Origin of the sequence: Nonlabens sp. Asnod3-A02 (assembly GCF_045063755.1) — a bacterium.
GTDB lineage: Bacteria > Bacteroidota > Bacteroidia > Flavobacteriales > Flavobacteriaceae > Nonlabens > Nonlabens xylanidelens.
This window is the reverse complement of sequence record NZ_JBEFOC010000008.1, coordinates 867573-1098258: the sequence shown is the minus strand read 5'-3', so window position 1 is coordinate 1098258 and position 230686 is coordinate 867573. Positions and strand designations below refer to the sequence as shown.

Here is a 230686-nt window from a genome sequence, read left to right as displayed (position 1 = left end):
GGTAGTATAGAAGGTGTGAAAAATAGTAAAAGCGAACTATATAACTACCTAAAAGAAAACAACGGAAAAGTTATTGTAGGCAAATGGGATCCTGATCAGATAGTTAGAACTGTAGGAATGAATCAACTTTTCACTCCATCGAACACCAGCATTCATTCAAATACCCCTTATATACAATTTATCGCGGAAGGTAATTTAATCAAAACACAATTAACAGGTGTGTACAATTATCACAACGCGCTGTTTGCTTACACAGTAGGGAAACTAATGGAAATGCAAACGGAACAGATTGTTTCAGGCATAGAAAACTACGCTCCCAAAAACAACAGATCTCAAGTCATCATAAGGAATAAAACTAAAATCATATTAGACGCCTATAATGCAAACCCAAGTAGCATGAAGGTTGCATTAGAAAATTTAGCCTCCCAAAACTACACTAATAAAATAGCCATTTTAGGCGACATGTTCGAGTTAGGCGCATATGCCGCAGAAGAACATCAAAACATTGCATCTCTTACGCAGAAACTAAAAATAGATGACGTTTATCTAATAGGGAAAAACTTTTTCAAATCAGAAGTCAAATCAGCCATACAATTTGAAGATCTTACTACTTTTCTAGAAAAAACAAACTTAAACACTGACAAAGAACAAGTTATATTAATAAAAGGTTCTAGAGGAATGAGTTTAGAAAAAATACTAGAAAGCAAAACACTTAAAAATTAAAAATAATTTGAAAAAAACCTGAAAAAAAACTTTTTTCAAGTAAAAAAAGATGTAAGTTTGCAACCGCTTACGAGCAATGGTACCTTAGCTCAGTTGGTAGAGCAAAGGACTGAAAATCCTTGTGTCCCTGGTTCGATTCCTGGAGGTACCACTTAAAAGCCCGATCTCATGATCGGGCTTTTTTATTTTAGAGCAACACCATTCACCCCAAAAAAAAATATCACATTATGATTTTAGTAATAGATATAGGTAACACATCCATAAAAATGGCTGTTATGGATCAGGGGAATATTTACAAAGTTTTACGTACCGATAATAAAAGTTTCGAATCGCTTATACAAAAAACAACTAAGCAATATCCAGCCATAGAAGAAGCAGCTATTTGCAACGTAGGTTCTTTTCCAGAGGAATTAATGGAGCTTTTAAGAACAACATTTAAAACAGTATTTAAGGTTAATAACAGCATTAAACTACCCTTTAACAATCATTATCAAAGCTTAACACTGGGTAACGACCGTATTGCCTTGGTCGCTGGAGCACTATCTACAGCATCTAAAAATAACGCCCTACTAGTGATAGACGCTGGTACCTGCGTGACTTATGACTATGTAGATGAAAAAGAAAATTATTTCGGCGGCGCTATATCACCAGGTTTACGATTACGTTATGAATCCCTTCATAATTTTACGGCAAACCTACCGTTATTACATTCAGAACATGTAACAGACATAATAGGAAACACCACGCAAACCTCGATTCACAGTGGGGTTGTTAACGGTCTTAGCCAAGAAATCAAAGGAGTTATCAAGCAATATAAAAAGTCTAATAAAAATTTAGAAGTATTTATAACCGGTGGAGATAGTGAACTATTGATAAAACAACTAAAAAACCGTTTCTTTGCCACGCCTTTTTTGATGCTACATGGCATCCATTATTTATATTTATTTAATAAAAACCTATGATCAGAAGTTTTTTAATCGCGGTAGTGATTTTATTTAGCATGAATAGCTTTGCACAATCGCGTACTTCATCACCTTATTCATTCTTTGGACTGGGACAGCAAACCTTTAAAGGTACCATTGAAAACCGTAGCATGGGAAGCATGTCCACTTATGTAGATAGTATCCACATAAACTTAAGAAACCCTGCCGCCTATGCAAACCTTAGAGTAACCACCTATTCATTAGGTGCTCTACACTCAAAAACATCTGCATCTACAGAGACAGAAAGCGACTCTTATGACGCGACTTCTATAGAATATGTAAGTATCGGTATACCTGTTGGTAAAAAAGCAGCCTTCGGTTTTGGATTAGTTCCATTTAACTCGGTAGGATATGAAATAGGTAGCGTTACAGAAACTTTATATGCTAACTACACAGGAGAAGGAAGTATTAACCGCGCTTATTTAGGAGCAGGTTATAAATTAACCCCTTCATTAAGTATAGGCGCCGAGTTTAGATACAACTTTGGTGAAGAAACTAACTCCTCAAGTATAGCAACTAGCACGGTTCAATTAGGAACTAATGAAACTAATGAAACTGATTTTAGTGGTGCATCATACAACTTTGGTTTACACTATCAGAGAATGATAACTGATAAATTAGAAATACAAGCAAGTGCAGTTTACAGTCCAGAAAGTAAATTAAATGCAAAAAATGAACGCAACTTATCTGCATTCATTCTTTCTACCGATTTAATTGAGAGCACAGTAAATGTACGTGATGCCGAATTTGACGAACAGGATTTAAAATTACCATCAGAGTTCACATTAGGAGCTACCATAGGTCAACCACGTAAATGGAATATCGGTGCAGAGTACTCTACAAAAGGCAGCAGTGCTTTAACATCTAGAACATTTGCTCCTGCAGGAACTACATTTACAGACGCTGACTCTTTCAGAGCAGGAGGATTTTACATCCCTAACTACAACAGTATCACCAGTTACTGGGATCGCGTAGTATATCGAGGTGGAATACGCTATGAAGAACTAGGCCTTTCAGTTAGTGGAAACGGAATAGATACAGAAGATATTAACGAGTTTGGCATATCTTTTGGTTTAGGTTTACCAATCGGACGTAGAAACGGTTTCTCAAACGCTAACATAGGATTTGAAATCGGTCAAAGAGGAACCGAAAATGCTGGACTTATTAAAGAAACGTTTTTCAACCTTTCTGTAGGACTTTCACTCAACGATGTTTGGTTCATCAAAAGAAAATATAACTAAGAATAACACAAACCATTATTATGATACTTAGAAATAACTTATTAATAGCATTAACTGTTTTCAGTTTCGCTTTCGCGAAAGCTCAAGCACCAGACGACTGTAATGTAATGTTGAGCATATTTGCTGAAAACGCAAAATCAAAAAATTACAGTGAGGCTTATAAACAATTAGGACCACTAGTAGAAAAATGTCCAGATGCAAGTCTAGCGATATATCAGTATGGTGAGCAAATATTTGAATACCGTCTTAAGAAAAAAGAAGGTGACCAAAAAGAAAACGTTGACGGTCTATTAGACATGTTAAACACTCAAGTTACTAAGTATGCTGACAAAGTAGATGTAACTAGAAAGAAAATTGAAATAGCTAGAACTATGCAAAAGTACAAAGTAGGTACTACAGAAGAGCAGTTCAACATGCTTAACAATTTATTTAACTCAGACAGAGAAAACTTTACAGACCCTAACGGTATGATGACTTACTTTAGCCTAGCTGAAAAGCAGTTTAAAGCAAATAAATTAAGTCTTCAAGAGCTTTTTAAAATCTATGATGAGTTAACTAGTAATATTGAATCTTTACAAGATGAGAGATCTAAAGTAGTATCTGATCTTTTATCAAAGCAAGAGACTACTGCTCTTACTGATAAAGAAGAAAAGCAAATAGGTTATCAAGAAAAGAACCTTAAAAATTATGGTATCGTAATGCGTAGTGTAAACGGTACGTTAGGTGAACTTGCAGACTGTGATAAATTAATCCCATTGTACGATGCTGAGTTTGAAGCTAACAAAACAAGTAAAGAATGGTTAAGCAACGTACTAGTTAGATTACAGAAAAAAGACTGTACTGATGACCCACTATACATTAAATCTGTTAAAGCATTACACGCTATTAACCCTAGTGCAAAAACTGCTTACGGTCTAGGTAACATCGCTACAAGTACTGACGAGAAATTCAAGTACTGGGATCAAGCTATTGAATTAGGAATCGATAACGATACTAAAGCATACATCTTTTACAAAAAAGGTAACTTATATAAATCAAAAGGACAATTCGGTAGTGCAAGAAGAGCATATCTAGACGCTACAGAATTAAGACCTTCTTTTGGACAGCCTTATTTAAAAATAGCAGAAATGGTTGCAAACAGCACAAGTAGCTGTGGAGCAAACCCTCTAGAAAAAAGAGCTATTTACTGGGTTGCTGCTAGATATGCAAGTAAAGCAGGAAGAGTAGACCCATCATTAAAGAGAACTGCTGCTAAGTATGTAGCTAGTTATAATGGTGCTGCACCGAGTAAAGCTGATATATTTGCAAACAGTGCATACAATTCTGGTGACACAATCACTTTTAACTGTTGGATAGGAGAATCTGTAAGAATCCCATAATGAGATCTTACATTCACATATTAAAAATCACGATCACGGCAATAGCCGTGATCTGTTTTTTTGCGTCATGTGATGATAACCTCAAAGAAATCCAGAAAATGGAAATCGCTTCTAACGAACCTATGGGTGAGATAGAAGAAATGTTGTTAAAACATACCGACAGCGGCAAATTAAAACTTACCGTAAAAGGAAAAAAAATGTTAGATTTTTCAAATGATGACTTTCCTTACACAGAATTTCCAGAAGGGATCAAGGTAGAAGTTTACGATTACAGCAATGACAAAACTGAAGTAACCGTAATTACCGCAAATAGCGGCATCATGTATGATGACACAAAACTAGTTGACCTTAAAGGTGACGTTCATATAATCACCTCTGACGGCACTACTTTTACAGGAGATCAATTATATTGGGATCAAACCGCAAAGTGGATTTTTACCAATGAGCCATCAGAGACTCTTATTGTTGATGAACAAAATAAAGAGAGCGTAGGAAAAATAACAGGAGCAATCTTAGACGCTAGAGAGGATTTGAAAAAGCATTTTACACGCGACCCAGTCGACAACTTTGTAACACAAAATAATAATGAGTAAACTATACCAATACCTAGAATACGTTTATCTAATTTTTGCCTTACTATTTATTGTTTTAGGAATATTTGAATTAGGTAACACTTTAACTCTCGGCCTTATATTAATTGCCATGGGAGCAGCTGCATTATTTAAGTACTTCTTTCAACGACGTTTTCGTCGTAGATTTGAAGAACGTAATAAACAATAATGCTCGTACAGATACTTATTATCGTATTAATGCTATTGCTGAGTGCTTTTTTCTCAGGAATGGAAATTGCCTATGTATCTTCTAACAAGATACACATAGAACTAGAAAAACGTCAAAACGATTTCATAGGTCGCGTATTACGTAACCTTACCGTACAACCATCTAAGTTCATTATCACCATGCTTATAGGTAATAGCATCTCGCTGGTTATTTACGGTTTTGCCATGGAGACTTTAATGAGTGATATTCTAGTAAATGCATATCCACAATATGCGAGTACGCTCAACAACCTTCTTACCCAGACCGTACTCACTACACTTATTATCCTTCTTACTGCAGAGTTTCTACCTAAAGTATTCTTTCAAATATACTCTAACGAGTTACTCAAGTTTTTTGCCATACCAGCTTATATTTTTTATCTTTTATTCTGGCCTGTTTCATGGTTTTGCATTTTAATATCTGACTTTATTCTCAAAGCATTTTTTAAATCAGATGGTGACGCATTGCAACTTACTTTCTCAAAATTAGAATTAGGTAATTACATCACAGAGCAAATGGAGAGCGTCCAGGTGCAAGAAGATATAGATACAGAGATACAAATATTTCAAAATGCTTTAGACTTTGGTGGTCTTAAGGCTAGAGAAGTAATGGTACCTAGAACAGAAATTGTAGCCCTACATCAAGAGACTGATATTAAAGATTTGAACAAGAAATTTGTAGCATCTGGGTTATCTAAAATATTAATACACGAGGACACCATAGACGACATTACTGGTTATGTACATAGTTTTGATCTTTTTAAATCGCCAGAAAGCATAAAGGACGTTAAACGCAAAGTTGTAAATGTACCAGAAACTATGCTTGCCAAAGATGTTTTAAATCTACTCATAAAACGCCATAAAAGCATCGCTATCGTACTCGATGAATATGGAGGGACGAGCGGCCTAATAACTGTAGAGGATATAATCGAAGAGTTATTTGGAGAGATAGAAGACGAGCACGATTCTGACCAGTTGATAGACTCACAAATAAGCGATACCGAGTACAAGCTAAGCGCCCGTCTAGAGGTAGATCAAATTAATGAAAACTACAAACTAGACTTGCCTGAGAGTGATCAATACGAGACCTTAGGTGGACTTATCGTTAATGAAACTGCCGGAATTCCAGAAGAAGGTGACATCGTAATTATCGATGGGAATACTTATGAGATCTTAGAAAAATCTGACAATAAAATAGACCTCGTACTTCTTACCTTAGGAGAAAAAGAATAATCGCACCACCTTTATTTATAACCATTTTATTAGAACTAAGATAATGGGATGGAAAATAATTCCGCTTTCGCGAAAGCGGAATCCATACCATTACTTCTACTCTATTCTAATTTATAGATAAAAAGCTCTTTTTAAAACAACATGATACTTTAATTATTAGGCGGAAAACACTATTTTCGCCCCTATCAAAAAATAAACTAACAACAATGGCGATATTAGGTAAAATTAGAAATCAAGGAGTTATTCTGATTTTAGTAATTGCACTGGCTTTATTTGCATTTATTATTCAAGGTGTTCTTACATCAAATGGACAAAAACAAGCTGATGCGATAGGTTATGTAGGAGATACAGAAATTAACCGTGAGAGTTTTGCGAGAAAAGTAGAAAATGCTTCTCAAAATAGAGGTGCAAACTTCTCTCAAGTACAGGCTGTAAATTCTGTATGGGATGCAGAAGTAAGAAATGCAATTCTAGATCAACAAATCAAAGCAACTGGAATAAGAGTAACAGATAAGAAAGTTGCTGACCAAGTAAAGGATGCTTATAGATCAAACCCACAATTTCTTAACGATGATGGTAGTTTTTCTGAAGCAGAATTCAAAACTTTTGTAGACGGTATCAAAACTACTAATCCTGCAGCATGGAATGATTATGTAGCCGGTACTGCAACTGGTGCAAAACAAGAATTATTCTTTAACCTTTTAAAGTCTGGTCTTATTGCTACAAATGTAGATGGTGAGATGGAATACAGAATGGAGAACGATAACCGTTCTTTTAGTTTTGTAAACATCCCTTACTCAACTATATCTGACAGTGCGGTAGACGTTTCTAAATCTGAAATCGATTCTTACGTAAGTAAACACAAAGAACAATTTAAAGTAGACGCACAACGCGATATAGAATTTGTTCTTTTTGAAGACAAAGCTTCTCAATCAGACAGAGATGCACTAAAAGCAGACTTAAACAAATTGCTAACTACACAAACGTTACGTAACTTGAGTACTAAAGAAGACTATACGGTACCTGCTTTTACAGATGCAACAGACCTTGAAGCATTTGTATCTCAAAATAGTGAACTACCATATAACGACCGTTATGTAATGACTTCTAACCTGTCTGCTAATGCTAAAGCAATTGCAGGTGTTGAAGAAGGTAAAACTTATGGTCCTTATGAAGACGGAGAATATTTAAAATTATCTCTAGTAGAGGATAAGAAAACTATTAACGATAGTGTACAAAACAGACACATTTTAATAGCATATGCTGGTGCACAAAGAGCTGCTGCTAACATTACTCAAACTAAAGAAGAGGCTAAAGCAACTGCAGATAGTATCTTTAATTTAATAGGTCAAAGCAAAACTAGATTTGATTCTAAATTTGAATACTTTAAAGAAAACAAAGAGGTAGCAAACGGACAGGATATAGGATGGGTAGTATACTCTGGTAACGCAAGAAACTTTGCTCCAGGATTTACTAAATTCTTATATGAGAACGAAAATGGTACTGTAGGTATTGCAGAGTCTTCTTTCGGTTACCACATTATTAGAATAGATGATGTTGCTGCTCCTAAGCCAGCCGTTAAAATAGCTACAGTTGCAAAAAAAGTTCTTGCATCTAAGCAAACTGGAAAAGAATTATTTACTAAAACTGTAAAATTCCAGAAGTCTGCAAAAAGCGGTGACTTTACTGCTCTTGCCAAAGAAAATGCAGTTACTACTACACCAGTTAAAAACCTTAAACCTCTAGATGAGACACTGCCAGTGGTAGGTCAAAATAGAAGTATTGTAAAATGGGCGTTTAATGAAGATCGCTCTGTAGGCGACATAGAGCGTTTTGAAACTTCTCAAGGTTATGTAGTTGTAAAACTTAACAAAATGAGTGAAGCAGGAAACATGTCTAGTGAAGAAGCTAGTGCAAAAGTTTCTCCTATCTTAAGAAAAGAGAAGAAAGCAAAAATGATCATGGATAAAATCAAAGCAACTGATGTAGCTGAGATTGCAAAAAACCAAGGTCAAACTTCTAAAATAGCAGGTGCTGTTAACCGTAAAAACCCAACTATTACAGGTGTAGGTGAAGAGCCACTAGTGGTAGGAACGGCTTTTGGTCTTGCACAAGGAGCAACGTCTAAGCCTATTGCTGGAGAAAACGGTGTCTTTGTAATCAAACTTACATCTATAGAAACTGCTCCAGATTTACAGAACTACTCTGCAAACGCAAATACACTTGCGACACAGGCTGCAAATCAATCTACTTCTAAGTTAGTTGAGGCTTTAAAGAAATCAGTAGAAATAGAAGATAACAGATCTGTATTCTACTAAGAATTAGATTTTATATACTATTTAAAACGCCGCTCTTAAGAGCGGCGTTTTTGTTTTTAATACGTAATTACTTTTAACTTGTAACCTAAGCTTAAACGTCTGGTTTTTTCTGGCGTACCACCTAAAAACCTCATCGGTTGCCATTTACTATTTTCTTTAAAATGCCAGTTTATATAATCTACTAAATCTCCTTTTCTTTTAGTTGTAACACCTATATGCGGTACATTCTCACGATTGTTAATTGGCTTATACATCTTTCCATTAGGACCTATTCGCTCTTTACCAAATCTGGGAATAGATAGTAGAATTCCTTTATCATCACAAGGACCTAAATTGTGCAATCCTATTAATAAACCAGAATGATCTGCCCATACTTGGTCTTTTTCTAGATCCATTTTAAGTTTACGATTTTCATCTGAGACGATTAACTCCTTGGGCGGTATAGATAACCTACTAAAAGTAGAATCCTGATTCATGTGATAAAAACTAATACGGTATAGGTATTGAAAATCGTTTTTAAGTGTTCTTACTCTCACATTAGTAGAATCTTTTTTATAATCTTCATTTTCTTTTTTCCAATCTCGTCGTTTAGAAATAAAAGGAATAGTTAGCTCCAATAGCTGCATATCTGCATTATCATGATTATTAGGTATAAAAACACCATACTCCACGCCATGATATTGCCAGTGACTATCAAATACACTATTACTTCTTATCGTTTTTTGTTTAAGGGTTTTCACCTTTTTAGGCTCACCTCTTAACACCACCTCTGGTAAATGATAAGTTAGTGGTTTTAAAGAAACAGTAGTATTTTGAATGGTAGCAACCTCAGCTGTATAAGGTTTATACCCTAATGCAGCTATTGTTATTTGTTGCACTTCAAATCCATCAGGAATAGTTACTTCTCCTTGTGCATTTGAATACATGCCATTTTTCTCACCAAATCGCACCGGTATATTTACTAGTGCTTCCTTGGTTTCAGAATTAACGATTTTAAAATGAACTTGGGCTACACAGAATTGCGCTGCAAGTAACGTAAAGAAAATTAATGATTTCATAGGCTGTAGTTTTTAAGACAACCAAGAAACGAAAAATCTAGGAATTTAGTACCACATCATCCCATTCATGAATCGTAGCATATCCTTTATTTATAAAATACTGACGCGCTGCAGCATCACCTGTTGCCATGATAAAGTCACCACCCCAACCGCCTAATGATTTAATAGCGCCATTAAAATCTGAAAACAATTGCTCTTTAACAGGCCTCATACCTATCAGGCTCGCTATAATCTCTTCATGCCTAGTCATTGCGTTATTAAATTTAGAAATGTCGTTAGAAGCCTCTAAAAACAACTCTGGCATATTTGATAATTCAAGTCTAAGACCTTCGGTAAGTAAGTCTACATTAAACTGTGCGATAGAATCGCGACTGTTTTGTTTACGATTGAGGTAAACAAAGAATATTTGATTCTTTATGGAAGGAGTAAAGTCCACTTCTTGAGCAATAGGTTCTCCATCATTATAATTATATACGACAGCACTATTTGCTTGTGCACAGGCAATATCATAACCGCTGCCGCCAAAACACTTAAACTGCAATTGATAAGGGTCACAGCCCAACCATTGAGATATGAGGCATATTAAGGTAGAACTGGTTCCCATGCCCGACTCTCTGTCAAAATCTAATTTCATTACCGCATCAAAACCTCTCAAAGAGTTATTTGAAGTAAGATGCAAGGCCGTATTTAAAATCTCACTTAATTTAAAAGTGATAGGATTATCACAATTGATACAGTCTGAATAAAGATCATTTACATTAGTTTTTACATGAAACCATAGCTCACCATCATTATTATAACTGCTCCACGTAATTTCTTGATCATCGCGATAAGTAATCTCTAGATATTGGTTCAGTTTTAAAGGAATAGCCAGTGCAGGAACGTTATCTAAAACGGCATACTCTCCAGTGATTAAAAACTTACCATGAGCTTTAAATTGCTTTTTAACTTTCAAATTACTTTATTTAAATCCTTATTAATTAGTAAACTTCACTGTACTTTGTCGTTCTCTATTCACATGTAGCTGGGTTACATCTGGACGAGAATAATGTCCTACGGCATCAAAATTTTGACGCTCTTCTAGCACTCTGTTATAATCTAACGTCGCATAGATAATTTCTTCTTTACCTATTTGCGGTTCTATAATCCACTCTCCATCCGGTCCAGCAATAGCGCTACCACCATTAGCCAGTACAGCAGGTGCATTATTAAGTAACTCTTCTAAGTGTGGTGTTCCTTCAGGAAAATCTTCCTTAAACATCATACTAGAAACTGATAAAACATAACAACGTCCCTCTCGAGCGATAAATCTAGTAATATCTTTTGTATTATGATCGCTTCCTGGCCAGCAAGCTACATGTAAATTTGTTCCTTGTGCATACATCGTAGCACGTGGCAACGGCATCCAGTTCTCCCAACAGTTTAAACCACTAACTGTAAAGTCCTTTAATTTATGCGTTACCAGGCCATTTCCATCTCCTGGAGACCAGGTTAATCTCTCATCATAGGTAGGTTGTAATTTTCTATGTACACTTTGAATAATTCCATTTTGATCTATGTAAACCATGCTCGCATACAGACTATGCCCACCTCGATCTTCTGGTCGTTCTATTATACCTATATAGATGGATATGTGTTCCGCTTTCGCGAAAGCGCAAATATCATCTAAATCTCCATTTTCTATACTAACTGCATTGAGAGCATAATGTCTATGCAACTCTTTTACTGCATCCTTATTCCACGCAGCGCCATCCATAAGAGCAAGCCAAAATGGATAACCAGGCAATAAACCTTCTCCAAAAACAACCAGTTCTGCCTTTTCATTAACCGCTTCTTGCAGCGTAGACATAACCTTTTCTAATGTCGCTTTTTTATCCAACCACACTGGTGATATTTGAGCAAGGGCTACTTTTATTTTTGAATTTTTCATTAGGTAAAAATGGTTTGTAATCGTTGTAAAATAGCCGGTAAATCGATCAATAATATCGAGAATACTCCAGCACCTATTATAATTTTGAGAATAAAATGAATCAACAAGTATTCTCTTTTACGTCTAGAAGACCATATTAATGGTAAACATACCAATAAGGCTCCTACTATCAAGGTAAAATAATATTCCATGTAACCTATTTCATAATAAGCTACTAATACGGTGATAGGTACGATAGTAAGAAATGTAAGTAATGTATAAAACTTCTTACTCATTTTTTCACCTAGAACAACTGGTATCGTTCTATAGTTTTGGGCAAGATCTCCTCTTAAATTTTCTAAATCTTTAATTAATTCTCGCATACCGATAATAAGAAAGAGAAAACCACCATGTACTAATATCACTGGATAAAAGTTCTTGTAATACATAAATAATACAAAAAACGGAGTCACAGCAAGCAATGCTGCCATTAAATTACCTAAAAAGAGAACACGTTTAAGTTTATGAGAATACAACCACATTGCAAAAATGTACAACGCAAAAAATAAACCTGCACGCCATGAAACGATGCAACCTAGAATAAAGGCAATACCATTTACCGTAAAGTAAACCGACCATAAAGTAGACCTGCTTATTTGGTTTTCTAACAAGGTTTTTTGAGGTCTATTAATTAAGTCTTTCTCGCGGTCATAAAAATTGTTGATAATATAACCACCTGCGATAGCAGCACTACTGGCTAGTACAATAAACCATAACTTATAATCTGACAAAATGGATTTTACAGTCAGATTAGGTGCAATAATAAAAATAGCAGCCAGCAATTGTGCAATAGCCACTATAGTCACATTATAAAGTCGCACACTAGAAAACAGACTCAAAGCCTTAACTATAAGCGTTCTAAAACTCTTATCAGCATTTAATTGATATGTCTGCTCCTTATTCACGTAGCTAATTTAACACATCGATCTTACATACTTAAAGTTTTAAGGAATCGTTATACAATCCTATCATAAATTACATTCTAATATATCAACAATAAAAAAGGTGCAGACATATTGCTGCACCTTTAAATTATAGGGTATAAAACAAATTATTCTTTTATAAATACTCGCTCTCCAGCACTATGCGCTGAGAATTCTGGCGAATACATATTTTCTATAGTGGTTATACCATTAGAAAAATTACCTGCGTTATTTGCTCGCACTTCATACTCAAAAACATAAGTTCCTTTTTTCAAATGATCAAAGAAAAAGTGAGTCGCAACATCTTTTGTACTTTGATAATAACCCAATCCATCTTGCCATTTATATTTTGAAATAACATCTACAGGTTCAAAACCACTGGCACGCATATCTTTTAAATGTATAAAATCCATATCATTTGCAGACTTGATCTCTAATCGCACCGTTATTAAATCACCTATTTCTAGCGCGTCTTGAGAAGTGATTTCTTTAAGTTCTTCGCCAGAATTATTACTCACCTTTTTGTACAATCTCTTTTTTACTGATAACGCTCCTTGATCATCTGTTGTGATTTTATCGAGATCTTCAAAATACTGCCAGTATAAACCACCATAACCAGTGACTTCTCCTTTATTCTTCACCTCTACTGTAGCGTGTTTATTTGTGATCTCTTCCTTATTCAACGAGATTTTAAAATAACCTGTTCCAGCTTCTACATTTGTTTTACTCAACTTATCTTCTGGCAGTGGTTTTCCTGCCCAAGTGATTTTATTATTCACCTCAACATCTGTCCATTTACCATTTTGTAGCAGCAGCGCATAGGTAGCATCGGCTGTGGCTTTTGTGGATTTCCATTGTGTGGTTCTTTTCTTTTTAAGTAACCATACTTGCAATTCTTCTACTGTTTTTGTGTCGCTCTCTATTTCAGAAAAAGCCTCGATAGCTAGTGCTTGCGTTTCTATATCACTGCGGTACCAGTACCAAGAATTTGTATTTTCTTTCCAGTACATTCCATTTTCATTATTTACAACCGCCGTTTGTCTTAATCCTTCTAAAATTTCTGAAGCTATTTTAGATTCTCCATTTCTATGCAATGCTATTGCCATTAATAATTGCGTGTATAAAGGTTGAGAGGCAAATTCTTTTTCCGCTTTCGCGAAAGCTAACTTCTTACCATCTTCTAATACCTTATTCATCTTTTTATCGAGAACCGACGACTCAAAACTACGTGCATATTGATAATGCCAGTAACTACTACCGAAGTTATATTTCTTTAAATCCTTACTATACCTAAGATAATCATTGAATCGTTGCACCCATGCACGATCTGTTGCTGCGATGGCATTTTTATACATGCGATCTGTTTGTGGTCTATCTGCATCATTAACACCTAATTTATTCAAATGACCTATTCCTGCAGCGATATGTCTAGTGATATACTCATTAGTATTCCCACCGCTGAACCATGGAAAACCACCTGAATCACCTTGTTTCTCTTCTAGTTTTGCCAGAGTTTTCTTTTTCTCACGAGCTGTTTTATCTAGGTCAAAAAGCACCGCAAGTCGCTGTTGTTTTTGTTCTTCACTTTGTGCGTCTCGCAACCATGGAGTATGAGCAAGAATCACTGATTTCAATTCTTCATTTTGTTCTAACTTACTCTTACTAGAACCGTTTGCAGCCCAACTATCAAAAACCTCTTTTACCCTAGGACTGCTATTTAAAATATGAGCAGCCATCGCGTTTGCATAATATCTAGAGAATGTTTGCTCTGCACATTCATGCTCATATTCCATTAAATACGGCAGTGATTTTATCGCATACCAGCTAGGATTAGAGGTATATTCAAACGTCATTTGATGGTTTTCTAGTGTTGTGGAAGTATTATTTTCTAATTTATCCATCACCACTTCTTCTGTCTGTCCAGCACGTACCCAAAGTGATCTAGACTCGGTAACCAGCATTCTATTAGTAAGTACTGGCAGGGTATTTTCTTCTCCATCAGAAAATTGATCTGACTTTGCAATGACACGATAAGTAACCGCTTGTGTACCTACTGGAATAACAAAAGTCCAGTTAACCGATGCGTTACCACCTTTTTCTGCACTGAAATTTTGTAATGCATTTGTGTTTTTCAACTCTTGATCTATAGGTTGCATGGTAAGCGCATCAAATAATTTTAAAGTGGCAACTCCTTCCATTTTTGCATCACTTAAATTGGCAATCTTAGTTGAGAATCTAATGGTGTCCGTTTCTCTTAAGAATCGCGGAGCGTTAGGTACAAGACTCAGCTCTTTTTGAGTCACGACCAGTTTTTCTAGATAAGCGGCTTCTGCTTTTTTATTATGCGCAAAGAGTCTTAATTTCCATTGGGTTAACATCTCTGGAGAAGTGAATGAAAATTTAAGATTACCTTTTTTATCTGTTTTTAATTCTGGTAAGAAAAAAGCGGTTTCTTTTAAATCCTTTCTTATTTGTACATTATTCAACGACATTTCTTGAAGTACTAGGTCATTTGCACTCACACCAGCTTTGGTCGAGATAATAATAACACCATTTGAACCACGGCTGCCATAAATAGCTGTTGCGTTCTCTCCTTTTAAAACGGCGGTCTCTTTAATTTGAGAAGCATCTAGGCTTTTAAAGAAATCTTCATCAACCGGCACACCATCTACTATTATTAAAGGCTCTTTATTTCCATTAATGGAAATAGCTCCTCTTAATTGAATAAGTGCAATTGCTCCTGGCTGCCCAGTAGCTGTTTGCACAGTTAAACCGGCTACCTGACCTTCTAGTCTTTGTATTACTTTGCCATTACTAAGAGTATCATATGCAATACCATTTGCTGTAACAATTGAGATTTTACCATCTGGTCGGAAAGCCCTTTGATAAGTATCACCTCGATAAGTGTTAAAATCATTAATTTTATCTGCAGATTCAGATGTTATCATGATAGAAGAAACGCTAGACATTGATTTTGTAGTAGTTCTATAAGCTGTTACCACCACCGTATCCAGACTAGCATCCATTAATGGACTTATCACATTTTGATTACCTACTAAAATTTCTACTGTATCATAACCGGAATAGGTAAAAACTAAAGTATCCTCTGGAGATGCTTTAATTTTGTATAATCCATCAAAATCAGTTGTAGCATTCTCCGCACTACCTTTAACAGAAACTACAGCTCCCAACAAACCTCCATCTGTATCTGTAACGCGACCAGTGATATAACCAGCAATAGGTTTTACTTTCTCATACTTAACTTCTATTCTAGCTTTGTAATTATTGTATTGATTTATATTTCCTGTAAAAGATAATCCAAAATATTTGAATTGGTCAAAATCCAGTTGCGGCATTTGCACCTGTCTATATGGAAAGTACAATCTAGTACTGCTTGTATTTAAGTAATTGATCTGACGATAAAAATCAGGCTCATAACCACTCTCATAAGTGTTAAAACTAAACCCATCCCAGTTCTTTACTGTAAATTCATCTAGACTTTTATCATACATACTGGCAAGCACCTCGCCATTCATACCATTACCCTTTTGATCTTTTATGGTAAACGACCACTCTTCTTCCATGCCTGGATAGAGTTTATTTCTAAAGGTATTGGTCTCTATATTAAAAACAGTTGCTGCTTTCTGGCTGCCTTGCGCCGTAAAAGTTTTACTGATGTACTTATTTTCTTTTTGCACAGAATACCTAAATTTAAGTAGGTTCTTAGCTGCATTTTTAAGCTTGTATTTTTTAGTTGTTTTTCCTTTAGGTAAAAATATTACTTCGTCCTTTTTAAGTCCTTTAAAGTCATAAGTTATAAGATTCATATAAACGCCATCCATAGAGGTAAAGTAGTTTACGGTCGCTACATTATCCTTTATCTGCAGGTCGTGTGATATGATCTCTGGATTTACAGGCAGTTGTTTATTTGCCCAAACCTCTACTTTATTAATTTCTTCTACATAATCTACCTCGTTATCTAGACTTTTACTTTTTCCTGTTTCCAAAGCTTTTACATAAACTACATAGTTGCCATTATCCCAGTTTTTTGTAATAGGTAATTCTACTGTAGTTAATGAATCTATAGTCAGGCGCTTCTTAAAAATAATGGGCGCCGTTTTATAATCTGCAGGTTTTTCACTCTCACGCAATTCTGCATAAGGGAATTTATCTCTATAGGTTTTATCATCGCTTTGATAGAATTCTGCATCAGGTAATCCAGATGGTATAATGACATGATCTGGTGTTTTAAGTTGTCTTATCTGTAATTCTACTTGCGCTTCTACCAGTTCTCCATTTAGATTTTTAACCGCTACTTTAACCTTATTATCATCTGTAGATAAGGTAGTAGCATTTAAAAGCGACACCTCTATACTTTGTTTCCCGACACGCACACTAGTACTAGCCGTTCTAGTCTCGCCATTTATATCTACCACCTCAGCATCTATTCTATAGGTGTAAATAGGGTGGAGATCTTTAGCTACTAGTGTAGAGTCTGCAAGGGCTTTAAATTTTATGGCATACTCTCCTTTATTATTAGTTACAAATTCTTCATCTGTTTCTAGATCATCACTATCAACGATTACTTGATCACCAGAATGATATCCAGAATATCGCCACCATGGCAATCTAGCAGATCTTGTTACTTTATAATGTACGTCGGCATCTGTGATGTTGGATCCTAGTAACGCTTTCGCGAAAGCGGTAACCACAACAGAGTCATTCATAGCATAAGATTCTTTTACCTTTTTAAAATCTACTTTAAAACGAGGTCTTTTATATTCTTCTACTTGAAATTTAGTTTCATTATCATAGTCGTCATTAAAATCATAAACATTATCCCAAAAATCAGATTCCTCGTCGCTATCTATCTCTATATAAAACTGACCGGTTAAGGTTTCTTTGGGCAGTGTGAACTCACCATGAAAACTACCATATTCATTAGTAGTTGCTGTTATCTCTTGGATTTCTTCGTCATTTGCATCATACACGGTTAATACAAACTCTTCATTAGGAACTACAAAAGATGTTTTTCCATCATTTGCTACCAAAATACTTTTATAATAAACCGTCTGTCCAGGTCTATAAATGGCACGATCTAGATAGGTATACGATTTTACAGTTACTTCAATTTCTTCTTCTACCTCTTCTTTTTTATCACTTTTTGTATAAAATCTATTGTAATAAGAATACACCTGATTCACAACAATATCGTCTCCAAAAACTGCTTTTAATGAATAACTACTATTTTTACCGTTAGAGTTTTGTAAAACAGCTTTTCCATCTCTATCTGTTATAGCAGTGGTTGTGTAATTAGAATTGAACTGAGATAGCTCTAGCTTTACATTCTTAAGAGGTTTTCCTGTTTTTTTATCTAGCACCTGGACAGCAATGGTGTTTCCTACACGTTTATTTAAAATAGACATTTGAGAAACGGTCATTAAACTAGCTGCAATATCCTGACTGTTATCGCTTTTAGTTTCTATCACCACTAGATAGGTGGCAGCATCTAACCCATCTACATTATATTGATAACTATGATCATAAGTATCCTGCGAAGACTCTAACTTTATGGTTTTAGAAAGAGCCACACGATTTTCTTTTTGCGCTGTTTTTAAAGTGACGCGATACAATGAATCTCTATCACCGCCTGAGCTTAAAAAATCATGCGCTACTTTAATGTAATGGATGGTAGCCTCATTAACATTTTTATATTGAATCACGCCACGATGCAATTCATTAGGCATTACCTGATCCTGATGCTGTATTCTTAAACTAGGCGTGTAAATACTAGACAGTAAGGAACTACATTTAATAGCTCCATAAGAATCTGGAAACTGCTCGATAGCCTTTTTTGAAATCGCAATTGCTAGATCACGATCTTCCTGGCGAGTACTTTTATCTTTATAATTGCTTTGCTCATAATGATATTGAGCCAGGTTATACATAACTATTGTACTTACCGCTTTACCTTTATAGGTCGCTAATAACTGTTCATGAATAGATTTGTATACTGGTAATTCCCTATTGGCGTTTAAAAAGCTTTTTTCATAGTCCAGTCGTTCTAATAAAATAGTCACATAAGCACCGTGGTCTTTTTTACTCTTATGCAAAGTTTCTAGCGTTGCATAAAGCTGTAACACATCATATTTAGAAAAAACGGTATCTCCTTTGGCTCTTTTTATTTCTCTTAAAGCATCTGTAGAGCGAAAAGCATTTTTATCTGTGATGACATAAGTTTCTTTAGGTCTAGTGATTGCATAATAACCTGTTTTATAAAAATCAAGTGCCTCTCTAGCTAGTAGATCTAATAAAGTAGGTCGCAATTCTCTACCTAATGGGCGCGCATTTAATACAGCGGCAAATTCTGAAACAGGTAGTTTACCTAATGCTTCTTTATCCTTTAAAGCTAGTTTATGATGTGTAGAAATCACATCATAGAATTTTTTAATATCCCAAGTTTCAAAATCATTTTCATCTACCGTTGCGCCAGCAGTGCGGCGTTGTAACTTCCAGCGATTCTGACTCACATAATCATTTAAAAGCTTTGCATAAATGGTGTGATACATATTTTTTTTAGGGAATTTTGCTCGATCTATAAGCTCAGATAACTCTGTTAAAACGAGTTGTTGCCCTTTCTCTTCTTTGATTAAATTAAATTTTGCTCTGAAGAGAAATGTTTTTACTAACTGGTCATCATCCTTTTTACGTTTTGCGTGTTTATAGATGTCGCGCACTATCCTTCTAGCATCTTCTACCCTATTCTCCACCTCTAGTTTCTCGACATTTTCCCACTTTGCAGTGTAATAGTCTTGTGCATATGACTGAAAGTTGCTTCCTAAAACTAACAGTATAAAGATTAAAAAATGTCTCATGGGCTTAGATTTGACCTAAAGGTACGTGGATATTCAAATAATAGAAACTAAGATTGAGTAAAAGTATCTTTTCATTGAGGGAAACGGCTTTTGGTTTACTTTTTGATATTTTTACCAAATGAAGAAGACATTTATTGCCCTACTCTTTTTAATGAGCACAGTTGCTTATGGTCAGTCCGCTTTCGCGAAAGCGGAACAATTATTCAAAGCAGAGAAATTTGACAAAGCACAAATTGCATTTACCAAATTATATGAACAAGACCATTCTGACCTAGACGTCATAGAACGATTAGGTGATATTGCTAGCCATCAAAATAATTTTGAAAAAGCTATGGGATATTATAAAAAGTTAATAGACAGCAATGCAAAAAGCGCCCGATATAACTTTAAATATGGCGGTGCAATGGGTTTATATGCCAAGAGCTCTTCAAAATTTAAAGCTCTAGGAATGCTAGACGACATTAAAAAACATTTAAAAAAAGCTGCAGAATTAGACCCTAAACATATAGAATCTAGGCATGCCTTATCTCAACTGTACTGTGAGTTGCCTGGAATAGTGGGTGGATCTATAAGTAAAAGCAGATCCTATGCAGACCAATTGATTAAAATATCGCCAGTAGATGGACATCTAGCACATGGTTATATAGATGAATATGAAGAAGAGTATGATGATGCTGTCGTATCTTATCAAAAAGCAGTAGACACTGGCGGTTCTTTACTCACCTATCGTAAACTAGCATCTATTTATCAACATAAATTAAACGACGATAAAAAAGCACTAGAGACACTGAAAAAAGCATCTCTTAAACATATAGACACACAACTTAAAGCAGATATACTTTCTTTAGAATCTAAGATAGAAATGGATGACTAAGTCATATATTTTACTAGCTTTATAAACTTACCAAATACACATATTATGCGCGTACATTTTATCGCGATAGGCGGCAGTGCCATGCACAATCTAGCTCTAGCCCTACATCATAAAGGCGACCATGTAACAGGAAGCGACGACACTATTTTTGAACCTAGTAAGTCCAGATTAGAAAAACACCATCTACTTCCAGAAGAATTCGGCTGGTTTCCAGAAAAGATAACCGCAGATTTAGATGCAGTTATTTTAGGAATGCATGCCAAAGAAGATAATCCTGAGTTATTAAAAGCTCAAAAATTAGGGATCAAAATTTATTCCTACCCAGAGTATTTGTATGAGCAATCTAAAAACAAAACTCGTGTGGTTATAGGCGGTTCTCATGGTAAAACCACCATTACTTCTATGATATTGCACGTGATGCATTACCATGAAAGAGAAGTGGACTATATGGTAGGTGCGCAACTAGAAGGATTTGAAACCATGGTACATCTAACAGACGAGAATGAATTTATGGTCTTAGAAGGTGATGAATATCTTTCTAGCCCTATAGATAGACGTCCTAAATTCCATTTATACCAACCTAATATCGCCTTGATATCTGGAATAGCTTGGGATCATATAAATGTATTTCCTACATGGGAAAATTATCTGAGTCAGTTTGAGCAGTTTGTAGAACTAATGAAAAATGGTAGTATTCTAGTTTATAATGAAGAGGACACAGCTGTTAAGGATATTGCAGAGGCAGCTACAAAGCCCACTAGAAAACATTCTTACACAGTACCCCAGCATCAAATAATCGATGGCACCACCTATTTAGACACTCCAGAAGGTGACATGCCTATAGAAATCTTTGGAGAACATAACTTGAGCAATCTAGCCGGCGCAAAATGGATATGCCAGCACATGGGAATAGATGAAGATGATTTCTATGAAGCGATTGCAACTTTTAAAGGTGCCTCAAAACGATTAGAAAAAGTAGCAGAGAGTAAAACAGCTGTTATTTATAAGGATTTTGCGCACTCACCAAGTAAAGTAGCCGCTACTACAGCAGCAGTTGCTACACAATATAAAGAACGTAAAACCATAGCCTGTCTAGAACTACACACATATTCTAGCCTTGATCCAAAATTTTTAGTTCAATATAAAAATGCACTCAACCCAGCAGATGTAGCTGTGGTATTTTATAGTCCACATGCGGTAGAGATTAAAAAACTTGCTCCTGTATCCAAAGAGCAAATCTTAGAGGCTTTTGATCGTGATGACTTGATAGTTATGACAGATCCTGCAGCATTCAAAGAATGGCTATTTAAACAGCAACTAGACCATAGCGCATTGCTATTAATGAGTAGTGGTAATTATGGAGGATTAGATTTTAAAGAACTGGCTGATTTAGTTTAAGGTTCTTTCTTTAAAAGTAAAAAACAAAAAAAATGCGATCCTTTTCAGGATCGCATTTTTTATATAAGATTATCTCAGATTATTATTTATTGATAATGATCTTTTCTACAGTTGAAGAAGCACCTCGTTGTACTTGTAATAAGTATAAACCGTTAGTAAGATTCTGAACATCTATCGTTTCATTTAAATTACCACTTAAATTCTTAACATCTCTAGTAAAGACTCTTCTACCATTAAGGTCAGAAATAGTTATTACAGCGTCACCACTATTAGTTGCATTTGCAGTACTTACAGTAAATACACCATTAGATGGATTAGGATATACAGCAAAATCAAGTTCTTCAATAGACTCGTTACTTAGAGTTTGTGGCTCTTCACAGAAAGTGATGCTCCATGCATTCAAAGTACCTAAATCTGCAGGGCCACGATCTGCAACACTAAGAGTCCAATCTCCATTAATAGATTCTCCATTAAAGTCTGATAAGTTACCTACTGGTTGAATAACACCTGTATAACCAGATAAACCTGTAGCGACATCACAAGTAAATGGACCTCCATTATCATCAAAGGTTACTAATAAGTTTTCCAAATCGCATCCTGAAGGAAATGCTAACAATACTGTAGTACCTGCAGGAGATGTCAATGTTATAAGTAGATCACCAGAATACTCATGTGTACTTCTTACAAATACAGAAATCTTACCTATATTAACATTGTTTGCTCTATTAATGCTCAAAACGCTCGTAATTCCTGTGGCGTTATCATCCGGTATACTTATAGGAGTAGGCACTGGTGCCATTATGTCTTCACAATCAAATGTGGTAAATGATCTGGTAACAAAAGTTCCTTGCCCGCAATCATTAATAGGCATTACTCTCCAATAATAAGTTAAAGAAGGAAATAATAAAGAAGGGTCAATTCTTAAGGAGGATTGATCTACTAACACATCTAAAACAGGTCTACCAAATGCAGGGTTTACAGCTATTTGAATTTGATATTGTTGTGCGTTAGGCTCATCATCCCAATCTAAAATTGCTGATGTATCGATAGTAGTAGCCTGATCAGCTGGAAAAACTAGGTTTACAGGACTAAAAGTATCGCTCATTATCCTTAACGTTAAATCTATACTTCTTGTTCTAGTCGGAGTCACAGCGTTAACCGTTAGATCATAAGTTCCAACAGGAGCAGCTCCTAAATTACTTAAATTTAGAGATAAACTTGCATTATTTGTAAAACTAGAATTACTAAAACTAGCAGTTACACCTGAAGGAAGGTTTACAAGGCTAAGAGTTGCTGTTTCATTAAAACTTTGGTCAGCTAAAAACTCAATTGGAAAGCTAGTTATTTGATCATTACATACTTCAATTATAGGTTGTGCAGAGGTTAAAGCATACACATTATTTAACCCTGTAACAACCAAGCTAAATTTCTGACTTCCACCTACTAAAGAACCTTTATGAGTAACCGTTATCGTATATTCACCAGTAGCGTTAGGAACTTCAACTCGTTCAACATTATCTACAATGTTATCACCAGTACCGCTAGAACTAGCTGTTACTAATTTCCATGGGTCAAAAACAGTACCATTTTGAGAAATCCTAACATCCAAATCATTAATTAAGGCTGGTGAGGTATCATTTGCACCACCTTGATTAACATTTCCAGCAACATCTGTCCAAGAAATAGAAGCCATTAATTTAGAAATATCATCAGATTTTACAACTAAAGTAAATGTATCTCCATCTTGTAATTCCTCTTCTATAATATTTGATCTTAATTTATCTTCACTAATCACATTTGCAGCTTCCATTGTATTTATCATTCCCCAACCCCAAAATGGATCTGGACCTACTGGACCAGCATCATCTGCAGTATGAAGAACGAGTCCTTTTAAAGTAGCTGCTCTCATAAATTCACCATTAAAATTTTTATAATGTTGCTGTAACAACAACATTGAACCTGTTACATTAGGGGCAGACATTGACGTTCCAGAAATAGAATTATAAGCACTGATTGAAGTATCAAAAGTAGAAAGTAATTGAGTTCCATTTCCCGTAATATCAGGTTTTATTCTTAAGTCATCTGTTGGGCCCTGACTACTACTAGCATTAATAAAAACAGAATTTAATGAACCATCTGTATTAATTACAGCATCTTGAGCGTTTGCAACAACCATTACATTTTTTGCTACAGAGTTAAACGAAAGTTTATCTAAATTCAAATTACCTTCTATTGGATTTCCATTTGAAGTATTATCTCCTCCATCGTTACCTGCAGAAAAAACAGGTAAATAATAAGGTGCATCAAATGCTATTTGATCTACATCTCTAGAATCAGTAATATACTTCCCGAACAAATCATCACCAATAGAACCTGCATTAACTCCGTAAGAGTGGTTACTTAAAAGAGCGCCATTTGAGGCAGCAATCGCCATTTCTGTAAAATCATTACTCCAATCGTTAGTAATAACATTTGCTTGAGGTGCCATACCTTTTGCAGCTGGATTAACTCCAGAAGCTGCGATAGTTCCAGAAACGTGTGTGGCATGAAAACTATTCCCATTACCTACTAACACATTATCTCCTACCTGAGCGCGTCCTACTGACGAATTATTAAACTCATTATGAGTAGTCAACACAGCTCCACCATCCCAAACGTAAGCAGTCATATTTTGACCTTCCACATTTAAACCTAAAGACCCACCATTGTGTAATCTATTAGCTCTAGAGCTATTTGCAGCATCTACGTTATGAATAGTATAATAAACCGGAGAGCCATCTTCAGCAATTCTCATTAACTGCTGAAAAGATCCATCTTTTGGGTTTTCAATAATCATCGGTACATTATTAGCCTTTGAATATTCTAAAGCTTGTTCTAGACCAATAGTGTTTTTTTGATCCAACTCGACTATTAATCTTTGAAGGCTTTCCTGATTGTTGTTTTTGATAATTTCAGCTTTTTCCTCCTTAGTTTGTGAGAAACACAAAGATGAGACCAATAGAGATGAAGCTAAAAGCAAGTTAATTTTTTTCATAATTTCGGATATAGGTTGCTAAAATATGGAAACATTATCTCTATTTCTGTGATAAAGAGATTTTTATTCTGTGACATTTAAACTATTCAAATGAAATACACAGAAAAATTCGTTAAAACATCGTAATACACACGTGCAGTCACTTACAAAGTTTTAAACTAACATTTAATTATTAAGAAAAATCTATAAAAGTTTAAAAACACTTCAATTAACACGCTCTTTAAATACATAAAACATTCTAAAGAATTACTTTTGCATTTTCCCACAAATAACCACACAACATGAGTCAAATCACTGCAAAAAGCGCCCTTATTTCCGTATTTAATAAAGACGGCTTGGGTCCTATCGTTAAAAAAATGAACGATCTAGGTATCACAATTTATTCTACAGGAGGAACTGAAAAATTCATTAAGGATCTCGGTATAGATGTTGTCCCAGTAGAGGATGTAACTTCTTACCCTTCTATTTTAGGTGGTCGTGTAAAAACATTACACCCTAAAGTTTTCGGAGGTATTCTTAACAGACGTGATCATGATGGTGATGTTGCTCAGTTAGCAGAATTTGAAATACCGCAAATCGATATCGTAATCGTAGATTTATATCCATTTGAAAAAACCGTAGCAAGCGGTGCTGCAGAACAAGATATTATTGAAAAAATAGACATAGGTGGTATTTCTTTGATACGTGCTGGTGCAAAGAACTTTAAAGACACTCTTTGTGTAGGTACGGTAGATGATTATTCTAAATTACTAGAAGTTCTAGAATCAGGAGATGGAGTTACTACCATCGAACAGCGTAAAGAATTTGCAACAAGCTGTTTTAACGTTTCATCTCATTACGACAGTGCTATATATAATTACTTTTCTGGCGACTCTCCAGAAAAAGCATTAAAATTAAGTGAGCAACACGTTATGCCATTGCGTTATGGAGAAAACCCACACCAGCGTGGATGGTTCTATGGGAACTTTGACGAGATGTTTATTAAACATCACGGTAAAGCACTTTCTTATAACAACCTACTCGATGTAGATGCTGCTGTAAATTTAATTAGTGAATTTGAGAATGACGCACCTACATTTGGTGTATTTAAACATAACAATGCTTGTGGTGTCGCACAACGTGAGACAGTACTTGAGGCGTATGTAGATGCACTTGCTGGAGATCCTGTATCGGCATTCGGTGGTGTTTTAATTTCTAATGTTGAGATCGATGCTGCAACGGCAACAGAAATTCACAAATTATTCTGTGAAGTTGTAATTGCTCCATCATTTACTAGCGATGCACTAGAAATTTTAAAAGGGAAGAAAAACAGAATCATGTTAGAGCTTGTTGATGGTGCGCTTTCGCGAAAGCGAGATACCAACAAACTAGAAGTACGCGCTTCATTAAATGGTTATCTGGTTCAAGATCCTAATCTTAAAACAGATCAAAAAGAAGACTTAAAGACAGCAACTACTCTTGCTCCTACCGATGCTCAAATAGAAGATTTACTATTTGCCTCTAAATTATGTAAACATACTAAGTCTAACACTATTGTACTTGCAAAGAACAAACAATTATGTGCTAGTGGTACAGGACAAACATCTCGAGTAGACGCATTAAACCAGGCTATCCATAAAGCACAGTCTTTTAAATTTGACCTAGAAGGTTCTGTTATGGCTAGTGATGCGTTTTTTCCATTCCCAGACTGTGTAGAAATAGCTGATAATGCAGGGATTAACGCAGTGATACAACCAGGCGGATCAATAAAAGACCAACTTTCTATAGATTATTGCAATAAAAATAACATTGCGATGGTTTTCACTGGGACGAGGCATTTTAAACACTAGATTTGTAGTAGCTTTGCAAAGCCCTAATTATTAACGTTTTTCCACTCATCATTTATGGGATTTTTCGATTTTCTTACAGAGGATATTGCCATCGACCTAGGTACGGCAAATACACTTATTGTCCACAACGGTAAAGTAGTTGTAGACAGTCCATCTATAGTAGCAAGAGACAGAACCACAGGCAAGATTATTGCCGTAGGTAAAGAAGCTGCTATGATGCAAGGGAAAACTCATGAAAACATTAAAACAATTAGACCACTTAAGGATGGTGTAATTGCAGATTTTGATGCGAGTGAAAAAATGATCTCTATGTTTATAAAAGAGATCCCTGCATTGAAAAAGAAGTGGTTTGCCCCTTCTTTACGTATGGTTATTTGTATCCCTTCTGGAATTACAGAAGTAGAGATGAGAGCTGTAAAAGACAGTGCAGAAAGGGTTAATGGTAAAGAAGTTTACTTAATACACGAGCCTATGGCAGCTGCCATAGGTATAGGTGTAGATATCATGCAACCTAAAGGAAACATGATCGTAGATATAGGTGGTGGTACTACTGAAATCGCCGTTATTGCTCTAGGAGGTATCGTATGTGATAAATCGGTAAAAATTGCAGGTGATGTTTTTACTAACGACATAGTTTATTACATGCGTACTCAACATAACCTTTATGTAGGGGAACGCACAGCAGAAAAAATTAAAATACAAATAGGCGCTGCTACTGAAGATCTTGAGGTGCCACCAGAAGAAATGAGCGTTCAAGGACGTGACCTTTTAACTGGTAAACCTAAAGAAGTAAAAATAGGATATAGAGAAATAGCTAAAGCGCTAGATAAATCTATTTTACGCGTGGAAGATGCGGTTATGGAAACACTATCACAAACTCCTCCAGAACTTGCAGCAGATATTTACAACACCGGTATCTACCTAGCTGGTGGTGGTTCTATGTTACGTGGTCTAGATAAACGTTTATCACAAAAAACAGATCTGCCTGTTTATATAGCTGAAGATCCTTTAAGAGCCGTAGTACGTGGTACTGGTCTTACTCTTAAGAATCTAGACAAATACAAAAGTGTACTAGCAAATAAGTACTAAAACCTTATTCTTAATATATTGAAGTAATCGCATGCAACAAATTATCAATTTTCTGATCAAGTACAGAAACTTGTTGTTGTATCTATTTTTAATGGTTATCGCACTCAGTTTCACTATACAGAGTCATGATTACCATCGCAATACAGCAATTCACTCTACAGGATACTTAACAGGTAATGTTTTAAGTACAAAAACTGGTATTTATGACTATTTTGATTTAGATGATCAAAATAAAAAACTGAGCACTGAGAATGCTATGTTGAGAATGAAACTGTTAGAGATAAGCGACACCCTATTAGGTGAAGAATCTACCTTTTTATTTACAGATAATATTCCTTATAAAGTATTTCCTGCACGAGTAATGAAAAATGATTTCTATAAATCTGATAATTTTATTACCATAGATATAGGAAGTGATCAAGGTATTGAATCTGACATGGGTGTTATATGCCCTACAGGTATTGTGGGCGTAGTAGATCGCAGTAGTGATCAATTTTCTAGAGTAATTTCAATTTTGAATTCACAAATTTCCTTAAACGCACAGATTAAAGGAACCGCAACTATAGGCTCCTTAAAATGGGATGGTAATAATCCTTATACGATGAGCTTAGAAGACGTTCCAAGACTTGCCAAAGTAAATAAAGGAGACACTATAATTACAGGAAAACAATCCACCACCTTTCCACCTGATATTTTAATAGGTGTTATAAAAGATGCAGAGTTAACTGAAAATGGCTCTAGGTATAAAATAAATGTAGAGCTATTCAATGATATGACTAATCTAGATTATGTCAATGTTATCAAGAATAGAGACAAAGCAGCTTTACAGGTAATAGATACACTAGGCACTAATGAATAGTACTCTTTTAAATAACGTGCTTCGATTTGTAGGATTACTTATTCTGCAAATATTTCTATTGGATCAAATTAATTTTTTGGGCTATATCAACCCTATGGTTTATATATTGTTCATCATTCTATACCCTGTAGATAACAATAGATGGTCTTTTATGTTCATAGCGTTTGCGCTAGGAATCCTTCTAGACACTTTTCAAAATACAGGAGGCGCACATGCTGCGGCTTGTTTAACTCTAGCCTTTGTTAGACCTGTGTTTTTAAAGCTAGTTTATGGAGAAAGTTATTTAATGAAAAATCTTAAAATAATAAGAACCCCTATAGACAGATTATTACTATTATCAGTACTATCGGTTATCACACATCACTTAATTTTCTTTAGTCTAGTAATTTTTAACACTTCTCAAATACTCTACACATTGAAGCTCACGTTGAGCGTGGGTATTGCTACCATACTTATAGCAAGTCTGTTTTTAATAATTTTCAAACCTAAAGTCAAATCATGAAAAAGTTACTGCTTTTTTCTATTGTCACCCTAGTCGGACTGACCTTTATAGGTAGAATGATTTATTTACAAGTCGTGATATCTGAAGAGTTAAAGCTAGAAGCAGAAAACAACTCTGTAAAAACGGTTTATGATTATCCTGAACGTGGTTTTATATATGATCGCAATGGAGAACTAATGGTCGCAAATCAGGTAGCTTATGATGTAATGGTTATTCCCAAAGAAACTGGAGATTTTGATTTAAATAAACTAGCTGGTTTACTTAAAATGGATGAGTCTCGATTAGAAAAAAAATTAAAAACGGCTAGAATCTGGTCCACAAAACAAGCTAGTGTTATTTTACCGCAACTTACACAAGCAGAGTACGCACCTTTACAAGAACAGCTTAGAAAATTTCCTGGATTTTACATTCAAAGACGCTCTTTACGCAAGTATCAAGTAGATCATAGCGCAAGTGTTTTGGGCTATATTAGAGAAGTGAATCAAGGTAAAATTAATGAAGATGACTACTATGTTCAAGGAGATCTTGCCGGAAAAAGTGGCATAGAACTCCAGTATGAAAAAGAGTTAAGAGGTGAAAAAGGATATAAAAAATACACTAGAGATCATTACGGTAGGGCCATAGAATCTTATAAAAATGGATCTAGCGATCTTGCTCCTATTGCTGGAACTGACCTTACGGTTACACTAGATAAAGAACTCCAAGAATACGCTGAAAAATTAATGATTAACAAGCGCGGTGGCATAGTCGCTATAGAACCTAAAACAGGTGAAATATTATCCTTAGTCACAGCACCTAATTACGATCCAAGCTTACTCATGGGGCGTGACCGTTCTAAAAACATCAACGCTATACTACGAGACACCGTTAGATTACCAGATGTTAATCGAGTATTACAAGGCCAGTACGCTCCAGGATCTCCTTTTAAAGTCATCAATGCTTTAATAGGCTTACAAGAAGGAGTCACAACACCACAAGAACGTTTTAGATGCAATCATGGTTATGACTATGGAGGTAGAAAAAAAATGGCATGTCATTCTCATGCTAGTCCATTAGCGATGAGTAAAGGTATAGCCGAAAGTTGTAACGCTTACTTTGCTCAAGTGTACAGAAGAATTATTGAAAAAGGAGAAACCTCTTCTCAAGGTATGGATACTTGGCATGATCATGTGACCAGCTTTGGACTAGGTAATTACTTAGGCTATGACTTACCGGTAGGCCAACCAGGTAGAATTCCTGATGGAGAATATTACACATCTAGATATAAATACAAGTGGTATGCTCCTACCACAATTTCAAATGCTATAGGTCAAGGTGAAGTTGCTGTAACACCTATACAACTAGCAAACATGACAGCAGCTATAGCAAATAGAGGATACTTCTACACTCCACACATCATTAAAAAAATGAATGGTGAACCCATAGATAATCCTAAATACACTACAAAAAACTTCACCACCATAGATGCAAAACATTTTGAACCTGTAATAGAAGGAATGAATGAGGTGTATAATTCTGGAACAGCAAAATATGTGAAAATTCCAGAAATAGAGATTTGTGGTAAAACTGGTACAGTAGAAAATTTTGCTAAAGTAAACGGAGTTCGTAAACAGCAAACTGACCATTCTGTTTTTATCGCATTTGCTCCTAAAGACGATCCTAAAATTGCCATCGCGGTTTTTATAGAAAATGGATATTGGGGTTCTAGATATGCTGCAAAAATAGCTAGTCTTCTCATTGAAAAACACATCAAAGGAGAAATCACCAGAACAGACCTAGAAGACTACCTTATGTCACATAGTCTTGAATATGAATATGCAAAAAAATTAGGGAAAGAACCTTACAACATCAATGTAGCAGTAGATCAAGGCCTTATTACCGATGAGAAAGAAAGAAAACTACACCAACTAGTAGACAGTCTTAATCTTAAAATATTAAAATAAGATGGGGATAGGTGATAGACCCAAATATGACATAGCAGCCATATTAATATATACTGCATTAGTTTTTATAGGACTTTTTAGCATCTACAGTGCTGCTCCAGTATTAGAATACACCTCGATCACCGACATTAATCAAGTGTATGGAAAACAATTTTTATTTATAGGGGTTTGCGCCTTACTAATCATCATTATTCTAGCCATAGAAGTTAAGTTCTACGAGAAATTTGCAGGACTTATCTATGTAGTTTCCATGCTATCTCTAGCTGGTTTGTATATTTTCGGTAAAGAAGTAAATGGTGCCGTCTCTTGGTATCCTATAGGTTCATTCACCTTTCAGCCTAGTGAGTTTGCAAAGTTTGCTACCGCACTTGCCGTTGCAAAATTTCTGAGTCAGCTCAACGTTTCTCTAAAAAATGTTAGGGATTTTATGATAGTCGCAGGTATTATAGCACTTCCTGCCCTACTCATTGTGCCGCAACCAGACCCTGGTAGTGCATTAATCTACACTGCCTTTTTCTTTGCATTGCATCGTGAAGGTTTGTCCTTATGGTATCTTAGTTTAGGAATTATCGCTTTAGCTTTATTCTTAGCAGCATTAGTGATCAATATATGGTGGATCATTTTAATAATAGTAGTGGTAGTAGCAATTATATATTTGCTTTCGCGAAAGCGGAAACACAACAAACGTCTTCCTAAACCAAGAATATATCTATATGTAATTGCTACTTTCATATGCATTGCTTACACCCTATCTACTAGTTACATTTTTAACAACATACTAGAAGACAGACACAGAAACCGAATTGATATCGTATTGGGTAGAGTACAAGATGATGCTGGTATAGGATATAACATTAATCAGAGCATGATTGCAATAGGAAATGGTGGCTGGGCAGGAAAACCACTAGAAGAAGCCACACAAACTAGAGGTGGCTATGTACCAGAACAGCATACAGATTTCGTTTTTAGCGCTATAGGAGAGGTTTCTGGATTATTAGGTACATCGATCACCATTTTATTATTTATGTTCTTAATCTATCGCATAATTATCATGGCAGAGCGTCAGCGCAACCAGTTTGCACGTATTTATGGTTATGGAGTAGCAGGAATATTTTTCCTTCACTTTTTTGTTAACGTAGGTATGGTAATAGGTTTACTACCTACCGTAGGGATTCCATTACCATTTATGAGTTATGGCGGTAGTGGGCTCATGGGCTTTACCATTTTATTATTTATCTTTATAAAACTAGATGCCCATAGAATGAGCTATGATCATTAACTTAACACAAAAACTATCTTTTGAAATACTTAAAAATCCTATTACACCTATGTATTGTTATCGCTCTTACATTGGTTACCCAAGTAGGTGGTATGATTTGGATAGTAGTTTTCGGATACTTTAAATACAGAAAATCACTTTGGAATAAGAGAAAACGAATACTTAGTTTCTCGGTAATCTATTTGTTATGCGTGTTTTTCATAGTACCTATTCTAGCACCACTTAATAACAGAAGAGCACTACCAGTATTTAACGATCATATTGCACCTCATAACTTAGGCTATGTCTTATTGTGTCGCAATTATGTGCACAACGACTTGTACTCTTTTATGGACTTTCATTCTGAAAATTATTATTTAGGTATATCTGGGCAAAAAATGATTTATTTAGATGCAGGTTTCCCTTTTATAGATGGTTTTCCATTATTACCACATTTAAGTCATAATGACGGACGTAAAATAGACATCGCATTTGCCTATCAAACTAGTAAAGGTGAGGCAACAGATTCTAATCCTTCACTTCTAGGTTATGGTGTTTATGTCGAGCCGCTCGATAATCGCATTACTCAAACCCAAAAATGCAAAGACGCGGGCTACTGGCAATACGATTATGCCAAATATTTAGGAATCAATATCAATAAAGATCTAGAAATAGATGGAGGTTTAACAAAATACATGATTATAGACCTGATGGACATGTTACCACCAGAAAAGATTTTTATAGAACCACACTTAATACCTAGACTAGAACTAGATCAAATTAAGCCATACATGAAAGGCATCATAAGATACCACGGTTGCCATGCCGTAAGACATGATGATCATATTCATATTCAAATATCAAAATAGGCCTAATCATTACATTCTTAGTTCGTAATTTTACAATTCTAAATTATACCCATGTTTTTCTTACCCAAAGATCTAGATAATTACATCGTCGCACACTCTGAAGACGAGCCACAAATTCTACAAGATCTTGCGAGAGAAACCTATCAAAAAGTATTACAACCTATCATGCTTTCTGGACCTTATCAAGGCCGTGTACTAAGTATGATTTCTCATTTAAAAACACCTCAACGTGTTCTTGAGATAGGCACTTTTACCGGTTACTCTGCACTTTGCATTGCCGAGGGTATGCCTAATAATAGCGAGCTTATCACTATAGATATTAATGAAGAACTAGAAGAACTTGCTGCTGGATACTTTGCACGCTTTCGCGAAAGCGGAACCAACAACATAAACATAAATCAAAAAATAGGCGATGCGATAGAAATAATCCCACAACTAGAAGGGACTTTTGATTTAATTTTCATCGATGCAGATAAACCTAATTATGTAAATTACTTTCACCAGATTATGGAAAAGGTACATTCAGGAACCTTAATCATATCGGACAATGTTTTATGGCACGGGAAAGTCGTAGAAAATGTAAATAGCAAGGACAAATCTACCCCTGTACTATTAGAATATAACAAGTTGCTAAAGGAGGACCCAAGACTACAAACTGTGCTTCTATCTGTTAGAGACGGTCTTACTTTAAGTCGTGTGTTGTAATCTACTAGCTATCTTAAAAAAGATAAGAGAACACAACCAGCCTAGCAATATACCGACTAGCATTCCTACGGTAATATCTGCCGGATAATGAACACCTACAAAGATTCTAGAAAGCGCAAAGGTTGTGGGCCAGATGTAAAATAGGAAAATCCATTTACTCATTCCTTTTGATCGCAATGCTAGGACAACAAACGTGGTTACCGCAAAACTTACGGCACTATGACCAGACCAGAAACTAAAGTTACCTGGTTTTAATAATATCTGTATACTGTCCATAAGTACAGGCTCATTATTAGGACGTAATCGTTCTACTCCATTCTTAACAAGATTAGTCAGGCTTAAAGTTATAAAAACTACTAGTGGAACAGCTGTCATGGCAATAAAACTGACAGGTTTTTTAAAACTTTTAAAAAGTAAAAAAAAGAAGAAAATGTAGAGTAAAAACCAGTTTTCTATGTGAGTAACAAATAACCAAAAGCTTTTAAATTTACCTATAGCAAGTCCATTGATCCATCTAAAAATGTCCTGATCTACCTCTACAATAGATTGCCACATCTAGAACTTGCGTTTGATAGATCCAGAGTCTTCTATTTGATCTTTTACTTGCTCGATCTGTTTAGTGATTTCTTTTACGTCTTTAGTAAAACCGTGCTCGTCTGCACTTTTTGTAATTTCATTTTTAATGTCGTCAGTAGCGTTGCGTACCGTCTTCATAGCCTTACCTAAGCCGCGAGCAATTTCTGGCAACTTATCAGAACCGAAAACCAATATCACTACTAGGCCTACGATCATAAGCTCTGGTGTACTGATAAATAGTGGAATCATTTTCATAGTGCAAATATACGATAGGACTATTTTGAATTACGTTAAGAATTATAGATAATTAAATATCTCAAATGTTGTTGTACTTACTCCTGATTCTGTTTTTACAACTTCTCGAGAGCTAGGAAACTGATCTTCACGCAACGTATAAATAAAAGAGAAAGAGTTTTCTAAAGTAAAACCACTGGATGCTGCGATAAAATTTTCTCTAGTAATAGGCACATATCTAGTGTAGGGTACAAAATCTGGAAAAATAAGTAACCTTAAGACATCATTCATGTCTCTAAAAGGGTTGTTACTAAACTCGTATGTAAGCTCACTATACGCATCTACAGTAAAGCCATTAGCAGCAAGACTATTAATACGATCTACATTAAAATTTGCATTATAAGAGTACCTTAAATCTTCTGTTTGAGTAGAAATACCAGAAACGTCTGTAACCGTGGTGAGAACCCTATTAATTCTGTTTTGGGTATCGGTAAATAACTGCATCTCTACATCATCTCCATTAGAATCTGTAAAGTTTATAAAAACAAAATCTTCATCATAAGTGAAGTTATAAAGTAAGGTAGTTGCATCTACTTTAGTAATAGTCTCTAATCTATTATTAGAAGTATACTCGATATTATAAGTAATATTTGTGGTACCGGTAAACAATATTTGACTAATCAATGCATCGTTATTATAAACGATGTCTATGTTATCTGTCACATTATTAAATGTCCCTTGTGCTATTTGTATAGAACTTAATTCCATAAGGTTTGCAATAGGATCTACTATTTCATCCACATCACCTTGCTGGTCTAGTGATGGATCATCACAAGAAATAATTAATAAAGCACAAATAGTTACTAGCTGGAATAATTTCATACCGTAAAGATATTTGTTATTAAACACAAAAAAACCAGATTCATTGTGAATCTGGTTTTTAAAGTTATTATAAGAAGAAATTCTTATTTCTTCATTTGGTCAAACTTGCTTACTTCAGCAGCAGCTGGCCATGTATTGTTAGATGTATCAACATCTGCAGTTTCTAGTTTAGGATCTATTACTATTTTAACGATTTCCTTAGTACTAGCTTTACTTAAACCTACTTCTTTATCATTAAGTCTCCAGATTTCTGCTGGGTGCGTTACTGTTTCAGAAGTACCGTCTGCATAAGTATACTCAATAATGATAGGCATTACTAGACCACCTGGCTTTACTACTTTAATTTCATAGAAAAACTTAGGAGATTTCATAGCTGCTCTTTCACTAGCTGTAAAGTTATCCATTAAGTAAGATTTTAATTCACCTACTACCTCAGAAGGCTCTTGACCTTTAAGAGATTCATTATAATCTTCACTACCTTCTTTTACCATGTAAACCATTTGTGGAATTCTGCTATCATCAATGTTCCTTTGCTTCTGTAAATCTTTCATAGCTTGGTTTTTCTCACTAGAAACATAATACTTATCTACAGATTCAATACCCATATCGTTAAATTGAGTTGTGTAGAACCATCCTCTCCAGAACCAGTCTAGATCCATTGCACTTGCATCTTCCATAGTACGGAAGAAATCTTCTGGCGTTGGGTGCTTAAACATCCATCTTTGAGAATACGTACGGAAAGAATAATCAAACAACTCACGTCCCATTACTGTTTCTCTCAAAATATTAAGTGCAGTACCTGGCTTACCATATGCGTTAGAACCGAACTGGTATGTATTTAAACCTTTACTCATAATAGGAGCAATGTATCGTTGATCACCAGCCATGTAAGGAACAATTTTAGCTGCTGGTCCACGTCTAGATGGATAAGCGTCTAATCCTTCTATAGAAGCTGGGTAATTCTCTCCCATGTCCTGCTCTGCAACGTACTGTACAAAAGTGTTTAAACCTTCGTCCATCCATGTCCACTGACGCTCATCAGAGTTTACGATCATAGGGAAATAGTTGTGACCTACTTCATGAATAATTACTGATATCATACCGAATTTTACACGGTCAGAATAGTTACCATCTGCATCAGGACGTCCATAATTCCAACAGATCATTGGGTATTCCATACCTTGATTCTTTGCATGTACAGAGATTGCTTTGTGGTAAGGGTAGTCAAAAGTCATTCTAGAATAAGACTTTAAAGTCTGTGCAACAGCCTTAGTAGACCATTGTTCCCATAAAGGATTACCTTCTGGTGGGTAGATAGAAACAGCCATGATATCCTTTCCTCCTACTTTTACTGCCATAGCATCTGCTACATAACGACGAGAAGAAGTCCATCCGAAATCACGAACATAATCTGCTTTAAGTTTCCATGTCTTAGTAGATTTAGAACCTGGCATCATAGCAAGCTTTTCAGCTTCTTGTTGCGTTCTAATAACTACTGGGTTTTCAAAAGATTTTTGTGCTTGTTCATAACGTGCAAGTTCAGTCTTAGAATAAACATCTTTACGGTTAGTTAATTTACCAGTTCCGTCTAGCCAGTGGTCAGCAGGTACTGTAATGTTTACTTCAAAAGTACCGAAAGGTAATGCAAACTCATCACGACCATAGAACTGGCTGTTTTGCCATCCTTCTACGTCATTATAAACTGCCATTCTTGGATAGAACTGAGCAATTACATAAGCTCTATGTCCGTCAGGAAATTGCTCATAACCACTACGGCCACGACCTTCTACGTGATTATTAATATTATAATCCCATTCTATATCAAATTCAAACTCTTTACCAGTTTTTAATTTTGATGGTAATTCAACACGCATCATAGTGTTGTTGATCATATACTTTAATGGGTTACCGCTTTTATCAAGAACCTTTAAAATATTGAATCCACCATCAAATGGCTCAGAAAGATACTCACCTGCAAATCCACTAGGTTGCATGAACGGTTGTACACCACCACCTTCTATTAGAGGAGTTTTAGAATCTTTTGCACGCATGTTTTGATCTAACTGTACCCATAGATAATCCAACACATCTGGAGAATTGTTAGTATACGTGATCGTTTCATAACCATAAATATGGTGATTCTCGTCATCTAATCTTATATCCATCTCGTAGTCAGCACGTTGCTGATAATACTGTGGTCCTGGAGCACCACTTGCACTACGGTATTGATTAGGAGTTGAAAATTCCTGATACAACTGTCGGAATTTGTTGATGTTAGCATGTTCTTCAGCCTTAGGCTCTTCTTTTGCTTCTTTCTCTTGTGCAAAAGAACCATAAGAAACAAGCATCATGCTGATAAACAATAGTTTAATAGCTTTCATGTGTTTGATTTAAATTAAGGTTTGCTAAATTAACAATTAAGAATAATTTAAAAAGGATTTAACTAAAACTTCACAGTATCAGTACCCTTATTTTTATCCATTAAAAGCGTGCGACGTTCTCCATTGATTTTTAAATGAACCAGATTCTTCTGTTCTTCAAACAATTCTAGAAAGGCATTAAACTTCATAGATACCTCTTTAGGCTCTTTTAAAGTAGGTATTTCTATGTAAAGCGCTATTTGATCTCCTTCATACTCGGCTCCTAAAAAGTTAATTTTTGAAACTTGATCGTTGATTTTAACCTCTAGCTTTTTATCTAGATAACTTTTAATTAATGGATATAAATCTTGTATAGTAGCATCGTCACCCAGTACTACCGGTGTTTCTATTCTTGAATTCAACACATCTTCTAAATCATCTATAAAAAATCTAGTAATCATTTGTAGACTTTTTGCGCTCTCGCTATAAGTTACATTGGACACTGAAATATAGTATTTGTGTAGATCGTTGTTGTTCTCGCTTTCGCGAAAGCGAGATATCTCTACTTCTTTTTCACTCGTACTATCTAATGAGAAAGAAGAAATACTTAAACTCAATACTGATAATAACAATACAATTTTGAAATTTTTCATGCGCTATTTTTTATTGCGATAGAAATCTAACTAGATTCATGCCACAATCAAATGTTCTAGGGATTACTTCAAATGTTTAATTAAGAGGCGTTACTTCACCTAGATAAATACCATGAAAACGATCCCCATTTGCATCTATACCATCTATCTCTAGCGCATAACCTGTACGGAAAGGTGAAACACCTACAAAACCAGAAACTAGCTCTACACCTACATTTGTTCTCATAGAAGCATCATAATCTGTAAAATAAGTAATTACAGCATCTGCCACCTCTTCTGTATCACCTATTGCATAAGTTCCTGACTGAAATTCTTGTTCTCTATTACCGTATAAATCTAGAGTAATAAGAAAACCTGTGCCGTCTAGCTGTCCATTATCTACAGTAATATTATCATCAACGATAAAGGTTCTTGTGTTAAAAACACCTGCCGTGGTGGTCTCAAGAACCTCACGATTAAATGCATCAAAAACATCAGTTGAATTTAAAGAGTCTAGTCCGTAACAAAATGTGTTAACGGTAATTGATGGTCCGGTAGGCAGGTCGTCATCACTATCACAAGAAGTAGTGGTTATTAAAAATAGAGCTGCGATACCATAAAAGGCATTTCTTAATAGATTATTTTTCATTGCTTTTTTCTTTTACAGAAGGTGAGAATCCTTCTTTTTTTTCAGGGTAATTTTTCTTTTCTTTAAACAAAGTTACTTGATTTGAAAGGAATTGTAATAGATCTAATTCTCTTTCTGGCTCAAACATAGACTCATTAAGACCTTTATCCTTTGCAAAGTGCATAAATTCGTACAAATCTTTTTGTGGGATTTCTAGATAATTCAACAGATACTCTGTGCTGTATTTATTTTTCAAGACGTAAACATCAAATTCCTTTTCCGCTGTCTCTGGTGCAGAGCCTGTGTTTAAATTAAGTCCATCTAGAGTACCTAAGATAGCCATGGATGCCAGTCCTCCTATTATATTTATCATGTTAAATCGTGGTTGACTTTGTTTAAAAGCTTCGTTGCGTATAGCGTATTCTTCTGGTTGCTTAATTCGGTCAGAAAAAGTATTTTCTATACGATCTACTGCTCTAGTCTTTTGATTATAATCACTTACTTCATTTATTTTAGGATCTACATAAGGAGTTCTTTTTACATCTATTCTCATTAAACCATCGTCTAACACTACCTCATCTAGCTGGTTTACACCTTCATTTAATGAAATGGTTACTTTTTTATTCTCCATAACCTTTGCAGTAATGATCAAAGAAAAAGACTCAAACTGCAATGCTTTAAAAGATATTTTATCTCCTTTTCTAGCATGTAAGAAAAAACCACCTTCTTTGTTACTTATGGTCCCCTCGAGCGATGCCTGATTAAAAACAGCTACACCTTCCAGTGGTTCATTAGTAACGCTATTAATAACACCTTGTATCTGTACACGTTCTTTTTGGGCGGTAGCAACACCACACGCAAGAATTAGAAGAAGTAATATATTTTTCATCTGGTAGGTTTATTATTGACTTAAAATAATGTCAAAAAAGATTAATACTAACAAAGAACGTACAATTAACCCTATCATTGCTAGAGTTTAACGATGTTTAACCTAGCAAACGCAATCTATGAGAAACATGATTATCGCAAGCACATCTACCATACACGGTAGTAGTTATCTTGCTTATTTACTACCAGATATACTCAAAGCCTTCAAAATAAACGATATAAAAAACCTTCTTTTTATACCATATGCCAGACCAGGCGGTATTTCTTACGACTCGTATACAGACAAAGTAAGAGAAGCTTTTAAAGACACCGGTGTTACTGTAAAAGGTATTCATGAATATGAAAACACACAGGATGCTATTAAAAATGCACAAGCTATTTTTACTGGTGGCGGCAATACTTTTGTGTTAGTAAAAACACTGCACGACCTTAATCTTATGGAAACATTACGCAAGCAAATTTATGCAGGCACATTTTACATAGGTACCAGTGCTGGCAGTAATATTTGTGGTTTAAATATGAGAAACACTAACGACATGCCTATAGTGATGCCAGCCAGTTTTAAAACAACAGGTGCCATAGGTTATAATATTAACGCACATTATCTAGATCCTGACACAGACTCTACACACATGGGAGAAACTAGAGAAGAACGTATCAAGGAGTTTCATTTTTACAATAACCTACCAGTTGTAGGACTAAGAGAAGGCAGTTATATAAGAGTAACTGATAAAGAAGAGTTGTTATGTGGTCCACACACCGCAAGAGTATTTACTAAAGACAATGAGGCTATAGAAGTAAACAGTGGTTATGATTTTGCCCAACTTTCAAATTGATTTAATTTTATATTTAAAATAATAATGACAACAATACAACATAACGAAAACGATTCAAGAGGCATTTTTTATCTAAAAGAAGACGACAAAACTATAGGAGAATTAACTTATTCTCTACAAGATAATGTAATGACCATAGACCATACCGAAGTAGAGCCTGCGCATGAAGGCAATGGACTAGGCACAAAATTAATCACAGAGAGTTATGAATTTGCCAAAGAAAAAGGGCGCAAAATAAATCCATTATGTCCCTTTGCTGAAGTTCTATTTGACCAGAATGAGAGCTGGAGCGATGTAAGAATATGATTCTAAAACTAGAAACAGAACGATTATACCTACGTCCTTTTAAAAAGGAAGACGCAACATTTCTTTATGAACTTAACAGTGATGAAGAAGTGATGCGTTACACAGGTGATTTTGCCTTTGAAGATATAGAAGCCGCAAAAAAATTTGCCATGGACTATGTATCAAATCCGCAGGGGCAATTTGCTTTATTTAAAATGGGTAGAATGGCAGTTATAAGAAAAGAAGATAATGCATTTTTAGGTTGGTCTGGATTAAAGAAAAATGAAAAAGAAGGATATGTAGACATAGGCTACCGATTTATGAAAAAATATTGGGGAAAAGGCTATGCTACAGAGTCCGGTCTAGAAGTATTAAGGCATGCTTTTCAAGATCATAAAATAGAATATCTCGTTGCTCACGTGCATGAATTAAATTATGGCTCACAAATAGTGGCTCAAAAATTAGGAATGCAGCTCAATCATCGATTTCTTTGGGACGATAGAGAACCTGCTAGATTTTACAAAATTACTGCTAGCAATTATTTTAAAACGTTCAAGTAATTACAAATGATAGAAATATTACCAGTTACTGCAAGAGAAACCTTTCCTGTCAGACAGCCTGTACTTAGAAAAGGAAGACCCATAGAAGACTGTCACTTTTCTGGAGATGATCTGGGCACTACTTTTCATCTAGGTGCTTTTGAAAAAGATAAGATTATAGGCGTAGCCACCTTCCTCATGAATAAGGATGTACATCTAGAAGATATAAAAGATATCAAGTTACACCATTGCTATCAATTAAGAGGTATGGCAGTTCTAGAAGTCGCACAAGGAAAAGGGATAGGTAAGAAAATATTAAAACATGCAGAGCAAATCCTTAAAGAACGCCACATAGAAGTTTTATGGTTTAACGCTAGAGTAAACGCAACGGCTTTTTATGAAAAGATGAATTATCAAATAGTCAGTGAAATATTTGACATTCCTGGTGTAGGAGAACATTATAAAATGATAAAAAAATTATGATACGACTATTATGTTGCATCTTATTGTTAGCAACCGCAACTACTTCTCAAATAGACCAAAAAAAATTAACAGGCCAGTCCCCTAATCCTAAAAACCTTCTAGAAAAAGAAACTCAAACTGCCTTTAATTTAATGCAAGCTGCTGCTGCAAAAGATGGCATTAACCTCACTGTTGTTTCTGGTTATAGAAGTTTTACGAGACAGACACAAATCTGGAATCGCAAGTATAAAAAACATGCAGCACAAGGTCTGGAACCAGACGCTATTTTTGACAAAATCGTAGAATACAGTACTGTTCCAGGTACATCTAGACATCACTGGGGTACCGACATGGACCTAATAGACGCTAACGCAACATATAGTGGTAGTGTTTTAGTACCGTCTAAATTTCATGGAACCGGTCCTTTTTGCAAACTTAAAGACTGGATGGAAAAACACAGCTCTGAGTATGACTTTGAACTGGTTTACACCATGAATGATAACCGCACAGGTTTTAAATATGAGCCGTGGCATTATAGTTATGTTCCGCTTTCGCGAAAGCGATACAACGACTATCTAACTACCATAGATTTAGTCTCTTTTTTAAGATCAGAGAACATCATGGGAATGGATAAGATAAGTGAAGAACGCATTAATCGTTATCTAGAAGAACACATTAAAGGTGTAAACCCTAAATTAAAAGACTGATTTAAGTAAATTAGTAGCTATTAAATCAACCATAATGAAACGCGGAGGAGGAAAAATCAGACTTTTTATAGGGCTTGCGATAGTGGCATTTGCCGTTATAAAATATTGCGGCAGCGCAGAGACTAATGAACATACCGGAGAAAAACAATACATAGATCTTACCGTAAATGAAGAAATTGCTTTGGGACTGCAAGCGGCACCTAGCATGATACAACAACACGGCGGTCTTTATCAAAATCAAGAATATCAAAATATAGTAGATGCTGTAGGGCAAAAACTAGTACAGAGTAGTATAGGAAAAAGCACCGATTATCGATATGAATTTCACCTACTGGCAGACGAACGTACGATTAACGCATTTGCTTTACCTGGTGGCCAGTGTTTTATCACCTATGCACTTTATAGTCAGCTAGAAAACGTAGACCAACTTGCTGGAGTGTTGGGACATGAGATAGGTCATGTAGTTGCAAAACACAGCGCCGCTAGAATGAGCCAGCAAGGCCTAGCACAAGGTGTTATTACAGGTGTAAGTGTAGGAACTGAAGGCGGTGGCCAGGCGGCAGAAGCTATAGCACAAATGATTACTATGAAATATGGTCGTGATGACGAGTTGCAGAGCGATCAATTAGGAGTACAAATGATGCTAGACGCAGGTTTTGATCCTTATGAAATGATAGGCGTTATGGAAATTCTTAAAGCAGCAGGCGGTCCTAATCGTACACCAGAATTTCAAAGTACACACCCTGATCCTGAAAACAGAATTGAACGCATTAAGGAGGCGATTGAATATTATAAGAAGAGTTAATGTGTTATTATGTATAAAATCCTTTTACTTCTTTTGTTTGTCTTTTGTACATCTTGTAAAAAAGACAATGAAAAAAATTTTAAATCAACTTCAATTGATTCAAAATTAAAGACAAACAACAAAATACAATCAATAAAAAACTCAACTGAGAATGATACTAAATTAAAACCTAAGACTCAGGCATATTCTTTAATTGATTATAATATATTTTTTGATAATAGTTTTGTTGACAAAACTCCTATTGAAATAGTTGAGATTGGAAACTTAAACCTACCTACTGGCAAAATAGTGGCGTGTGATGGGTTGATCTCTTCGAACTCTTCACCATTTATCAAAACAGTGAAACCAGGAAGATACCCTGTTAAAATCTATGTTGCAAAGACAAAACAGTCAGGGGATCGAAATGCTATAGTACAAATCAAATTCAGTCATAAAAAAGCAATAAAATGGGTTATGGCCTTGACCGAAAATGAGAACATTAACGAGTTTAAAGACAAATATGATTATTTTGGATTCCCTGTTGATTCTGGACTAGGCGGCTTATTTGATTACCAAATTTGGCAAGAATATCAAGTGTTTGAATCTGATTTTTATAGAATTAATCCAAACAAAAATTTATATGACGATATTTTAGATAAAGAGTTCAAAAAAGAAGCAAACAAGAACAATTGGATAAATTTTTATATTCCTAATTCTAAATCAAACATAACTATGTATAGTTCTGGTTACGGTGATGGCACTTATCCCTCCTTTTGGGGAATTGATGAGAAAGGAGAAATAGTGTCTCTAGTCATAGACTTTCTTGTGTTACTTACTCCTGAATACAAATAAACCACCACCTTATGAATATCATGTTAGAAAGCAATATAAAAATACTTTGGAACAATGCTGGGAAGTGGCAATTTGAGCCCTATCACTATAATCCAGATCGTTACATTAATCCAGAGGCAAATCTATTTGTACACAATACATTTAGAACTCTAGATTTTATTTATGAAAAAGAGGCTCTAATATTAGAATTTCCTGATGGTCGTGTGGTAGATATACTAGAAGAATTCATTTCTAGTCATGGTAAAAATCTAATAATAAGAGATGGAACTATAAACCAATATGAAGGTACTCGAGACATCATTACTTTTTATGATGAGATGGGATCCATGTTCCGTAAAGATTTGAGAAAATCGTGGCATAAGTCTAACGTAGGTCGCAATACAGCTGCTTCTATTCTAGCACATGAGTTTATACATGCTTACCACGAGCAATTTGAATATGAGGCATACCGGGCTAGAAAGAATAAGAAATATCCTTTATGGAAGACTAAATTTCCTCACTTCCCTAATGATGAAGAAGTACTAGTTACTACAAATTTAGGTAATCAGGCAATTAGAAAAATAGGTGATGATGAGCGCACGCATTATAAACGCAATTACTATCCTACAATAAGTCCTATAACACTAGAACCTGCCATTCCAGATGGTGATGTCATTGTTTAAAAACCGTTGTTATTTATGAATGAAGAAATTTATATATCAGACTCCTTTGGAGATTTTAATGTTGTCGTAGAAGGAGATGAGCATAGTTTATGGGCCTACGTTTTTGAAAATGTAAACGAAGAATATCAAATTCTCTGTGACGGTTTTATATGCTCTCGCGGCCTTATTGTACAAAGTAATGAAGATGTAAAGACCTACATTGAAAAAGGCTCTCAACCACCTTTAATGGAAGAGTACGCATCTACAGTTGCTGTTCAAGAAAATCTATCGCCTACTGATATTAATATTTCTATAAACATGGTAGAAATAATTGTAGAGGTTAAAAATATCCCATTCTTAAAAATAGATTTTGAACACTTAAAGCCATATTCCAAAGCGGTTTCTAAAGATGGCCCTTATGGATTTGCATGGAGAGAAGAGATTTAATGTAAAATCTTAAAATGCTTTTAAACAAAAAACGCTCAACTTTTCAGTTGAGCGTTTTTTTATATATCGTTATTTCTTAAAAAGAATAAACAACTTCTAATTTATAATCTTCAAGTGTTTTTTCTGCTTTTTCTAAGTCTTCTGTAAATCCTAAGATGTAGCCTCCACCACCAGAACCGCAAAGTTTCAAGTAATAATCACCAGTATCCAGACCTTGTTTCCATAAGTCATGAAATTGTGCAGGAATCATAGGTTTAAAATTATCTAATACTACGTGAGATAGTTTTTTTACATTCCCAAAAAGCCCTTTTACATCACCACTTAAGAAATCTTCAACACACATATCTGTGTATTTAACAAACTTATCTTTTAACATAGAACGGAAACCTTCTTGTTTCATATTCTCCATAAAGATGTTAACCATAGGCGCCGTCTCACCTACTATTCCAGAGTCTAAAAGAAAAACAGCACCTTTACCTGTCGCAAGTTGCGATGGTATCCCAGCTGGTTCTATATCTTCTTTAGAATTGATAAGAATAGGTAAACTTAAATAAGAATTTAATGGATCTAGTCCAGAACTCTTTCCATGAAAGAAACTTTCTATCTGACCGAAAACACCTTTTAAAGTCAATAACTTCTCTCTAGTCAGGTTTTCTAAAACTGTAATCTTATCTATAGCATACTTATCATAAACAGCAGCTACTAGCGCACCACTACTTCCTACTCCATACCCTTGTGGTATGCTAGAATCAAAGTACATTCCTGCATTCACATCATTCATAAAACTAGCGATATCAAACTTAGGAAAGCTTTGATCAGTTTCTTGAAGCGATTCAATATGTGTCGCTAGACGTTCTAGATTCTTATTAGATTGAGCAGCCGTATCGGTTAATGCGTCACTTATTTTTAACGCTCCCTTATAAAAGTTATAAGGAATCGAGAGACCTTTTGAGTCTTTAATAATGCCGTATTCTCCAAAGAGTAAAATCTTAGAATAAAATAAAGGTCCTTTCATATGACTAAGTTAGCACTTTTTTGCTCCTGTGCCTATCTGATCACAAATATAATGAGAGTTTTGGCAATATTTAGTCAATTTGTTGTTAATCAACCCATCGACAGCAGTTTTATGCTCGCTAGGATATAACATATGTACGTTTGCGCCTGCATCTAGAGTAAAACACACTGGTATTTGCGTCTCTTTTCTAAAAGCCCAAATCTCTTCGATAATCGACAACGTATTAGGTTTCATGAGTATAAAATAAGGATGAGAAGTCATCATCATCGCATGTAAAGTAAGCGCTTCACTTTCTGTTATTTTAATAAAAGCAGCTAGATCGCCATCTTTTAACGCCTTTTTTAATATCGTTAAATTACTTTGTGCTTGCTCAAATCTTGCACTAGCATAAGCATGATCATTCATCAAATCATGACCTACTGTAGAACTTACCACCTTCTCACCTTTGTCTACTAACAATATAGTGTCCTGAAAATCTTGAAAAACAGGATGTAATAAGTCACTCTTATCAATTCCATAAAGATTAGAACTACCGTCTGTATCTACATGCTCGCCCCATAAAACAGCAGCTCCTTTCAGGCTGCGACAGGCACTACCAGAACCTAGACGCGATAAAAAAGACATTTTATGATAATCTAAAGATGTACCAGTAAGCTCACTTTCAAAATCCATTACACAAGCACTCAACGCGGCCATACTACTCGCACTACTCGCTATCCCAGAACTGTGCGGGAATGTATTATGTGTGTCTATCTCAAAATGATAGCTGGTAATCCATGGACAATAGCTAGAAATACGTTCAAAATACGCTTTGATTTTAGGAGCAAACTCTGGCTTTTCTACACCATCATAACTTATACTAAAACCGTGTGTTCCCTTACTAGCTTTAACACTAGTAATGGTGCGACATGCATCGAGAGTAAAACTTATAGAAGGGTTTGCCGGTAGTTGTACACCATGCTTTCCCCAGTATTTAACTAGTGCAATATTAGAAGGTGCTTGCCATTTTGTAGTAAGCGACTCCTTTAATTCTACTTGATCTGTAAGTTTAAAATTCTCTTCCAATTGTCGATAGTATTTAAGATGCAAAGATAAGTTACCTAGTGCGTTTAGAAGTTATTTGTGGTTCCGCTTTCGCGAAAGCGGAATTAATTCCAACAATTTTGTAACAAATTAGGTTCTTTTTTGTCCAATGAGAAAGCGTATTTTTAACCAGCTTAAAATTTAAAGTCAATCCATGCTCATTTATCTAAGAGTTTTAAAAGAAAGTTTCTTTTTTGCCATGAATGCATTGCGCACCAATTTGCTGCGTACTTTTCTCTCGCTTCTAGGTGTGACTATAGGGATATTTTCTATCATAGGTGTTCTCGCAGCTATAGATTCTCTAGAAAATGAAATCACTGACGGCCTAAGTTCCCTTGATATTTCTACTATTTATGTTTTAAATAGATCCTTCGGCCCTACAGAACTGGAGCGTTATGAATATGAAAAATTTCCTAATGTGTCTTATGATGAGTACCAGATGCTACAACGTAGTATGGATGACATAGACGCGATTACTTACACGGTTTTTGCCTCTCCAGAAAACATTAAATATGAAGACAAAACTGCTACCGGTGTAAACATCACTCCAGGTACGGAGTCTTTTTACGACATAGAAAACCTTAAATTAAAGGAAGGGCGTTTCTTTAATGGAGCCGAATCAAATAGTGGTAGTCCTGTGGCTGTAATAGGCAGTGAGGTCGCCGCTAGCCTATTCGGTGATAGCGACCCTATCGGTAAACGTGTTAGGTTATATGGAAATAAATTTACAATAATAGGTGTATTAGAAAAAGAAGGTCAGGGAATTATGGGACCTTCTAAAGATGGTAGTGCTTTTGTACCGGTTAATTTTGTACGTAAAATTTATGGTGACAATAATAAAAACAGAACTGCTGCTCTTATTTTAAAACCTAAAAAAGGAGTCGACCAAGATGAATTTATCGCAACCTTTGAACAGCAACTACGTTCTTACAGAGGTTTAAAACCAGATGAAATTACTAATTTCTTTATCAACCCTTTAAAAGGCTTTGCAGATTTAATAGACCAGGTTACAAGTGTATTAACTTTTATAGGAGTCATTATAGCAGGTTTTTCTATGCTAGTAGGTGGTTTTGGTATTGCAAACATCATGTTTGTAAGTGTTAAAGAACGAACGAATTTAATAGGTATTCAAAAATCTCTGGGTGCCAAAAGACGTTTTATCCTTTCTCAATTCTTATTTGAATCTATTATTCTAGCACTTTTTGGAGGTCTCTTTGGACTACTATTTGTATGGCTGGGTACGCTACTAGCAAATTCCATGGCAGATGATTTTACCTTTGTACTCTCTTCTTATAACGTACTTTTAGGTACTAGTGTAAGTGCTGGCATAGGCCTAGTGGCAGGTATTATCCCTGCGTTTATAGCTGCAAGACTAGATCCTGTAGAGGCTATAAGAACAGGAATGTAGATTCTAGGCCTTTACTATTATACAAAAGGAGAATAGGTTTTTACCACATTCATTACCTATTCATATGCTCGTTAAATCGCATGAGAATCACGTGTTAAAAACGATTGATTTTCATGTTTTCATATACGTTAAATATGGCCATTTAAAGACGTAAGAAATAGTCTATTATAATTTGAATTTCATGTTGATATTCAAATAACTAAAAGTCTATCTTTGCAAAAAATTTTTAATACGATGAGTAGAGGTAACGAAGGATCAAAAAGTAAAGGTAGCGGTCGCCGTGATGGCAAAAGCGCTGGTGCTTCAAAAGGTAATGATAGACGTAATGACAGACCATATAGCGATAAAGGAAAATCTTCTTCTCGCGGTAAAGGATCTAACGACCGTCCTACTACTCGCGGTGGTAAAAATCAGGTAGTAGGAACATCTCGTTCTGGAAAACCTGTTACTAAAAAAGAATACATAGATCGCAAAAAAGCAGAGAGCTTTACTAAAAGAAAGACAGACAAAGCTGGTACAAGACTTAATAAGTACATCGCAAATTCTGGCCTTTGCAGCCGTCGTGATGCAGATATTTATATAAAAGCTGGAAGTGTAAGTGTAAACGGTAAACCTGTAGTAGAAATGGGTTATCAGGTAATGCCTGGTGATGAGGTACGTTTTGATGATAGACCTATACAACCATCTAAAAAGGAATACTTTATTCTTAATAAACCTAAAGGATTTAATTCACCTCGTAAAGGAGAACGCTCTAGTAGAACCGTTCTAGACCTTATGGAGAGTGCGAGTCCTAACAGTCTTCACTTTGTAGGTAGACTAGGTAGAGCATCTTTAGGTATTATGTTATTTACTAACGATCTTGAGTTAGCAAACAAACTGAACAATCCTAAACAAAAACTACGTAAAATTTATCAAGTTGCCCTAGACCGCAGTTTTAAGCATGAAGACTTAATGCAATTACGTAACGGTATTCTTATCGATCGTGAACCGATAGAAATTAAAGAAATCAACTACGTAGAAAACGGTAAAAATAACGAGATAGGAATAGAAATACACAGTGGTAAAGACAACATCGTACAACGTGTATTTGAAGCGGTAGGTTATGAAGTTAAAGTTCTCGATCGCGTTGTTTTAGGCGGTCTTACTAAGAAGGATTTACCGCGAGGTCATTACCGTAAACTTAAAGATCAAGAAGTGATCAATTTGAAGATGATCTAATGATTATTTAACATACCGTTAACTTTTACTAATTTACATTTGATCCCTTTTAAGCTCTAGCTTTTAAGGGATTATTTTTTAATTTATCTGTTAACGACATTGAACACAAAATACATTGACCTCATCAACCAGACTTACTATTTCCCAACGGAAGAGTTTGAACTGAAAGATGACCAACTTCAGTTTCACGGCATTGATCTAATGGCTCTAGTAGAGCAATATGGTGCGCCGTTAAAATTCACATATCTACCTAAGATATCTGATAATATCAACCGCGCAAAGGGTTGGTTTGATTCCGCTTTCGCGAAAGCGGACTACAAAGCAAAATACCACTACTGTTATTGTACAAAAAGCTCGCATTTTAAACATGTACTGGACGAAGCGTTAAGCAACGACATACACATCGAGACCTCGAGTGCCTTTGACATTAATATAGTCAACAAGCTAAAAGCTGAAGGTAAAATTAAGAATGACACTTTTGTTATTTGCAACGGTTTTAAGCGAGAGCAATACATAGAAAACATTGCCGCATTAATAAATTCTGGTCAGAACTGTGTTCCTATCATAGATAACTATGAAGAGTTAACACTTCTTACTGATGCTACCTCAAAGAGGTTTAATGCTGGCATACGTATCGCGAGTGAAGAAGAACCTAAATTTGAATTCTATACCAGTAGACTAGGTATAGGATATAAGAATATTCTAAATTTTTATAAGACTCAAATAGCTACTAATGATCAAGTAGATCTTAAGATGCTGCACTTCTTTATAAACACTGGAATACGTGATAATGCCTATTACTGGAATGAGTTGCATAAATGTCTTAAGGTCTATATAAGTCTCAAGAAAATATGCCCAACTCTGGACAGTTTAAATATAGGTGGTGGTTTTCCTATCAAGAACTCTTTAGTTTTTGATTTTGATTATGAATATATGATCGATGAGATCGTTTCTCAAATTAAACAAGTTTGTGATGAAGCAAAAGTAGACGTACCTCACATTTTTACAGAATTCGGTTCTTTTACCGTAGGAGAAAGCGGTGGAGCTATTTATAAAGTACTGTATCAAAAACAACAAAACGATCGTGAGAAATGGAACATGATCAACAGTTCTTTTATCACCACTTTACCTGACTCATGGGCTATCAATAAGCGCTTTATTATGCTGTCTCTCAATAGATGGAAAGAAGAATATGAACGTGTACTTTTAGGAGGACTTACCTGTGATAGTGATGATTATTATAATAGTGAGCAAAATATAAACGCCATCTATTTACCTAAATATCATAAAGATAAACCTCTTTACATAGGTTTCTTTAATACCGGTGCTTATCAAGAAAGCATAGGTGGCTATGGCGGCATACAACACTGCTTAATACCTGCTCCTAAACATATTTTAATCGATCGTGATGAAAATGGCGATATTAAAACTAGCGTTTTTAAAGAACAACAAACCAGCGAACACATGCTGGATATTTTGGGATATTAATAACTGAGTTTATTAAAAAAGCTTTATTATAACAGAATACAGCTGTACACAAACATTGAATTTTAAAACCAATTTTTTTAAGCTTATAACATGAACAATTTAAACTATGCAGGAATTCCAGATGAATATGCTGGACTAGATAATGCATCTATTGTTTTAATTCCAGTTCCTTATGATGGAACAAGCACCTGGCAAAAAGGCGCAGATAAAGGTCCAGAAGCTTTTCTAGACGCCAGTGCAAATATGGAATTATACGATATTGAAACGGATACAGAAGTGTATCATCATGGAGTCTTTCTCGCAGATACTGTTACAGAAAACAGCTCGCCAGAAGCAATGGTAGATGCCGTTCACGCAACTACTAAAAAGTATATCAAGAAAAATAAGTTTGTGACCCTTTTTGGTGGAGAACACTCTATTTCTATAGGTAGCATACGTGCCTTTAATGAAATGTATGAAAACCTAAGTGTACTTCAAATTGATGCTCATGCAGACTTAAGAAAAGAATACGATGGTAGTTCTTGTAATCATGCTTGTGCCGTTTATGAAGCAAGTCAAAAAACAAACCTAGTTCAAGTAGGAATACGCTCTATGGATAGTATAGAAGTAGGTATTAATGACGACGATAAAATATTTTTGGCTCATGAAATGGTTCAAGATGACTACTGGCAAGAGAAAGCTACTGAAGCACTTACAGAAAATGTATTTATCACCATCGATTTAGATGCTTTTGACCCATCGATATGTCCATCTACTGGCACGCCTGAACCTGGTGGTTTATACTGGTATGAAACTCTAGAATTTTTGAAAACTGTTTTTGAAGAAAAAAACGTAGTAGGATTTGACATCGTAGAGTTATGCCCTAACCCATCAGAGAAGTCGTCTGATTTTCTTGCAGCAAAACTGTATTACAAAATGTTGAGCTATAAGTTTAAAGACATCGCTCTAGAAGGAGAAAATGGCTATACAACAACAAATGATTTTGCAAAAGCAGGATTAAAAAAAATGAAAAACCTAGAAAACTAAATTTATGTTGCAAATAATCACTACCATCTTTTTCTTGATAGCCGTCATAGACCCTATAGGCACCGTTCCTGTATATCTAGAGGCGACTAAAGAATTTGACAATACTCATAAAAAGAAAATTGCCATAAGAGCTAGTGCTATTGCATTCTTGATTTTGTTATTCTTTATAGTTATAGGACAGCTCATTCTAGAAGGAATGGAAGTATCATTAGATGCTTTTCAAATTTCTGGTGGGGTTATTTTATTTCTTTTTGCACTGACCATGGTTTTCGGTGATGGAAAACCAGAAAGTGAGAAAAATGAAATCACAGACTATAAACACGTTACCATTTTTCCCGTTGCCATCCCATCTATTGCATCACCAGGTGCGATAATGGCTGTTGTACTTATGACTGATAATCATTTGTACACGATACAACATCAACTCATTACTACCGCTTTGGTCTTTGTAGTCATCATATTAACCGCGTTAATATTACTAGCCGCAAATAAAATACAAGATCGCATAGGTAGTTATGGTATCACAGTAATAAGTAAAGTTATGGGACTTATACTAGCGTCATATGCTGTACAAAGCATCTTAACCGGTATAAGTGACTATTACAATTTAGTTTAATTATTAAATAAAAGACAATGAGTAAGCCTATTACAGATTTTATAGAAAACTATTTTTTACATTTTAATAGTGCTGCGCTAGTAGATGCAGCCAAAGGTTATGAAACGCAATTAAATCAAGGTTCTAAAATGCTGGTCTCACTTGCTGGAGCAATGAGTACTGCAGAGATTGGGAAGATCTTTGGCGAGATGATACGTCAGGATAAAGTACACATCATTTCTTGTACAGGCGCAAACCTAGAAGAAGACTTGATGAATCTAGTGGCGCACAGCCATTATAAAAGAGTCCCTAACTATCGCGATTTAACACCGCAAGATGAATGGGATTTATTAGAAAAAGGATTGAATCGTGTTACAGATACTTGTATTCCAGAAGAAGAGGCTTTTAGAAGACTTCAAGAACACATCTTTGAGATATGGAAAGATGCAGAGGCAAAAGGCGAGCGTTATTTCCCTCATGAATATATGTACAAACTACTTTTAAGTGGTGTACTAGAACAGTATTATGAGATTCCTATTGAGAATTCATGGATGTATGCCGCTGCCAAAGCCAATCTTCCAATCGTCGTTCCTGGATGGGAAGATAGTACGATGGGTAATATTTTTGCCAGTTATGTATTAAAAGGTGAGTTAAAAGCCAGCACTGTAAAAAGTGGTATCGAGTACATGACTTTCCTTGCAGACTGGTATACTGACAACTCACAGAACGGTATCGGTTTCTTCCAGATAGGTGGCGGAATCGCTGGTGATTTCCCTATTTGCGTAGTGCCTATGTTGTATCAAGATATGGAACGTACAGACACGCCATTCTGGAGTTATTTCTGTCAGATATCTGACTCTACGACTAGTTATGGAAGTTATTCTGGAGCCGTACCTAATGAAAAAATCACTTGGGGAAAACTAGATCAAGACACACCTAAGTTTATAGTAGAAAGTGATGCGACTATCGTGGCGCCACTCATTTTTGCTTATTTATTAGAGATGTAAATTTTTAATTCCGCTTTCGCGAAAGCGGAACAAAAATCAAAACCTGTAAGTTGCTCAACACATAGCGGTTTACAGGTTTTTTATGCTTGAAAAATTAACGTTTCAATTGTGAGATATTAATGGATTGCGATTACATTTAAATACAAGTAACACACTATGAGTGATATTAATATGTGTAAAATAGACAACTTAAATCTGGAATTTTTACAGCTTAAAGATTATGAAGAGTTGAAACATGCAATGATAGATTCTTATAGCAATCTACCAGATTCTTATTGGAAAGAAGAACAAATTAAAACGCTAGTTGAAAAGTTTCCTGAAGGTCAAGTTGTTCTCAAAGTGAATGAAGAGATCGTAGCCTGTGCGCTTTCTATAGTGGTAAAATATGAAGATTTTAGTGGCCAGTACACCTATGAGCAAGTGACCGGAAATTACAAGTTCACCACGCACGATGATGATGGTGATGTACTTTATGGAATTGAGGTATTTATAAAACCACAATATCGCGGTATGCGATTAGGTCGTCGTTTATATGATTACCGTAAAGAGCTGTGTGAGAATTTGAATTTAAGAGGTATTGCCTTCGGTGGTCGTATTCCTAACTATCATAATCACGCGAGTGAAATGACACCTAAGGAATACATCGAAAAAGTGCGCAATAAAGAGATTACAGACTCTGTACTGAACTTTCAACTATCAAACGACTTCCATGTTTCTCGTGTTCTTAAAAACTATCTGGATGGCGATAAAGCCTCTATGGAGTTTGCCGTATTACTAGAATGGGATAATATTTACTATACAAAACCAGTTACAGAAACCACAGCATTAAAAAGCACGGTGCGGTTAGGATTAATCCAGTGGCAAATGCGTCCTTACTCAGGTTTTAATGAGTTGATGCAACAAGTAGAATACTTTGTAGATGCTGTTGCAGCTTATAGGTCTGATTTTGCTTTATTCCCTGAATATTTTAATGCGCCACTTATGGCTGCTTACAATAAGTTAAGTGTTAGTGATTCTATTAGAGAACTAGCAAAATATACTGAGATGATCAGAAACAAATTTTCTGAATTATCCATTAAGTATAACATCAACATTATTACAGGTTCTATGCCAGAAATTATTGATGGGCAATTGTATAATGTAGGAAATCTGTGCCGTCGTGATGGTACGATAGAACGTTATGAAAAAATCCACGTCACACCAGATGAGCAAAAAGTATGGGGACTTCAAGGTGGAAGTAAGATCCAGACTTTTGACACCGATTGTGGTAAAATAGGAATCTTGATTTGCTATGACAGTGAATTCCCAGAATTGAGTCGTATTATGGCACAAGAAGGGATGCAAATTCTTTTTGTACCATTCTTGACAGATACACAAAATGCTTATGCTCGTGTACGCCTTTGCTCTCAAGCTAGAGCGGTAGAAAATGAATGTTATGTAGCTATAGCTGGTAGCGTAGGTAATTTACCGGCAGTTGAGAATATGGATATTTCTTATGCGCAAAGTGCTGTATTCACTCCTTGTGATTTTGCGTTCCCATCAAATGGAGTCAAGGCAGAGGCCACAGCAAACACAGAAATGATCTTGGTGGCAGATGTGGATCTTGATTTATTAAAAGAACTACACAGTTATGGCGCTGTGAAGAATTTAAAAGACCGCAGGACTGACTTGTACGAGGTGAGTAAGAAGTAGTATGAAAATTATTTCATTGAATTAGTTTTAAAATCAAAATAGGTTAGTATTTTTAGAAATTATAATCTGAAAACCAACCCATTTTTCATGAGATTCATATTCATTTTTTTACTATTAATAGTATGTCAAATAGACGCACAGATTTATGAAACAGATGTAGCTATAGGTTTAATAAGTGGTGAAGAAGTATATGGAAGAGCAAAAATTCCCAATACTCCCAATAGGCCGATTCAGTTAATTGAATCAGATGATCTACCTAAAAAAATAATTACTGCGGCAGAAATTGAGTACATAATAGTAGATTTACTTGTAACCAAAAAGCAACGTGTAGAAGGTGAACTAGTACATGAAGACAAAAGGTTCTACATAAAACCATTAAATCTAGGGGATGAAGAAAAACCTAAATGGATATATGCCGTGGAATTAATAAAAGGTGATTTATCATATTATGGATATATGATGAAAGCAACAGAACCTAGTTACGATACACACTACAGCAATATCAATTCTGAATTTCCTACCATCACAACTTTTAGAAACAATAAATATACATTTTTATGCAAACGTTTCCTTTACATGGATATGTTCGGCAGTATCCATAAGAGTTCCAATAGAAAAGCTACTTATCTTCAAAAAAACGCAGAGATATTGATGCCTGATTGTTTAAACTTAGTTAAAGAAATAAGAGCACAAAAACGTTTTAAACAAGGTGACATTGAAAGTTATATACTAAGATACAATCAAGGTTGTTATTAATGATATCGCAATACTCAATTACCCATTAAAGCCTCAAAAGTTAATACATCTATTTTACCATCTGGAAAAAGATTGTTTTTGGATTCAAAATCAGCTAGTGCTTCCATAGTCGCTTTTGCAAAAACACCGTCTAGAGACATATCATAACCTTGTGCTATGAGTTTTTTTTGTATCTCAAAAATCAACACGTTTTTAGCACCTATGCGTTGACTATTTTCCCAATGATTATTATAGAGTTGCTTTATTAAACTCTTTTGTTTTATAGTTTTGATTTCCTCTGGACTACTGTGATTATTTTCAAAATCGATAATCTGTTGATTGTTCCATCCATTAGATTTATAACTTGCAGACTGCGCTAGTTTTTGTTCTAGATAAGTAACACGTGCTAATTTTTCAGCATACTTTTCTACAGCGAGTGTTGTTTCTAAATCGTCATCTTCTGGTAATCTTACATCTATATCATTTGCTGTCCATTGTAGCTTAATAAAAGAGTTGAGATCTTGAATTGCTGCGTGATAATCCATTACCACTGAAGAGTCATGGTAGTCTTTATCTATAGTAGCGTCTGTTTGATAATGATATTCAGGTGCGTGAAATCTGTTCCAGTCTTTATAGAAATCATAAGAAATGAACCCTAATATACAGAGCAATAAAAATATAATGATTGGTTTCATGGTTAAAGGTTTTGTGGCACATCATTAGGTCGTGTGTTGTTGAGAGAAACCCTATTGCTGTACAAATCAAAAATAAACATAATTAAGACTAAAACGTACTCTATAGTGAGTAGCAAGCTACTTTCTACAAAGTCTGTATTTGAATAAGCATAATAACTTAGAAATATAGTACAACTCCATACCAGCATAAAACGATACTTTGTAAAGATAGAGAACAGCAGCGGTATAGTTAAATACCATGGATGTACGGTAGTTGAAAACATTAAATAAGTAAAAAAGGAAAACATGATACTAGAAATAAGTATTTCTGGAATTTCATTTTTACGAATAAAACTAATAAGGACAATAATGAAAAAGGTAAACAATGGTAAGATTTTACCTGCTGTCTCTATAATATTGTAACCTGTAATCTTAAACCCAACATACCTTACTAGGTAATAAATACTACCATTGAATTCAAATTTACCGAACCACAATCCTACTGAAGCAGCGTAGTTATCTAATAATTGTTGGGACACAAAAAGACTAAATCCTGCTACTACCACAACTAAAACCAATAAGTAATAAACAACTGCTTTTTTAAACTTTAATCTTCTTAAAAGTAATGGTAGTGCCATAACTGGCAGCAACTTTAAAAGAATTCCAGACCCCATGAAAAGCACGCTTTGTACTTTTTGAGATTTCAACAAATGATAAATCGCAGCGAGTAGAAAAAACGCCATCATACCTTCCCAATGCAAATTACCGGTAAGTTCTATAATCGTAAAAGGATTGAGATAATACAAGGTGATAAGCCACTCTGACTTACCCAGTAAACGTAAAAGTTTTATACCATAAATAAATATACCTACATCTGCGAGAATTAAGAATACACGCATCCATATGATACTGGATAAGATACTATCGCCACCCAACCATGCCGCTGCAGCAAAGAATAACTGATTTAAAGGTGGATAATTTGTATACAAACCACTAGAGAGTTCTCCCATAGAAGCATGTAAAAAAGAAGCATTAGGAATATGGGTTGCACCAGAAGCTATAACATCATCTGGTAAGTATAAATAAGGATTAAAACCATTAATTAATTGATGTCCATCCCATATGAATCTGAAAAAATCTTGAGAAAGATGTGGCGTATTATCAATTAATAAAAACCTTAACAACAGTCCGATTAAAAACACTCCACCTAGTAATGGCATTCCGTAAAAACGTTTTCCAATAAAGTCAGGTAAGAGTTTAAGATTGCTTTTAGTCGCTTTATCTAGAACATAAGTTAACGTTCCAAATAGCGTAAAAAGCAATACATAAATAATAAGTAAACTAGAAAACTCCTTGCGCTCTATAGAAAAGAACAATCCATAAAGTACAGCACTAATAATGGTTAAAATACCTAAAGCATTACTTAACCGGCGTTCCATTATTGTTTATCTGTTAAACTACGGAAGAATACAAATCCAAAACCAACAGTAAGCATTAAGTGAAAAGGAAACAGTCCGAAATCTGGCTCGGTCCCCACTACAAACGCAGAGTACATACCAAATGCAAAATACAACATCAAAACCCCTTCTATAATAACATGCGGACTAATTTTTTTACGCAAGTATTTATTTGATTTCCAGTTGCCTCCCATTGCTTTCAGATTAAACTTAGGAGTACGAACAAATTCACTGCGCTTACCTGCGTGACCTTCTAATACTGCTATAGAATTATGAAAAGAAAATCCCATTGCTATAGAAAAGAAAGTAAAGAACATACCTATATATGATATGAAGTTTTTAAGGCCACTACCATAAGTCTTCTTATACATGTACCAATAGCATATAAAAAATATGATCGTACTAATTACAAAGAAACTCATGACTATAAAATACTCTCGTAAATGACCGTACTCGTTCTTTATGTATAACATAGGTATACTAAGAATACCTACTATAAGTACATTAAGAAACATCGTACTATTTAACAAGTGAAGTACGCCATGCATTTTTGATTTAAAAGACATCTCTGAAGAAACCACTCTTTTAAACATTTTTCTAAAATTCTCTGCTCCACCTTTATTCCATCTAAACTGTTGCGATCTAGCCGCACTAATAACGATAGGTAACTCTGCAGGAGTGGTTACATGTTCTAGGTATTTAAATTTCCAGTTTTTTAATTGTGCTCGATAACTTAAATCTAGATCTTCAGTTAAGGTATCACCTTCCCAGTTACCTGCATCATAAATAGTCTCTTTGCGCCATACACCAGCAGTTCCATTAAAGTTAATGAAATGCCCTTTAGAATTACGACCTACTTGCTCTAGAGTAAAGTGAGCATCTAGTGCAAATGCTTGTATTTGAGTAAGAATAGAATAATCACGATTAAGATGTGCCCATCGCGTTTGCACTACACCTATTTCTGGATCTTTGAAATAAGGAATCGTTTTATACAGCCAGTCTGCATCTGGTAAAAAATCTGCATCAAAAATTGCTATTAAATCACCTTTTGCAATGGCTAGACCTTCTTTTAAAGCACCGGCTTTAAATCCGCTGCGATCTGTTCTTGTAATATGAACTATATCTAGACCTGTCGCTGCTAGTCTATTTACATGTGCCGCTGTAGTTTCTACCGTCTCATCTGTAGAGTCGTCTAGCACTTGTATTTCTAATTTTTCTCTAGGGTATTCTATTAACGCTATATTATCTAGCAATCTATCCATTACATATGCCTCATTAAACACTGGCAATTGAATAGTCACATAAGGAACCTCTTCAGGATTCTTAAGATCTAATAAAGGAGAGTTATCTACTATTTTTTGGGCTCTAACGTAGTTAATTAATAAATTAAGCTGTGCAAAAGCATAGAATAAAATCAAAATCAACGATATAGAATAAACTACTATACATATCCACTCTAAAATCATTTTTTAAAACCGTATTTGAAAATCCATGTCAAAATTTTAACGCCTGCAAAGATAGCACCTTTAACCGTACCTGATACCTTTGAAACACCTATTCTATTGCGGTATTTCATAGAAACTTCAGTATAAGTAAAACTTTTCTTTAAAGCCTTGAGTTGCATCTCTACAGTCCATCCATAAGTACGATCTTCCATTTTAAGCTCTAAAAGCTTATCATACTTAATCGCTCTAAAAGGTCCTAGGTCTGTAAAACGAGAGTTAAATAACAATCGCATTAAACTGGTTGCCAGCCAGTTTCCAAATATTTGAGGACCGGTCATAGAACCTGCCTCTCTTAATTCTTGAACTCGAGAACCTATCACAAAATCTATATCCTTTTCTATTATGGGCGATACCAGTTCTACTAGCTGTTCTGGATAATCACTATAATCTCCATCTAGAAACACGATAATATCTGTAGACTCAGATAATGAAGCGACATAATCCATTCCTTTTAAACATGCATTTCCATACCCTGGTGTAGATTCTTCTACTACCGTGGCACCAGCATTACGGGCATTTATTACCGTATCATCGTTAGAATTATTACTACATACGATTATCTCAGTAACCATAGAAGGTACCGCTTTAATGACTAGAGGTATGGAATCTGCCTCGTTATAGGCAGGTATAATAACTCTTATAATAGGATTTGTTTTCAGAACAGGGAGTTTAAAAGTGGGGCAATTTAAGGATTATGAATGGGTTAGTCATAAAAACTAATCAATTTACTTCTTTAAATCTTTCATAGAAAAATCAGGATGGTCTGCTCTAAACTTCCAGTAACTAGTCCATTCTCCTAATTTTTCATTAGACTTATACTCCTCTACTTTAGAGAGACTAGATTTTTTATAATAAAGTGCATAACCAGAAACTTTGCCGTGTTCGTACTGTTTTTTAATTGTGCGGTATCCTTTATGATTATGAAACACCCACCAATTTTGCTTAAAATTATTTTTATAAAACCCTTCCTTATCTAACATTCCATTTGTGTACAAATACCAATAACCGTCCTTTTCATTACTTTTAAAATGCCCTTGAGCACTTATCTCACCAGCCTTGTAGAATTTCCAGTAACCATTTTTTTCTCCATTTACTACCCAACCTTCACTAGTTAACACACCGTTTTGATAATCTTTGACATACTCCTTATCGGTACTCAAAAAAAACAAATTACTTAATACTAAAATTAAGGCTCCTATATATTTCATGATGATATCTCTTATTCTTTTCAAAGAACATAGAAACACATCACATTTTGATCACAAAAGGGTATACGACTATTTCAAAAAGGTAAAATCTGACATAATTTGGGAACTATGTACAAAATAAGGTTGGGCTGGTATGTATTCCGCTTTCGCGAAAGCGGAACACTCATCCTACATTTAAAAACCATTATCTCTATTAGGATCTTTACCACCGAATTTTGAGAACTTATAAGTAAAACTAAGCATAAAGTATTGCTTAAGAACAAGACTACTCGTGTCTGCAACGTAGTCACCTGTAATGGTTCTATTGGTATCTATAATCTGGTTAAGTATATCATAAGCTTTAAGCTTAACCGTCGCTTTATCCTTAGCAAATTTATACCCTAGACTACCGATAAGAACGATAGAGTCGTCATCAAAATCACCAGAAATATTACCGAATTTATTGTACTCACCACGCAATCCTAAAATAACATGTTGCGGCCAGGAAGTAGTGATATCAACCGCCACACGCTGGTTCACAAAATCTTGCTCGCTTATAGAAGCTATATCATATTGCGTTTTATTTGCCGTGATTTCATACTCTAGATCTACATCTATGTAATCTCTTAAACTATACTCAAAAGTAAGACTAGGCGAAAAACTTAAATTATCTGATTTAAAAGCCACACCGTTAGTAAAACCTTTATCTACAGAAATGCTTGCATCTAAACTTAAATCAAAGCCTATTTCTCTAGCATCTTTTTTCCATGTTTTTGAAAAACTAGAATAAAGATAACCGTTATACTCTCCATTTATGTTAGTATATGTAGTGGTTCTTATTAGATCTAAATCTGTAGTCGTAATCGCTGCAACACTATTATCTGTATAAGTAAACCCACCACCAGAATAAAAACCAGAACCTTTTTCCCAATCATAACGACTTAAATTAAAGTACACATTATGTCGTTGACTAGCATCTAGATCTGGGTTACCTATAACTATATTTTGTGGGTTTGTAGTATTTTCTACAGGCTGCAACTGTCGTACACTAGGTATATTTACACTATTGCGGTAATTTAAATATACTCTACCAAACTTGCCAAATTTATAACTAAGGTTTGCTCGCACATATGGGTCTGTAAATTCTTTCTCAAAACTAGTACTCAATAATTGATCTTCACTATCTAGTGTTTGATAAATAACTCCTGCACTTACATCTAGTCTTAAATCATTTTTCTTATACCTTAATCCTACACTAGGTCTTTGCTGTGTATTTTTAACCTCATAATCATTACTTAGCGTCGTATTGAAAACTAAATTACCAGATCCATCTCTATCAAAAATACTTCTCTGATTAGTCTCTTTCCCTGCTTCAAAATTATAATTCAAAACCAGTCCCATAGTTTCTGTAAGCTTCTTATTGAGATATGGAGTTATGGAAAAACTTTGTGAGTCCGAATCTTCATCTATTAATTGATCTTGAACCTCTGGGGTCTCAGGGTTACCTGATGTATCAAAAGTGGTTGTTGTACTATTAAAATCACTTTGTGAATCACTGTTATTTTTATTTACGTTCCCATAAAATCCGTAGTTAGTACCTTTTTCTTGAGTTCTTCTAGACAGATTCATACTGGCACTATAAGACCTGCTTTTGGAATCTGATATAGAAGATGTATTAACGCTATTGATATTATTGCCATTTTCATCACTAGAAAGTGAACTACTCGTACTATCACTATAGTTATCTGAAATGTTTATGTTAGGCCTTACACTAATAGTGGTAAGAGTATCTGGTTTAACTTCAACACGGCCACTTATTCTATGACTATTTCCAGATCTATCACCACGGCTAGAACTTTCTGTATTAAATGTTCTATCTGGTAAGAACGTAGTACGACGACTATCAGACGCTGACTTTGTATCATTACCTCCATAAAAGTAGTTTACAGACGCACTTACGGTTTTACCCCAATCGTTAGACATATTAAGTCCAGCGCTATCGCTAGAAGTAATACCACCACTACCACCAAAGTTGACACCATTAACACCAAAACTACCGTTACTACTTCTAGATATAGAATAAGCACTGCTGCCCATGGCGTCATATATCTCGTCAAAGGAAAATCCGGGACTATTAATATTGTTACTACTTCCTAGAACACTTAATTTAAAATCTTCATTAAAATAATTAACGATACCACTCATAGAGTACCTATCATCAGTACCGCCACCAGCTGTTAATCTCGAGAACCAACCTTTGTTTTTATCTTCGTCTATGGTTATGTTAATCTCACTAACGTTAGCATCTCCATCTTCTCCATTTGCTTTTTGGGCATCAGTTTTAGACTCTGTCACCTGGATTTTATCAATAATTTCTTTAGGTAAATTTTTGAGAGCAATTTGTGGATCATCGCCGAAGAATTCTTTACCGTTTACTAAAATCTTAGAAACCTCTTTACCATTTACGGTGATTTTACCGTCTTTATCAACCTTCACTCCTGGCAGCTCTTTCATCACATCTTCCAGAGTAGCATCTGCTTTTGTATTAAACGACTTTGCATTAAATTCTAGAGTATCTTGTTTTACAGTTATAGGTGCTTTACGAGCGGTTACCACGATGCTGTTAAGAGACTCTATATCACTATTAAGGTAAATAGCACCTAGATCTAACTCACGCCCATCGTTAAGGTTTATTGTTTTAGAATAATTTTTATATCCTTGAAAAGAGGCTATAAGCGCTACTTTTTCATAAGCCGTATTACCGGATAAGGTAAAGACACCTTCTATATCAGTAATAGAATAAGTTATTAAAGTAGAGTCCTTAACACTCTCAAGATAAACAGTTGCACTTAGGAGCTTTTCATTAGTTAAAGAATCGCTTACGATTCCCTTAATAGTAAATTGCTGTGCTTGTGACGAGAAAGAAAAAGCCATTAAAAAAACGGCAACAAAGAGTAACCTCATAGTTGAGTGGTATGGTTAGTTAGTTATGGTCTAGAGGGAAACGCAATGTTATTAGTAAAATTTTAACGTCGCGCTATTCTTAACAATTTCTTAAGAAATCACAAGCCCATTATCTAACTCTCCATTAAGAGCATAAAAAAAGCATCCTTTTCAGAATGCCTTTAAATAGTATAAAATCTCTTTTACTTTTTTCTCATGTATACACTAATCGGCACACCATTGAAATCAAAATGTTTTCTCAATTGATTTTCTAGATATCTTTTATAAGAATCTCTTACATACTGTGGTAAGTTACAGAAAAATGCAAACTGCGGCTGTGGTGTAGGTAATTGAGTAATAAATTTAATTTTAACAAATTTACCCTTTAATGATGGCGGTGGATAATTCTCAATTAATGGAAGTAACACCTCATTAAGTTGACTCGTTTTAATCTTTTTACTACGGTTTTTATAAACCGCTACAGCAGTTTCAATAGCTTTATGAATACGTTGTTTATTCATTACAGAAATAAAGACAATGGGAACATCTGTAAAAGGTTCCATTTCTTTTCTAATCATTGCCTCGTACTCCTTAGCCGTGTTAGTTTCTTTATCAACCAGATCCCATTTGTTCACTAGAACAACGATTCCTTTACGATTGCGCTCTGCTAACCAAAAAATATTTTGCACCTGACCATCAAATCCTCTAGTTGCATCCAGCATAAGTATACAAACATCTGCATGTTCTATAGCTCTTACACTACGCATTACACTATAAAATTCTAGATCTTCACGTACTTTCTTCTTTCTTCTAATTCCGGCCGTGTCGACTAGATTAAATTCAAAACCAAAACGATTGTATTTTGTATCTATAGAATCTCTTGTAGTACCAGCGATATCTGTAACGATATATCTTTCTTCACCTATAAGCGCATTGATAAAAGAGCTTTTACCAGCATTAGGCCTTCCTACTACAGCAAATCGCGGTAAATCATCTACCTTTTCTTCTTCTGTATCTGGTAATATTTTCACTACCTCGTCTAATAAATCACCAGTACCACTACCATTCATACTAGAAATAGAATAATACTCACCTAGACCTAGGTTATAGAATTCATAAGCATCTTGCTCACGTTGATTATTATCTACTTTATTAACTACTAGAAAAACCGGCTTAGTCACCTTGCGTAGTAAGGTAGCTACATCTTCATCCATAGGTGTAATGCCTTCTTCAGCATTAACCATAAAAAGAATCGCGTCTGCCTCATCAATAGCTAGCTCAACCTGCTGGTCTATCTCTTCTTCAAAAATATCATCACTACCGACTACATAGCCACCAGTATCAATAAGAGAAAACTCTTTACCATTCCAGTCACTTCTTCCATAATGTCTATCTCTAGTTACTCCACTTACAGAATCAGTGATCGCCTCTCTCCTTTGAATCATACGATTAAAAAGAGTTGACTTACCTACATTAGGTCTTCCTACTATTGCTACTATACTCATGATGGCATTTTTTGCGTCTGCAAAGGTAGTTTTTTATTGAGGATTAGCGTACTAGCTAGGTTAAGATGTTTGATAAAAATTCCGCTTTCGCGAAAGCGAGCTAAACACCAACCAAATTGCGCCATAAAAGCCTGAAGTCTAGATCTTACTTTTTGCGATCTATTACATAATCCACCATCATTCTAAGCGAATTCTTATATTCAGACTCTGGGTAGGTATTTAAGATAGCAAGTGCCTCTTCCTTATATTGATACATAGCCTTTATCGCATAGTCTAAACCGCCGTTATTCTTAACAAAATCGACAACCTGACGCACTCTTTTCTTATCTCGATTATGCTTTTTAACTGAGTTGATAAGCCATTTTTTATCTTTAGCACTAGCATTATTAAGACAATAAATTAATGGCAATGTCATTTTTTGCTCCTTAATATCTATTCCAGTAGGCTTTCCTATACGCTCATTTCCATAATCAAAAAGATCATCTTTGATCTGAAATGATATCCCTATAAGCTCGCCGAATTTGCGCATCTTCTCCACGTCTTCACTTTCTGGAGAGACAGCACCAGCACCTAGACTACAACATGCAGCTATTAAAGTGGCCGTTTTTTTACGAATGATGTCATAATAGACATCTTCTGTAATATCTAGGCGTCTAGCCTTTTCTATTTGCAGTAATTCACCTTCACTCATCTCACGTACAGCAACGCTTATGATTTGTAAAAGGTCAAAATCTTTGTTATCAATACTAAGAAGCAGCCCTTTAGAAAGTAAATAATCACCTACTAGAACGGCTATTTTATTTTTCCATAAAGCATTTACAGAGAAAAAACCTCTACGCTTTAAACTATCGTCCACCACGTCATCATGAACTAGCGTTGCTGTATGAATAAGTTCTATAACAGATGCACCGCGATAAGTACGCTCATTAACCTGTCCATTACCCACCATTTTTGCTACTAAAAAGACAAACATAGGGCGCATTTGTTTCCCCTTACGGTTTACTATAAAATGCGTGATGCGATTTAATAAAGCAATACGTGAAGCCATAGAAAGATGAAACTTCTTTTCAAAAAGCTCCATTTCATGAGCTATAGGCTCTTTTATTTGCTCTACTATCTTCATAAGGTTGCAAATATAAGACTACCACGTTTATCTATTAAATAGAATGCTATTTTAACAGATTATGTTAGTAGTGATTACTTCATTGAACAAACGCACATGTTAATACGTCCGATTTAACCTACTAGATAACGAAAATATGTTAATTTAATACTAATTAATAATGATTTACTCGTAATAATCTGTTTAATAAACCTTGAAATCTTATATATTTATCGCTTATTCAAAAAATTCCATAACTATGAAAAAAATTACTATTTTATTAATGCTTTTTAGCTTCACGATTAGCTTCGCGCAATTTTCTGAAGACTTTAACGGCACAAATGCAGCGTTTCCACCAGCTGGTTGGGCAGTTTATAACGGTGCAAACGGATTAGGTACGGTTGAACAATGGGTTCAAGCAGGTACTGATCCTGAATTCAGAGCTCAATCAGGTTTTGAGGTAGTTACAGCAGGAATGGTTGCTGAAGATTTTATTGTATCGCCACTTATACCTATTAACGCAACTCAAAATCTATTAAGATTTCTAGCAACAGATTTTAATCAAGGAGACTTCGGATCTATCTTATCTATTCAAGTATCAACTACTTCACAAACAGATCCAAATTCTTTTACGGAAATAGAAACATTCAACGAGGCTCAATTAGGTAATCCAGCACCTAACTCTGCTGTATTCTCTCAATTTGAAGTAAATCTTGGAGCATATGTTGGACAAAGTGTATACATCGCATTTGTACACAGACAAAATGATGGTGACTTTATTACCTTTGACAACGTGGAAGTTGTACAAGGAGCAACGGCAGCACCAAACAATATAACTAGACCTACACCAGCTGACATGGCTTCAGGAGTTGCAATAAGCACTGCAGATGCAAATGCTGACAATGTTCCTGATAATTCAGTCAACTTTGCTTGGCAAGTTTCAGCACTAGGACAAGCTGCTGATCAAATCGAATTTTTCTTAGGTGATTCACCGACTACTCTTCAATCTTTAGGTACTCTAGCAGGGACAGCAACAACCGTTACATTACCTAGATTTTTTGAAGGAACTACATACTACTGGCAAGTGGTACCAGGTAATAGTTTTGGCCCATCAACAACTCAACCAGTATGGAGTTTTACAACAATGACAGGAACAACTATCGCACCTGGAACAGTTTCAAACCCAACTCCTGCAGATACTGCTACGGTACCTTTAGAAACTACTGACGTAGATATGGATGGTAGCCCTGATAATGCAATAACTTTCATGTGGACAGAGCCTTCTGGAGATCCAGTAGAAATATATACTTTCAGCCTAGGAACTTCTCCAACAGATTTATCTCTATTTACTACAGGTATAGTAGGTCCTGCGTCTAGTTTTAGACTAAGCGGTGTACCTGACAACACTACTTTTTATTGGAAATTAGATGCTGAAAATTTAGGTGGAGAAAACACGTCTAGTCCTGTTTGGGAATTTACAACTGGAATTACTGCCTCTGTAAATGATGAAGAGATTAACTTCATGACATTAAGCCCTAATCCAGCAACTGATTATATCAATTTAAATACTGAGCTAGCAATAGATGACATCGTTTTAACTAATGCTCTAGGTCAATCTATAAGCAACAATTTAAAACTAGAGAATAACAGACTAAATGTTAGCTCTCTTAAAAACGGCTTATATTTCTTATCAGCTACAAGCGAGTTAGGAACACAAACTATCCGTTTCATCAAACAATAGTAAGCTTTCAACAACTAAAAAGCGCCTCAATTGAGGTGCTTTTTTTTGCTTAAGACTTATTTTTACAACAATCTTAAATCTACAGACAATCAACAAATCGTACCTATACAATCAATGTTATTAGATAAGTTTATTTTTTTAAGTATTCTAATTATTATATTAATTTGAATCTATAGAAACAATAGCTTTGTGATACCTAATCATTAATTTCACGTAAATTAAAATAAAATAGAGATGAGCCCATTTGCATTTAAAAATTTCAGATTTTCGAACTTAATAATTATGTTATTAATTTTAACCTCTTTAATAATATCATGCAACGATGATGAAGCTATCGAAATTATTACCGATCCTGTCCCTACCATTCAAAGCAATATTACAGTATACGATGTAAATAATTTAACGGACGACTATGTCTTTATCTCTCCGTTTAGAGAAAACACTTCATTCCTAATAGATCGTCTAGGTAACATCCTACACAGATGGACAAGTTCAGAATCTGTATTTATGGCATATCTAAGAGAAGATGGCTCAGCAGTACGCGCCATAAACACAGGTGTAGATAATGGAATAAATTTAGGCGGCAATACAGGAGCAATAGAAATTATCGACAAAGAGAACAACCAGATTTGGAAATGGACATTAGATACCCCAACAGATGTTTTACACCATGACATTGCTTTGTTACCTAATGGAAACATCTTAGCCTCTGTATGGACTGTTAAAGATAGAATAGAGGCCATTGAAAACGGCAGAGACCCTAGCACAATTATAGATGATAAATTAGTAATCGACAGGATAATTGAAATACAACCTATAGGAACAAATCAAGCTAATATAGTATGGGAGTGGTCCGTTTGGGATCATTTAGTTCAGGACTTTGACGCATCAAAACTTAATTTTGGGAACGCAAGTAACGCGCAACTATTTGACATCAATCAATCTACTGAGGGCATCAATTTTACTCACGGAAATGGACTTGATTACATACCATCATTAGATCAAATTATATTAAACAGCAGAGTCTTAAATGAATTTATAATTATTGATCATAACACCAGTACAACCCAAGCAGCAACTAGCACCGGCGGTAGATATAATCGCGGTGGTGATATATTATACCGATGGGGTAATCCAGCTTCTTATAATTCAGGAACTATTAATGACCAACAACTGCACGACCAACATGACGCAACTTTTGTAGGAAATAATAATTTTTCTAGAGGAACTTTCTTAGTCTTTGACAACCAAGACTCCTCAACTTTTTCAACCATTAAAGAAATTAATATTAATGTCACAGCAGATGGTTTTTACGATAACATCCCTACCTCAGGGAATAATCCTACTGCACCGATTTGGACATACTCAAGCCCTGAAATACTATCTCCAAGAACGTCTGGCGCACAACGACTCGACTCAGGTAACACTCTTATTACAAGTACATCAAGTAACGTCATAAGAGAAGTCAACTACAATAACGAAGTTGTTTGGGAAATGGACGCGTCGATAGAGGTTAATGGAGAACTAGAAATTAATTCATCTGGTTTTAAATCTCGCAGTTATAGCAAAATTTATGATGGAGTCATAGCACTAGATATAATGGAGTAAACTTACTGTTGTTTATTAGCCAGTTGACCACATGCTGCATCGATATCCTTACCTCTGCTCCTTCTAACATTAACAACTATACGGTTGCGTTCTAGTTGTGATCTATACATTTCTATAGCCTTGGGGCTAGCTTGTTCAAATCTAGGATCATCTATAGAGTTATATTCAATAATATTTACCTTACAAGGTATAACCTTACAGAATTTAACCAATTCATGTACATCTTCTTCTGTATCATTAATACCTTTCCACACCACATATTCATAAGTAACCTTTGTACCAGTCTTATCATACCAGTATTTTAAGGCATCTTTTATGTCAGACAATGGGAACTGTTCATTGAACGGCATGATCTTAGTACGCTTTTCATCTATTGCACTATGTAATGAAAGCGCTAGATTAAACTTAGGGCCGTCATCAGCAAGTTTTTTCATCATCTTAGGAACTCCACTGGTAGAAAGAGTTATACGCTTAGGAGACATTCCTAAACCATCTTCACCTGTAATCTTTTCTATAGATTTAAGAACATTGTTATAATTCATCAACGGCTCACCCATACCCATAAACACAATATTAGATAAAGGAATATTATGGTACAGTCTACTTTGTTGATCTATAGCTATAACCTGATCATAAATCTCATCTGGTTGCAAGTTTCTCATACGTTTTAATCTTGCAGTAGCGCAAAATTCACAATTAAGACTGCAACCTACTTGAGAAGACACACAAGCTGTGGTTCTAGTAGCAGTAGGTATAAGTACAGACTCTACAGTTAGACCGTCATGAAGTTTAACTGCATTTTTTATTGTACCATCTTCACTCCTCTGCATATCGTCCACCCTAATGTGATTGATAACAAAATGCTCTTCAAGAAACGCTCTCGTATCTTTAGAAACATTAGTCATATCGTCAAATGAATGCGCACCTTTTTTCCATAACCATTCATAAACCTGGTTACCTCTAAAAGCCTTATCTCCATTTTCAGTGAAATAATCTCTAAGTTGATCTTTAGTAAGTGATCTAATATCTTTCTTCTTCTCTTTCAAAATAGTATATAAAAAAAAACGCATTGCAAAATTACATGATCTTGCAACGCGTTTTGTATGAAATCTTAACTTTATTACTTTTTAACTAAGTCTAATATTTAAGTAATTAGATTTTAGAAATCTTTTCTGTTATAGAGTTATTTCCGTCTTCAACTTTTAAGAAATAAATACCGCTAGATAAATTTTGAATATCTAATTGATTCTCTATTTGGTTAAAAGAACCAGAACGTATCAACTTACCAGAAAGATCATAAACTCCATAACTAGCAGGATTCTCTAACACAACATTAAAAATACCTCTAGATGGATTAGGGTACAATTGAATATTCATGATAGTATTTACTTCATCATTACTTAATACATCATAATAATCTCCATTTACAAACGTAGCACCAGTATTATCTGGATCTAACCAATCTCTCAATCGAGTAGCTGAATTAAAACCTCCTGCCCAAGATGTATCCATTCTACCATAATAATCTGGAGCACCATTATCAGTTGTTCCATTACCATCCGTTCCAGTACAAGCTGCACCACCGCCTAGCAATTGACCTACTATTTGACCATTTTGATTTACAAGGCAACTACCAGAAGACCCTCCTTCAGTTACTCCGTAATCCCAATCAGATATAGTCCAACAAGCAACACCTGACACTGTTTGAGCAAAAGTAAATTGATCATTACGAGCTAACTTCATTATATCTCCAGATGGGTGATGAAAACTAATTTGTGAAGAAGCTGCAGAGCTCCCGTTATTCCATCCACCATAATAAAGGTTCCATAATGCTGGTGGAGTTTGATTAATTTCAAATAACGCTACATCACTCGCTCCTCTATTTGCTCTTAAAGTAGCACCAGTCAGAACTCTAGTTGGATTTAAATTACCTATAGTATTACTAGTTGTAGCACAATCTGGAGTGTTGGTAAACCAATCAAAACCGAAAGACCAGTTACTAGCATTATAAGAAGTAGAAGACCCATCTGCAGTAGATAAACAGTGATTTGCAGTTAAGAAATAAGGTGTAGCATCTGCTCTAACATTATTCACTAAAGTACCAGTACACAAACCATTTCCATTAATGATTATTCTAGCAACAGCGTGTCTGTAATTATTTCTAATAGTGGTCCAATCTTGACTATTAAAAGACCCTTGATTAGGATCACACATCATATCTACATTACAACTTCCAGATTCATTCAACTTAAGAAAACTAGTTTCTTCTTCTCCAAAACCTCTATAACCATGAACTACATTTTCAATAGATATACGACCTTGATTTTTAACAGCTGCTGGCTCATAATACTCCAACCATATGTTATCTCCATATACAATCCAAGATCCTAAAATACCATCTTCTTGATTTTCTTTGTGAGTATACGGACCTATCTTATCGGTATGCTCATTATTATATAAATACAACTCAGCTCCAACAGGAAGCTCATAACGATCAAATAAAAAGTTTATAGTTTTAGCCCCTGTCGACTCGATATTTAACCTCCATATTCTATCACCATTATCTAACTCTGACCACTGACCAGAATTGAACAAATTAAGGTCAACAGGGATTTTCTCTCCAAATCTATATGGCTTAGTCAATTCAAAGCTCGCTAAAGCATCTTCTTGTTCCAAAGTCGCTTGATCAAACTGAGGCATTGATATTTTTTGTGGCTGACTTTTAAAAGTCAAATCCCAACCACGTGGAGTTGCTTCATTTGTTACTTGTGCTAGAGCTATTTGAGAAACAAATAAAACAGCTATAAAGTATAATTTTTTCATTATAAAATAGTTTTAAGGGAATGATGGCAAGATAATTCAATGTTAGTATTCCACATAATTTCTTAGGTTAAATTGTTAATATAAACATAAACCTTTGATAACCTTAATTAACTCTTCTTATAAATGAAAATCAAAAAAAATGCCACAAGTAAAACTTGTGGCATTTTAAAATAATGAGTTTTATTTATTATTAATCAATAATAAGCATCGCATCACCATATGTACTAAATTTATAATCTTCTTTAAGAGCTACGTCATAAGCCTTCTTAAGTAGATCATAACCTGCAAATGCAGCTGCTTGCATCATTAAAGTAGATTTTGCAGGGTGAAAGTTAGTAATCATACTATTTGCAATAGAAAAATCATAAGGAGGGAAAATAAATTTATTAGTCCACTCATCAAATGTATTTAAACGACCATTACTACTCACAGCACTTTCTAAAGTACGCATAGTTGTAGTTCCTACAGCACAAACATTCCTTTTATTATCCAGCGCTTCATTAACTGCAGCACAAGTTTCTTCTGTGATAAAAGCTTGCTCACTGTCCATTTTATGTTTAGATAGATCTTCTACTTCTACAGGTGCAAATGTACCTAAACCTATATGCATAGTAACCGTAGCCATCTTAACACCTTTAATCTCTAGACGCTTTAATAAATGCTTAGAAAAGTGCAAACCTGCAACCGGTGCCGCTACAGCCCCTTCTTTCTTAGCAAAAATAGTTTGGAAACGTTCTTCATCTTCTGGCTCTACTTCTCTATTTAACTCTTTAGGAAGCGGTGTTTCTCCTAAATCTTTAAGAGCCTGTCTAAACTCCTCGTAACTACCATCATAAAGAAAACGCAAAGTACGTCCTCTAGATGTAGTGTTATCAATAACCTCAGCGACCAGACTCTCGTCATCACCGAAATATAATTTATTACCTATTCTTATTTTTCTAGCAGGATCTACTAAAACGTCCCACAATTTTGTTTCAGGATTAAGTTCTCTAAGTAAGAAAACCTCGATTCTAGCACCAGTCTTTTCCTTATTACCATATAATCTGGCAGGAAAAACCTTAGTGTCATTCATCACAAAAATGTCATCTTCATTAAAATAGTCTATCACATCCTTAAACATCTTGTGTTCAATTTCTCCAGTTTTCTTGTGCAAGACCATTAACTTAGACTCATCTCTATTTTCTGCTGGATATTGTGCTATGCGATCTTCTGGCAGATCGTAACCAAATTGTGATAACTTCATTAATTCCTTTTTATTATAAGCTGCAAATATACGATTTGCGCATAGGCCTTGTCAAGTAAATAAGCGCTTAAATTTCTGTAATCCTTACATTTACCTTATTAAGGTCATTATAAAAGTTTTTATAACTTTTTGTTACTACCATCGCCTCGTTAATAATGAGCTCTGTTTTCATGCACAACGGCGCAAATGCCATTGCCATTCTATGATCTTGGTAAGTGTCCACAGTTACCTCTGGATTAAAACTAGATGGGGTTTTAAAATGTAATTTTATAGAGTCGTTAGTTGTTGTTATCTCGCTTTCGCGAAAGCGTGCCCCAACAGTTTTCATTGCCTCTATACGATCCGTCTCTTTAATTTTAAGAGTATGTAAACCTGTTAATTGCGCATCTACACCTAGTCCTAAACAAGTAGCAAATATCGTTTGAGCCTGATCTGGTTCATTAGTTAGGTCCAACATGACCATATCTGGCAGTTGCTGATCTATTTTTACTAGACGAATTCCATTTTCAACAAAAACAGTTTCCACACCTAGTGGTTTATATATTTGAACCAACTCACTATCTCCTTGCAACGAGTTATCTTGGTAAAAAGAAAGACTCATTTCATACCCTACTTCTTGCATCGCTACCCAACTGTACCAGTAGCCGGCACTACTCCAGTCGCTTTCTACTAGCGCGTTAGTAATAGCATTATTATGTAATGGCTTTACCTCAATAAGCTCATTAACCTTTTGGGTACTACTTGCTGATTCTACAACCTTATTACCTGATGAGAAATTAACATTTACACCAAGTTGTTTTAAAATATCTACTGTCATTTCTAGATAAGGTCGCGAGGTTAGGTCTCCATAAATTTCTAGCTGAAGTCCGTTCTCAAAACTGGGTGCTATTAACAGCAAGGCTGTAAGAAACTGACTGGACACACTACCGTCTACCGACAGTTTACCACCCTGAATCTTTTTCCCCTTAATTTTTAAGGGTGGAAACCCTTCTTTTTCAAGATATGACACCTCTGCTCCTAAAGAGTTAAGTGCATCTACTAGTATACCTATAGGACGTTGTTTCATGCGATCACTACCAGTCAAAGTAATTTCTCTACCTTCTTGAGAAGCAAAGAAAGCTGTCCCAAATCTCATCGCAGTACCTGCATGTCCTATATCAAGAATGCTTTCTTCACTTTTTAAGACATGACTTAAATGATCACTATCATCACTATCTGATAAATTATCAATGTCTAAATTTTTATAAAGCGCTTGCAATATCAACCAGCGATTACTTTCACTTTTTGATCCTGAAATAGTTAATGCCACATGCCCTCTAGGCTTTTCTACTTTATGCAATCTTAAATCCATGTATTAAGATTTTAGTTTTTCATTGTTATGGTGTCTATCGTGATCGCGCTCTGTCTTAATCTGTAATTTTTTATTAAAAGATGCCTCTAGATCTGTTCCTGTCTGATTTGCAAGACATAGAACCACAAACATCACATCTGCCAGTTCTTCTCCTAGATCTTTATTCTTATCACTTTCTTTCTCGCTTTGCTCCCCATATCTTCTTGCTATAATACGCGCCACTTCACCTACTTCTTCTGTAAGTTGTGCCATATTAGTAAGTTCATTAAAGTAACGTACTCCATGCTGCTTGATCCACTGATCAACCTGCGCTTGTGATTTCTTAATACTCATATTATATTTTTTTGAGGACTATTTTTTGAGCGTCTAAGTCTATCATACTGATATAAAACTTTCTCCATGATTCATAATTTTCTGGAGCTATAAGAGGCTTTTTGATATCAAATATTGCTCTAGTAACAATCTCTTCTCCTTTATTCTCTACAATGTAAGTATAAGAACCTACCTTATCTCCATAGACTATTTTTGTTACTTCAGGAATAGACTCTACTTCATATCCATCTGGTATTTTTAAACTAACAACTGTAGTTGTCTTTAATGGAAAAATCAAATCAACTGGTAACTTCCTGCTCTCTCTTTTAAATGGATTCTCTTCATTAGACTCAAATAATAAAGGTGAAATATACACTTTGCCACCGACAACATCTATACCTTCATTATATTCAATATCATATTTAAACGTTAGTGGTTCTAATGGTTCATTTAAATTAATTACCTGAAGATTATCTATATCTAAACCTGCTTCTTCATTAATCAAAAAGTTTTCCATACTCTCCATATTTTTTTCGGCCTGTTTATACCTTGTACGATAAGCGATATATTCTGTCTGTCGCTTTTGAACATTGCCAGAAAAAGTCATATCATCATTTAACTCTACAGACAACATTACAGTTTCATTAGATATATTTTGTTGATTTAACTCGATCCATGAAGAATCTCCATTTTCTTGTATTAATCTACCTAACCAATTAGCAGCTCTTAAAGGCAAAAGATTAGGAGCGATATAAGTTTCAGTAGCGTCTAACAAAACAGTCTTATTATCTATTTTTACGTGAGCAACCACATAATTAAATCCATTCTGCGTTGGGAATAAAGGAATCCCATTATCTCTAGAACTAACTAGAACAGGGTTTGCATCTAAGCCAACTTCTCTTAACATAGCTATTAACATCAAATTAATTTCGGCTATGTTACCAGAGCCTTCTTTGTAAGCTTTTCTCACACCATCTGAAACAAACTTACCATAAACACCATTCCACTTCACCTTATTTTTTACAAATCGAAAAACTTTAACTAACTTTTCTTCTTGAGTAGACTCGTCAGATATTGTTTTATCTAAATCATCTTTAAAATAATTATTAATATTAAGCTGGTCACCAAACTTATTATTTGCCGAAATAGTTTTTGATACTGCTTGCCAAGTCGTTGAAAAATTTTCATACGGAGAATTAGGGAATCTAGTTCCAGAAAGTTCAATAATTAATTTAGCTCGATAATTTTCTAAATTACCAGACATAGGTTCACTATCAAGCGCAGGAATATTTCTTCCGTTTAACTCCAACAATTCATTTTCAATATTTATTCGTTGAGTATCAAAATTTGTTTTAGTTTCAAATCTAGTTGAAACACGATTTTTAGTAGTCAAATTAATAGTTCCTCTTACAGGCTCTCTATTCATTGTTGGGACATAAGAAGCTTGAGGATTAAATAACACGTTATACAAATAAAATTCCACTAATAGAACCTTAACATCTTGTTGAAGAATAGGGACATTTTTTTGTAAATCAATATCGTCTATACTAGGAAATGGCGAATCAATAAAATATTTATACTCAATAACCGACCCTATCCTAACATTAGGCATGGTAAAAGATTGCATTTTCCAATTATCGTTAAGCTTATCATCAAACGCACCTGATTTTTTTAATTTGGTTTTTTCTATCTTACCATCCACTAAATTATACGTTGCTCCTTTGAGCCCTCGTAAAACCTCTCGATTTTTACCGCTTTTATCCCAAAGCCGCACTCTTTTAGTAGCATACTCTATTCCTGCCTCGTTGTTAATTTTAATACGCTCATGTATTTCACGATTTTGAACAAAACCCTCACCTTTCTCATATCTAAAATTAACATCTACATTTCTATAAATGAAAATAGCATCGTGCTCAACAGAGTCAGTAGCTTCTAATTCAAAATCAACATTAGAAACCTTATCAAAATCTAAATTTTGAGCAAGGCCTGTAAAAGATGCTAATACCGTAACTAATAGTAATTTTATTTTCATTTATTGCCTTTTTAATACCGCTTTAATTTTATCGTGTTTTACTATCTGTGACCTAAACTCTCTATATGAATCATAATCGTTTTTAGAAAAAACACCTTTATTTATCTGTAAAAATCGCACGACATTTACACCTCCTTTATTTTCTACAACTTCTAAACTATACTTACCGAATTTAGTTTCTAAGCTAACCTTTTCTGGTAACGCTTCAATAGACACACCTTTTTCTAGAGCTATATGGTACTCATCTCTATCTATGTAACCATGATCTATCTTAAAATCAAATTTACGCTCTTCGTACTTAGCAGGAATATTAGTGTTGCGATTAAAAAACACAGGTTTAAACAATAATAAACCTCCTGTTTTCCTAGCATAACGTGGAGATGTTATCTCAACATTTTCAATAAATTTCACTTTTTCCTTATCGTTAATAATTTCTGAATTCTCAACTACAAGCCCATTCAGTTCTCCCCACAACTCTTGATAGGCTATTTTTCTTTTTTCTTTAGTCTTGTCCTTGATAAATTCTCTAAAAGAGTATCGATACCCTTCTGTTATCATTTGAATACTGGCTGTTATAGTCCCATTAGAGTTAATAAAAACCTCTGCATAAGTTCCCTGAACATTACTCTCAGTAGGATAAGATGTAGTATGAAGAATCTCTCCACCAGCATCACTTACGACTAAGGCATCTCTATCGTCTGTCCATCCTGCTATATAACCAAAAGGATTTGTTTTACTCGTGCACTCTAACCAGATGTTCTTTTCATCATCAAGTTGTGGTACATATAAAATCATGTGATTTCCCTGTGTAGAAGAAAAGCTTTTATCCACACTACGTATATTACTATCTCCATAAATAATTGCGTGATGAGACTCTATCCCTACTTCATTCAATAAAGCTTTGGTATAATTAGACAGTCCTTTACAATCTCCATAAGCTACATTATGCACGCTCATTGCATCTATAGGTTTCCAGCCACCTATGCCTACTTGTACACTTATATAACGAGACCTTTCTTGCATGAATTCATATACTATTTTTGCTTTTTCTCTTTGACTTTTAGCGTCTTTAGTAAGTGTTTTCACCTCATCAATAACCTCTTTAGGTAACTCTCCAACATCAGACAATAATTCATCATTCATCCACTTACCAAAATCTTTCCAGTCATTATTTACACCTGCTACACCTTTCATATTAAACTCTTTCATCGCAATTTTAACAATTGGCCCATAAGTATCGAACCCTGGACTGTAGGCCTGTGGTACAAGTGCGGTTAAGTTAGTCGCTGTATAATTTAAATTACCGTCCTTAGTTATAGTATAATCATCTAGATGAGACTCTTTGAACTTCACCTCAATCCCTGAATTATTGATCACTTGATAATTTGAAGATTGCGTACTCACATAAAAATATTCTAACGGCACCCAACTAGGTAGAAAAGCCGTAGTACTATATTCTACGGTAGAAGTAAAATGAATCGTAAATGGGTAGTCGCGAGGTGTATAGTCTAAATACTTTACTCGATTATCACTATATAAAGTCCCGTTAGAAACTGCACTTACATCCTTAAAGTCCTTTTCTTTAATTCTAACAACTTTATTACCTACAGCATCATAAATTGTAGCCTCTATCTCATCTACCTTAGTATCTTCATCATAAGATTCTGCCGCATTGATATCTGACAATCCTTTTTTATTTAAAACTGTAACCACTCTATCCGTCGTCACTTCAACATCATCAAAATCTTTGATAACAATAGAAACATTATTTTTTCTAATCACCGCATTGGCGTTTTCTAAAAGCTTTGCAGGTATATTTTGAAAAGATAGGTATTCCTTGTCTTGTGCTTTAAGAGTGTGAGAAATAGACAAGCAAAAAACGAATAGTACTAATAGTTTTTTCATAACATCTCAAAGAAAATAAATTTATGGGTAACTACCATAATAAAAGAGAGAAGTTAATTAGTAATCTTAAATCACCTGCTCTTACTATCTACAGTAATGGTCACAGGACCATCATTAAGCAATTGAACTTTCATATCAGCTCCGAATTTTCCTGTGGCTATATTTTTGTTCAGCTTTCGCGAAAGCGAATCTATAAAAGCCTCATATAAAGGTATTGCTATATCTGGTCTTGCAGCCTCTATATAACTAGGTCTATTGCCTTTTTTTACATTTGCAAAAAGAGTGAATTGTGATATCAACAATATATCTCCATCGGTATCTTTTACACTATGATTCATCTTACCATCTGCATCTGAGAAGATTCTCATACCAGTTATCTTATTAACTAACCAGTCTATATCTTCTTGCGCATCTCCATCTGTAACTCCTAATAAAACAAGGAGTCCGTCACCTATCTCTCCATGAATTTGTTCTTCTATGGTAACGCTTGCACTAGTAACTCTTTGTATTACTACTCTCATGGTTGCGCCTGGTGTTTATCCTGACGGTAATTTTCTTCGTCTCCATTTACTATTTGCACATAGCTCTCATAGCGACTTAATACCATCTCGCCGTTTTCTACTGCTTCTTTTACTGCACATTTAGGCTCTTCTATGTGCATGCAATTATGGAATTTACAGTCTTGTTTTAACTCTTGAATTTCTGGGAAGTAATCTCCTATTTCTTCCTTTTCCATATCTACTACTCCAAAACCTTTTATACCTGGCGTGTCTATAAGACGTGCGCCAAAATCCAAATCAAACATTTGTGCAAATGTGGTGGTATGCTGACCTTGTTTGTGCTGTTCTGAAATTTGTTTTGTTTTTATCTGTAATCCTGGTTGTACAGCATTGGCTAGTGTACTTTTTCCTGCTCCACTATGACCTGCAAACATGCTGGTCTTATCCTTCATCTTTTCCTTTATTATATCTATATTTTTACCGCTAGCGGCACTTATAGCTATACATTCATAACCTATAGATTTATAAAGACTCATTAAATACCGTACTTCATCCAGCTCTGTCATGGTAAGTAATTCTTCTCCAGTTTCTGGATCTATCATTACTTCACCCTGGTCATCATTATAAGTATCTACTTTATTAAAAGCGATAACTACTGGTATGTGATAAGCTTCGGCAGTGACAAGGACACGATCTATAAAAGAAGTAAATGTGGGTGGATTATTTAAAGTAACCAATAAAAAAAGCTGATCTACATTTGAAGCTATAATATGAGTTTGTTTAGAAAGATTTACCGACTTGCGTACGATATAATTATCTCTCTCTTCTATCACATTAATAATTCCTATTTCTTCATCTCCTTTTTTCTCAATCTCAAACTGTACTTTATCACCTACAGCAACAGGATTAGTACTTTTAATCCCTTTTAAACGGAATTTTCCTTTAATCCTACAAGAGTAAAATGCGTTATCCTCACCTTTTACTTCGTACCAGCTACCTGTTGACCTATAAACAATTCCAGTCATTAATTAAGTTGTATTTTCTGCATATCACAAAATTACGCTTTTTAAAGCTAAAGAGATTTTTCTAAAAATCAAAAAGGACAGAAATTAATCTGCCCTTATGAATGTAGTAATTTAATTATTAATCACCTTTTCTTGATGCACAATAGATTCTTGGTGCACTGCTTTAAAAACACGCAGTATAAACTCTTCACTTAAACCTTGCTCTTCTCCAGCGAGAATCATTTTACCCAAAATCTCATTCCATCTTTTAGATTGTAAAACAGCAACGTTACGCTCTTTTTTAAGTTCTCCTATAGCATCGGCAGTTTTCATTCTTTTACCTAATGTCTCAATAATAGAATTATCTATAATATCGATTTGGGCTCTAAGAACACCTAACTTAGACTGGTAACCTACTTCATCATCTTGCTCTTTTCTTATGCGTAAATCCTTGAATATCTGGATAAGAGAATCTGGCGTTACCTGCTGTGCTGCATCACTCCATGCATTATCTGGATCGTAATGGGTCTCTATCATTAAACCGTCAAAGTTTAAATCTAGTGCCGTTTGCGATACTTCTAGTATCATATCTCTTTTACCAGTAATGTGTGATGGGTCACATATTAAAGGTATATCTGGATAGCGTGTCTGGAAATCGACAGCTATTTGCCATTCTGGATTATTACGGTACTTTGACTTATCATAGGTAGAAAAACCTCTATGGATAACACCTAGGTTTTTAATATTTGCCGTATGAAAGCGCTCTACAGCACCTATCCATAGTGCTAGATCTGGATTTACTGGATTCTTAACCAGTACCACTTTATCCGTTCCCTCAAGAGCATCTGCTATTTCTTGAACTATAAAAGGACTTACCGTAGATCGTGCTCCTATCCATAATAAATCTATATCATGTTCTAGTGCTAGTTCTACGTGAGCACGGTTTGCTACCTCAGTTGCGGTTAAAAGTCCTGTTTCTGCTTTGGCTTTTTGCAACCATTTAAGACCTATCGCACCTACACCTTCAAAGTTACCTGGACGTGTTCTAGGTTTCCATATACCAGCACGCAAGTAAGTCACATCAGTATCTTTTAACTGGTGTGCAATTTTAAGTACTTGTTCTTCTGTCTCTGCGCTGCATGGCCCAGCGATTACTATCGGATGCTCTAATTTGTGAGCATCTAACCAACTCCTAAATTCTTTTTTATTTTCCATTTTCTATTCCTTTCAGTATCGTTTTTATTCTATTTGTTTGTTCCATATCTTTAAATATGGCGTTATGATCGTTGTTTTTTACGCTTTCGCGAAAGCGAGATAAATTCTCAATATATCCATCTAGACTAGCTAGAACGTGTTCCTTATTTTGTGCAAAGATAGGTGTCCACATGGCCGGAGAACTTTTTGCTAATCGTACTGTGCTTTCAAAACCACTACCTGCAAGATCAAAGATATCACGCTCATTCACCTCTTCTTGTATCACTGTTTTCCCTAACATAAAGCTAGATATATGCGATAAATGAGAGACATAAGCGATATGTTTATCATGTGCCGCCGGCGTCATGTAACGCACTCTCATTTTTAATTTTTCAAAAAGTGCTATTGCGCTTTCCTGCAATTTAAAAGCTGTTTTTTCTACCTCACAAACTATCATTGTTTTGTTCTTAAACAAATCATGAATAGCTGCATCTGGTCCAGAAAACTCAGTACCTGCTATAGGATGTGCTGCTAGAAACTGTCTTCTATTCTTATGCTCTTCTACCGATTTACAAATAGCCTCCTTAGTAGATCCTACATCTATAACTAGTGCATCTTCATTTACTAGGTCGAGTACTTGAGGTAAAACTTTTAGTGCCACATCTACTGGTATAGAAACGATGACTAACTGTGCATCTTTAACATCTTCTATCTGTGCAACGTGATCGATAATTTTATTGCTTTTTGCCTTTAAAGCATGTTCTGGATTTTTATCAATACCATATAATGTCGATTCTGGATAATGGTTACGCAAGTCTTTAAGGATTGAGCCACCTATTAGTCCTGTCCCTATTAGAAATATATTTTTCATACCTCTACATTATTAGCCACTCTTAATATCATTTCTTCTACTTGCTTTTCTTCTACACAAAGAGAAAAACGCACATAGCCTTTTCCGTTTTTACCAAAAATACTTCCTGGAGCGATGAAGATATCATTATTATGTAATAAATGGTCTACAAATACTTTATCATCTGACTGTCCATCTGGTAGTTTACACCATAAGAATAAACCGCCATCTTGTTCCTGCGGTTGTAAATTCAGACTTTTTGCAAGTTTTATAGTTGCAGCTCTACGTTTTTTATAGATTTCATTTTGAGTATTTAACCAGCTATTATCTGTTTGCAAAGCAGCAATTGCTCCTTTTTGCACACCATAAAACATACCGCTATCCATGTTAGTCTTTACCTTAAGAACCTCTTTAAGTAATGCAGCAGCACCAGTAAGCATACCTACTCTCCACCCAGGCATGTTATAAGTTTTACTAATAGAATTTAATTCTAGAGCAACATCCATAGCACCATCTATTTGATGGATACTTATTTTATTATCATAACCTATACAGCTGTATGGATTATCATTAACTATTAGAATGTTATGCTTTCTTGCAAATGCTACTAATTTTTCAAAAACAGTTAACGACCCAGCAGCGCCTGTAGGCATATGAGGGTAGTTAGTCCACATGATCTTTACTCTAGAAAGATCGAGTTTTTCTAACGCTTCAAAATCTGGCATCCAGTTTTGAGATGCTGTTAAATTATAAGTTACAGCAGTCGCCTCACATAATCTAGTCGCACTTGCATAAGTAGGATAACCAGGATCTGGAATTAAAACCTCATCTCCTGGATTTAAAAAAGCCATAGAAATATGCAAAATACCTTCTTTACTTCCCATTAAAGGAACTACTTCTGACTCTGGATTTACTATTACTTGATATTGCTTTTTATAAAAGCCAGCCATGGCATTTTTTAATTCTGGCAATCCTAAATAGCTCTGGTAACCATGTGCTCTAGCATCTTGTACCGCTTCTATAAGAGCCGGTACCACATTAGGTGGCGGTAATAAGTCTGGACTACCTATACCTGCATTTATAACAGGTTTACCTTCATTTATTAAACCTCTTACCTCGCGCAACTTTGTCGCAAAATAATATTCTTGGACGCTATCGAGTCTCTTTGCTGGTTGTATCATAGCGAGTGTGATTTATATATTCCTAAAACAACTAGTGATTCTACTAGAATACCTAGTTCTAATTTTGCTTCTTCAAACTGACCCATTCGTTTAAATTCAAGATCTGCGACAAATGAAAATAAGAACGGCTTTTCTACAATAGGTATGGATTGAATTTTTGAAACATTAATATCTAGTTTACCTAAAGTGATTAAAATTTCTCCCAGACTACCTGGCTGGTGTCCGGTAGTAAAATTAATAGTCGCTTTATTCACTTCTTTTACAAAGCCATTTGATTTCTCTACGACCACAAATCTGGTTGCGTTTTTCTTTACTTCTTGAATATCTCCTGATATAATTTCTAATCCATACAATTGTGCCGCGTGTGCAGACGCTATTGCCGCAATACCACGTTTATTACTTTGCGTAATTCTAAAAGCGGCAGCTGCGGTGTCATCTGTTTCTACCAGTTTAATATGTTCGTGGTTTCTAAAATATGGCTTGCATTGCAACAAAGCCATAGGATGAGATTGCACCTCTATTATATCTGTAATATCCTGACCTGGCAGCGCCATTAACTGGTGCTCTATATTTAAATAATACTCTCCTGTTATATGTAGTTTTTGTTCTCTAATCAAACTGTAATTGGGTAATATGCTACCGGCAATAGAATTACCTATAGCCATAATTCCTTTATCCACCTGACCGTTTGAAACAGCTATTACTAGTTGGTCAAATGAATCACATTCTAATAAATCCACATCACCACATAGCTCGACAGCCACCTGATGGTGATAAGAACCTTTAATACCTTGAATAGCTACTTTCATTTTTGAGTAAAAAAAAAGCCTTGATTAGATCAAGGCTTTGTTGTTATATAAATTGTTTAATTATTACAATACAGCCTTTCCCTCTATAAAATAGAAGTAAAATCCATACCAGAAATAAATATTTGTCATCATAATAAGCAGCTAATGTAAAATAGATTTTTATAAATCCATTAGTTTTCAAGAACTTTTAAGGAATATTTACTACTCTATCGTTATAGTAGGGTAATTGTAATGTTCTCGCTTTCGCGAAAGCGAGATAAAAAACAATCTTCTAAGCGTTACATTTCTTATCTTTACCTTATGTCTATAGAAGTAAGTAAAGTATCTAAATATTACGGGCAGCAAAAAGCTCTCGATGAAGTTAGTTTTACCATTAATAGTGGTGAAATAGTTGGTTTTTTAGGCCCTAATGGTGCTGGAAAATCTACCATGATGCGCATTCTCACTACCTATCTTAATGCAAATGAAGGAAATGCGATTGTAAACGGACATGATGTTGTAGAAGAACAACGTGAGGTACAGAAATCGATAGGCTATTTACCAGAGAACAATCCTTTATATCCAGATATGTACGTAAAGGAATATCTTTCTTTTAGCGCAGGAGTTTATAACATCACTGATTCTAAAAAAAGAATCAACGAGGTTATTGAAGAAACCGGACTAACGTCTCATGTAGGTAAAAAAATAAACGAACTTTCTAAGGGGTACAAACAACGTGTAGGACTAGCCAATGCGTTACTGCACCGTCCTAAAGTTTTAATTCTAGACGAACCTACCACAGGTCTAGACCCTAATCAATTGGTAGAAATACGCCAATTAATTAAAAAAGTAGGTGAAAACACTACCATTCTTCTCTCCACGCATATCATGCAAGAGGTAGAAGCGATGTGTGATCGCGTGATTATTATTAATAAAGGCAAAATAGTCGCAGACGATTATCTTAAAAATCTTAATAGTGATACTGTTCAAGTTATCGAGGTAGAATTTGATTACCGCGTAGAGCCAGAATTACTCAATCAAATAAATAGAGTACGAGAGGTAAAACAACTACAGGGTTTTAACTACAGCCTTAAATTTGAGACTAAAGAAGACATGCGCAGCACGGTCTTTGATTTTGCTCATGATAATGGATTAAAAATTCTATCCCTTAATAAAAAGAATAAAAATCTAGAAGCGATGTTTACCGAGTTAACTGCAGAGTAATAATATCAATCACATTTACTTAAATAATATTTATACAACTCATCAATAGTTGCACCTCGATATTTTCTCCAATAGATAGTTAAATAAAACCACTGAAGCTTAAGCACGCCTTTTTCATGATAGCGTCTTGCACTAGTTTTTAACCATTTGGGGATTACATAGTATTGATCTATTTCATATAATCTTGTAATAAGATCATAATCTTCATAAATAGGAATATTTGTTTTATAGCCACCTATTTTATCATACAATTCTCGTGTAATGTATTGAGATTGATCTCCACCACGACTTGCTTTCCATGAGAATCTTGTAAACCATCCTATGATGATTAACCAAGGATGTGAGCTTTTAAACTTCATCCTGAAACAACCAGCGGCGTGCTGATTTTTAACCGCATTTATAATTAACAAATCATAATCCTTAGGCGGATAAGAATCTGCATGCAGAAAATAGAGAATTTCTCCTGTGGCTACTTTTGAGCCATTATGTAATTGCTTACCACGTCCTTTTTGCGAATTAATTAGTCGTACGGACATATCCTGATGAGCACTAGCAAAATCATTTACTAACTTTACAGTCTCATCATCACTACCACCATCTACAATGATAACTTCTAATAAGCTAGCATTATTTGCATAGCCACAGAGGTGGTCTAATAATTTTATAATTGAAGATTCTTCATTAAGAACCGGAATAATAATACTGATCATATGGTCACATGTACGTAAGCAAGCTAGGTTCGGTTTTTATTTCTGACTATTCAATGACCAGTCGTAATCCTTATAAGAATAAGAATCTTTTTCTGCTATCTGTGAGTCAGCATATTGATTTATAAACTGTGCGAGTGTCATACCGTTTTGGGTAAAATCTTCTGGGTAAAAATCAAAAATAGAACTCAATTTAGGATTTTGAGGATCGCTAAGATCATTCTTTTCTGAATTTACAAATTCTTTTGCGCTTTTATCCATAAGTGCGTCCACATTTGCCGCTGTAAACGCAGTATTCTGTAATTTAGGACATGAAAAGCTAGCGCAATTAATAGCAAAATGAATGCGAGCGTCTCCCATTTTTTGAAGCACATTTTTTTCTATTGCTGCGAGAGAATATTCTTTATCTCCAACTTGAGCAAATTTCTTTAACCACACCTGACCCAAAGGTCCATCTATATCTTTAATACTAGCAGGCAGGTCATTCATAAGAATAAGGTCTACTGTATTTGCATTATACAAATTGATGTAATAGGCAAATTGCTCATTAATACTCCATGATTTTTGAGGAACGTTTTCATTTAAGTAACTTAAGTATTCTTTTAATTCTGCCTGTTCTTCTTTAAGACCTACATAATCGACAAATCCCTCGCTATTTACATACTCTTTAAGAATAGCATCCCATTTACTATGATCTAACTGTCCATTTTCAGACGGTATTTCTTGACCTTTTTCCAAAGTATCGAAATAAAGATCACCACCACCTACACAAGATGCTGTTAATAGGACTAATAATACTATAGTTATGTACTTCATGATATCAAACTTAGTGTTGCTTCAAGCACAACAATTCTATCTTAATTTTAAAGAACAAAAAAGCGGAAAACAAGATTCCGCTTTTTAATTCATTGTAAAAGTAATAGGATAATATCACATCAATATAACAGTGTACAATTATATAAATTAGATCAATTCAATCAGTCCTTTAAATAAAGCAACCATTTTAGGCTCTGCTGTACCGGCTATTGCGATAATATCTGCAATGTCTACTGGTTCAAGATTATCAGGATCACATTCATCAGTTAATACAGATATAGCACTTACTGGCAAGTTTAAATGATTTGCCACAATGATTTCTGGCACCGTACTCATACCTACTGCATCTGCACCTAATATTTTAAGCATTCTATACTCTGCTCTAGTTTCTAGTTGCGGTCCTACTACACTAGCATAAACACCTTCTTTAAGAGAGATATTTTGAGATGTTGCAAGCGATTTTAATTTATCATTCATCTCCTTATCATAAGGAGCACTCATATCTGTGAATCGCTCACCAAATTCACTTACACCTTTAAACGCAAGCGGACTACCACCTTGTAAATTGATATGGTCATCGATAAGCATTAAATCACCTTTTTTCATATCTAGATTAACCGCACCTGCAGCGTTAGAAACTAATAAGTTTTTAATTCCCAAACCATGCATTACTCTTACTGGGTACGTGATATCAATAAAATCATAACCTTCATACAAATGAAAACGACCTTGCATGACCACCACTTTTTTACCACCTAAATCTCCATAAATCAATTTACCAGAATGAAATTCTACTGTTGCCAGTGGAAAAGAAGGTATTTGATTATAGTGTGCGACTTTTTGATTTTCTATACTATCCACTAGTTTACCTAGACCAGTCCCAAGAACGATTCCTACCTCAGGAGCTTCAAAACCTTGAGATTGTAAATATTCTATAGACTGTGTGAGTTGTTTTTTACTAAGCATCATATGTTTTTTAAAAAAGGTTGAAATGCTGGAATGTCTTTTATATCTTCATAATAATCTACATCATTACGCTCTTCCAGCATAGCATAATTTACGTTTTTTAGATTATTAAGAGTTTTTTCTAATACCGTTTCAGTTCCCCATTCTTTATCTTCAAAAACGCCATCGATTAGTTTTTTAGTAAACCCTAGAAGGTAATAACCTCCATCTTCGGCAGGGCCTATTACAGCATCGTTAGTTTTTAATTGTTTAAAAGCATGATCTAAATCTGCCTGACTCATATCATGCATATCAGACCCAATGATAATAACATGGTCATGATTTTTAAATGCTTCTTGAAAAGCATTTTCCATACGCACGCCTAGATCTTCACCATCCTGCACATATTTATCATACACCTTATTATCCCAAGCATCGTTTTCATGAACACGCTCACTATACCACACCTGTTTAGTAGCGTTAAGGTTTCCTGTAATTTCTCTGGTGTGAGCTAGTAAAAATTTATAGATATCAAATGCAACTTGATCTCCTACGGTAGCGGCAAGACGTCGTTTACCCTTTCCTATTTCAGGATTGCGAGTAAAAATGATAAGGCAATTGGAATTATTTGTATTCAAAAGAAAGGGTTTATAACTACAATATTAAGGTAAAGAGATCACGGTTTTATGACAGCTATCATTAATTTAACGTTGTTTTTTTTGAATCTTACCTATAGTTAGTTAGAAAATAAAGATATAAATGATCGCATATTATTAATTAGTCGTATTTTTGCAAACGCTAAGAGAATGAATCTCGCGGCACCGTCAGATAGACTGACATACATAATATTCATTATAAAATAATTTTGGCATGTATTTAGCACCAGAAAAAAAAGCAGAAATTTTCGCAAAGTACGGAAAAGACGCAAACGACACAGGTAACACAGACGCGCAAATCGCGTTATTCACTTACCGTATTAACTATTTAACGGGACACCTTAAGAAAAACCGTCATGACTACAACACAGAGCGTAGTCTAGTAAAACTAGTAGGAAAGCGTCGTTCACTTCTTGATTACAAGATGAGAAAAGATATCGTTGCTTACCGTGAGTTGATTAAAGACTTAGGTATTAGAAAATAATAAATTGGGGACCTTGCGTCCCCTTTTTTGTTTTCTGCGCATCGCATGCGTAGAAATTTCTTACCGCATACATAGCGGTTTTTAAACGTAGAAGTTAGATTCTACTTACGCTTTCGCGAAAGCGTAACAAAAATACAAATCGCAGTTCAAGATGCATGCGATGCGTCTTAACAGTGTAAGGACTGCACTGCAAATCAAAGCTGGTTTCTCACAAAGTAAACGCCTTCTCTACCACACAACTTGAGATTAATGTTTAACTATAATTATGAAACCACAAGTTTTTAAACAAGTGATTAAAATGGCCAACGGGCCTGACATCACTATCGAAACTGGAGCGCTTGCAAAACAAGCACATGGATCTGTTGTGATCACATGTGGAAAAGCAATGCTTCTAGGAACTGTAGTATCCAGCTACAAATCAACTGGACTAGACTTCTTACCACTTACTGTAGATTACCGTGAGAAATTTGCCGCTGCCGGTAAATATCCAGGTGGATTCTTTAAGCGTGAGGCACGTCCTAACGATGGAGAAGTACTTACTATGCGTCTTGTAGACCGTGTATTACGTCCATTATTCCCTAAAGATTACCATGCAGAAGTACAGGTAATGATTCAATTAATGTCTCATGACCCAGAAGTAATGCCAGATGCTATGGCAGGTCTTGCTGCAAGTGCTGCAATACAACTATCTGATTTACCTTTTGAATGTGCTATATCTGAAGTACGTGTTGCGCGTGTAGATGGTGAGTTTGTTATCAACCCAAGTTATGCACAGTTAGAAGCAGCAGATCTTGAGATGATGATAGGTGCTAGTGCTGACTCTGTAATGATGGTTGAAGGTGAGATGAGTGAAATTTCTGAAGAAGAAATGATCGCTGCTATCAAAGCCGCTCATGAAGCTATCAAAGATCAATGTGCTGCACAAATCGCTCTTGCTGAACAAGTAGGCAAAAAAGAAGTACGTGAGTACGAAGGTGAAAAAGAAGATGCTACCATAGAAACAAAAGTAGCAGAACTTGCTTACCAAAAAGTATATGATGTTGCTAAAAAAGGAAGTGCAAAGCACGAACGTAGCGCAGCATTCTCTGAAATCAAAGAAGAGATCAAAGCAACTTTTTCTGAAGAAGATCAAGCTGAAAATGGAGATCTTATCTCTAAGTATTTCAACAAAACACATAAGAAAGCAGTACGTGATGTACTACTTAACGAAGGTGTACGTCTAGATGGTCGTAAGACTACAGATATACGTGATATATGGTGTGAGGTAGATTACCTTCCATCTACACACGGTAGTGCTATCTTCTCTCGTGGAGAAACTCAAGCACTGGCAACAGTAACTCTAGGTACTTCTAGAGATGCAAATGTAATAGACATGGCATCTCAAGAAGGAGAAGAGCGTTTCTACTTACACTATAACTTCCCTCCATTCTCTACAGGAGAGGCTCGCCCATTACGTGGTACGTCTAGACGTGAGATAGGACACGGTAACCTAGCACAACGTGCATTAAAAAGAATGTTACCAGAAGATCTTCCTTACACAGTAAGAGTAGTATCTGAAGTACTTGAATCTAACGGTTCTTCTTCTATGGCAACAGTTTGTGCTGGTACTATGGCTATGATGGATGCAGGTTTACCTATGAAGAAACCAGTTTCTGGTATCGCAATGGGATTAATCACAGATGGTGATAAATACGCCGTTCTTTCTGATATTTTAGGTGATGAAGATCACTTAGGAGATATGGACTTTAAAGTAACTGGTACAGCAGATGGTATCACTGCTTGTCAAATGGATATTAAAGTAAAAGGTCTTTCTTATGAAATCCTTACTAATGCTTTAATGCAGGCTAGAGATGGTCGTATGCACATATTAGGAAAACTTACTGACACTATCGCTGTACCAGCTGCAGACGTGAAGTCACACGCTCCTAAAATGGAATCTTTAGAGATCGAAGGTAAATTCATAGGTGCTGTAATAGGACCTGGTGGAAAAGTTATCCAAGAGATGCAAAAAGAAACTGAGACTGTAATCAACATCAAAGAAGATGGTGATATGGGTGTTATCGAGATAGCTGGTACAGACCGTGCTAAGATCGAGGCTGCTCTAGAAAAAATCAGAAACATCATTTTTGAACCAACTGTCGGTGAGGTTTACAGCGTAAAAGTTGTAAAAATGCTTGACTTTGGTGCAGTAGTAGAATTAAGGCCAGGTAAAGAAACATTACTTCATGTAAGTGAGTTTGATTACAAGCGTATTGAAGACCCATCTACAGTTCTTAAAGTAGGAGATGTTCTTGACGTAAAATACATGGGTGTAGATCCACGTACTAAAAAGCAAAAAGTATCTCGTAAAGAATGTATGCCTAAACCAGAAGGTTGGGTAGAGCGTCCACCACGCCAGCGTGATGACCGTCGTTCTAATGACCGTCGTCCACGTCGTGATGACCGTAAGAAAGACGACAGACCACGTCGTGATGCTAATGATTCTAAGTCTGAGTAATAAATTACAACTATCACTCTGAATTCATTTCAGAGTCTGATAGTATGTATTATTCTTATAGATTATTATAAATTTAAAATCCCTGTAACTTAATTGTTGCAGGGATTTTATTTTAAGATCATTTTAGACCTTATATTGAGTTAACAAGCTTAGTTTTAAGCAAAAAAAAACGACATGAAGTTCATATACCTAATACTTGCTTTACCTATCATCTTTATCTCTTGTAATACTACAGATAAAAAGACAACACCTGTCATCGCTAATTCTCATCAAGTAAACGGAATGAATTACATGAAGAGCAATCAATCATTTGATGACACCTACCAGACTTTAAAAACTACCTTATCCAACAACCCTGCTATAAAAATAATTGCCGAAGTCGACCATAGCGCTAACGCTGGTAATTCCAACATTGAACTGAATCCAGCTAAGTTAATTTTATTTGGAAACCCAAAGTTAGGAAGTCCGCTAATGTTAGAAAATCAACAAGCTGGTTTAGATTTACCACAACGTATTCTCGTTTTTCAAGACAGTAATAAAGATGTTTACTTGGCCTACAACAACAGCACCTTTTTGAGTCAACGTCACGGTCTAACTTCTGAAGAAACAACTTTAGACAAAATTTCTAATGCTCTTGCTATGCTCACAAAAAAGGCAAGCAATTCTACTGCCATGGAAAGTGACGACACTCAAACAACACTTAATGAAGGAATTATTACTACAGTAAGTAAACAAGACTTTGACGCTACCTACACAACTCTTAAAAACACGATTGAAAATAATCCTGCCTTAAGAATATTTACAGAGTTAGACCATCAAGCAAATGCTCAAAATACTGACATAGAACTAAGACCTACGCGAGTGATTATTTTTGGCAATCCTAATCTAGGAAGCCCATTAATGGATTCGTCACCAACTACCGCGCTCGATTTACCACAAAAAATGTTGGTATATGAAAATGAATTAGGTGAGGTTAAAATTAGTTACAACAGTACTGACTTTCTAACCAATCGTCACCATTTAAAAGATACAGAAAAGTCAATTGATAAAATATCAAAAGCGTTACAAAAGATAGCAAATACGGCGGCTGGACTTTAATGTAACCTCACCTCATGTCTAGTCCTAAATAACCGATACAGATTATTAAAGGATTAAATTTATTATTTAAATCTCAATGAAGCTATCTTCATTGAGATTTTTTTTTTGATTTGTATGTTTTTCTTGTTAATTGATTTTGTTTGTGCATTTGATTAGGTGTAAGCATATGATTAGAACAGTGTGGTCTAAATGAGTTATATATTTCAATAGATTCTTTAACGAGTATATTCTTTAGCTCTATATTTTGGATATTTTTGTTAATGAAGAACTCCTGTTTTAAAATTCCATTTATTCTCTCTGCAATAGCATTTTCATAAGGATCATATTTTTCGGTCATGCTTGGTTTAATACTGTTTTTGCCTAATAAAGCTTGATACTCATTTGAGCAATATTGAAGTCCTCTGTCAGAGTGATGGATCAACGGGCTGTCTTTATAGTTTCTCTCATTAAGTGCCATTTCTAATGCTTGCAGTGAACCTTCTACAGCTAGACTCTGAGATACATTATAACCAACTATCTTCTTTGAATATGCATCTGTTATTAATGCTAGATAAGATGGATTTTTTCTGGTTCCTATATAAGTTATATCACTTACCCATATTTGTTCTGGTCTGTTTATCTCCACAGAGCAGACTATGTTTTTATGTTTTCTAAACCTATGATGAGAATCAGTAGTTATATGGTAGCTCCTTTTAGGTTTTATAAGCATATGATTTACTCTAAGTATTTTAAAAAGCTTATCTCTTCCCACGTTTAATTCAGAGAGCTGTTTTTCTAGTTTGTGATATAATTTCCTAGTCCCTATTCTACGCATCACACGACGCACATCATTAACTAAGGCAATTACCTTTTGTGCTGTACGTTGATTGCGAGCTCTTTTCCTTAGAGCTCTATAATAAACCTGTCTGCTAAGTCCAAGTAAGTTACAGGCAGAAACTATTGTTTCTTTGTGTTCTTTTTTGAAGTTTTCGATAACTCGGGCTTGTAATTTTTTCTGATCTCAATGTCGTATTCTTTTTCTGCCATATCAACAAGCATATCAAAAATAATTACTTTCTTATCTGCTCGTTCTACTAAATGTTCTGCTCTTGCTTTCTGCTTTTCAAGCAACTTGACTCTTGCTTCTAGTTCGATAATTTTTTGTTCAGGTGTTTTAGACATGCTTACAACGGATAGGTTTTCCCAATCAAAGGTACCGTATTTACGAAGCCATGAGGTAATTGTTGATCTTGCTTGAATACCATATTTCAAATGGGCATTCAATCTATCAAGTTGTCCTGATTCAATTTCTTCTACCACTTGAAGTTTAAAAGAAAGCGAGTAGTCTTTTTGGGTACGCTTTACATAACCAATGTTTATAGATGTTTTCATTACACTAAAATTTTAGTGTATCGCTATTCTAGGACGGGACATATTTATAAAAACAAAATGCCTCTTGAAATTTCAAGAGGCATTTTTGTTTGTTGTTGTTTCGCTTTCGCGAAAGCGGATAACTTGTTTCTCTTTTTTGAATACAGTAATTTATATGTTCTACCTTCTAAATCCTGAAAAATAATCTGCTTCCATCTCAAAGAAATTATCCGTATAGTTCTCAGCAGTCCAAGTTTCCAGCAAATACAAACCTCTTAATGGAATATAGTGTGCTTCGATATATAAGTTTGAGTTCAACCATTTATAGAATTTATTTTTGTCTTTTCTGATGTCTAAAAACGGTTGATAATAAGTATTTAAAATACTGTACTCATTATTTTGCAAAACATGGACAAATTCATGTTTAATCAAAGAGATAGAATTCTCATTTCTTTCTCTCACTAGATATCCTGCACTTGCATATGCTCTTTGGCCATTCAAATTAGAGTCTCCAGTTGTGAAAACGGGATGACCATAACGAAGTGATTCTTGAAACTCAAAGTTGTAACGTATTGCTGCGTCAGTAGTGAATAAAAAATCAATAGGTCGCAATTTATATTTTAATTGCCATCTATCCTTTGTATCTATTTCAATCCTATTAAATGCAATGTTAAAGTACCAATAACGTCCAAAAGGTTGGTTATATGCCGCATTATGCTGAATGCTAGAACCCATTTCATTTACAATTTTTGAACTCCAGAATAAAGGCCATTGATCATGTGAATCAACTTCTCTCAAGATTCGTTTACTTTCAAATTGTAAATAACCACCTACTGCACCTTGCCACCACCGTTTCTTTATTACATCCCAGACTTTCTCTTCCTTATCTTTATTAATTATCGCTCCTACTGTTGTAAACACTGTACCAATACCGATACTATACCCAGCAGCTTCAAAATCATTAGATTGTGCAAGGGAAGTATTCGTAAATAAAAAAATAAAAAAACTAAATATGTATAACGATAATTTCATAACATTCAATTTATGATAACAGGGTACTTTATAATATAAGTTGTATTATGGTCCTTTAATTCCAAAATACTACCACGCCCATCAATATAATAACTTTTACCTCCGTTGCTAACTTTTAAAACTGGTTTGTTCGATTCAATCGCTCTTAATCGGATGATATTATCATATTGCTTTCTGCCATAATAGGAATTATTCATAAAAAAGTCAATTGATAAAATATCAAAAGCGTTACAAAAGATAGCAAATACGGCGGCTGGACTATAATGCAACATTAACTTATTAAAACAAAAAATCCCTCTTGAAATTTCAAGAGGGATTTTTAATCTATAGTTTGTCATTGCTCTAAAAGCGTCTAATACAGCCCTAAAAAGGCTTATAGTAAAGCGACTATAATACATAAAACATCATGTAGCCGCCATAGACTAGGCTACCTAAGATAAACACTCCAGAAATAATCCAAGAGGTTCTACTTTTTACAATCTCGCCATTTTTAACCTTCTTAAAAATCAAGAAACTAAAAACAGCTATTGCAACTAATAAAATAGCCATTTCAATTCTGAAGTCCTCTACATACTTTCTTACAAACATGTAGTACACAAAAAGAAATAAAAATATAAGAATTGGAAGGTTAGTTGTTTTTTTCATAGTTCTAAAATAATAGTTTTTTTTTATGGAGCAACTATTTGTTATCTCGCTTTCGCGAAAGCGGTATTAAAAAAGCCCTATAACTATTAAGTTACAGGGCTTTTTTGATTACATAAATCGTTATTTATTACTATTGTTTAATCACTTTATCAATAAACAAAACTTCATTATTATCTCCTGTCAGCTGTATAAAGTACATTCCAGCAGTTAATGAACTATTAATTGAAATTTGATTACTAGAAGTGATGGTGTCACTTTCATACACCACTTTCCCTAGAAGATCGACTAATTTTATAGAGCTTACTTCATTTACAAAAGTATTCGGTATATCAATAGTAAATTGATTTTTAAATGGATTTGGATAAATACTTATTTGAGCTTCTAAGATGTTATCAGTGTTAGATAATACAACACCACCACAAATAATTTCTAGATCAGATATAGAAACCCATGGACCTGTATATGTTGCTGCTCCTGTAACTGTTAGTTTTACATAGCGTACAACAGTAGGATTAAACGTGTCATTTATAGAAGTACCTCCAGTCGTATTTGCCTGACGATCTACTAAGGTTGTAAATCCTGAAGTCGCTGATGTGGTAGAACCTTCAATTACATATTGATAATCACGTCCTGAAAATGGATATAGATTCATACCGCTTACATTGAGTCCTTCTCCTAAATCAATCACCATAGATTGTGGAAATGTCATCGCACTCCATCTATTACTATCGTTGCCATCTATTACATTTATAGCCTCATTACCAACTTGCTCATTTGTAAAACTATCTACACTAGCATTTAACGCAAGGTTAGTTCCTGGCAAACAATCTGGAGCCATTAACGGTGCTGTTACCGTAATCATAGATGTTGTTGTAAAACCACCATCTACCGTAGTGGCTGTGATCGTTGCATTTCCTGCTGCCACGCCAGTTACTACACCGCTTGCATCCACAATTGCTATTGTGGTATCACTAGAAGACCAATTCACTTGTTGATTTGTAGCAGTTGATGGAGTAACAGTTGCAATCACTTGAATGGTTCCTGATTCTTGAACAGTAGCTGTAGTAGGATTTATACTCAGCCCAGTTACTGAAACAGGTGCACAAGTAACAATAGGAGAACACGTCGAAGTAACAGTAGTTCCTATGGCATTTATATAACAAGATCCTTTACCATTACCTACCTGAGCATCTATTATAGGAGATGGATTTGTAGCCATACCAGTTGCTCCTACTATTTCATGAGCTCCCACATCTTTATTTGTAGACGGTCTTGTAAAACCCTCTATATCTCTAGAGACTTGATTAAAAGTTCCAGACGAAACATCTACTGCTGGACCAGTTGTACTTGGTTTAAAAATCTCGCCACTTGGACTGAAGTTAGCATTTACGTTTGTAATTCCAGAATTAGTGATTCCGATGTTGGAACCACCAAAAATATTTCCTTGATAAGTCATTTGACCACCTATTGCAGCTACAGAACCAGACACAATAGTTCCATTTGTACTGTAAATCAAATTATTTGCAATAATTCCCTGCGGTGGAGTCGTCGCTCTCTCACTATTATAATAAATAGGATCGTCAGAGTTATAAATAGTATTGAAAGCAATCAACACGTTGGTTACAAATTGATAACTATTACTCGTTCCTCCAGAAACTGAATCACCTCCCATAATAGTTATACCACCATTAAACGTACTGCTAGAATTATTAAGTCCTTGCATGTAATTGTTAATGATAATATGATCTTGGTCTATAACTCTAATACCGCCAGAACCAGATTTATTTTCACCTAAAAAATAATTCCCTTCTACCAGAGCTCCAGCACCATGTCTTAGCACTAACGAGCCGCGACAGCTTCTAAAAGTGTTATTACGATATGTATTTCCTAAACTCTTATTTGATATAATTTCAGACTCACCATCTACATCTTGAAAATAATTTCCCTCTACCAGCACACCGGCATTAACAAATTGCCTACCACTAGACCCTATACGTATACCTTCAGAATCTCCTGCGTTTGCACGACCATCTTTGGGAGGTACATTATAGAAATAATTATTTCTTATAATATGACCAGCAACACCACTATTTTGATGAGATAATTCTACCAGGATAAAAACACCTGTAGTGTTCTTATTCATCATCGTGCAATTTTCTACCGTATTATTTGTCCCATATAGTACAATCCATCGACTTTTTTCATCTCCTGCGGTCGCTAGGTTATTAAACGTACAATTTCTAATAACGCTATTGTTTGCAAAATCACTGCTTGATCCATCGCGTCTAAATTCTACATGATTTCTAGTACCTACTCCACCATTCCAGTAAAAGCCATCTACTATTAAATAATCTCCATAAATATTCATTTCTGAACTACCATTAAAAATAACACCACCAGGTGTTTGAGCCTTTAAAACAATAGGACTACCAAGCGTACCAGAAGCATTAAAGATTATATTTTGATTAGAATAGGTCCCGTCAGTCCAGGTAACGACATCACATGGTTGAAGATTCAATGCATTGAACTGAATCGCTGAGTTTACAGTATAGTCTGTGGCTAGCGCTTGAAATGAACTTAATAAGGTGAAAACTAAAATCGCTAAAAGAGAATATCGTGAAATCATAGAGGACTTTTTAAAGATATCATAAAAATTGGTTGACCAATTTAAGGATTTATAAATGAATAATTATCTCAGATTGATATCTTTTTTATTCCCGCTTTCGCGAAAGCGGAATCAAAAAACTTAAATTTGCAAAACCTTTAAAACACACAAGATGTCTAAACTTATTGCACCATCAGTACTTGCAGCAGATTTTGCTAACCTACAACGTGATGTAGAAATGATTAACCGCAGTGATGCTGACTGGTTTCATATCGATATTATGGATGGCGTTTTTGTTCCTAATATCTCCTTTGGTATGCCTGTATTGCGAGATATCGTAAAGCATGCGACTAAAACTATCGATTGTCACTTGATGATCATTGATCCAGATCGATATGTAGAGACTTTTGCAAATTTAGGCTGCGACATTCTTACAGTACATTATGAAGCATGTACTCATTTACATAGAACGCTACAGTTAATTAAATCACATGGAATGAAAGCTGGTGTAGCATTAAATCCGCATACCAGTGTTGATTTATTAAAAGATGTTATACAAGATCTAGATATGGTGTGTATTATGAGTGTAAACCCTGGTTTTGGTGGTCAGAGCTTTATTGAGAACACTTATGATAAAGTAAAAGCTCTTAAAAAGATAATTACTGAAAAAGGTGCCGACACTCTTATAGAAATAGATGGTGGCGTTACTGATAAAAATGCAAAACAACTGGTAGACGCAGGAGCAGATGTTCTAGTTGCAGGTAGCTATGTATTTAAGTCTAATGATCAAGAAGCTACCGTTGCTGGCCTTAAAAAACTAGTTAACTAGTAGAATTATAAGTGAAGTAGTCGCTTTATAATAACGATAATAAAACTTTAAATAGCCTTATCATCACATCAAATTAATCGATGTAATGATAAGGCTATTAGCATTTAAGCGATTAACTAAGTGTTATTTATGTGTCTAATTATCCTTAATGTTTATTTAACCTATATTGTTAATCATTAAACAGTTTATTAGAATTACTTTTGCACGCTGAAAATACAGATGTTATGGGAAATAATGCATTTATTGAATTTTTTACTGCCTTTGATCTTAAGGAGACTTTTACGGCTGGGATGATACTTTTTGCCGTTATTGACATTATAGGTAGTATTCCTATTATCGTTGATTTAAGACGTAAAGTGGGTCATGTACAAAGTGAAAAAGCATCTATAGTTGCTGGTATTCTTATGATCGTTTTTATGTTTGTAGGAGAGAGCATGTTGGGACTTATAGGTATAGACGTGAACTCATTTGCTGTAGCAGGTGCTTTTATTATTTTCTTTATTGCTCTAGAAATGATTTTAGGTATACAGCTTTATAAAGATGACGCGCCGGAAACTGCTGCGATTATCCCTATCGCTTTCCCTCTTATTGCTGGTGCAGGAACATTAACTTCTGTACTTTCTTTAAGATCTGAATACTCTGCTATTAATATTATACTAGCGATTATATTCAACATCGGTTTTGTGTACATAGTTCTTAAAAACTCTGGTCGCATAGAAAAACTAATAGGTAAACAAGGAATTAACGTGGTTAGAAAAATCTTTGGTGTTATCTTGCTAGCCATAGCTGTGAAATTATTTACAGCAAATATTAAAGAGCTATTCTAGTTATGAAATATGTATTTTATTTTATCTTAATTCTTGCGATTGCCAGTATCGTTTTTAACGCAACAAAATTAGACTTTAACAACTTGCTTCAAGGAGAAAGCCAGATAGGCGCTATAAGCATAGTGGCAGCATTATGTGTAGCTATACTCATGAGTATCATGTTAGTGTCCTATAAAATTAAGGACAAATACGAGAAAAGCTAAGCAACCCTTAGTTACTCAATTCCAGCAGCTTTTCAATCATTATATCATCTTGATTTAACAATTTGATTTTAAGCTCTGTCGTAAAAAGTTGTTCTGCCATAGAAGATTTAATAATTGAACTTATCTCATCTCTATAACCTGGCAGTTTCATACTAGTATTATATAATTTTGCATAGATTATAAAGTCACCCATTAATTTTTCTGAGACTTTATAGTTGTTTATAAATTCTTCTTGAGAGATGTTTCTCATAAAACGTCCTTCTTCTTGAAGATATTTATTTACAAATTGGTCTGCAAAACCTGTTCTACCAAAGTAATCTAGCGTTTGTAAGATATAATCATCTGGACTAGCTACAAAAACATCTGGTATAATACCACCACCGCCATAAACTACTTTACCACCAGGTGTCACCTTGCGCAATGAATCGTTTACTTCTATATTAGACTCATCTAATAACTCTCCATTATTATATCTATCTATGTATTCTTTAAAGTAATCTTCATTACCATTTTCATAAGGTCTTTGAATACTCCTACCAGTAGGTGTGTAATATCTTGCAATAGTTAAACGTACAGAGCTGCCATCTCCTAATTTAATTTCTTGTTGCACCAGTCCTTTACCAAAACTCCTACGACCTATAATAGTACCGGTATCATTATCTTGTAAAGCACCTGCTACTACTTCACTTGCACTAGCACTATTCTCATTTATTAAGATAAATACGTCACTACTTTCATAAGAGCCGTAATCAGTAGCATAACTATCCTTACGTTTTTGATCGCGATCTTTTTGAAAAAGAATCAGCTTATCATCTTCCAGAAACTCGTCGGCTATGTGAACTGCTGCACTTAAAACGCCACCTGGATTATCTCTTAAATCTAGTGCTATTTGAGTAGCACCAGCTTTTTTTAAGTCTTTAATTGCTTGTTCAAACTCGGCATCGGTAGTTTCTGCAAAGCGGTTAATTTTAATATACCCTAGACTTCTCGTGAGCATATAAGCAGCATCTATACTTTTAATAGCTACATTACCTCTAGTAACCGGTATATTAATTACAGTATCATCTCCAGGTCTTAAAACTCCTAAAACAACACGAGAACCTTCTTCTCCTTTTAAAACATTTGTAGAAACGGCGTTCTCACCGAATAGTGGTTTACCGTCTGCATATAATATTTTATCACCACCTTTTATTCCAGCCTTATCACTTGGGCCATCTTCTATAGATCTCAAAACAGATATGGAGTCCTGATTCACAAAAAAGCGTATTCCTATACCTACGAAGTCGCCTCTCATGCTATTCTCTACATCTTCTGTCTGGTCACTAGGTATGTATACCGAATGCGGATCGAGATTTTGCATGATCTCATTTACCGTTACATCCACAATACTATCTGTATCGATTTTATCTACATAACGCTGGTCTATGAGATCTATCAATCTATTAAGCTTGCGTTTTTTTGCAGTGCTAGAAGATGCGATATAATTATCACCTAAATTACTACTGTTAAGAGCACTCCCTAACCATATACCTATGGCAAAGAATATTCCCAAAAACAAAGGATAATACAGGTAACTTTTTTTCATTAATCGACTTCTTCTATTTGTTCTATAATAACTCCTGCTTTCTCTAGAAATTGCAAGCCGCTATCATCTTTATAACCTTCCATGTAGACTACACGTTTTATGCCACTTTGATGTATTAATTTACTACAGTCTTTGCAGGGTGACATGGTTATATAAAGCGTTGCATCGCGACAACTTTGTGTAGAACCAGCTACTTTTAAAATCGCATTAGCCTCAGCATGTAGCACATACCATTTTGTATAACCCTCGTCATCTTCACAAAAATTTTCAAAACCACTAGGTGTACCATTATAACCATCGCTTATAATCATGCGATCACGTACGATAAGCGCACCTACCTGACGGCGCTGACAGTGCGATAATTTACCCCATTCTGTCGCCATTCTCAAATAAGCAACGTCGTATCTATGTTGTTTTTCTTTTTTCACTTTTTTGGTATAATAGTAAATTGCCTTCTAGTTAAAAAGCTTGTTAGGTACTTATAAAATAAGTAAGTATTTGAAATGATTTTTAAAATTCCGCTTTCGCGAAAGCGAGATGAAAACAATTTTTAAAAAATCCATCTTACAATTAACAATGGCAGTATCATTCCTAAAATAATGGAAGAGATAATCTGAACCCATTCTTTTTTATTAAATCGGAATATCCCTGTAAATATAAAGTTTAAGATTAAAATCACTAATATGATAAGCAACTGACCCAACTCCAGTCCTAGAGCAAACTCTAATAACATTAACAAATCACTCTCTGCTCCAGCAGCTAACATTTTAAAACCACTAGAGAAACCAAATCCATGGATAAGACCAAAGAACAATGCAAATATCATGGTGATCCAGTTATGGTTATCGCGATGTCTTTTTCCTGCTGTAAAAATGTTATACAGCGCCGTAATAGCTATAGTGACCACAATTAAAAACTCTATATAAGAACTATTAAATGACACCTTACCATAAATCACTAGCAATAATGAAAGAATATGACCTACTGTAAATGCAAGACTCAGTCCTAAAAGCTTTTTCCAACTATTAAATAAAAATGGCACTGCCATAAGAATAAAGAAAAGTACATGATCATATGCACCGACGTTAAAGTTCATAACGTGATAAAAACCTTCTTTAACATATAAAATAAAATCGTCCATTAGAAATAGTTGTTTAGGGTATGATCAAAAATAAGGTTTAGACAGTGAGAATGAAAATGCTTTGCCCTAAGATATTTACAAGAATCTATAAATGAGTATTTAAAATATTAATTGCGACTGTGGTTTATTCGGCAAACGGTTTTTAATATGAAACATTCACTGATTTCTTTAAGTAAAGAGCCATTTAATTATAAAAACATAATATTTTTACCGTAGATCTTATACTGAATCACTTGACGCATAAAAACGCTCCATACGCACTACTCTTTATTTTATTTACGTTTTGGACTGGCACAACTACTGCACAGAAAGACTCTACTGTGTTAGATGTGAAATTAATGGACTCCTTATTTGAAAAATCCTACAATTTATTTTCTGAAGGGAATTATGTAAAGTCCTTTGAAATCAATTTAAGAACATTAAAACTAGCTTTATTAGTCAAAGATGATCTTTATGCTAGTAGGGCCTATGGTTATTTAGGATACGACTATCTTAACCAAGGAGACACGATAGAAGCTCTTAAAAATTTTAAGCTAGCACACGATATTGCAAAAGAACTCAACGACCCAACCATACTAGCAAATACATATGGCGACCTTTCTAGCATCTATTCCCTAAATCCAAAAACGCAAAACCTAGCCAGAGAATTTACTTTAAAAGCCATAGAAACTTATAAAGCTACTAACGACACATTAGGCCTACAGTATATATATCATAACTATGCAGATGCATTAAATGACAGCGGCAGGTTTACCGAGATGAAACTGGTAATCGATAAACTTAATGGAGCAATGTTTGAGAAATATGACGAACCTCTTTACCGCTCTTCTATCAATAACATGACGGCAAATTATTACTTTCATTCTGGAGATTATAAAAAGACAGATTCCTTATTACTAGCGGCAATTTCTTTAAGCAAAGATCTAGGCTTCAATGACGAATTACAGAGATCATATGAATTATTCTCACTAAGTCTTACCGCACAAGAGAAGTACAAAGAAGCATATGAAACGAGACTTAAATATGAAAATGTATTTAAGTTAAGAGCAAAGGAAAAAGCAGCTATAGAAAACAACAGACTAGCTGCTGCGTATAAAAACGATCAATTTAAAAAAGATCTAGAAAAATCAGAAGCCGAAAGCGAATTACAAGAAAAGCAAATACGCACAAAAACAGCCTTTAATTATGCTTTGATATGTATTACAGTCATAGCCTTTTTAGGCCTTTATTTTACTTTCAAGCTTTCTAAAAAAAGAAAACAACTCAATAAAGCTTTAAAAGATAAAAACACCCAATACCTAAATCAAAAAACTAAAACAGAACAACTAGCTCTTGCAAAAAGTGACTTTTTCAGTACAGTAAGCCATGAATTACGCACACCTTTATATGGAGTAATAGGCCTTAGCACCATACTGTTAGAAAACAATAAAGAAAAAGATGTTGAGGACGACTTAAAATCTTTAAAATTCTCTGCCGATTATTTATTAGCTCTAGTAAATGATGTATTGCAAATTAATAAAATTGATTCTGATAAGATAGACGATGAAGAAGTACAATTTAACCCTCGTGAGTTAATAGAAAAAATAGTCACCACCTTTGAATACATGCGCAGGCAAAACAAAAACAACATCGCTATCCATCTTGCTGATGATTTACCTGCTCTGGTTAAAGGAAATGCGACGAGACTGTCTCAAATATTAATGAACCTAATAGGTAATGCAAGTAAATTTACCGAAAACGGACTCATAGAAATTACCGTAACCACACACCTACTGCCTGACAATAATATAAAGTTAGGATTTTCCATAAAGGATGATGGTGAAGGAATTGCACAAGACAAGAAAGAACACATTTTTGAAGAATTTAAACAAGGGGACTCTCTTAGTTATAATTACCAAGGTACTGGACTAGGACTACCTATTGTAAAACGCTTACTAAATCTATCAGGGTCTGATATAAATTTAGAGACCGAATTAGGTAAAGGATCAACATTCAGCTTTGATCTGGTCTATGAAATCGTAGCCCATGTAAATAAGCAAGAGCATCTGTCTAAAAACTCTTATGTAGTAGACACTGACATCTTAAAGGACAAACATATCCTTATTGCCGAGGACAACCGCATCAATCAAATGGTGACTAAAAAGATTTTAGAAAAAGACGGTGCCATTTGCACCATAGTAGAAAACGGAAAAGAGGCAATAAACTCAGTAGAACACAATACTTACGACCTCATACTAATGGACGTTAACATGCCAGTAATGAACGGACTAGATGCTACTAAAATAATTAAAAAGACCTATAACACACCTATTATTGCATTAACAGCCGTAGAAATAGCAGAAATGCGACAGAGTATTCTAGACTCTGGTATGGATGATATCATTATAAAACCTTATGACGTGAAGGTATTTAAGAACGTAATCATCAACAACATACTTGCTAAACAAATAGAGTCTTTATAGACACTTATCTCCACTCGTCTCCTTTGAGTTGTGTAGCAGCGATGATAACATCCATTCTAGATATTTGACCTATCAACTTACCATCTTTAGTTACAGGAAAACGTCTGTGACCGGTTTTTAAAAACCTAGATGCTGCATCAAATATATCTGCTTCTTGATCTATAGTTGCCGATTGTGAAGACATAAACTCACTAACTAATCTATTACCTACAGGCATATTGTGATACCTGCTATCACTTATGACATGCATGAGATCTGTATCGCTAATAATTCCTACCAGATTATCACTTGCATCTACCACAGGACCACCTGTTATTCTTTGTTTAAGTAAAGTATCCATGACAGATGTGATTCCTTGATCTGGAGAAAAAGTAATTAATTTACGTGTCATAAAATCCTTTACTTGAAATTTTTGACGTTCAATAGAAGAAGACTCTTCACGTTTACCCATAAAGTTTTTAATTCCCATAACTATTTGATTTTTAAGATCTTTTAAATTACAGAAAAATTATGAAAATACAAGTAAAACGAACTTTATTATTCCGTAATTCACACTTTATACTGTTAATAATAACCTTATTGCAAGATTATTAACATTAAAAATAACAATTGACGAGTATTATTAAACCATAATACTAACTAATGAAAAGAATTGCTATAATTGGCTGTGGCCCTAGAGGTTTACATAGTTTCGAGTGTTTAATAAGTTCGCTTTCGCGAAAGCGAGACCACAACATACATATTACCATTTATGACGATCAACGAGAATTAGGGTCTGGCCAAGTATGGAAAACAGATCAGGCAGGTTCAAACTGGTTAAATATATCAGATCGTGCTCTATTAAATTTAAAAGGCCGCTCAGAGACAAATTATCAATCATTTAAAGTCCCGAGTTTCCCTTCTTTTATAGAATGGATGGAGAAAAATCATGACTATGTATTATCTGATCAGGTAGATCAATTCCCACCTAGAAGAGTAATGGGAGCTTACCTTCATGAACGTTATACTTCTATAGCGACTACTCTTAAGAATCAGGAAGTATTAGAAGTAAAGACTGAAAATGTTACTGAACTTAGCTTTAAGGACCCTCATTTTATAATAACAGATGCGCAGAACACTTCACACCAGTATGATGAATGCCTACTTACCATAGGACACCAGCCCACAAAAGACGATGACCAAATTAAATCATGGAAAGAACACTGTAAAGAAGGTTCTGGAAAATTATTTGATAATCCTTATGAATATGAAAAAGAGGTCTTAAATCAACTTACCACAACTTATAGTGTTGCCTTAAGAGGTTTTGGCCTTGCTATGATAGATCTCACTAGAATCTTAACTGTGGAAAAAGGCGCTAGCTTTAAAAAAATACAAGACAGCGACTTTTTAAAATATATCCCAAGCGATGCATCCATAAAAAAAATAGTCCCTTTTTCGCTTAATGGATTACCAGTCGTACCGAAACCACTGGGAAAAGAAGTAGACCAATTCTTTACACCTAACGATGCCCAAATCTCTAGTTTTAAATCAAAAATAAATCACGCATTAGAAAATGCGCCCACCATAACAGACTTAAACTTTTTGCACAACGCTTTTTTAGACGTGGCTTTACCTATATATGAAAAACACACATCTATAAATAATTCTATGGACAGTGCAACCATAGATATTATAGCAAAAAAATGGATGCGTGATATGAGTTACAAGCACGATCTTATCCTGGATACCAGCCTAGATTGCAAACAATATATGATCGCCACAGCACAAATGGCAATGGGTAAAACGACAGTATCATTAGACTATACAATAGGGCAAGTATGGAGACATCTACAACCATCTATGTACAAGTTGTTCTCACATTGCGACCTTAATGATCTCATAATGGAAGACATAATAAAGCTAGACGAGAGCACAAAAAGATACTCCTATGGACCACCAGTAGAGAGTACACTACAATTAATTGCACTAGAAGATGCAAGCGTTTTAGACCTTAATTATGTTGCAAATCCTACAATAGATTGTGATGTAAAAGGATGGCAATTAGATAACGACAAGCAAACACAGCATATAGATGTAATGATAAATACGGTTCTAGATCCGCCTAGATTAGTAGATATAGAGAGTGGTCTCATAATCGACCTTATGAATAGTGATTTATTAAAACCTGTCACTAGCGATCTAGGAGTATCCACAAATAAAGATGGCACTGTACAGTTGGATACAAAGAATAATAGTATTCATCTTACCATGTTGGGTCGCAATTGCAAAGGTAGCGTTATGGGCGTAGATGCCATCCTAGAGTGTTTTGGTAAAAGAATAGAAGATTGGGCACATGGAATCACTGACAGAATCGCTTAAAAAGTTAGATGTATTTCTTAAATATTTAAAAAATAAGAGGAGAAACAGCTGTTTATTTAAGAATTTGTTATAGATCACCTGTTAAACAGTATTAAAACCTCTTTCAAATCCTTGTAGGAAAATTACCTTTAAAATAAAAAATGAAAAAGTTCTTTAAAATTTTAACGGTTGCTCAACTCGCATTTCAGGCCTATAATTTTTATATGGAGCATCAGCGTAAAAGGCAATTGCAACAAATCGATCAAAAATTAGATAGAACTATATAAAGACCACTTAACCTTAAAACAATTAACTATGGAAACTACAAGAGAAGAAGCAAAACAAATGGCGCTAGACGAAACAGTAAATGCGTTGAACCAACTATTAGAAAAAAATTACGATGCAGAGTCAGGCTATAAGAATGCATTATTAGATGCTAAAAATCCTTATTTAAAAACATACTTCACAAAACAAGCAGCTAGTAGAAGTCAGAATGCAAATGAACTAGATAAAGCCATACGAGACCTTAATGCCACACCTATTGAAAAAGGTAGCACAACAGCAGCAGTACACAGGACATGGATGGATTTTAAAACAGCTTTTACCGGTAAAGACGACGAGGCCATTCTAGAAGAATGTATAAGAGGTGATAAAGCGGCTGTAGAAGAATATCAAACTGTTCTTGACAATCAGGAATACTTACATGAATCTAAAAACATTGTAAGACAGCAATTGAGTAGTATTCAAAGTACGTTGCATACCATCAAAAAATTAGAAGATATTATGGATTAATATTTCTAAAAATGTGAGAGAAAGGCCTATTTATAGGTCTTTTTTTATGTCTTATTTTAGTTAATCCAACAATTTAAGTAATTTATTAAGGCCGGTTCTATGGCACTTTCGCCAAAGCGAGATCAACACCATCAAAAATACAAGGCACCGCAGCAAATAAAGTGAACTAAAAAAAACCAAAACCACTCTTGTTTAACTTATACTAGATTTTTGCTAAATAATAATTTACACTTTATTATAAGTTTTATTCTTACAAACATTTAAATTTGTCCATTCAATTATTTTTTATGGACTCCACTTACACCATTTGTTACATAAGCAAAGCTACTCCAGGACTTACGCAACAAGACATTGAAGAGCTATTTAAAACTACTTCTAGCACAAATAACAACAATCAAGTAAGCGGATTCCTTCTTCATTCTCTAGATAATTTCTTTCAGGTTTTAGAAGGTAAAGAAAGTTATCTAAAAAATCTATTTGAAAAAATTCAAGAAGATACCAGGCATAGTGATATCTACGAAGTATATAACAAGCGCACAGAGCATCCAGTTTTTTTAGATTATAAATCGCAATTTGATATCGTAAAATCTCCAGAAGATTTAAAAACTATCGTTAATTACCTTAATCAAGACATATCAAATTCTACTAATCTTAAATTAAAAAGATTATTAAAACCATTTGCCATGTTAGGAGAGTTTTAATTCCTAAATCTCTTCAAGGAAATAAAATCATAAAAAAAACCTCGCAATCAGACGACTACGAGGTTAAAAGTAGAGAGGAAGGGATTCGAACCCTCGAAACGTTGCCGTTTACACGCTTTCCAGGCGTGCGCCTTCGACCACTCGGCCACCTCTCTAAATGATAAATTCAGTTTGCAATAATAAGGCAATATACCTTTTAAAGCCAATTTTTTATTTTAAAGTCTACTCACTTATTTCGCCTCGTAATGAAGTTTCAAAATAATGTCTAAAATCTTCTATACTATCTGTGTGCTGTAATAAGTACATCATCTTAGCTAGTGCTGCCTCTGTAGTAACATCTTTACCAGAGACTAAACCTATATTTTTGAGCTGTACACTGGTTTCATATTTTCCCATCGACACCGCACCACCCACGCACTGTGTTACATTTACTATTCTAATATTTTTTAATAAAGCCTCGCTAAGAATATCCACAAACCACTTTTGAGTAGGTGCATTACCACTACCATAAGTTTCTAAAATAATACCTTTAAGTCCTGGTATACCGCAAATAGCTTGTACTACTTTTTTTGTAATTCCTGGAAATAACTTTAAAACTACCACATCCTCAACAAGGTCTGGACGGTATCTCATGCGGCTAGAATCTAACAAGAGGGATTTTTCTGTATTCACTTTCGCGAAAGCGGGATCATCCACCTGCCATTTCCATAACAAACTCTCATCTATATTTAAATGCACACCACTTATAGCCAGCGGCGGATAATTCGGCGAGCTGAAGGCCTCAAAATGCTCGGCATTCATCTTTGCAGTTCTATTTGCTCTATACAACTGGTATTCAAAATAAATACAAACCTCTTTAATGATAGGCTCATTATTATACTGCTCAGTAGCTAGTTGCAGACTGGTTATAAGATTCTCTTTTGCATCAGTACGCAGGTCTCCTATTGGGAGTTGAGAACCTGTAAGGATAATAGGCTTAGTTAAGTTTTCAAACATAAAACTAAGTGTACTACCAGTATAAGACATGGTATCACTACCGTGCAAGACTACAAAACCATCATAATTATCATATCTCTCATGAATGACGTTTCCTAATTTGCGCCATTCTTCTATATTCATGTCAGATGAATCTATAGGATGATCAAAGGAATAGGTGTCTATTTTACAGTCCAGTTGTTTAATTTCTGGAATATGAACAAGTAATTTTGAGAAGTCAAAAGCTCTTAAGGCTTTAGTCTCAGGATCCTTCATCATACCGATGGTACCACCGGTATAAATTAATAATATATTAGGCTTCATTTGAAACAGCCAGTTTTTCTTTATTAAGAACTGGTCGAGCATACATATTAAGGAAACTCTCTACCGCTTTATGGTCTTCTACATTTACCCTTAACCTTAATCTGCGTTCAAATTGTTGCATATCGTGGTCAGAATAGTGTTCTTTATATTTAGAACTAGAAGTTAATAAGTCATGTGCTACATAATTAGTAGGCCATAACATGTAATTATTCTGTATTTCTTTATCTAGATGTTGTACCACACGTTGCAATACTTGGTTGGTACTCTGATCTTCTAGTGCGTGAATATGAACTGGCTCTCCTGCGTGAATGTGGATATGTTTTTTCTGTCCTAATGCACCCTTAAGTATGCTATTAAAATCTTCGTTTTCTGATTTTATGTACTCTTCATCAGCTTGCTTTGCGAGCAGTTCTGGCACTTTTAAAATATCTGTAGGATCATATTCATAAGAGATAGAAACTGGTACAATGCGCAAATTATTTAAATAACCTTCTATACCGTTTTTACCTGCGGCCAGGCCTATCATTTTAAGAACACCTTGCTCAGTAACATCGTTACCATCTTTAGTACGTCCCTGTCTTTGCGCTATCCATACACTTCTATTTTCTTTGTGCATTAGATAGTCTATATACTCACTTAACTTCTTACTACTTAATAAAATCTCTCTAGGACTAGCACCACGTCTCACGATAAAGTTGCGAGTTAGTTTGCTCAATGCATTTACAAATGGTCTTTGCACTAGATTATCACCTATCGCACTAGCTGTTCTTATCAAGCCTTTTTTAAATAAGGTAAGATTAATAAGAGATGTATCTAAGACGATATCTCTATGATTAGAAATATACAAGTAGGTGATTTCTGGATCTAGATCGTCAAAACCAGACGTGGTTAAACCGGCACTGGACTCTTCTAGCACACGCTCTACGGTGTTGCATATTACATCTCGCTGGAAATCGTTAATAGATTTACATGCCAGTACAATTTCTTTCACCTCTTCATAGTTCTTATTAGGAAAACTGTATTGAAAAAGCTCTTTTATCATAGGGTGACGCACGGCGCTTTTAAGCGCTATTTGCACTTCGGCGTCGTTAAAAAATCTTATGTCGTCGTATCTACTCAAAATATGATGCTATAGGGTGCGCAAATGTAATCAACTCAGGTTTATATACCGAAGACTTCACGCGAATTTAAGGTTGTAATTTCTGCTATCTCTACGATGTCTTTGTTATAAACTGTCGCTAGTTTTGCTGCAACATTTACCAGATAAGAACTTTCATTACGTTTACCTCGGTACGGCACTGGTGCCAGATAAGGCGCATCTGTTTCTAGAACTATTTCAGAAAGTGGTATTTGATCTAGAAACTGATCTATTTTACCATTTTTAAAAGTCACAACACCACCTATTCCTAGCTTCATTTTAAGATCAACAGCTTTTTTTGCCTGCTCTACATTACCTGTAAAACAATGAAAAATACCGTGTAAAGAGGTGTTTTTATATTCCTCTAAAACCTCAAAAACTTCGTCAAATGCTTCACGACAGTGAATAGCTATAGGCAACTTGTTCTCAACAGACCATTTAATCTGTGTATGAAATGCCTCTTGCTGCTCAGATTTAAAGGTCTTATCCCAATATAAATCCATTCCTATCTCACCTATGGCAACATAGTTCTCTTTTTCTAGCATTTCTTGTACATGTGCCAGCTCTTCTAGATAGTTTTCCTTTACATGTGTAGGGTGCAAACCTGTCATTAAATGAACGTTTTCAGGATAGCGTTTTTTTAAATCTAGCATCGCATTTGTATACGTAGAATCTATAGCAGGAATAAAAAATCGCTCAACTCCAGCATCCATTGCTCGCTGTATCATTTGCTCTTGGTCCTCATCAAAAGCCTCACTATATAAATGTGTATGTGTATCTGTAAAAATCATAAAACAAAAATAGGAATAGTTAGTAGTCCGCTTTCGCGAAAGCGGAATTATATTTACCTCATAAACATATTTCATGGCTTCACTTAAAAAATTACTACTATCACAAGGTTACACCAGCCACAATATTAGAATTGCCACAAAAAGTGGGCATATAGTTACCAAAGCTTCTATAAACGGCCATTCTGGTAGATTTATAATAGATACTGGCGCTAGTGCGACGTGTGTCAACCAGGCCATGTATGAAGAATTTCAATTAGAAACAGAATTTATGGACAGACAAATAGGTACTGCCAGCGGTTCTTTAAGGCCACGCATATCGCACAACAACACCTTAGAATTAGGCGACTGGTCAGACCAAGACACTACCTTATTAAGTATGGACATGAGTTACATAAACACCGCTTTAAAGACTGAAGGAATGCGATCCATTCAAGGCCTACTAGGAGCCGATTTTTTAATAGCTGCCAAGGCCGTAATCGATTACAAAGGAAAGAAGATCTATTTAAAACCATAAAAAAGCCCTGACTCTATAAGTCAAGGCTTTGATTTATTTGAAAAATGTAATTCCTAATATACTAGTAAGAAACATTAAAAGTACCGTCTGTAATATCAAAATTATTAGGTGGACCAGTCATAAAGCTGAAAGTTCCAGTAATAGTATTTGCAGTAGCATCTGCCGTTAGCACAACTAGAGATCCAGAAACCGCAGGGTCTAGTGTACCACCATTAATATAATTTGCTGAGTAAGTTGCTCCATCAAAAGCATAAGTTCCTGGCACTACGCTATCAGGAAAACTTAAAACTATAGAACTAGGACCGTTAGATGCATTTACGAGAACTGTACCACCTGCCTCTACAGCTCCTACAGCCGTAGGGTTAAGAGCCGTTCCGTCCACATTTGCTGTTAACGTCGCCGCTGTAGAACCACCAGCACCAGATCCTAACGCAGCACCGAATGGCACCTGATAAATCACTCCTGTTCTCATATAAAGTGAATCTACATTACTTGCTAGATAACTAACAAAGCTAAACTCACCAGTCACACCAGTTTCTGCATTTACAGACGTGATGCGCACCTCTCCTAGACCGTTACCTAAATTACTAGAAAATTGCTCTGCACCATTAAACGTATACAATGCTTCACTTTGGGATCCAGCACCTAATCTATAAACACCTACCGAATCATCCTGAAGGTTAATTTCTAATGTTTCAAGAAAATTCTGTCCTATTATAGACATCGTACCGTCTGCATTAACAGTGGCACTCATACGGTCTGCTTTAAAAAACTCTCCATTACGTACCGCTTGTATAGCAGGTGTATTGTTATCTTCTAGATTATCAGAACAAGAAGAGAATGAAATAATGGCTAGGGCTATCAACAAGTATTTACAAATCAGTTTCATAGAATAGGATAAATGTGTTTAAGCAAATGTAAATAAAATATACACATATGATGAATATTATTAAATATAATGATACTTTTGCAAACTCAAATTAATAATCAGGGTCGGGCACCCATAAACTTTAATAGTTATGCCAGTAAAAATTAGATTACAAAGACACGGTAAAAAAGGAAAACCATTTTATTGGATCGTTGCAGCTGATGCACGTTCAAAAAGAGATGGTAAATATCTTGAAAAATTAGGTACCTATAACCCTAACACTAACCCAGCAACAGTAAACTTAGATGTAGACGGTGCTATCACATGGTTAGAAAATGGTGCACAACCTACTGACACTGCACGTAACTTATTAAGCTACAAAGGTGTTATGATGAAAAAACACCTTAAAGGTGGTGTAAAGAAAGGTGCATTCACAGAAGAGCAAGCAGATGAAAAATTCAACTCTTGGTTAACTGAAAAAGAAGCTAAGATTGCTGGTAAAGCATCTGGACTTCAAGCAGATGCTGATGCAGCAGCTGCAAAAGCTCTTGAAGCAGAAAAAGCAGTGAACGAAGCTCGTATCGCAGCAAATGCTCCAGAAGTAGTTGAAGAACCAGCTGCTGAAGGTGATGACGCAACAGGAGAAGAAGAGTAAATCTATAGGTCATGCGTAAGGAAAAATGTTTTTACGTAGGAACCGTAGTAAATAAATTCAGCTTTAAAGGTGAGTTACTAGTAAAACTAGATACTGACGAGCCTGAGCTTTTTACAGAAATGGAATCAGTTTTTATCGAAATCGGTAAAAACCTGGTTCCATTTTTTATTGAAAGAAGTCAGCTGCACAAATCATTACTTCTAAGAATAAAAATAGAAGACATAGATGACGACGCAGGCGCTGACACATTAATGAAAAGAGATCTTTATCTACCCCTTGATTTTCTACCTAAACTAGAAGGAAATAAATTTTATTTTCATGAGGTGATCAATTACAAAATGATAGACGCTACTCATGGAGACATAGGTACCATAACAGGTATTAATGACACTACCAGTCAGGCTCTATTTGAAATAGATAACAACGGTAGTGAAATTCTGATTCCGCTTAACGATCATTTTATCGATAAAGTAGATCGTGAGAATAAAACTATCACTATCACCACTCCAGAAGGTTTAATAGACCTTTACCTCTCATAAAACATCTTAATTTTTATAAATGAGTCTATTCAAATTCAAAGAATTCACAATAGCTCAGGATAAATGTGCTCAAAAAATAGGAACCGACGGTGTCCTATTAGGCGCATGGGCTGCTCCTTATAAAGAACCACACACCATATTAGACATAGGTAGTGGTACTGGAGTCATATCTCTCATGCTAGCACAACGTTATCACCGCGCAAACATAGAGGCGATAGAAATAGATCAAGACGCTTATGAACAAGCTGCTGAGAACTTTGAAAACAGCCCATGGGGCGATCGTCTTTTCTGCTTTCATGCAGAGTTTCAAGAATTCTATGAAGAAGTAGAAGAACGATATGATTTAATAATAAGCAATCCTCCATTTTACGATTCTAGCAGTGTCAAAACAGATTCTCAAATCGAAGAAAAACGCCAGCAAGCACGCTTTGATGACGCTTTACCGTTTGAAGAATTAGTTTACGGCGTCTATCAATTACTAGATATAGATGGTACTTTTGCTTGTATAATACCCAAGGATAGAGAGACAAGATTTCTAGAAATCACTTCTCATTTTCAACTAGAACCTGTACGTACTACTTATGTAAAAGGCACCGTAGACAGTAAAGTTAAAAGATGTTTGATGGAGTTCCGCTTCCGCGAAAGCGTGAAAGAAAACAACTCCAAAAACTTAGTCAGTGAACTAGTTATAGAAAAAGCACGACACGATTATACAGAAGATTACAAAAGTCTAACTAAAGACTTTTATCTCAAAATGTAATTGAGCATCAATAAAAATATCTGACATTTTTTATCAAAAAACCGTCTGTAGATCGCTATTTTTACGACCAATTCAAAAACAGCCGTGAAATTACTCTATCGATGTAGTTTCTAACTTAAAAGATATAGAATGAAACCAGATTTATTTGAAGCACCAGATTATTATAACCTGGACGACCTTTTAACAGAAGAACATAAGATGATACGTGATGCTGCCCGAGCTTGGGTAAAACGTGACGTATCGCCTATTATAGAAGAAGCTGCACAAGAGGCAAAATTCCCTAAGAGCATAATACCTGGCTTGGCTTCTATAGGTGCATTCGGGCCGTATATCCCTGAGGAATATGGTGGCGCTGGACTGGATCAAATTTCTTACGGCCTTATCATGCAAGAAATAGAACGTGGTGACAGCGGTGTGCGATCTACAGCATCTGTTCAATCTTCTCTTGTTATGTATCCTATATGGAAATACGGTAGTGAAGAACATCGTAAAAAATTCTTACCTAAACTAGCTAGTGGCGAGTTTATGGGATCCTTTGGCCTTACTGAGCCTGATCACGGTTCTAATCCTAGCGGTATGATTACTAGCTTTAAAGATGCAGGAGATGGAGAACATATTATTCTTAACGGTGCAAAACTATGGATTTCTAACAGTCCGTTTTGCGATGTTGCTGTAGTATGGGCAAAAAATGAAGAAGGACGCATTCATGGAGTAATCGTAGAGCGTGGCATGGAAGGTTTTACTACTCCAGAGACTCATAACAAATGGTCACTAAGAGCTAGTGCGACAGGTGAATTAATTTTTCAAGATGTAAAAATTCCTAAGAGTAATATCTTACCAGGTAAATCAGGATTAGGAGCACCACTTGGTTGTTTAGATTCTGCACGTTTCGGTATTGCATGGGGCGCAATAGGCGCTGCAATGGACTGTTATGACACTGCGTTAAGATATGCAAAGGAACGTATCCAATTCGGCAAGCCGATTGCTGCATTCCAACTACAACAAAAGAAGCTCGCTGAGATGATTACCGAAATTACCAAAGCACAATTACTCGCTTGGAGACTAGGTGTATTGCGTGAAGAAGGAAAAGCTACAAGCGCACAAATATCTATGGCAAAACGTAACAACGTGGACATGGCTATTAAAATAGCTCGTGAGGCAAGACAAATACTAGGCGGTATGGGAATTACAGGAGAATACAGCATCATGCGTCATATGATGAACCTAGAGAGTGTAATCACTTATGAAGGCACTCATGATATACATTTATTAATTACTGGACTAGACATTACTGGAGAGAACGCATTTAAGTAAACTACAGTTAATTAGTACTAAGTTTAAATCCCTTCAATTGAATTGAAGGGATTTTTTTGTTTATTTGGTTGAACTAAAAAAACCAATTATGAAAAATTTTAAAATTTTAAGCCTTGCAATCCTGTCTCTATTTATTTTCTCTTGTGAATCTGATGATGATAACGGACCTGCATTAACTAACGCTAGTCTAGCTGGTACTTATAATGTAACTGCATTTTCTGGCAACGCTACAGAGTCTGATACGTCTGGAAACACACCTGATATTACCGAAGCAGATTTTACCGCTAGCAACTTTAACAATGCGACAGTTACATTTACAGAATCTGGTTTAGTTACCTCAACCGGATCTTATACTCAAACGTCTATTTATACAGAAGACGGAATGACAGAAACCGAAACAAATGTGGAAGATCTAGAAATAAATGGCGCTTTTACCATTTCTGGTAATTCTTTAATCATAACAAATACAGACGGTTTTAGTGTAACTGTTAGAAACTTTTCTAGCAACGGTCTGGAGCTATACCTACAAGAAACTGAAATAGATACTGATTACAGCTATGAGGCAGAGGCTACTTATACTTTAGTAAGACAATAAACGATCTACAATCAAAAAAATCAAAGGCTTAAGGATTAAATTTCTTAGGCCTTTTTTTTATTCTCAATTCGATAAAGTACACAACACTAGTTAATCCTATAATAATTTCTTTTCTGAAGATGGTTAAGATCTCTCCAGTAACTATTTTTGCACTAGAAAACACAGCGATGGAAGCCAATTTAATCTTGAATAAAATTAGTACGGTGCGTGAACAGTTATTGAATCACCAGCTATACAACCATATTAAAAATGATGAAGATTTAAGGGTTTTTATGTCTTCACACATTTATGCTGTTTGGGACTTTATGTCGCTTTTAAAAGCTTTACAAAACTCTCTTACTTGCACCACTACTCCATGGACACCAGTAGGTGATCCTGATCTAAGGTATTTAATCAATGAAATAGTTCTTGCCGAAGAGACAGACATAGACCATCTAGGCAACAGAATGAGTCATTATGAAATGTATTTAAACGCCATGAATGCAGTAGGTATAGATGTAAATATTGCTATAAAAGAAATAGACGAACTGTCATTATCTAGCCACATTCTTGAAACCATAAATAACTCGTTATTGCCCCAACATGTAAAACAATTTCTGACTACCACATTTACCATTATCAACAGAGGTAAAGACCATGAAATAGCTGCAGCATTTACATATGGAAGAGAAGATTTAATCCCAGAAATGTTTACTGAAATACTGGACGGTATCTCAACATCTTCATTTGATATAGATCTAGAACCTATTAAATACTATTTTGACAGACATATAGAGCTAGATGGAGATGAACACGGACCCATGGCACATAAAATGGTAGCTATGCTTTGCGACGATGATCAATTAAAATGGGAAGAAGCTATACAAGTTGCAAAAGAGGCTCTACAATCAAGAATAGAACTATTTGACGGCATTTTAAAAGAAATAAAAGAGTTTGAACCAGAGCTAGTTTAAACTCAAAAAAGCCGATTCTCACGAATCGGCTTTTTTTCATTTTATTAGGATTACAACTCTACGCTATCTCGTTGTTCTTCTTTTAATTCTTGACCAGAAATATCGGTAACGCTTTCTATCTGTGGAGCATGTTTTTTAACAGTAAGCTCAACACCAGACTTAAGAGTCATTTGATTTACATGACACCCTACACAAGTACCCAATAAGCGTACTTTAACAAACTTATCATCTTCTATAGAAACTAGTTCTATATCGCCATTATCCCTTTGTAAAAAAGGCCTTATCTCCTCTAACCCAGCTTCGACCGCTGTTTTTAATTCTGATCCAGTCATAATTATTTATTTGTGGCGCTACAACCTGCCATGGTAGTAATTTCAATCGCCTTTGTAGGCGGTAAAGCATCATTTCTACGCACCGTTTCAGACACTACTTTTTTAGTAATCTCGATAAATGCATTTTCTATATCTGTGCCTTCTTGCATTGCTGCTGGACGACCTACATCTCCTGCCTCTCTAATAGATTGTATTAAAGGTAATTCTCCCAAAAATGGAATTTTCAAATCCTCAGCTAGGTTTCTCGCACCGTCTTTACCAAAAATATGATATTTATTTTCTGGCATATCTGGCGGTGTGAAATAAGCCATGTTTTCAACAATACCTAGAACAGGTACATTGATACTTTCTTGTTGAAACATTGCGACACCTTTACGAGCATCGGCCAGTGCGACAGTTTGAGGTGTAGAAACTACAACAGAACCTGTTAATGGTAATGATTGCATGATACTTAAATGTATATCTCCTGTACCAGGTGGTAGATCTACTACTAAAAAGTCTAAATCTCCCCATGCTGCATCAAAAATCATTTGATTTAAAGCTTTTGCAGCCATAGGTCCACGCCACACTACAGCCTGATCTGGCTGTGTAAAAAAGCCTATAGAAAGAATTTTAACACCATAACTCTCTACTGGTTTCATTTTTGATTTACCGTCTACCGTTACCGATAGTGGTTTTTCATGAACGATATCGAACATTATAGTCGCACTAGGACCATAAATATCTGCATCTAGAAGACCTACTTTAAAGCCCATTTTTGCAAGAGTCACAGCTAGATTTGCCGTTACAGTAGATTTACCTACTCCACCTTTTCCAGATGCTACAGCAATTATATTATCTATTCCAGGAATCGCTTTACCTTTAATTTCAGGTTTTTTATCTGTCGTTTCTGGAGCTTCTACTTTAAGGTTTACTTTGATTTGTGCTTTTTCATAAACTTCTTTATGGATAGCCTGTAAGATAGAAACTTCTGTTTTTTTCTTAGCTTGTAAACTGTGGTTGTTGATAGTAACATCTACCACAACCTCATCACCAAAAACAAGTACATTTTTAATTGCACCACTTTCTACCATATTTTGTCCTTCACCAGGAACCGATATGGTTTCTAGTGCTTTGAGAACATCTTTCTTTTCTATTTTCATTTTGACGTTTAGAGTGTTACAAAGATAACGATCATAGCCGTTAGTTAAAACCCATTCTAAATAAAAGGGATAGATAAAAATTATTCCGCTTTCGCGAAAGCGTATCACATATCAAAATACACACATTTGATTGCACAAAAACCTTTAACACAAACACTTAAAACAACAGTTCTGTGAACACTATTCATAAATAGCAGTATTCAAAACGTATCAAATTTCATATTTACCAACGGAACATAAGTATGGTTGTAAAAACAAAATAGGAATGAAAGCTTTTAAAATCTAGAATTAATCCAGCTAGAAATTAAATTTAGTGTCCTAGGGTCTATCGTCTCTTCTAACTGTCCATACTCACCAGCACTACCTGTTTGCGCATTTTGAAACAGATGATTAAGTCCAGCTATTTTCTTGATGGTCACGTCTTTATTTTTAGAAAGTGCCGTTTCAAAACCTGGTAAATTGATTTCTGGAATTACCTGATAATCTAGAGATCCATTAATAGCTAGAACCGGGCATTTTACTTTACTCAAGTTAGTAGCCGGATTATAACTTAAAAAAAATCGCATCCAGTCATCAGAAAACTGTTTGCTGAGAGCTGATATAACTTCATCGGTATATTTTGCTTTTGAAACATCAGGAGCCTCAGCAACCTGCTTCTTCATTACAATTATAAGCTCATTTTCTAATACTTGAGAAGATAACTTTTTAGAGTCTATTATTTTTAAGAACATAGCATCCATCAGTTTTTTTTCAAAGTCCAACTGACTTCCTACCACTCCTTGAAACCTGAGACTTTTTTCTATTTGAGGCAGTAAAACATGATAACCATCTACGCCAGGTCCAGCTAGAGACACAAAGAATGCTACATTTCTTCTATTATCTGCGATTACCATAGGCGCAATTAAACCGCCTTCACTATGTCCTATAAGTCCGATTTTTTTAGAATCAACATCTTTACGAGATTTGAGATAAGCAATAGCCGCTTCTACATCTGTAGCAAAATCTTCACTGGTTGCTCCTTTTTGAGTTCCTTGAGATTGGGCGACTCCACGGTCATCATATCTAAGAACAGCAATACCCTTTCTAGTCAAATGATCTGCGAGAACTAAAAACGGTTTATGATCAAAAAGCTCTTCGTTACGATCTTGAGGCCCAGAACCTGAAATAAGAATCGCCACTGCTGGATTGTTAACATTATTAGGTAAGGTTAATGTACCTGCCAGTTTAATATCATTTGCTTTGGGATTAGTAAACACCACATCTTCTATATGGTAAGGAAACGGTGCTTTAGGTTCTTGTGGTCTATTAGGTTTTACTTCTACATATTCTTTTTTCTCTAGAATCATTTTTCCTGAGCCAGCACCTTGAGTAAAAGTCCCTATGATTTTACTATCTATTAATTCTCCTTGATATTTTATTTTATAAACATCTAGCAACATAGTGATTTGATTACCGTCTACCATGATACTATTCATAGGAATATAAGTTTTAGATTGAGTGGGGCTTTGCATCTTTGCCGCGTACTCACCGTTAATATTTGAAATTTCAAAAACCAACGGCATTCCTTGAATTGCTCCTGTCCAAGAACCATTAAATTCCTGTGCAAAGGTGATTAATGAGAATAATAGGCTTACTACCCATAAAGTAAAATAAACAACAGTTTTCATAAATCTAAGTTTTTAATCTATATTAAAACTAGAGTATGAAGATAGTTATTTGTTACATAAAATGTAAGAAGATTAAATAAACGGTATGATATTGAATAAACTAACTGACAGAATGTTTATGCCTTTTGAATCTGCGCTTTTAATTCATGTAAGGGTTGTACCCCTGCAGCTTTCCATACTTGCTTACCATTTTTAAAAATCATGAATGCCGGCACGCCTCTTATAGCAAACTTTGTCGCAAGCGCTTTGTTTTTATCTATGTCTATTTTAAGAATACGTACTTGATCACCTAGATCGTCCTTTAATTTATCTAGAACTGGCATCATGGTCTGACATGGCGCGCACCAGGTTGCAAAAAAATCAATTAATACTGGTGTATCACTATTAGTTAGTTCTTTAAAGCTAGACATAAATATTTATTTTAGATTATAAGTAAACCTCGATGCATTGCGCATCTTTAGAATCTAGAGTAATTAAATCAATTCCTGCAGGTAATAAAATACACTCTCCTTGTACAAGTGAATAATTTTCTTCTTGATAAGTTAGGGTAGCACTTCCTTTTACACACATATAAATGGTAAAAGAATTTATATCAGAAAGATCTCTTTCTAGAACACCTTTTATTTTTAAAAAATTAGTTTTAAAGTAAGGTGAATTAATCAGCTTATTAGGTTGATTTTTTTTACGACTGTAATCGGTATGATATTGGGTTTGCAAGTTAAAATCTATCGCATCTAGCGCTAGGTCTGTATGTAGCTCTCTAGTTTGCCCAGTTCTCACATCCTTACGGTCATAATCATAAATACGATAAGTCACGTCAGAGGACTGCTGGATTTCGGCAAGCATCACTCCTGCTCCTATGGCATGTATTCTACCAGTAGGAATGTAAAAAGCATCTCCTGCTTTTACCTTAAACTCATTGAGTACCTCTGTAAGTGTATTGTTTTCTAAATGTTTTTGATAAGAATCTCTATCCACCTCTTCTTTAAAACCTACTGTTATAGTAGCATCTTTATAAGAAGGCATGATGTACCACATTTCATTTTTACCAAATGAACCGTGTCGTTCTCTGGCTATTTCATTATTAGGATGTACTTGTATAGAAAGTGGTTTTTTTGCATCTATAAATTTAATAAGTAATGGAAATTCTCCATTAAACTTATCATACACAGACTTCCCTAAAAACGCATCTTTAAATCGTTCAATTAAATTATTGATGGTTGCCCCAGCATAAACACCGTTTGCAACAACAGTTTCACTATCTGGAACAGCACTTATCTCCCAAGATTCACCTATGGACTCTTGATCATACTCTTTATTAAGGCTAGTCTTCAGCTGGTCACCACCCCAAATACGGTAGTGAAAAACAGGTTTAAATTTTAAGGGATAAAATTCCATTTAGTACTTTAGGGTTACTGTGCGCAATTTAACCAAACCGAATAAATATTCCTTTGTTTTACAGCATAGTTTAGCCTTATTACTAAGAATATGTGGCAAATATTCAGAATACTTATGATTATTGATGATAATTATTCTGCTTTTGCAAAAGTTAGTTCAACATAAACTTCTATTAAAATATATTTAACCCATTAAGCATAATCCCTATCTTTACTGTGCTATGGAAATACCACCTTTAGAGGTTCAGATTAAAACCCTACCCTTATCACCTGGAGTTTACTTGTACTTTGATAAAAAGGACAAGCTACTTTATGTAGGAAAAGCTAAAAAACTTAAAAAAAGAGTCTCCTCCTATTTTAATAAAACGCATGACAGCTATCGCATAAAAACGATGGTTAAAAACATTTACCGCATTGAGCATATCGTGGTAGAGACAGAAACTGATGCTTTATTGTTAGAGAACAGCTTAATTAAAAGTCGCAACCCACGGTATAACATCATGTTGCGAGATGATAAGACTTATCCCTGGCTAGTCATTAAAAAAGAACGTTTCCCACGTGTATTTTTAACGCGCAATTTAATCAAAGATGGTAGTGAGTATTATGGACCATACACTAGTGTAAGAACGGTAAGAACACTACTAGAGCTGGTTAAGACTTTATACCCCATACGCACCTGTAATTACGATTTACAACAGGATAAAATAAATGAAGGTAAATTTAAACTATGCCTAGAATACCACATAGGTAACTGTAAAGGTCCATGTGCTGGACTACAGCATGAAGTACAATACAACAGAAGTATAGAAGCTATAAGAGGTATAGTAAAAGGTGACTTTAAAGAAGCTGTACGTTACTTTACAGATCTAATGCAAGAGCATGCAGCAAATATGGAATTTGAAGAAGCACAGCAACTCAAAGAAAAACTAGAAATACTAACTAGATATCAGGCAAAATCTACCGTGGTTAATCCTAATATCTCTAATGTAGATATTTTCACCATAGTTAGTGATGAAGCTGCCGGCTATGTAAATTACTTGCAAATTAATCATGGTGCGATTACACGTTCTCACACTATGGAACTTAAAAAACAACTAGACGAAGATGATAAGCATTTACTAGAACTAGCCATAGTAGAGCTGCGCCACAGGTTTGACTCTCAATCTACCGAGATCTACACACAATTTGACGTAGATGTAGGTGAGAAAGTAAAAATCACTATCCCTAAGTTAGGAGATAAAAAACGTGTCGTTGATTTATCAGAGCGCAATGCAAAGTTTTTTAGGCAAGAACAGTTTAAGACTATTAAAATAGTTGACCCAGACAGACATGTTAATAGATTAATGGCACAAATGAAAGCCGATTTAAGACTGGGTGAAGAGCCTAGACACATGGAATGTTTTGATAATTCTAATATTCAAGGGACTAACCCTGTTGCTGCTTGTGTGGTTTTTAAGAATGGAAAACCTAGTAAAAAAGATTATAGAAACTTCAATATAAAAACGGTAGAAGGACCAGACGACTTTGCTAGTATGGAAGAGGTCGTTTATCGACGTTATAGAAGATTACTAGAAGAAGACCAGCCCTTACCACAACTAGTCATAGTAGACGGTGGAAAAGGGCAGTTATCTAGCGGTGTTACCGCACTAGAACGATTGGGTTTAAGAGGTAAAATACCCATAATAGGTATAGCAAAAAGACTAGAAGAGCTATTTTATCCTAATGATCCTGTACCTTTATATCTAGATAAACGTTCTGAAACCTTAAAGGTTATTCAACAAATGCGTAATGAGGCGCACCGTTTTGGTATCACCCATCACAGAAATAAACGTAGCAAACAGGCTATAGAAACTGAGCTAGATGAAATCGTTGGGATAGGAGAAAAAACAGTTGTTGAATTATTAAAACACTTTAGAAGCGTAAAACGCGTTAAGAATGCTACAAAGAAAGAACTTACAGAAATAGTAGGCGTTTCTAAAGCACAAAAGATAATAGACTTTTATAAAGATGAAGAAGAATAGGCTTTTATTATTTTTTATTGTTCTCGCTTTCGCGAAAGCGGACTTCACACTAGCACAGGAAAAAGAAAACAATTCTCGACCTAAGATAGGACTTGTTTTATCTGGTGGTGGAGCAAAAGGCCTAGCGCATATAGGAACACTTAAAATAATAGACTCTCTAGGAATAAAAATAGACCACATAGCAGGTACGAGCATGGGTGCCATAGTTGGATCTTTATACGCATCTGGTTATACAGGCAAACAATTAGATTCTATTTTCAAAACTATAGATTTTGATAAAATCATATCTGACGACATACCTCGCAAATCAAAAACATTTTACGAGCGTAGAAATACAGAACGATATGCAGTAACCTTGCCGTTTAAAGATTTTAAAGTACAATTACCTTCTTCATTAAGTAAAGGACAAAATATATACGATCTTCTATCCAGGCTGCTTGCCCATGTAAAAGATGTTGAGGACTTTAATCAATTACCTATTCCTTTTTTATGCATCGCTACAGAAATCACCACAGGAGAAGAGATCGTTCTAGACAGTGGTTATTTACCCAAAGCAGTAAATGCAAGTGGTGCGCTGCCGTCCCTCTTTGCTCCTGTTGAAATAGATGGCAGACTACTTATAGATGGTGGTGTAATAGACAACTATCCTATAGAAAAATTAAAGGCAAAAGGTGTCGATATAATTATAGGTGTAGACGTACAAGATGATTTAAAATCGAGAGAAGAACTTAGTGGTGCCCTAGATATATTATCTCAGATCAACAATTTCCGTACGATTAATGCGATGAAATATAAAGCTCCTAAAACCGACGTTTATATCGCTCCAGATATTAATGATTTTACTGTCGTGTCTTTTGACTTAGGAAAAGAAATCATTGAAAAGGGAGAACAAGCTGGTAGAGCAAAAATTGATGAACTCAAAGAACTAGCAACTGATGCTTACATAAAACCTAATTTAAAAAATATAATAGGTGATAGTATATACCTTAACGAGATCAATATAAAAGGAAATCAAAATTACACCAGAGCATTTGTAGTAGGTAGATTTAAAGTAGGTATCCCAGGAATGGTCGCTTATACAGATTTAAATAGTGGGATTCAAAACCTACAAGCGACAGATAATTTTGCCAAAATCAATTATGAAATCATCAATGATGATAAAGGAGCTGTTCTAGAAATAGACTTAGTTGAGAATGAAGTACGCAATTATTTAAGATTGGGATTACATTATGATGAATTAACGCGCAGTGCTGCTTTACTTAATCTTTCTAGAAAAAAGGTGCTTTTTGATAACGACATAGTATCAGTAGATTTTATAGTCGGCGATAATTTAAGATATAACTTTGACTATTATATTGATAAAGGTCGTTACTGGTCGATAGGCTTGCACAGTGAATACATGAGATTTCAAAAAGATGCTAATGCTGCATTTATTGAAGACGCAGCTAACTTTGGTCCATTAGGAGTTAATAGTCTTGAGGTAAAATATAGAGACTGGACACAGCAAGTTTTCTTACAAACTAGGCTTAACAGATCTGCAAATTTAATGGTGGGTACTGAGATTAAAACGCTTAATATTTTCACAGAAACTTTAATCACCACAGACCCAAATGATGATGTTACCGATTTTACAAGTGGCACTCGAGGCAGTCTTTATGGAAAAGTACTAGTCGATTCTTATGATAACGCACAATTCCCATCTACTGGCTGGAAAATAGATGGTGATTTCCACCTTTACCTTTTTAACTCTGAATACAAAGAACGCTTTAAAGAATTTTCTGTCGCCCAGCTACAGATAGGTCATGCCCGCAATTTTGGCAAATTCACATTACGTGGTAATGCACACATAGGTATAACCATAGGCGATACTAATGACTCTTCTATGGACTTTTTTCTAGGTGGTTATGGATCGCGTAGGATTAATAATCTAATTCCATTTTATGGATATGATTTTTTAAGTATTAGTGGTGGCACCATGATGAAATTGCTAGTAGAGGCAGATTATGAAGTCTTCAAAAAGAATCACATCATATTCAGCGCAAACATTGCAAATGCACAAGATGATTTATTTGAACAAAACAACTGGTTTAGCGAGGCTAGATACACTGGATATGCCATAGGATATGGATTAGAATCTTTTTTAGGACCTCTAGAAATAAAATATAGTTTCTCTCCACAGCAAGATGACGGACAAGTCTTTGTTAACCTAGGATTCAAGTTTTAAATACACTGAAAAGAATTTTTTTTTCGATTAATTAAATTCACGTCAAAAAGCTGACCAACACACACTCAAACTACTAATAATCAGTAAGTAAACTATTTAAAAGTTAAATAATCCAGTTTAGTCATGGAATGGTCTCAGGAATTTACGAAATTTGAGAGATTTAACTTTTAACTATGCCTTTCTACCACAAATTGGGTAAAATACCACCCAAAAGACACACACAATTTAGAAAACCTGATGGTTCTCTATATTCAGAACAGCTTTTTGGAACTATAGGTTTTGATGGTATGTCTACAAATTCTTATCATGAATATAGACCTACCATGGTTAAAGAGATAAGAAATCAATACAGTGTAAAGCCTGAGATTGCATTAGAGAATCATATTAAATCTTACCGTTTAAAAGGGTTTAAAATACAACCAGAAGCAGACTATCTAGAAAGTCGTAAAACTGTTCTTATCAACAGCGATGTGGCAATTATTCTTGCAGCACCTCAAGACGCTACACAAGACTATTTTTATAAAAATAGTGATGCAGACGAGTTGCTTTTTGTCCATCGTGGTACTGGAACCCTAAGAACTCATTTAGGAAATTTAGAGTTTAAATATGGTGATTACCTTTTGATACCACGAGGTGTTATTTATAAAATTGATTTTGACACGACAGACAACAGGCTATTTATAGTAGAGAGTAGGCGTCCTATTTATACTCCTAAAAGATATAGAAACTGGTTCGGACAACTGTTAGAGCATTCTCCTTTTTGTGAGCGTGACTTACGACGTCCAGAGACACTAGAAACCCATGATGAGAAAGGTGAGTTTTTAATCAAAGTAAAAAAACAGGACGATATTTTTGATATGGTGTATGCTTCACATCCATTTGATGTAGTAGGATATGATGGTTACAATTATCCATATGCATTTTCTATTCATGATTTTGAACCTATAACTGGACGCATTCACCAGCCACCACCAGTACACCAAACATTTGAAACAGATGCCTTTGTAGTATGTAGTTTTGTCCCTAGACTTTATGACTACCATCCTAATAGTATTCCGGCACCCTATAATCATAGTAATATAGATAGTGATGAAGTCCTTTATTATGTAGACGGTGATTTTATGAGTCGTAATGACATCGAGGCTGGTCATATTAGCTTACACCCTGCAGGTATTCCGCATGGTCCACACCCTGGAACAGTAGAAAAAAGTATTGGAAAGACTAAAACAGAAGAACTAGCTGTTATGGTAGATACTTTTAAACCATTAATGGTAACTAAAGAAGGACTAGAAATTGCTGATGATAGTTATCACAAAAGCTGGTTAGATTAATTAATATTGTAAAAAAAAAATCAAGTTGGAACAGAACAACCCAAATTACTCTAATCAACCACAGCAGTCCAATAACTTTGGACAGCAGCAGCAGCAGCAATTTCAAAATCAGAATCAAAACCAAGGTAATTATCAATTCCCTTATCAAGGAGAGAAACTATCTGGTGACCCCAGCGCAATTACATTAGGCATTATATCGTTAGTACTTTTCTTTATAGGGTGCTGGTGCTATGGACTCGTTGCTATAATTACATTAATCCTGAGTCTAATAGGGCTCATTATAGCAAACAGAAGTTTAAAAGATTATAAATCTAATCCTAGTAATTATAGTCAAAGCTCTTATAAGAGTGTAAATATTGCTAAAATTATAAATATTGTAGGTGTAGCTCTTTCAGGTCTGGTTTGTTTAGTTTTATTAATAGTTGCCTTATTTTTCGGTAGTCTACTTATGGCGGCAGTAAATGGAGAACTAGATAGTCTAGATGATTTAGATCAATATAATAATGAATCCTATTATGATGACGATTATGAAGACTCTACAGAAGATGAGGACTGGCAATATTATGAAGAAGAAGAATTAGATTCTCTTGAACAGAAAAACGATTCTCTTAAAGAGAATAAAGAGATTATTGTTGAGGACGTAATAGAAGAAACAGAAGGGTAATGATTGCAAAAAGAATAGATATAACTCCTCATTTGAGGGCAATGTGGTAATAAAGGTTAGCCCAACACCACCGACATCACAATTTATTTATACTTTTTAAACAACTATTATGGCAGCTGAAATCAAAAACTTAAAAGACTTACAAAACACAGAATATTCACTTAAAAAACTATTCAAAGAAGCAGAAGATTTTCTTCCTCTTCTAGGAACAGATTATGTAGAATTATATGTAGGTAACGCAAAACAAAGCGCACATTTCTACAAAACAGCATTTGGGTTTCAATCTGAAGCATATGCTGGATTAGAAACCGGATTAAAAGATCGTGTTTCTTATGTCTTAAAACAAGGCAAAATAAGACTGGTACTCACCACTCCTCTACAAAAAGATGGGGAACTTAATGAACACATCAACGTCCATGGAGATGGAGTAAAAGTTGTTGCTCTTTGGGTAGAAGATGCTCGTAAAGCATTTGAAGAAACAACTAAAAGAGGTGCAAAACCATATTTAGAACCTACTGTTGACTCAGACGAGCATGGCGAAATCGTAAAGTCTGGAATCTACACTTATGGAGAAACAGTCCATATGTTTATAGAACGTAAAAACTACAACGGTATATTTTTACCTGGTTTTCAAAAATGGGAATCTCATTATAATCCAGAACCAGTAGGACTTAAGTTTATAGACCACATGGTAGGAAATGTAGGTTGGGACGAGATGAATACTTGGTGTAAATTCTATGGAGAAGTAATGGGATTTGCACAAATTATCTCATTTGCAGATGATGACATCGCTACCGACTACACAGCTCTTATGAGTAAAGTGATGAGCAACGATAATGGTAGAGTTAAGTTCCCGATTAACGAACCTGCAAAAGGAAAGAAAAAATCACAAATTGAAGAATACCTAGATTTCTATAACGGCCCTGGTGTACAGCACATCGCTGTTGCTACAGACGATATAGTTGCCACAGTAAGCGCAATGAGAGAAAGAGGTGTAGAATTCTTATACGTTCCAGATGAATATTATGACGATTTAACAGAGCGTGTAGGAGAAATAGACGAAGACGTTGAGGTACTAAAAAAACATGGTATTTTAATAGATAGAGACGAAGAAGGCTACCTATTACAACTGTTTACAAAAACAGTAGTTGATAGACCTACCATGTTTATAGAAGTGATACAACGCAAGGGTGCTCAATCCTTTGGTGTAGGAAACTTTAAAGCATTATTTGAAGCGATAGAAAGAGAGCAAGCTTTACGCGGCACTCTGTAATACATTGATAACAATATAGTTATCAGTTTGGAATAGACTTTGCATTTAAAAGATCGTGAGCATTATTCACAATCAACTTTTATAGATATGAAAAAGATTATTTTTTTAATGATAGCTGTATTTGCAACTACTACAGCCTTTACTCCAGGAATAGAATCTAACGGTATAGAACAGCAGGCTTTTGAAGATGGTGAATGGTTCAAATTTAGAATACACTACGGCGTCTTCAATGCCAGCTATGCCGAGATGAAAATAGACAAAGCCCGACTTAAAGGTAAACCTGTATATCACATTAAAGGTAAAGGAAAATCTACCGGACTATTACATCTCTTCTTTAAGGTAGACGATAAGTATGAAACTTATATTGATCGTGAAACTGTAAAACCATATCGTTTTATCCGTAAAATAGACGAAGGTGGACACACAAAAGATATTCAAATAGACTTTGACCACGAAGCAGGCACTGCTATAGTTAATGATAAGAAGCACAAGGAAAAGACTACCGTAGACATTAAACCTTCTACACAAGATATGATGAGTGCTTTTTACCACCTAAGAAACATGGTAGATATAGAAACTATAAAAGCCGGTGACGAGTTCACACTACCTATGTTTTTTGACAAAGAAAACTTTGACTTTAAACTCAAATATCTAGGTGAAGAGGTTCTTAAAACTAAATTTGGTAATGTGGCTTCTTTAAAATTTAGACCATACGTGCAGTCTGGACGTGTATTTAAAGAAGAAGAAAGCCTTACTGTATGGATATCAAAAGATCAAAACAAAATGCCTTTAAAAATAAAAGCAAAACTAGCTGTAGGCTCTCTTACCGCAGACTTAGAAGCTTTTAAAGGCCTAAAACACTCCTTTCAGGTTATTGCAGATAAATAAAACCTACTTCATTTTAATCAATTAAGGTGAACTCTATGCCTTGTATAATTGATAGTAACCTATAGGTTGATTACTTTTGCTTGTCATTTTAAATGAATTACATGTCTCAAGAAATCAGCCCAGAAATAGCCCAGCGCATTAAATTATTAGAAGATAAATTTAAACACTCTGGCCAGAACATGCTCTCCTACTTGGACGGCTTACTTTATGACAGGTACACAACCTATTGGGATTACATACGACTAGACACTTTACTTAGCCTACAAGTGCCGTCTACAGATTTTCCTGACGAGATGATTTTTATAGGCTATCATCAAATTACCGAACTTTACTTTAAGCTCATCATACATGAGCAAACGCAAATTATAGAAAGCGAGCAATTAACCGGTAAATTTTTTGAAGAAAAAATACTACGCATCAATAGATACTTTACCGTTTTAATCAATTCTTTTGAAGTAATGATTAAAGGTATGGAGCGCGAGCAATTCTTACAATTTAGAATGTCCTTACTTCCTGCGAGTGGTTTTCAAAGTGCTCAATATAGAATGTTAGAATTTTACAGCAGTGATTTAATAAATCTAGTTCATCCTTCTGTTAGGTCCCGCTTTCGCGAAAGCGAGAACAACAACACCATTGAAGATCTATTTGAAAATATCTATTGGAAAAAAGGTGGCATAGACATGAATACAGGAGAAAAAACACTCACACTAAAACAGTTTGAAAAACGTTACACTCCTAGATTTTTAAGAATAGCAAACGAAGTAGAAAACACAAACCTTAATCAACGTTATCTATCCCTACCAGAAGAAGAAAAAACACCAGAACTTAAAACAGCTTTGCGACTGCTAGATCAAAATGCAAATATCAATTGGCTACTTATGCACATGGGTGCCGCACATAGATATTTGAGAAAAGAAGGAAAAGCAGTAAAAGCGACAGGAGGTACCAACTGGAAAGAGTTTTTACCACCTAGTTTCCAGAAAATATCTTACTTCCCTACTTTATGGACGCAAGAAGAACATGAGAACTGGGGTAAGCAATGGGTGGATCACGTATTAAACACAAAGTAATGATGAAAAAATATTTCATCGCTGGTATATTACTAGCACTGAGCTTTACATCATGTAAAGAAGATGTAGAAACTATCGAAGATGTTCAGGAACCTATACCTGTGGTTATTGAACCTAAGATGAAGTATGGTTATGACCTTAATGATTTTGAACTAGTTGCCGACACAGTAGTTAGCGGTGCAACGTTTAATGATTTAATCTCCAACCATATCGTAGAAGGTCAAAGCGCCTATCAAACCGCAAACAGACTTAATGAAGTCTATGACCTACGTAGAATACAAGCTGGAAAACCTTTTAAAATCTTAAAGAGAAAAGACAGCCTAGGAACTCCAGAAGCATTTATTTATGAGCCTACTAAGCTAGATTACGTTGTTGTTCATTTTAACGACACTCTTGCCGCTTATAAAGATAAACACCCTATTTCTTATAAAAGAAAAACAGCAAGTGGAATTATCAACTCGACACTATCTGAGGCTATGGCCGAAGAAGGTCTAGGATTAAGTGCCATCTATGAATTATCTGATATTTATAAATGGTCTATTGATTTCTTTAAACTTCAAAAAGGAGATCGTTTTAAAATGATCTATCAAGAACGTTACATTAACGATTCTATATATGCAGGAATAGAATCTATAGAAGCAGCCGTTTTTGAGACAGATGAGACACCTTTCTATGCATTTGATTATGTAACAGACTCCATCACAGGAATGAGTGATTATTATGATGATAATGGAAAGACTTTAAGAAGCTTTTTCTTAAAAGCACCTGTTAACTATTCTAGAATATCATCGAGATTTACTAAAAGAAGGTTTCACCCAGTTCAAAAAAGATGGAAAGCACATAAAGGTACTGATTATGCAGCTGCATATGGAACACCTATAGTTGCTACCGCAAATGGTACGGTGACAAAATCTTCTTACACAGGCGGAAATGGTAATTATGTAAAAATAAAACACAACGGCACCTACTCTACTCAATACCTACATATGACTAAACGTAAGGTAAAGGTAGGACAGCGAGTAAAACAAGGACAGGTAATAGGTACCGTAGGTAGTACAGGACTTGCCACTGGACCTCATGTCTGTTATAGATTTTGGGTAAATGGAAAACAAGTAGATCCTTATAAACAGAATTTACCTAGCGCAGACCCACTTCCAGAAGAAACCATGGAAACCTACATGGAATTTATAGCCCCATTAAAGATAGAAATAGACCAACTTCCTTTTAAAGAAATTGATCCAGTACTATAAATAAACCTACAGCTTCATTTTATAAGAATAACTTTTAAAAATTGTAAGATCATGAAAAACATCAACCCTACTTCTACCACTGCATGGCAAGAACTTCTAGATCATTATAAAACAGCAAAAAGTTTAAATCTAAAAGAAGCTTTTCAAAACAATAAAAATCGCGCAGAAGAATTAACACTAACGGACGGTGATTTTCATGTAGATCTCTCTAAGAACCTAATCACCAAAGAAACACAAGGTAAATTAGTTGATCTAGCAAATGAATGTAGATTAAGTGACGCAATCGATTCTTACTTCGGTGGAGAAAAAATAAATGCGACTGAAAATCGTGCGGTACTACATACTGCTTTAAGAACTAACAACACGGATTCACCTGTAGCAGATAATATAAATGCGGCAATTGCAAGCAAAGAAAAAATGTTTGCCTTTGTAGACGCTGTAAATAACGGTACCATCACCGCTGCAAATGGCCAGAAATTTAACACTGTAGTTAATATAGGGATAGGTGGTAGCGATTTAGGACCTGTCATGATTTATGAAGCTATGCAAGCTTATAAAAATGACCTCACATTACATTTTGTTTCTAACGTAGAAGGTGATCATGTAGAAGAAGTTTTAAAGAAAATAAATCCTGAAACGACGCTTTTTGTTATCGTTTCAAAATCTTTTGGAACTCAAGAAACACTTACTAACTCTACCACCATAAGAAATTGGTTTAAAGAAAAAGTAAATCCAGAAGCCGTTGCACAACACTTTATTGCCGTAAGCAGTAATATACAACGTGCCGTGGATTTTGGTATTCAAGAAGAAAATATATTTCCAATGTTTGACTGGGTAGGTGGACGCTTTTCTCTTTGGAGCACGGTAGGAATGAGCGTTGCTTTAGGCATAGGATCAAAGAATTTTCAAGGGTTACTCGATGGTGCTCAAGAAATGGACACACATTTTAAGAATAGTTCTTTTGATAAAAATATTCCAGTGCAGTTGGCTTTATTGACCATTTGGTATAACAACTTTTATAAAGCACAGAGTGAAGCCGTTATCCCATACACTCAATACTTACATAGATTACCAGCATACTTACAGCAAGCCATTATGGAAAGTAATGGTAAAAGTGTAGACCGCAATGGAGATCGAGTTACTTATGAAACTGGTAATGTAGTTTGGGGAGAACCAGGAACTAATTCACAACATGCCTTTTTTCAATTAATACATCAAGGGACTAAATTAATTCCTGCCCAGTTTATCGCTTTCGCGAAAGCGAAATACAACCAACCGGATCATCACAACAAGCTTATGGCAAATTTCTTTGCACAAACTGAGGCGTTGATGAATGGTAAAACCAAAGAAGAAGCATTAAAAGATCATAAAGACTCAGGGAAAACGGTGTCAGAAATAGAACATCTCGTTCCTTTTCAAGTATTTGAAGGTAATAAACCTACCACCACTATTCTTATAGACGAGCTTACACCACAAAGTTTAGGTAAACTAGTGGCCATGTATGAACATAAAATTTTTACTGAAGGTGTGATATGGAACATCTATAGTTATGATCAATGGGGTGTACAATTAGGTAAGGTACTAGCAGACGCCATTTTAACAGATATAGAAAGTTCTAAACCTAGCGGTCATGACAGCAGTACAAACGCACTTTTAAAAAGATTTTATTCCCGTAACAAATAAAAAACTGTTTTTCAGTTAATTAACGTTAACAAGTGTTTCACTTCTTAATGTTAGCTTAATATTGGATTAATGATTTGCGACGTACTTTTGCAAAATCAAACTAAATCTAATTCTGAAATGAACAGAACATTACACTTTTTATTTGCAATCGGGCTTTTCTTAAGTTCTATGGCAGTTGGTGCACAGGTTACTACCTCAAGCATTAATGGTCGTATCATGGAAACTATAGACGCTGCTCAAGAGCCTCTTTTAGGAGCTACCATAGTCGCAGTACATGGTCCTACAGGAACTAATTATGGTACTTCTACTGATATTGAAGGTTATTACCGTATTTCTAACATGCGTGTAGGTGGACCTTACACGATTACTATTTCTTACGTAGGTAAGACAGAAGAAAAACTAGAAAACATTTTTCTTCAATTAGGTGAAGCTGAAAAAATCAGTATTACTTTATCAGACGAATCTAATGCATTAGATGCTATTACTATTAATGCTGTAAGAGATGGGATTTTTGATTCAGGTAAAACTGGAGCAGAAACTAACGTTTCACAACGTGATATCAACACTATGCCTTCTGTAACAAGAGGAATAGGTGATTTCTTAAGAAAAACACCTCAAGCACAAGTTAGTGAAGGTGGTGCAATTTCTATCGCAGGTCAGAACAACCGTTACAACTCTATCTTTGTAGATGGTGCTGTAAATAATGATGTTTTTGGTCTTGCAGGAACAGGAACTAACGGTGGACAGATAGGTGTTAACCCTATCTCTATTGATGCTATCGAGTCTTTCCAAGTAAACATCGCTCCTTTTGATGTACGTCAGTCTGGTTTTACAGGTGGTGCGATTAACGCAATTACTCGTTCTGGTACAAATGACTTTAAAGGTAGTGCATACTTCTACACTCGTAATGAAAAACTTGCTGGTAAAACTCCAGTAGGTATCAGAGAGGATAACCGTGAAAGACTAGACGAATTTACAGCTAACCTATACGGAGCTCGCTTAGGTGGTCCAATCATCAAGAACAAATTATTCTTTTTTGTAAATGCAGAGATACAAAGAGAAGAAGAGCCTAGACCTTTTGATAGCAGTTTATACAGTGGAGACACTTCAATTGCAGGTATCGAACAATTAAGACAAAACTTAATAAACACATTTGGTTATGACCCAGGTAGTTTTGGTAACACTGTTCAAACTTTAAATAGTGAGAAATTCACTGTTAAATTGGACTATAACGTTAATGATAAAAACACATTAACTTTTAAACATAACTATGTAAATGGTGAGTCTACTTCACCTAATGGAAGTAGTGCAAGATCTATCAATTTTGCAAATGGTGGTATCTTTTTCCCATCTACTACTAACTTCTCTACATTAGAATGGAATACTACTAACGGTAGCAACCTTTCTAACAACTTAATAGTAAGTTATACTAAGGTAACAGATGATAGAGATCCTATCGGGAATCCATTTCCTAATGTAAGCATCGGTGATGGTAGTGGTAGTATAAGTTTTGGTTCTGAAGCATTCTCTACTGGAAACATTTTAGATCAAAAAGTTTTCACAGTAACCAACAACTTTGAAGTTTCTAACGGAGCTCATAACATGACATTTGGTGGTAACTATGAAAATTACGATATGAGAAACGTATTCGTAAGACAGAACTTTGGTCAATACAGATTTGGATCTTTAGATGATTTCAACACTTACTTTGACAACGATGCAACTAATGATGTTGCTGCAGATAACTTTGACTACTCTTATTCACTATTAGATCCTTTAGGAACTGCTGGTGATGATATAGTAAATGCAGCAGCTGCATTTAAATATTCTCAATTAGGAGTATACGCTCAAGATCAGTGGGATTTAACAGATAATTTCAAGTTAACTTACGGTGTACGTTTTGACGTTCCTTTCTTTGAAGATGGAATAACAAATGATGATTTCAACGACAGAACTGTAGCATTACTAGAAGCTGCAGGAAAAGACTTAGGCGGAGCGAGATCTGGTAGAGGTATTAAAAGTCAAATACACGTTGCTCCAAGAGCAGGGTTTAACTGGGATGTAAATGGCGACGGTACTACACAATTACGTGGTGGACTAGGAATCTTTACTTCACGTATTCCTTTAGTATGGCCAGGTGGTATCTATAACAACAATGGTCTTTCTGTAGGTAGTGTAGATGAGCGTAACTTTGTAGATGGCGCATTCTTTGTAGCAGATCCTAACAACCAACCTATCGGTGATGGTGCTGCTCCTGGTAGTGGACAATTAGGAGGTCAGATAGATCTTTTTGATCCTAACTTCAAATTACCACAGGTAATGAAGTACAACATCGGTATTGATCAAAAAACAAATATTTGGGGATTAATTGCAAGTGCAGACTTCTTATATAATGACAACATTAACAATGTAACTTACCAAAACTTAAACATAGGTGATGCAGTAGGTACACTTAATGGAGCTGACAACAGACCATATTTTTCTCGTAATGCAATAGACAGAACATATAGCTCTATATATCTAGGATCTAACACTAACGAAGGTTGGTCTTACAATGCTAGTTTCAGCTTAACTAAGCCATATGAAAATGGTTTCACAGGTCAGGTTTCATATACTTATGGACAAGGTAAATCTATCAATGAAGGTACATCTTCTCAAAACAGTTCTCAATGGAGAAACATTGTAACTGTTAACGGTAAGAATAATGCTGGTGTAGGTAATTCTGCTTTTGCATTAGGACACAGAATTTCTGCAAATGCATCTTATGAATTAAAATGGAATGAAAACCTTAAAACAACATTCGGTATATTCTATAACGGACAACAAGGTGGTACTTTAAGTTACATTTATAACGATGGTAATGGTACCGATTTATTAGGTGATGACTCAAGAGATAACGCTCTTATCTATATCCCTAGAGACCAAAGCGAAATCAACTTAATTGATGATGGTAGTGTAACTGCTGCTGAGCAGTGGAGCGCTTTAGATGCTTTTATTGAAAGTAATGACTACTTAAGAGAGAGAAGAGGTGAGTACGCAGGTCGTAATGGAGATCGTGGACCTTGGAATCATATTGTTGATTTCAAATTACTTCAAGATTTCAGTTTAGATTTCGGTGGTAAAAAACACACATTCCAAGCTTCTCTTGATATCTTCAACTTCTTCAACTTCTTGAACAAGGATTGGGGTGAACAAAATACTATCAACCAGAGTTTTGGTAATGTTGGTCTTATTAATACAGAGCAAGGTGGACCAGACCCACAGTTTACTTTTGACCCTAATTTTGCTGAAGAGTTTGAGCGTGTAGATGATGCAGGTACTCGTTCTTCAAGATGGCAAATGCAAGTAGGTCTTAGATATATCTTTAACTAAGAAATACTTTTTACCATATATTACAAGAACCCTACTCAAAACGAGTAGGGTTCTTTGTTTTTGGATTATTTTTGAACCAAATTATTAAATTATGTATAGCATTTTAAAATCTGCTCATTCTGGCTGGGCATATCTACTAATCTTAGTATTGGCCATCGCAACTATTAATGCCATAATCGGTTTTGCAGGTAAGAAAGAATTTGGCAATAAAGACTTCAGTCTAGCTCTAGTAGGACTTATTGTTACACACATTCAACTTTTATTAGGACTTGCTCTATGGGCATTCTCTCCATATTCTAGTATGTTATTTAGCGACACCTCTACTGTAATGAGTACTCCAGAGATAAGATTACTAGCTCTAGAACACCCTTTAATGATGATCATCGCTGTTGCCTTGCTAACGGTAGGATATTCTAAGCACAAAAAGAAAATCGTTAGTAATGGTAAATTTAAAGTTCTAGCTATATTTTATACCCTAGCATTTTTAGTAGTTCTTTCTAGACTGCCATGGAAACAATGGATGTAAGATTGTTATAGCCTCGCTTTCGCGAAAGCGCAACTAATAAACAAAAACGCCTCGATCAGTAACATGATCGAGGCGTTTTATATTTAAGTAAATCGGAGTAACGAGATTTCTATTTATCTGAAAGCTGATTTGTAACCTCGTATAATGAAATAGCGAGGCTGTGTATCACATTCATACTCGAGTTCCTACCGAACATAGGTATCGACACCGTGTAATCTAGTAAGTCCACGTTTTCTATTCCATGACGCTCACTACCCAAAAGCAAAACAATTTTATCATGTTGCTTAAAATCGAACTTTTGAATAGCAACACTTTTATCTGTGATCTCGATACCTATAATCGCGTTGCCTTCTTGTTTTAATCTATTGACTACAGTTGTAAAATCCTTATAGGTGTCATGGTCGATTTGACCTGCTGTGTTTCTTGCCGTTTTTTTAACCACTCTGTTTGCTATGGTAGGCGAGTCTTCATGAAAATATATTTTCTCTACCCCAAAACTCTCTGATATACGGAAACACATCCCTATATTCTCTGGTGTTCTAATCGCGTCACAAACTATGGTTATAGGAAATTGTTTCTGCTGATTTTCTATGTCGTAATGGGTAAGTTGTTTCAAATTTTATATCTCTAATTGTAAAAATTAATACATTGTATCTTTAATTTTATAAGGCAGGATAACTCTAGCCTCGCGGAAACACAGTGCTGCAAATTCCTATCATTTACGCAGAAACAGAAGTCGGCATGATAGTGTTTAATATGTCATAAACCCTATCTACCGTTTTCACGTTCTCTACAGTTAACAACAATCTCAATCCTGCACGAGTTTGTTTTTCCTTCATTCTAAGAATTTTCGGATTGTTTTGTACCGCTTTTAATACTTTCCCAAATGATTCACTTTGATAAAAACCACTTTGCTGGTCAGATACAAAGTAACCTACAAACTTACCTTGTTTCATCACAATTTTTTCTAGCCCTAATCGAGTAGCAATCCATTTGATCCTAACACTCGTTACTAAATTCTCTGCCTCTTCTGGAAGCTCGCCAAAACGATCTATTAGCTCTTTTTTATAAACCTCTAGACCTTTTTCATCTTCTACGTCATTAAGTTTTGCATAAAGCGCTAGACGCTCTGTAATCGAGTTGATATAATCATCTGGAAACAACAACTCAAAATCAGAATCTATAGTTACTTCTGTAACATGTTTCTTCTCTTTATCGTTAGTCTCATAAAGATCGGCAAACTCATTTTCTTTTAACTCAGTAATAGCTTCACTAAGAATTTTTTGATACGTGTCAAACCCTATCTCATTTATAAATCCGCTTTGCTCACCACCCAAAATATCACCAGAACCACGTATTTCTAGATCTTTCATAGCGATATTAAAACCACTACCTAGGTCAGAAAACATTTCTAGTGCTTGTATACGTTTTCTAGCATCTTCTGTCATCACATCGTACGGTGGTGTGATAAAATAACAAAACGCCTTTTTATTACTACGTCCTACACGTCCACGCATTTGGTGTAAATCTGACAGACCGAAGTTGTTGGCACTATTGATAAAAATAGTATTTGCATTAGGCACATCTAGACCACTTTCAATAATTGTGGTAGAAACAAGCACATCAAACTCTCCATTGATAAAAGCAAGCATGAGCTCTTCTAGCTTCTTACCGTCCATCTGTCCATGGCCGATACCTATTTTTGCCTCAGGAACAGATCGTTGTATCATTCCTGCTACTTCTTTAATATTTTCAATGCGGTTGTGTACAAAAAACACTTGTCCTCCACGAGATATTTCATAACTCACCGCATCACGTATAGTCTCCTCACTAAAACGTACTACTTTAGTCTCTACAGGATGCCTGTTAGGTGGCGGCGTCTTTATCACACTTAAATCTCGTGCTGCCATTAAAGAGAACTGTAAAGTTCTAGGTATAGGTGTAGCTGTTAATGTAAGTGTATCTATATTTTCTTTAAGTGTTTTGAGTTTATCCTTAACCGCAACACCAAATTTTTGCTCTTCGTCTATAATTAATAATCCCAGATCTTTAAATTGAATGGATTTACTAACTAGTTGATGCGTCCCTATAACTATATCAATAGATCCATTTTCTAACCCTTCTAGAACACCTTTACGTTCTTTTGCTGTTCTAAAACGGTTGAGATAATCAACCTTAACCGGTAAATCTGCTAGACGTTCTTTAAAAGTTTTTGCATGTTGAAAAGCAAGAATAGTAGTAGGGACAAGAACCGCAACCTGTTTACCGTTAACTGCCGCCTTAAACGCTGCTCTAATAGCAACCTCAGTTTTACCAAAACCTACATCTCCACAAACTAATCGATCCATAGGTCGATCACTTTCCATATCTCTTTTTACGTCCTCTGTCGCGCTACTTTGATCTGGAGTGTCTTCATAAATAAAACTTGCCTCTAGTTCATTTTGTAAATAGCCATCTGGAGCATACTGGAATCCTTTTTGTGCTCGACGCTTTGCATAAAGTTTAATTAAGTCAAATGCTATCTGCTTGACCTTCGTCTTGGTTTTGGCCTTTAATTTTTTCCACGCAGGACTACCTAATTTATAGACTTTAGGCGCTTTTCCATCTTTACTGCTGTAACGTGTTATTTTGTGCAACGAGTGAATTGATACATAAAGAATATCACGTTCTCCATAAATCAATTTAATAGCCTCTTGCTTTTTACCGTTGACATCTATTTTCTGCAACCCACCAAATTTACCTATACCATGATCGATATGAGTTACATAATCACCTATGACAAGCGTATTCAATTCTTTTAAAGTAATCGCTTGCTTCTTTGCATAACCATTCTTTAAATTAAACTTATGGTATCTCTCAAATATTTGATGGTCTGTGTAGCAAACTGCTTTTAAATCATGACTTATAAAACCTCGATATAAAGACATAACGACCGTTTCATACTGCACCTGTGCATTCATATCTTCAAATATGTCATGAAAACGTTTTGCTTGCTGCTCGCTACTACAGAATAAATAATTCTTATAGCCTTTTTCTTCATTCTCCTTTAAATTTTCAATAAGTAAATCAAATTGCTTATTAAAAGATGGTTGTGGAGATGTTTTATAAACTAGTACACCTTGGGCTGTGGTAAATTCAAAATGATTAAAAGACTTCAATTGTTCTTTAATCAACTTACTATCACTAAATATTTCTTTAGGTGTTAACTGTCGTATTTCACCTTGCAATTCATTGTATGCTTGTTCCGCTTTCGCGAAAAGCGAATCAACACGACCATATAATAAATCCATATTCATCGAGAATATAGCCGTGTTATTAGAAATATATTCTAAAAAACTCTCTCGAGTTTCTTCTGACTGTTTATTCTCCACATTAGGAATGATGGAGATTTTTTTAGTTTGATCCTTTGATAATTGTGTATCTACATCAAAGACTCTTATGGAATCGATCTCATTTCCAAAAAACTCAATACGATAAGGCTCATCATTTGAGAATGAAAAAACATCAAGAATACCACCTCGCAGCGAGAATTCTCCAGGTTCGGTAACAAAATCTACACGTTTAAATTTATATTCAAAAAGGACCTCGTTTGCAAATTCGATGGAAATCTGGTCTCCTACCGTAATTTTGAGCGTGTTTTTTTCTAACTCTTTACGAGTAACTACTTTTTCAAAAAGAGCATCTGGATAGGTAACTATCATTGCTGGCTTTTTACGCGAGTTAATGCGATTGAGCACCTCGGCACGTAATAACACGTTTGCGTTATCTGTTTCTTCTATTTGATAAGGACGTCTATAACTACCTGGATAGAATAGGACTTTATCCTCTCCTATCATCTTTTCTAGATCGTTTAAATAGAAAGCAGCTTCTTCCTTATCGTTACAAATAAGTAAAAAAGGCTTATCTGCATCTTGAAAAGCTGTTTTTAAAACGATGGACAGTGAACTTCCATTAAGACCACTTATAGTATTTGAACCTTGAGATTGGGCAACGATTTCCTTTAAGCTTTGCGTTTGGACAGCTTTTGAAAATTGATTAAGAATAGTAGTAAAACTCATAATATAATCACAAAGATACGTCCTGAATAAAGCATATCAAGAATATTGAGAATTCTTTAATACAAGGACATGGATTGCACTCTTATCTTTAAGTCATGAAGAAATTTGATGTTTTTGTTTTTGGGACTGGTACGGCAGGTAAATTAGTAGCTAACACATGTAAAGAAGCTGGAATGAGCGTTGCTATAATAGATAATCGAGAATATGGAGGCACTTGTTCCCAGCGAGGTTGCGATCCTAAAAAACTTATTCTAGCATCTGTAGAAGCATTTAATTTTGCAAAAGACATGACCGGCGATGGTATCGATGGTACCATTAACTTCAACTGGAATGATGCAATGAATTATGCTCATAGATATACTAAAGACATACCAGATAAAACAGAACATGAACTCAAAGATAAAGGAATTACTTGTTTACATGGAGAAGCTACTTTTATAGATCCTGAAACTGTTATTCTAGATGGAGAGAAAATAAAAGCCGCGCATTTTGTTATTGCCACTGGAATGACGCCTTTAAAACTAGGCATACCTGGAGAAAAATTCATGCTTACCTCAGGAGATTTCTTTAAATTAAAGGAAGTACCTGAAAAAGTAGTTTTTGTAGGTGCAGGATACATAGGTATGGAGTTTGGTCAAATTCTAGCTAGAGCTGGATCTAAAGTAACCATGATACAAAAAGGAGAACAAATCCTTGCTCCATTTGAAGAATTTACTGCCCGACAGGTTGAAAACACTTCTGAGCAATTAGGTATTAAAATAATTAAAAACGCACAAGCATCTAGTGTGGAGCAAAAAGAAGGGAGATATATCGTGAACTATTCTATGGAAGATGGCATGCATCAAATCACTACAGATTGTGTTTTCAATACTGCAGGAAGAGTACCTGCAACGTCATCTCTAGATCTAGAAAAGGCTAATATAGTCAGCGATAAAAATGGCGTGGTAGTTAATGAATTTTTACAAAGTACTAGCCAGCCCCATATTTATGCTTGTGGAGATGTATCTAATAAAAATCTACCACTAACACCGTTGAGCAGTATAGAAGCAACTGTAGTAGCAAAAAATCTTATCGGTGAGAAGGTAAAAATAGACACACCGGCCATACCTAGCACTGTTTTTACCATACCTCAATGTGCAGGTATAGGTCTTACAGAATTACAAGCTAAAAAAGAAAACAGAAAATACAAGGTACTACAAGAAGATGGAAGCGAGTGGTTTAATAACAAACGTATCAATGCCAAAGCATATGCCTATAAAATAATTTTAGATAAAGAAAACGGACTCATCATAGGTGCTCACATCGTAGGGCCAGAAGCTAGTGAACAAATCAACATGATCGCTATTGCTATGAAAGCACAAATGACCTTTAAAGAGTTAAGAAAAACCATTTTTAATTATCCTAGTTGGGGAAATGACTTTAAAGGAATGTAACTTTTATCGAGAGGCATTCCACTCCTTCATTTTTTTCATAGGATTAGTCTTAGCATTTTTCATAGCATGAAAACTTATTGCTAGCGTTAAAAGTATGGCACAACCCAAAGAAAGGTAAGCTATCTGATTAGTTGCAAGTTTACTTATTCCATCCATAGGTGTTTTGAATCTCATGAATATCGCAACTAGTGCCCATACTCCTACTAGAGCAAATTCGCGCATGTTGCGATAAATAAGCATCCCAAGATTTACCATAAAAGCTATAAAAATCATGACTAGAGTGACATACACTTGTGTAGTAATATCAATGTCATATGTTCCATTTAACCATGCAGCTATATTTGCAATAGTGGCAACACTTATCCATCCAGAATACAAACACAGCGGCCACCATATAAAGGCTATAACCGGAAATGGAGCATCCCATATTTCCATATCTAACTGTCGCACACACATTAATAGACAGAAAAGAATCCCTAACATCATCACTACAGATGCTGCAATATGCTCATCTAACCATAAAGCCACCCATAGTGTACAAAAAACATTTGCCGCTAGAAACCACGGACTCGTAGTTTTCACAAAGTCTGCTTTATAATCCTTGTTTATGGCTAGATGCTTTGTAGAAAATGACACATAAACGCCATAGACACCAAAGACTAGCAGCATTAAAAATATGATACCCCAAATAGAAAACGCATACGGCGCTGGAGTGAATAAATTATCATACTCTGCACTCAGGTCACCTACACTTTTACCGTTATAGTTACCAGTATTTGCAAACCCATTCCAGGCTATTAAAATGATAATACTTATTAAATTTAATATGGAGGTTAATTTTCTAGACATCTTATAAAGATAGATCTTGCCGTTAGAATACCCTAGTAATTGTAGGAAATTAGAATTATTTTAAGTTTACCGACCTAATTAATCTCTATTACCTCATCGCCTGCAATAGCAAAAACTCTATTCCCTTTTTTAGGCTTTAAAGTGTAGGTACCAGTAAAATCACCAAAAGCTGGTAAAATCATCCCATAATCTGTACAGAAAAAACAAGACAGTTTTAAACGCTGCCTACCCTTACCTTGTAATTTAACTGATGGATGTATGTGACCAGCAATATTATAATTACCTTCTATTTCTTCTGGGTGATGGGTTAAAAGTACTTTTCCCATTTGTAAAGAATCATACGTTTTCATGCCCAAGTTCTCAAATGAATCGCGAGATATAACATCGTGATTCCCCATTACCAGACCTATTTCTATGGTTTGAGAGTTGATCCATTGCTCAAAGAAATGCCATTCTGCATTTTTATAAGAATGGAATAAATCACCTAGAAACCATAATCGAGATGGTTTGAACTCCTCTATTATCGCATTTAACTTATCATATTCTTTATCATCTGCTTGGATAGGTACAGCCATACCATGTTTTCTAAAATGAGCACTTTTTCCCAAATGAACATCGGCAAGAAGAATAACATCTTGATCTACCCAATAGCATGCGCCACTGCGGTGCAATTGAAATGTTTGATCTTGGAGTTTTACTTCTAGTGCCAGCTTGCAGGATGATTATTAATGATTAAAAGTATTTTGTATATAAATGGTTGGTTAATAATTTCGCTTTCGCGAAAGCGAGACCGTTACAAACAATCATCTAAAAGGCATACCTCAACGCGAGTATAAGATTGCGTCCAGCAGCTGCTATTCCTGAGGAATACGTGCGGTAACGCTGGTCTGTTATGTTCTCTAAAATCGCTGTTGCAGTAAGTCCGTCGTTAATTTTATAGCTAGAACGCAAGTTTACGGTGTACCAACTAGGTGAATAGGGATTTCCATCACTATCAAGTGCATACAAATAAGGGCGTGATTGCTGGCTAGGCGCGAGGTCGTTAAAATCAAACTGTCCGTTAAACATTACATAACCATCTAGTTGTAATCTATCACTTTCAAAAACCGCATGAATATCCCCAAAACTAGGTGAGACATGTCGCACAGCCACTTTAGAACCGTCTAATTCTTCTTGCTCGCCATCTAGCCAGTTATAATGACCGTACATTCTAAGGTTTTTATTAAACTCATATTGAGCGCCTATTTCTATACCGTAAACAGTAGCTTTTTCGGCATTTTGAATAGCCTGCACCTGACTTAATTCACCTTGATAGGTAATCATATCCTGACCGTCAAGTTGGAAATCTCTAGCTACTAATGCATCTTTTAACAGCGTGTAGTAAGCTGAAACGTCAAAGGTGAATTTATCATTAATACGTTTTCTAGCTGCCAATTCTGTATTATAAGAATACTCTGACTCTAAGTCTGGATTAGGAACAATAACTGTACCTGGACTAGGATCAAATATTTTACCGATGTCATCTACATTAGGTGCTCTAAATGCCGTGCTGAAGTTTGCTCTAAGCTCCCATGTGTCATCTGGTAAATAGGTAGCTCCTAATGCACCGGTTAATGCACCGGTGTTAAGACTGGCCTCTTCAAAAGGAAAGTTGAAAAATCTATTATCAAATTGTGCGTCTAACCATATGTGATTATATCGCAATCCTGATTGTATAGTGATTTGAGAATCTAGTCTCCACTGGTAGTTTGCATAGGCAGCGAGTGATCTCCATGAAGAACCGTCTGGATATCTACTTGCAGCATCCTGTCGTTCTTGAGTTTCTATATTAAGAACACTACCTACTGACCCAACTCGATTATGTAAAAACTCTGCTCCATAAAAAAGAACATTATTCTCGCGATTGCGTCTTTCAAAATCTATGGATGTAGTAAAAACATCTACTTTTTCTTTATTCTGAAAAAAATCTACGTCTTCAAAAGAGCGGTTATTGCGACTTTCTTCAAACTGTTGATATGCTTGCGAAAAGATCATTTTATCATACCACTTTCCATTACCTCTGTGAATAGCTTTGGCATTTAACATTAACCAGGTCTGTGGTCCATAATACCATTCTGACTCACGAGGGTCACCGTTATCATTAAATCTACTCAAAGAATCATATCTAGGAAAATCACCTGTAGCGGTATAAATAATACCTAGATCAAGCTCCCAATTTTGAGATGCTTGATATCTAAATTTTTGCAATAAATTAATCTGGTCGTATCCTGTAGGGACTTGTTCTTTTGGGTTTGGGTTATCAACGATCACATCTACTCCATCTATACGGTCTACATACTGGTTTCTAAGATAGTCATCTGGGCCGTGAGAACCCATCTTAAGATCGCCAAAAGAATTAACACTTATACTCGTAGCAGATGCAAATCTCTTTGTACCATAATTGAAATCTAGATGTGCTGTGTTTTCATTATTTGCTGTAGCATATCTCATTAAAGCATTCCCTGAGAATGAAATGGAATCTTGAGCAAACTTAGGTTTAAGTGTGTAAAAATTCATAACACCACCTATCGCATCACTACCATAAACGACACTACCAGGACCTAAAATAACCTCTGTACGATCAATACTTAAAGGGTCGATAGAAATAACATTTTGAAGATTACCACCTCTAAAAATGGCATTATTCATACGCACGCCATCTACAGTTAACAACAACCTGTTAGTAGAAAAACCTCTTATTAATGGACTACCGCCACCTTGTTGAGATTTTTGCACGTAAACCTGCCCTGATTGTTGTAATAAATCTGCGCTGGTCTGTGGATTATTAGATCGTATCTGAGCACTATTTTGTGAAATGATCTTTTGAGGAATATCTTGTTTGCGCTGTTCAAATTTAGATGCTGATATAACTATAGGATTTATCTTTTCTGATCTAGGCACCATAGCTATAACAGTACCTTGCGGTAGGATATCTACTTTATTAATCACATAGGTTTGAAAAGCCATGCTTTGAAAATAAATGCGATCTGTGTCTGAGAATTTTTCTAAGGAGACTTTTCCATCAAAATCTGTAATACCACTAATACTTTTATCTTTATTATAAACAGCAACAGAGAATAGCTTTTCCTTAGTAATTGCATTAACTACAGTCACGGTTTGCGCTGTAGTATAAAAACCTATAAGAAGACAAAGTATACCGATTAATCTCACTGGTCGAATAGCTGTTTTAGTATTGATAATGAATTAGGTTTTTTAAAGATTTGCAAATGTATCTGAAAATACTCAATGACCAAATTTAATAAGCCATTACGCTCTTCTCTATTCATTTTTACTTCATTAATTTGATCAAATTTCATGCCTAGAAAAGACTTTAACAAGTTACTCTCTATGTCTGTTAAATGGTGTGGTTGCAACCCATTATCATCAAAGTTACCATTAAGCATATTAAAATATGGTAAATTGATAGTACTATCATCTGGTTGAAAGCCTAAAAAGCCAGTCATGTCTAGCAACACTTTTATAGAAAAATTTGCAACTTGATCTGATTGATCTAAAAATTGAAAAGCTGTAGATAGATAGTCGAATAGTTCTTCGTCTGGTTGTTGCTCTGTTAATAGTTGAGACAGTACTTCAGAAAAGAACATGGTAATACTGCTTTTAATGATATTAGTATGAACATTTTGGTAAGCAAATAAAACCCTTGCCTCTTTAATATATTCTAGCGCACCTTTTCCTTTATGCTGTGTTTCTAATTCTAACTGAGTAAGTGGCTGAAAAAAAGAAATACGCAATTTCCCTTTTCTAGACTTGCGTATTCCTTTTAATATATAAGATTGCGTGCCTAATTCTTTGGTATATAATCTTGTTATAAGATCTGACTCTCCATACTTAAGAGAAGATAAAACAATTGCTTGTGTTTTTATAAGCATTTATCTTACTATCATAAGTTTAGAAACAGCAGTCTCAATATTATCACTGGTAGAAATAAATAGTAAATACACCCCAGATGCTACTTTATTACCAGAAAAACTTCTTGTATCCCATGGTATACTACCACCTTGAGAAACCGCTTCATAAACTAAGTTACCTTCTATATCTGTTATTTTAACTCGTGCTCTATCTGTTAATCCATCTATAGTTACATTTCCATCAAATCCTGGACGCACTGGATTAGGAAAAGCTCTTACACTTTCTAAATCATCTTCGGGCTTACTCGATCTTTCTCCTTGAAATGCTACTATACCATTATTTGTTGCAAAATAAACCTTACCAGTCGCCTCGTCTATAGCGATATCATTAATAGAATTTGTGGGCAACGGAGAATTATCTGTTGTGAACTGAAATATAGTCTCTCGTCCTGAAGGTGAAAACAAGAACGCGCCTGAACTAGCTGTAGCCACCCATTTATTGTTGTTACCATCTACTTCTATATCTAGTACCGCCTCATCCTGTAGCAACTCTCGTGCAATACCATTAGTATCTTCTATAATAACAGATCTTGCATCGCTAGGTGTGTCTGTAAACATACTATTAGGGTTAAACAGTATACGTAATCCTAGATTAGAACCTATCCACAACTGTCCGTTAAGATCAAGTCTTAATGAGGCTATGTAATTATTAACTAGATTATTATCTTCATCATAATTAATAGTCGTTGAATTTGCTGGATCAAAGCCTACTATACCAATATCTAGAGTACCATAAATAATTTTACCATCATCTGTAATCACCATTTTTGTCGTGCTTTGCGCTACTTCAGGTATTTCATCACTTAAATCAAAGGCCGTCCACTGACCAGATGGAGTCCTTCTATGTAATGAATTATCATCAAGACTTTGTGAAACCCAAAGATTACCTTCACTATCAAACTCACTATCTGGTAATCTTTGAAAATTAAAAGGACCATTATTAGTAGGAACTTCCGATAGGATTAAAGAGCTATTTGTATTGTCGAACAAAGTTACCGCAGCCCCATTTACAAACTGTACCAAACCATCATTCATGGAATTAAGAAAAATCTCTGAAGGATTTGATGGGTTAATGGTTACACTTCCTAAACTTCTAACATTAAGAATATCATCAAATGAAAAGTTCTCCCAATTCTCGTCCGTAACTAGGTGACTTATCCCAAATTGCTCTAATGGAAAAGGATTGTAAAACACATCATAATCACCATAACCCACCCACAACTCATCTGGAGATGTAGCTACTGTAAAAGCCGCGTTACGAGATGGACCGTCTGCCACGACAAATTCAAAGTCTGTTAGATTTAAAAGATCGATACGTATCATTCCAGCCTCTTCTGTACCGATAAATAAATCATTACCTACAGTTATTGCTTGGGTATAATTATATGCAATGCCGTCTACCGTTGTTATTCTAAGTATTTCTGTAAAACTTAAATCGTACACAAGAACAGCACTACTAGTGGCAACGGTAAAAAATTGATCTGAAGAATGAAAATCTAGTGCTCTACCTGGAAATTGTAAAGAGCTTATTAAAAAATCTACTGGTCCTTCTTCATATAAAAACCTATTTACCGCCGTAGCAAATAAACGGTTATTAAAACTCTCTAATTCATCCCAAGAATTACCATTTATTTGGTTCCAATTTGCAAAATCAATTAAAAAAGGATCTACAATGCTAGCACGTCTTATCCCACCATTTATAGTACCTGCATATAAAAAGTTATTAAATATCTCGATGGTGTTTACCTCTAACTGTTCCCCATTATCTCCAATAAAATAAGTATCGTCAAATTCTAGTCGCTCTAGATTATAAATGGCAATCCCAAAATCTGTAGCGATGTAAATAAGATCACCACTCTCTTTAAACTCATTAATCCTTTTATCATCTGGTGCAATAACTTGTTTATCTTGTATTGCAACCACGCTAGTCACGTTGCCACGCGCATCAACTACCTGTAACAGTCCATTTTCATATCCTATAACTAGAGTGGATTTTGCCTCACTGTAATGAATCTGACTTATCTCATCACCGCTCAACCCATTAATAGTGGTTAAGGTTGTAAAGGTTCTAGAACTAAGGTCGTAAATAAAGACAGCATTTTCACTAGCAGCATAAACGGCATCATCAGACTCGTCTATATCAATAATGTTAGTAAAAGAAAAAAGACCTTCCCAAGAATCAGAAAAATCTTGAGCTGCGCAAAAATTGCCGACGAGTATTAATAAGAGTATTAGCTTTTTCATATATCTACAACGTACCCATCTTTATTATATGATGAATAAGAACAAAAATAAACTTAATTAAGGGCATGAAAAAACCTCTGTAGATTTTACAGAGGTTCTTGTTGATTATAATTTCGCTTTCGCGAAAGCGAAACTTATATAAATAAATAGTTCTTACACAATTCCTTGAGCTAGCATAGCGTCTGCAACTTTTACAAAACCTGCAATGTTTGCACCTTTTACGTAGTCTACAAATCCATCTTCTTCAGTTCCATAAGTAACACAAGCTTCATGGATATCGTTCATGATTGCATGTAATTTATTATCCACTTCTTCTGAAGTCCAGCTGTAACGCATAGAGTTTTGAGACATTTCTAGACCAGATGTTGCTACTCCACCAGCGTTAGATGCTTTTCCTGGAGCAAATAATATCTTACTATCTACAAAGTGCTCAACTGCATCTGGTGTGCTAGGCATGTTTGCCCCTTCACTTACACAAATACAACCGTTAGATACTAATGTTTTTGCTTCTTCACCGTTTAACTCATTTTGAGTTGCACATGGAAGAGCGATATCACATTTAATAGACCATGGACGCTCACCTGCATGATAAGTAGCGCTAGAATATTGCTCTACGTATTCAGAGATACGACCACGTTTATTATTTTTAAGATCCATTACAAATGCTAGTTTATCTGCATCGATACCATCAGCATCATGTATATAACCACCAGAATCTGACATGGTAACTACTTTACCACCTAGTTGTAATATCTTCTCTGCAGCATATTGCGCCACGTTTCCAGATCCAGAAATAACAACTGTTTTTCCTTTGATCTCTTCACCACGTGTCTTTAACATGTTTTGTGCAAAGTATACGTTTCCATAACCTGTCGCTTCTGGACGGATTAAAGAACCACCGTAAGAACGTCCTTTACCAGTAAGAATACCTGTAAACTCGTTTCTTAATTTTTTATAGTATCCAAAAAGGTAACCTATCTCACGTCCACCTACACCTATATCTCCTGCAGGCACATCAGTATCTGCACCGATAACACGTTGCAACTCTACCATAAATGACTGACAGAAACGCATCACCTCACGGTCTGACTTCCCTTTAGGGTCAAAATCAGCACCACCTTTTCCTCCACCCATAGGCAAAGTAGTAAGACTGTTTTTAAACACTTGTTCAAATGCCAAAAACTTAAGAATACTCAGATTTACAGAAGGGTGAAATCTTAATCCTCCTTTATAAGGACCGATAGCACTATTCATCTGAATACGGTACCCACGGTTAACTTGTACCTCACCACTATCATCAGTCCATGGCACACGGAACATAGTTACACGCTCTGGTTCTGCCATTCTTTCTAACAGCTTATCAGATTGGTATTGCTTATTCTTTTCGATGAATGGTATAACGGTTTCAGCAACCTCAGTTACTGCCTGTATGAATTCAGGCTCGTTAGAATTCTTCTTTTTTATCAAATCGATAAAATCTTGGATGTTTTTTTCCATTATCTTTAATTTGTTCCTTTAAGAAAACGTTTGCGTTAATTATGCAAATATAATATTATCGCTTAACGTAATTTTTTTTTTACCAATAATTTAAGTTAACTCACGTTGTAATCACCATACACACCTATAATAATGATGCATTTCATCTATTGTATTAGTTTTAAACATATTTAATAATGTCTGTATGAACTACATTTTGTTATATTTGTCGTCATCACTTAAGTCCTTATATTAATGACGTATCTACAAAAACACATTACAACTCTTATCATTCTTATAGGAATGGTAGCTACTAGTAATGCGCAATTAGGCTTCTCTCACGAATTAGGTTTTATCACTGGACCTGTCGCTTTTCAAAGTGATTATGGTGAGCGATATGACTTTAACACTAACAAAGGTAATGTAGGTATCGGTGTTGGACTCATTCACTATATCAATTTTGCTTATCGTGCCGACTGTGATTGTTATACCGGAGATACCTACTGGAATGATCATTTTAAAATACGTAGTGAGATAGATTATCATGTGACCACCCTTAATCATCTAGGTGATGAAGCGGACAAGAACTCTATAGGTGGTCTTCAATTAAGATCTATGCAAGGAAAAGCAAAAGTCTTTGAGTTGGGTGCACAAATAGAATGGTATCCATTAAGCATTAGAGATTTTCAGAGTGGCACACCTAAAGTGGCACCTTACGTAGGTTTTGGAGCTCATTATGTAAACTATAGACCAGAAGCCACTAGTGTGTTAGGTCCTTTGGATAACCCAATAACGACATTCCCTACTTTTATAGATCGTATAGACACCTCACAGGGTAGTGCGATTGCTCTAGTAGGTGATCTAGGTTTTAGATATAAAATAAGTGAACTAAGTGATATTTTAATATCGTCTAAGTGGCATTATTATGTAGACAGTAATTATGTAGATGGATTAAGTCCTAATAATGTTAACAACAGAGCAAATGACTGGATATGGTGGTTTAACGTAGGTTACATCTTCTATCTGTAGAGCATTAACAATTATTATAAAAAAAGCCTTTCTATTGTAATGAATAGAAAGGCTTTTTTTTATTCTTGTAATCCAAGTTCTTCTAATGGATCCCAGTAAGTCTCTTTAAAATTTTTAATTTGATCTTCTTCGATAATTTGCCCTTCACTTTCTAGAAGTTGTTGCATTAAGTTAGTGCCAGGAAAATGATGTTTACCAGTTAACACTCCATTGCGATTTACAACCCTATGTGCAGGCACGTCTGGATCATTATGCGCAGCATTCATAGCATAGCCTACAGTTCTACTGCTACGTGGTGTTCCTAAAACTTTTGCTATAGACCCATAGCTAGTTACTCTACCATAAGGTATTTGTTTAACGACCTCATACACTCTTAAATAAAAATCGTTTGTACTCATGAGTATATTCTAAATATGGTAAATACCGCAATAAACAAAGTAAGACCTCCTAATAGGTAATTAATTTTGCGAGCAAATGTATTGCTGTCAAAGGCAAATTTCTTCACATAAGTAATGTAGGCTAATAACATTAAAAATGTTCCACTAGCGGCGCCTATAATAAATAGATGAGCCATGGGATAAGTAAATTCAAATAAACCACGACTGGCAAGAAAAGAACTAAAACCTATATAAAATGGAATAGGAAATATATTTAAAACCGATAATATGATTCCTTGCGCAAAAAGCTTAACAGGTGATCTATTTACCTCTTTTACTACTGGTGTACCAGAATCAAGTAACGCTCTAATAAAAAAGAAAACAGATAATGCTAGAAAAGCAACTACCGCAAACTTTTCTAACAGCAATAAGGTATCAGGATTGTTATTCAATAATTTAGAAAAGAAAACCCCTACATATACTTGCGCCACAACTATAAGTGATGCTCCTAATGCAAATATTACAGCTGCTTTTCTATTTTGTTTCACACTTATTTTGGCCGCTGTAAGATTCAATAATCCGGGCGGTATAACACCCACAAAACCTATAATTAAACCGAATAATAAATGTAAAAGTCCTGCCATTATTTCAATTTAAACTTGATATAAGTTATCGCTTTACCTGTTTCTAGATACTGCTTCTCATAAAAAGTCTGTGTACCGGTAACTTCTTCTGGAGATTCTGTATTTGAATAGACGTCATGATGTGCATATAGAATCTCTTCTCCTCTAGCTTGCAATAGCCCTAAAGTATATCCATGCATGAATTCAGAATCTGTTTTAAGATTCATAATACCATCAGCTTGTAAAATATGTTTATACTTTGCAAGAAAATCAGGATTAGTCATTCTGTGTTTAGTACGCTTGTATTTAATTTGAGGGTCTGGAAATGTGATCCATATCTCTTGTATTTCCGCTTTCGCGAAAGCGTCATCTACCAACTCAATTTGAGTACGTAAAAAAGCTACGTTAGTAAGACCTTCTTCAATAGCCGTTTTTGCACCACGCCAGAAACGCGCTCCCTTAATATCTATACCTATAAAATTACGTTCAGGATACTTGCGAGCTAGAGCAACCGTGTATTCTCCCTTACCACAACCTAACTCTAAGGTAATAGGATTATCGTTACCGAAAAATTCATTCCATTTACCCTGATGTTTAAAACCAGTGGTTACTTCTTCACGAGTAGGCTGAATAACGTTGTCGAATGTTTCGTTTTCGTTAAATCGTTTGAGTTTATTTTTGCTTCCCAATACAATTATTTAAAGGTTAATTAATGGCTACAAATATACCTGATTACAAAGTCATTGTATATTTACTACATGCAAAAATCCAAAAACATTTTGGTTGCCCCTTTAAACTGGGGCTTAGGTCATGCCACTAGATGCATACCTATAATATTAGAAATCATTAATAATGGGGACAACCCTATTATAGCTAGTGATGGACAGGCACTTGCTTTACTTAAAAAAGAATTTAAAGGCCATACTTTTATAGAGCTACCATCTTATGACATTGAATATGCAAAGGAAGGTCGCAATTTAAAATTGAAAATGCTTAAAGACTCTCCTAAGATATGGAAAGCTATACGCAATGAACACAAAATATTAAACCGCTTAATCCTAGAGCACAAAATAACTGGTATCATATCAGATAACAGATTGGGATTATACAGCAATTTAATACCATCGGTAATTATAACACATCAACTACAGGTTTTATCTGGTAGCACGACATGGGTCAGTACACAATTGCACCTGCATTACATAAAAAAATTTGATTATTGCTGGATACCTGACATCAGTGGAACAAATAACTTAACTGGTAAGTTATCGCATAATACTGATTGCCAACTAGACAAAGTTTACTTAGGTCCACTTTCTAGATTTAAAAATACTGGTCAGTATCAAAAAAAATACGACCTACTTATCTTATTATCTGGACCAGAACCTCAACGAGGTATTTTAGAAAAGAAATTACTTTCTGAAATAAAAAGATATCATGGTAAGGTACTATTTATAGCCGGCAGAATAGAAAAAGAGCAAAAAGTAGAAAAGAAAGGAAACGTAACTTTTTACAATTACCTCTCTACAGAAAGTTTACAAAAAGCTATAGATTTAAGTGAATGCGTGCTAAGCAGAAGCGGTTACACCACTATTATGGATTTAAATGAATTAGGCAAAAAAGCCTTTTTCATCCCTACACCAGGACAGTTTGAACAAGAATACTTAGCACAATCACTAGATGACAAAGGTCTTGTTCCTTATACTACACAAGAAGATTTTAAAATAGAAATGTTATCTAGAATACCTAATTATAAAGGTTTAGGCGACATTCATTCTACCACTACATCTATATCTTCTATACTAGAAGAAACTTTTTCTAGAGTAAATGAAAATTCAGAACCTATACCTATTTCACTATCAACATAAATACGCTCTCCATGAGCCTCTACAATATGTTTAACTATCGCTAGTCCCAACCCAGAGCCACCTTCTCTGCGCGATCCTGTTCTATCCACTCTAAAAAAGCGCTCAAATAATCTAGGTATAAATTCTTTTTTAATCCCTTCTCCATTATCAGTAACACGCACGATTACCTTATTATTAATAAGGTCTTCAATAGCCACCTCGGTGGTACCATTTTGTTTCCCATACTTAACAGAATTAACGATAAGGTTAGATACTACTTGCTGGATGCGCTCCTTATCTGCATGAACCATAATTTTATTATTATAATTCATATCAAAAACTAGAGAAATATTCTTTCTAGCCGCTTTCATTTCAAATTGATCAAACACCTGTTTCATCAATTTTACTATATCAAAGTCGTCTTTTTCTAGACGCATATCACCTACTTCTAGCCTAGTGATCATATCCATATCTTTTACAATATAGGTAAGACGCTCTACTCCTTTTTGTGCTCTTTCTAGGTATTTCTTACGTATAACCTTGTCTTTATGCGCTCCATCAATTAAGGTATCTATATAACCTTGAACGGTAAATAAAGGCGTTTTAAGCTCGTGAGATATGTTACCTAAAAACTCTTTACGATAATTCTCACGTACTTGCAGTGTTTCTATTTCTGTTTTCTTATTTCTAGCAAATCGCTCTACCTGATCTTTGAGAGTACGCATATCTGTAGCTATTTCTCTGTCATCAAAATTGCTCGATTCTAACAGAGACACGTCTTCATAAATACGTTTGATACGTCGATAAATAAAACGCTGTACCCTAAACTGAATAATCGTAAAGCATATTAAAAAACACGCCAAAGAAAAACAGAAAATAAGGTACAACGGTAACTCTACATCATCAAAAGATGACACACTTAATAAAAGTAAAAAAAGTATAACAGCGATATAAATAGAAGATCTAATCGCAAATCGGTAACTATTTCTTTGCGGCGCTGTATTATTTGACATATTTATAACCTACCCCTTTCACAGTCTTAAAACTGTCATCTCCCAACTTCTCTCTTAGTTTTCTAATATGTACATCTATAGTACGACCACCCACTATCACTTCATTACCCCACACCACATCAAGAATTTCTTCTCTTTTAAACACTTTACCAGGTTTAGTAGTCAGTAAAGAAAGTAATTCAAATTCTTTACGAGGCAATATCATTTCTTCCTTCTTAAAGATAATCTTGTACTGATCTCTATCGATAACTAGATCTCCTAGTTTTAAAATATTTGAAGCCTCTGGAGTAACATTCTCTCTACGTCTTAAAAGAGATTTTACCTTAGAAACAAGAACTCTAGGTTTTACAGGTTTTGTAATATAATCATCTGCACCCACATCAAAACCAGCGATCATTGAATAATCTTCACCTCTTGCAGTTAGAAAAGTTATCACAGTACCGTCTAATTCTGGTGTTTTGCGCATTTTCTCGCAGGCCTCGATCCCATCCATTACCGGCATCATGACATCTAGTATAATAAGGTCTGGCTTTTTCTTCTTTGCAATTTTGAGAGCTTCCTCTCCATTCTCTGCCGTAAACACTTGATATCCTTCATTTTTAAGATTGTATCCTACTATCTCTAAAATATCTGGCTCGTCGTCTACTAATAAAACTCTCGCTTTAGCGTCTTTCATTTCTTCTTTCATATTCTTAATGGGCTAAATTAAAAAGATAGTTACTCAAGCGTTTTAAATCCATGTTAGCTTTAGGTTAACTCAGTGTATTAAAAAAATAAAGTTATGAAAATAATTTGTGATGATCTCGCTTTCGCGAAAGCGGAATTCATAAACTTATCAATACTAGTACAATTAGTTAGCTATCACTAGCACTAGAAGGCATGTTACTTTAACGTTAAATAACTGACTGCCAAAACTTACACCATTATAGAAATTGTATATTCGCAAAAAACTACAACAAGATGAAACAAATTTACTTTAGTGTCGTAATGTTCTTTATTGCGGCTACTTCTTTTGCTCAACAACCTATAATTACCTCTATTGTAGACGGTGATTGTTCTGGTGGAAACCCTAAATTACTAGAGATTTATGCTAGCGGTACAGTTGACTTTACTTTATTCTCATTAGAAAATCAAACTAACGGAAACACAACTTGGGGTAGTGCATTTGATCTTTCTGGATTCGGTACTGTTACAGATGGTTTTATTTATGTAACGACTACAGGTAGTGCAGGAGCATTAGCTACTGAATTTCCTGGTCTAGCAAGTGCAACTGTACTTACTGATAATGTAATTAACCTAAATGGTGATGACCGTATTAGAATTATTGAAACAGCAACTAGTACTGTAATTGATCAATATGGAGTAAGCGGTGTGGACGGATCTGGTCAGACATGGGAATATGCAGATTCTTCTGCAAAAAGAATTAACGGTACTGGACCAGATAATGGTTTTGTAGAAGCTAACTGGGTATTTGGCGGTGCAGGTTCTTTAAACAACCTTGGAGTTTGTCAAGGTGGTACTGATACTTTTGAAACTTTAATAGGTGGAATAGGAACATACACAACTGTTATGTCTACAGTTCCTGCTGTTACTATTACTGCTCCTTCTGATGGATCTACACTTGCTGGTGGTACAACTACAACTGATATCATATGGAATTCTATGAACCTTCCTGCTGGAGCAACATTTAATGTATCAGTAAACGGTACTGATAACTTAGATGTTACTTCTCCTTATTCTATAACTGTAATGGATGGTGTTACTTATAATGTAACTGTCTCAATGGTAAACGGTACTATGTTAGTCACTACTGACTCAACTAGTTTTGACGTTGCATTCCCATGTGACCTACAATTAGGTACAATCACTGAAACGTGTCAGACTTCTACATCTGGTGTAGATTTATATGATGTAACTATAGATTTTACAGGTGGTAGTACTTCTACTTATGTTATTGACACTGCTGGTAATGGAACTGTAGCTGGAGATGATCCTTCTACTGTTGCAGCTGGACAGATTACAATTACAGGTGTTACTGAAGGTGTAGACTTTACAGTTACAGTTACTGGTGATGCAGCAAATAGCTCATGTACTCTAACTCGCAACATCTCAAGCCCTGCGTGTCTAGGTAATGTAACTTGTGCAAACCCTGGAGATTTAATAATAACAGAAATTATGCAAAACCCTGCTGCGGTAGGTGATAACGTTGGTGAATACTTTGAAGTATACAACACAACAGGAGCTGCGATAGACATGTTAGGTTATGAGATTGTAGATTTAACAAATGCAAACGAAAACTTTACTGTAATCCTTTCTGTAATTGTTCCTGCAAATGGATATGCTGTATTTGTTGCAAATGCAGATCCTCTTGCAAACGGTGGAATCACTCCTGACTATGTTTATGATGGTACTTCTACATTTTTAGGAAATGGATCTGATGAATTATCTATCCAATGTGGAGGAACTGTTATCGACGAAGTTTCTTGGGATAACGGTGCAACTTTCCCTGATGGAACTGGTGTGAGCATGGAATTATCTTTAAGCAGCTATAACTCTACAGATAATGACTTAGGTACAAACTGGGGTCTTGCCGTAACTGCTTATGGTGATGGTGATTTAGGTACTCCTGGAGCAGTAAATGACTTTACATTATCTAACGATACTTTTGACGCAAATACTTTCAAAATCTATCCTAATCCAGTAAATGGTTCTACAGTAAACATAGTTTCTACAAATGGAGAAGCCGTGGATGTAATAATCTATTCTACTTTAGGTCAGAGAGTATTAACTGCAGCTGGTCTTACAAATGAATTAAATGTAAGCAACCTTGATTCTGGAATGTATATCGTTAAGATTTCTCAAGGAAACGCAACTCAAACACGCAAACTAGTTATCAAGTAATCGATAACTAACCTTTATAATTTACTAAGCGCTGCAGTTTTACTGCGGCGCTTTTTTATTTACTTTTGTTTCAAATTCTTGATGTGATATTTCCTGTTTTTGATATTGATTCTAATAAAGCTTTTGAACAAATGGCTTTAAAAATTTATGCTTATCAAAGGCAGTACAATCCAGTTTATAAACAGTATTGCGATTTGTTAAACGTAAAAGAAGTGGACTCCTTAGAAAAAATCCCTTTTTTACCTATACAATTTTTTAAATCCCATCAAGTAATAAGCAACACTGACCCTACCCAAATAACATTTACCAGCAGTGGCACAACAGGTAGCACAGTCTCAAAACATCTTGTAACAGATTTAAAGGTATATGACCACAGCCTAGACGACAGTTTTAAAGCTACTTATGGAGCTATTGAAGATTATGTGGTTCTAGCTTTACTACCGCATTATTTAGACCGCACAGGCTCTTCATTAGTCTACATGGCACAACGCTGGATTAATAAGTCTGGACGCACAGAAAGCGGTTTTTACCTCAACAATTTAGAAGAACTAGCTGGCATACTTAAAAACCTTCAAAAAACCAATCAAAAAGTAATTCTTATCGGTGTTACATTTGCTCTACTACAACTAGCAGAACAATATGCTATGCCACTCGATAATGTCATTATTATAGAAACTGGCGGTATGAAAGGTATGCGCAAAGAGATCGTAAAACCAGAACTACACCAGATTCTCAAAACAGCTTTCCCGCAAGCAAGTATTCAAAGTGAATATGGAATGACCGAACTTTTATCACAAGCCTATGCGAGTGACGGCATCAATTTTACCACACCGCAATGGATGAAGGTAATTACTAGAGACACAAATGATCCTTTATCGCTTATAGATAATGGTAAAACTGGAGGTTTAAATATTATTGATCTAGCCAATTATAATTCCTGTTCTTTTATCGCAACACAAGACTTAGGTAAAAGCTTTAAGGATGGAAGCTTTCAAGTTTTGGGAAGGTTTGATCACTCTGACATTAGGGGTTGTAACTTAATGGCAGTTAATTAATAAATCCATATCTTAAGAAAAGAAAAAGACAACTTGTTTCCAAGTTGTCTTTTATATTATATGGTGTGAAGTAAAATTATTTTAAAACTACTAAAAAGTAATTCTTCTTTCCACGTTGTAATAAGATCATGTTTCCAGCAATCACGTCTTCTTCGGTAATCACCTTATCTTCAGTAATTTTATTTTTATTAACGCTTAGGCTATTTTCTTTAAGTGCTCTACGCACCTCACCGTTAGAACTAAGGAAACCAGTAGTTTCATTCATAAAAGTAACCACATCCACTCCATTTGCTATTGCGTCTCTTTCTATTTCTACCTGTGGCACACCATCAAAAATCTCTAACAATGTTGCCTGATCCATTTTACCCCATTGCTCTGGAGTTACTTTTTTAGAAAACAATATTCCAGATGCCTCAACCGCTGTCTCAAAAGCTTCTTTACCATGAACTAAAGTAGTTATCTCCTCTGCAAGACGTTTTTGTAACACACGGTAACTAGGATCTTTTTGATGCTCTTCAATTAAAGCCTCACAAGTTTCCTTATCTAAGAAAGTAAAAATCTTAATCCAGTTCACCGCATCATCATCAGTTGCTGTAATCCAGAATTGATAAAATTTATAAACACTTGTTTTATCTGCATCTAGCCAGATATTACCACCTTCTGTTTTACCGAATTTAGTTCCATCCGTCTTAGTAACAAGAGGTGTTGTTAAAGCGTATGCTTTACCTCTAGCCACGCGACGTACTAACTCTGTTCCAGTAGTAATATTTCCCCATTGATCAGAACCACCTATTTGTAATTTTACACCTTCATTTTGATACAAGTGTAAGTAATCATACCCTTGAAATAATTGATAAGTAAACTCAGTAAAACTCATTCCATCACCTTCTCCAGACACACGTTTCTTTACAGACTCTTTTGCCATCATGTAATTAACCGTAATGTGCTTACCGATATCACGAGCAAAATCTATAAGACTAAAGTCTTTCATCCAGTCGTAATTATTCACCAATTTAGCTCTCGTTTCTTCTTCACCACCTTCAAAATCAATAAATCTAGAAATAACGCTTTTAACACCAGCGATATTTTTATCTAGGATATCTTGTGTTAGTAAATTACGCTCTGCACTTTTACCACTAGGATCACCTATCATACCTGTTGCACCACCTACTAGCGCTATAGGTCTATGACCAGAACGTTGTAAATGCATTAAAAGAATGATTTGCACCATACTACCTATATGAAGAGAGTCTGCAGTAGGGTCAAAACCTATATAACCAGACACCACTTCATTTTGTAACATTTCTTCTGTATCGGGCATGATATCGTGTATCATACCGCGCCATTTTAACTCTTCTACAAAGTTGTAAGCCATAATTCCATTTTTACAATTGCAAATATATGTGTTTGGCTTTTTTTAAAGGTTTTTTAAGCCTTGTATTGTGTACTTTTACTGCATGATTTTAATCACAGGTGCAACAGGATTAGTAGGTGGACATTTGTTATACCGCTTTCGCGAAAGCGGAAACAACATCATTGCTCTTTATCGAGATTTAAAAACTCTTGATAATACACGTGAGATTTTTGAGTCTTATGAAAAAGGTGCAAGTGTACAAGTCGATAATTTTCAGTGGCTACAAGCCGAAATTCTTGAGATTCCAAGTCTTGAAAAAGCAATGGAAAATATCACTACCGTTTATCATTGTGCTGCCGCAATTGATGGTCTAGATTTTGAACATCTTAAAAGCATAAACATGCGCGGCACAGAGAATGTGATTAATGTAGCCATAGCGAGTGGCGTGAGTAAATTGTGCCACGTAAGTAGCATTGCTGCTCTAGGAGAATCTGTAGGCGGCAGGGCTGTAAATGAGGATGACTATTTTAATCTAGACGGACTCAACACAGACTATGCGATCACAAAATTTGGCGCAGAAATGGAGGCATGGCGAGCAACACAAGAAAACCTAGAAGTAGTTATTGTTAATCCTGGTGTAATTCTAGGAGAAGGCAACTGGAACAGTGGCTCTGGTCAATTATTTAGTAAAACGGCTAGCGGTAATAGTTTCTACACAGGTGGCAGCAGTGGTTTTGTAGATGTAAGAGATGTAGCAAAGGCCATGCAAGAACTTACCGAGAGTGATTATACTAACGAGCGTGTCATATTAGTATCTGAAAATAAATCTTACAAAGATGTATTAGACTATATAGCGATCTCTCTAAACAAAAAGAAGCCTAGCATAAAACTATCTAAAAGTTTACTGACAGCTGTTTCTTACTTATTAAAAATACCCAATCTATTAGGGTTAAAAAGAAAACTTAGCACAGCAACTGTTAATTCACTAAGCTCAAGTACTAAGTATTCTAATGAAAATGCAAAAACTGTTTTAAGCTTTGATTTCATCTCTGTAGCTGAAAGTATAGAAAGAGTTTGTAAATTTTATAATGAAAGAAAACACTAAAGTTCTTCTTCAATATTTTTTACTTTCTCCTTTTTCTTAGCTTTTTCAACAGTGCTTTTAGGGACTAGATTCTCTTGTTCTTTATTAAACCTTTCTTGCCTAGAACTTACAGAGTCTTGAAGAACCTTTAAATTATCTTGTACTTTTTGCATTATCAGAACGTAATCTTCTACCCTATCTGTATAATAATTTAAATTCTCTTGAAAACTTATACTGTCCATAGTATACTTTTCAAAAAGGTAAGAACTAGGCTGTACACCTTTTTCAATATAAGCTGTTCTATTAGAAGATATCGCACCTTCTACTATATATAGATCAGTGATGATAGCTGCCATTTTATCCTGATCAAACAGATTATCTGGTTTTGCAGATGTCTCTACATTAGAACATGAAAGTGTAAAAAGGATTAAGATTATGGCGGTTATTTTTTTCATCGTTTAAAAGAAAGTTCTTGAGCACTTTTATGATCGCTTACTTTAAAGTTTTTATATGCTAGCTCTCCATTAACAAAGGTTTGCATAATGCGGCTTTTAAATGTAACACCTTCAAATGGTGACCACCCACATTTTGCAAGCACGTTCTCCTTAGTCACAGTCCATGGATTGTTAGTATCTACCACAACAAGGTCTGCCTTATAACCTTCTCTTATGAAACCACGGTTTTCTATATCAAATAGTAATGCCGGATTATGACACATTTTCTCTACTACCTTTTCTATTGAGATCTTTTCGTCGTGAACAAATTGCAACATTGCAGGTAATGCATGTTGCACTAATGGACCTCCACTAGGACAACTAGTGTATGGATTTGATTTTTCTTCTAGTGTGTGTGGCGCATGGTCTGTTGCGATCACATCTATACGGTCATCTAATAGCGCTTGCCACAACTCTTCTCTATCAGTAGCTGTTTTTACTGCTGGATTCCACTTTATAAACTTACCTTTTGTAGCATAGTCTTCATCACTAAACCATAGGTGGTGTATACATACCTCTGCAGTGATTTTCTTATCTTTAATTGCCTCTTTATTAGAAAACAGTGAGGTCTCCTTCCCTGTAGACAAATGGAACACATGTATTCTAGCACCAGTTTCCTTAGCTAGTTCTACCGCACCACTACTACTTATATAACAAGCATCTTCACTTCTTATTTTAGGATGTTGATCCATAGGAATATCATCTCCATAGGTATCAAAAGCTTCTTTAAAATTTGCTTTAATTGTAGCCTCATCTTCACAATGTAAAGCGATGCGCAATTTTACTTTAGAAAATATTTCACGCAATACTTCTTTATCATCTACAAGCATATTACCTGTAGAAGATCCTAAGAATAATTTTAAAGCAGGTACTCTAGACGTATCTACTTTTAGGATTTCTTCTAGGTTATCATTAGTCCCACCGAACATGAAAGCATAGTTTGCATGACTATCATTTGCAGCCGTTTCCATCTTTTTCTCCCATTCTTTAATGGTAGTAGTCTGTGGATTTGTATTAGGCATTTCCATAAATGTGGTAATCCCACCTGCAACAGCAGCAGCACTTTCTGTGGCTATAGTTGCTTTATGTGTAAGACCTGGCTCTCTAAAATGAACCTGATCATCAATTGCTCCTGGTAATAAGTATTTACCCTCTATATCAATAACAATAGTATCTGCATTTTTTGCGCTTATACTTTCTGCTATTTCTTTGATTGTATCTCCTTCTATATAAACATCACCTTCTCTAGTGACACCGTCAGTAACAATCTTTGCGTTTTTAATTAATGTCTTCTTCATAATTCAAGCTTCCCTATCAAACTTTTAATTTTCATAATAAATACTCCGGTAACCGCTTCATGTATAATACCACCGCTCATCTTAGACTGTCCTCTAGAACGATCTGTAAAGATTACTGGAACTTCCATAATATTAGCTTTTAATAAAAAAGCTTTGAACTTCATTTCTATTTGAAATGCATATCCTACAAATTTAATCTTATCTAAGTTGATTTTACTTAAAAGTGATGCTTTATAGCATTTAAAACCTGCAGTCGTGTCGTGTATCGACATTCTAGTTATGAATCTTACATATTTTGAGGCAAAATAGGAAAGCAAAACTCTAGACATGGGCCAGTTAACAACATTTACACCACGCACATATCTACTGCCTATGGCAAGGTCTGCTCCTTCATTTTTACAAGCCTTGTACAATACAGGTATATCATTAGGATTATGAGAGAAGTCTGCATCCATTTCAAAAATGAATTCATAATCTCTATAAAGCGCCCATTTAAATCCATGAATATACGCAGTACCCAAGCCTTGTTTACCCTCGCGCTCTTCTAGAAATAATCTACCGGAATAATTAGCAAGGTTGTTTTTAACAACCTGACCAGTACCATCTGGAGAATTATCATCTACAATAAGCAAGTGCAAATCATCACTTTGACTTAAAACGGCATCGATCATTAACTGTATGTTATCGATTTCATTATAAGTAGGAATAATAATTACTGTGTTTTTCATAACAAGCGGCAAAAATAGACAATTAATCTAGCAGCATACTAAACGTTTGATAAATCATATTATTTTTGCTGATTCATATGAACTTTGAATTACGTCACATATCTCCCAACGACTGGATCACCATTACATTATTAATATGTATAGTAATTCTAGCTATAGCAAAATGGTTTTCTTCTATACCGTTAGGTGATTTACTCAGTTCTTACTTTAAAGATAGATTTATAAAAATTTCAAAATCAAATGGTGAGAGCACTTCATTACTCCTTATTTCTAGTCAGGTAGTTTATGGAATAAGTCTTTCTCTATTTGTTTACTTATTCTATCAATCGAGAATAGCAAGTCCTCCACAGTTTATCAATTTTATTCTAGCCTTAACTTTTATAGTCACCTTTTTATTAGGCAAACACTATCTAGGAAAATTGATTGCAAACCTGTGCCATTTTGAAGAGATCGTTGAAGTGATCGATCATCACAGAAATATTAACAGATCTATATTCTCTTTTGGGCTACTTTTAATCAATTGTATAGTCATCTATGCCTTTCATATGGAGCAAATTCCATTCCTAATAGCCTTTATAATTGTAGCATTATTCTTGTTTACTTATAACATAATTTTGATTTATACGTATCGAGCCCTATTAATTTCAGCTCCTTTCTATTTTATTTTGTACCTTTGCGCGCTTGAAATCGCGCCCTATCTACTTTTATATAAGTATATTATGCTGTGAGGACTTGTATTTAATAGAAAAATGAGTTTATGAAAGTGAAAACAATTTTGGTTTCCCAACCTGAACCTAAAATGGAAAATTCACCATATCAGAATTTGGTCGATAGAACAAAGGTGAAAATAGACTTCCGTTCCTTTATTCATGTTGAAGGAGCTGCAGCCAAAGAAGTACGAGAACAAAAGATTGATTTATCTCAGTTCACAGCTATTATTTTAACCAGCCGTAACGCTGTAGATCACTTCTTTAGAGTCGCTGAAGAAATGAGATATAAGATACCTGATTCTTTAAAATACTTCTGTCAGAGTGAAGCTGTTGCTTATTATTTACAAAAATATGTAGTATACCGTAAACGTAAGATTTATGTAGGTAAAAGAACTTTTCCAGAACTTTCTCCGCTTATTAAAAAACATAAAAACGAAACGTTCTTAGTACCTAGTTCTGATAAACTAGGAAACTCTACTCCTGCAGAATTAGATAAACTAGGTGTTAAATGGACTAGTGGTACTTTTTTCCGTACGGTAATTAGTGACCTTTCTGATCTTGCTGATGTAAAGTATGACGTATTAGTATTCTTCAGCCCTAGTGGGATAGAATCTTTATTTAAAAACTTTCCTGAATTCACTCAAGAGAAGACTAGAATTGCAGTTTTTGGAAACACTACCATGAAGGCTGCCGAAGATAAAGGTCTAAGAATAGATATTCAAGCACCTACACCAGAGTCTCCATCAATGACTATGGCTATCGAGAATTATATTAAAGATAAAGCATAAGATAATTTTTCCGCTTTCGCGAAAGCGGAATTACAACAAACAAAAAAGTCCTGAATAATTTATTCAGGACTTTTTTTATGCAACCATTTTAGAGGTTAAATTTATAATTTTCTAGGTGGACCACCAGCTAGAATTTCTTCTGATGCTTCACTTTCAAATTGTTTAAAGTTATCAATAAAGAACTGTCTTAATTTTTCGGCAGTTTCATAATAACCTTTATCATTATTCCATGATTTACGAGGGCTCAAGACTTCTGTCGGTACATTAGGACATGTTCTAGGTTGCGCAAGTCCAAACATAGAGTGCACGTGGTAATTTCCTTTATTAGCTTCTTCTAATGAACCATCTAGCGCTGCGGTAATCATAGCTCTAGTATATTTTAATTTCATACGAGAACCTACACCATAAGGACCACCAGTCCATCCTGTGTTTACTAACCACACGTTCACACCAGCTTCTTTCATTTTCTTGCTCAACATCTCTGCATACACAGTAGGATGTAGCGGCATGAATGGCGCTCCAAAACATGAAGAAAAACTAGGCACCGGCTCTGTAACACCAGCTTCAGTTCCTGCTACCTTTGCTGTATAACCGCTTATAAAGTGGTATGCAGCCTGACCAGGTGTTAATTTTGAAATAGGAGGCAGTACACCAAAAGCATCTGCAGTAAGGAAGAATATATTCTTAGGATTTTTTCCTTGAGACGGTACTTTTATATTATCGATATGATAAATAGGGTAACTTACTCTTGTATTTTGTGTTATAGAAGTATCAGCAAAATCTACAGTATTATCTTCTTTAAAAATAACATTTTCTAGAATTGCCCCAGATCGTATAGCATTAAAAATTTCTGGTTCTCCTTCTGGATCCAGATTGATAACCTTTGCATAACAACCACCTTCAAAGTTGAAGACTTCATTATCCTCAGTCCATCCATGCTCATCATCGCCTATCAAAGCACGATTAGGATCTGTAGAGAGAGTCGTTTTACCAGTACCACTAAGGCCAAAGAATATAGCTGTGCTACCATCTTTCCCTACGTTTGCACTACAGTGCATAGGTAACGTGTTTTTGTAAACAGGTAAGATAAAGTTAAGAGCACTAAAAATTCCTTTTTTAATCTCTCCTGTGTAACCAGTACCACCTATTAAAGCGATTTTTCTTGAGAAATTTAAAATAGCAAAATTGTGCTGTCTTGTCCCATCTTGATCTGGAACCGCCATAAATCCTGGTGCATTGATCACTGTCCACTCTGGATCAAAGCCATTAAGCTCTTCTTCTTCAGGTCTGATAAACATGTTATAAGCAAACATATTAGACCATGGATACTCATTGATCACTCTTAATTTGAGACGGTAGTCTTTATGAGCACATGCATATGCATCTCTCACAAAAAGCTCTTTACCATCTAGATAAGATGTTACCTTATCCAGTAATGCGTCAAATTTATCTGACTCAAAAGGAAGGTTAATGTTTCCCCACCAGACTAGTTTTTCAGTAACTTCATCTTTCACAATGAATCTGTCCATAGGAGAGCGACCGGTAAATTCACCTGTATGAACCGCGAGCGTGCCATTATCAGTTTCTTTACCGCCATAGTCCTCTACAGATTTCTCTTGTAAAATTTCAGGCGCGAGTTGGTAATTGATTTTGGAATTTTTGATTCCCCATTCGGTTAACGCAATCGATTGCGTAATAGAGGTGTTTGAATTCATGATAATCCTTTAATTAAGATTTCTGCAAAAATATAACTCTCAAATGGCTCTCACTAATTATTAATAGAATTATGTGAAATGATTTTCCATAAGGCAAAGAACCACCCTGATATCAGGCTTAGGCCGCCTAAAGGAGTTATCGGACCAAGAAATTTCAAGCTTATTTTAAGCCATTTTGATACTGAAAGTCCATAAATACTAAATGAAAACAACACAATTCCGATAGCAAACAAATACAACAAAACACCTTTTGAAGAATCTGTTAAAATATTTACTTGAGAAAAAGCAATCAATGCAATGGCATGAAATAATTGATAACGCACACCTGTTTCAAAACTTTTTAACTGTTGTGGCTCTAACACTTTCTCTAGAGCATGAGCACCTAAGGCTCCTAAAATTACCGCGATAACCGCAAAACTACAGCCGACGATTAATAACTTTCTTTCCATTATTTCCTAAATTTTAATTAAGTCACTTAACTTGGCACTAAATTACAACAGCCATGCGTCACATCTTAATTATAGGAGCAGGAAAATCTACAGGAGTATTAGTAGATTATCTTCTTAATAAATCTAACGAACATAACCTACATCTAATCATCGCTGATAAAAACGTTGAGAGTGCTCAATCGTTAAGTCAGAATCATGAAAATGCAACCGCCATAGAACTAGATATTTTTAATCCAGAAGAGCGTAAAAAACACATTCAAAAAGCAGATATCGTTATATCCATGCTACCTGCTAGATTCCATATAGAAGTTACCCAAGACTGTGTAACTTATAACAAAAACATGGTGACTGCTAGTTATGTAAGCCCAGAAATGGAATCGCTGGATAAAGAAGTTAAAGAAAAAGGCCTCGTTTTTATGAACGAGATAGGCGTAGATCCTGGAGTAGACCACATGAGTGCTATGCAAGTAATAGATAGCATTAGAAACAAAGGTGGTAAACTTTTATTATTTGAATCCTTTACTGGTGGCCTTGTTGCTCCAGAAGACGATAATAATCTATGGAATTATAAATTTACATGGAACCCACGTAATGTAGTTACGGCAGGACAAGGTGGCGCTGCAAAGTTTATTCAAGAAGGCAAATACAAATACATACCGTACCATCGCCTTTTTAGAAGAACAGAGTTTCTAGATGTAGATGATTATGGACGTTTTGAAGCTTTAGCAAATAGAAATAGTCTCAAATATAGAGAAGTTTATGGCCTACAAGATGTCTTAACCTTATATAGAGGCACCATGAGACGTGTAGGTTTCAGTAAAGCATGGAACATGTTTGTACAACTAGGCATGACAGACGACACCTATACTATAGAAGATTCTGAGGACATGACCTATCGTGATTTTGTCAATAGCTTTTTACCTTATTCTCCTACAGATAGTGTGGAACTAAAAATGCGTCATGAACTTAAAATAGATCAAGACGACATTATGTGGTTAAAACTAGAAGAGTTAGATATTTTTAATAGTGAAAAGAAAATAGGTCTTAAAGATGCCACACCTGCACAGATGTTGCAAGCCATTTTAGAAGATTCATGGACATTACAACCTGGAGAAAAGGATATGATTGTGATGTATCATAAATTCGGCTATGAATTGAATGGAGAACAATATCAAATAGACAGCACCATGGTCTGTCTAGGCGATGGGAAACTTCAAACTGCTATGGCTAAGACCGTAGGACTACCTGTAGCTATAGCTGCTTTAAAAATATTAAATAAAGAAATTACAGAACCTGGAGTGCAAATTCCTATTAAAGAATCTGTATACAAGCCTATTCTTAAAGAATTAGAAGGATATGGCATTCGCTTTCGCGAAAGCGAGACAGAATATCTAGGTTATAATAAATTACACTTGTAACTATTCTCAAAAATCAGCCAATAAAAAAAGTCACTTACTAGTTAACTAATAAGTGACTTTTTTTGATAGAGTATTAAGTATTATCTCCTCTTTAAAAAGATAGAAATAAAATACAGTAAGGTAGCAAGTGAGCCTATGGCTGCAACTAAGTAAGTTCTAGCAGCCCATTTTAAAGCGTCTTTTGCACCAGCGTGTTCTTCTTGAGTAAGCATTCTTTCATTTTCTAACCACGCAAGTGCGCGATTACTAGCATCATATTCTACTGGTAAAGTTACAAAAGCAAATAATGTTCCCATACCATACATAATAATACCTGCGAGCAGTACCCATTTACCAAAAAAAGTACTTGCCGCGAGAGCAACACCACCCATGATTACCCATTGAGAATATTTAGATGCAATACTCACTATAGGAACTAGACTAGAACGCATTCCTATCCATGAATAAGCCGTAGCATGTTGTATCGCGTGACCTACTTCATGAGCTGCGACTGCGGCTGCAGCTGCATTGCGTTGTGAATAAACCACCTCACTTAAATTAACCGTTCTATCGCTAGGGTTATAATGATCTGTAAGCTGTCCAGCTACCGAAATTACTTTTACATCTGTAATACCGTTATCATCGAGCATTTTTTGAGCGATCTCTGCCCCACTCATTCCGTTTTTGAGAGTCAATTTTGAATAGTACTCAAATTTTGACTTTAGTTTTTTACTTACTAAAGTACTTACCAGCATAACTATACCACCGATAATATAATAACCCATTAAGCCGCCGCCCATCATAATTTATAATTTTAATCAAGTTAAGAATTTAAAGTTACATCTTTAAAATTAAATTTTCATTTATTAATTACATAGATGAAATACAAAGTATAGAGTTGAAAAAACTAACTTGCCCATACCAAAACTACAGCGCTGATGACACCACTAGAAGACTTAAAAAACAGAGATGACATCAATAAACTTGTTACCTGTTTTTACAGTAAAGTAAGAGAAGAGAAAACCCTAGGACCTATTTTTAATAGAGCGATTGAGAACTGGGACACACATTTAGAGCACATAACAGATTTTTGGGAAAGCAGTCTACTAATGGCCAAAAGCTATCAAGGAAACCCTGTTACAGCACATAAAAAACTAGATGTACAGGAAAATCATTCTATAGATATGAACCATTTTGGCATATGGATAAACCTATGGAAAGAAACCATAAATGAAATGTACCGCGGCGATATAGCAGACCTCGCATTGCGACGAGCTAGAAACATGGCTAGTATACTATTTATAAAAATGTTTGAGGCTAGACCTTAAACTATAGATCTATCTATCAAATGACCAGTTCATAATATCGGTGCGCAAACCTAGATTTAACCACGTCGTGCTTTCTCCACGTACAACACTATTATTTATTATCGGATTTGAACTGCGGTAGATTACCTGTCCAAAAACCTTCAACCTACTTGCTGGATTTATGACATAACCAGCCTCTAAGTGTCCATAGAAAAAGTTAGAAATATTACCTTGAACGGTTACATTACCATTATCAGAAATACGATCATCTTCTGTACCATAAATATCACCTCCATAAAAGGCGTTATCACCATCAGTAAGCACATCATAACCACGCTCTCCATAAATAGCCTTAGCTATTCCATACCAGCGGTCTTTTGTGTAGCGTCCTATTAATACCGTTTCATAAAAATTTGCACCCCATGGATGTGCGAGCGCCTGGTTACTGTTACCATAATTCAACACCACTGTATTATGAGAGTACGTGTAAGGTCTTACTCTATTATATTCTAGTTGCATCATTAAATTAGGTAACTTAAAGGCATTTTGCCATTTTACACCTAATTGATAAGCACTTTTATTTTGATAACTACCATTACCACTCACAACAGATCCTCCAGAAAACTCATCAAGAACTAACTGTCCATATGCAGTTACCTTATCACTGACTTTATATTTAGCTGTTAGACCTAACAAAGCATTTCCACCTCTAGAGCCTGTTTCTAGTTCTACGGTTTGATAAAAAATCACAGGGTTTAAATAATTAAAATCAAAACCTCTCTGGTTATCATCCTGCCATAAAACGCTCTCAAAGAAACCTAGATTTAATCTTTTAGTTGCATTCCAACTTAGATAATGGTGCGTCATGAACTTCGTACGGAAAGAATCGTCTGCGGTTACCTCAGGTCGTACATCTCTCAATGATGTGTACAATACCGTATAATCTAGTTTCCAGAACTTAGCATTGAGCTTAAAATAAGGAAAAGGCTGCGAGTTATCACTTAATACTAATGAGCGGTAACCATCACCTATAAAGTGCTGTCCATGCCCTAATTGTAAATCAAAATATTTACTAGGCTTATAATTAACGTAACCTGTAGCTACTGGATAATCAAATATTCTGTCGCCGCCATCTTCGGCGATACCTCTACCTGGTACTATACCAGGATTACCACCATCTGGCGCTCTAGAAATAACATCTCTTTCAAAAAAACCAGGAAATCTAGCTTGAGACTCTTGTATACTAGCACCGAATGTGATTTGATCTCCTATTCCACCACTCACATTAACTAATCTGGTGTTGTTATAAGTAGTCACATCATCTCTAGAATCTTTACCTACTTGAAGATCTACACCTGGATCTATAACCACCCAATAATCTTCTCCAGCAAGTTCAAAGAAATGTTCATTATGCCACTTGCGTCCCAACCATGTATTACGATCCTTAAGCAAGGATTCACGCTCTGCTTCAAGGTCAAAGTATTGATCCACATAATTAAAAGTATAAGGTTTTACCGCCGTATGAGCATTATTCCCTACACGGTTCATCGCTGCTTCATATCTATGATATCTTTGGTAAGAAAGAGGTATTACTGCATCAGACCTTAATTGATGGTTATCATACTGGTCACTAATTATGGTGTTGTATTCTTCATTCGCTTTCGCGAAAGCGAGACTATCTTCCTTCCTTTTAACCTCATTTTGTTGATCTATTTTAGACTGAGAGTTGCTATACACTTTAAAAGAACCAGACTCTTTCATAGGCACTGGCACATTAAGTATAAATTGCATGAACGTAGCGTCTCCATTAAATGTAGGAGCTTCTATAACTGGTAGTTTTGAAAACGCTTTAATCATCTCTTCTTTTAAAGAAGATTTAAATGCATCTGTTCTTATTAGAACAAATTTACCATCGCGATCCACCTCAAATCTTATGGTAACCGACTGATCTGCAAGCGTATCATTTTTAATAGGATGCTGATAACTATTTTTAAGCTGAGCATAAAGAGCACTATAAAAACAATCTTCTAATTGCTTACTCGTATTCCCTTTACAATCTTCAAAAACCGGAAACCGTTCTATATCAGACTGAGCAAATAACCAACTTGAAAATGTAAGAAAGAGTAAAGTATATAAAAATTTCATAGTCCCTTGATAAGTGACAAATATACTTGTTTTACCTACTGTCCCAAAAATAGAAAAGCCATGAAATTTCATGGCTTTTTAAAAATCGTATAATAGTAAAGTTACTAATCGTTAATCTGGAAACGTATAGGCAGTGCGTAGGTAACATTAACCGCAGCATTATCTATCTTACCTGGTGTCATTTTAGGTAATCTTGAAATTACCTTATAAGCTTCTTCTTCTAGTTTTTTATTAGGTGCTTTTACTAGAATATCTTTAGGCAAGCCGTCTACACCTATGGTAAATTGCACAGCGATTTTAACCATACCATTTTCATTCAAGTCATTACCCAGACTCGTGTCGAACTTTCTTTGAATAAACCTTCCCATTTTTTTATTGAGACATTCTACTCGCTCCTTACTATCCATTCTAGAACTACATCCTGGAAACAACGGCACCTCATGCAGTGCAGCTATTACTGTAGGTCCAGATGGTTTACTAGCTGGCGCGTCATTGTTACTACTGGCTACATCTGCATCACTAGTATCAGTATCTACAAGGTTATTTTCAACAGGCTCCTTTGTATCATCATCTTGTTCTGGAACATCTGGTTGATCATTCTCGATAACCTTAGGTGGTTTATTTGGATCTACTTTAGGTGTCTCGACTTTTGGCTTATGTGTTTTCTTTACTACTGGTTTAGGAGCCTCATTTGGAACTATTTTAACAGCTCCTATATTTGTTTCTGTGTGATCAATTGGCACCGTAGTAGCAATAGGAGTGTTTGTTTCAGGAACCTCAGTCGTTAATTCTATAATAAGAAACGCAGCTACTAATGCAGCTATGAGTCCAATTTGAAAATTAACGATGGGATTGACCTTTGTGTTTGCCGCTTTTTTGTCTTCACGGCGAGTGTTTTGAGATGTTGCAGCATCTCTTTTCTCATTTGAAGTGTTCATAATCAATGGTTTTATGTTATTTCAAAGAGAAATCAAGAAGTGTACCAAAAAAAAATCCCAACCTATACAGGTTGGGATTTTATATATAAAATAGTGTCTATTATTAGTCTTGCACTTGGAAAATAATAGGTAGTGCATAAATCACACCTACTGGTTTACCTCTTTGCATTCCTGGAGTCATAGCAGGTAATTTATTAATTACTCTAGCTGCTTCACTCTGTAATTTAGGGTGCTTTGCTTTAGACTGAATACCTACAACATTACCTTTTGAGTCGATTTTAAATTGAACAGAAATTTTCTGTCTTCCTTCTAGACCTAAATCATTTGCAAGTCCAGTATTAAACTGTTTATTTACAAATTTGGTAATTTTTTCACTCATACATTTCTTACGATCTGCATTGTTCTTTTTACTCTCACAACCAGGATAGATAGGCACATTCTCGATAATCGCAAATGGAACATCAGCAATTACTTCTTCAACACCTACTTCTTCAGCAACTTCTTCGATCTCAACGATCTCTTCTTGCTCATCTGTTTCTGTATCTTCAATGATAACCTCTTCTATTTCCACTTCATTCTCAACTACCTCGATAATTTCAGGAGCTGGCGGTGGTGGCGGTGGTGGCGGTGGAGTATCCAACATTTGAGTAATCGGAATTTCTTCCTCGATGAAGATTTCTTCAGGCTCCTCATACACCTCTTCTATTTCTACGGTTTTAGACTCATATTCAAGTCCTTGCCAAGATAATAACAACATAAACGCCAGCCCTGATAAGGCGTATAGCGTAATGTTCTTACGTAAATCTGCTTTTTCTGATTTTTTTACTTCCATTATGGTTGTATTTATAAGAGGTTAAAAATAACTAATTCTTTGTGCTAACAAAAGAATTATGCAACTTTATGTTTGTTAAATAATTTATCAATTATCATTAAGAATAACATAGCAATAATGATGCCAGCAAAATTTGCTAGTACATCCATTATGTCCATTGTTCTATTTACAGAAATAAACTCCTGTCCTAGTTCTATTAACACCCCTATAATCAAGGACAAAGCACCTGCTCCTATCGCAATAGGTCTAGACCAGTTTTTTAAAATAGTTTTTAGACCAAAACTCAAAAGGCTTTGCTTTCCTAAAAAACGACTGTAAAAGAAAATATACCACAAGATCGCCATTATAAAATAGGCGGTAGCATGGTATATCTTATCTACGTTATCGATATTTACTGGCGGCGCTGGGTTTGCTATCATAGACGCTACGGTAATGAATACAGTAAACAATGGAGCAGCTAGCCAATAAATAACTTTTTTCATTATCCTACTAACTCTTTATAAGCGTCAGCACTTAATAATCCATCTACTTGAGTTGCGTCAGTAAACTTCATTTTTATCATCCATCCGTCTCCGTAAGGGTCAGAATTCACAAGTTCTGGTTCATCTTCTAACTTTTCATTAAAGTCAGTAATCTCTCCAGTTAACGGAAGAAAAAGATCTGAAACAGTCTTTACCGCTTCTACCGTACCGAAAACTTCCTCTTGATCCAAAGTCTCATCTACAGTCTCTACTTCTACATAAACAATATCACCTAACTCGCTCTGTGCAAAATCAGTAATACCTATGGTAGCAACGTCTCCTTCTATTTTGATCCACTCGTGATCTTTAGTATACTTTAATTCTGATGGAATATTCATTTTATATGATTTTTTAAAAGCGTAAATTTAAGATAACTCTATCTATTAATTCAAACCTTAAAGTTGAATTATGCATGATACTTGAATTAATTACCAAATGTGTACCTTAAAGTAAATCCACTACGTATGGTAGTTTGTGGAAACGCCGTGGAAATAGCAAACTTTGAGAACGTATGATCGTAATAAAAGATAGCTGTAAACGCCTGGCTCAAGTTATAGTCTGCAGTAAATTTAAGACCATAAATAGTCTGTCCAGCGGTCGCCTGACTGTTATCTAGATCTAGATACCTCACTATAGTAACATTATCTCTAACCGATCCATCCATTCTTAAATTTAAATCACTCTTGATAATCTTACTTCTACCTCCAAAATTAGATTTAAATCTAAGGTCTTTAATACGATAACCTAATCCCAAAATAAGCTCATTACCATTAATTTCAGTAAGTAAATTATTATCAAAACTTAAAGATATTGCTCTATCTCTTCTTAATTCAGCCGCAACGGACAACGAGTTTTTCATTTCCATATCTATCTTTATCAAAGGACTAAACTGCTCTGCAAGGTTGATATTAAAGAAAAGTCGCTCTGATTTAAAATCACCATTTTGATTCAGAGCATTAGTTCCTACTTGATCTTCATAAGACAGCGCACCGTTACCAGGCACATAATCTAGATTAGTTTGAAATTGATTAATAGTATAACTAGAGCGGTATCCATGATTAATAGAGAACCTACGGAAGTTCTTTTTAAACCATTTTAAATTCATCAACCCAGTATACTTTACAGTCCAGTTAGGTAAAGGAATATTTCTAAAAGCATTAGAATCTTGCTTTTCTACATCTCTACCTTCATATGCAGCAAGAAATGCTGGTAATAACACTTGCTGACTGTTCCTAGAAAAACCTAATGGATACCCATCTGCATCTCGTGTAAAGGTGTTACCTCCATAAAAACTAGTTGCCAGCCTGTCTGCCACAGCAAGTCTATTACTTCTAAAAGTATCAAATGTTTCTGAATCTTCAATAGTGCTTTTTTGGAATGCAGTTCCTATCATTAAATTAGTAATGTTGTAATTACCAAAAGTATTTGAAGTAAGCGATTGATAGGTTAAATCATCTTCGTCTACACGATAGTTCTCTGTATAGGTTTCTTGATAAGCACGATTACCTAATATATCTATAGACAGGTCTTTTAACAGATCTACTTTAAAATTAAAGTCTAACTGTCGTGTCTCTACTTCACTATATTGTTGGTTAAAATCTTGGTATAAGGTTAACCATCCACGTCTTGCGGCAAGGTCACGCACCTCTGCCTGACTACCGAATACAAAACCTGAAGTAGGTTTTAATGTCCCAATAAAACCAATATCTGGTGTATAACCTGGTAAGAAAATACCATTAGTTTCTTGATAATTTATTTGAGCACGTTTTACCGATGTAACGACACCTATAAGTGTATTGTATGCTTTATTACCAAAATTCTTCTTTGGGGTCTTGTCCTTCTTATCATTTTGAGCAGCCTCGTTAGGTCTAGGTGTTCTAGATCTTGTTCTAGATCTAGCAGCATTTGCCGTCACACCAAATTTCTTTTTCTCAAGACCTACATATCTGTATAATTTATCTAGATCTAGCGTTCCATTAATGCGATGTGTATTTGCATTTTGAATAGAGTTTCCTAAATCGGGAATGCCATCTAGCTGTGCAAATTGTTGCTGGTTACGAGTCCAGTTAAAGTCAGATGTGTATGTGTAGTTCGCTTTCGCGAAAGCGAGAAAAGGAAATTTATCAAATGGCAATTTATAAGTAAGTTGCATTTGTTGAGAGTGTGAGTTAGGAATACCCTCGTCAAAGAAATCGGTCCATACGGTATAATTCTCATCAATAGTATCATCTTCATTTACATAATCACGTATCAATCGATCACTGTTTGCAGATAAATTTACTTGCAATGATTTAGTTAAATCCCAATTGATCGCATATTGATGATTCATTGTGAAATTGCGATTAGTAAGCGGTGCAATGGTTATATTTTGAGCATCTGGTAGCCCATCACCATTTAAATCTACAGGGTTAGTATCTAATTGTAAATCGCGAAACTTCTGTGTATTGTACTGTCGTAAAACATTTAATCCTGCTGAGAAATTATTAGGCAATGGATTAAAGTTTAAATCTTTTATAAACTTCAAGTAAGAGTTATTTAACCATGCCGCATTCTTAAACGGCTCTAACTCTAATTTAGGAAAAGCATAATTATAAGTACCTCCTACATTAACCGATTGATCTTGGAATTTCTCTACTTCAAAATTGCGTTGATCTGTCTGATTGTAAGACCCAGAAAAAGTGAAATTCTCGATATCATAAGGCATCGGTTTTGCATCTCCTGTTCTTTCTTTGCGCACACCTATTAAGTTAATACTTTGTCTACGAGTGTAATCTTCTGACTGTTCTTGAATGGCATCACGCTCTGCATCACTAGTTGCGTTATCTAATCTGGTTTCTAGTTCTATATCTTCAAATTGAGGATCGTATTGCGGTGTAATCGTTTCTTCTCCTATGCTGTAAGAAAAAGGTAGAGAAACACCCCATTTTTGAGGCAGTAACTTACCCAGGCTCACATTAGTTGTTACATCGTACTGAGTAACGTCTTCACGACTTCTTTCTTGAGGACCTTGCTCTATAGCTCCAAAACCTACTGTACTTCTTCTACCAGTTGCGCTCACACTTGCAAAGTCTGCAATGTTTGCATCCATATTCATCACTGCGGCATAACCACCTTGATTTTTAAGACCAGCGAGACGCATTTCATTCACCCATATCTCACCACAAATATTATTAGTAGTTGCGTTGCGCACACCTATCATCATAGCACGTATATCACCAAAGTTAGGATTACCTTTAATACCGTATTGATGTTGATTCTCTTCTCCAGCACTAGCCGGATCTAAATCTGCCTGATCAAAGAAGTTTAGATCACTAATATTAAGCGTGTTATCACCTAAAACTTGTGCTTTTATGGACTGAAGCAACGATAGATCTATATCAAAATTATTTGCAACCGGCCATATCTCTTCTCTAACATCTGTACCAAAAGCGGTAGGTTTTAACGGCAGTCGTATCTCGTAATAGTTTTGAGTGAAATCAACTCCTATTCTTACAAATGCCTCTAAATCATCATCATCTACAGAAATCTCATTTACTAAAGACTCTGCATGAACAAACATTTTAAGAGATTCATACTGACGCATATCAATTCTAATGTTCTTAAAAACTCCACGCGCATCGCCAGGTTCTAAATCACAAACACTTAATGCTAGTGATTGCTCATTCTGACGTATGTTTTGATTTTGTGTACGCAATTCTTCTCTTTCTACACCAGGTGGCAATCTATAAGGAATAGGTGTACGAGATTCATTATTCTCAATATTAACTCCTTCTACTTCAAATACAGTAGGATCATCTGATGCGATAGGATCTGTATCATCTAGTGACTCTGTATATCTTCTATAATCACCACGCACTAAATCTAAAGAACCAAATCTTAAAAAAGTGTCTACTTCAAAGTCTGACAGATACATTCTCATAAAACGTATAGCTCTAAAATCTGCAATCCCTCCTACTTCTTCTCTATTAGGGTCATTTAAAGGAACTCTAAATTGAACCCATCTCGTGTCAAGTGTATTACCATTAGGTAAAACAGTTTGTACTGTTTTAGTATCAAATATGTAGTCACTAGTGGTTACATCCATACCAGGAAAAATCTCAATATCATATTCATAATAACTATCGATAGTATTCATCGTGTTATCACGGTTAATATCTTCTACATCTGGCAAAGTTGTCGCACCACGATCATCTTGAGTTACGGTAGTAGGTGAGTTTCCTTCAGTACCGTTATAATTCTTATAGCGTGTAAATATATCGCCTGTGGTCGCTAAGAAATATTCATAATTATCTCCAGCAGGATCAAAAGGTCCAAAAGTTGGAAAATCTGTTAATTCCTCATTATCATCATAACCGTCTAAACCTATATCTTGATTATCACGCTCTGCCCCATCTGTGTCAAAAGCATAAACTAAAGACTGATTAACAGGGACCTTACCATAAGCGGTATTTGTAGTGAGCAATGTACCACCATCGTTAGGCAATCCATTTTCAAATTGCTTTCTATTATCCTTTAAAATATCTTCAGAAATACTACCTAAGTTAATAGAAATAGTACCACCATTATTAGTCGCATCATATTGAAACGGATCCATGATCCAGAACTGTACATACTCTACATTAGTCTGTTCAAAATCTGTACTAGAAAAAGAACGCATAATTCCACCCCAATTATCTGCAGGATTAGGCAACACATTGGTCCCTGCAGCTAGCGGATTATAATTGTACTGTCCTCTTTCATTAGGATAATATGATAAATCAAGAGTATTTATAACTTGTTGCTGACCTTGTTGCAAATCTACATTTGGGAATATTTCATCAACAAAAACACGTCTAGTTCTATAGTCAGACACATCATCATCTGTGATACCATCAGGTCTTTGATTTCCATAAAAGATAGGATCAATAGAATACCATGCTAATTTTGCACGACTAAAGTTATACTCTAATGGGGTTGCAGTACTACCATTACCTTCAAAAGCCATAGGTGTACTAGCTAGCGACCATGAAAATGGGGTTAAAATATCTATAGAAGTTTGAGAACCTTCAAAATCATCTACATAAGCAGATGCCTCACCTCCAAAATCGTCACCTGCTGGTGACCCTGGAAATAAATAAGCAAATTCACCTCTTAGAGAAAGATTAGAAGCAACATCGGTATCTATATTAGGCAGTTTATTAGCCAGCCTAGTTAAAAAAGGAACTTCCGTATTGTACAAAAAGTTAGCTCCTATAATAGTATTATTGATAGGCTCAAAACCATAAGTAGATTTTTGAGTTATAGGTCGTTCTTTTAAATTTAAAAAAGTACCACCTAAAATAAAATCTTCACTAAATTTATGCTCTACGTTAATTCCTGTAAAACGTTTGGTCTGTTGATTAAAAACAGAATTGTTTTCTGTAGAAACTTGAATAGGCGTATTAGAGTTAAGCAATGCTTGGTCTAGAATAATCACACGACCTAGTTGATAATCTACGGTATAATCGATACCTTCCTGAAGTGTCCTACCACCAGCAGTTACCGTAACACTACCTCTAGGCACATTAAAACCACCTATAGGAATCCCTTCCTGACCAGTTGCTTTGTATTCACCTTTTATTAAGTATTTGTTTTTATCGGCACTTTGTAATGCTTGCGCTTTTGTGGTGCGATACATATCGCGATATACGTACTGTTCTTGATTTGCATTATAGGTAGTCGGATCGTTATAATCTTCAGTACCTGAACCAGTATTCAACTTATCAAATAAATGACTACCAAAAGGTTCTACTGTTGTAAAAATAATCCGACCATTTTCTGGATCGATGGTTATACCTGGTAGGTAATCAAAAAAACCATCACCTGCCGGCTGTGGATCTCCTTGTTGATTCAATCTATCGAGATTGAACACTCGTATTAATGTGGTTTGATCAACATCTCCTGGTAATGGAACAGCAGGATTAGTTAAGGTTCCCTCGGCAGCCGTGATGTAATTTAACTCTGGCGGATATTGATAAAAAATATTTAATTTAAAATCTTCTTGAGTTAATTGAAAACCGCCTAAATTATAGACGTTTTTCATCATTAAATCCCAGATAGGCTGACTAACGTTAGTAAGGTTACTTTTAAGGAGTTTAACAACTAGACTTTGATTATTTACAGCTGGTTGATTAGGATTTGCATTTACCACAACATCTGTAGCTACAACACCGTCATTTGCAAATTCACCGACTTGATATACCTGACCACCTACAGTATATTGAAACGCAACTGCAAGAACTTCGTCATTATTTAAACGCTGTCTTAATGAAATATAACCTAGTTGGGTATTTAAAGTATATTCTTGAGCGGTAAGTTTACGTGCATTTTCCAAGGTCACATAATCAAAACCCTCATTAACCGTAGCACTACCAAAACCTGCTTGAACAGTTGCTATTTCCCTAATTTGAGAATTTAAAATCGTTTGCCCACCACCATTAATTCCTTCTGGATTAAAATCGTTATTTTCATTATCAGGAAAGCTATTTGCAGCTACATTAATAAAACCTCCTGGCTGTGTGCCTAGACCTATATTATCAGGATTTGCCTCTCCTATATCTTGTATTGCGACTAGATTACGTACATCTTGAGTACTATTACCTCTATTTGTAATCCATACTTCAGCACGTGTAATCTGGATGTTATTATTAATGAAAGGATAATTCTCCAAGGAAGTGTCATAATTATCTCTAAAATAATGAGATAAGAAGTAATGTCTATTCTCATCATAATCTAATGAGAAAAAGTCAAAATCATTAATTGTCGCACCACCAGCGGCCTGTACCGTAGTGGATTCTGACTGCTGTTCTGAAAACACAGCAGTTATTCTAGTTTTACCGAATTGCAACTCTGTCTTAATACCAAAAAGGCTTTGAGCCCCACGTATCAATTGAGAGTTAAGCGGCATAGACACGTTACCTACCTCTATACTTTGTAGTATATCATCTTCTGTAGGTGTATAATCTAACTTAATTTGATTCTGAAAGTTAAACGTACTTTGAGTATCATAATTTGCATTTACCTGTAATCTTGTACCGACTTTACCTACCAGACTTAAATTAATACGTTGATTAAAATCAAAGGTTAAATTCTGCCTATTTCTTGGAGAAAAACTAGGATTATCTGACCTATTGAAAAGCAATCCTAAATCCACTTCTACAGACCCTTGTGGATCTACATCGATTTCTGTACCTCCAAAAATGGACGCAAACAACTCAGAATTTACATAAAAATTAGGTAATAAATCTTTTTGCTTTTCTTTATCTTCTTCTGTTCTACCAGCAATGGCTGCAGCTTTTTCCTTAAAATAATTTGACATTTGTTCTTTAAGAACACGGTCTAGATACTGCTCTCTAGTAAGTATAAATGGAAAATCTATGTTATACCCATTAAAACTACTGGAATACACATAGCGATCTAGATTTGCATCATAAGTGTACAGAGTAACTATACTGGGCGGATTAGGTAAACTTAACCTACCTATTCTTGCACCTGTTCTGACAGAATCTTGTGGAGTAGTTGTTGGTTGTTGCGCTTTCGCGAAAGCGAAAACAAATAAAGACAAAAGAAAGACAAAAGCCCTTAGGTTATTATTACTGTATCTCAAATCCTATAATTGTTTAAGTGCTTGTTTTATAAGCTGTTCTGTACTAGCATCTGGCTGACTCGATAGGATTTTATCAACCACTTTTTGTGCTTGTTTACGCATATATCCCAAGGTTTCTAAAGCAGATAACGCTTCATCCCTTCCAGTATTGCTTGCCACGACTGTTAATTGTGGATTATCGAGGACTTGTAGGATTTTATCTTTTAAATCTAAAATTACTCTTTGAGCACCTTTTGCACCTATTCCCTTAACGCTTTGAATAGTTTTCACATCTCCAGATGCAATAGCCTGTGCAATTTGGTTAGGGTCTAAACTAGACAACATTGTTCTAGCCGTATTTGCCCCAATACCAGAAACAGAGAGCAATAATTTAAAAACCTCTCTCTCTGTTTTTTCTATAAAACCGAACAAACGGTGCGCATCTTCTCTAATTAATTGATAAGTAAACAATTTAATTAGTTCTCCTTCTGGAATTAAAGAATAAGTATGAAGGGATATCTCTACTAGATAACCTACTCCACCACAGTCTATAACCACATCGGTCATATTCTTTTCCACCAGTTTTCCTTGAAGTTGCGCAATCATTAATTAACAGTTTTTAAGAACTCAAATGTAATAAATTATAACCTACTAAATTGGGTGGTTACTCTTTCCTATTAGCGTGTTTTTCTTTTTGCTGTGCATCAATAACTGCAACAGCAGTCATATTTACAATTTCATCTACACTTGCTCCTAACTGAAGTATATGAACTGGTTTTTCCATACCCATCATTATAGGACCTATAGAATCGATGTTATTAAGTTCTTTAAGCATCTTATAAGTACTGTTTGCACTTTCTAGGTTAGGAAAAATAAGCGTATTTACTTTTTTACCAGCTAGTTTAGAAAATGGGAACTTACTTTGCAACAAATCTGCATTGAGTGCAAAATCTGTTTGCAATTCTCCATCTACCACTAAATCTGGATAGTATTGATGTAAATATTTAACAGCCTCTGTAACTTTAGTCGCATGTGGATGTGAAGAAGATCCAAAGTTAGCATAAGAAGTCATCGCTATTACAGGCGATATACCAAACATATTTGCTGTACGCCCAGTCATTTGAGCAATTTTTGCAAGTTCTAATGCATCTGGACTAATATTTATAGAAGTATCTGACACAAATAATGGACCTCTGGCGGTAATCATTAAGTTAGTCGTTGCTATCTTATCTACACCAGGTGCTTTTCCTATAATTTCCATCATAGGTCTTACCGATATAGGATAAGACTGCGCAACACCAGTTATCAACGCATCTGCATCACCCAATTTCACCATCATTGCAGCAAAGTAATTGCGCTGCCTTACAGTTTTACCAGCATCAAATTCCGTGGTTCCTTTTCTTAGTCTCAGTTTCCAAAACTCTTGAGCATATCGATCTCTACGTGCTTTTTCTTCGTCAGACTTTGGGTCTATAATTAAACAAGGCTGATCAAAACCTATGTCTTCCATAAGCTCCTCAATCATATCGCGACGTCCTAAAAGAATAGGAGTAGCGATACCTTCTTCAAGTACGATTTGTGCAGCTTTAAGAACATCTATATTATCTGCCTCGGCAAATACGACTCTTTTAGGATTAATTCTCGCACGATTAAGTAATAAACGTACCAGCTTATTATCAGACCCCATGCGGCTAAGCAATTGTTCTTCATACTTATCCCAGTCTGTAATAGGTTCTTTTGCTACTCCACTTTCCATAGCTGCTCTAGCAACTGCAGGCGGTATAGTAGCTATCAATCTAGGATCAAATGGTTTAGGAATTATATAATCTCTACCAAAGGCAATTTTCAACTCACCATAAGCGATATTCACTTGTTCTGGAACAGGCTCTTTAGCTAGTTGAGCTATGGCTTTAGTAGCTGCCATTTTCATCTCTTCATTAATTTTAGTAGCTCTAACATCTAGCGCACCTCTAAAAATGAACGGAAAACCTAAAACATTATTTACTTGGTTAGGATGGTCACTCCTACCGGTAGCCATAATGATATCTTCTCGAGATGCCATAGCGAGATCATAATCTATCTCTGGAGTAGGATTTGCCATTGCAAACACAATAGGCGATTCACTCATAGACCTTAACATATCTCCATCTACGATATTACCTACAGAAAGACCTAGAAAAACATCAGCATCTTTAAGAGCCTCTCTTAAATCTACCTTAGGCTTATCAGTAGCAAACTGCATTTGCTCTTTTCCTAGATTTGTCCTATCCTTTGTAATAAGGCCATCTACATCAAACATCATGATGTTTTCTTTTCTAGCCCCTAGCGTTACATATAAACTAGTACATGAAATAGCTGCACTACCAGCACCAGAAATAACAATTTTTACTTCTTCTATTTTCTTGTCAGCTAGTTCTAATGCATTTAAAAGTGCCGCACTAGAAATTATAGCTGTACCATGCTGGTCATCGTGCATTACAGGAATATCCAGCTCTTCCTTTAATCTTCTTTCTATTTCAAAGGCTTCTGGAGCTTTTATATCTTCCAGATTAATCCCACCAAAGGTAGGTGCGATATTTTTAACCGTTTGAATAAACTCTTCTACATTCTTAGTATCTACCTCTATATCAAAGCAATCAAGATCTGCAAATATTTTAAAAAGCAATCCTTTTCCTTCCATTACTGGCTTAGAAGCCTCTGGACCTATATCTCCTAGACCTAAAACAGCTGTACCGTTAGAAATTACAGCAACTAGATTTCCCTTTGTCGTGTATTTATAAACGTTTGCTTTATCCTTTGCTATCTCTAGACAAGGCTCTGCCACTCCAGGACTATAAGCTAGTGCTAGATCTCTCTGACTGCTATATTTTTTAGTAGGAACTACTTTTATTTTTCCCGGTGTAGGCTTTGCATGATATACTAACGCCTCTCTTCTCTTACTTTCTTCACTCATAAATCCGATAGAATTTTTCGTAAATCAAAGATAGCGCTTATGTTTCATTATGCATTTGAGAAGTAGTAAATATTGAGTCACCCCTATTAGACTTTAACTGTATTGTATAAAGGATGGGTTATTTTCTCGCTTTCGCGAAAGCGGAATCTTACAAAACATCTTTTTAATTTCCTGACCTTTTACTAAATGTAAGAAGAGCGTTTTTAGGTTTTAATGTAATTAAAGGATGGTACTCAATGGTATCATTAACCGGTTTTATATCAAAACGCTCTAGCATTCTAGCAATAACAAGCATCATTTCAAACATTGCAAAATTGTTTCCCACGCACATGCGAGGTCCCGCACCAAATGGAAAATAAAAATCCCTATACTTTTTTGCTTTTTCGGGAGCAAAACGGTCTGGATCAAATTGATCTGGTGAATTCCATAAATCCTTGCGACGGTGCATTTCATAAAAAGAAACCAGCCAGATACTGCCCTTTTCTATGGCTATATCTTCACACTCATCTGGCTCTAAAGCAACACGGTCTGTCACATATGCCGGTGGGTAGAGACGTAATGTCTCTTCTACACATTGCTTTACATACGGCATTTTCATAAGTCCAGACATGAGGTTTTCCGTATCAAGATTACCCAATTCTAATCTCGCTTTTATAATAGTCTCTGGATGATGAGCAAGCAATTGCGCTGCAAAGCTCAACGCATTTGCCGTAGTTTCATGACCGGCTACAAATAATACGAGAATCTCGTCTACTAGCTGATCGTCCTGCATGTAAGTGCCGTCTTCATAAGTACTATGGAGCAGCATGTCAAGTAAATCTCCAGGTTCTTTATCACTAAGGCGTCTATTCTTAATTATAGTTAGTAATAAATCCCGTGCCTCTTCAATTCCTGACAAGGCATGAGGAATACTGTTTTGCCCAGATAACCATTCTCGGTCAAAATACCATTTCATCCACGGTATACGCAATTCTTTAATGAGCATTTTTTGCGCATGTTCTGTGATCTCTTGTAGGCGATTAATCTTCTTATCTAAGTCCTCGATATCTGCCAGATCAAAGAGGCTACGAGCAACCACTTTAAATGCAAGATCGTTAAATATGGAAAACACATCAGTTACCTTATCTAACTCAATACCGTCTAACTCTTCCATGATCACTTGATCCATAGTCTGCATAAGCATCGCTATAGATTTTTTATAAAACGCAGGTTGTATTAGCTTTCTGTTGGCCTTCCATTTTTCACCATTTTCAGTAAGTAAACCATGACCTATATATTTTCCTAAATCATCTGTTTGTAAAGATGACTTATGAAAGTTTTTTTGATTTTTTTGAAGTATGTGTTGCGTAATTTTTTCATCACAAGTGAAATGAATCATAAGACCTGGCTTAGGACTTAACTTAAAAGTATAACCGTATTTAGAAAAGTTAGCTCTATGAAATGGTAATGGATCCTTGTAAATCTCTATAGATTTAGATAGAAAAGTAAGCGCCGGTATTTGTTCAATCTCTCTCATATATTATTCAAATAAACCGCCTAAATTATTGGCTTTAACACGTCCCAAATGCTTGTAAGCATTTTCTGTAACTTCCCGACCTCTAGGTGTTCTAATAATAAAGCCTTGTTGTATAAGAAACGGCTCGTAAACCTCTTCTATAGTTTCAGCACTCTCCGAGACCGCAGTGGACAATGTAGTAATACCTACTGGACCACCTTTAAATTTATCAATAATAGTGGTAAGAATCTTATTATCCATTTCATCCAGACCATGAGCATCTACATTAAGTGCTTCTAGAGCATACTTTGCGATCTTCATATCTATTTTACCATCACCTTTAATTTGCGCAAAATCACGCACCCTACGTAACAAGGCATTTGCGATACGAGGAGTACCGCGACTGCGCCCTGCGATCTCAATAGCTGCATCGTGGTCGATAGGCATATTTAAAATTTCGGCACTACGTATTACGATAGTAGATAAAAGCTCTGTAGTATAATATTGTAATCTAGATGCAATACCAAATCTTGCTCGCATAGGAGCAGTAAGAAGACCGGACCTAGTCGTAGCACCTATTAAAGTAAATGGAGCAAGGTTAATTTGTACTGTACGCGCATTAGGACCTGTCTCGATCATGATATCGATCTTATAATCCTCCATCGCACTGTAGAGATATTCTTCTACAATAGGACTTAACCTATGAATCTCGTCAATAAACAGCACATCACGCTCATCAAGATTAGTAAGTAAGCCAGCGAGATCACCAGGTTTATCTAACACCGGACCAGAGGTAACCTTAATACCTACACCTAACTCATTTGCTAGAATATGAGCAAGAGTAGTCTTACCTAATCCCGGAGGTCCATGAAAAAGAGTGTGATCTAACGCTTCTTCACGCCCATTTGCAGCAGCAACAAATATTTTCAAATTCTCCAATACTTGATCTTGCCCTGCAAAATCATCAAAGGATAAAGGACGTAGTGCTCTATCTACATCATGTTCTTCATTAGAAAAATGGCCGCCGTTAGGATCTAGATTTTCGTTCATATCTCAAAGATACTACTCATTGCGCAGCCTTTATTAAAGTAACACTGTTAATTATAGTAATAAAAAGGATGAAGGGATACCGCTTTCGCGAAAGCGGTATAACATAAGCTTAACTTGATTTAATAATAACTTAGCAATACCGAACACCACTAATGTGTATATTGAAATAAAAAAAATGAAACCTACTCAACAAACACCAAACCTAGAAATTAATTTAATAAACGACACTACATGGTCATTAGACAAACAACATCCTGAAAAATATACATTAGTTATTTTTTATAGAGGATTACACTGTCCGGTATGTAAAAAACAATTAGAAAACGTTACCAAACATCTGGATGAGTTAGAGGAAAGAGGAATAAACGTTATAGCTGTAAGCATGGACAGCGAGAAAAGAGCTAAAAAGGCAGGGTCCAGCTGGAATGTAGAGAAACTACCTATCGGTTATGGATTAAAGAGAGAAGCAGCTGAACAATGGGGACTATACTTTTCTAAAGGAATAAGCGATAAGGAGCCAGATCTATTTTCAGAACCAGGAATGTTTTTAATAAAAGCAGATGGAACTTTATACTTCTCATCAGTACAAACCATGCCGTTCACAAGACCAAGAATAGACGCAGTTATTAAAGCTGTAGACTTTGTAGAAGAGAAAAATTACCCTGCTAGAGGTGAAGATTAAATCAAAATAAAATAACTGCAAATAAAAATAGCCGCTCTAAGAGCGGCTATTTTTATTTATAATCTTTAGGAATTAGTGATTCATTTCTTCCTCACCATCTTGCATAGGAATGTGTTGCGGTGCATAATCTTGACCTGCGATTACATACTCACCTTCTTCATTAACTTTACTATAGTCATAAGGCCATCTATAAACAGTAGGAATAGGACCAGCCCAGTTACCGTGAATATGAGTATCTCCAGTAGTCCACTCTAATGTATTAGATTTCCATGGATTAGCAGGAGCTTTCTTACCAAAGAAGATAGATTTAACAAAATTATATACAAAGAATAATTGAGCAAAGGCTGTAGCGACTGCGAAATACGTAATCAACTTATTAGTATCAGCTAAATCATCAAAATACGGGAAGTTAGTATTTGTATAATAACGCCTAGGTAAACCAGCCATACCTACAAAGTGCATTGGGAAAAATACTCCGTACGCACCAATTGCAGTTAACCAGAAGTGTACATAACCTAAGTTTTTATTCATCATGCGGTTAAACATTTTAGGGAACCAGTGGTAAACCCCAGCAAATAAACCATATAATGCAGATATACCCATTACTAAGTGAAAGTGAGCAACTACGAAATATGTATCGTGTACATTAATATCTAGAGTACTATCACCTAATATAATACCTGTAAGACCACCAGTAATAAAAGTAGATACCAAACCTATAGAAAACAACATACCAGGATTCATCTGTAAATTACCTTTCCACAATGTGGTTATGTAATTAAAAGATTTAACCGCTGAAGGAATAGCGATAAGTAAAGTTGTGAATGTAAATACAGAACCTAAGAAAGGATTCATACCAGATACAAACATGTGGTGACCCCATACGATAGTAGAAAGGAATGCAATAGCAAGAATAGATGCTATCATCGCTCTATAACCAAAGATAGGTTTACGTGAATTAGTTGCAATAATTTCAGAAGTAATACCTAATGCTGGAAGCAATACAATATAAACCTCTGGGTGACCTAAGAACCAGAAAAGGTGCTCAAACAATACAGGAGAACCACCTTGATGCGCAAGAACTTCACCTTTAATATAAATATCTGATAAGAAGAAAGAAGTACCAAAACTTCTATCCATTATAAGCAGTAACGCAGCGGCAAATAAAACTGGAAATGAAACAACACCAATAATAGCAGTAACGAAAAATGCCCAGATAGTCAAAGGAAGACGCGTCATAGACATTCCCTTTGTTCTTAAATTTATAACAGTTACAATATAGTTAAGAGAACCCAAAAGAGAAGATGCAATGAAAATGGCCATAGAAACTAACCATAAAGTCATACCTAAACCAGATCCACCCATAGCCTCAGGTAGCGCACTTAATGGAGGATAAATAGTCCAACCAGCAGCAGCAGGCCCTAATTCTACAAAAAGAGAACCTATCATAATCGCAGCCGAAAGGAAAAACAACCAATAAGAAACCATATTCATAAATCCAGATGCCATATCTCGGGCACCGATTTGCAATGGAATCAAGAAGTTAGAGAACGTACCACTTAGACCAGCAGTAAGTACAAAAAATACCATTATAGTACCGTGTATAGTAACTAAAGCAAGATACATATTAGGATCCATCACTCCATCAGGAGCCCACTTACCTAATAATGCTTCAAATACCATATTTGGCTCACCTGGATTAGCCAGTTGTAATCTCATTAACACAGACATAGCGATACCTATCGCACCCATGATTAGACCAGTAATAAGATATTGCTTAGCAATCATCTTATGATCTGTAGAGAAAATATATTTAGTTACAAAAGTTTGCTTATGATGGTGGTGTTCTTCATCATGTCCCTGATCTGCAGTAACAGCTATTGATTGTGCCATATTTCTAGTTTTCAGCGTTAGCTAAAGTTTTTTCAAAAGTTTGTTGTGTTTCTAACCACTCATTGTAGTCTTCTTCACTTTCTACAACGATCTTCATTTGCATGTTGTAATGAGAAGCTCCACAAATTTTATTACAAAGAAGGTAGTATTCAAATTCATATGGATCTAAAGCCACATCACCTTCAGCTACTAACTCTTTACTTTTTTGTCGTCTAATTTCATTAATCTTACGAACTTTTTCAGTCATAAATTCAGTCGACTTATAGTCTTCAGAAGTAACTGAAGGAGTGAATTTAAACTGAGTTACCATTCCTGGCACCACATTCATTTGAGCTCTAAAATGAGGCATATAAGCTGAATGTAAAACATCCTGACTTCTGAATTTGAAAATAACAGGTCTGTTAACAGGTAAATGTAATTCAGAACCTACTTTGTCATCCATACCGTCCTTATCCGTAGGATCAATACCGATAACATTTTGACCTTCGATGAAACGTACATTTGCATCTCCTAGAGTATTATCTGCACCACTGTATCTTACTTTCCAACCGAATTGATAAGCATATACTTCCACTATTAATGGATCATCATCAGTGTTTGCATCCATGATATCATTCCAAGAGAATAATCCCCAAAGAATTAAACCAGCTAATACAACAACTGGAATCGCTGTCCAAATAAACTCAAGTCTATCGTTATCTGCATAGAACAAAGCCTTTTGACCTTTTCTACCGTGATATTTATATGAGAAAAAGTGAAGTAGACCTTGCGTTAAAACTTGTACAACCATAATAACTACAGTTGTTAAAAGTAATAAGTTATCATAATCTGCTCCATGTGCAGATGCTGCATCAGGAAGGAAATAATCTTGATACCCTACGAAACATGCAATCATCATGATGTACATGGCTATTACAAAAACAAGCATCATTTGACCTTGACGTTTATTATCAGAGTCGTTTGCTACTTCCGCTGCTTCAACATCGTGTTCAGGAGATTTACCTAAATTAACGATTTTAGATATTTGCCATACAGAGATCGCAAAAAGGGCTGCTATAAATATGATTAGAAATGCTGTCATTACAGTTGTTTTCTATGGGTTTTAATAATGGAAATGTTTACTCTCTCCTACATAAGGATCACCTTTAACTAATAAAGGAGCTTTTGATATCGTATGGAATACATAAAAGATAAATAGACCAGCAAAAAATAAGAATGAACCTATTTCCGGGAAACCTATGAACCAAGATTCACCTACCGTAGAAGGCATAACCATAACATAAATATCTAAATAGTGACCTACAATTATAAACAAACCAGCAGTTACTACGAACCAGTTGATACGTTTAAAGTCAGAATTCATAAGAATCAATAATGGGAACAAGAAGTTGATAGCAACCATACCGAAGAATACAATATTATAATCTTCTATACGAGTAACAAAGTAAGTTACTTCTTCAGGAATATTAGAATACCAAATCAACATGAATTGTGAGAACCATAAATACGTCCAAAAGATACTAATACCAAACATGAATTTAGCTAAATCATGAATATGAGAATCATTTACAAATTCTAAGTAACCTTTAGATTTTAAGAAAATAGTAACCAGAGCAATCGCAGTAATAGCAGATACAAACATACTTGCAAATACATACCAACCGAATAAAGTTGAGAACCAGTGAGGATCAAAACTCATAATCCAGTCCCAAGACATGATAGATTCAGTTACGATGAAAAACACCAAGAACATAGCACTGTGCTTAAAGCCTTTTTTATACCAAGCAATGTCACCATCCTCAGCTTCATCCTGCTTTAAACCAAATTTTCTAATGTTCCATCGATAAATATTCCAACCTACAAGAAAAGCACCAGCTCTGAATAACCAGAAAGGAACATTCAAGAAGCCTGTTTTTCCTGCAACAATTGCATCATAATTCTCATGACCTACAACATCTACACCTTCATTCATCCATATAAAAATATGGTTAGCACCTAATCCAGTAGCTAAAAGAAGAAGAAACATTATAATACCACCTGGCAAAATATAACTACTAACACCTTCCATTACCCTGAATAGTACTGGTGACCAACCTGCTTGTGCTGCCTTTTGAACTGCATGAAAAGCAAGAGCACCTAATCCTATCATAAAGAAGAAGAAAGCTGCTACATAAACAGCTGACCACGGTCTATTTTTTAGTTGATGATAAACATGCTCTGCATGCTCATCTTCATGACTAACACCATGAGCAGATTCTCCATGATGCTCTCCCGAAACGGAAGTCTCATGACTTGCATCACCATGAGATACAGTTGCAACATCATGATGTTCGTTACTTTCTATAGCATGCCCACCTCCGTGCGCTGCTTCATTTGCAAGCATTTCTTTAACTGCATCTTGAGAAGCTGGTACTTGCCAAAATCCTACCGCAGTTAGCAGTGCTCCTAAAATAATAAGAGAGAATGCTACAATCTTTAATTTGCTTGTTACCTTATACATATATACAATATCTACTAGGGCTTAATGCCCTTCAGTTGTTGGTTCATTTTCTGTAACGTGATCATCAACACTATGAGTCTCCTCATCGTGGTGTACATCCATCATCGCCGTTTCATCTTCATTAGAAACCTCGGTAACAAACTCTTGACGAGCCTGACCTTTCAAATCTCTAGTTAAAGCATCTACATGATGAGCTATTTGCCATCTCTCTTCTATAGAAGTTTGAGCAGCATAAGAACCCATGTAATTTATACCGTAATACATAACATGATAAATAGAACCTTGTGAAATATCACGAGCATCATAACTAGGTACACCTAATATCTTTTCAGATTTAACTAGAGTACCTTGACCATCACCTTTTTTACCGTGACATATAGCACAGTAAATTCCAAAAAGAGCCTCACCATTAGTTAAATTAGCTTCAGTATATGGAAGAGGATTTTTTAAGTTCGCTTTCGCGGAAGCGTAACCATCATTAGTATCATCATAATCATATGGCATCCACCCTCTAGAAACCGTACCTTCAACAGGTAATTGAGCTTCTACATTTCCAGGAAATATCTCTCCTTCTTGATAAGCCTCATAACCTGCGGACTCATACATATTAGGGAAATACTGAACACTTCTATTTGAATCAGTTGCTGTCGACTTATCATCTCCTCCACAGGAAACAACAAGAATTGAAGCAAATGCAAACAAGAACGTTTTTACAGATCTATTCATTAGTGCGCTTCTTTGTCAATTAATTTTATCTCTACTGCACCAGTGTCATAAAGAAACTTTGTCGCTTCTTCAACATCAGCACCATGTGTATCAATTTCCATAAGGAAATGATCATCAGTCGTTCTTACATCAGGATTTTCAGCTTTTTTAAATGGCCACAATCTACTTCTCATATAAAAAGTAATAACCATTAAGTGGGCTGCAAAAAATACTGTTAACTCAAACATGATAGGTACAAAAGCTGGCAAGTTTTCTAAATACGAAAAACTAGGCTTACCACCTATATTCTGTGGCCAGTCTTCTATCATTATATAATTCATCATAGCAGTTGCTACACACAAACCTACTATTCCATATAAGAAAGCATTAATCGCAAGGCGAGTATCTGCAATTCCCATAGCTTTTTCTAGACCATGCACCGGGAACGGTGTGAATATTTCATCAATATGGTAATGCTTATCTCTAACTTGTTTTACCGCTTGCAGTAAAACATCGTCGTCAGTATATAAAGCGTGTATAATTTTTGTTGACATAGTATCTTAGTTCTACTCGCCTGGGTGAGCGATAGGATCTCCCGAAGAAGCTCCTGCGTTAGACGTCATTTTATTTTCTCTTAAAGTCTTGTACTTACTTCCACTAGCTTTAAGTATAGATTTCACTTCTGCTTGCGCTATTACTGGGAATGTTCTAGAGTACAATAAGAAAAGTACAAAGAAGAATCCAATGGTACCTATAAAGATACCTATATCCACAAACGTAGGAGAGAACATTGTCCATGAAGATGGTAGGTAATCTCTATGTAAAGAAGTTACAATAATAACAAAACGCTCAAACCACATCCCTATGTTTACCACAATCGAAATAGCAAAAGAGAACATAATACTAGTTCTTAATTTCTTGAACCACATAAACTGAGGAGAGAATACATTACAAGTCATCATAGCCCAATAAGCCCACCAGTAAGGACCAGTAGCCCTATTCAAGAATGCATATTGTTCATACTCAACACCTGAGTACCAAGCAACGAATAATTCAGTAATATAAGCGACACCAACTATAGAACCAGTAATCATAATTACTATGTTCATTAATTCAATATGTTGAAGAGTAATATAATTCTCTAAATGACATACTTTTCTCATAATAATAAGAAGAGTATTTACCATTGCAAAACCAGAGAAAATCGCTCCAGCAACAAAGTAAGGAGGGAAAATTGTTGTATGCCATCCAGGTATTACTGATGTTGCAAAGTCAAAAGATACAATAGTGTGAACTGAAAGTACTAATGGAGTTGCTAGACCTGCAAGAACTAAAGATACCTCTTCAAAACGTTGCCAGTCTTTTGCACGACCAGACCAACCAAAAGAAAGTATTCCGTATATCTTCTTATTAAAAGGTGTTATAGCTCTATCACGGATCATTGCAAAATCAGGAAGCAAACCAGTCCACCAAAATACTAACGATACAGATAAGTAAGTTGAAATTGCAAATACATCCCAAAGTAATGGCGAGTTAAAGTTAACCCATAAAGAACCAAATTGATTAGGAATAGGTAATACCCAATAAGCTAACCATGGACGTCCCATGTGAATAATAGGGAATAAACCTGCTTGAATTACAGAGAAGATAGTCATCGCCTCTGCAGAGCGGTTAATAGCCATTCTCCATTTCTGGCGAAATAATAAAAGTACTGCAGAAATTAATGTTCCTGCGTGACCGATTCCTACCCACCATACAAAGTTAGTAATATCCCAAGCCCATCCTATGGTCTTGTTCAATCCCCATACTCCAATACCAGTAGAGATCGTATAAGTAATACATCCTAATCCATAAAGAAATGCAATAAGAGCGATTGTAAACACAATCCACCATTGCTTATTTGCAACACCTTCTACTGGTGCTGCGATATCCCTTGTTACATCAGAATATGTTTTATCTCCTGTAACGAGAGGTCTTCTTATGGACGCTTCATAATGAGCCATAATATCTTGATTAGTTTTGCTAGTTAATTATACGTTTCTCACTTTAACCTGATACATCACATTAGGTTCAGTTCCCACTTCTTCTAATAGGTGATACATACGGTCTTGTTGTTTCACTTTAAAAATCTCAGATTCCTTATCGTTGATATCACCGAAAGTAATCGCACCGCTTGAACAAGCATTAGAACATGCCGTAGCAAATTCACCATCTTTAATCATGCGACCGTCTTTCTTAGCTTCAAGAATAGTCATTTGAGTCATTTGCATACATAGAGAACATTTCTCCATTACACCACGACTTCTTACAGTAACATCTGGATTAATAACCATACGACCTAAATCGTTGTTCATATGATAATCAAACTCATCGTTACCATTATACAAGAACCAGTTAAATCTACGAACCTTGTAAGGACAGTTGTTTGCACAATAACGAGTACCTACACAACGGTTATAAGCCATGTGATTTTGACCCTGACGACCATGAGAAGATGCAGCCACTGGACATACAGTTTCACAAGGTGCGTGATTACAGTGCTGACACATCACTGGCTGGAAAGCCACTTGTGGATTATCAGCTGGGACTTCCAACTCTCCAAAACCACCTAACGAACCATTATCACCGAATAATCCATCGAAGCCATCTTTCTTAGCTTCATCTGCCTCAAAACTATCTTCAGAAGAGTAATATCTATCTATACGCAACCAGTGCATATCACGAGATTTTCTAACCTCAGTCTTACCAACAACAGGAACATTGTTCTCTGCATGACAAGCAATAACACAAGCACCACAACCAGTACATGCATTTAAATCGATAGACATATTGAAATGATGACCTACAGATCTATCAAAACTTTCCCAAAGATCTACATCTGGAGAAGTAACCGGAGTTTCAACATGGTTCAAAGAAACCTCAGGCATAGGATTGAAATTATCCTTATTACCAGTTCTATATGTTTCTAGATCGGTCTCGCGTATAATATCGCGACCCATCATAGTGTTTTGTAATTGAGTACAAGCAAACTCATGTGTACCACCTGCATCCTTCACAGAAACAGTTTGTACTGCAACACCGTTCTTATAGAAAGGATATGCATTTACACCAGTCTGCATTTCTTCTTGAATAGCAGCTGTCTGCCCATAACCTAAAGCTATACCTATAGTTCCAGCAGCCTGTCCTGGTTGAATAAGAGCAGGTAATTTTCTTTGCACACCATCTAACGTTACCGTTACATATGTTCCATCAAGAGCACCGTTAGCTACATTTTCATTAACAACACCTACCTTCTCCGCATCTGCTTGAGAAATAGTTACGTAATTATCCCAAGTCGTTCTAGTAATAGGATCTGGCAATTCTTGTAACCATGGGTTATTTGCCATAACACCATCACCAAGACCAGTTTTAGTATATAAAGTAAGCTCATAGCCAGAAGGCTTCTTGGCGCTAGCCATAACACTTAAAGCAGCAGAGTTACTTATCACTGCGCGCTCAACTTCCTCTTCAGAATCGTTAACTACAACAGATGTTTTATAAAAACCATCCTGTAATGATTGATTCCAACTAGAACCTGACGCTTTAGAAGTTTCTTTTAGGAAATCTTTAAAAGATTGAGAACTACCAGACCATTTTAATAAAGTGTCTTGTAATTGTCTTGTCTTAAAAATTGGATTTATAGTAGGCTGCGTTAAATACACATGCCCTTTCTTTATTTCAGTATCACCCCAAGACTCAAGGAAATGAGGAGTAGTAGCAACATAATTACACTTTTCAGCTGTTGCATTCATTGAAGAAGCAAAAGACACTCTAAGCGACACTTTTTCTAACGCTTTCGCGAAAGCATCACTATCATTATAACTATATACAGGATCAACACCTGCTATAAAAATAGCACCTACCTTTCCTGCATTCATATCTTTAACCAAAGTATCAACAGACTTACGATTACCCTGACGAGTCATGATAGGAGAAACTGTATCAACTATAGTTGATCTTAGCGCTTCATTTATTGCAATAGTTAATTGATGTGCTGCTTGATCAGGGACACCACAAAGAACAACAGCCTTACTACCTGCGCGCTTAAGGCTTATAGCCGTTTGCTCAACAGATTTAGCAACTTTATCAGATAGAGAGACATTTGCCCCTCCACCTACTATTTTACTATATAATGCAGCAATGATATTTTTTTGCTCAGTAGGCGTTACAGGATAACGTCTATCAGCATTAGAACCAGATAAAGATAAGTTTGCCTCATATTGGATATGCTGAGACATTTTACCATTCTTAGGAACACGAGACTTTGCATAACCCTTATCAAATCCTCCACCTTGCCAGTCACCTACAAAATCAGCTCCTATAGAAACAATAGTCTCTGCATCGGTAAAATCATAATCAGCTAATGCTCTAGAGCCATATCTAGCTTCAAAAGCAGCAAGAGCAGCATCTTCACCTACAGCGTCATAAGTAACGACACGCACATTAGAATACTTAGCTTTTAACTGTGAAAAGATTTTATTCATTGATGGACTAGCAAAAGTTTGCGCTAACACAACTAGTTCTTTTCCATTTAAAGAAGAAAGTTGATTTGCAACTTGCTTATCAAAATCTTCCCAATTAGATTCAACTCCTTTAATCATAGGAGTTTTCAATCTGTTATTATCATATAACGATAACACAGAAGCATGAACACGAGCATTTGCATGACCACGATACATTGCATCTTTATTACTCTCTATCTTAATAGGTCGACCTTCACGAGTTTTAACCAATATACTAGCAAAATCATAACCATTTGCGATAGTTGTCGCATAATAGTTAGCCATTCCAGGAATGATTTGCTCTGGTTGATTAACGTAAGGTACCGAGTATATTACTGGTCCTTCACATGCCGCAAGCGATGCTGCCGCAGTACTGAAACCAACATACTTTAGAAAATCACGTCGTGACGTGCTAGAAGACTCCATCGCCTCATCATTTCCTAAAAACTCATCAGAAGGAATAGGACTCGCAAACTCATTCTGCTCAAGATTTTTTACAATCTCATTGCTGTCATCAAGTTGCGCAGTGCTTTTCCAGTATTTCTTAGTAGTAGCCATAAATATCTAAAACTATGTTATTAATAGTGGCATTTACCACATTCAAGTCCTCCTAAATCTGCGATAGTCAATTGACGACCACCACGAGCTTCAGAAAGTTCTTTGTGAATTTGTTCATAATATCCGTTACCCTGAAGATCTACATTAGTTTCACGGTGACAGTTGATACACCATCCCATAGTTAATGGTGAATATTGATACATCACTTCCATTTCTTCAACAGGACCGTGACAAGTCTGACAAGCAATCTTACCAGCAGTAACGTGTTGTGCGTGATTAAAATAAGCAAGATCTGGTAAGTTATGAATACGAACCCATCTTACAGGACTCTCTTCTCCTACAAACTTCTGCTCATCACTATCCCAACCTGTAGCTGCATATAGTTTCTGAATCTCCTTATTATAATCAATTCCATACTCATCGATACCTTCTTGATAAGTAGCATCTGCTACCTCACCGATAGACTTATGACAATTCATACAGACATTTAAAGAAGGAATACCAGAATGCTTAGACTCACGAGCACTAGAGTGACAATACTTACAATCTATCTCATTAGAACCAGCGTGTATTCTGTGAGAGTAATGAATAGGTTGTACCGGCGCATAACCTTGATCAACACCTACACTCATTAATGCACCATATGCAAAATAAGCACTAGCTAGTAACAAGAATACAGAAGTAACTAATACTAAAAACTGATTCTGAACAAACGCTTTCCAAATAGGAGTGCGCTCTTCTTCTTCAAATTCAGTCTGAATTCCATTTGCCTGAGCAAATCTCTTTAGCGTCTTATTTACTACTATCAACAACACTACTAACAGTAACAAAACTACCGCTAGCGCACCTAATATAATATTATTAGAGATTGAAGAACCACCAGTAGCAGAACCAGTACTAGCCGCATCAACAACTGGACCAGCAGGTTTAGGCTTCTCAGTATCTGTATAAGCAATGATGTTATCAATATCAGTATTAGAAAGCTGTGGAAAAGCATTCATGTTAGACTGATTATACTCGTTGTAAATAGCAACTGCTTCAGCATCTCCTGTAGCAATTAATGCCGTTGAGTTTTTAACCCAACTGTAAAGCCACTCTCTATCGTGACGCTGACTTACCTGAAAAAGCGCCGGACCGACGGCTTTTTTGTACAATTTGTGACACGATGCACAATTAGCTTTAAAAAGAGCCTCTCCTAAAGCAGCGTCTCCACCACTAGTAGCTTCTACAGGCGCCGCTGGCTCACCATCTGAGGTGGTAGCATCCTGTCCGTAAACACTAATAGAACCTAGTGTTACGAAAACAAACGCTAGCATGAACTGCCATGCGGAAAAATGTAATTTCCTATTTATCATCTCGCTTAATGAATATTACTATAACTTTGGCACAATAATTACGGTATTTTACCGTATCGTAAATGCTTCCGCAAAAATAGGTCATAAATCGTTTATTTTTGCCCGTGAATAAAATGAAGAAAATAATTTATAACTATTCTAAATAGATTCGCTTTCGCGAAAGCTAACAATAAGAGAACACACGCTATGTCTAGAAAAAAAATACAAATTTTAATGGTAAGCTTAACCATGTTCGGTGTTGCATTTCAAGGAATTGCACAAGAATCAAAGCAAATTGATAAGCAAAAATTGGATGCCTTAGTTTCTACAAAAATCGCCATGGACAAATCTGGTGACTTTAAAGAACACTATACCATACAAATTTTTTACGGTGAACGGAACAAAGCCATCGCCACAAAACGTCAATACGATGCCTTAGATCACAAATGGAAATCAGAATTAACATGGGAACACCCTTATCACAAAATATGTGTAGGAACTTACAGAAGCAGATTAGAAGCAGAAAGAGCACTAATTAAAATAAAAGAAAAATATTCCAATGCGCTTATCTTAAAACCATAAATCTACTGGAATAACTCTTTAATATTTTATAATTATTGTGAATTATCAAATATCAACTCAAAGCTTAATGATAATAATATCATTGAGCTTTTTTTTATTTATATCAATATATAAAAAATCAATTCACACAGCAAAACCTCAAAAATCGGAACCAAATACGGTAAAATCAAAACACATCCTACAATAAACACCATCGCCCTTATCACTTATAAATTCTAAGCTTTAAAAGAATCCAGACAACGGAATAAAATTCTACATAACATATTTGAAACTAAACCAAAATTGGATTCGTACACATAACAATTAAAATACAAAACATCATTTAAAATCGAAGCAGAAACATAACGCTAAACCATTCATCGGCCTTTTAAACAAGCAAAGCTCAATTTCTATTGCAACCACAATACAACCACCAATTGGAGTAGCTTAGTAAAACAGAAACAACATGAATCTAACTATACAAGAAAATCAATAACCCTCTGTAAAACCAAAACCACAAACTCCAACGGCTTATCAAACAAACAGATTTGACATTCAATTCAACATTTTGAAAATTTAAAACCCTGAAAAAATATTTACCTCGGAACAAGATGAACAATGCAATCTTTCAATAACAAGTTAACTTTACAAAAACTTCCAATTAGTCATTTAGATAACCAAATAGGCTCGAGAAGAATCTTACCAATTGATTTTTCAAACTAACTTAACACATAAAAAAAGCGCCTTCATTTTCATGAAGGCGCTTTTTATTTATTAAGGTATAACTTATTATTTCAAAGTTTTCTTTACCTCTACTTCATGGAAGGATTCTAAAACATCACCCTCTTGCAAGTCATTATAGTTCTTAATCTGCATACCACATTCATAACCTTTAGCAACTTCTTTAACGTCATCTTTGAAACGCTTAAGAGCAACTAGTTCTCCTGTGTAAACAACTACTCCATCTCTAATCAATCTTACACCACCATTTCTAAATATCTTACCGTCTGTAACCATACATCCTGCAATGGTACCAACTTTAGATATTTTAAATGTCTGTCTAACTTCTGCATTACCAGTAATCTCTTCTTTAAGCTCTGGAGAAAGCATTCCTTCCATCGCGTCCTTAAGATCATTGATCGCATCATATATAATTGAATAAGTACGGATATCTACTTCTTCTCTATCTGCAACAACTCTTGCATTACCTTGTGGTCGTACATTAAATCCGATTATTATCGCATCAGATGCAGTCGCAAGTAACACATCACTTTCAGTAATTGCACCTACAGCCTTGTGTATGATATTCACCTGAATTTCTTCAGTTGATAATTTCTGGAATGAATCAGTTAACGCCTCTACAGATCCATCAACATCACCTTTAAGGATCAAGTTAAGCTCTTTAAAGTCTCCTAACGCAATACGACGACCGATTTCATCAAGAGATAATGTCTTCTGAGTACGAACAGATTGCTCACGTTGTAATTGTGTACGTTTTGCTGCTATAGATTTAGCTTCACGCTCATCTTGGAATACGTTAAACTTATCACCAGCTTGTGGAGCACCATCTAAACCTAATATAGAAACAGGAGTAGAAGGACCAGCCTCTTGAACATCATGACCACGCTCATCTTGCATCGCCTTAATCTTACCATGTCTAGGACCAGCAAGAACATAATCTCCTACTTTTAATGTACCAGCTTGAACAAGTATAGTAGAAACATATCCACGACCTTTATCAAGGAATGCCTCGACTACTGTACCAGTTGCCGGTTTGTCAGGATTAGCTTTTAAATCTAGTAACTCAGCCTCAAGTAAAACTTTTTCAAGTAATTCTTTAACACCTGTACCTACTTTTGCAGAGATATCATGAGATTGAATTTTACCACCCCAATCTTCTACAAGTAAATTCATTTGCGCAAGACCTTCTTTTATCTTTTCAGGATTAGCGTGTGGCTTATCGATCTTGTTAATTGCAAATACTATAGGTACTCCAGCTGCTTGCGCGTGAGAAATAGCCTCTTTAGTCTGCGGCATGATATCATCATCTGCTGCAGCAACAATAATTGCAATATCAGTAACTTGAGCACCACGAGCACGCATCGCTGTAAAAGCTTCGTGACCAGGCGTATCTAAAAATGCTATTTTCTGACCATTTTCAAGCTCAACACCATAAGCACCAATATGCTGTGTGATACCACCACTCTCGCCAGCAATAACATTTTCTTTTCTAATATAATCTAGAAGAGATGTTTTACCATGATCTACGTGACCCATTACAGTAACGATAGGAGCACGAGAAACTAAATCTTCTTCATTATCTAAAACTTCAGCAACACTCTCTTCAATATCAGCGTTTACAAACTCTACATCAAAGCCAAACTCTTCAGCCACGATAGACATCGTTTCAGCATCAAGTCTTTGATTCATCGTTACCATCATCCCTAGAGACATACATGCACCGATAACTTTATTTACAGGAACATCCATCATAATAGAAAGATCACTTACAGTAACAAATTCCGTTACCTGTAATGACTTATCCTCTGCTTGAGCTTGCTCTGCAGCATCAACTTTATCACGGTGACTTTCTCTCTTATCTCTACGATATCTAGCCGCTTTAGATTTAGAAGACTTACCTTGTAATTTCTCAAGAGTCTCCCTTACCTGCTTTTGAATTTCTTCATCAGTAGGCTCTTCTTTAACAATATTTTTACGACCAGTGTTATTATTGTTACCACCACGTCTATTATTAGAGCGATTACCACCTCCAGAACCTCCAGGTTTTGAAATACGCTTACGTTTACCTCTATTAGTATCTGCAGCTTTTTTCTTCGGCTTAGCAAATTGAGAAAGGTCAATTTTTTTACCAGTAACTTTAAGACCACCTAATTTCTTATACTCAGTCTTAATAACTTCTGGCTCAGAATTAACCACAGGCTCAGCTGCTTCAGTCTTAGAACCATCAACAGACTTAGTAGCAGGTTTAGGCTGCTTAGCCTCTTTAGCTACTTCTTCTACTTTAGATTTCGCTTTAGGCGCAACAGCTTCTACCTTAGGCTTAGCTTCTTTTTTAGAAACCTCAACCTTTTTTGCAGCCTCTGGCTTCTTTTTAGGTTTAGATCTCTTATTTGCATCTAAATCGATTTTACCTTTTAAGGTAGTACCCATTGCTTTAGGTCTATTAGAAACCTGTGTGATTTCTTTAGACTCTTCAGAATCGGTTTTTTCTTTGGGAGGAGCAACAGTAGTTTTCTCAACCTTAGGAGACTCTTCCTTAACAACAGCTTCAGAAGCCTTTTCAGGCTCTTTAGTTGACTTTTCTGCTTTCTTACCAGCATCTAGATCAACTTTACCTACTTGTTTAGGACCACCTATAGAAGCCTTAGCTTTTATAACCTCTTGTTGTCTCTTTTGTTTTTCCTCAAGTTCTTTTTCTCGCTGCAATCGTAATTCTTCTTGTTCCTTGCGACGTTCAGCACCTACTTCCTTTGAGGCTACTTTTTTGCTCTTGTCAGTTTGAAACTCATCAGCAAGTGCTTTATAGACGCTAGCATCTATTTTTGTGGTAGGGCGAGCCTCTATCTCAATTCCTTTAGAATTAAGATACTCCACAGCACGGTCTAGAGAAATATTAAATTCTCTTAGAACTTTGTTGAGTCTCATGTTTTTTACTTCGGCCATAAAATGGTTCAGGATTGACTTTAATTTCTAATCTAATCTTCAAATTCTGCTCTCAGGATTCTAACTACGTCTAAAACGGTTTCCTCCTCAAGATCTGTACGTTTTATTAAGTCAGCAACGTCTTGCTCTAGAACACTTTTGGCAGTGTCCAATCCTATCTTACTTAATTCTTCAATAACCCATCCATCGATAACATCGGTGAACTCAGTTAATTCCACATCTTCTTCAGCACCTTCTCTAATCACATCAATATCATAACCAGTTAACTTACCGGCTAATCTAATGTTATGACCTCTTCGACCTATTGCTTTAGAAACCTCTTCAGGACTCAAACGCACTTCAGCCTTCTTTGTCTCCTCATTGATTACCATTGAGACAATCTTTGCAGGACTTAATGCTCTAGCAATATATAGCTGTGTATTTGTTGTAAAGTTAATTACATCAATGTTTTCATTTCCTAATTCACGAACTATTCCATGAATACGAGAACCTTTCACACCTACACAAGCACCTACAGGATCTATACGATCATCATAACTATCTACAGCAACCTTAGCTTTCTCACCTGGCTCCCTAACAACAGCTTTTACCGATATAACACCGTCAAAAACTTCTGGAATCTCTTGTTCAAAAAGCTTCTCTAAAAACTTAGGAGAGGTTCTTGATAATATGATATTAGGCTTATTACCCCTTAACTCTACACTTTCTATAACGCCACGCACGTTTTCACCCTTTCTAAAGAAGTCAGATGGAATCTGTCTATCTTTAGGCATGATAATTTCATTACCATCGTCATCTAACAATATAATTGCTCTATGTCTAATATGATGAACTTCAGCACTATAAAGTTGACCTTCTAATTCTTTAAAATGTTTAAAGACATTAGTATTGTCATGTTCATGAATCTTAGCAATAAGATTTTGTCTTAAAGCAAGAATAGCTCTACGTCCTAATTGAATAAGCTTTACTTCTTCTGCAACGTCCTCACCAACCTCATAATCAGGCTCGATTTTCTGAGCTTCTGTTAATGAAATCTCAGAATTATCATCTTCAACTTCATCATCAGCCACAACAACACGATTACGCCATATCTCTAAATCCCCTTTATCAGGATTGATAATAATATCAAAGTTGTCATCTTCACCATACTTTCTTTTTAAAGCGGCTCTAAACACATCTTCTAAGATCGCCATCAACGTGACACGATCTATCATTTTATCATCTTTAAACTCAGAAAAAGACTCGATCAATGCGAGATTTTCCATACTACTTCTTAATTAAATTTTATAACAACTTTTGCTTGCTTCACGTCTTCATAGTTCAAAGTCCACTCTTTTTCAACAGTAACTTTCCCTTTACCTATCGGTTTAGGCTCACGAGCTTTCCATGTAATAGTAACTTCTTCCTCATCTGCCTTTTTTAACAAACCAGTTTCAGTTCTCTTCTCTCTATCTGTTATCTGAATATCTCTACCGATATTTTTAACAAACTGCCTAGGAGAACTTAAAGGAGAAGAAGCACCTGCACTTAGAACTTCTATAGAAAAATCATATTCTTCTCGATCTAAATTATGCTCTACCGCTCTAGAAAAAAACATACAATCAGACAGTTTTACACCATCATCGCCATCTATAATGACTTTGATCTCGTTCCCAGCACCCATTTTGAAATCAATCAAAAAGATATCTGGACGCTCTTCAAACGCTTCGTTTAATAATTTTTCTACTTTATCTTTCAACATATTTATAAAAAGAGGGGACTCTAGTCCCCTCATACTTGTTTAAATACTTTGCAAATATACTGTTTTTTTAAGCATTTCCAAAGCCTTAAAAAACAGAGTGATAAACATGCTATTTTTTTGTATCTTTAAGTGATATAAAAAACAACCATTATGAAAAAGATCATCGTACCTACAGACTTCTCTATACAGGCAGAAAACGCACTTAGAGTAGCAGCTGACATAGCCCGAGAGAATAACGGAGAATTATTTTTACTTCACCTATTAGACCTACCATTACACCTTGCAAATAACGGTAGCTCAAACTTACCAGAGGCTGTGTTTTTCATGAAGCTTGCCAAAGAAAAATTTGATAACCTACTAAATGCAGACTTTCTAGAAGGCGTTACCATTCATGGTGACGTGGAAACAGGAGGCGCATTCAGTGGAATTATGGATACCGTAAAAAGACACAGTGCAGACCTTATAGTAATGGGTAGTCATGGTGCTGACGGTATAAAAAATATGTTCTTAGGCTCTAATGCAGAAAAAGTAGTACGCAATTCTGAAGTCCCAGTTCTTGTCGTAAAAGACAGAAAAAACAGACTAGATGTGAATGAATTTGTATTTGCAACAGATCTAGATCCCAAATCTACTAGCGCGTTAAAAGAGGCAGCAACATTTGCTACAAAGACTAAATGCAACCTCCATTTATTATATGTAAACACTCCATCTCAATTTCTAAGCACTAGACAGGCAGAAGAAAAGGTTACTAAATACCTAAAAGATGTAAACGTTCAACCTGCTGACTATGTTATATATAATGACAACTCTGTAGAAGAAGGTGTATTTAACTACACTAAAGACGTAAAAGGAGACTTAATAGGTATGGCAACTCATGGTCGCCGCGGACTCTCACATTTTTTCAACGGCAGCGTTAGTGAAGACATCGTAAACCACTCTAGCCTACCTGTAGTTACGTTTAGAATTAAGTAGTATTTCGCTTTCGCGAAAGCGAAACTATTAAAACTAAAAAATCCTGATTCAATTAAGAATCAGGATTTACTTGTTGTCCCACAAGGACTCGAACCTTGAATGACGGTACCAAAAACCGGAGTGTTACCATTACACCATGGGACAAAATCGAGTGCAAATTTATAACATTTCTTAAATCTTGCAAAAAAAAATCATGAAAATTTAAATTAATCTTCCGATAGGATATATCAAATCTCTTGAACAGCCCATAATTATTAGAAAAATACGATTGAAAATAATTAAATAAAAATCAACAACACCTCACATACTGTAATTTTCTCTTAGACGTTTATATGGTTAATAAGGCCATAAAATCTTATTTTCGCCAGAGTTAACCATCATTATGAAATTGAACTACGCACAATTAAATAAAATCATAGGCTGGACAGTCTTTGCAGCAGCACTTTTTATATTCTGGAGCACTGTAGAACCTACGGTAAGTTACTGGGATGCTGGAGAGTATATCGCCACATCTTCAAAACTTGAAGTAGGCCACCCACCAGGAGCACCGCTCTACCAGATGATGGGTGCCGCTTTTTCTGTATTTGCTCTAGACGCAACAGACATAGCATACACGGTTAACTTACTAGCAGTTTTCTCTAGTGCATTCACTATTTTATTTATGTTCTGGTCGCTTACCTTACTTTTAAAGAGACATATATTAAAAGATCATGCAAACGACCTAATGATTTTAGGAGCAGCAGCCATAGGTTCATTAACCTTTGCGGTTTCTGACAGTTTCTGGTTTAACGCTGTAGAAGCAGAAGTTTATGCACCAGCAACATTACTCATGAGTCTTATGTTTTACATAGGCTTGTTATGGGAACGTGACATGCTATTACCACGCGGCAACCGCTGGTTAATACTGATTTCTTTTATAGTAGGACTATCATTTGGTATTCACTTTATGGGTATCCTTACTATACCTGCTATAGGATTGTTATGGTATTTTAAACACTATAAAAAAATAACCGTTCTCAACTTTATTGTTGCTAACATAGCAGTAGTAGCTGTATTACTATTCGTTTTCAAACTATTATTACCTTATACATTAAGCATATTTGGATACTTAGAAGTATTCTTTGTTAACGACATAGGTTTACCGTTCAACTCTGGTACCATTATCGTTCTCTTACTTATAATTGGATTATTTGCTTTTTTAATCTCGCTTTCGCGAAAGCGTAACCTACCTCTATTAAACACGATTACTTTATGCATCATGTTTGTATTAGCAGGTTTTTCTTCTTGGACCATGCTACCTATAAGAGCAAATGCTGGTACACCTATTAATGAAAACGCTCCGGAAGACGCTCGTTCTTTGTTAGCTTATTATAACCGTGAACAATACCCATCACCTGGACTTTTCTTTGGTGAATCATTTACAGACATGTACGCAGGATATAACGAAGACGATCCTACTACTGAGGAAAATGAAGCTTTTAAAGACGAAAAACCTAAATATGAAAAAGACTATAAATTAGGTAAGTACGTAATAGTTAATAATTACAAGGACGCGATACCTAATACTAATGACAGTCATAAAGGATTTTTTCCACGTATGACAGACCCATCTAGAGCATCTAATTACATAGAGTTTATGGGCGGCCTAGACTACACTATAAAGGAAGGCTTTGAAAACAATCAAGAACTACTTTCTGTTCTAGACGATTATGAACGTAGGTTGCAACGCGGGACAATTGATACCGAAGAATATATAGACGTATTAATGTCTTTAAGGGAAGCTGTAGAAATAGACAAACCTAGTTTTGCTAACAACATGAAATACATGGCAAACTATCAGATAAGCTATATGTACATGCGTTATTTCATGTGGAACTTTGTGGGTAAACAAAATGACGTACAAGGAGAATGGGATTCTTATGATGGTAACTGGTTAAGCGGTATTAGCTTTATAGATGAGGCACACCTAGGTACACAAGATGAACTAAGTGATGACATGCTTAATAACAAAGGACGCAATACTTACTTTTTCTTACCATTGATTTTAGGGATATTAGGTGCTGTTTTCCATGCGCGCAAAGATTTAAAATCCTTTTATGTCACTCTAGTGCTCTTCCTTTTTACAGGGCTAGCCATACTTGTGTACCTTAATCAATCTATGTTTCAAGTACGAGAGCGTGACTACGCTTATGTAGGATCCTTTCTGGTATTCAGCATGTGGGTAGGAATGGGAGTTTATGCCATTTATGAAATGCTGCGAGATCTCATGAAGTCTAGGATTGCACAAATAATATCTTTGACAGCATGTTTTGCAGCTGCACCATTACTTATGGGATATCAAAACTGGGACGACCATGATAGGTCAGATAAATACACCGCTCTAGCAAGTGCTAAGAAATATCTAGATAGCTGTTTACCTAATGCGTTGATCTTTACTATAGGAGATAATGATACATTCCCATTATGGTATGCACAAGAAGTAGAAGGTTATCGTACAGACGTGCGTGTCGTATGTACTTCTCTATTAAGTACAGACTGGTACATGGATGATATGAAAAAGAAAGCATGGGATAGCGAGCCTGTGCCTAGCACTTTAACTCATAGCAAATATAAATACGGTACTCGAGATGCTCTGTATTATTCAGATAAAGAACGTATTCAACAACGCATGCAGGATTTAAATCAAGATCCAAATTATGTTTTTCCTGATACGATGCAATTAGATCAATGGATGCAATGGGTAGCTAGCGATAACAAAGTCACTCAAGAACAAATGAGAAACGAGCACTTTGAGCACACATTCCCAACAAAGTTTATCTCTATTCCTGTAAATAAAGAAGCTGTTCTTAAAAACGGTGTTGTACCTCAAAAAGATGCTGATAAAATCGTAGATGAAATAGTCATCAACATAAAAAGCAATGCAGTTTATAAAAACAGAATGTTTATGCTAGACATTATCAATGCAAATAACTGGGAACGTCCTATTTATTTCTCTGGTGGCGCTTTTAGTGACGAAGATTATATCTGGATGAAGGACTACCTGCAACTAGATGGTTGCGCCTACAGATTACTACCTATTAAAACCACACCAGAAGATCCACGCGATCCATTTGACATGGGTAGAGTAGATCCTGATTATGCATATCAAGTAATCAAGAAATGGGACTGGGGTAACGGTGGTTCTTCAGACATATATCATGATGTAGAGACTAGACGTAATAGTGTAGGTTACAGAAGCAACATTACTCGTACTGCAGAGGCATTGATGAAAGATGGACAACTAACTAAGGCTGAAGAAGTTTTAGACTTAGGAATGAAGCATATGCCTTTAGAATATTACGGCAATTACTCGATGCTAGAACCTTTTATTTCCGGATATTATGAACTTAACAAGCATGAAAAAGCAAGGGATTTATTAAATAAAGTCATTGCAAAATACCAAGATGAATTGGATCATTACAACCAATTGAGTCTAGAGGAACAAGACAATAATTATCTAAGAATTGCAACAGCAATTTCTAGATATAATTCTATTGCCGAGGTTCCAGTATTTTATGAAGATCAAGAAATGATCGATAAACATGTAGATACTTATAATGGATACTTTGAGCCGTTTATAAGATTTATGAATGACGCTTATTACATCAGAAAAAAAGGAGAAAGCCCAGAAGAATCATTCCCAGACTCTGCTGAAGCGATGGAATTAAGAGAACTTCTAGATAACTCTGTAGATAACGTTACTACTTCTCAACAAGAGACTGTAGTAGATACATTAAGTCAAGATTAAATTATACCCAGATCACATATCAGACAAGTTCTCTAACTTGTTTAAAAATTATTATTGGCACGGTAACCGTGGAGAAAAAACAGTCTATCTAACTTTTGATGACGGTCCTACTCCACTGGTTACCGACTATGTCATAAACCTTTTATCTCAATACGGATTTAAAGCAACTTTCTTCTGTATAGGAGATAAAGTAAATCGTTATCCAGAAACTTATAGGCTTCTAAAAAACGAAAATCATCAAATAGGCAACCATACTTACCACCATCTCAATGCCTGGACCACTAAAAAAAATAGGTATCTCGATAATATTGACGAGTGCAGCAAAGTGGTAGAGACAAAACTATTTAGACCACCATACGGTCGTATAACTAGTGCCGTCACCCAAAGGTTGATTAAAAAAGGATATAAAATTGTTCTTTGGGGTGTCTTATCAGGCGACTTTGATCAAAGTAGAACTTCAGAATCATGCCTTAAAAACTTAAAGAAAAATACACGCAACGGCAGTATCATCGTCTTTCACGATAGCGATAAATCTTTTGAAAAATTAAAAGTAATATTACCAGAATACCTGGCATTTCTAAAAGAAAAAGGATGGAATAGTAAGTCTATTTCACAACCCAAATCTATTTAACGCAGTTGTTTTAATTGATGTATCAAGGTATTATCATCTTGCACACCACTTTGCCTCCATTTCATCTCACCACCTTGATAGATAATAAAGGTAGGAACACCTTTTATCCTAAGCGCTTCAGAGAGCTCTTGATTTTTCTCTACATCTATTTTAATAACCTTGGCCTTATCACCTAGAGCTGCAGCTACATTACGTAACACTGCATTCATAGCAACGGTATCTTCATTCCAGTTAGTAAAAAAGTTAAACAATACTGGAACATTTGCACTAATAAGCTCGCCGAACTTTGACATAATCACAAATTATACTACCAAATGTACATAAAATCGTCAAAACAAAACATAAACTATTCTTAACAAGACAGTAACAGCCATAAAATAATTTGAGAAATCTATGATTTTAACCCTTTTTCAAAGTGATCACAGTGATTTCTGGCCATATTCCCGCACGTCCAGAGTAACCCAAGAAACCAAAACCTCTATTCACATTCAAGAATTGACCTGCTTCTTTATAAATTCCAGCCCATTTTTTATAAACAAACCATGCTGGACTTAATTTAATAAAACCAGGGATTTCTATACCGAACTGCATACCATGTGTATGACCACTCAAAGTTAAGTGGTATTTCTTATCGTCGTCTTTAACTTGTAAATCCCAATGCGTAGGATCATGACTTAAAAGGACTTTAAACTCTTCCTTACTTAATCCTTGAGATGCTTTTTCTAAATCTCCATACTTAGGAAAACGGCCGCCACCCCAATTTTGCACACCTACTAGAGAAATAGAGTCCGTACCACGAGTGATTTTCTCATTTTCATCGAGCATTAATCTCCACCCCATATCTTTCTGGATTTTATAGAGGTGCTGCATATTTTCTTCTTTAGCCTCGTCAGTATCCCATTGCACATAATCTCCATAATCATGGTTTCCTAAAACAGAGTACACTCCATCCTTTGCTTTTAAAGAACCGAATATACTTTCCCAACCATTCATTTCTGTAGCCACATTATTCACTAGGTCACCAGTAAATAAGATCAAATCACTTTGTTGTTCATTTGCTAGATCAATAGCATACTTCACTTCTTCCTTATCATCAAAACTACCTACATGAATATCACTTAACTGTGTGATTTTATACCCATCAAACGCGTCTGGTAAATCGTCAAAGGTTAATTCGTATTCTCTTACTTGATAATCATATTTACCACGCCATGCACCGTATAAAATAGCACCGAATGGCAATGCGGCAACGGCAAGACCTACTTTAGCCAGAAAAGCCCTTCTACTAGGTAAAAAAGATTGATCTGATTCTCGCTTTCGCGAAAGCGTGCTTATCAAACCCTCTATACTTCTATAAATATCCTCACCGAACATAAATAAGACAAACACTAATTTCAAAGTGAAAAATGCTAATGTAATAGTGATAGCCACATCTCTAGAAGCAGATATATGACTGCGATCTGGATTTAAATAAAACTGTAAAAACACATTGAGAATAACTAAAACAGAAACTGCTAGGTACACCCATTTCCACCAGTGACCTCTAGATAAGGTGCGTATTAACTGAAAGGAATAAAACTCAAGAGCGATAAAAACCGCGAGAACAATAAGTAGTCTAATCATAATGCTAAATTACTGTCTTTTGGGTTTTAAAATGTTCAAATATCATTAAAGACTGAAAATGAAAATCATTCAAAATAATTTACCAGCAAAAACCTCTGTGTTTTTACTTAAAAAGTAAAATTTATACCGTAGACATACTTTAATTTTACACTCTCAATACCTCATTCTATTATTTTGACAAAAAACGATCCATACGCAGCATTAAGAATTAAGGAGTTCAACACGTTTTTGTTAATGCGATTTCTCCTAGTATTCGGTTGGTCTATGCAATTTATAGTTATCGAGTGGCAGGTATACTCTTTAACTAAAGATCCATGGTCGCTAGCATTAATAGGCTTGATGGAGTTTGTTCCAGCGTTCTCCATGGCATTATTTGCAGGTCATATAGTAGATCAAAAAGAAAAACGCAATCTCCTAGCGCTATGTATTGCCGCATTTTCTCTAATTAGTTTAGGATTATTTCTTCTTACGTGGCCAGAAATAGTAAGCGACTGGTCTACCAGCACTATTCTTTATAGTATTTATGCCTTGGTATTTTTTGGCGGTTTTTTAAGATCGTTTTTCGGTCCTATTCTATTTTCTTTGATTGCTCTTATCGTACCTAAAAAAGTCTATCCTAACGCAGCTACTTGGAGCAGTTCTGCCTGGCAAATAGCATCTGTAGTAGGACTTGCTTTTTCCGGTTTTGCGATTAACTGGTTCGGTGTACACTGGTCGTTATGTATCGTTTTCAGTCTAGTCGTGTTATCATTTTTTACCGTTTTCCTTATTTCTAAAAAGCCCATCTTAAATACCAAAGTCAACGAGCCTATTTTACAAAGTTTAAAAGAAGGTTTAAGTTTTGTATTTAATACCAAAGCTATTCTAGGCGCACTAACACTAGATATGATCTCTGTTCTATTCGGTGGTGCGGTGATTTTATTACCCATTTTTGCTCAAGATATTTTATGTGTAGGTAGTGAAGGTTTTGGTATTATGAGAGCTGCGCCGTCTGTAGGTGCCATATTAACCATGATTGCTACGGCATATATACCTATAAGTAAAAATGCTGGTATGAAATTACTTGCCGCTATTTTTGGATTTGGAGTTTGTATTATCATTTTCGGTTTATCCACTTCTTTTTGGGTTTCTGTAATCGCCTTATTCTTCAGCGGTTTGACAGACGGCGTTTCTATGGTTATAAGACAGACTATACTCCAACTCAAAACCCCAGATCATATGCGTGGTCGTGTGGCATCAGTGAACTCCATGTTTATCGGTTCTTCAAATGAGCTGGGTTCTTTTGAAAGTGGTGTTACTGCAAAATTAATGGGAACAGTAACTGCCGTGGTATTCGGTGGTACGATGACATTAATTACTGTAATCACTACAGCAGTGGTCTCTCCTACTTTTAGAAATTTAGATCTGAGAGAAGATTTTAAGGATAGTAGTATCGATGAGCCATCATTATAGAAAATAATTGTTCTGATCTCGCTTTCGCGAAAGCGGAACACCTATACATCCATTCTTACAGAAATAGCTTTTTACACAGGTCATCCTTGTGTAAAAAAAGTCATAATTGCCTTATAGATTTCTTATTTTCCTAGGTTCGTTTTTTATCTTTAGCCTCCATAAAATTTCACGATGACTAACGACGGTACAAACGATAAAAGATTATTTCTCCTAGATGCTTACGCCTTGATATTTAGAGGTTATTATGCACTTATTAAGAACCCTAGAATCAATAGTGCCGGTATGGATACCAGTGCCATTATGGGGTTTACAAATTCGCTTTTTGATGTAATTAGACGTGAGAAACCAGAATATCTAGCCGTTGCATTTGATAAAGGTGGTAGTGCAGACCGTGTGGAGATGTACGAAGATTACAAAGCAAACCGTGATGAAACGCCCGAAGCTATCAAAATAGCGGTTCCTTATATAATGCGTATTCTTAAAGCAATGCACATTCCTATAGAGGTAGTAGAAGGGATTGAGGCAGATGACCTGATAGGAACCCTAGCAAAACAAGCTGAAAAGGAAGGTTTTACTACTTACATGGTAACACCAGATAAAGATTATGCACAACTAGTTTCTGAAAACATTTTTATGTACAAACCTGCCCGTATGGGTAATGGAATTGAGATATGGGGAATTCCTGAGGTACAAAAGAAATTTGAAGTAGAGCGACCTGAACAAGTAATCGATTACCTAGGAATGATGGGTGATGCGAGTGATAACATCCCAGGATTACCTGGTGTAGGTGATAAAACAGCTAAGAAATTTATCGCTGCGTACGGTTCTATGGAAGGTTTACTAGAAAATACCGACCAGCTTAAGGGTAAAATGAAAGAAAAAGTAATCGCTAATGCAGAGTTAGGTCTTCTTTCTAAAAAACTTGCCACCATAAGACTGGACTGCCCGGTAACCTTTGATGCCAAAAAATACGAACTGGACGACCCTAACGTAGAAGAGGTTCACGACATTTTTGACGAGTTAGAATTTCGTCGTGCAAAGGAAACGCTAGCAAAAATATTTTCTAAAGACTTACCAGAGACTAAAACTAAAAGCACTAAGACTGACGATGCTGGCGCTGGACAGTTCTCTTTATTTGACGCTCCAGGTTCTGGCACCACTACAGAAGCACAATCTACAGGACGCAATGGTCTTGCTAGCAGTGATCACTTATACCAGTTAGTAGAAGAAGGAATGGGAACTAAATTGTTCTTACAGTCTTTAATGAAACAATCTAGCGTTTGTTTTGACACAGAAACAACAGGTCTAGACGCTCTTGCTGCCGAGTTAGTAGGAATTGCTTTTTCTTGGGAACAAGGAAAAGGATTCTATTTACCTATTCCAGAAGATCGTGATGCTGCACAAGCTATAGTAGATGAATTAAAACCATTTTTTGAAAGTGAAAACATCGAAAAAATAGGTCAGAATTTAAAATACGACATCAAAGTATTAGACAAATATGGAGTCGATGTAAAAGGACCTATGTTCGACACCATGCTGGCTCATTACCTTATTAATCCAGATATGCGTCACAATATGGACGTGCTGGCAGAAACTTATTTGAACTACACACCGCAATCTATAGTAGAACTGATAGGTAAGAAAGGGAAGAACCAACTTTCTATGCGTGATGTAGATCTAGAAAAACAAAAAGAATATGCGGTAGAAGATGCCGATATAACATTACAATTAAAAGAACATTTTACCCCAGAATTGGCTAGCGCAGGAACCGATAAACTTTTTAACGATATAGAAATGCCTTTACTAGATGTACTGGCTGCTATGGAAATAGAAGGTATTAATCTAGACGAAGAATTTTTGAATTCTCTATCTGGTGATCTAGAAACTGATATTGCACAACTAGAAAAAGATATTTATGAAGTTGCTGGAGAAGAATTCAATATAGGTTCTCCTAAACAATTAGGAATTATTCTATTTGAAAAATTAAACCTGGTTGAAAAACCTAAAAAGACTAAAACTGGTCAATACTCTACTGCAGAAGATGTACTGAGTTACCTCGCAAAGGATCACGCGATTATTCAAAATGTTCTTGATTATAGAGGTTTAAGCAAATTAAAATCTACTTATGTAGATGCATTACCGCTACAAGTAAATGCTCATACAAAACGCATACACACTAATTATATGCAAACGGTAGCTGCGACGGGAAGATTAAGTTCTACAGATCCTAACCTACAGAATATACCTATACGTACAGAGCGTGGTCGTCAGGTGCGTAAAGCATTTGTACCTAGAGATGAAAACTACACACTACTCGCTGCCGATTATTCTCAAATAGAATTAAGAATTATTGCTGCGTTAAGTGAAGAAGAAAACATGATCGCTGCTTTCCAAAGCGGTGAAGATATTCACGCCTCTACAGCTGCCAAAGTTTTTAATGTAGCACTAGAAGATGTGACTAGAGAACAACGTAGCAATGCAAAAACGGTGAATTTTGGGATTATATACGGTGTAAGTGCCTTTGGTTTAAGTAATCAAACCGATCTTACTCGTGCAGAAGCAAAAGAATTGATCGACACCTATTATGCTACTTATCCTAAACTTAAAACTTACATGCAGGACCAAGTGGATTTTGCTCGTGAGAATGGTTATGTAGAAACGATTTTAGGAAGACGTCGTTATTTAAATAATATCAATAGCTCTAACGGTATCGTACGTGGCGCAGCAGAACGTAATGCGGTTAACGCACCGATACAAGGTAGCGCAGCAGACATTATTAAAATTGCCATGATCAACATACACAAGAAGTTTGAAGATATGAACTGCAAGTCTAAAATGTTGTTACAAGTTCATGATGAATTGGTTTTTGACATTCATAACGACGAGTTAGAAGATATGAAAAAGCTTATTCAAGACGAGATGCAAAATGCTTATAAAATGAGTGTTCCTCTTGATGTAGAAGTAGGTATAGGACAGAATTGGTTAGAAGCGCATTAAACTATAAACATAAAAAAAAGACCTGGTACCGCAGGTCTTTTTTTTATGTTTAGAAGTTGTTCGTTTACAATACTTACTAATTATCTATATGCTTTGTAAATAACCACTATTTGATTTGTTCTACTATTTAATGCTGCACCAGCTAAAAACTTATCTACATTAAGAGTAAAACCAGAGGCATCAAAAGATTGTAATGATGCAGATATTAATCCGCCTTCTGCATCTGTACCGCCATTTGCTGTTCCATTATCATGAATAGGCTCTCCATTGTTATTTACAAAAAATGCTGCTATACAGTGGCTACTAGAAGAGTATGTACCTATGTTATTTATACTAGAGCCATTTGCACCATTAGATATCACTTGTTGATCAATACCAGTACCTACCGTTTGAGCATATCCCATGGTCTGCCCACCAGCCATTCTTATATCATTAGAATTATTATCACCTGATCTATAAGTCTCATCATAATTTTGAACTCTATTTACGGCAAGAAACTCAATAGACTCTGGTTTAAATGGTACGTCTGTAATATTCAGTGTTCCTTTGGCGCTTATAATAAGTTTACCAAAAAACACTTGAGGAGTAGTACCTCTAGCTACCTCATACCACACACCGTCTTCATGAAAATAATATCCAGCAGGTGCTAAACCTGCATCTCCAGTATTCCATATCATGGTTCCATTTACCAACGCACCTCCATCTGGATTAACAACAGTCGTTACGTCTGTTGCAGAGAGTAAACCTATCCTAGGCAACAACACACCAGTGTCCGATGAATTTATGTCTAACGCCGCTTCAGGTGAGGCGATACCTATACCTACTTGTGCAGTAGTCATGGTAACAGTTAATAAAAAAGTCAGGGCTGCAATTAATTTTGTAAACTTCATAATACAGGGTTATGACTGCAAAATAAATAAGTATAGAGATAAAATGAATTTATCAAAGATGTAAGAATTTTCTATCGACGAAATACATGATTATTAGGATTAAACAAGATAATAATCGATAAACTACATAGTTATTTATCGATTAACGACATAAAATGATGTTTACTCATTAGAAAACTTAAATATTTAAGATCCTATCTAGTAGTAAACACCTAGTAAAAAAAGCTATATGATTGAGAATTAAGTTGGATCATTATCTCGCTTTCGCGAAAGCGAGAACATCAACGTTATCTTATCTTTTCAAAGCAAAATAACCTTTAACCAATGGCTTATTGGGTATTTGTAAAGTAAACCAGTAAGTGCTAGCAGGTAACGGTGTATTTAAATAAGTACCGTCCCATCCTGGACCTAGCGGTGCCATTTGATGTAGCAACTTGCCATAACGGTCATAAATAAAAATTACCGCTTCTGGCGAGGTAGTGATACCGTCTAATGTCCAATAATCATGAAAACCATCATTATTAGGTGTAAAGAAACGTTGATAATCTAATACCACAAATTCTTGAGTTAGCGTACCACAACCATTTTTATCGCGTATTCTAACTGTATGAAACCCTTTGTAGAGCCCAGAAAAGAAATTAGAGTCTTGAAAAGCGCCATTATCTACAGAAAATTCATAATCTCCAGGGCCTGAAACGATAAATTGTGCTGTATTATCTCCGTTTCTAAAATCTTGTGTAATGATATCATCTATCACAGCTATATCAGACGGTAAAGCGGTTATGGTTAATGAATTTTGACAACCAAAATTATTAGTCACTGTAACTGTATAATCTCCAGGTTGATCTATCTCGATACTATTTAAAGTAGCACCCATCTCTCCGGTACTCCACTCATAAAGATCAAAGCCTGTCTCCACACTTATTCTCGTTGAATTAACAGCATCTACACAAACAATAATATCATCTTGGGCTGCAAGTACTGGTCTAGGATTAATGGTTATATCAAATTCTACGTCTGCAAAGCACAAGGTTCTCGTTTCTGTAACTCGTCCATAAATACGTTGCGGATTTTGAGTTGTGGTATACGTATTACCTAATGCACTTTGCTCCTGACTACGGTCAGCAGGTGTCGCATAAAATCGTACCTGATGTAAAGCTGGGTCTAGACCATTTAAAATATCAGTATTTTGACTACTTAAGGTGACATTTAAAAAACCATCAAAATCGTCATCACACAATACAAGATCGTTAGGCGTAGCGATCAATGGTGGGTTTGCAACAAAAAGAGAAGTGTTTAAAATGTATTCACACGCTAGTCCTGTTGGGTCTATTACTTTAATAAAGTAAAACTCTTCGGTAGTAGTGGCAGTAAATGTAGAGCCTTGTGGATTGGTATCGCTACTAGCATCTGCAGTAGTAAGATGGTAAGTAATATTAAAATTGGCACTATTAGGAACTAGTGTATCGATTACCGTATTGTAATCAAAAATTTCTGTAGCATTATCAGAACATATAATAAAAGGATCTACATCTGTCGCCACGTTAGTATCGTCTACCTCTACAGTAAACTGTGTAAAATCGGTACAGTTAGAATCATTTCTTATAACACGCACAAATATCTCCTGCGGATTTGAAACATTAGTATAGGGAAAAGTAAGTGCGTTAATACCTATGTTAGCATCATTAAGTGATTCATGATAGGTCACTGTTGTATTAGCTTGCCCAAGAAGGACATCTGCATCGAGTGGTGTGAAATCAAATTCTCTAAAACCATCTTGTACTCCTAGATTATCACAAACATCTAGATCTGCAACAACGTTTGCCGTAGGTGATGGTGGTAATGTAGCACTACCGCTAGTAGATAGTGAAAAACCACCATTACCTACTGCTAGACCTATAACTATATAATATACATCTCCTGCCGTAACGGTTATTTCTTGTAAAAAACCGTTACCATTAGGCCCAGGACCTTCAGTTAAATCCACCTCTGTGTCATTAAGACCTGTATCACCTGTAACGCCAGCATCAGATGGATTAGTACTAGAGCAACGTATGGCAGGCCCTAGATTATCACAATTTATTACCGGTCCAAAAACCGCAAAATCATAATCGGCCTGAGGAGTGTCTGGTGTTAATGCAAAACTAAAAGTTCCTGTAGTCTCTATTTCTACCCTAAACCAGGCTTGATCTGTCTGAAAATTGAAACAACTCGGCACTGGGTTACCGAATTGTGCAAACTCGTTTCTACCTATACCTGATGGAATTATTCCTAGATCTGTATCACCACAAAGTAAAATGGCATCAATACAGTCATTAGGATTTTGAGAAAAACCGAATTGTGAAAATAAAATTAGGCAAAGTACAAGGAACTTTTTCATAAATGTGATCATAGCACTACAAATCTAAGACTTCCAACAACTTAATCAAGTCCTCTTCTGTATTAAAATAAGAGAAACTTATTCTAAGCCCATCGCCTCGCAAGGAGGTAATAATGTTATGGTCTAGTAACTTTTCATATAGTTCTTGATCTCCTTTTATATTAAAAATAGAAGAATGATCTTTTCTACCACAAACGACGGTAGAAAGTAATCCTCTTTCTTGAAAAGCTAGTTTTGCCTTAAGCGCCAGTTCCTTTATAGGTTCACTAATTGTTTTCCACCCCAATTCATGTGCTTTAATAATAGCTTGTTGCAGCGTCCCAAAAGCCATCATATCTTGGTGACCAGGTTCAAAAGTGCTTATAAAATTTACGTTAGATTTTATACCGCTGTTTGCATTACCATCTAACCTTTCTATAGGGAAAATAGATTCTTGCACTTCTTCTTTTACGCATATAAAACCATTTCCATCTCCTGCGTGCAACCATTTATAACAGGACGCGATGATGATGTCTATTCCGCTTTCGCGAAAGCGGAATTCTTCAAAACCTGCATACTGAGTAAAATCTGCAATGAGAGTTATCTTAGGAAATCGTTTTTTTAGATCGTTCAAGAAATCTAAGTCCATCTTAATACCAGATATGTATTGAACCATAGAAAAACAGAAGAAATCTGGCTGCTCCTTCTCACAAACTGAAATAATATTTTGCTCCATTTGCTCATCAATAACCACATAATGTGTTTTAAACCCTCGAGCGTCTACAGGATTATTAACTGATGGATAGTCATCTTTTAAAAGTAAAAAACTACTTGCAGAGTCAAAACCGTTAATTAAGGTATTAAAAGCGGTAGAAAAATTAGGAATCACTGCCGTAAAATCAGGATCGGCGTCCATAAAATTGGCTACCGTATTTCTTACTTCTTCTATAAACACATGGCGATTATTAGTAAAAAGAGAAGCCTGGTCTCGCATTTTTAAATCTAGAGAAGCGCGATAGTCCACTATATCTTGAGACAGTAAGCCATGGTTTGCCGTATTGAGATAAGTGTATTCTTTAAGAATAGGAAATTGATCGATCATTTTATACAATTGCTAAGAACGTCTATGTGGATAATAGCGTAAATTTGAGTATAAAAATAACTAGAATGTTCGGTAGAAAGAAAAAAGATATACCTGGAATTGATTTAGAGCAAAAAGAAATGATTGAGAATGCGCAAAAACGCATTAAGCAAAAGCGTGGTCTCTTTACTCATTTTATTGTTTTTCTAGTAGGTGCGGTAGGACTAATTATAATTAGTCAAGTGCTTATGAAAGTAGAACCTATACGCATTCTAGATATAGAATGGTGGATATGGGTAATTTTTGCATGGTTGCTCTTACTTTGTTACCACGCTTTCAATGTGTTTATTACTAAAAGGCTGCTAGGTCCTGAATGGGAAAAGAGACAATATGCAAAACTGGTACAGAAACAAAAAGAACGCATCACACAATTAGAAAAGAAAGTACAAAAGGAATACGTAGCTCCTAAAACCACGTTATCTATAGATAATCCAAATGCTAATCGCAAAATTACTATGATCGCTGCTGCAGGAATGAATAATGAGTTGGGTAAAGATGGCGATCTCGTATGGCATTTACCAGATGATTTTAAAAGATTTAAATCACTTACCACAGGACATCACATCATTATGGGACGTAAAACTTTTGAAAGTTTTCCTAAACCGTTACCTAACCGTACCCATGTAATACTAACTAGAGATAAAAATTACAGAGCAGATGGCGGTATAGTCGTTCATGATATGGAAACAGCTCTTGCAACTACGACTGGTGATAACAACCCTTTTATTATAGGTGGTGGTGAGATTTATAAATTAGCCATGTCTATGTCTAATGAGATAGAGCTAACGAGGGTTCACGGCACATTTGACGTAGACACGTATTTCCCAGAAATAGATACTACAAAATGGGAGATAAAAACATCACTACACCATCCTGCAGATGAGAAGCATGCTTATAGTTTTGATTATGAAACTTGGGTGAGGAAGTAGATTCTAGCAGTATACTCTATACAAAAACCGAAACCTTTTCCCTAACCCTAAAGGGTAGGTTTCTATTATAGAATTACATTAGTTTCTGCACCCTTTAGGGCTGGGGAACGGAAACTAGACAACAAAACATTATTTTTGCCTTTTCAATAAACAAACATAAAATGAAAGCATACGTTTTTCCAGGTCAAGGAGCTCAATTCACAGGAATGGGTAAAGACTTATACGATACTTATCCAGCAGCAAAAGAATTATTCTTAAAAGCAGATGAAATTCTAGGTTTTGAGATTTCAAAAATCATGTTTGAAGGAACGGCTGAAGAATTAAAAGAGACTAAAGTTACCCAACCGGCTATATTCATACACTCTGTTGTTCTTGCAAAAATGATGGGTGCTGATTTTGCACCAGATATGGTGGCAGGTCATTCTCTAGGAGAATTAAGTGCGCTTACCGCAGCAGGTGCATTAACCTTTGAAGATGGGTTAAAAATAGTTTCAAAACGCGCACTTGCCATGCAAGCAGCTTGTGAGCACCAGGCTAGTACTATGGCGGCCATTATAGGTATGGCAGACGAAGACGTGGAGAAAGTTTGTAAAGATGTAGAAGGTGTTGTAGTAGCAGCAAATTATAACTGTCCTGGACAGTTAGTGATTTCAGGAGCTATCCCTGCAGTAGAAAAAGCTTGCGAAATCTTAAAAGAAAAAGGAGCAAAAAGAGCTTTAATTTTACCAGTAGGTGGTGCTTTTCACTCTCCTTTAATGGAACCAGCTAGAGAAGAACTTGCTAAAGCGATAGAAAGTACCGAATTTGAAAAACCTATGTGTCCTATTTATCAAAATGTATCGACATTTGCGGTAGAAAATACAGATGATATTAAAACCAATCTTATCTACCAGCTTACTGCACCTGTAAAATGGACACAGTCTATTCAAGAGATGATTAAAGACGGCGCTACAGAATTTATAGAAGTAGGTCCAGGAAAAGCATTACAAGGCTTGATTAAAAAAATAGATCGCTCTACCACAGTAAGTCAAGGTAGTGTTGCCGAGTAAGAAGTTAGATTATAGAGAATAAAGTTTATTGCATTCTCAGAAAAAAAACCACCCATGAAAAACTACGTTTTCATGGGTGGTTTTTTTATTTCAAATAATATTTAAAATTACTCGTATCCTAGTGGAGGATCTGTAATCATTGCTTGTCTTTGAAAATCATCACCTACTCTTTTGTATAAATAAACAGTAATGAAAGATGACATATGCGTAGTTTTAATTATAGCGTAATTATCTAAAAACAAGATGGCATTTATAGTATAAATTAAATTTGTTTTGTCATTCTTCTTAACGAGATTACAATCTAATGGATCGCAAAAAACAACATTTTTAACGATAACCTTATTTTGATCAAAACGATCACTTTTAAAGTCTGTATTAGTAGATTTCCAATTTTTGGCCTCAAGAATACTTGCAGGCAAAGAAATTGCTATTTCATTATTTGCAGTATTTAATAATCTCGATAACAACTCATCTTCAATATTTTTGCTAGATTGATTTAAATCATGATAAATATTAATCGGTATTAAAGTGTTTTGACTGTGGTTATTTTTTGATTTAAAAATCGCATTGATCAATCGATAAACCTCACTATCGTATGAGGCTGATGTTTGTGTTTGTGTTTCACAGTTAAATACAAACAGCAAAAAAGTAAAAAGAATCGTTTTCATTTAACAATCATTTGGTATTATTCCCAATAATGGAAATTGTTGATTTGGTGAAAAAAATTTGAGATTCAACGGCATTTCTAGTATTTGAATCATTTTGAAAATTAAAGTCAAGATCTTGAAAGGCTGTACTAGCTTTCATCCCACCAGACCAAGCCATTCTAGTATATTCAATACTACTCACACTAGGGTCATTATGCCATTGTTCTAATGAATTTCCAATAGCTTCGACAAAGGCATTGGCCATCAACAAATGTTGAGGATCACCAAAATTGAGTCCAGAAAATATTTGCGCAAATAATTCATCAATCGCTCTACCCATATCTCCACCTGGTTGGTTTACTAGTTGATATTCATTTTACATACATAAAAGGGGATGAAATATTTTCAATCCCCAATTAATGAATAATAAAAATAAGCATAAAAAAATACCAAGCCATTTCTAGCTTGGTATTTCATATATGCAAATCAATAATTATTAATTAAAAAAGGAATTAAAGTTCTAACGCCTTCTTCACATCATTATCCATTAAGATCTCGATAGGATTTTCTAGCGCTTCTTTAATAGCTACTAAGAAACCTACAGACTCTTTACCATCGATAATACGGTGGTCATAAGAAACAGCTAGATACATCATAGGACGTGCAACGATGTTACCATCTACTACTACTGGACGCTCTATAATGTTGTGCATTCCTAAAATTGCACTCTGTGGTGGGTTGATAATAGGTGTACTCATCATACTACCGAAAACACCTCCGTTAGTAATCGTAAACGTACCACCAGTCATCTCATCAATAGTGATGTTTCCATCTCTCGCTCTTAATGCAAGTCTTTTTACTTCTTGTTCTACACCTCTAAAAGAAAGATTTTCTGCATTTCTAATTACAGGAACCATTAATCCTTTAGGACCAGAAACTGCGATAGAAATATCTGCAAAATCATAAGAAACCATCTCTTTCCCATCGATCATAGAATTAACCGCTGGATACATTTCTAGCGCTCTAGTTACCGCTTTAGTAAAGAAAGACATAAATCCTAATCCTACACCGTGTTTAGACTTAAACGCTTCCTTATGATCTTTACGTAAATCAAAGATAGGTTTCATGTCAACTTCATTAAAAGTAGTCAACATTGCAGTTTCATTCTTAACACTTACTAGACGCTCTGCTACTTTTCTACGCAACATAGAAAGCTTAGAACGTGACTCTCCACGAGATCCATTTCCTGGTGTACCCATAGAAGGTTTT

General features: G+C 35.5%; 192 protein-coding genes and 3 tRNA genes (2 of these 195 only partly in view). 86 read left to right on the top strand and 109 right to left on the bottom strand.

The annotated features are described in order from the left end of the window. The 9 genes from murF to ACJJVN_RS14890 form a co-directional block, all read left to right on the top strand. Positions 1-723, top strand: the 3' portion of a protein-coding gene (gene murF, locus ACJJVN_RS14930) for a UDP-N-acetylmuramoyl-tripeptide--D-alanyl-D-alanine ligase (protein WP_405379156.1). Its footprint begins 543 nt before the window's first position; only the last 723 of its 1266 coding nucleotides appear in the window; its start codon lies beyond the left edge, outside the window; it ends in the stop codon at positions 721-723. A gap of 78 nt (positions 724-801) precedes the next feature. After that, positions 802-874, top strand: a tRNA-Phe gene (locus ACJJVN_RS14925). A gap of 76 nt (positions 875-950) precedes the next feature. Continuing rightward, positions 951-1685, top strand: a complete 735-nt coding sequence (locus ACJJVN_RS14920; protein WP_405379153.1) for a type III pantothenate kinase — start codon at positions 951-953, stop codon at positions 1683-1685. After that, positions 1682-2947, top strand: coding sequence for a hypothetical protein (locus tag ACJJVN_RS14915; protein WP_405379150.1), 1266 nt, complete (start codon positions 1682-1684; stop codon positions 2945-2947). The genes ACJJVN_RS14920 and ACJJVN_RS14915 overlap by 4 nt, the downstream gene beginning before the upstream one ends. Positions 2948-2967: 20 nt before the next feature. Next, positions 2968-4326, top strand: coding sequence for a hypothetical protein (locus ACJJVN_RS14910; protein ID WP_405379147.1), 1359 nt, complete (start codon positions 2968-2970; stop codon positions 4324-4326). Next, positions 4326-4919: an LPS export ABC transporter periplasmic protein LptC gene (lptC, locus tag ACJJVN_RS14905; protein WP_405379145.1), complete on the top strand. Its 594-nt coding sequence runs from the start codon at positions 4326-4328 to the stop codon at positions 4917-4919. Before ACJJVN_RS14910 ends, lptC begins: the two co-directional genes overlap by 1 nt. Then, positions 4912-5106 (top strand): hypothetical protein, encoded by a 195-nt coding sequence (locus ACJJVN_RS14900; protein WP_104514628.1) that lies wholly within the window; start codon positions 4912-4914, stop codon positions 5104-5106. Before lptC ends, ACJJVN_RS14900 begins: the two co-directional genes overlap by 8 nt. Next, positions 5106-6377 (top strand): hemolysin family protein, encoded by a 1272-nt coding sequence (locus ACJJVN_RS14895; protein WP_405379142.1) that lies wholly within the window; start codon positions 5106-5108, stop codon positions 6375-6377. Before ACJJVN_RS14900 ends, ACJJVN_RS14895 begins: the two co-directional genes overlap by 1 nt. A 206-nt stretch (positions 6378-6583) precedes the next feature. Then, the gene (locus tag ACJJVN_RS14890; protein WP_405379140.1) at positions 6584-8695 is read left to right on the top strand and encodes a peptidylprolyl isomerase; all 2112 of its coding nucleotides are present in this window, start codon (positions 6584-6586) and stop codon (positions 8693-8695) included. Between the two features lie 56 nt (positions 8696-8751). On the opposite strand, the gene ACJJVN_RS14885 is transcribed toward ACJJVN_RS14890, so the two are convergent. The 5 genes from ACJJVN_RS14885 to ACJJVN_RS14865 all read right to left on the bottom strand — a co-directional run bounded on the left by ACJJVN_RS14885 (position 8752) and on the right by ACJJVN_RS14865 (position 19520). Beyond that, positions 8752-9753 carry a hypothetical protein gene (locus tag ACJJVN_RS14885; RefSeq protein WP_405379137.1) on the bottom strand — a complete coding sequence of 334 codons (1002 nt, stop codon included), beginning with the start codon at positions 9751-9753 and terminating at the stop codon, positions 8752-8754. 37 nt (positions 9754-9790) lie between these two features. Beyond that, positions 9791-10708: a GYDIA family GHMP kinase gene (locus ACJJVN_RS14880; RefSeq protein ID WP_405379136.1), complete on the bottom strand. Its 918-nt coding sequence runs from the start codon at positions 10706-10708 to the stop codon at positions 9791-9793. Between the two features lie 21 nt (positions 10709-10729). Further along, positions 10730-11683 carry a carbon-nitrogen hydrolase family protein gene (locus tag ACJJVN_RS14875; protein WP_405379133.1) on the bottom strand — a complete coding sequence of 318 codons (954 nt, stop codon included), beginning with the start codon at positions 11681-11683 and terminating at the stop codon, positions 10730-10732. Continuing rightward, the gene (locus ACJJVN_RS14870) at positions 11683-12627 is read right to left on the bottom strand and encodes a geranylgeranylglycerol-phosphate geranylgeranyltransferase (protein WP_405379130.1); all 945 of its coding nucleotides are present in this window, start codon (positions 12625-12627) and stop codon (positions 11683-11685) included. Before ACJJVN_RS14870 ends, ACJJVN_RS14875 begins: the two co-directional genes overlap by 1 nt. A gap of 146 nt (positions 12628-12773) precedes the next feature. Beyond that, on the bottom strand, positions 12774-19520 hold the full coding sequence (locus tag ACJJVN_RS14865) for an MG2 domain-containing protein (RefSeq protein ID WP_405379128.1): 6747 nt from the start codon (positions 19518-19520) through the stop codon (positions 12774-12776). Positions 19521-19638: 118 nt separating this feature from the next. Here ACJJVN_RS14865 and ACJJVN_RS14860 point away from each other — a divergent pair, with 118 nt between their 5' ends. Next, positions 19639-20394 (top strand): tetratricopeptide repeat protein, encoded by a 756-nt coding sequence (locus ACJJVN_RS14860; protein ID WP_405379125.1) that lies wholly within the window; start codon positions 19639-19641, stop codon positions 20392-20394. Positions 20395-20439: 45 nt separating this feature from the next. Then, entirely contained in the window at positions 20440-21792 is a 1353-nt protein-coding gene (gene murC, locus ACJJVN_RS14855; RefSeq protein ID WP_405379122.1) for a UDP-N-acetylmuramate--L-alanine ligase, read from the top strand. An 82-nt stretch (positions 21793-21874) separates the two neighbouring features. Here murC and ACJJVN_RS14850 read toward each other — a convergent pair whose 3' ends face one another. Then, positions 21875-24826, bottom strand: a complete 2952-nt coding sequence (locus ACJJVN_RS14850) for a S8 family serine peptidase (RefSeq protein WP_405379120.1) — start codon at positions 24824-24826, stop codon at positions 21875-21877. A 281-nt stretch (positions 24827-25107) separates the two neighbouring features. On the opposite strand from ACJJVN_RS14850, the gene purH reads away from it, so the two are divergent. From purH to ACJJVN_RS14810, 8 genes are read left to right on the top strand one after another with little or no spacing between them, the layout of a single operon-like run. Then, positions 25108-26655, top strand: a complete 1548-nt coding sequence (gene purH / locus ACJJVN_RS14845) for a bifunctional phosphoribosylaminoimidazolecarboxamide formyltransferase/IMP cyclohydrolase (protein ID WP_405379117.1) — start codon at positions 25108-25110, stop codon at positions 26653-26655. A gap of 54 nt (positions 26656-26709) precedes the next feature. Further along, complete coding sequence (locus tag ACJJVN_RS14840) at positions 26710-27744, top strand: rod shape-determining protein (protein WP_104514616.1); 1035 nt, start codon at positions 26710-26712, stop codon at positions 27742-27744. Positions 27745-27775: 31 nt separating this feature from the next. Beyond that, positions 27776-28603, top strand: coding sequence for a rod shape-determining protein MreC (gene mreC, locus ACJJVN_RS14835; RefSeq protein ID WP_104514615.1), 828 nt, complete (start codon positions 27776-27778; stop codon positions 28601-28603). Continuing rightward, positions 28596-29105 (top strand): hypothetical protein, encoded by a 510-nt coding sequence (locus ACJJVN_RS14830; protein ID WP_245890628.1) that lies wholly within the window; start codon positions 28596-28598, stop codon positions 29103-29105. Before mreC ends, ACJJVN_RS14830 begins: the two co-directional genes overlap by 8 nt. After that, the gene (gene mrdA / locus ACJJVN_RS14825; protein WP_405379114.1) at positions 29102-31048 is read left to right on the top strand and encodes a penicillin-binding protein 2; all 1947 of its coding nucleotides are present in this window, start codon (positions 29102-29104) and stop codon (positions 31046-31048) included. Before ACJJVN_RS14830 ends, mrdA begins: the two co-directional genes overlap by 4 nt. 1 nt (position 31049) lies before the next feature. Beyond that, a complete protein-coding gene (gene rodA, locus ACJJVN_RS14820; RefSeq protein ID WP_405379111.1) occupies positions 31050-32327 on the top strand; it encodes a rod shape-determining protein RodA in 1278 nt (425 codons plus the stop codon). Between the two features lie 20 nt (positions 32328-32347). Next, the gene (locus ACJJVN_RS14815; RefSeq protein ID WP_405379109.1) at positions 32348-33175 is read left to right on the top strand and encodes a hypothetical protein; all 828 of its coding nucleotides are present in this window, start codon (positions 32348-32350) and stop codon (positions 33173-33175) included. Positions 33176-33226: 51 nt separating this feature from the next. Then, positions 33227-33880, top strand: a complete 654-nt coding sequence (locus ACJJVN_RS14810; protein WP_104514612.1) for an O-methyltransferase — start codon at positions 33227-33229, stop codon at positions 33878-33880. Here the strand turns inward: ACJJVN_RS14810 and ACJJVN_RS14805 are convergent. From ACJJVN_RS14805 to ACJJVN_RS14775, 7 genes are all read right to left on the bottom strand, one after another. Continuing rightward, positions 33863-34435 (bottom strand): phosphatase PAP2 family protein, encoded by a 573-nt coding sequence (locus ACJJVN_RS14805; RefSeq protein WP_405369809.1) that lies wholly within the window; start codon positions 34433-34435, stop codon positions 33863-33865. The genes ACJJVN_RS14810 and ACJJVN_RS14805 overlap by 18 nt on opposite strands. Next, the gene (locus ACJJVN_RS14800) at positions 34436-34711 is read right to left on the bottom strand and encodes a twin-arginine translocase TatA/TatE family subunit (protein WP_211289264.1); all 276 of its coding nucleotides are present in this window, start codon (positions 34709-34711) and stop codon (positions 34436-34438) included. Between the two features lie 42 nt (positions 34712-34753). Further along, positions 34754-35572, bottom strand: a complete 819-nt coding sequence (locus ACJJVN_RS14795; RefSeq protein ID WP_405369810.1) for a hypothetical protein — start codon at positions 35570-35572, stop codon at positions 34754-34756. Between the two features lie 83 nt (positions 35573-35655). Further along, complete coding sequence (locus ACJJVN_RS14790) at positions 35656-37953, bottom strand: M1 family metallopeptidase (RefSeq protein ID WP_104514609.1); 2298 nt, start codon at positions 37951-37953, stop codon at positions 35656-35658. Between the two features lie 62 nt (positions 37954-38015). Continuing rightward, on the bottom strand, positions 38016-38585 hold the full coding sequence (locus ACJJVN_RS14785; RefSeq protein WP_405379105.1) for a DUF6702 family protein: 570 nt from the start codon (positions 38583-38585) through the stop codon (positions 38016-38018). 76 nt (positions 38586-38661) lie between these two features. Then, a complete protein-coding gene (locus ACJJVN_RS14780; protein WP_104514607.1) occupies positions 38662-39213 on the bottom strand; it encodes a hypothetical protein in 552 nt (183 codons plus the stop codon). Next, on the bottom strand, positions 39203-40081 hold the full coding sequence (locus ACJJVN_RS14775) for a carboxypeptidase-like regulatory domain-containing protein (protein ID WP_405379103.1): 879 nt from the start codon (positions 40079-40081) through the stop codon (positions 39203-39205). The genes ACJJVN_RS14780 and ACJJVN_RS14775 overlap by 11 nt, the downstream gene beginning before the upstream one ends. Positions 40082-40199: 118 nt before the next feature. Between ACJJVN_RS14775 and pepE the strand changes: the two genes are divergently transcribed. From pepE to ACJJVN_RS14730, 9 genes are read left to right on the top strand one after another with little or no spacing between them, the layout of a single operon-like run. Next, the gene (pepE, locus tag ACJJVN_RS14770) at positions 40200-40916 is read left to right on the top strand and encodes a dipeptidase PepE (protein WP_405379100.1); all 717 of its coding nucleotides are present in this window, start codon (positions 40200-40202) and stop codon (positions 40914-40916) included. 24 nt (positions 40917-40940) lie between these two features. Continuing rightward, positions 40941-41222 (top strand): GNAT family N-acetyltransferase, encoded by a 282-nt coding sequence (locus ACJJVN_RS14765; RefSeq protein ID WP_348114676.1) that lies wholly within the window; start codon positions 40941-40943, stop codon positions 41220-41222. Next, complete coding sequence (locus tag ACJJVN_RS14760; protein ID WP_104514603.1) at positions 41219-41761, top strand: GNAT family N-acetyltransferase; 543 nt, start codon at positions 41219-41221, stop codon at positions 41759-41761. The genes ACJJVN_RS14765 and ACJJVN_RS14760 overlap by 4 nt, the downstream gene beginning before the upstream one ends. Positions 41762-41767: 6 nt before the next feature. Beyond that, a complete protein-coding gene (locus ACJJVN_RS14755; RefSeq protein ID WP_104514602.1) occupies positions 41768-42223 on the top strand; it encodes a GNAT family N-acetyltransferase in 456 nt (151 codons plus the stop codon). Continuing rightward, complete coding sequence (locus tag ACJJVN_RS14750) at positions 42220-42909, top strand: M15 family metallopeptidase (RefSeq protein ID WP_405379097.1); 690 nt, start codon at positions 42220-42222, stop codon at positions 42907-42909. Before ACJJVN_RS14755 ends, ACJJVN_RS14750 begins: the two co-directional genes overlap by 4 nt. A gap of 34 nt (positions 42910-42943) precedes the next feature. Beyond that, a complete protein-coding gene (locus ACJJVN_RS14745; protein ID WP_405379094.1) occupies positions 42944-43714 on the top strand; it encodes a M48 family metalloprotease in 771 nt (256 codons plus the stop codon). 9 nt (positions 43715-43723) lie between these two features. Then, a complete protein-coding gene (locus ACJJVN_RS14740; protein ID WP_405379092.1) occupies positions 43724-44545 on the top strand; it encodes a DUF4241 domain-containing protein in 822 nt (273 codons plus the stop codon). 11 nt (positions 44546-44556) lie between these two features. Beyond that, positions 44557-45207, top strand: a complete 651-nt coding sequence (locus tag ACJJVN_RS14735) for a hypothetical protein (RefSeq protein WP_104514598.1) — start codon at positions 44557-44559, stop codon at positions 45205-45207. 15 nt (positions 45208-45222) lie between these two features. After that, the gene (locus ACJJVN_RS14730) at positions 45223-45633 is read left to right on the top strand and encodes a hypothetical protein (RefSeq protein WP_405379089.1); all 411 of its coding nucleotides are present in this window, start codon (positions 45223-45225) and stop codon (positions 45631-45633) included. A gap of 76 nt (positions 45634-45709) precedes the next feature. On the opposite strand, the gene ACJJVN_RS14725 is transcribed toward ACJJVN_RS14730, so the two are convergent. Together ACJJVN_RS14725 and ACJJVN_RS14720 are read right to left on the bottom strand one after the other, a co-directional pair. Then, a complete protein-coding gene (locus ACJJVN_RS14725; RefSeq protein WP_104514596.1) occupies positions 45710-46648 on the bottom strand; it encodes a mevalonate kinase in 939 nt (312 codons plus the stop codon). A 9-nt stretch (positions 46649-46657) separates the two neighbouring features. After that, positions 46658-47713 carry a diphosphomevalonate/mevalonate 3,5-bisphosphate decarboxylase family protein gene (locus tag ACJJVN_RS14720; RefSeq protein WP_405379086.1) on the bottom strand — a complete coding sequence of 352 codons (1056 nt, stop codon included), beginning with the start codon at positions 47711-47713 and terminating at the stop codon, positions 46658-46660. A gap of 172 nt (positions 47714-47885) precedes the next feature. Between ACJJVN_RS14720 and ACJJVN_RS14715 the strand changes: the two genes are divergently transcribed. From ACJJVN_RS14715 to ACJJVN_RS14680, 8 genes are all read left to right on the top strand, one after another. Further along, a complete protein-coding gene (locus ACJJVN_RS14715; RefSeq protein WP_405379084.1) occupies positions 47886-49139 on the top strand; it encodes an ABC transporter permease in 1254 nt (417 codons plus the stop codon). 213 nt (positions 49140-49352) lie between these two features. Next, positions 49353-50357: a pseudouridine synthase gene (locus ACJJVN_RS14710; RefSeq protein ID WP_245890627.1), complete on the top strand. Its 1005-nt coding sequence runs from the start codon at positions 49353-49355 to the stop codon at positions 50355-50357. A gap of 99 nt (positions 50358-50456) precedes the next feature. Continuing rightward, a complete protein-coding gene (locus tag ACJJVN_RS14705; RefSeq protein WP_405369821.1) occupies positions 50457-51845 on the top strand; it encodes an arginine decarboxylase in 1389 nt (462 codons plus the stop codon). Between the two features lie 90 nt (positions 51846-51935). Further along, positions 51936-52871, top strand: coding sequence for an agmatinase (gene speB / locus ACJJVN_RS14700; protein ID WP_405379081.1), 936 nt, complete (start codon positions 51936-51938; stop codon positions 52869-52871). Positions 52872-52875: 4 nt separating this feature from the next. Continuing rightward, positions 52876-53487 (top strand): MarC family protein, encoded by a 612-nt coding sequence (locus tag ACJJVN_RS14695; RefSeq protein WP_104514590.1) that lies wholly within the window; start codon positions 52876-52878, stop codon positions 53485-53487. 17 nt (positions 53488-53504) lie between these two features. Further along, positions 53505-54473, top strand: a complete 969-nt coding sequence (locus tag ACJJVN_RS14690) for a deoxyhypusine synthase family protein (RefSeq protein WP_405379078.1) — start codon at positions 53505-53507, stop codon at positions 54471-54473. A gap of 156 nt (positions 54474-54629) precedes the next feature. Beyond that, positions 54630-56165, top strand: a complete 1536-nt coding sequence (locus ACJJVN_RS14685; RefSeq protein ID WP_405379075.1) for a bifunctional GNAT family N-acetyltransferase/carbon-nitrogen hydrolase family protein — start codon at positions 54630-54632, stop codon at positions 56163-56165. An 87-nt stretch (positions 56166-56252) separates the two neighbouring features. After that, positions 56253-56921: a hypothetical protein gene (locus tag ACJJVN_RS14680; protein WP_405379073.1), complete on the top strand. Its 669-nt coding sequence runs from the start codon at positions 56253-56255 to the stop codon at positions 56919-56921. Between the two features lie 14 nt (positions 56922-56935). Here ACJJVN_RS14680 and ACJJVN_RS14675 read toward each other — a convergent pair whose 3' ends face one another. The 8 genes from ACJJVN_RS14675 to ACJJVN_RS14640 all read right to left on the bottom strand — a co-directional run bounded on the left by ACJJVN_RS14675 (position 56936) and on the right by ACJJVN_RS14640 (position 67294). Next, positions 56936-57595: a peptidoglycan-binding protein gene (locus ACJJVN_RS14675; RefSeq protein WP_405379070.1), complete on the bottom strand. Its 660-nt coding sequence runs from the start codon at positions 57593-57595 to the stop codon at positions 56936-56938. A 2-nt stretch (positions 57596-57597) separates the two neighbouring features. Further along, positions 57598-59013 (bottom strand): hypothetical protein, encoded by a 1416-nt coding sequence (locus ACJJVN_RS14670; protein WP_405379068.1) that lies wholly within the window; start codon positions 59011-59013, stop codon positions 57598-57600. Then, positions 59013-60497, bottom strand: coding sequence for a cellulose synthase family protein (locus ACJJVN_RS14665; RefSeq protein ID WP_405379065.1), 1485 nt, complete (start codon positions 60495-60497; stop codon positions 59013-59015). Before ACJJVN_RS14665 ends, ACJJVN_RS14670 begins: the two co-directional genes overlap by 1 nt. Next, positions 60494-61195: a glycosyltransferase family 2 protein gene (locus tag ACJJVN_RS14660; protein ID WP_405379268.1), complete on the bottom strand. Its 702-nt coding sequence runs from the start codon at positions 61193-61195 to the stop codon at positions 60494-60496. The genes ACJJVN_RS14665 and ACJJVN_RS14660 overlap by 4 nt, the downstream gene beginning before the upstream one ends. 66 nt (positions 61196-61261) lie before the next feature. Then, entirely contained in the window at positions 61262-61744 is a 483-nt protein-coding gene (locus ACJJVN_RS14655) for a hypothetical protein (RefSeq protein ID WP_405369828.1), read from the bottom strand. Positions 61745-61918: 174 nt separating this feature from the next. Next, positions 61919-64687 (bottom strand): outer membrane beta-barrel protein, encoded by a 2769-nt coding sequence (locus ACJJVN_RS14650; protein ID WP_405379062.1) that lies wholly within the window; start codon positions 64685-64687, stop codon positions 61919-61921. Positions 64688-64869: 182 nt separating this feature from the next. Beyond that, on the bottom strand, positions 64870-66174 hold the full coding sequence (der, locus tag ACJJVN_RS14645; RefSeq protein WP_104514582.1) for a ribosome biogenesis GTPase Der: 1305 nt from the start codon (positions 66172-66174) through the stop codon (positions 64870-64872). A gap of 142 nt (positions 66175-66316) precedes the next feature. After that, positions 66317-67294 carry a polyprenyl synthetase family protein gene (locus tag ACJJVN_RS14640; RefSeq protein WP_405369830.1) on the bottom strand — a complete coding sequence of 326 codons (978 nt, stop codon included), beginning with the start codon at positions 67292-67294 and terminating at the stop codon, positions 66317-66319. 238 nt (positions 67295-67532) lie between these two features. Here ACJJVN_RS14640 and ACJJVN_RS14635 point away from each other — a divergent pair, with 238 nt between their 5' ends. Continuing rightward, positions 67533-69014: a choice-of-anchor J domain-containing protein gene (locus ACJJVN_RS14635; RefSeq protein WP_405379060.1), complete on the top strand. Its 1482-nt coding sequence runs from the start codon at positions 67533-67535 to the stop codon at positions 69012-69014. A gap of 282 nt (positions 69015-69296) precedes the next feature. Further along, entirely contained in the window at positions 69297-70622 is a 1326-nt protein-coding gene (locus tag ACJJVN_RS14630) for an aryl-sulfate sulfotransferase (protein ID WP_405379057.1), read from the top strand. Between the two features lie 2 nt (positions 70623-70624). On the opposite strand, the gene rlmN is transcribed toward ACJJVN_RS14630, so the two are convergent. From rlmN to ACJJVN_RS14565, 13 genes are all read right to left on the bottom strand, one after another. Continuing rightward, the gene (rlmN, locus tag ACJJVN_RS14625; protein ID WP_405369832.1) at positions 70625-71668 is read right to left on the bottom strand and encodes a 23S rRNA (adenine(2503)-C(2))-methyltransferase RlmN; all 1044 of its coding nucleotides are present in this window, start codon (positions 71666-71668) and stop codon (positions 70625-70627) included. Between the two features lie 106 nt (positions 71669-71774). Beyond that, positions 71775-73445: a T9SS type A sorting domain-containing protein gene (locus tag ACJJVN_RS14620; RefSeq protein WP_405379054.1), complete on the bottom strand. Its 1671-nt coding sequence runs from the start codon at positions 73443-73445 to the stop codon at positions 71775-71777. 190 nt (positions 73446-73635) lie between these two features. Then, the gene (gene queA, locus ACJJVN_RS14615; protein WP_104514576.1) at positions 73636-74688 is read right to left on the bottom strand and encodes a tRNA preQ1(34) S-adenosylmethionine ribosyltransferase-isomerase QueA; all 1053 of its coding nucleotides are present in this window, start codon (positions 74686-74688) and stop codon (positions 73636-73638) included. 67 nt (positions 74689-74755) lie between these two features. Then, on the bottom strand, positions 74756-76039 hold the full coding sequence (locus ACJJVN_RS14610) for a 3-phosphoshikimate 1-carboxyvinyltransferase (protein ID WP_405379051.1): 1284 nt from the start codon (positions 76037-76039) through the stop codon (positions 74756-74758). 3 nt (positions 76040-76042) lie between these two features. Further along, positions 76043-76372, bottom strand: coding sequence for a nucleotide pyrophosphohydrolase (locus ACJJVN_RS14605; RefSeq protein ID WP_405379049.1), 330 nt, complete (start codon positions 76370-76372; stop codon positions 76043-76045). A gap of 1 nt (position 76373) precedes the next feature. Beyond that, positions 76374-78383: a DUF3857 domain-containing protein gene (locus ACJJVN_RS14600; protein WP_405379046.1), complete on the bottom strand. Its 2010-nt coding sequence runs from the start codon at positions 78381-78383 to the stop codon at positions 76374-76376. Beyond that, complete coding sequence (locus ACJJVN_RS14595; protein WP_405379043.1) at positions 78384-80288, bottom strand: DUF3857 domain-containing protein; 1905 nt, start codon at positions 80286-80288, stop codon at positions 78384-78386. A gap of 71 nt (positions 80289-80359) precedes the next feature. Next, positions 80360-80809, bottom strand: coding sequence for a D-aminoacyl-tRNA deacylase (gene dtd / locus ACJJVN_RS14590; RefSeq protein WP_405379041.1), 450 nt, complete (start codon positions 80807-80809; stop codon positions 80360-80362). Beyond that, the gene (gene rsgA / locus ACJJVN_RS14585) at positions 80806-81813 is read right to left on the bottom strand and encodes a ribosome small subunit-dependent GTPase A (protein ID WP_405369839.1); all 1008 of its coding nucleotides are present in this window, start codon (positions 81811-81813) and stop codon (positions 80806-80808) included. Before rsgA ends, dtd begins: the two co-directional genes overlap by 4 nt. Before the next feature lie 111 nt (positions 81814-81924). Then, positions 81925-83007, bottom strand: coding sequence for a bifunctional 3-deoxy-7-phosphoheptulonate synthase/chorismate mutase type II (locus ACJJVN_RS14580; RefSeq protein WP_104514569.1), 1083 nt, complete (start codon positions 83005-83007; stop codon positions 81925-81927). Next, a complete protein-coding gene (locus ACJJVN_RS14575; protein ID WP_405369840.1) occupies positions 82997-83857 on the bottom strand; it encodes a prephenate dehydrogenase in 861 nt (286 codons plus the stop codon). Before ACJJVN_RS14575 ends, ACJJVN_RS14580 begins: the two co-directional genes overlap by 11 nt. After that, positions 83854-85017: a pyridoxal phosphate-dependent aminotransferase gene (locus ACJJVN_RS14570; protein WP_405379038.1), complete on the bottom strand. Its 1164-nt coding sequence runs from the start codon at positions 85015-85017 to the stop codon at positions 83854-83856. Before ACJJVN_RS14570 ends, ACJJVN_RS14575 begins: the two co-directional genes overlap by 4 nt. Then, positions 85014-85826: a prephenate dehydratase gene (locus ACJJVN_RS14565; protein ID WP_405379035.1), complete on the bottom strand. Its 813-nt coding sequence runs from the start codon at positions 85824-85826 to the stop codon at positions 85014-85016. The genes ACJJVN_RS14570 and ACJJVN_RS14565 overlap by 4 nt, the downstream gene beginning before the upstream one ends. A 300-nt stretch (positions 85827-86126) precedes the next feature. Between ACJJVN_RS14565 and gldA the strand changes: the two genes are divergently transcribed. After that, complete coding sequence (gene gldA, locus ACJJVN_RS14560) at positions 86127-87029, top strand: gliding motility-associated ABC transporter ATP-binding subunit GldA (RefSeq protein WP_405379032.1); 903 nt, start codon at positions 86127-86129, stop codon at positions 87027-87029. Positions 87030-87034: 5 nt separating this feature from the next. Here gldA and ACJJVN_RS14555 read toward each other — a convergent pair whose 3' ends face one another. From ACJJVN_RS14555 to ACJJVN_RS14540, 4 genes are all read right to left on the bottom strand, one after another. After that, positions 87035-87739 (bottom strand): TIGR04283 family arsenosugar biosynthesis glycosyltransferase, encoded by a 705-nt coding sequence (locus tag ACJJVN_RS14555; RefSeq protein ID WP_405379030.1) that lies wholly within the window; start codon positions 87737-87739, stop codon positions 87035-87037. A 36-nt stretch (positions 87740-87775) separates the two neighbouring features. After that, positions 87776-88552, bottom strand: a complete 777-nt coding sequence (locus ACJJVN_RS14550; RefSeq protein ID WP_405379027.1) for a DUF547 domain-containing protein — start codon at positions 88550-88552, stop codon at positions 87776-87778. A 147-nt stretch (positions 88553-88699) separates the two neighbouring features. Next, positions 88700-89521, bottom strand: a complete 822-nt coding sequence (locus tag ACJJVN_RS14545) for a purine-nucleoside phosphorylase (RefSeq protein WP_104514562.1) — start codon at positions 89519-89521, stop codon at positions 88700-88702. Then, positions 89518-90135 carry a TIGR04282 family arsenosugar biosynthesis glycosyltransferase gene (locus ACJJVN_RS14540; protein ID WP_405379024.1) on the bottom strand — a complete coding sequence of 206 codons (618 nt, stop codon included), beginning with the start codon at positions 90133-90135 and terminating at the stop codon, positions 89518-89520. The genes ACJJVN_RS14545 and ACJJVN_RS14540 overlap by 4 nt, the downstream gene beginning before the upstream one ends. Positions 90136-90367: 232 nt before the next feature. Here ACJJVN_RS14540 and rpsO point away from each other — a divergent pair, with 232 nt between their 5' ends. From rpsO to ACJJVN_RS14525, 3 genes are all read left to right on the top strand, one after another. Beyond that, positions 90368-90637 (top strand): 30S ribosomal protein S15, encoded by a 270-nt coding sequence (gene rpsO / locus ACJJVN_RS14535; protein WP_104514560.1) that lies wholly within the window; start codon positions 90368-90370, stop codon positions 90635-90637. A gap of 265 nt (positions 90638-90902) precedes the next feature. Beyond that, positions 90903-93134 carry a polyribonucleotide nucleotidyltransferase gene (locus ACJJVN_RS14530; RefSeq protein WP_405379021.1) on the top strand — a complete coding sequence of 744 codons (2232 nt, stop codon included), beginning with the start codon at positions 90903-90905 and terminating at the stop codon, positions 93132-93134. Positions 93135-93308: 174 nt separating this feature from the next. After that, positions 93309-94232: a DUF302 domain-containing protein gene (locus ACJJVN_RS14525; RefSeq protein WP_405379018.1), complete on the top strand. Its 924-nt coding sequence runs from the start codon at positions 93309-93311 to the stop codon at positions 94230-94232. Positions 94233-94320: 88 nt separating this feature from the next. On the opposite strand, the gene ACJJVN_RS14520 is transcribed toward ACJJVN_RS14525, so the two are convergent. From ACJJVN_RS14520 to ACJJVN_RS14500, 5 genes are all read right to left on the bottom strand, one after another. Continuing rightward, positions 94321-95172, bottom strand: coding sequence for an IS3 family transposase (locus ACJJVN_RS14520; RefSeq protein WP_405379266.1), 852 nt, complete (start codon positions 95170-95172; stop codon positions 94321-94323). Next, positions 95169-95603, bottom strand: a complete 435-nt coding sequence (locus tag ACJJVN_RS14515; RefSeq protein ID WP_405379016.1) for a hypothetical protein — start codon at positions 95601-95603, stop codon at positions 95169-95171. The genes ACJJVN_RS14520 and ACJJVN_RS14515 overlap by 4 nt, the downstream gene beginning before the upstream one ends. A gap of 159 nt (positions 95604-95762) precedes the next feature. Continuing rightward, positions 95763-96614 (bottom strand): hypothetical protein, encoded by an 852-nt coding sequence (locus ACJJVN_RS14510; RefSeq protein WP_405379013.1) that lies wholly within the window; start codon positions 96612-96614, stop codon positions 95763-95765. A gap of 387 nt (positions 96615-97001) precedes the next feature. Then, positions 97002-97259, bottom strand: coding sequence for a hypothetical protein (locus ACJJVN_RS14505; protein ID WP_105023089.1), 258 nt, complete (start codon positions 97257-97259; stop codon positions 97002-97004). Positions 97260-97389: 130 nt separating this feature from the next. After that, positions 97390-99885, bottom strand: a complete 2496-nt coding sequence (locus tag ACJJVN_RS14500) for a chondroitinase-B domain-containing protein (protein WP_405379010.1) — start codon at positions 99883-99885, stop codon at positions 97390-97392. A 151-nt stretch (positions 99886-100036) separates the two neighbouring features. Between ACJJVN_RS14500 and rpe the strand changes: the two genes are divergently transcribed. The 3 genes from rpe (at position 100037) to ACJJVN_RS14485 (ending at position 101723) form a co-directional block, all read left to right on the top strand. Continuing rightward, a complete protein-coding gene (rpe, locus tag ACJJVN_RS14495; RefSeq protein WP_104514552.1) occupies positions 100037-100693 on the top strand; it encodes a ribulose-phosphate 3-epimerase in 657 nt (218 codons plus the stop codon). Between the two features lie 224 nt (positions 100694-100917). Further along, positions 100918-101520 carry a MarC family protein gene (locus tag ACJJVN_RS14490; RefSeq protein ID WP_104514551.1) on the top strand — a complete coding sequence of 201 codons (603 nt, stop codon included), beginning with the start codon at positions 100918-100920 and terminating at the stop codon, positions 101518-101520. 2 nt (positions 101521-101522) lie between these two features. Continuing rightward, positions 101523-101723, top strand: a complete 201-nt coding sequence (locus tag ACJJVN_RS14485; protein WP_104514550.1) for a hypothetical protein — start codon at positions 101523-101525, stop codon at positions 101721-101723. A gap of 7 nt (positions 101724-101730) precedes the next feature. On the opposite strand, the gene ACJJVN_RS14480 is transcribed toward ACJJVN_RS14485, so the two are convergent. From ACJJVN_RS14480 to ACJJVN_RS14470, 3 genes are all read right to left on the bottom strand, one after another. Further along, positions 101731-103308, bottom strand: coding sequence for a S41 family peptidase (locus tag ACJJVN_RS14480; protein WP_405379008.1), 1578 nt, complete (start codon positions 103306-103308; stop codon positions 101731-101733). Beyond that, the gene (locus tag ACJJVN_RS14475) at positions 103308-103736 is read right to left on the bottom strand and encodes a dCMP deaminase family protein (protein ID WP_104514548.1); all 429 of its coding nucleotides are present in this window, start codon (positions 103734-103736) and stop codon (positions 103308-103310) included. Before ACJJVN_RS14475 ends, ACJJVN_RS14480 begins: the two co-directional genes overlap by 1 nt. A gap of 122 nt (positions 103737-103858) precedes the next feature. Then, complete coding sequence (locus tag ACJJVN_RS14470) at positions 103859-104449, bottom strand: HupE/UreJ family protein (protein WP_104514547.1); 591 nt, start codon at positions 104447-104449, stop codon at positions 103859-103861. A 233-nt stretch (positions 104450-104682) separates the two neighbouring features. Between ACJJVN_RS14470 and ACJJVN_RS14465 the strand changes: the two genes are divergently transcribed. After that, complete coding sequence (locus ACJJVN_RS14465; protein WP_405379005.1) at positions 104683-106911, top strand: response regulator; 2229 nt, start codon at positions 104683-104685, stop codon at positions 106909-106911. Between the two features lie 4 nt (positions 106912-106915). Here the strand turns inward: ACJJVN_RS14465 and ACJJVN_RS14460 are convergent, their stop codons facing one another. Then, a complete protein-coding gene (locus tag ACJJVN_RS14460; RefSeq protein ID WP_104514545.1) occupies positions 106916-107380 on the bottom strand; it encodes a CBS domain-containing protein in 465 nt (154 codons plus the stop codon). A 173-nt stretch (positions 107381-107553) separates the two neighbouring features. On the opposite strand from ACJJVN_RS14460, the gene ACJJVN_RS14455 reads away from it, so the two are divergent. The 3 genes from ACJJVN_RS14455 (at position 107554) to ACJJVN_RS14445 (ending at position 110741) form a co-directional block, all read left to right on the top strand. Next, a complete protein-coding gene (locus ACJJVN_RS14455; RefSeq protein WP_405379002.1) occupies positions 107554-109269 on the top strand; it encodes an FAD/NAD(P)-binding protein in 1716 nt (571 codons plus the stop codon). 294 nt (positions 109270-109563) lie between these two features. Beyond that, positions 109564-110040, top strand: a complete 477-nt coding sequence (locus ACJJVN_RS14450) for a PA2169 family four-helix-bundle protein (protein WP_405369854.1) — start codon at positions 109564-109566, stop codon at positions 110038-110040. A 287-nt stretch (positions 110041-110327) separates the two neighbouring features. Beyond that, positions 110328-110741 carry a BLUF domain-containing protein gene (locus ACJJVN_RS14445; RefSeq protein ID WP_405369855.1) on the top strand — a complete coding sequence of 138 codons (414 nt, stop codon included), beginning with the start codon at positions 110328-110330 and terminating at the stop codon, positions 110739-110741. A gap of 70 nt (positions 110742-110811) precedes the next feature. Here ACJJVN_RS14445 and ACJJVN_RS14440 read toward each other — a convergent pair. The 4 genes from ACJJVN_RS14440 to ACJJVN_RS14425 form a co-directional block, all read right to left on the bottom strand. Then, positions 110812-110896: transfer RNA gene (locus tag ACJJVN_RS14440), tRNA-Ser, on the bottom strand. Between the two features lie 67 nt (positions 110897-110963). Then, positions 110964-112040, bottom strand: coding sequence for an asparaginase (locus ACJJVN_RS14435; protein ID WP_405378999.1), 1077 nt, complete (start codon positions 112038-112040; stop codon positions 110964-110966). Beyond that, positions 112030-113160: a 1-acyl-sn-glycerol-3-phosphate acyltransferase gene (locus ACJJVN_RS14430; RefSeq protein ID WP_405378996.1), complete on the bottom strand. Its 1131-nt coding sequence runs from the start codon at positions 113158-113160 to the stop codon at positions 112030-112032. The genes ACJJVN_RS14435 and ACJJVN_RS14430 overlap by 11 nt, the downstream gene beginning before the upstream one ends. A gap of 41 nt (positions 113161-113201) precedes the next feature. Beyond that, positions 113202-113969, bottom strand: a complete 768-nt coding sequence (locus ACJJVN_RS14425) for a TatD family hydrolase (protein WP_405379264.1) — start codon at positions 113967-113969, stop codon at positions 113202-113204. Between the two features lie 73 nt (positions 113970-114042). Between ACJJVN_RS14425 and ACJJVN_RS14420 the strand changes: the two genes are divergently transcribed. Then, positions 114043-114483: a TIGR02281 family clan AA aspartic protease gene (locus ACJJVN_RS14420; RefSeq protein ID WP_405378993.1), complete on the top strand. Its 441-nt coding sequence runs from the start codon at positions 114043-114045 to the stop codon at positions 114481-114483. Between the two features lie 61 nt (positions 114484-114544). Here ACJJVN_RS14420 and ACJJVN_RS14415 read toward each other — a convergent pair whose 3' ends face one another. After that, positions 114545-115372 carry a DUF6252 family protein gene (locus tag ACJJVN_RS14415; RefSeq protein WP_104514540.1) on the bottom strand — a complete coding sequence of 276 codons (828 nt, stop codon included), beginning with the start codon at positions 115370-115372 and terminating at the stop codon, positions 114545-114547. 130 nt (positions 115373-115502) lie between these two features. On the opposite strand from ACJJVN_RS14415, the gene ACJJVN_RS14410 reads away from it, so the two are divergent. The 6 genes from ACJJVN_RS14410 to ACJJVN_RS14385 all read left to right on the top strand — a co-directional run bounded on the left by ACJJVN_RS14410 (position 115503) and on the right by ACJJVN_RS14385 (position 120167). Then, positions 115503-116006, top strand: coding sequence for a 30S ribosomal protein S16 (locus ACJJVN_RS14410; RefSeq protein WP_104514539.1), 504 nt, complete (start codon positions 115503-115505; stop codon positions 116004-116006). Between the two features lie 11 nt (positions 116007-116017). Continuing rightward, the gene (rimM, locus tag ACJJVN_RS14405; RefSeq protein ID WP_104514538.1) at positions 116018-116545 is read left to right on the top strand and encodes a ribosome maturation factor RimM; all 528 of its coding nucleotides are present in this window, start codon (positions 116018-116020) and stop codon (positions 116543-116545) included. A 19-nt stretch (positions 116546-116564) separates the two neighbouring features. Beyond that, positions 116565-117305: a tRNA1(Val) (adenine(37)-N6)-methyltransferase gene (locus tag ACJJVN_RS14400; RefSeq protein ID WP_104514537.1), complete on the top strand. Its 741-nt coding sequence runs from the start codon at positions 116565-116567 to the stop codon at positions 117303-117305. Positions 117306-117434: 129 nt separating this feature from the next. After that, a complete protein-coding gene (locus ACJJVN_RS14395) occupies positions 117435-118619 on the top strand; it encodes an acyl-CoA dehydrogenase family protein (RefSeq protein ID WP_104514536.1) in 1185 nt (394 codons plus the stop codon). Between the two features lie 88 nt (positions 118620-118707). Continuing rightward, on the top strand, positions 118708-119214 hold the full coding sequence (locus tag ACJJVN_RS14390; protein ID WP_405378990.1) for a hypothetical protein: 507 nt from the start codon (positions 118708-118710) through the stop codon (positions 119212-119214). Positions 119215-119381: 167 nt separating this feature from the next. Beyond that, positions 119382-120167 carry a DUF3050 domain-containing protein gene (locus tag ACJJVN_RS14385; RefSeq protein ID WP_405379262.1) on the top strand — a complete coding sequence of 262 codons (786 nt, stop codon included), beginning with the start codon at positions 119382-119384 and terminating at the stop codon, positions 120165-120167. A gap of 50 nt (positions 120168-120217) precedes the next feature. Here ACJJVN_RS14385 and ACJJVN_RS14380 read toward each other — a convergent pair whose 3' ends face one another. The 5 genes from ACJJVN_RS14380 to ACJJVN_RS14360 all read right to left on the bottom strand — a co-directional run bounded on the left by ACJJVN_RS14380 (position 120218) and on the right by ACJJVN_RS14360 (position 124706). After that, on the bottom strand, positions 120218-120499 hold the full coding sequence (locus ACJJVN_RS14380) for a NifU family protein (protein WP_104514534.1): 282 nt from the start codon (positions 120497-120499) through the stop codon (positions 120218-120220). Positions 120500-120501: 2 nt separating this feature from the next. Then, entirely contained in the window at positions 120502-121641 is a 1140-nt protein-coding gene (locus ACJJVN_RS14375; RefSeq protein ID WP_104514533.1) for an Mrp/NBP35 family ATP-binding protein, read from the bottom strand. Positions 121642-121916: 275 nt separating this feature from the next. After that, a complete protein-coding gene (locus ACJJVN_RS14370) occupies positions 121917-123308 on the bottom strand; it encodes an alpha/beta fold hydrolase (RefSeq protein WP_405378988.1) in 1392 nt (463 codons plus the stop codon). A 116-nt stretch (positions 123309-123424) separates the two neighbouring features. After that, a complete protein-coding gene (gene trxA / locus ACJJVN_RS14365) occupies positions 123425-123718 on the bottom strand; it encodes a thioredoxin (RefSeq protein WP_405378985.1) in 294 nt (97 codons plus the stop codon). Between the two features lie 16 nt (positions 123719-123734). After that, a complete protein-coding gene (locus ACJJVN_RS14360) occupies positions 123735-124706 on the bottom strand; it encodes a type I phosphomannose isomerase catalytic subunit (protein ID WP_405378982.1) in 972 nt (323 codons plus the stop codon). Positions 124707-124926: 220 nt separating this feature from the next. On the opposite strand from ACJJVN_RS14360, the gene uvrC reads away from it, so the two are divergent. From uvrC to ACJJVN_RS14305, 11 genes are all read left to right on the top strand, one after another. Then, on the top strand, positions 124927-126726 hold the full coding sequence (gene uvrC / locus ACJJVN_RS14355; RefSeq protein ID WP_405378980.1) for an excinuclease ABC subunit UvrC: 1800 nt from the start codon (positions 124927-124929) through the stop codon (positions 126724-126726). Further along, a complete protein-coding gene (locus ACJJVN_RS14350) occupies positions 126713-128950 on the top strand; it encodes a patatin-like phospholipase family protein (RefSeq protein ID WP_405378977.1) in 2238 nt (745 codons plus the stop codon). Before uvrC ends, ACJJVN_RS14350 begins: the two co-directional genes overlap by 14 nt. A gap of 173 nt (positions 128951-129123) precedes the next feature. Beyond that, positions 129124-130281 (top strand): homogentisate 1,2-dioxygenase, encoded by a 1158-nt coding sequence (locus ACJJVN_RS14345; RefSeq protein WP_405378974.1) that lies wholly within the window; start codon positions 129124-129126, stop codon positions 130279-130281. Between the two features lie 25 nt (positions 130282-130306). Then, positions 130307-130945: a CCC motif membrane protein gene (locus ACJJVN_RS14340; RefSeq protein WP_405378972.1), complete on the top strand. Its 639-nt coding sequence runs from the start codon at positions 130307-130309 to the stop codon at positions 130943-130945. A 109-nt stretch (positions 130946-131054) separates the two neighbouring features. Beyond that, positions 131055-132218, top strand: a complete 1164-nt coding sequence (gene hppD, locus ACJJVN_RS14335) for a 4-hydroxyphenylpyruvate dioxygenase (protein ID WP_405378969.1) — start codon at positions 131055-131057, stop codon at positions 132216-132218. A gap of 87 nt (positions 132219-132305) precedes the next feature. Continuing rightward, on the top strand, positions 132306-133106 hold the full coding sequence (locus ACJJVN_RS14330; RefSeq protein ID WP_405378966.1) for a DUF3108 domain-containing protein: 801 nt from the start codon (positions 132306-132308) through the stop codon (positions 133104-133106). Between the two features lie 101 nt (positions 133107-133207). Next, the gene (locus tag ACJJVN_RS14325; RefSeq protein WP_104514525.1) at positions 133208-134176 is read left to right on the top strand and encodes a tryptophan 2,3-dioxygenase family protein; all 969 of its coding nucleotides are present in this window, start codon (positions 133208-133210) and stop codon (positions 134174-134176) included. Between the two features lie 2 nt (positions 134177-134178). Then, the gene (locus ACJJVN_RS14320) at positions 134179-135426 is read left to right on the top strand and encodes a M23 family metallopeptidase (protein WP_170034501.1); all 1248 of its coding nucleotides are present in this window, start codon (positions 134179-134181) and stop codon (positions 135424-135426) included. Between the two features lie 51 nt (positions 135427-135477). Then, positions 135478-137109 carry a glucose-6-phosphate isomerase gene (gene pgi, locus ACJJVN_RS14315; RefSeq protein ID WP_405378963.1) on the top strand — a complete coding sequence of 544 codons (1632 nt, stop codon included), beginning with the start codon at positions 135478-135480 and terminating at the stop codon, positions 137107-137109. A 117-nt stretch (positions 137110-137226) separates the two neighbouring features. Continuing rightward, positions 137227-140481 carry a carboxypeptidase regulatory-like domain-containing protein gene (locus tag ACJJVN_RS14310; protein WP_405378960.1) on the top strand — a complete coding sequence of 1085 codons (3255 nt, stop codon included), beginning with the start codon at positions 137227-137229 and terminating at the stop codon, positions 140479-140481. A 91-nt stretch (positions 140482-140572) separates the two neighbouring features. Then, entirely contained in the window at positions 140573-141007 is a 435-nt protein-coding gene (locus ACJJVN_RS14305; protein ID WP_104514522.1) for a hypothetical protein, read from the top strand. Between the two features lie 109 nt (positions 141008-141116). Here the strand turns inward: ACJJVN_RS14305 and ACJJVN_RS14300 are convergent, their stop codons facing one another. Then, on the bottom strand, positions 141117-141623 hold the full coding sequence (locus ACJJVN_RS14300; RefSeq protein WP_405378957.1) for a TrmH family RNA methyltransferase: 507 nt from the start codon (positions 141621-141623) through the stop codon (positions 141117-141119). Positions 141624-141726: 103 nt separating this feature from the next. Then, a complete protein-coding gene (gene mfd, locus ACJJVN_RS14295; RefSeq protein WP_405378953.1) occupies positions 141727-145065 on the bottom strand; it encodes a transcription-repair coupling factor in 3339 nt (1112 codons plus the stop codon). 95 nt (positions 145066-145160) lie between these two features. Between mfd and ACJJVN_RS14290 the strand changes: the two genes are divergently transcribed. After that, a complete protein-coding gene (locus tag ACJJVN_RS14290) occupies positions 145161-146498 on the top strand; it encodes a dihydrolipoyl dehydrogenase family protein (RefSeq protein ID WP_405378950.1) in 1338 nt (445 codons plus the stop codon). A 3-nt stretch (positions 146499-146501) separates the two neighbouring features. Here ACJJVN_RS14290 and ACJJVN_RS14285 read toward each other — a convergent pair whose 3' ends face one another. From ACJJVN_RS14285 to gdhA, 6 genes are all read right to left on the bottom strand, one after another. Next, positions 146502-147347 (bottom strand): hypothetical protein, encoded by an 846-nt coding sequence (locus tag ACJJVN_RS14285; protein ID WP_405378947.1) that lies wholly within the window; start codon positions 147345-147347, stop codon positions 146502-146504. A gap of 74 nt (positions 147348-147421) precedes the next feature. Next, on the bottom strand, positions 147422-148057 hold the full coding sequence (gene pdeM, locus ACJJVN_RS14280; RefSeq protein WP_405371242.1) for a ligase-associated DNA damage response endonuclease PdeM: 636 nt from the start codon (positions 148055-148057) through the stop codon (positions 147422-147424). Between the two features lie 97 nt (positions 148058-148154). Further along, on the bottom strand, positions 148155-150557 hold the full coding sequence (locus ACJJVN_RS14275) for a TonB-dependent receptor plug domain-containing protein (protein ID WP_405378944.1): 2403 nt from the start codon (positions 150555-150557) through the stop codon (positions 148155-148157). Next, positions 150554-151276, bottom strand: a complete 723-nt coding sequence (recO, locus tag ACJJVN_RS14270; RefSeq protein WP_104514515.1) for a DNA repair protein RecO — start codon at positions 151274-151276, stop codon at positions 150554-150556. The genes ACJJVN_RS14275 and recO overlap by 4 nt, the downstream gene beginning before the upstream one ends. Then, on the bottom strand, positions 151277-153559 hold the full coding sequence (locus tag ACJJVN_RS14265) for a hypothetical protein (RefSeq protein ID WP_405378941.1): 2283 nt from the start codon (positions 153557-153559) through the stop codon (positions 151277-151279). Positions 153560-153712: 153 nt separating this feature from the next. Then, positions 153713-155056: an NADP-specific glutamate dehydrogenase gene (gdhA, locus tag ACJJVN_RS14260; protein WP_405378938.1), complete on the bottom strand. Its 1344-nt coding sequence runs from the start codon at positions 155054-155056 to the stop codon at positions 153713-153715. A 234-nt stretch (positions 155057-155290) separates the two neighbouring features. Here gdhA and ACJJVN_RS14255 point away from each other — a divergent pair, with 234 nt between their 5' ends. Further along, a complete protein-coding gene (locus ACJJVN_RS14255) occupies positions 155291-156064 on the top strand; it encodes a THC0290_0291 family protein (RefSeq protein ID WP_104514512.1) in 774 nt (257 codons plus the stop codon). 59 nt (positions 156065-156123) lie between these two features. Here the strand turns inward: ACJJVN_RS14255 and ACJJVN_RS14250 are convergent, their stop codons facing one another. The 3 genes from ACJJVN_RS14250 to trmB are packed head-to-tail and all read right to left on the bottom strand — an operon-like array spanning position 156124 to position 157753. Further along, complete coding sequence (locus ACJJVN_RS14250; protein WP_405378935.1) at positions 156124-156462, bottom strand: MGMT family protein; 339 nt, start codon at positions 156460-156462, stop codon at positions 156124-156126. After that, positions 156459-157085, bottom strand: coding sequence for a LysE family transporter (locus ACJJVN_RS14245; protein ID WP_405369878.1), 627 nt, complete (start codon positions 157083-157085; stop codon positions 156459-156461). Before ACJJVN_RS14245 ends, ACJJVN_RS14250 begins: the two co-directional genes overlap by 4 nt. After that, positions 157085-157753, bottom strand: coding sequence for a tRNA (guanosine(46)-N7)-methyltransferase TrmB (gene trmB / locus ACJJVN_RS14240; protein WP_348116280.1), 669 nt, complete (start codon positions 157751-157753; stop codon positions 157085-157087). Before trmB ends, ACJJVN_RS14245 begins: the two co-directional genes overlap by 1 nt. A 69-nt stretch (positions 157754-157822) precedes the next feature. On the opposite strand from trmB, the gene ACJJVN_RS14235 reads away from it, so the two are divergent. Next, complete coding sequence (locus tag ACJJVN_RS14235) at positions 157823-158932, top strand: glycosyltransferase (RefSeq protein WP_405378932.1); 1110 nt, start codon at positions 157823-157825, stop codon at positions 158930-158932. On the opposite strand, the gene ACJJVN_RS14230 is transcribed toward ACJJVN_RS14235, so the two are convergent. After that, on the bottom strand, positions 158836-159924 hold the full coding sequence (locus ACJJVN_RS14230) for a cell wall metabolism sensor histidine kinase WalK (RefSeq protein ID WP_104514507.1): 1089 nt from the start codon (positions 159922-159924) through the stop codon (positions 158836-158838). The genes ACJJVN_RS14235 and ACJJVN_RS14230 overlap by 97 nt on opposite strands. Further along, on the bottom strand, positions 159914-160612 hold the full coding sequence (locus ACJJVN_RS14225) for a response regulator transcription factor (protein WP_405369880.1): 699 nt from the start codon (positions 160610-160612) through the stop codon (positions 159914-159916). Before ACJJVN_RS14225 ends, ACJJVN_RS14230 begins: the two co-directional genes overlap by 11 nt. Before the next feature lie 272 nt (positions 160613-160884). On the opposite strand from ACJJVN_RS14225, the gene ACJJVN_RS14220 reads away from it, so the two are divergent. Both ACJJVN_RS14220 and ACJJVN_RS14215 read left to right on the top strand, forming a co-directional pair. Further along, positions 160885-162825: a T9SS type A sorting domain-containing protein gene (locus ACJJVN_RS14220; RefSeq protein WP_405378930.1), complete on the top strand. Its 1941-nt coding sequence runs from the start codon at positions 160885-160887 to the stop codon at positions 162823-162825. A gap of 131 nt (positions 162826-162956) precedes the next feature. After that, positions 162957-163880, top strand: coding sequence for an acyl transferase (locus tag ACJJVN_RS14215; protein ID WP_405379260.1), 924 nt, complete (start codon positions 162957-162959; stop codon positions 163878-163880). Between the two features lie 76 nt (positions 163881-163956). On the opposite strand, the gene tyrS is transcribed toward ACJJVN_RS14215, so the two are convergent. Further along, complete coding sequence (gene tyrS / locus ACJJVN_RS14210; protein WP_405378928.1) at positions 163957-165255, bottom strand: tyrosine--tRNA ligase; 1299 nt, start codon at positions 165253-165255, stop codon at positions 163957-163959. Positions 165256-165337: 82 nt separating this feature from the next. On the opposite strand from tyrS, the gene ACJJVN_RS14205 reads away from it, so the two are divergent. Beyond that, complete coding sequence (locus ACJJVN_RS14205) at positions 165338-166339, top strand: NAD-dependent epimerase/dehydratase family protein (RefSeq protein ID WP_405378925.1); 1002 nt, start codon at positions 165338-165340, stop codon at positions 166337-166339. Here the strand turns inward: ACJJVN_RS14205 and ACJJVN_RS14200 are convergent. Genes ACJJVN_RS14200 through ACJJVN_RS14190 form a run of 3 tightly spaced genes read right to left on the bottom strand, consistent with a single transcriptional unit; the run spans position 166336 to position 168838 of the window. Continuing rightward, positions 166336-166773, bottom strand: coding sequence for a DUF4296 domain-containing protein (locus tag ACJJVN_RS14200; RefSeq protein WP_405378922.1), 438 nt, complete (start codon positions 166771-166773; stop codon positions 166336-166338). The genes ACJJVN_RS14205 and ACJJVN_RS14200 overlap by 4 nt on opposite strands. Next, on the bottom strand, positions 166770-168110 hold the full coding sequence (locus ACJJVN_RS14195; RefSeq protein WP_104514502.1) for a dihydroorotase: 1341 nt from the start codon (positions 168108-168110) through the stop codon (positions 166770-166772). The genes ACJJVN_RS14200 and ACJJVN_RS14195 overlap by 4 nt, the downstream gene beginning before the upstream one ends. Further along, positions 168107-168838 carry a polyprenol monophosphomannose synthase gene (locus tag ACJJVN_RS14190; protein WP_104514501.1) on the bottom strand — a complete coding sequence of 244 codons (732 nt, stop codon included), beginning with the start codon at positions 168836-168838 and terminating at the stop codon, positions 168107-168109. The genes ACJJVN_RS14195 and ACJJVN_RS14190 overlap by 4 nt, the downstream gene beginning before the upstream one ends. Positions 168839-168915: 77 nt before the next feature. Between ACJJVN_RS14190 and ACJJVN_RS14185 the strand changes: the two genes are divergently transcribed. Both ACJJVN_RS14185 and ACJJVN_RS14180 read left to right on the top strand, forming a co-directional pair. Continuing rightward, positions 168916-169566 carry a DUF4271 domain-containing protein gene (locus ACJJVN_RS14185; RefSeq protein WP_405378919.1) on the top strand — a complete coding sequence of 217 codons (651 nt, stop codon included), beginning with the start codon at positions 168916-168918 and terminating at the stop codon, positions 169564-169566. 29 nt (positions 169567-169595) lie between these two features. After that, on the top strand, positions 169596-170336 hold the full coding sequence (locus ACJJVN_RS14180) for a uroporphyrinogen-III synthase (protein ID WP_104514499.1): 741 nt from the start codon (positions 169596-169598) through the stop codon (positions 170334-170336). Positions 170337-170437: 101 nt separating this feature from the next. On the opposite strand, the gene pckA is transcribed toward ACJJVN_RS14180, so the two are convergent. Next, positions 170438-172051 carry a phosphoenolpyruvate carboxykinase (ATP) gene (pckA, locus tag ACJJVN_RS14175; RefSeq protein WP_405378916.1) on the bottom strand — a complete coding sequence of 538 codons (1614 nt, stop codon included), beginning with the start codon at positions 172049-172051 and terminating at the stop codon, positions 170438-170440. Between the two features lie 53 nt (positions 172052-172104). Further along, positions 172105-172500, bottom strand: a complete 396-nt coding sequence (locus ACJJVN_RS14170) for a DUF423 domain-containing protein (protein ID WP_104514497.1) — start codon at positions 172498-172500, stop codon at positions 172105-172107. A 53-nt stretch (positions 172501-172553) separates the two neighbouring features. On the opposite strand from ACJJVN_RS14170, the gene ACJJVN_RS14165 reads away from it, so the two are divergent. Beyond that, entirely contained in the window at positions 172554-173918 is a 1365-nt protein-coding gene (locus tag ACJJVN_RS14165; RefSeq protein WP_405378913.1) for a saccharopine dehydrogenase family protein, read from the top strand. An 80-nt stretch (positions 173919-173998) separates the two neighbouring features. Here ACJJVN_RS14165 and ACJJVN_RS14160 read toward each other — a convergent pair whose 3' ends face one another. Continuing rightward, complete coding sequence (locus ACJJVN_RS14160; RefSeq protein ID WP_405378910.1) at positions 173999-174700, bottom strand: zinc metallopeptidase; 702 nt, start codon at positions 174698-174700, stop codon at positions 173999-174001. Between the two features lie 135 nt (positions 174701-174835). Here ACJJVN_RS14160 and ACJJVN_RS14155 point away from each other — a divergent pair, with 135 nt between their 5' ends. Then, complete coding sequence (locus tag ACJJVN_RS14155) at positions 174836-175225, top strand: group III truncated hemoglobin (protein ID WP_405378907.1); 390 nt, start codon at positions 174836-174838, stop codon at positions 175223-175225. A 9-nt stretch (positions 175226-175234) separates the two neighbouring features. Here the strand turns inward: ACJJVN_RS14155 and ACJJVN_RS14150 are convergent, their stop codons facing one another. The 10 genes from ACJJVN_RS14150 to ruvB all read right to left on the bottom strand — a co-directional run bounded on the left by ACJJVN_RS14150 (position 175235) and on the right by ruvB (position 192741). Continuing rightward, the gene (locus ACJJVN_RS14150) at positions 175235-177421 is read right to left on the bottom strand and encodes a gliding motility protein RemB (protein ID WP_405378904.1); all 2187 of its coding nucleotides are present in this window, start codon (positions 177419-177421) and stop codon (positions 175235-175237) included. 32 nt (positions 177422-177453) lie between these two features. Then, a complete protein-coding gene (locus ACJJVN_RS14145) occupies positions 177454-178287 on the bottom strand; it encodes an energy transducer TonB (protein ID WP_405378902.1) in 834 nt (277 codons plus the stop codon). Positions 178288-178390: 103 nt separating this feature from the next. Continuing rightward, a complete protein-coding gene (locus tag ACJJVN_RS14140) occupies positions 178391-179119 on the bottom strand; it encodes an energy transducer TonB (RefSeq protein ID WP_405369893.1) in 729 nt (242 codons plus the stop codon). A gap of 56 nt (positions 179120-179175) precedes the next feature. Next, positions 179176-179601: a VanZ family protein gene (locus ACJJVN_RS14135; RefSeq protein ID WP_405378900.1), complete on the bottom strand. Its 426-nt coding sequence runs from the start codon at positions 179599-179601 to the stop codon at positions 179176-179178. Further along, positions 179601-179978 carry a glycine cleavage system protein GcvH gene (gene gcvH / locus ACJJVN_RS14130; protein WP_104514491.1) on the bottom strand — a complete coding sequence of 126 codons (378 nt, stop codon included), beginning with the start codon at positions 179976-179978 and terminating at the stop codon, positions 179601-179603. The genes ACJJVN_RS14135 and gcvH overlap by 1 nt, the downstream gene beginning before the upstream one ends. 86 nt (positions 179979-180064) lie before the next feature. After that, positions 180065-187222: a cell surface protein SprA gene (gene sprA / locus ACJJVN_RS14125; RefSeq protein WP_405378897.1), complete on the bottom strand. Its 7158-nt coding sequence runs from the start codon at positions 187220-187222 to the stop codon at positions 180065-180067. Between the two features lie 45 nt (positions 187223-187267). Further along, positions 187268-187849: a Holliday junction branch migration protein RuvA gene (gene ruvA / locus ACJJVN_RS14120; RefSeq protein ID WP_104514489.1), complete on the bottom strand. Its 582-nt coding sequence runs from the start codon at positions 187847-187849 to the stop codon at positions 187268-187270. Between the two features lie 58 nt (positions 187850-187907). Beyond that, the gene (locus tag ACJJVN_RS14115; RefSeq protein ID WP_405378894.1) at positions 187908-190196 is read right to left on the bottom strand and encodes an NADP-dependent malic enzyme; all 2289 of its coding nucleotides are present in this window, start codon (positions 190194-190196) and stop codon (positions 187908-187910) included. A gap of 163 nt (positions 190197-190359) precedes the next feature. Beyond that, a complete protein-coding gene (locus tag ACJJVN_RS14110) occupies positions 190360-191712 on the bottom strand; it encodes a cytochrome P450 (protein ID WP_405378891.1) in 1353 nt (450 codons plus the stop codon). A 3-nt stretch (positions 191713-191715) separates the two neighbouring features. After that, positions 191716-192741 carry a Holliday junction branch migration DNA helicase RuvB gene (gene ruvB / locus ACJJVN_RS14105; protein ID WP_104514486.1) on the bottom strand — a complete coding sequence of 342 codons (1026 nt, stop codon included), beginning with the start codon at positions 192739-192741 and terminating at the stop codon, positions 191716-191718. Positions 192742-192916: 175 nt separating this feature from the next. On the opposite strand from ruvB, the gene ACJJVN_RS14100 reads away from it, so the two are divergent. Then, positions 192917-193423, top strand: coding sequence for a peroxiredoxin-like family protein (locus ACJJVN_RS14100; RefSeq protein WP_405378888.1), 507 nt, complete (start codon positions 192917-192919; stop codon positions 193421-193423). A 72-nt stretch (positions 193424-193495) separates the two neighbouring features. Here the strand turns inward: ACJJVN_RS14100 and ACJJVN_RS14095 are convergent, their stop codons facing one another. The 8 genes from ACJJVN_RS14095 to ACJJVN_RS14060 are packed head-to-tail and all read right to left on the bottom strand — an operon-like array spanning position 193496 to position 204936. Then, positions 193496-195316 (bottom strand): cbb3-type cytochrome c oxidase subunit I, encoded by a 1821-nt coding sequence (locus ACJJVN_RS14095; RefSeq protein ID WP_104514484.1) that lies wholly within the window; start codon positions 195314-195316, stop codon positions 193496-193498. 4 nt (positions 195317-195320) lie between these two features. After that, positions 195321-196397 (bottom strand): cytochrome c oxidase subunit II, encoded by a 1077-nt coding sequence (locus tag ACJJVN_RS14090; RefSeq protein WP_104514483.1) that lies wholly within the window; start codon positions 196395-196397, stop codon positions 195321-195323. Positions 196398-196418: 21 nt separating this feature from the next. Continuing rightward, positions 196419-197816 carry a quinol:cytochrome C oxidoreductase gene (locus tag ACJJVN_RS14085; protein WP_104514482.1) on the bottom strand — a complete coding sequence of 466 codons (1398 nt, stop codon included), beginning with the start codon at positions 197814-197816 and terminating at the stop codon, positions 196419-196421. A 21-nt stretch (positions 197817-197837) separates the two neighbouring features. Beyond that, positions 197838-198542: a c-type cytochrome gene (locus tag ACJJVN_RS14080; RefSeq protein WP_405378885.1), complete on the bottom strand. Its 705-nt coding sequence runs from the start codon at positions 198540-198542 to the stop codon at positions 197838-197840. Next, positions 198542-199075, bottom strand: a complete 534-nt coding sequence (locus ACJJVN_RS14075; protein ID WP_104514480.1) for a DUF3341 domain-containing protein — start codon at positions 199073-199075, stop codon at positions 198542-198544. Before ACJJVN_RS14075 ends, ACJJVN_RS14080 begins: the two co-directional genes overlap by 1 nt. 12 nt (positions 199076-199087) lie before the next feature. Beyond that, positions 199088-200524 carry an NrfD/PsrC family molybdoenzyme membrane anchor subunit gene (nrfD, locus tag ACJJVN_RS14070; protein ID WP_405369903.1) on the bottom strand — a complete coding sequence of 479 codons (1437 nt, stop codon included), beginning with the start codon at positions 200522-200524 and terminating at the stop codon, positions 199088-199090. A 27-nt stretch (positions 200525-200551) separates the two neighbouring features. After that, positions 200552-203620 (bottom strand): TAT-variant-translocated molybdopterin oxidoreductase, encoded by a 3069-nt coding sequence (locus tag ACJJVN_RS14065; RefSeq protein WP_405378882.1) that lies wholly within the window; start codon positions 203618-203620, stop codon positions 200552-200554. Positions 203621-203640: 20 nt separating this feature from the next. Beyond that, entirely contained in the window at positions 203641-204936 is a 1296-nt protein-coding gene (locus ACJJVN_RS14060; protein WP_405378879.1) for a c-type cytochrome, read from the bottom strand. Between the two features lie 225 nt (positions 204937-205161). Between ACJJVN_RS14060 and ACJJVN_RS14055 the strand changes: the two genes are divergently transcribed. Next, a complete protein-coding gene (locus ACJJVN_RS14055) occupies positions 205162-205536 on the top strand; it encodes an SPOR domain-containing protein (protein ID WP_245890618.1) in 375 nt (124 codons plus the stop codon). Between the two features lie 768 nt (positions 205537-206304). On the opposite strand, the gene infB is transcribed toward ACJJVN_RS14055, so the two are convergent. The 3 genes from infB to rimP are packed head-to-tail and all read right to left on the bottom strand — an operon-like array spanning position 206305 to position 210940. Beyond that, the gene (infB, locus tag ACJJVN_RS14050; RefSeq protein ID WP_104514476.1) at positions 206305-209199 is read right to left on the bottom strand and encodes a translation initiation factor IF-2; all 2895 of its coding nucleotides are present in this window, start codon (positions 209197-209199) and stop codon (positions 206305-206307) included. Positions 209200-209231: 32 nt separating this feature from the next. Continuing rightward, complete coding sequence (nusA, locus tag ACJJVN_RS14045; RefSeq protein ID WP_104514475.1) at positions 209232-210464, bottom strand: transcription termination factor NusA; 1233 nt, start codon at positions 210462-210464, stop codon at positions 209232-209234. 8 nt (positions 210465-210472) lie between these two features. Beyond that, positions 210473-210940, bottom strand: coding sequence for a ribosome assembly cofactor RimP (gene rimP, locus ACJJVN_RS14040; RefSeq protein ID WP_104514735.1), 468 nt, complete (start codon positions 210938-210940; stop codon positions 210473-210475). 150 nt (positions 210941-211090) lie between these two features. Between rimP and ACJJVN_RS14035 the strand changes: the two genes are divergently transcribed. Continuing rightward, entirely contained in the window at positions 211091-211912 is an 822-nt protein-coding gene (locus tag ACJJVN_RS14035) for a universal stress protein (RefSeq protein WP_104514474.1), read from the top strand. A gap of 73 nt (positions 211913-211985) precedes the next feature. Here the strand turns inward: ACJJVN_RS14035 and ACJJVN_RS14030 are convergent. Then, a tRNA-Gln gene (locus ACJJVN_RS14030) sits at positions 211986-212056 on the bottom strand. A 238-nt stretch (positions 212057-212294) separates the two neighbouring features. Between ACJJVN_RS14030 and ACJJVN_RS14025 the strand changes: the two genes are divergently transcribed. Continuing rightward, positions 212295-215699 (top strand): DUF2723 domain-containing protein, encoded by a 3405-nt coding sequence (locus ACJJVN_RS14025; RefSeq protein ID WP_405378876.1) that lies wholly within the window; start codon positions 212295-212297, stop codon positions 215697-215699. Positions 215700-215736: 37 nt separating this feature from the next. Next, complete coding sequence (locus ACJJVN_RS14020; protein ID WP_405378873.1) at positions 215737-216330, top strand: polysaccharide deacetylase family protein; 594 nt, start codon at positions 215737-215739, stop codon at positions 216328-216330. On the opposite strand, the gene ACJJVN_RS14015 is transcribed toward ACJJVN_RS14020, so the two are convergent. Continuing rightward, a complete protein-coding gene (locus ACJJVN_RS14015; protein WP_104514471.1) occupies positions 216327-216623 on the bottom strand; it encodes a co-chaperone YbbN in 297 nt (98 codons plus the stop codon). The two genes, ACJJVN_RS14020 and ACJJVN_RS14015, sit on opposite strands and share 4 nt — an antisense overlap. A 106-nt stretch (positions 216624-216729) precedes the next feature. Then, entirely contained in the window at positions 216730-217953 is a 1224-nt protein-coding gene (locus tag ACJJVN_RS14010) for a metallophosphoesterase (RefSeq protein WP_405378870.1), read from the bottom strand. 174 nt (positions 217954-218127) lie between these two features. Here ACJJVN_RS14010 and ACJJVN_RS14005 point away from each other — a divergent pair, with 174 nt between their 5' ends. Continuing rightward, positions 218128-219405: an MFS transporter gene (locus ACJJVN_RS14005; protein ID WP_405378868.1), complete on the top strand. Its 1278-nt coding sequence runs from the start codon at positions 218128-218130 to the stop codon at positions 219403-219405. Between the two features lie 171 nt (positions 219406-219576). After that, on the top strand, positions 219577-222402 hold the full coding sequence (gene polA, locus ACJJVN_RS14000) for a DNA polymerase I (RefSeq protein WP_405378866.1): 2826 nt from the start codon (positions 219577-219579) through the stop codon (positions 222400-222402). Positions 222403-222482: 80 nt separating this feature from the next. On the opposite strand, the gene ACJJVN_RS13995 is transcribed toward polA, so the two are convergent. The 3 genes from ACJJVN_RS13995 to ACJJVN_RS13985 form a co-directional block, all read right to left on the bottom strand. Next, positions 222483-223292, bottom strand: coding sequence for a hypothetical protein (locus tag ACJJVN_RS13995; RefSeq protein WP_405378863.1), 810 nt, complete (start codon positions 223290-223292; stop codon positions 222483-222485). 292 nt (positions 223293-223584) lie between these two features. Further along, positions 223585-225672, bottom strand: a complete 2088-nt coding sequence (locus ACJJVN_RS13990; protein ID WP_405378860.1) for a T9SS type B sorting domain-containing protein — start codon at positions 225670-225672, stop codon at positions 223585-223587. Positions 225673-225688: 16 nt separating this feature from the next. Beyond that, positions 225689-226753 (bottom strand): aminotransferase class V-fold PLP-dependent enzyme, encoded by a 1065-nt coding sequence (locus ACJJVN_RS13985; RefSeq protein ID WP_405378857.1) that lies wholly within the window; start codon positions 226751-226753, stop codon positions 225689-225691. A 44-nt stretch (positions 226754-226797) separates the two neighbouring features. Between ACJJVN_RS13985 and ACJJVN_RS13980 the strand changes: the two genes are divergently transcribed. Both ACJJVN_RS13980 and fabD read left to right on the top strand, forming a co-directional pair. Then, complete coding sequence (locus tag ACJJVN_RS13980) at positions 226798-227721, top strand: dihydrofolate reductase (RefSeq protein WP_405369915.1); 924 nt, start codon at positions 226798-226800, stop codon at positions 227719-227721. 161 nt (positions 227722-227882) lie between these two features. Next, a complete protein-coding gene (fabD, locus tag ACJJVN_RS13975) occupies positions 227883-228770 on the top strand; it encodes an ACP S-malonyltransferase (protein ID WP_405378854.1) in 888 nt (295 codons plus the stop codon). A 107-nt stretch (positions 228771-228877) separates the two neighbouring features. On the opposite strand, the gene ACJJVN_RS13970 is transcribed toward fabD, so the two are convergent. From ACJJVN_RS13970 to odhB, 3 genes are all read right to left on the bottom strand, one after another. After that, positions 228878-229438, bottom strand: a complete 561-nt coding sequence (locus tag ACJJVN_RS13970) for a hypothetical protein (protein ID WP_405378852.1) — start codon at positions 229436-229438, stop codon at positions 228878-228880. A 7-nt stretch (positions 229439-229445) separates the two neighbouring features. Further along, positions 229446-229757 (bottom strand): hypothetical protein, encoded by a 312-nt coding sequence (locus tag ACJJVN_RS13965; RefSeq protein WP_405378849.1) that lies wholly within the window; start codon positions 229755-229757, stop codon positions 229446-229448. A gap of 172 nt (positions 229758-229929) precedes the next feature. Beyond that, positions 229930-230686 carry the 3' portion of a 2-oxoglutarate dehydrogenase complex dihydrolipoyllysine-residue succinyltransferase gene (gene odhB / locus ACJJVN_RS13960; RefSeq protein WP_405378846.1) on the bottom strand. It continues 530 nt past the right edge of the window, so only the last 757 of its 1287 coding nucleotides appear in the window; its start codon lies beyond the right edge, outside the window; it ends in the stop codon at positions 229930-229932.

Bases quoted from the DNA above. Each gene is read 5' to 3' on its own strand.
- ACJJVN_RS14920 (WP_405379153.1), top strand. From the start codon at position 951: ATGATTTTAGTAATAGATATAGGTAACACATCCATAAAAATGGCTGTT.
- ACJJVN_RS14915 (WP_405379150.1), top strand. From the start codon at position 1,682: ATGATCAGAAGTTTTTTAATCGCGGTAGTGATTTTATTTAGCATGAAT.
- ACJJVN_RS14910 (WP_405379147.1), top strand. From the start codon at position 2,968: ATGATACTTAGAAATAACTTATTAATAGCATTAACTGTTTTCAGTTTC.
- lptC (WP_405379145.1), top strand. From the start codon at position 4,326: ATGAGATCTTACATTCACATATTAAAAATCACGATCACGGCAATAGCC.
- ACJJVN_RS14900 (WP_104514628.1), top strand. From the start codon at position 4,912: ATGAGTAAACTATACCAATACCTAGAATACGTTTATCTAATTTTTGCC.
- ACJJVN_RS14895 (WP_405379142.1), top strand. From the start codon at position 5,106: ATGCTCGTACAGATACTTATTATCGTATTAATGCTATTGCTGAGTGCT.
- ACJJVN_RS14890 (WP_405379140.1), top strand. From the start codon at position 6,584: ATGGCGATATTAGGTAAAATTAGAAATCAAGGAGTTATTCTGATTTTA.
- ACJJVN_RS14885 (WP_405379137.1), bottom strand. From the start codon at position 9,753: ATGAAATCATTAATTTTCTTTACGTTACTTGCAGCGCAATTCTGTGTA.
- ACJJVN_RS14875 (WP_405379133.1), bottom strand. From the start codon at position 11,683: ATGAAAAATTCAAAAATAAAAGTAGCCCTTGCTCAAATATCACCAGTG.
- ACJJVN_RS14865 (WP_405379128.1), bottom strand. From the start codon at position 19,520: ATGAGACATTTTTTAATCTTTATACTGTTAGTTTTAGGAAGCAACTTT.
- ACJJVN_RS14860 (WP_405379125.1), top strand. From the start codon at position 19,639: ATGAAGAAGACATTTATTGCCCTACTCTTTTTAATGAGCACAGTTGCT.
- murC (WP_405379122.1), top strand. From the start codon at position 20,440: ATGCGCGTACATTTTATCGCGATAGGCGGCAGTGCCATGCACAATCTA.
- ACJJVN_RS14850 (WP_405379120.1), bottom strand. From the start codon at position 24,826: ATGAAAAAAATTAACTTGCTTTTAGCTTCATCTCTATTGGTCTCATCT.
- purH (WP_405379117.1), top strand. From the start codon at position 25,108: ATGAGTCAAATCACTGCAAAAAGCGCCCTTATTTCCGTATTTAATAAA.
- ACJJVN_RS14840 (WP_104514616.1), top strand. From the start codon at position 26,710: ATGGGATTTTTCGATTTTCTTACAGAGGATATTGCCATCGACCTAGGT.
- mreC (WP_104514615.1), top strand. From the start codon at position 27,776: ATGCAACAAATTATCAATTTTCTGATCAAGTACAGAAACTTGTTGTTG.
- ACJJVN_RS14830 (WP_245890628.1), top strand. From the start codon at position 28,596: ATGAATAGTACTCTTTTAAATAACGTGCTTCGATTTGTAGGATTACTT.
- mrdA (WP_405379114.1), top strand. From the start codon at position 29,102: ATGAAAAAGTTACTGCTTTTTTCTATTGTCACCCTAGTCGGACTGACC.
- rodA (WP_405379111.1), top strand. From the start codon at position 31,050: ATGGGGATAGGTGATAGACCCAAATATGACATAGCAGCCATATTAATA.
- ACJJVN_RS14810 (WP_104514612.1), top strand. From the start codon at position 33,227: ATGTTTTTCTTACCCAAAGATCTAGATAATTACATCGTCGCACACTCT.
- ACJJVN_RS14805 (WP_405369809.1), bottom strand. From the start codon at position 34,435: ATGTGGCAATCTATTGTAGAGGTAGATCAGGACATTTTTAGATGGATC.
- ACJJVN_RS14800 (WP_211289264.1), bottom strand. From the start codon at position 34,711: ATGAAAATGATTCCACTATTTATCAGTACACCAGAGCTTATGATCGTA.
- ACJJVN_RS14795 (WP_405369810.1), bottom strand. From the start codon at position 35,572: ATGAAATTATTCCAGCTAGTAACTATTTGTGCTTTATTAATTATTTCT.
- ACJJVN_RS14790 (WP_104514609.1), bottom strand. From the start codon at position 37,953: ATGAAAGCTATTAAACTATTGTTTATCAGCATGATGCTTGTTTCTTAT.
- ACJJVN_RS14785 (WP_405379105.1), bottom strand. From the start codon at position 38,585: ATGAAAAATTTCAAAATTGTATTGTTATTATCAGTATTGAGTTTAAGT.
- ACJJVN_RS14780 (WP_104514607.1), bottom strand. From the start codon at position 39,213: ATGAAAAATAATCTATTAAGAAATGCCTTTTATGGTATCGCAGCTCTA.
- ACJJVN_RS14775 (WP_405379103.1), bottom strand. From the start codon at position 40,081: ATGAAAAATATATTACTTCTTCTAATTCTTGCGTGTGGTGTTGCTACC.
- pepE (WP_405379100.1), top strand. From the start codon at position 40,200: ATGAGAAACATGATTATCGCAAGCACATCTACCATACACGGTAGTAGT.
- ACJJVN_RS14765 (WP_348114676.1), top strand. From the start codon at position 40,941: ATGACAACAATACAACATAACGAAAACGATTCAAGAGGCATTTTTTAT.
- ACJJVN_RS14760 (WP_104514603.1), top strand. From the start codon at position 41,219: ATGATTCTAAAACTAGAAACAGAACGATTATACCTACGTCCTTTTAAA.
- ACJJVN_RS14755 (WP_104514602.1), top strand. From the start codon at position 41,768: ATGATAGAAATATTACCAGTTACTGCAAGAGAAACCTTTCCTGTCAGA.
- ACJJVN_RS14750 (WP_405379097.1), top strand. From the start codon at position 42,220: ATGATACGACTATTATGTTGCATCTTATTGTTAGCAACCGCAACTACT.
- ACJJVN_RS14745 (WP_405379094.1), top strand. From the start codon at position 42,944: ATGAAACGCGGAGGAGGAAAAATCAGACTTTTTATAGGGCTTGCGATA.
- ACJJVN_RS14740 (WP_405379092.1), top strand. From the start codon at position 43,724: ATGTATAAAATCCTTTTACTTCTTTTGTTTGTCTTTTGTACATCTTGT.
- ACJJVN_RS14735 (WP_104514598.1), top strand. From the start codon at position 44,557: ATGAATATCATGTTAGAAAGCAATATAAAAATACTTTGGAACAATGCT.
- ACJJVN_RS14730 (WP_405379089.1), top strand. From the start codon at position 45,223: ATGAATGAAGAAATTTATATATCAGACTCCTTTGGAGATTTTAATGTT.
- ACJJVN_RS14725 (WP_104514596.1), bottom strand. From the start codon at position 46,648: ATGAAAGGACCTTTATTTTATTCTAAGATTTTACTCTTTGGAGAATAC.
- ACJJVN_RS14715 (WP_405379084.1), top strand. From the start codon at position 47,886: ATGCTCATTTATCTAAGAGTTTTAAAAGAAAGTTTCTTTTTTGCCATG.
- speB (WP_405379081.1), top strand. From the start codon at position 51,936: ATGAACAATTTAAACTATGCAGGAATTCCAGATGAATATGCTGGACTA.
- ACJJVN_RS14695 (WP_104514590.1), top strand. From the start codon at position 52,876: ATGTTGCAAATAATCACTACCATCTTTTTCTTGATAGCCGTCATAGAC.
- ACJJVN_RS14690 (WP_405379078.1), top strand. From the start codon at position 53,505: ATGAGTAAGCCTATTACAGATTTTATAGAAAACTATTTTTTACATTTT.
- ACJJVN_RS14685 (WP_405379075.1), top strand. From the start codon at position 54,630: ATGAGTGATATTAATATGTGTAAAATAGACAACTTAAATCTGGAATTT.
- ACJJVN_RS14680 (WP_405379073.1), top strand. From the start codon at position 56,253: ATGAGATTCATATTCATTTTTTTACTATTAATAGTATGTCAAATAGAC.
- ACJJVN_RS14675 (WP_405379070.1), bottom strand. From the start codon at position 57,595: ATGAAACCAATCATTATATTTTTATTGCTCTGTATATTAGGGTTCATT.
- ACJJVN_RS14670 (WP_405379068.1), bottom strand. From the start codon at position 59,013: ATGGAACGCCGGTTAAGTAATGCTTTAGGTATTTTAACCATTATTAGT.
- ACJJVN_RS14665 (WP_405379065.1), bottom strand. From the start codon at position 60,497: ATGATTTTAGAGTGGATATGTATAGTAGTTTATTCTATATCGTTGATT.
- ACJJVN_RS14655 (WP_405369828.1), bottom strand. From the start codon at position 61,744: ATGAAATATATAGGAGCCTTAATTTTAGTATTAAGTAATTTGTTTTTT.
- ACJJVN_RS14650 (WP_405379062.1), bottom strand. From the start codon at position 64,687: ATGAGGTTACTCTTTGTTGCCGTTTTTTTAATGGCTTTTTCTTTCTCG.
- ACJJVN_RS14640 (WP_405369830.1), bottom strand. From the start codon at position 67,294: ATGAAGATAGTAGAGCAAATAAAAGAGCCTATAGCTCATGAAATGGAG.
- ACJJVN_RS14635 (WP_405379060.1), top strand. From the start codon at position 67,533: ATGAAAAAAATTACTATTTTATTAATGCTTTTTAGCTTCACGATTAGC.
- ACJJVN_RS14630 (WP_405379057.1), top strand. From the start codon at position 69,297: ATGTTATTAATTTTAACCTCTTTAATAATATCATGCAACGATGATGAA.
- ACJJVN_RS14620 (WP_405379054.1), bottom strand. From the start codon at position 73,445: ATGAAAAAATTATACTTTATAGCTGTTTTATTTGTTTCTCAAATAGCT.
- queA (WP_104514576.1), bottom strand. From the start codon at position 74,688: ATGAAGTTATCACAATTTGGTTACGATCTGCCAGAAGATCGCATAGCA.
- ACJJVN_RS14610 (WP_405379051.1), bottom strand. From the start codon at position 76,039: ATGGATTTAAGATTGCATAAAGTAGAAAAGCCTAGAGGGCATGTGGCA.
- ACJJVN_RS14605 (WP_405379049.1), bottom strand. From the start codon at position 76,372: ATGAGTATTAAGAAATCACAAGCGCAGGTTGATCAGTGGATCAAGCAG.
- ACJJVN_RS14600 (WP_405379046.1), bottom strand. From the start codon at position 78,383: ATGAAAATAAAATTACTATTAGTTACGGTATTAGCATCTTTTACAGGC.
- ACJJVN_RS14595 (WP_405379043.1), bottom strand. From the start codon at position 80,288: ATGAAAAAACTATTAGTACTATTCGTTTTTTGCTTGTCTATTTCTCAC.
- dtd (WP_405379041.1), bottom strand. From the start codon at position 80,809: ATGAGAGTAGTAATACAAAGAGTTACTAGTGCAAGCGTTACCATAGAA.
- rsgA (WP_405369839.1), bottom strand. From the start codon at position 81,813: ATGACTGGAATTGTTTATAGGTCAACAGGTAGCTGGTACGAAGTAAAA.
- ACJJVN_RS14580 (WP_104514569.1), bottom strand. From the start codon at position 83,007: ATGGAAAATAAAAAAGAATTTAGGAGTTGGTTAGATGCTCACAAATTA.
- ACJJVN_RS14575 (WP_405369840.1), bottom strand. From the start codon at position 83,857: ATGAAAAATATATTTCTAATAGGGACAGGACTAATAGGTGGCTCAATC.
- ACJJVN_RS14570 (WP_405379038.1), bottom strand. From the start codon at position 85,017: ATGATACAACCAGCAAAGAGACTCGATAGCGTCCAAGAATATTATTTT.
- ACJJVN_RS14565 (WP_405379035.1), bottom strand. From the start codon at position 85,826: ATGAAAGTAGCTATTCAAGGTATTAAAGGTTCTTATCACCATCAGGTG.
- gldA (WP_405379032.1), top strand. From the start codon at position 86,127: ATGTCTATAGAAGTAAGTAAAGTATCTAAATATTACGGGCAGCAAAAA.
- ACJJVN_RS14555 (WP_405379030.1), bottom strand. From the start codon at position 87,739: ATGATCAGTATTATTATTCCGGTTCTTAATGAAGAATCTTCAATTATA.
- ACJJVN_RS14550 (WP_405379027.1), bottom strand. From the start codon at position 88,552: ATGAAGTACATAACTATAGTATTATTAGTCCTATTAACAGCATCTTGT.
- ACJJVN_RS14545 (WP_104514562.1), bottom strand. From the start codon at position 89,521: ATGATGCTTAGTAAAAAACAACTCACACAGTCTATAGAATATTTACAA.
- rpsO (WP_104514560.1), top strand. From the start codon at position 90,368: ATGTATTTAGCACCAGAAAAAAAAGCAGAAATTTTCGCAAAGTACGGA.
- ACJJVN_RS14530 (WP_405379021.1), top strand. From the start codon at position 90,903: ATGAAACCACAAGTTTTTAAACAAGTGATTAAAATGGCCAACGGGCCT.
- ACJJVN_RS14525 (WP_405379018.1), top strand. From the start codon at position 93,309: ATGAAGTTCATATACCTAATACTTGCTTTACCTATCATCTTTATCTCT.
- ACJJVN_RS14515 (WP_405379016.1), bottom strand. From the start codon at position 95,603: ATGAAAACATCTATAAACATTGGTTATGTAAAGCGTACCCAAAAAGAC.
- ACJJVN_RS14510 (WP_405379013.1), bottom strand. From the start codon at position 96,614: ATGAAATTATCGTTATACATATTTAGTTTTTTTATTTTTTTATTTACG.
- ACJJVN_RS14505 (WP_105023089.1), bottom strand. From the start codon at position 97,259: ATGAAAAAAACAACTAACCTTCCAATTCTTATATTTTTATTTCTTTTT.
- ACJJVN_RS14500 (WP_405379010.1), bottom strand. From the start codon at position 99,885: ATGATTTCACGATATTCTCTTTTAGCGATTTTAGTTTTCACCTTATTA.
- rpe (WP_104514552.1), top strand. From the start codon at position 100,037: ATGTCTAAACTTATTGCACCATCAGTACTTGCAGCAGATTTTGCTAAC.
- ACJJVN_RS14490 (WP_104514551.1), top strand. From the start codon at position 100,918: ATGGGAAATAATGCATTTATTGAATTTTTTACTGCCTTTGATCTTAAG.
- ACJJVN_RS14485 (WP_104514550.1), top strand. From the start codon at position 101,523: ATGAAATATGTATTTTATTTTATCTTAATTCTTGCGATTGCCAGTATC.
- ACJJVN_RS14480 (WP_405379008.1), bottom strand. From the start codon at position 103,308: ATGAAAAAAAGTTACCTGTATTATCCTTTGTTTTTGGGAATATTCTTT.
- ACJJVN_RS14470 (WP_104514547.1), bottom strand. From the start codon at position 104,449: ATGGACGATTTTATTTTATATGTTAAAGAAGGTTTTTATCACGTTATG.
- ACJJVN_RS14460 (WP_104514545.1), bottom strand. From the start codon at position 107,380: ATGGGAATTAAAAACTTTATGGGTAAACGTGAAGAGTCTTCTTCTATT.
- ACJJVN_RS14455 (WP_405379002.1), top strand. From the start codon at position 107,554: ATGAAAAGAATTGCTATAATTGGCTGTGGCCCTAGAGGTTTACATAGT.
- ACJJVN_RS14450 (WP_405369854.1), top strand. From the start codon at position 109,564: ATGGAAACTACAAGAGAAGAAGCAAAACAAATGGCGCTAGACGAAACA.
- ACJJVN_RS14445 (WP_405369855.1), top strand. From the start codon at position 110,328: ATGGACTCCACTTACACCATTTGTTACATAAGCAAAGCTACTCCAGGA.
- ACJJVN_RS14435 (WP_405378999.1), bottom strand. From the start codon at position 112,040: ATGAAGCCTAATATATTATTAATTTATACCGGTGGTACCATCGGTATG.
- ACJJVN_RS14425 (WP_405379264.1), bottom strand. From the start codon at position 113,969: ATGATTTTTACAGATACACATACACATTTATATAGTGAGGCTTTTGAT.
- ACJJVN_RS14420 (WP_405378993.1), top strand. From the start codon at position 114,043: ATGGCTTCACTTAAAAAATTACTACTATCACAAGGTTACACCAGCCAC.
- ACJJVN_RS14415 (WP_104514540.1), bottom strand. From the start codon at position 115,372: ATGAAACTGATTTGTAAATACTTGTTGATAGCCCTAGCCATTATTTCA.
- ACJJVN_RS14410 (WP_104514539.1), top strand. From the start codon at position 115,503: ATGCCAGTAAAAATTAGATTACAAAGACACGGTAAAAAAGGAAAACCA.
- rimM (WP_104514538.1), top strand. From the start codon at position 116,018: ATGCGTAAGGAAAAATGTTTTTACGTAGGAACCGTAGTAAATAAATTC.
- ACJJVN_RS14400 (WP_104514537.1), top strand. From the start codon at position 116,565: ATGAGTCTATTCAAATTCAAAGAATTCACAATAGCTCAGGATAAATGT.
- ACJJVN_RS14395 (WP_104514536.1), top strand. From the start codon at position 117,435: ATGAAACCAGATTTATTTGAAGCACCAGATTATTATAACCTGGACGAC.
- ACJJVN_RS14390 (WP_405378990.1), top strand. From the start codon at position 118,708: ATGAAAAATTTTAAAATTTTAAGCCTTGCAATCCTGTCTCTATTTATT.
- ACJJVN_RS14385 (WP_405379262.1), top strand. From the start codon at position 119,382: ATGGAAGCCAATTTAATCTTGAATAAAATTAGTACGGTGCGTGAACAG.
- ACJJVN_RS14380 (WP_104514534.1), bottom strand. From the start codon at position 120,499: ATGACTGGATCAGAATTAAAAACAGCGGTCGAAGCTGGGTTAGAGGAG.
- ACJJVN_RS14375 (WP_104514533.1), bottom strand. From the start codon at position 121,641: ATGAAAATAGAAAAGAAAGATGTTCTCAAAGCACTAGAAACCATATCG.
- ACJJVN_RS14370 (WP_405378988.1), bottom strand. From the start codon at position 123,308: ATGAAAACTGTTGTTTATTTTACTTTATGGGTAGTAAGCCTATTATTC.
- trxA (WP_405378985.1), bottom strand. From the start codon at position 123,718: ATGTCTAGCTTTAAAGAACTAACTAATAGTGATACACCAGTATTAATT.
- ACJJVN_RS14360 (WP_405378982.1), bottom strand. From the start codon at position 124,706: ATGGAATTTTATCCCTTAAAATTTAAACCTGTTTTTCACTACCGTATT.
- uvrC (WP_405378980.1), top strand. From the start codon at position 124,927: ATGGAAATACCACCTTTAGAGGTTCAGATTAAAACCCTACCCTTATCA.
- ACJJVN_RS14350 (WP_405378977.1), top strand. From the start codon at position 126,713: ATGAAGAAGAATAGGCTTTTATTATTTTTTATTGTTCTCGCTTTCGCG.
- ACJJVN_RS14345 (WP_405378974.1), top strand. From the start codon at position 129,124: ATGCCTTTCTACCACAAATTGGGTAAAATACCACCCAAAAGACACACA.
- hppD (WP_405378969.1), top strand. From the start codon at position 131,055: ATGGCAGCTGAAATCAAAAACTTAAAAGACTTACAAAACACAGAATAT.
- ACJJVN_RS14330 (WP_405378966.1), top strand. From the start codon at position 132,306: ATGAAAAAGATTATTTTTTTAATGATAGCTGTATTTGCAACTACTACA.
- ACJJVN_RS14325 (WP_104514525.1), top strand. From the start codon at position 133,208: ATGTCTCAAGAAATCAGCCCAGAAATAGCCCAGCGCATTAAATTATTA.
- ACJJVN_RS14320 (WP_170034501.1), top strand. From the start codon at position 134,179: ATGAAAAAATATTTCATCGCTGGTATATTACTAGCACTGAGCTTTACA.
- pgi (WP_405378963.1), top strand. From the start codon at position 135,478: ATGAAAAACATCAACCCTACTTCTACCACTGCATGGCAAGAACTTCTA.
- ACJJVN_RS14310 (WP_405378960.1), top strand. From the start codon at position 137,227: ATGAACAGAACATTACACTTTTTATTTGCAATCGGGCTTTTCTTAAGT.
- ACJJVN_RS14305 (WP_104514522.1), top strand. From the start codon at position 140,573: ATGTATAGCATTTTAAAATCTGCTCATTCTGGCTGGGCATATCTACTA.
- mfd (WP_405378953.1), bottom strand. From the start codon at position 145,065: ATGAGTTTTACTACTATTCTTAATCAATTTTCAAAAGCTGTCCAAACG.
- ACJJVN_RS14290 (WP_405378950.1), top strand. From the start codon at position 145,161: ATGAAGAAATTTGATGTTTTTGTTTTTGGGACTGGTACGGCAGGTAAA.
- ACJJVN_RS14285 (WP_405378947.1), bottom strand. From the start codon at position 147,347: ATGTCTAGAAAATTAACCTCCATATTAAATTTAATAAGTATTATCATT.
- recO (WP_104514515.1), bottom strand. From the start codon at position 151,276: ATGCTTATAAAAACACAAGCAATTGTTTTATCTTCTCTTAAGTATGGA.
- ACJJVN_RS14265 (WP_405378941.1), bottom strand. From the start codon at position 153,559: ATGAAAAAGCTAATACTCTTATTAATACTCGTCGGCAATTTTTGCGCA.
- gdhA (WP_405378938.1), bottom strand. From the start codon at position 155,056: ATGGAAAAAAACATCCAAGATTTTATCGATTTGATAAAAAAGAAGAAT.
- ACJJVN_RS14255 (WP_104514512.1), top strand. From the start codon at position 155,291: ATGACGTATCTACAAAAACACATTACAACTCTTATCATTCTTATAGGA.
- ACJJVN_RS14250 (WP_405378935.1), bottom strand. From the start codon at position 156,462: ATGAGTACAAACGATTTTTATTTAAGAGTGTATGAGGTCGTTAAACAA.
- ACJJVN_RS14245 (WP_405369878.1), bottom strand. From the start codon at position 157,085: ATGGCAGGACTTTTACATTTATTATTCGGTTTAATTATAGGTTTTGTG.
- ACJJVN_RS14235 (WP_405378932.1), top strand. From the start codon at position 157,823: ATGCAAAAATCCAAAAACATTTTGGTTGCCCCTTTAAACTGGGGCTTA.
- ACJJVN_RS14230 (WP_104514507.1), bottom strand. From the start codon at position 159,924: ATGTCAAATAATACAGCGCCGCAAAGAAATAGTTACCGATTTGCGATT.
- ACJJVN_RS14225 (WP_405369880.1), bottom strand. From the start codon at position 160,612: ATGAAAGAAGAAATGAAAGACGCTAAAGCGAGAGTTTTATTAGTAGAC.
- ACJJVN_RS14220 (WP_405378930.1), top strand. From the start codon at position 160,885: ATGAAACAAATTTACTTTAGTGTCGTAATGTTCTTTATTGCGGCTACT.
- ACJJVN_RS14215 (WP_405379260.1), top strand. From the start codon at position 162,957: ATGGCTTTAAAAATTTATGCTTATCAAAGGCAGTACAATCCAGTTTAT.
- tyrS (WP_405378928.1), bottom strand. From the start codon at position 165,255: ATGGCTTACAACTTTGTAGAAGAGTTAAAATGGCGCGGTATGATACAC.
- ACJJVN_RS14205 (WP_405378925.1), top strand. From the start codon at position 165,338: ATGATTTTAATCACAGGTGCAACAGGATTAGTAGGTGGACATTTGTTA.
- ACJJVN_RS14200 (WP_405378922.1), bottom strand. From the start codon at position 166,773: ATGAAAAAAATAACCGCCATAATCTTAATCCTTTTTACACTTTCATGT.
- ACJJVN_RS14195 (WP_104514502.1), bottom strand. From the start codon at position 168,110: ATGAAGAAGACATTAATTAAAAACGCAAAGATTGTTACTGACGGTGTC.
- ACJJVN_RS14190 (WP_104514501.1), bottom strand. From the start codon at position 168,838: ATGAAAAACACAGTAATTATTATTCCTACTTATAATGAAATCGATAAC.
- ACJJVN_RS14185 (WP_405378919.1), top strand. From the start codon at position 168,916: ATGAACTTTGAATTACGTCACATATCTCCCAACGACTGGATCACCATT.
- ACJJVN_RS14180 (WP_104514499.1), top strand. From the start codon at position 169,596: ATGAAAGTGAAAACAATTTTGGTTTCCCAACCTGAACCTAAAATGGAA.
- pckA (WP_405378916.1), bottom strand. From the start codon at position 172,051: ATGAATTCAAACACCTCTATTACGCAATCGATTGCGTTAACCGAATGG.
- ACJJVN_RS14170 (WP_104514497.1), bottom strand. From the start codon at position 172,500: ATGGAAAGAAAGTTATTAATCGTCGGCTGTAGTTTTGCGGTTATCGCG.
- ACJJVN_RS14165 (WP_405378913.1), top strand. From the start codon at position 172,554: ATGCGTCACATCTTAATTATAGGAGCAGGAAAATCTACAGGAGTATTA.
- ACJJVN_RS14160 (WP_405378910.1), bottom strand. From the start codon at position 174,700: ATGATGGGCGGCGGCTTAATGGGTTATTATATTATCGGTGGTATAGTT.
- ACJJVN_RS14155 (WP_405378907.1), top strand. From the start codon at position 174,836: ATGACACCACTAGAAGACTTAAAAAACAGAGATGACATCAATAAACTT.
- ACJJVN_RS14150 (WP_405378904.1), bottom strand. From the start codon at position 177,421: ATGAAATTTCATGGCTTTTCTATTTTTGGGACAGTAGGTAAAACAAGT.
- ACJJVN_RS14145 (WP_405378902.1), bottom strand. From the start codon at position 178,287: ATGAACACTTCAAATGAGAAAAGAGATGCTGCAACATCTCAAAACACT.
- ACJJVN_RS14140 (WP_405369893.1), bottom strand. From the start codon at position 179,119: ATGGAAGTAAAAAAATCAGAAAAAGCAGATTTACGTAAGAACATTACG.
- ACJJVN_RS14135 (WP_405378900.1), bottom strand. From the start codon at position 179,601: ATGAAAAAAGTTATTTATTGGCTAGCTGCTCCATTGTTTACTGTATTC.
- gcvH (WP_104514491.1), bottom strand. From the start codon at position 179,978: ATGAATATTCCATCAGAATTAAAGTATACTAAAGATCACGAGTGGATC.
- ruvA (WP_104514489.1), bottom strand. From the start codon at position 187,849: ATGATTGCGCAACTTCAAGGAAAACTGGTGGAAAAGAATATGACCGAT.
- ACJJVN_RS14115 (WP_405378894.1), bottom strand. From the start codon at position 190,196: ATGAGTGAAGAAAGTAAGAGAAGAGAGGCGTTAGTATATCATGCAAAG.
- ACJJVN_RS14110 (WP_405378891.1), bottom strand. From the start codon at position 191,712: ATGAGAGAGATTGAACAAATACCGGCGCTTACTTTTCTATCTAAATCT.
- ruvB (WP_104514486.1), bottom strand. From the start codon at position 192,741: ATGAACGAAAATCTAGATCCTAACGGCGGCCATTTTTCTAATGAAGAA.
- ACJJVN_RS14100 (WP_405378888.1), top strand. From the start codon at position 192,917: ATGAAACCTACTCAACAAACACCAAACCTAGAAATTAATTTAATAAAC.
- ACJJVN_RS14095 (WP_104514484.1), bottom strand. From the start codon at position 195,316: ATGGCACAATCAATAGCTGTTACTGCAGATCAGGGACATGATGAAGAA.
- ACJJVN_RS14090 (WP_104514483.1), bottom strand. From the start codon at position 196,397: ATGACAGCATTTCTAATCATATTTATAGCAGCCCTTTTTGCGATCTCT.
- ACJJVN_RS14085 (WP_104514482.1), bottom strand. From the start codon at position 197,816: ATGTATAAGGTAACAAGCAAATTAAAGATTGTAGCATTCTCTCTTATT.
- ACJJVN_RS14080 (WP_405378885.1), bottom strand. From the start codon at position 198,542: ATGAATAGATCTGTAAAAACGTTCTTGTTTGCATTTGCTTCAATTCTT.
- ACJJVN_RS14075 (WP_104514480.1), bottom strand. From the start codon at position 199,075: ATGTCAACAAAAATTATACACGCTTTATATACTGACGACGATGTTTTA.
- nrfD (WP_405369903.1), bottom strand. From the start codon at position 200,524: ATGGCTCATTATGAAGCGTCCATAAGAAGACCTCTCGTTACAGGAGAT.
- ACJJVN_RS14065 (WP_405378882.1), bottom strand. From the start codon at position 203,620: ATGGCTACTACTAAGAAATACTGGAAAAGCACTGCGCAACTTGATGAC.
- ACJJVN_RS14060 (WP_405378879.1), bottom strand. From the start codon at position 204,936: ATGCTAGCGTTTGTTTTCGTAACACTAGGTTCTATTAGTGTTTACGGA.
- ACJJVN_RS14055 (WP_245890618.1), top strand. From the start codon at position 205,162: ATGTCTAGAAAAAAAATACAAATTTTAATGGTAAGCTTAACCATGTTC.
- infB (WP_104514476.1), bottom strand. From the start codon at position 209,199: ATGGCCGAAGTAAAAAACATGAGACTCAACAAAGTTCTAAGAGAATTT.
- nusA (WP_104514475.1), bottom strand. From the start codon at position 210,464: ATGGAAAATCTCGCATTGATCGAGTCTTTTTCTGAGTTTAAAGATGAT.
- rimP (WP_104514735.1), bottom strand. From the start codon at position 210,940: ATGTTGAAAGATAAAGTAGAAAAATTATTAAACGAAGCGTTTGAAGAG.
- ACJJVN_RS14035 (WP_104514474.1), top strand. From the start codon at position 211,091: ATGAAAAAGATCATCGTACCTACAGACTTCTCTATACAGGCAGAAAAC.
- ACJJVN_RS14025 (WP_405378876.1), top strand. From the start codon at position 212,295: ATGAAATTGAACTACGCACAATTAAATAAAATCATAGGCTGGACAGTC.
- ACJJVN_RS14015 (WP_104514471.1), bottom strand. From the start codon at position 216,623: ATGTCAAAGTTCGGCGAGCTTATTAGTGCAAATGTTCCAGTATTGTTT.
- ACJJVN_RS14010 (WP_405378870.1), bottom strand. From the start codon at position 217,953: ATGATTAGACTACTTATTGTTCTCGCGGTTTTTATCGCTCTTGAGTTT.
- polA (WP_405378866.1), top strand. From the start codon at position 219,577: ATGACTAACGACGGTACAAACGATAAAAGATTATTTCTCCTAGATGCT.
- ACJJVN_RS13995 (WP_405378863.1), bottom strand. From the start codon at position 223,292: ATGAAGTTTACAAAATTAATTGCAGCCCTGACTTTTTTATTAACTGTT.
- ACJJVN_RS13990 (WP_405378860.1), bottom strand. From the start codon at position 225,672: ATGAAAAAGTTCCTTGTACTTTGCCTAATTTTATTTTCACAATTCGGT.
- ACJJVN_RS13985 (WP_405378857.1), bottom strand. From the start codon at position 226,753: ATGATCGATCAATTTCCTATTCTTAAAGAATACACTTATCTCAATACG.
- fabD (WP_405378854.1), top strand. From the start codon at position 227,883: ATGAAAGCATACGTTTTTCCAGGTCAAGGAGCTCAATTCACAGGAATG.
- ACJJVN_RS13970 (WP_405378852.1), bottom strand. From the start codon at position 229,438: ATGAAAACGATTCTTTTTACTTTTTTGCTGTTTGTATTTAACTGTGAA.
- ACJJVN_RS13965 (WP_405378849.1), bottom strand. From the start codon at position 229,757: ATGGGTAGAGCGATTGATGAATTATTTGCGCAAATATTTTCTGGACTC.